Annotated in this window: 190 protein-coding genes, 1 tRNA gene, 1 pseudogene and 2 riboswitches (1 of these 194 cut by a window edge); of the genes and pseudogenes, 88 read left to right on the forward strand and 104 right to left on the reverse strand. The window is 67.7% G+C overall.

The features are described 5' to 3' along the window. On the forward strand, window positions 1-2504 hold the 3' portion of the coding sequence (locus OC373_RS03880; RefSeq protein WP_261997114.1) for a TonB-dependent receptor. It extends 538 nt beyond the left edge of the window; 2504 of the gene's 3042 nt are visible here — the last part of the coding sequence; its start codon lies beyond the left edge, outside the window; its stop codon occupies window positions 2502-2504. Between the two features lie 75 nt (window positions 2505-2579). On the opposite strand, the gene apbC is transcribed toward OC373_RS03880, so the two are convergent. Further along, window positions 2580-3422 (reverse strand): iron-sulfur cluster carrier protein ApbC, encoded by an 843-nt coding sequence (gene apbC, locus OC373_RS03885; RefSeq protein ID WP_102788256.1) that lies wholly within the window; start codon window positions 3420-3422, stop codon window positions 2580-2582. Window positions 3423-3641: 219 nt separating this feature from the next. Between apbC and OC373_RS03890 the strand changes: the two genes are divergently transcribed. From OC373_RS03890 to OC373_RS03910, 5 genes are all read left to right on the forward strand, one after another. Beyond that, complete coding sequence (locus OC373_RS03890; RefSeq protein WP_261997115.1) at window positions 3642-6443, forward strand: TonB-dependent receptor; 2802 nt, start codon at window positions 3642-3644, stop codon at window positions 6441-6443. 421 nt (window positions 6444-6864) lie between these two features. Next, window positions 6865-9672 carry a TonB-dependent receptor gene (locus OC373_RS03895; protein ID WP_026069695.1) on the forward strand — a complete coding sequence of 936 codons (2808 nt, stop codon included), beginning with the start codon at window positions 6865-6867 and terminating at the stop codon, window positions 9670-9672. 408 nt (window positions 9673-10080) lie between these two features. After that, on the forward strand, window positions 10081-12894 hold the full coding sequence (locus OC373_RS03900) for a TonB-dependent receptor (protein WP_070427439.1): 2814 nt from the start codon (window positions 10081-10083) through the stop codon (window positions 12892-12894). A gap of 220 nt (window positions 12895-13114) precedes the next feature. Beyond that, entirely contained in the window at window positions 13115-15223 is a 2109-nt protein-coding gene (locus OC373_RS03905; protein WP_172838069.1) for a M13-type metalloendopeptidase, read from the forward strand. 142 nt (window positions 15224-15365) lie between these two features. Next, a complete protein-coding gene (locus OC373_RS03910) occupies window positions 15366-17378 on the forward strand; it encodes a M13 family metallopeptidase (RefSeq protein ID WP_070425610.1) in 2013 nt (670 codons plus the stop codon). Window positions 17379-17480: 102 nt separating this feature from the next. On the opposite strand, the gene OC373_RS03915 is transcribed toward OC373_RS03910, so the two are convergent. The 6 genes from OC373_RS03915 to OC373_RS03940 all read right to left on the reverse strand — a co-directional run bounded on the left by OC373_RS03915 (window position 17481) and on the right by OC373_RS03940 (window position 23105). Then, entirely contained in the window at window positions 17481-18155 is a 675-nt protein-coding gene (locus OC373_RS03915; protein WP_070425611.1) for a rhomboid family intramembrane serine protease, read from the reverse strand. Window positions 18156-18244: 89 nt separating this feature from the next. Continuing rightward, on the reverse strand, window positions 18245-18592 hold the full coding sequence (locus OC373_RS03920; protein WP_019182636.1) for an MGMT family protein: 348 nt from the start codon (window positions 18590-18592) through the stop codon (window positions 18245-18247). An 11-nt stretch (window positions 18593-18603) separates the two neighbouring features. Further along, the gene (locus tag OC373_RS03925; RefSeq protein WP_026069690.1) at window positions 18604-19524 is read right to left on the reverse strand and encodes a DMT family transporter; all 921 of its coding nucleotides are present in this window, start codon (window positions 19522-19524) and stop codon (window positions 18604-18606) included. Window positions 19525-19785: 261 nt separating this feature from the next. Beyond that, a complete protein-coding gene (gorA, locus tag OC373_RS03930; protein ID WP_261997116.1) occupies window positions 19786-21141 on the reverse strand; it encodes a glutathione-disulfide reductase in 1356 nt (451 codons plus the stop codon). Window positions 21142-21294: 153 nt separating this feature from the next. Then, window positions 21295-22542 (reverse strand): DUF418 domain-containing protein, encoded by a 1248-nt coding sequence (locus OC373_RS03935; protein ID WP_070425613.1) that lies wholly within the window; start codon window positions 22540-22542, stop codon window positions 21295-21297. An 83-nt stretch (window positions 22543-22625) separates the two neighbouring features. Then, the gene (locus OC373_RS03940) at window positions 22626-23105 is read right to left on the reverse strand and encodes a peptidylprolyl isomerase (protein ID WP_019182632.1); all 480 of its coding nucleotides are present in this window, start codon (window positions 23103-23105) and stop codon (window positions 22626-22628) included. Between the two features lie 111 nt (window positions 23106-23216). On the opposite strand from OC373_RS03940, the gene OC373_RS03945 reads away from it, so the two are divergent. The 3 genes from OC373_RS03945 to OC373_RS03955 all read left to right on the forward strand — a co-directional run bounded on the left by OC373_RS03945 (window position 23217) and on the right by OC373_RS03955 (window position 26248). After that, window positions 23217-23756 carry a C40 family peptidase gene (locus OC373_RS03945; RefSeq protein ID WP_070425614.1) on the forward strand — a complete coding sequence of 180 codons (540 nt, stop codon included), beginning with the start codon at window positions 23217-23219 and terminating at the stop codon, window positions 23754-23756. Between the two features lie 146 nt (window positions 23757-23902). Then, the gene (locus OC373_RS03950) at window positions 23903-24664 is read left to right on the forward strand and encodes a C40 family peptidase (RefSeq protein WP_235318920.1); all 762 of its coding nucleotides are present in this window, start codon (window positions 23903-23905) and stop codon (window positions 24662-24664) included. Window positions 24665-24910: 246 nt separating this feature from the next. Then, window positions 24911-26248, forward strand: a complete 1338-nt coding sequence (locus tag OC373_RS03955; protein WP_046273254.1) for a sigma-54 dependent transcriptional regulator — start codon at window positions 24911-24913, stop codon at window positions 26246-26248. Between the two features lie 31 nt (window positions 26249-26279). Here OC373_RS03955 and OC373_RS03960 read toward each other — a convergent pair whose 3' ends face one another. The 7 genes from OC373_RS03960 to OC373_RS03990 all read right to left on the reverse strand — a co-directional run bounded on the left by OC373_RS03960 (window position 26280) and on the right by OC373_RS03990 (window position 33729). Beyond that, the gene (locus OC373_RS03960) at window positions 26280-27596 is read right to left on the reverse strand and encodes a hypothetical protein (RefSeq protein WP_019182628.1); all 1317 of its coding nucleotides are present in this window, start codon (window positions 27594-27596) and stop codon (window positions 26280-26282) included. Window positions 27597-27644: 48 nt separating this feature from the next. Further along, window positions 27645-28409 carry a hypothetical protein gene (locus OC373_RS03965; RefSeq protein ID WP_070425615.1) on the reverse strand — a complete coding sequence of 255 codons (765 nt, stop codon included), beginning with the start codon at window positions 28407-28409 and terminating at the stop codon, window positions 27645-27647. A 9-nt stretch (window positions 28410-28418) separates the two neighbouring features. Further along, the gene (locus OC373_RS03970) at window positions 28419-29105 is read right to left on the reverse strand and encodes a C39 family peptidase (protein WP_026069689.1); all 687 of its coding nucleotides are present in this window, start codon (window positions 29103-29105) and stop codon (window positions 28419-28421) included. Window positions 29106-29264: 159 nt separating this feature from the next. Then, window positions 29265-30731: an adhesin gene (locus OC373_RS03975; protein ID WP_237393557.1), complete on the reverse strand. Its 1467-nt coding sequence runs from the start codon at window positions 30729-30731 to the stop codon at window positions 29265-29267. Window positions 30732-30787: 56 nt separating this feature from the next. Continuing rightward, window positions 30788-31426: a hypothetical protein gene (locus OC373_RS03980; protein WP_046273258.1), complete on the reverse strand. Its 639-nt coding sequence runs from the start codon at window positions 31424-31426 to the stop codon at window positions 30788-30790. Beyond that, window positions 31423-31953, reverse strand: coding sequence for a hypothetical protein (locus OC373_RS03985; RefSeq protein ID WP_070425617.1), 531 nt, complete (start codon window positions 31951-31953; stop codon window positions 31423-31425). The genes OC373_RS03980 and OC373_RS03985 overlap by 4 nt, the downstream gene beginning before the upstream one ends. 447 nt (window positions 31954-32400) lie before the next feature. Next, window positions 32401-33729 (reverse strand): dicarboxylate/amino acid:cation symporter, encoded by a 1329-nt coding sequence (locus tag OC373_RS03990; RefSeq protein WP_019182622.1) that lies wholly within the window; start codon window positions 33727-33729, stop codon window positions 32401-32403. 149 nt (window positions 33730-33878) lie between these two features. On the opposite strand from OC373_RS03990, the gene OC373_RS03995 reads away from it, so the two are divergent. From OC373_RS03995 to OC373_RS04015, 5 genes are all read left to right on the forward strand, one after another. Beyond that, window positions 33879-35591, forward strand: a complete 1713-nt coding sequence (locus tag OC373_RS03995) for an alkaline phosphatase (RefSeq protein ID WP_019182621.1) — start codon at window positions 33879-33881, stop codon at window positions 35589-35591. Beyond that, window positions 35591-36187: a WG repeat-containing protein gene (locus OC373_RS04000; RefSeq protein ID WP_261997117.1), complete on the forward strand. Its 597-nt coding sequence runs from the start codon at window positions 35591-35593 to the stop codon at window positions 36185-36187. Before OC373_RS03995 ends, OC373_RS04000 begins: the two co-directional genes overlap by 1 nt. Window positions 36188-36251: 64 nt before the next feature. Continuing rightward, complete coding sequence (tilS, locus tag OC373_RS04005; RefSeq protein ID WP_070425619.1) at window positions 36252-37541, forward strand: tRNA lysidine(34) synthetase TilS; 1290 nt, start codon at window positions 36252-36254, stop codon at window positions 37539-37541. Window positions 37542-37577: 36 nt separating this feature from the next. Beyond that, window positions 37578-37838, forward strand: a complete 261-nt coding sequence (locus OC373_RS04010; protein WP_019182618.1) for an exodeoxyribonuclease VII small subunit — start codon at window positions 37578-37580, stop codon at window positions 37836-37838. After that, complete coding sequence (locus tag OC373_RS04015; protein WP_019182617.1) at window positions 37828-38706, forward strand: farnesyl diphosphate synthase; 879 nt, start codon at window positions 37828-37830, stop codon at window positions 38704-38706. Before OC373_RS04010 ends, OC373_RS04015 begins: the two co-directional genes overlap by 11 nt. 102 nt (window positions 38707-38808) lie before the next feature. Here OC373_RS04015 and OC373_RS04020 read toward each other — a convergent pair whose 3' ends face one another. Continuing rightward, window positions 38809-39186 (reverse strand): DUF4870 domain-containing protein, encoded by a 378-nt coding sequence (locus OC373_RS04020; RefSeq protein ID WP_019182616.1) that lies wholly within the window; start codon window positions 39184-39186, stop codon window positions 38809-38811. Between the two features lie 78 nt (window positions 39187-39264). Continuing rightward, a complete protein-coding gene (pmbA, locus tag OC373_RS04025) occupies window positions 39265-40632 on the reverse strand; it encodes a metalloprotease PmbA (RefSeq protein ID WP_261997118.1) in 1368 nt (455 codons plus the stop codon). A gap of 68 nt (window positions 40633-40700) precedes the next feature. Between pmbA and yjgA the strand changes: the two genes are divergently transcribed. Then, window positions 40701-41315: a ribosome biogenesis factor YjgA gene (gene yjgA, locus OC373_RS04030; RefSeq protein ID WP_019182614.1), complete on the forward strand. Its 615-nt coding sequence runs from the start codon at window positions 40701-40703 to the stop codon at window positions 41313-41315. A gap of 78 nt (window positions 41316-41393) precedes the next feature. Here yjgA and tldD read toward each other — a convergent pair whose 3' ends face one another. From tldD to OC373_RS04050, 4 genes are read right to left on the reverse strand one after another with little or no spacing between them, the layout of a single operon-like run. After that, a complete protein-coding gene (gene tldD / locus OC373_RS04035) occupies window positions 41394-42839 on the reverse strand; it encodes a metalloprotease TldD (RefSeq protein ID WP_070425621.1) in 1446 nt (481 codons plus the stop codon). Between the two features lie 54 nt (window positions 42840-42893). After that, window positions 42894-46754 (reverse strand): YhdP family protein, encoded by a 3861-nt coding sequence (locus OC373_RS04040; RefSeq protein ID WP_070425622.1) that lies wholly within the window; start codon window positions 46752-46754, stop codon window positions 42894-42896. A 30-nt stretch (window positions 46755-46784) separates the two neighbouring features. Further along, complete coding sequence (gene rng, locus OC373_RS04045; protein ID WP_019182611.1) at window positions 46785-48272, reverse strand: ribonuclease G; 1488 nt, start codon at window positions 48270-48272, stop codon at window positions 46785-46787. Next, complete coding sequence (locus OC373_RS04050; protein WP_070425623.1) at window positions 48265-48846, reverse strand: Maf-like protein; 582 nt, start codon at window positions 48844-48846, stop codon at window positions 48265-48267. Before OC373_RS04050 ends, rng begins: the two co-directional genes overlap by 8 nt. 130 nt (window positions 48847-48976) lie before the next feature. Here OC373_RS04050 and OC373_RS04055 point away from each other — a divergent pair, with 130 nt between their 5' ends. Continuing rightward, entirely contained in the window at window positions 48977-49711 is a 735-nt protein-coding gene (locus OC373_RS04055; protein ID WP_070427441.1) for an SIMPL domain-containing protein, read from the forward strand. A gap of 358 nt (window positions 49712-50069) precedes the next feature. After that, complete coding sequence (locus OC373_RS04060; protein WP_070425624.1) at window positions 50070-52904, forward strand: TonB-dependent receptor; 2835 nt, start codon at window positions 50070-50072, stop codon at window positions 52902-52904. Between the two features lie 126 nt (window positions 52905-53030). Here OC373_RS04060 and OC373_RS04065 read toward each other — a convergent pair. The 8 genes from OC373_RS04065 to OC373_RS04100 form a co-directional block, all read right to left on the reverse strand. After that, window positions 53031-53107: transfer RNA gene (locus tag OC373_RS04065), tRNA-Asn, on the reverse strand. A 57-nt stretch (window positions 53108-53164) separates the two neighbouring features. Continuing rightward, window positions 53165-53635, reverse strand: coding sequence for a 23S rRNA (pseudouridine(1915)-N(3))-methyltransferase RlmH (rlmH, locus tag OC373_RS04070; protein WP_019183383.1), 471 nt, complete (start codon window positions 53633-53635; stop codon window positions 53165-53167). A gap of 84 nt (window positions 53636-53719) precedes the next feature. Further along, window positions 53720-54088, reverse strand: a complete 369-nt coding sequence (gene rsfS, locus OC373_RS04075) for a ribosome silencing factor (RefSeq protein ID WP_087947504.1) — start codon at window positions 54086-54088, stop codon at window positions 53720-53722. Between the two features lie 121 nt (window positions 54089-54209). Continuing rightward, window positions 54210-54875 (reverse strand): nicotinate-nucleotide adenylyltransferase, encoded by a 666-nt coding sequence (gene nadD / locus OC373_RS04080; RefSeq protein WP_070425625.1) that lies wholly within the window; start codon window positions 54873-54875, stop codon window positions 54210-54212. Window positions 54876-54879: 4 nt separating this feature from the next. Continuing rightward, complete coding sequence (gene holA, locus OC373_RS04085) at window positions 54880-55917, reverse strand: DNA polymerase III subunit delta (RefSeq protein ID WP_070425626.1); 1038 nt, start codon at window positions 55915-55917, stop codon at window positions 54880-54882. Between the two features lie 31 nt (window positions 55918-55948). Continuing rightward, the gene (gene lptE, locus OC373_RS04090; protein WP_070425627.1) at window positions 55949-56539 is read right to left on the reverse strand and encodes an LPS assembly lipoprotein LptE; all 591 of its coding nucleotides are present in this window, start codon (window positions 56537-56539) and stop codon (window positions 55949-55951) included. A 162-nt stretch (window positions 56540-56701) separates the two neighbouring features. After that, window positions 56702-59350, reverse strand: coding sequence for a leucine--tRNA ligase (gene leuS / locus OC373_RS04095; protein ID WP_019183388.1), 2649 nt, complete (start codon window positions 59348-59350; stop codon window positions 56702-56704). 186 nt (window positions 59351-59536) lie between these two features. Further along, window positions 59537-60148: a DUF998 domain-containing protein gene (locus OC373_RS04100; RefSeq protein WP_046273321.1), complete on the reverse strand. Its 612-nt coding sequence runs from the start codon at window positions 60146-60148 to the stop codon at window positions 59537-59539. A 128-nt stretch (window positions 60149-60276) separates the two neighbouring features. Between OC373_RS04100 and trxA the strand changes: the two genes are divergently transcribed. The 5 genes and pseudogenes from trxA to OC373_RS04125 all read left to right on the forward strand — a co-directional run bounded on the left by trxA (window position 60277) and on the right by OC373_RS04125 (window position 65956). Then, on the forward strand, window positions 60277-61140 hold the full coding sequence (gene trxA / locus OC373_RS04105; protein ID WP_070425628.1) for a thioredoxin: 864 nt from the start codon (window positions 60277-60279) through the stop codon (window positions 61138-61140). A gap of 215 nt (window positions 61141-61355) precedes the next feature. Further along, window positions 61356-63014 carry a FecR domain-containing protein gene (locus tag OC373_RS04110; protein ID WP_315985448.1) on the forward strand — a complete coding sequence of 553 codons (1659 nt, stop codon included), beginning with the start codon at window positions 61356-61358 and terminating at the stop codon, window positions 63012-63014. After that, complete coding sequence (locus tag OC373_RS04115; RefSeq protein WP_070425630.1) at window positions 63011-64642, forward strand: CHASE2 domain-containing protein; 1632 nt, start codon at window positions 63011-63013, stop codon at window positions 64640-64642. The genes OC373_RS04110 and OC373_RS04115 overlap by 4 nt, the downstream gene beginning before the upstream one ends. A 70-nt stretch (window positions 64643-64712) precedes the next feature. Beyond that, window positions 64713-65177: pseudogene (locus OC373_RS04120) on the forward strand (DUF4442 domain-containing protein). Between the two features lie 50 nt (window positions 65178-65227). Then, window positions 65228-65956 (forward strand): hypothetical protein, encoded by a 729-nt coding sequence (locus OC373_RS04125; RefSeq protein ID WP_070425631.1) that lies wholly within the window; start codon window positions 65228-65230, stop codon window positions 65954-65956. Between the two features lie 23 nt (window positions 65957-65979). On the opposite strand, the gene OC373_RS04130 is transcribed toward OC373_RS04125, so the two are convergent. Next, entirely contained in the window at window positions 65980-67275 is a 1296-nt protein-coding gene (locus tag OC373_RS04130; protein ID WP_261997120.1) for a hypothetical protein, read from the reverse strand. A gap of 74 nt (window positions 67276-67349) precedes the next feature. Between OC373_RS04130 and OC373_RS04135 the strand changes: the two genes are divergently transcribed. From OC373_RS04135 to rnfB, 8 genes are all read left to right on the forward strand, one after another. Then, the gene (locus OC373_RS04135; protein ID WP_070425632.1) at window positions 67350-68027 is read left to right on the forward strand and encodes a DUF502 domain-containing protein; all 678 of its coding nucleotides are present in this window, start codon (window positions 67350-67352) and stop codon (window positions 68025-68027) included. 131 nt (window positions 68028-68158) lie between these two features. Continuing rightward, window positions 68159-70075 carry a DUF885 family protein gene (locus OC373_RS04140; protein ID WP_261997121.1) on the forward strand — a complete coding sequence of 639 codons (1917 nt, stop codon included), beginning with the start codon at window positions 68159-68161 and terminating at the stop codon, window positions 70073-70075. Window positions 70076-70093: 18 nt separating this feature from the next. After that, window positions 70094-71173, forward strand: a complete 1080-nt coding sequence (locus OC373_RS04145) for a serine hydrolase domain-containing protein (RefSeq protein ID WP_070425634.1) — start codon at window positions 70094-70096, stop codon at window positions 71171-71173. Then, window positions 71170-71589, forward strand: a complete 420-nt coding sequence (locus OC373_RS04150; RefSeq protein WP_070425635.1) for a VOC family protein — start codon at window positions 71170-71172, stop codon at window positions 71587-71589. Before OC373_RS04145 ends, OC373_RS04150 begins: the two co-directional genes overlap by 4 nt. Window positions 71590-71690: 101 nt before the next feature. Next, window positions 71691-72134, forward strand: a complete 444-nt coding sequence (locus tag OC373_RS04155) for a DUF2147 domain-containing protein (protein ID WP_070425636.1) — start codon at window positions 71691-71693, stop codon at window positions 72132-72134. A 97-nt stretch (window positions 72135-72231) separates the two neighbouring features. After that, on the forward strand, window positions 72232-74310 hold the full coding sequence (gene metG / locus OC373_RS04160) for a methionine--tRNA ligase (RefSeq protein WP_070425637.1): 2079 nt from the start codon (window positions 72232-72234) through the stop codon (window positions 74308-74310). 60 nt (window positions 74311-74370) lie between these two features. Beyond that, window positions 74371-75012: an HAD-IB family phosphatase gene (locus tag OC373_RS04165; RefSeq protein ID WP_070425638.1), complete on the forward strand. Its 642-nt coding sequence runs from the start codon at window positions 74371-74373 to the stop codon at window positions 75010-75012. Window positions 75013-75040: 28 nt separating this feature from the next. Beyond that, window positions 75041-75463, forward strand: a complete 423-nt coding sequence (gene rnfB, locus OC373_RS04170) for an Rnf electron transport complex subunit RnfB (RefSeq protein WP_019183403.1) — start codon at window positions 75041-75043, stop codon at window positions 75461-75463. An 89-nt stretch (window positions 75464-75552) separates the two neighbouring features. Here rnfB and OC373_RS04175 read toward each other — a convergent pair whose 3' ends face one another. Continuing rightward, a complete protein-coding gene (locus OC373_RS04175) occupies window positions 75553-75900 on the reverse strand; it encodes a RidA family protein (RefSeq protein WP_019183404.1) in 348 nt (115 codons plus the stop codon). Window positions 75901-76095: 195 nt separating this feature from the next. Between OC373_RS04175 and mprF the strand changes: the two genes are divergently transcribed. After that, a complete protein-coding gene (gene mprF / locus OC373_RS04180) occupies window positions 76096-78660 on the forward strand; it encodes a bifunctional lysylphosphatidylglycerol flippase/synthetase MprF (RefSeq protein ID WP_070425640.1) in 2565 nt (854 codons plus the stop codon). A 23-nt stretch (window positions 78661-78683) separates the two neighbouring features. On the opposite strand, the gene OC373_RS04185 is transcribed toward mprF, so the two are convergent. The 4 genes from OC373_RS04185 to OC373_RS04200 all read right to left on the reverse strand — a co-directional run bounded on the left by OC373_RS04185 (window position 78684) and on the right by OC373_RS04200 (window position 81616). Next, on the reverse strand, window positions 78684-80030 hold the full coding sequence (locus tag OC373_RS04185; RefSeq protein WP_261997122.1) for an AcvB/VirJ family lysyl-phosphatidylglycerol hydrolase: 1347 nt from the start codon (window positions 80028-80030) through the stop codon (window positions 78684-78686). 78 nt (window positions 80031-80108) lie between these two features. Beyond that, complete coding sequence (locus OC373_RS04190; protein WP_261997334.1) at window positions 80109-80696, reverse strand: DUF998 domain-containing protein; 588 nt, start codon at window positions 80694-80696, stop codon at window positions 80109-80111. A 74-nt stretch (window positions 80697-80770) separates the two neighbouring features. After that, a complete protein-coding gene (locus tag OC373_RS04195; RefSeq protein WP_037553198.1) occupies window positions 80771-80950 on the reverse strand; it encodes an oxidoreductase-like domain-containing protein in 180 nt (59 codons plus the stop codon). Window positions 80951-81010: 60 nt separating this feature from the next. Then, window positions 81011-81616, reverse strand: coding sequence for a hypothetical protein (locus OC373_RS04200; RefSeq protein WP_261997123.1), 606 nt, complete (start codon window positions 81614-81616; stop codon window positions 81011-81013). Window positions 81617-81845: 229 nt separating this feature from the next. Here OC373_RS04200 and OC373_RS04205 point away from each other — a divergent pair, with 229 nt between their 5' ends. After that, window positions 81846-82985 carry a tetratricopeptide repeat protein gene (locus OC373_RS04205; protein ID WP_261997124.1) on the forward strand — a complete coding sequence of 380 codons (1140 nt, stop codon included), beginning with the start codon at window positions 81846-81848 and terminating at the stop codon, window positions 82983-82985. A gap of 6 nt (window positions 82986-82991) precedes the next feature. Here OC373_RS04205 and OC373_RS04210 read toward each other — a convergent pair whose 3' ends face one another. After that, complete coding sequence (locus tag OC373_RS04210) at window positions 82992-83327, reverse strand: zinc ribbon domain-containing protein YjdM (protein WP_019183411.1); 336 nt, start codon at window positions 83325-83327, stop codon at window positions 82992-82994. Between the two features lie 119 nt (window positions 83328-83446). Between OC373_RS04210 and OC373_RS04215 the strand changes: the two genes are divergently transcribed. The 3 genes from OC373_RS04215 (at window position 83447) to OC373_RS04225 (ending at window position 85610) form a co-directional block, all read left to right on the forward strand. Further along, window positions 83447-84802, forward strand: a complete 1356-nt coding sequence (locus OC373_RS04215) for an Hsp70 family protein (RefSeq protein ID WP_070425645.1) — start codon at window positions 83447-83449, stop codon at window positions 84800-84802. Window positions 84803-85119: 317 nt separating this feature from the next. Beyond that, complete coding sequence (locus OC373_RS04220; RefSeq protein ID WP_080114834.1) at window positions 85120-85419, forward strand: YkgJ family cysteine cluster protein; 300 nt, start codon at window positions 85120-85122, stop codon at window positions 85417-85419. An 11-nt stretch (window positions 85420-85430) separates the two neighbouring features. Beyond that, window positions 85431-85610, forward strand: coding sequence for a hypothetical protein (locus tag OC373_RS04225; protein WP_019183415.1), 180 nt, complete (start codon window positions 85431-85433; stop codon window positions 85608-85610). Window positions 85611-85655: 45 nt separating this feature from the next. On the opposite strand, the gene OC373_RS04230 is transcribed toward OC373_RS04225, so the two are convergent. Genes OC373_RS04230 through OC373_RS04240 form a run of 3 tightly spaced genes read right to left on the reverse strand, consistent with a single transcriptional unit; the run spans window position 85656 to window position 87648 of the window. Next, the gene (locus OC373_RS04230) at window positions 85656-86537 is read right to left on the reverse strand and encodes a DUF4097 domain-containing protein (RefSeq protein WP_261997125.1); all 882 of its coding nucleotides are present in this window, start codon (window positions 86535-86537) and stop codon (window positions 85656-85658) included. Between the two features lie 11 nt (window positions 86538-86548). Further along, entirely contained in the window at window positions 86549-87067 is a 519-nt protein-coding gene (locus OC373_RS04235; protein WP_070471026.1) for a hypothetical protein, read from the reverse strand. Further along, window positions 87064-87648 (reverse strand): sigma-70 family RNA polymerase sigma factor, encoded by a 585-nt coding sequence (locus tag OC373_RS04240; protein WP_261997126.1) that lies wholly within the window; start codon window positions 87646-87648, stop codon window positions 87064-87066. The genes OC373_RS04235 and OC373_RS04240 overlap by 4 nt, the downstream gene beginning before the upstream one ends. Before the next feature lie 135 nt (window positions 87649-87783). Between OC373_RS04240 and OC373_RS04245 the strand changes: the two genes are divergently transcribed. Further along, window positions 87784-87975 (forward strand): hypothetical protein, encoded by a 192-nt coding sequence (locus OC373_RS04245; protein ID WP_019183419.1) that lies wholly within the window; start codon window positions 87784-87786, stop codon window positions 87973-87975. A gap of 80 nt (window positions 87976-88055) precedes the next feature. After that, entirely contained in the window at window positions 88056-88637 is a 582-nt protein-coding gene (locus tag OC373_RS04250; RefSeq protein WP_019183420.1) for a mechanosensitive ion channel family protein, read from the forward strand. A gap of 76 nt (window positions 88638-88713) precedes the next feature. Here the strand turns inward: OC373_RS04250 and OC373_RS04255 are convergent, their stop codons facing one another. Both OC373_RS04255 and OC373_RS04260 read right to left on the reverse strand, forming a co-directional pair. After that, window positions 88714-88980 (reverse strand): DksA/TraR family C4-type zinc finger protein, encoded by a 267-nt coding sequence (locus tag OC373_RS04255; RefSeq protein ID WP_019183421.1) that lies wholly within the window; start codon window positions 88978-88980, stop codon window positions 88714-88716. A gap of 109 nt (window positions 88981-89089) precedes the next feature. Continuing rightward, window positions 89090-89644, reverse strand: a complete 555-nt coding sequence (locus OC373_RS04260) for a DUF2058 domain-containing protein (RefSeq protein WP_261997127.1) — start codon at window positions 89642-89644, stop codon at window positions 89090-89092. Window positions 89645-89717: 73 nt separating this feature from the next. On the opposite strand from OC373_RS04260, the gene OC373_RS04265 reads away from it, so the two are divergent. The 3 genes from OC373_RS04265 (at window position 89718) to OC373_RS04275 (ending at window position 92633) form a co-directional block, all read left to right on the forward strand. Continuing rightward, entirely contained in the window at window positions 89718-90215 is a 498-nt protein-coding gene (locus OC373_RS04265) for a M48 family metallopeptidase (RefSeq protein WP_070425651.1), read from the forward strand. Window positions 90216-90296: 81 nt separating this feature from the next. After that, window positions 90297-91007: an rRNA pseudouridine synthase gene (locus tag OC373_RS04270; protein ID WP_019183424.1), complete on the forward strand. Its 711-nt coding sequence runs from the start codon at window positions 90297-90299 to the stop codon at window positions 91005-91007. Window positions 91008-91055: 48 nt separating this feature from the next. Continuing rightward, window positions 91056-92633, forward strand: coding sequence for a phospholipase D family protein (locus tag OC373_RS04275; protein ID WP_261997128.1), 1578 nt, complete (start codon window positions 91056-91058; stop codon window positions 92631-92633). A 1-nt stretch (window position 92634) separates the two neighbouring features. Here OC373_RS04275 and OC373_RS04280 read toward each other — a convergent pair whose 3' ends face one another. Continuing rightward, window positions 92635-93747 (reverse strand): HDOD domain-containing protein, encoded by a 1113-nt coding sequence (locus tag OC373_RS04280; RefSeq protein WP_261997129.1) that lies wholly within the window; start codon window positions 93745-93747, stop codon window positions 92635-92637. A gap of 288 nt (window positions 93748-94035) precedes the next feature. Between OC373_RS04280 and OC373_RS04285 the strand changes: the two genes are divergently transcribed. Further along, window positions 94036-95133 carry a Glu/Leu/Phe/Val dehydrogenase dimerization domain-containing protein gene (locus tag OC373_RS04285; protein WP_026069816.1) on the forward strand — a complete coding sequence of 366 codons (1098 nt, stop codon included), beginning with the start codon at window positions 94036-94038 and terminating at the stop codon, window positions 95131-95133. A gap of 77 nt (window positions 95134-95210) precedes the next feature. Here OC373_RS04285 and OC373_RS04290 read toward each other — a convergent pair whose 3' ends face one another. Further along, window positions 95211-98153: an autotransporter serine protease gene (locus tag OC373_RS04290; RefSeq protein WP_261997130.1), complete on the reverse strand. Its 2943-nt coding sequence runs from the start codon at window positions 98151-98153 to the stop codon at window positions 95211-95213. Between the two features lie 176 nt (window positions 98154-98329). Here OC373_RS04290 and OC373_RS04295 point away from each other — a divergent pair, with 176 nt between their 5' ends. The 3 genes from OC373_RS04295 to OC373_RS04305 all read left to right on the forward strand — a co-directional run bounded on the left by OC373_RS04295 (window position 98330) and on the right by OC373_RS04305 (window position 100528). Next, window positions 98330-99505: a thiolase family protein gene (locus OC373_RS04295; protein ID WP_019183429.1), complete on the forward strand. Its 1176-nt coding sequence runs from the start codon at window positions 98330-98332 to the stop codon at window positions 99503-99505. A gap of 124 nt (window positions 99506-99629) precedes the next feature. Beyond that, window positions 99630-99971 (forward strand): hypothetical protein, encoded by a 342-nt coding sequence (locus OC373_RS04300; protein ID WP_019183430.1) that lies wholly within the window; start codon window positions 99630-99632, stop codon window positions 99969-99971. A 152-nt stretch (window positions 99972-100123) separates the two neighbouring features. After that, complete coding sequence (locus OC373_RS04305; protein WP_070425654.1) at window positions 100124-100528, forward strand: hypothetical protein; 405 nt, start codon at window positions 100124-100126, stop codon at window positions 100526-100528. Between the two features lie 74 nt (window positions 100529-100602). Here the strand turns inward: OC373_RS04305 and OC373_RS04310 are convergent, their stop codons facing one another. Further along, on the reverse strand, window positions 100603-102234 hold the full coding sequence (locus OC373_RS04310) for an isovaleryl-CoA dehydrogenase (protein ID WP_261997131.1): 1632 nt from the start codon (window positions 102232-102234) through the stop codon (window positions 100603-100605). A gap of 109 nt (window positions 102235-102343) precedes the next feature. On the opposite strand from OC373_RS04310, the gene OC373_RS04315 reads away from it, so the two are divergent. The 4 genes from OC373_RS04315 to pdeM are packed head-to-tail and all read left to right on the forward strand — an operon-like array spanning window position 102344 to window position 108048. After that, window positions 102344-103351: a ligase-associated DNA damage response exonuclease gene (locus OC373_RS04315; protein ID WP_046273294.1), complete on the forward strand. Its 1008-nt coding sequence runs from the start codon at window positions 102344-102346 to the stop codon at window positions 103349-103351. Further along, window positions 103348-104952 (forward strand): ATP-dependent DNA ligase, encoded by a 1605-nt coding sequence (locus OC373_RS04320; RefSeq protein WP_261997132.1) that lies wholly within the window; start codon window positions 103348-103350, stop codon window positions 104950-104952. Before OC373_RS04315 ends, OC373_RS04320 begins: the two co-directional genes overlap by 4 nt. A 14-nt stretch (window positions 104953-104966) precedes the next feature. After that, window positions 104967-107414, forward strand: coding sequence for a ligase-associated DNA damage response DEXH box helicase (locus OC373_RS04325; RefSeq protein WP_070425657.1), 2448 nt, complete (start codon window positions 104967-104969; stop codon window positions 107412-107414). Beyond that, a complete protein-coding gene (gene pdeM, locus OC373_RS04330) occupies window positions 107404-108048 on the forward strand; it encodes a ligase-associated DNA damage response endonuclease PdeM (RefSeq protein ID WP_070425658.1) in 645 nt (214 codons plus the stop codon). Before OC373_RS04325 ends, pdeM begins: the two co-directional genes overlap by 11 nt. 44 nt (window positions 108049-108092) lie before the next feature. On the opposite strand, the gene OC373_RS04335 is transcribed toward pdeM, so the two are convergent. From OC373_RS04335 to OC373_RS04370, 8 genes are all read right to left on the reverse strand, one after another. Beyond that, complete coding sequence (locus OC373_RS04335; protein ID WP_019183437.1) at window positions 108093-108362, reverse strand: hypothetical protein; 270 nt, start codon at window positions 108360-108362, stop codon at window positions 108093-108095. Between the two features lie 256 nt (window positions 108363-108618). Further along, the gene (locus tag OC373_RS04340; protein ID WP_070425659.1) at window positions 108619-109875 is read right to left on the reverse strand and encodes an NAD(P)/FAD-dependent oxidoreductase; all 1257 of its coding nucleotides are present in this window, start codon (window positions 109873-109875) and stop codon (window positions 108619-108621) included. Window positions 109876-109938: 63 nt separating this feature from the next. After that, a complete protein-coding gene (locus OC373_RS04345) occupies window positions 109939-110145 on the reverse strand; it encodes a cold-shock protein (RefSeq protein ID WP_019183439.1) in 207 nt (68 codons plus the stop codon). A gap of 88 nt (window positions 110146-110233) precedes the next feature. After that, on the reverse strand, window positions 110234-110980 hold the full coding sequence (locus OC373_RS04350) for an S-methyl-5'-thioinosine phosphorylase (protein ID WP_070425660.1): 747 nt from the start codon (window positions 110978-110980) through the stop codon (window positions 110234-110236). Continuing rightward, window positions 110980-111534, reverse strand: a complete 555-nt coding sequence (locus OC373_RS04355) for a hypoxanthine-guanine phosphoribosyltransferase (RefSeq protein ID WP_019183441.1) — start codon at window positions 111532-111534, stop codon at window positions 110980-110982. The genes OC373_RS04350 and OC373_RS04355 overlap by 1 nt, the downstream gene beginning before the upstream one ends. Then, complete coding sequence (gene nagZ / locus OC373_RS04360) at window positions 111534-112541, reverse strand: beta-N-acetylhexosaminidase (RefSeq protein WP_019183442.1); 1008 nt, start codon at window positions 112539-112541, stop codon at window positions 111534-111536. The genes OC373_RS04355 and nagZ overlap by 1 nt, the downstream gene beginning before the upstream one ends. Before the next feature lie 67 nt (window positions 112542-112608). Next, window positions 112609-113301 (reverse strand): DsbA family oxidoreductase, encoded by a 693-nt coding sequence (locus OC373_RS04365; RefSeq protein ID WP_261997133.1) that lies wholly within the window; start codon window positions 113299-113301, stop codon window positions 112609-112611. Window positions 113302-113346: 45 nt separating this feature from the next. Further along, complete coding sequence (locus tag OC373_RS04370) at window positions 113347-113850, reverse strand: CYTH domain-containing protein (RefSeq protein WP_070427444.1); 504 nt, start codon at window positions 113848-113850, stop codon at window positions 113347-113349. Window positions 113851-113930: 80 nt separating this feature from the next. Between OC373_RS04370 and OC373_RS04375 the strand changes: the two genes are divergently transcribed. After that, complete coding sequence (locus OC373_RS04375) at window positions 113931-114542, forward strand: hypothetical protein (protein WP_070425662.1); 612 nt, start codon at window positions 113931-113933, stop codon at window positions 114540-114542. Here OC373_RS04375 and rlmD read toward each other — a convergent pair whose 3' ends face one another. Continuing rightward, window positions 114543-115877, reverse strand: a complete 1335-nt coding sequence (gene rlmD, locus OC373_RS04380; RefSeq protein WP_070425663.1) for a 23S rRNA (uracil(1939)-C(5))-methyltransferase RlmD — start codon at window positions 115875-115877, stop codon at window positions 114543-114545. Between the two features lie 137 nt (window positions 115878-116014). On the opposite strand from rlmD, the gene OC373_RS04385 reads away from it, so the two are divergent. Further along, window positions 116015-116749: a response regulator gene (locus tag OC373_RS04385; RefSeq protein ID WP_070425664.1), complete on the forward strand. Its 735-nt coding sequence runs from the start codon at window positions 116015-116017 to the stop codon at window positions 116747-116749. Window positions 116750-116818: 69 nt separating this feature from the next. Here the strand turns inward: OC373_RS04385 and recO are convergent, their stop codons facing one another. From recO to rpoE, 9 genes are all read right to left on the reverse strand, one after another. Next, entirely contained in the window at window positions 116819-117544 is a 726-nt protein-coding gene (gene recO, locus OC373_RS04390; protein WP_261997134.1) for a DNA repair protein RecO, read from the reverse strand. Window positions 117545-117575: 31 nt separating this feature from the next. Next, window positions 117576-118472 (reverse strand): GTPase Era, encoded by an 897-nt coding sequence (era, locus tag OC373_RS04395; protein ID WP_019183449.1) that lies wholly within the window; start codon window positions 118470-118472, stop codon window positions 117576-117578. Then, complete coding sequence (rnc, locus tag OC373_RS04400; protein WP_070425666.1) at window positions 118469-119149, reverse strand: ribonuclease III; 681 nt, start codon at window positions 119147-119149, stop codon at window positions 118469-118471. Before rnc ends, era begins: the two co-directional genes overlap by 4 nt. Next, window positions 119139-119522 (reverse strand): DUF4845 domain-containing protein, encoded by a 384-nt coding sequence (locus tag OC373_RS04405; protein ID WP_046273302.1) that lies wholly within the window; start codon window positions 119520-119522, stop codon window positions 119139-119141. Before OC373_RS04405 ends, rnc begins: the two co-directional genes overlap by 11 nt. A 32-nt stretch (window positions 119523-119554) precedes the next feature. Further along, the gene (lepB, locus tag OC373_RS04410; protein WP_019183452.1) at window positions 119555-120349 is read right to left on the reverse strand and encodes a signal peptidase I; all 795 of its coding nucleotides are present in this window, start codon (window positions 120347-120349) and stop codon (window positions 119555-119557) included. A 100-nt stretch (window positions 120350-120449) separates the two neighbouring features. Then, window positions 120450-122240: a translation elongation factor 4 gene (lepA, locus tag OC373_RS04415; RefSeq protein WP_019183453.1), complete on the reverse strand. Its 1791-nt coding sequence runs from the start codon at window positions 122238-122240 to the stop codon at window positions 120450-120452. A 167-nt stretch (window positions 122241-122407) separates the two neighbouring features. Further along, window positions 122408-123934, reverse strand: a complete 1527-nt coding sequence (locus OC373_RS04420; protein ID WP_019183454.1) for a DegQ family serine endoprotease — start codon at window positions 123932-123934, stop codon at window positions 122408-122410. 85 nt (window positions 123935-124019) lie between these two features. Further along, entirely contained in the window at window positions 124020-124922 is a 903-nt protein-coding gene (locus OC373_RS04425) for a sigma-E factor negative regulatory protein (protein ID WP_070425668.1), read from the reverse strand. Further along, entirely contained in the window at window positions 124919-125539 is a 621-nt protein-coding gene (rpoE, locus tag OC373_RS04430) for an RNA polymerase sigma factor RpoE (protein WP_019183456.1), read from the reverse strand. The genes OC373_RS04425 and rpoE overlap by 4 nt, the downstream gene beginning before the upstream one ends. Window positions 125540-125777: 238 nt before the next feature. Between rpoE and OC373_RS04435 the strand changes: the two genes are divergently transcribed. The 4 genes from OC373_RS04435 (at window position 125778) to OC373_RS04450 (ending at window position 130393) form a co-directional block, all read left to right on the forward strand. Further along, a complete protein-coding gene (locus OC373_RS04435; protein WP_070425669.1) occupies window positions 125778-127841 on the forward strand; it encodes a 3-hydroxyacyl-CoA dehydrogenase NAD-binding domain-containing protein in 2064 nt (687 codons plus the stop codon). 159 nt (window positions 127842-128000) lie between these two features. Next, entirely contained in the window at window positions 128001-128864 is an 864-nt protein-coding gene (locus OC373_RS04440; protein WP_070425670.1) for a pirin family protein, read from the forward strand. 113 nt (window positions 128865-128977) lie between these two features. Then, window positions 128978-129700: an aquaporin Z gene (aqpZ, locus tag OC373_RS04445; RefSeq protein ID WP_019183459.1), complete on the forward strand. Its 723-nt coding sequence runs from the start codon at window positions 128978-128980 to the stop codon at window positions 129698-129700. A gap of 231 nt (window positions 129701-129931) precedes the next feature. Continuing rightward, entirely contained in the window at window positions 129932-130393 is a 462-nt protein-coding gene (locus OC373_RS04450) for a hypothetical protein (protein WP_070425671.1), read from the forward strand. A gap of 124 nt (window positions 130394-130517) precedes the next feature. Here OC373_RS04450 and OC373_RS04455 read toward each other — a convergent pair whose 3' ends face one another. Next, window positions 130518-131369 carry a pirin family protein gene (locus OC373_RS04455; RefSeq protein ID WP_070425672.1) on the reverse strand — a complete coding sequence of 284 codons (852 nt, stop codon included), beginning with the start codon at window positions 131367-131369 and terminating at the stop codon, window positions 130518-130520. 227 nt (window positions 131370-131596) lie between these two features. Here OC373_RS04455 and OC373_RS04460 point away from each other — a divergent pair, with 227 nt between their 5' ends. Continuing rightward, window positions 131597-133678, forward strand: a complete 2082-nt coding sequence (locus OC373_RS04460) for a carbon starvation CstA family protein (protein WP_070425673.1) — start codon at window positions 131597-131599, stop codon at window positions 133676-133678. After that, a complete protein-coding gene (locus OC373_RS04465; protein WP_070425674.1) occupies window positions 133678-133902 on the forward strand; it encodes a CstA-like transporter-associated (seleno)protein in 225 nt (74 codons plus the stop codon). Before OC373_RS04460 ends, OC373_RS04465 begins: the two co-directional genes overlap by 1 nt. Before the next feature lie 120 nt (window positions 133903-134022). Here the strand turns inward: OC373_RS04465 and OC373_RS04470 are convergent, their stop codons facing one another. From OC373_RS04470 to OC373_RS04485, 4 genes are all read right to left on the reverse strand, one after another. Next, window positions 134023-134613 carry a dihydrofolate reductase family protein gene (locus OC373_RS04470; RefSeq protein ID WP_315985449.1) on the reverse strand — a complete coding sequence of 197 codons (591 nt, stop codon included), beginning with the start codon at window positions 134611-134613 and terminating at the stop codon, window positions 134023-134025. A gap of 52 nt (window positions 134614-134665) precedes the next feature. Continuing rightward, window positions 134666-135916, reverse strand: coding sequence for a DUF819 family protein (locus tag OC373_RS04475; RefSeq protein WP_019183465.1), 1251 nt, complete (start codon window positions 135914-135916; stop codon window positions 134666-134668). A 114-nt stretch (window positions 135917-136030) separates the two neighbouring features. After that, complete coding sequence (locus OC373_RS04480) at window positions 136031-137362, reverse strand: HAMP domain-containing sensor histidine kinase (protein ID WP_261997135.1); 1332 nt, start codon at window positions 137360-137362, stop codon at window positions 136031-136033. Further along, window positions 137349-138050 carry a response regulator transcription factor gene (locus OC373_RS04485; protein WP_070425677.1) on the reverse strand — a complete coding sequence of 234 codons (702 nt, stop codon included), beginning with the start codon at window positions 138048-138050 and terminating at the stop codon, window positions 137349-137351. Before OC373_RS04485 ends, OC373_RS04480 begins: the two co-directional genes overlap by 14 nt. Window positions 138051-138180: 130 nt before the next feature. Between OC373_RS04485 and OC373_RS04490 the strand changes: the two genes are divergently transcribed. The 4 genes from OC373_RS04490 to OC373_RS04505 all read left to right on the forward strand — a co-directional run bounded on the left by OC373_RS04490 (window position 138181) and on the right by OC373_RS04505 (window position 144563). After that, on the forward strand, window positions 138181-139887 hold the full coding sequence (locus OC373_RS04490) for a glycosyltransferase family 39 protein (RefSeq protein WP_261997136.1): 1707 nt from the start codon (window positions 138181-138183) through the stop codon (window positions 139885-139887). Window positions 139888-139988: 101 nt separating this feature from the next. Further along, window positions 139989-140759 (forward strand): phosphatase PAP2 family protein, encoded by a 771-nt coding sequence (locus OC373_RS04495; RefSeq protein ID WP_172838031.1) that lies wholly within the window; start codon window positions 139989-139991, stop codon window positions 140757-140759. Then, window positions 140756-142408, forward strand: a complete 1653-nt coding sequence (locus tag OC373_RS04500) for a phosphoethanolamine transferase (RefSeq protein ID WP_261997137.1) — start codon at window positions 140756-140758, stop codon at window positions 142406-142408. The genes OC373_RS04495 and OC373_RS04500 overlap by 4 nt, the downstream gene beginning before the upstream one ends. 160 nt (window positions 142409-142568) lie before the next feature. Further along, window positions 142569-144563, forward strand: a complete 1995-nt coding sequence (locus OC373_RS04505; protein ID WP_261997138.1) for a M2 family metallopeptidase — start codon at window positions 142569-142571, stop codon at window positions 144561-144563. Between the two features lie 154 nt (window positions 144564-144717). Here the strand turns inward: OC373_RS04505 and OC373_RS04510 are convergent, their stop codons facing one another. The 3 genes from OC373_RS04510 to OC373_RS04520 all read right to left on the reverse strand — a co-directional run bounded on the left by OC373_RS04510 (window position 144718) and on the right by OC373_RS04520 (window position 147483). Then, a complete protein-coding gene (locus OC373_RS04510) occupies window positions 144718-145128 on the reverse strand; it encodes a hypothetical protein (RefSeq protein WP_070425682.1) in 411 nt (136 codons plus the stop codon). 80 nt (window positions 145129-145208) lie between these two features. After that, window positions 145209-146102, reverse strand: a complete 894-nt coding sequence (locus OC373_RS04515; RefSeq protein WP_261997139.1) for a siderophore-interacting protein — start codon at window positions 146100-146102, stop codon at window positions 145209-145211. A 157-nt stretch (window positions 146103-146259) separates the two neighbouring features. Continuing rightward, the gene (locus OC373_RS04520; protein ID WP_046273972.1) at window positions 146260-147483 is read right to left on the reverse strand and encodes a multidrug effflux MFS transporter; all 1224 of its coding nucleotides are present in this window, start codon (window positions 147481-147483) and stop codon (window positions 146260-146262) included. Window positions 147484-147776: 293 nt separating this feature from the next. Beyond that, a riboswitch (glycine riboswitch) is annotated at window positions 147777-147878 on the forward strand. Window positions 147879-147975: 97 nt separating this feature from the next. On the opposite strand from OC373_RS04520, the gene gcvP reads away from it, so the two are divergent. Beyond that, a complete protein-coding gene (gene gcvP / locus OC373_RS04525; RefSeq protein WP_261997140.1) occupies window positions 147976-150846 on the forward strand; it encodes an aminomethyl-transferring glycine dehydrogenase in 2871 nt (956 codons plus the stop codon). Window positions 150847-151019: 173 nt separating this feature from the next. Here the strand turns inward: gcvP and OC373_RS04530 are convergent, their stop codons facing one another. Together OC373_RS04530 and OC373_RS04535 are read right to left on the reverse strand one after the other, a co-directional pair. Then, on the reverse strand, window positions 151020-152420 hold the full coding sequence (locus OC373_RS04530; protein WP_167390317.1) for an amino acid permease: 1401 nt from the start codon (window positions 152418-152420) through the stop codon (window positions 151020-151022). Between the two features lie 75 nt (window positions 152421-152495). Then, on the reverse strand, window positions 152496-153206 hold the full coding sequence (locus OC373_RS04535; RefSeq protein WP_019183477.1) for an AraC family transcriptional regulator: 711 nt from the start codon (window positions 153204-153206) through the stop codon (window positions 152496-152498). A gap of 182 nt (window positions 153207-153388) precedes the next feature. On the opposite strand from OC373_RS04535, the gene OC373_RS04540 reads away from it, so the two are divergent. Beyond that, window positions 153389-155479, forward strand: a complete 2091-nt coding sequence (locus OC373_RS04540) for a catalase (protein WP_019183478.1) — start codon at window positions 153389-153391, stop codon at window positions 155477-155479. A 36-nt stretch (window positions 155480-155515) separates the two neighbouring features. After that, the gene (locus OC373_RS04545; RefSeq protein WP_070425685.1) at window positions 155516-156001 is read left to right on the forward strand and encodes a HupB; all 486 of its coding nucleotides are present in this window, start codon (window positions 155516-155518) and stop codon (window positions 155999-156001) included. 26 nt (window positions 156002-156027) lie between these two features. Here OC373_RS04545 and OC373_RS04550 read toward each other — a convergent pair whose 3' ends face one another. Genes OC373_RS04550 through OC373_RS04560 form a run of 3 tightly spaced genes read right to left on the reverse strand, consistent with a single transcriptional unit; the run spans window position 156028 to window position 159107 of the window. Then, on the reverse strand, window positions 156028-157293 hold the full coding sequence (locus OC373_RS04550; RefSeq protein ID WP_261997141.1) for a HAMP domain-containing sensor histidine kinase: 1266 nt from the start codon (window positions 157291-157293) through the stop codon (window positions 156028-156030). Beyond that, window positions 157290-157976: a response regulator transcription factor gene (locus tag OC373_RS04555; protein WP_261997142.1), complete on the reverse strand. Its 687-nt coding sequence runs from the start codon at window positions 157974-157976 to the stop codon at window positions 157290-157292. Before OC373_RS04555 ends, OC373_RS04550 begins: the two co-directional genes overlap by 4 nt. 3 nt (window positions 157977-157979) lie before the next feature. After that, the gene (locus OC373_RS04560; RefSeq protein ID WP_261997143.1) at window positions 157980-159107 is read right to left on the reverse strand and encodes a DJ-1/PfpI family protein; all 1128 of its coding nucleotides are present in this window, start codon (window positions 159105-159107) and stop codon (window positions 157980-157982) included. A gap of 190 nt (window positions 159108-159297) precedes the next feature. On the opposite strand from OC373_RS04560, the gene OC373_RS04565 reads away from it, so the two are divergent. Further along, window positions 159298-160158, forward strand: coding sequence for a PA4780 family RIO1-like protein kinase (locus tag OC373_RS04565; RefSeq protein ID WP_070425688.1), 861 nt, complete (start codon window positions 159298-159300; stop codon window positions 160156-160158). An 82-nt stretch (window positions 160159-160240) separates the two neighbouring features. On the opposite strand, the gene OC373_RS04570 is transcribed toward OC373_RS04565, so the two are convergent. Beyond that, window positions 160241-162373, reverse strand: coding sequence for a methyl-accepting chemotaxis protein (locus tag OC373_RS04570; RefSeq protein WP_261997144.1), 2133 nt, complete (start codon window positions 162371-162373; stop codon window positions 160241-160243). A gap of 206 nt (window positions 162374-162579) precedes the next feature. Here OC373_RS04570 and OC373_RS04575 point away from each other — a divergent pair, with 206 nt between their 5' ends. Beyond that, a complete protein-coding gene (locus tag OC373_RS04575) occupies window positions 162580-163560 on the forward strand; it encodes a L,D-transpeptidase (protein ID WP_261997145.1) in 981 nt (326 codons plus the stop codon). 4 nt (window positions 163561-163564) lie between these two features. Beyond that, on the forward strand, window positions 163565-164263 hold the full coding sequence (locus OC373_RS04580; RefSeq protein ID WP_102788115.1) for a M23 family metallopeptidase: 699 nt from the start codon (window positions 163565-163567) through the stop codon (window positions 164261-164263). Here OC373_RS04580 and OC373_RS04585 read toward each other — a convergent pair whose 3' ends face one another. Next, a complete protein-coding gene (locus OC373_RS04585; RefSeq protein ID WP_019183488.1) occupies window positions 164264-164590 on the reverse strand; it encodes a hypothetical protein in 327 nt (108 codons plus the stop codon). Between the two features lie 231 nt (window positions 164591-164821). On the opposite strand from OC373_RS04585, the gene OC373_RS04590 reads away from it, so the two are divergent. Continuing rightward, window positions 164822-165232 carry a hypothetical protein gene (locus tag OC373_RS04590; protein ID WP_261997146.1) on the forward strand — a complete coding sequence of 137 codons (411 nt, stop codon included), beginning with the start codon at window positions 164822-164824 and terminating at the stop codon, window positions 165230-165232. A gap of 90 nt (window positions 165233-165322) precedes the next feature. Here OC373_RS04590 and OC373_RS04595 read toward each other — a convergent pair whose 3' ends face one another. The 4 genes from OC373_RS04595 to hflK form a co-directional block, all read right to left on the reverse strand. Beyond that, a complete protein-coding gene (locus OC373_RS04595) occupies window positions 165323-166615 on the reverse strand; it encodes an adenylosuccinate synthase (protein WP_019183490.1) in 1293 nt (430 codons plus the stop codon). 290 nt (window positions 166616-166905) lie between these two features. Further along, a complete protein-coding gene (locus OC373_RS04600; protein ID WP_070425694.1) occupies window positions 166906-167094 on the reverse strand; it encodes a DUF2065 family protein in 189 nt (62 codons plus the stop codon). 70 nt (window positions 167095-167164) lie between these two features. Further along, complete coding sequence (locus OC373_RS04605) at window positions 167165-168028, reverse strand: protease modulator HflC (RefSeq protein ID WP_070425695.1); 864 nt, start codon at window positions 168026-168028, stop codon at window positions 167165-167167. Next, window positions 168025-169146, reverse strand: coding sequence for an FtsH protease activity modulator HflK (gene hflK / locus OC373_RS04610; protein WP_070425696.1), 1122 nt, complete (start codon window positions 169144-169146; stop codon window positions 168025-168027). The genes OC373_RS04605 and hflK overlap by 4 nt, the downstream gene beginning before the upstream one ends. 176 nt (window positions 169147-169322) lie before the next feature. Here hflK and OC373_RS04615 point away from each other — a divergent pair, with 176 nt between their 5' ends. Together OC373_RS04615 and pilH are read left to right on the forward strand one after the other, a co-directional pair. After that, complete coding sequence (locus tag OC373_RS04615; protein ID WP_261997147.1) at window positions 169323-170318, forward strand: YhdH/YhfP family quinone oxidoreductase; 996 nt, start codon at window positions 169323-169325, stop codon at window positions 170316-170318. Window positions 170319-170407: 89 nt separating this feature from the next. After that, a complete protein-coding gene (gene pilH / locus OC373_RS04620) occupies window positions 170408-170791 on the forward strand; it encodes a twitching motility response regulator PilH (RefSeq protein WP_019186088.1) in 384 nt (127 codons plus the stop codon). Window positions 170792-170801: 10 nt separating this feature from the next. Here pilH and OC373_RS04625 read toward each other — a convergent pair whose 3' ends face one another. Then, on the reverse strand, window positions 170802-171698 hold the full coding sequence (locus OC373_RS04625) for a DnaJ C-terminal domain-containing protein (protein WP_019186087.1): 897 nt from the start codon (window positions 171696-171698) through the stop codon (window positions 170802-170804). 250 nt (window positions 171699-171948) lie between these two features. On the opposite strand from OC373_RS04625, the gene OC373_RS04630 reads away from it, so the two are divergent. Further along, a complete protein-coding gene (locus OC373_RS04630; RefSeq protein WP_261997148.1) occupies window positions 171949-172431 on the forward strand; it encodes a peroxiredoxin in 483 nt (160 codons plus the stop codon). Window positions 172432-172460: 29 nt separating this feature from the next. After that, a complete protein-coding gene (locus OC373_RS04635) occupies window positions 172461-173045 on the forward strand; it encodes a ferritin-like domain-containing protein (protein ID WP_019186085.1) in 585 nt (194 codons plus the stop codon). 172 nt (window positions 173046-173217) lie between these two features. On the opposite strand, the gene pbpC is transcribed toward OC373_RS04635, so the two are convergent. The 9 genes from pbpC to prpB form a co-directional block, all read right to left on the reverse strand. Next, window positions 173218-175593, reverse strand: a complete 2376-nt coding sequence (gene pbpC, locus OC373_RS04640; RefSeq protein ID WP_261997149.1) for a penicillin-binding protein 1C — start codon at window positions 175591-175593, stop codon at window positions 173218-173220. A gap of 53 nt (window positions 175594-175646) precedes the next feature. Then, the gene (locus OC373_RS04645) at window positions 175647-180566 is read right to left on the reverse strand and encodes an alpha-2-macroglobulin (protein WP_261997150.1); all 4920 of its coding nucleotides are present in this window, start codon (window positions 180564-180566) and stop codon (window positions 175647-175649) included. Between the two features lie 144 nt (window positions 180567-180710). After that, complete coding sequence (locus OC373_RS04650) at window positions 180711-182168, reverse strand: bifunctional 2-methylcitrate dehydratase/aconitate hydratase (RefSeq protein ID WP_261997151.1); 1458 nt, start codon at window positions 182166-182168, stop codon at window positions 180711-180713. A 20-nt stretch (window positions 182169-182188) separates the two neighbouring features. Continuing rightward, a complete protein-coding gene (gene prpF, locus OC373_RS04655) occupies window positions 182189-183379 on the reverse strand; it encodes a 2-methylaconitate cis-trans isomerase PrpF (protein WP_261997152.1) in 1191 nt (396 codons plus the stop codon). 73 nt (window positions 183380-183452) lie between these two features. Continuing rightward, a complete protein-coding gene (locus tag OC373_RS04660; protein WP_261997153.1) occupies window positions 183453-183779 on the reverse strand; it encodes a type II toxin-antitoxin system RelE/ParE family toxin in 327 nt (108 codons plus the stop codon). Further along, window positions 183776-184024 carry a type II toxin-antitoxin system ParD family antitoxin gene (locus OC373_RS04665; RefSeq protein ID WP_070425705.1) on the reverse strand — a complete coding sequence of 83 codons (249 nt, stop codon included), beginning with the start codon at window positions 184022-184024 and terminating at the stop codon, window positions 183776-183778. The genes OC373_RS04660 and OC373_RS04665 overlap by 4 nt, the downstream gene beginning before the upstream one ends. Before the next feature lie 78 nt (window positions 184025-184102). After that, window positions 184103-186718, reverse strand: coding sequence for a Fe/S-dependent 2-methylisocitrate dehydratase AcnD (acnD, locus tag OC373_RS04670; RefSeq protein WP_261997154.1), 2616 nt, complete (start codon window positions 186716-186718; stop codon window positions 184103-184105). A gap of 139 nt (window positions 186719-186857) precedes the next feature. Further along, window positions 186858-188015 carry a 2-methylcitrate synthase gene (gene prpC, locus OC373_RS04675; RefSeq protein WP_261997155.1) on the reverse strand — a complete coding sequence of 386 codons (1158 nt, stop codon included), beginning with the start codon at window positions 188013-188015 and terminating at the stop codon, window positions 186858-186860. 28 nt (window positions 188016-188043) lie between these two features. Next, window positions 188044-188934, reverse strand: coding sequence for a methylisocitrate lyase (prpB, locus tag OC373_RS04680; protein ID WP_261997156.1), 891 nt, complete (start codon window positions 188932-188934; stop codon window positions 188044-188046). Window positions 188935-189091: 157 nt separating this feature from the next. Here prpB and prpR point away from each other — a divergent pair, with 157 nt between their 5' ends. Continuing rightward, window positions 189092-190711, forward strand: a complete 1620-nt coding sequence (prpR, locus tag OC373_RS04685) for a propionate catabolism operon regulatory protein PrpR (protein ID WP_261997157.1) — start codon at window positions 189092-189094, stop codon at window positions 190709-190711. Between the two features lie 9 nt (window positions 190712-190720). Here prpR and OC373_RS04690 read toward each other — a convergent pair whose 3' ends face one another. Together OC373_RS04690 and pdxH are read right to left on the reverse strand one after the other, a co-directional pair. Further along, on the reverse strand, window positions 190721-192094 hold the full coding sequence (locus tag OC373_RS04690; RefSeq protein ID WP_261997158.1) for a DoxX family membrane protein: 1374 nt from the start codon (window positions 192092-192094) through the stop codon (window positions 190721-190723). A 96-nt stretch (window positions 192095-192190) separates the two neighbouring features. Continuing rightward, window positions 192191-192790 carry a pyridoxamine 5'-phosphate oxidase gene (gene pdxH / locus OC373_RS04695; RefSeq protein WP_070425709.1) on the reverse strand — a complete coding sequence of 200 codons (600 nt, stop codon included), beginning with the start codon at window positions 192788-192790 and terminating at the stop codon, window positions 192191-192193. Window positions 192791-192831: 41 nt separating this feature from the next. On the opposite strand from pdxH, the gene OC373_RS04700 reads away from it, so the two are divergent. After that, window positions 192832-193659 carry a kinase gene (locus tag OC373_RS04700; RefSeq protein ID WP_261997159.1) on the forward strand — a complete coding sequence of 276 codons (828 nt, stop codon included), beginning with the start codon at window positions 192832-192834 and terminating at the stop codon, window positions 193657-193659. A gap of 27 nt (window positions 193660-193686) precedes the next feature. On the opposite strand, the gene OC373_RS04705 is transcribed toward OC373_RS04700, so the two are convergent. After that, complete coding sequence (locus OC373_RS04705; RefSeq protein WP_019186071.1) at window positions 193687-193890, reverse strand: dodecin family protein; 204 nt, start codon at window positions 193888-193890, stop codon at window positions 193687-193689. A 95-nt stretch (window positions 193891-193985) separates the two neighbouring features. Between OC373_RS04705 and OC373_RS04710 the strand changes: the two genes are divergently transcribed. The 5 genes from OC373_RS04710 to mdtD all read left to right on the forward strand — a co-directional run bounded on the left by OC373_RS04710 (window position 193986) and on the right by mdtD (window position 198680). Beyond that, a complete protein-coding gene (locus OC373_RS04710) occupies window positions 193986-194528 on the forward strand; it encodes a shikimate kinase (protein WP_070425711.1) in 543 nt (180 codons plus the stop codon). Then, window positions 194525-195634, forward strand: a complete 1110-nt coding sequence (aroB, locus tag OC373_RS04715; RefSeq protein ID WP_261997160.1) for a 3-dehydroquinate synthase — start codon at window positions 194525-194527, stop codon at window positions 195632-195634. Before OC373_RS04710 ends, aroB begins: the two co-directional genes overlap by 4 nt. A 71-nt stretch (window positions 195635-195705) precedes the next feature. Next, window positions 195706-195957, forward strand: coding sequence for a WGR domain-containing protein (locus OC373_RS04720; protein ID WP_019186068.1), 252 nt, complete (start codon window positions 195706-195708; stop codon window positions 195955-195957). Window positions 195958-196018: 61 nt separating this feature from the next. Then, entirely contained in the window at window positions 196019-197092 is a 1074-nt protein-coding gene (gene hemE, locus OC373_RS04725) for a uroporphyrinogen decarboxylase (RefSeq protein WP_261997161.1), read from the forward strand. Between the two features lie 184 nt (window positions 197093-197276). After that, complete coding sequence (gene mdtD / locus OC373_RS04730; protein WP_070425714.1) at window positions 197277-198680, forward strand: multidrug transporter subunit MdtD; 1404 nt, start codon at window positions 197277-197279, stop codon at window positions 198678-198680. Window positions 198681-198752: 72 nt separating this feature from the next. On the opposite strand, the gene OC373_RS04735 is transcribed toward mdtD, so the two are convergent. From OC373_RS04735 to OC373_RS04750, 4 genes are all read right to left on the reverse strand, one after another. After that, window positions 198753-202304, reverse strand: a complete 3552-nt coding sequence (locus tag OC373_RS04735; protein WP_261997162.1) for an ATP-binding protein — start codon at window positions 202302-202304, stop codon at window positions 198753-198755. Between the two features lie 53 nt (window positions 202305-202357). Further along, window positions 202358-205762 (reverse strand): response regulator, encoded by a 3405-nt coding sequence (locus tag OC373_RS04740; RefSeq protein WP_261997163.1) that lies wholly within the window; start codon window positions 205760-205762, stop codon window positions 202358-202360. A 101-nt stretch (window positions 205763-205863) separates the two neighbouring features. After that, the gene (locus OC373_RS04745; protein WP_261997164.1) at window positions 205864-209370 is read right to left on the reverse strand and encodes a sensor histidine kinase; all 3507 of its coding nucleotides are present in this window, start codon (window positions 209368-209370) and stop codon (window positions 205864-205866) included. Window positions 209371-209564: 194 nt separating this feature from the next. Then, window positions 209565-213113, reverse strand: coding sequence for an ATP-binding protein (locus tag OC373_RS04750; RefSeq protein WP_261997165.1), 3549 nt, complete (start codon window positions 213111-213113; stop codon window positions 209565-209567). Between the two features lie 195 nt (window positions 213114-213308). On the opposite strand from OC373_RS04750, the gene OC373_RS04755 reads away from it, so the two are divergent. From OC373_RS04755 to OC373_RS04765, 3 genes are read left to right on the forward strand one after another with little or no spacing between them, the layout of a single operon-like run. Beyond that, window positions 213309-214022 carry a YceI family protein gene (locus OC373_RS04755; protein ID WP_261997166.1) on the forward strand — a complete coding sequence of 238 codons (714 nt, stop codon included), beginning with the start codon at window positions 213309-213311 and terminating at the stop codon, window positions 214020-214022. Then, window positions 214019-214591 (forward strand): cytochrome b, encoded by a 573-nt coding sequence (locus OC373_RS04760; protein ID WP_070425720.1) that lies wholly within the window; start codon window positions 214019-214021, stop codon window positions 214589-214591. The genes OC373_RS04755 and OC373_RS04760 overlap by 4 nt, the downstream gene beginning before the upstream one ends. 2 nt (window positions 214592-214593) lie before the next feature. Further along, the gene (locus OC373_RS04765) at window positions 214594-215160 is read left to right on the forward strand and encodes a YceI family protein (protein ID WP_019186059.1); all 567 of its coding nucleotides are present in this window, start codon (window positions 214594-214596) and stop codon (window positions 215158-215160) included. A gap of 81 nt (window positions 215161-215241) precedes the next feature. Here OC373_RS04765 and OC373_RS04770 read toward each other — a convergent pair whose 3' ends face one another. Next, window positions 215242-215460, reverse strand: coding sequence for a glutaredoxin family protein (locus OC373_RS04770; protein WP_261997335.1), 219 nt, complete (start codon window positions 215458-215460; stop codon window positions 215242-215244). Between the two features lie 97 nt (window positions 215461-215557). Here OC373_RS04770 and OC373_RS04775 point away from each other — a divergent pair, with 97 nt between their 5' ends. Next, on the forward strand, window positions 215558-216940 hold the full coding sequence (locus OC373_RS04775; RefSeq protein WP_261997167.1) for an L-serine ammonia-lyase: 1383 nt from the start codon (window positions 215558-215560) through the stop codon (window positions 216938-216940). 112 nt (window positions 216941-217052) lie between these two features. Then, window positions 217053-218054, forward strand: coding sequence for an alpha/beta hydrolase (locus OC373_RS04780; protein ID WP_070425722.1), 1002 nt, complete (start codon window positions 217053-217055; stop codon window positions 218052-218054). Window positions 218055-218173: 119 nt separating this feature from the next. On the opposite strand, the gene OC373_RS04785 is transcribed toward OC373_RS04780, so the two are convergent. The 3 genes from OC373_RS04785 to OC373_RS04795 are packed head-to-tail and all read right to left on the reverse strand — an operon-like array spanning window position 218174 to window position 221510. Continuing rightward, on the reverse strand, window positions 218174-219241 hold the full coding sequence (locus OC373_RS04785; protein WP_070425723.1) for a homoserine dehydrogenase: 1068 nt from the start codon (window positions 219239-219241) through the stop codon (window positions 218174-218176). Then, complete coding sequence (locus OC373_RS04790; RefSeq protein WP_070425724.1) at window positions 219238-220482, reverse strand: O-succinylhomoserine (thiol)-lyase; 1245 nt, start codon at window positions 220480-220482, stop codon at window positions 219238-219240. Before OC373_RS04790 ends, OC373_RS04785 begins: the two co-directional genes overlap by 4 nt. Beyond that, window positions 220479-221510 carry a homoserine O-succinyltransferase gene (locus OC373_RS04795; RefSeq protein ID WP_070425725.1) on the reverse strand — a complete coding sequence of 344 codons (1032 nt, stop codon included), beginning with the start codon at window positions 221508-221510 and terminating at the stop codon, window positions 220479-220481. The genes OC373_RS04790 and OC373_RS04795 overlap by 4 nt, the downstream gene beginning before the upstream one ends. Window positions 221511-221588: 78 nt before the next feature. Continuing rightward, window positions 221589-221709, reverse strand: a riboswitch (SAM riboswitch). A gap of 117 nt (window positions 221710-221826) precedes the next feature. Between OC373_RS04795 and OC373_RS04800 the strand changes: the two genes are divergently transcribed. From OC373_RS04800 to OC373_RS04815, 4 genes are all read left to right on the forward strand, one after another. Beyond that, entirely contained in the window at window positions 221827-222729 is a 903-nt protein-coding gene (locus tag OC373_RS04800; protein WP_083279788.1) for a M23 family metallopeptidase, read from the forward strand. Between the two features lie 75 nt (window positions 222730-222804). Beyond that, a complete protein-coding gene (locus OC373_RS04805; RefSeq protein ID WP_070425727.1) occupies window positions 222805-224409 on the forward strand; it encodes a peptide chain release factor 3 in 1605 nt (534 codons plus the stop codon). 100 nt (window positions 224410-224509) lie between these two features. Then, complete coding sequence (locus OC373_RS04810) at window positions 224510-225148, forward strand: hemolysin III family protein (protein ID WP_026070085.1); 639 nt, start codon at window positions 224510-224512, stop codon at window positions 225146-225148. A 282-nt stretch (window positions 225149-225430) separates the two neighbouring features. Beyond that, window positions 225431-227413, forward strand: a complete 1983-nt coding sequence (locus tag OC373_RS04815) for an AsmA family protein (protein WP_070425728.1) — start codon at window positions 225431-225433, stop codon at window positions 227411-227413. A gap of 63 nt (window positions 227414-227476) precedes the next feature. Here the strand turns inward: OC373_RS04815 and OC373_RS04820 are convergent, their stop codons facing one another. Genes OC373_RS04820 through mtgA form a run of 3 tightly spaced genes read right to left on the reverse strand, consistent with a single transcriptional unit; the run spans window position 227477 to window position 229673 of the window. Then, complete coding sequence (locus tag OC373_RS04820; RefSeq protein ID WP_019185106.1) at window positions 227477-227908, reverse strand: CBS domain-containing protein; 432 nt, start codon at window positions 227906-227908, stop codon at window positions 227477-227479. Next, window positions 227868-228887 carry a glycosyltransferase family 2 protein gene (locus OC373_RS04825; RefSeq protein WP_070425729.1) on the reverse strand — a complete coding sequence of 340 codons (1020 nt, stop codon included), beginning with the start codon at window positions 228885-228887 and terminating at the stop codon, window positions 227868-227870. Before OC373_RS04825 ends, OC373_RS04820 begins: the two co-directional genes overlap by 41 nt. Window positions 228888-228926: 39 nt before the next feature. Continuing rightward, window positions 228927-229673: a monofunctional biosynthetic peptidoglycan transglycosylase gene (gene mtgA, locus OC373_RS04830; protein WP_261997168.1), complete on the reverse strand. Its 747-nt coding sequence runs from the start codon at window positions 229671-229673 to the stop codon at window positions 228927-228929. Between the two features lie 79 nt (window positions 229674-229752). Here mtgA and OC373_RS04835 point away from each other — a divergent pair, with 79 nt between their 5' ends. Further along, complete coding sequence (locus OC373_RS04835; RefSeq protein WP_070425730.1) at window positions 229753-230649, forward strand: Hsp33 family molecular chaperone HslO; 897 nt, start codon at window positions 229753-229755, stop codon at window positions 230647-230649. The last annotated feature ends 37 nt before the right edge of the window (window positions 230650-230686 follow it).

The following is a 230686-nucleotide window of genomic DNA, read 5'->3' on the forward strand; positions in this document are numbered from 1 at the left end:
CAGAGAACAGCTACTACGTCAACGGCTTCAACGTCACCAATCTGTACGACAGCCTGTCGTTCTCCGAGATCCCCTACCAGGCCATCGACCAGCTGGACGTGCAGACCGGCGGTTACGGCGCGCAGTACGGCTTCTCCACCGGCGGCGTGACCAGCGTCAACGTCAAGCGCGGCACCAACGAATGGAAGGGTGGCTTCAGCTGGACCGGCGCCCCGGATTCGCTGCGCGAGAGCGCGCCCGATACGTACTACGACGATGGCTCGCTCTTCCGTTCCTATGATCGCAACAGCAGCAGCTCCAACGTCTACAGCGTCTGGGCCGGCGGCCCGCTGATCGAAGACAAGCTGTTCGTGTTTGCGATGGGCCAGTTCAGCAACTCCAAGACCGGCAATTACGGCAACCGCGGCTCGCAGTACACCACCAATGGCCGTCCGCCCTCCGCTACCGCATTGTCCACGTCGGCCTACGACTATGAGTCCAAGACCCCGTACTGGCTGTTGAAGCTGGACTGGTACCTCAACGACAGCAACCACCTCGAGTACACCGGTTTCGACAACAGCCGCCGCTACAATTACGACTACTACAACGCTGCCTATGATGATCCCAGCAGTGGTGGCGAACCGGCCAAGACCAGCGCCCTCGGCGCGCTGATCGGCAAGTCCGGCGGCCAGACCGACGTCTTCAAGTGGACCAGCTACCTGACCGACAACCTGACTGCATCGCTGCAGTACGGCCAGATGCGCAACCGCAGCTCGGAGCACACGATCAGCCCCGACGGTGTGATGAGCACCTACGACGGCGACATCAACAGCCCGCAGGGCAGCTGCCCCTACGTTCTGGACTACCGGTCCGAGACCGGCGGAACCGGCCGGCAGATTGGCTGCGCCGTGGCCAGCACCGTCGGCATCTTCGGCGGCCGCAACGAGCGCAAAGGCACCCGCCTGGATCTCGACTGGCAGCTGGGCGACCACAAGATTGGCTTCGGCTACAGCGACGAGAAATGGACCTCCGTGCAGGGCACGTCCTACTCCGGCGGGGCCTTGTGGTACCTGGAAGACGACTACGCCGAGCGGGTGAACTTCCGCAACGGCGGCTCCATCGAGATCAAGCAGCAGTCGTGGTACCTGCAGGACAACTGGCAGATCACCCCGAACTTCATGCTGTATGCGGGCATCCGCAATGACTCGTTCGACAACAAGAACTCGGACGGCATCTCCTTCGTCAAGCAGGATGACATCTGGCAGCCGCGTGCAGGCTTCTCCTGGGATATCCTGGGCGACGGTCGCAGCAAGCTGTTCGCCTCGGTTGGCCGGTACTCGCTGCCGATCGCCGCCAACGTCGCGCTGCGCGCAGCCAGTGCCTCGTACTATCTGGACGAGTATTTCACCTACAGCGGCATCAATCCGAACGGCTCGCCGATCGTCACCGGCAGCTTCGAGGACGGTGCGTATGACGCAGTGATCAACGGCGAAAGCGGTGCTACGCCTGATCCGCGCGCAGTCGCGTCGCGGGGCCTGAAGCCGTACACCCAGGACGAAGTCATCCTGGGCTACCAGCAGCAGATCAATTCGTCGATCGATTTCTTCAATGACTGGACCGTGGGCATCAAGGCCACCTACCGTCGTATCAACAATGCGATCGATGACACCTGCGATTCGCGTTCGCTCTACAACGCAGCGGTTGCCGCCGGCTATGACCTGTCCAACTGGTCCGACCCGTGGACCGTGCCGGAAGGCCTGCCCGGCTGCTGGATCTACAACCCCGGCAGCGACCTGAACGTCACCCTGGATGTCGACGGCGATGGCACGGTGGAAGAGATCAACGTGCCGGGCGACACACTGGGGCCGAAGGCCAAGCGCACCTACAAGGCCGTCACCCTCAGCGCGGACAAGCAGACCGAGCGCTGGTACGCCAGCCTCTCCTACACCTGGTCCAAGCTGGAGGGCAACTACGAAGGTCTGGTCAAGAGCACCAACGGCCAGGATGACACCGGCACGACCTCGGACTTCGACTTTGCCGAGATCATGTACGGCGCTGATGGCTACCTGTTCAACGACCACCGCCACAGCTTCAAGCTCTTCGGCGGCTTCAAGTTCACCGACGAGTGGTCGGTCGGCGTCAACGTGCTGGCCCAGTCCGGCGCACCGAAAAGCTGCCTCGGCGGCGGCTGGGGCAGCTTCGACACCGAGTACGGTTATACCGGCGTGTTCCACACCTGCGAACAGGGTACCGACGAGATCTCCAAGGTGGGCAGCGCTGGCCGCACGCCGTGGCAGTTCACGGTCAGCCCGAACATCACCTACACGCCGAACTGGCTGGAAGGGCTGAGCATGCAGGTCTCGGTGATCAACGCCTTCAACAACATCAAGCCGGTCCAGGTGTACGAAACCAAGTACGGCCGCCCGAGCTCGGCACCGACCATCCGGACCTTCTACAACTACAACACGCCGAAGTACTTCAACGATCCGCGCTATGTCCGGTTCCAGGTGCAGTACGACTGGTAAGCCGAAAACCCGCGTTGCTTTCTCTCTTGACCGCCGGCCTCATGCCGGCGGTTTTTTCTGCAGGGAACAAAAGCCTTACAGCAACGAGGACAGGATCGGGATGGCTGCCCGCGGCCGCTTGGCCACTTCCTCGATCAACCGCTCGGCCGCGCGCAGGTAGGCCTGGGCCGCAGAAGACGCCGGCGCGGCAGCAGTGATCGGCGTACCGGCATCGCCCTGTTCACGGATGCCGATCTCCAGCGGCAGCGACCCCAGCAGCGGCACCCCGTACTGGGCGGCCATGCGCTCGCCACCGCCCTCGCCGAACAGATGCTCGACCTGGCCGCAGTTGCTGCAGGTATGCACGGCCATGTTCTCGACGATGCCCAGCACCGGCACCTCCACCTTCTCGAACATCTTCAGCGCCTTTTTCGCGTCCAGCGTGGCGATGTCCTGCGGCGTGGTGACGATCACCGCACCGGCCAGCGGAATCTTCTGGGTCAGGGTGAGCTGGATGTCGCCGGTGCCCGGCGGCAGATCGATCAGCAGGTAATCCAGGTCGTCCCACAGCGTGTCATTGAAGAACTGCGTCATCGCCGAGGTGGCCATCGGCCCGCGCCAGATCATCGGCGTCTCGTCCTCGATCAGGTAACCGATCGACATGGTCTCCACCCCGAACGCGCGCATCGGCTCGATCGACTTGTTGTCCGGGCTTTCCGGACGGCCACTCAGACCGAGCATGGCGGGCACGCTGGGGCCGTAGATATCGGCATCCAGCAGGCCCACGCGCGCGCCGAGCGCGGCAAGTGCGACAGCCAGGTTGACCGCGGTGGTGGACTTGCCGACCCCGCCCTTGCCCGACCCCACTGCGATCACGTTGCGCACGCGCGGATGCGGCGACAACCCCTTCTGCACTTGGCTGGCGTGGGGACGACGCACTTGGCTGGCACTCACTGCGGGCACTCCGGGAACACAACAATTGGACGCAACACTATACAACCTTGACTGCACCTGACTGAAAATCCCGATTGCTACGAAAGCATGCAATTTTCGTTAAGTTCATGTTACGGTCGAAACGCACTACGTTGAGCGTTTTCCGCGCGTTCCGGGAGGGAATCATTGGCGTCAGTGCTTTCTGTTTTGTTCTATGGACTATCAATGAATTACAGCACCACCGCACGTCGCAACACGCTCGCCGCTGCACTGTTCTCCGCCCTGATCGCCACCGCAGCCGCTCCGGCCATGGCACAGGATAAAGCCACGACGCTGGACAAAGTCACCGTCACCGGCTCGCTGATTCCGCAGACCGATATCGAAACCCAGACGCCGGTGATGTCCATCACCGCGCAGGACATCCAGACCCGCGGCTTCACCAGCGTGGCCGAAGTCCTCCAGCAGTCCTCGCTGACCACCGGCGGCCTCCAGGGCGGCCAGACCTCGGCGTCCTTCACCCAGGGCGCGGAAGCCTCGGGCATGTTCGGCCTGAACCCGGGTTACACCAAGTACCTGATCAACGGCCGTCCGATGATGTCGTATCCCGCGCTGTACAACGGCGGCGACACGTTCAACAACATCAGCGGCATTCCGATCGACATCGTCGAGCGCATTGAAGTCCTGCCGGGCGGCCAGTCGTCGCTGTACGGTTCGGACGCCATCGCCGGCGTGGTCAACATCATCCTCAAGGAACGCATGGACGGTGGCAGCATCTCCGTGCGCGGCGGCACCTACACCGAAGGTGGCGGCAACAGCGTTCGCTTCAGCGGCGCGCACGGTTTCAGCGCGTTCGATGACCGCTTCAACGCACTGGTCAACGTGCAGATCGAGTCGAGCAACCCCATCTGGGGCTACCAGCGCGACCTGACCCGCACCACCAATGCCAACGGCTACACCGCGCAGCTGCCGAGCAACGATTTCGCCGTCATCGACGCCGACACCAACCGCCTGTACATGATGGACCCGAACAACTGCGCCAACGTGGCCAGCCAGTTCGGTGGCACCACCGTGCTGGGCACCCGCCCCACCGGCCAGTCGTGCGGCACCTACTTCGGCGCCGGCTACAAGACGCTCAAGAACGGCAAGGACAGCGGCCAGTTCTATTCGGCGATGACCTTCGACGTCAACGACAACCTGCAGCTGTTCGCCGACGTGCTGTACAGCAAGGAAAAGACCGAGTACACCTCCGGTTCGAGCTACCTGTGGTGGGGCACCAAGAGCGGCATGGGCGGCTTCTACGACCAGTCCTCGGGCAAGGTGGTGAACCTGCAGCGCGCGTTCGCCCCGGAAGACATCGGTGGCCAGGGCTACAACGACGTCCTCAACAGTGACGAGAGCCGCTCCTACCAGGTGACCCTGGGCGCGAAGGGCATGGCCGGCAACTGGGACTACAGCGCCAGCTTCACCCGCGGTGAGTACAAGCTCACCGAAAACAAGTTCATGCGTTGGAAGGACCCGATCAACAACTACTTCGCCGAGCACGTGCTGGGCCCGCAGCTGGGCACCACGGCCGACGGCTGGGGCATCTACAACCCGAACTACGACGCGTTCTACTCGCCGATCTCGCCGGAAGATTTCGCCAGCTTCACCGGCTACGCGACCAACCGCAGCCGTACCTGGCAGAACCTGGGCCGCGTGCAGATCACCAACGGCTCGCTGTTCTCGCTGCCGGGCGGCGATGCCGGCTTCGCCGTGGTGGTTGAAGGTGGCAGCGAAGGCTGGGACTACTCCCCCGACCAGCGCCTGCTGGACGGCCAGGTGTGGGGCTCCTCGGCCGTGGCCGGCAATGGCCACCGCAGCAATTATGCGGTGACCTCCGAACTGCGCATGCCGGTGCTGGAGCAGGTCACGGTGACCGCTTCGGGTCGCTATGACGCGTTCAAGATCGCCGACAACACCGTCGACAAGGCCACCTACAGCCTGGGCCTGGAATACCGTCCGATCGACAGCCTGCTGTTCCGCGGCAAGTACGGCACTGCGTTCCGCGCACCGACCCTGTCCGATGCCTTCCAGGGCAAGAGCGGGTACTACGCCGCGAACTCGACCGACTACTACCGTTGCGGCACCCTGGGCTATGCACCGGGCAACACCGCCGACTGCCGTTACCACGACAACGTCTCGGTGTACTCCGAGCGCGCCGGCAACCCGGACCTGGAGCCGATCACGGCCGATGTCTGGAATGCAGGCGTGGTCTGGGCACCGATGGCGAACCTCTCCATCTCGGCCGACTACTACAACTGGAAGATCGAGAACGAAGTCGATACGGCCAGCACCGACCAGCTTCTGCTGGCCGAGTACTACTGCCGCAACGGCCTGCCCAACGGCTCTTCGGCCAGCTGCCAGAACGTGGCCGACTGGGTCGTGCGCGACGCCGCCGGCAACCTGAGCAGCCTGTACACCCCGAAGATGAACGTGGCTCGCCAGAACCTGCAGGCCGTGACGGTCGGCTTCAAGTATCTGCAGGACATCGGCCGCTTCGGCTCGCTGCAGTTCTCGGCCAACTACACCAACATGCTCAAGCGTGAAGTGCAGTCGCAGCCGGGTGAGGAGTTCCAGGATCTGCTGGGCAACCCGATCGCGATGTGGAACTACGACAACTTCGCCAAGGTCCGCAGCGATGCCTCCGTGGGCTGGTCGGTCGACAAGTTCACCACCACGCTGTACGCGAACTACATCGGCAAGACCCCGAACTACCTGGCCGGCATCAACGGCTATGACTATGTCCACCCGGCATCGGGCAAGGCGGCAGGCAAGTGGGGCTCGTACACCACGTACAACCTGAGCGTGAACTATCGCGCCCAGGAGGACCTGACGCTGTCGGTGATGGTCAACAACGTGTTCAACAAGATGCCCGACGGCCAGGCTTACAGCTACCTGGGCACCTCGGGTGCGCCGTACAACACCGGCCTGTACAACGCGTACGGCCGTGCCGTGTACGTCCAGGCCAAGTACGACTTCGGCAAGTAACCGCCGCAGGCCACACCGGCGACCGTGCAGGGCCCTGCCCTGCCGGTTCGCCATCCGGAGCGCCCCGAAAGGGGCGTTTCGCGTTTGTGGGGCTGCCACATCACCCGCGCCGCCACCGGCGCGAAAGAGGAAGCGAAACCGAAACGACGACCTTGGAAACAGTAATCGTTTTCAACCGCCACCATTCAGCATTGCGTCATGCACTCCGTTGTTACAAATTGTTACATTTTCATACATGACTGATTTTCAAACACTTTTTATCGAACCTCCAGCCTTATGGCCAATGGCTATGTGACTGAGCCGTGTAAGCATCGTTAAGCCCGTGTTACGTTCGATGACGAAGCACGGAAAGCTTCACACGCAGATGTAATCGCTTCCATGGACGGCCCTACCCACGTCGACACCGCACTCGGGGATGCCCATGTCTCGCCACAGCTCCACTCTGTCTCGCCACCCGCTGACCGCCGCCGTACTGACCGGCATGCTGCTGACCAGCGCCGTCACCGCCTTTGCCCAGGACACCGGTACCACCAACCTGGACAAGGTCACCGTCACCGGTTCGCTGATCCCGCAGACCGAGATTGAAACCCATACCCCGGTGGTGACCATCACCGCCGAAGACATCCAGACCCGCGGCTTCACCAGCGTGGCCGATGTGCTGCAGCAGTCCTCGCTGACCACCGGCGGCCTGCAGGGCGGCCAGACCTCCGCCTCGTTCACCCAGGGCGCTGAAGCGGCCGGCATGTTCGGCCTGAGCCCGAGCTACACCAAGTACCTGATCAACGGCCGGCCCATGCTGTCCTACCCCGCCCTGTACAACGGCGGCGATACGTTCAACAACATCAGCGGCATCCCGATCGACATCGTCGAGCGCATCGAGATCCTGCCCGGTGGCCAGTCCTCCCTGTACGGCTCGGATGCGATCGCCGGCGTGGTCAACATCATCCTGAAAGAGCGGATGGACGGCAGCGTACTCAACGTGCGCGGCGGCACCTACACCGAAGGCGGCGGCAGCACCTTCCGCGTCAGCGGCGCGACCGGCTTCAACAGCGCCGACGATCGCCTCAACGTGCTGGTCAATGCCCAGTTCGAGTCGAGCAATCCGATCTGGGGCTACCAGCGCGACGTCACCAAGACGACCAATGGCAAGGGCTACACCGCCCAGGTGCCGACCAATGACTTCCTGGTCGTCAATCCGGCGGCCGGCAACGCCTACCTGATGATGGATCCGAACCTGTGCGCCAACGTCGCCGGCCAGTTCGGTGGTACCACCGTGCTCGGCACGCGTGCGGCCGGCCAGTCCTGCGGCTCGATCTACAGCCCGGGCTACAAGACCGTCAAGAACGGCAAGGACAGCGCGCAGGTCTACAGCTCGTTCACCTTCGATGCCAGTGACAGCCTGCAGCTGTTCGGCGACGTGCTGTACAGCTATGAGGACGTGAAGTACGCCACCGGCTCCAACTACACCTGGTGGGGCACGGCCTCCGGTTACGGTCGCTTCTGGGACCAGACCAGCGGCCAGTGGATGAACCTGCAGCGCGCGTTCGCCCCGGAAGACATCAGCGCCAACGGCTACAAGGACATCCTCAACACCGACCGCAACAAGGCTTACCAGGTGACCCTGGGTGGCCGCGGCACGCTGGGCAACTGGGATTACAGCGCCAGCTTCACCCGCGGCGAGTACAAGCTGACCGAGCGCAATTTCGTGCGCTGGGCCGATCCGATCAACAACTACTTCGAAGAGCACGTACTGGGCCCGCAGTTGGGCACCCGCAGCGGCTACGCAGTGTTCGCGCCGAACTGGGACGCCTTCTATGCGCCGATCCCGGCCGGCGACTTCGCCACCTTCACCGGTTACACGGAGAGCCAGAGCCGCACGTGGCAGAACCTGGGCCGTTTCCAGCTCACCAACGGCACGCTGTTCTCGCTGCCCGGCGGTGATGCCGGTTTCGCCGTCGTTGCCGAAGCCGGCAGCGAAGGCTGGGATTACACCCCCGACGAGCGCCTGATGGACGGCAGCGTATGGGGCACCACCGCGGTCGCCGGTGCAGGCCATCGCAGCAACTACTCGCTGACCTCCGAGCTGCGCCTGCCGCTGCTCGATTCGCTGACCGTCACCGGTTCGGGCCGCTATGACGCCTTCAAGATCGGTGACAGCACCGTCGACAAGGCAACCTACAGTGTCGGCGTCGAGTTCCGTCCGATCGAGAGCCTGCTGTTCCGCGGCAAGTACGGTACCGCGTTCCGCGCGCCCAGCCTGTCCGATGCGTTCCAGGGCCTGAGCGGCTACTACGCCAACGGCTCCACCGACTACTACCGCTGCGGCCAGCTCGGCTATGCGCCGACCGATACCACCGGCTGCGCCTATGACAGCGTCTCGGTGTTCGGCCAGCGTGCCGGCAACCCGGACCTGGAACCGATCACCGCCGATGTGTGGAATGCCGGCGTGGTCTGGGCACCGTTGAGCAACCTGTCCTTCTCGGTCGATTACTACAACTGGAAGATCAAGAACGAAGTCGACACGCTGAGCTCGGACCAGCTGCTGCTGGCCGAGTACTACTGCCGCAACGGCCTGGTCAACAACACCTCGGCCAGCTGCGACAATGTCAACGAGTGGATCACCCGTGATGCGTCCGGCGTTCTGGACGAGATCTACACCCCGAAGATGAACGTGGCCAGCCAGAACCTGCAGGCCATCACCGCCAGTGCCAAGTACGTGCAGGAACTGGGTCGTTTCGGTGCACTGCAGTTCTCCACCAACTACACCAACATGATCAAGCGCGAGCTGCAGCCGCAGCCGGGCGATGAATACCTGGACCTGCTGCGCGATCCGTACAACATGTGGATCTACGACTCCTACGCCAAGGTGCGCGCCGATGGTTCGCTGGCCTGGGCCTTGGACAAGTGGACCACCACGCTGTACTTCAACTATGTCGGCAAGACCCCGAACTACCTGGCTTACGCCGGCAACGGCTACGACTACGTGCACCCCTCGGGCGCCAAGGCTGGCAAGTGGGGTTCGTACACCACCTATAACCTGAGCGTGAACTACCGGGCAGCGGAGAACATGACCTTCTCGGTCATGGTCAACAATGTGTTCAACAAGATGCCCGACAACCAGGCGAGCAACTACCCGGGCACCTCCGGTACGCCTTACAACAATTACTTCTACAACATCTACGGCCGGGCCGTGTATGTGCAGGCCAAGTATGAATTTGGCGGGAAGTAACACGATAGCCACTCAGCACTGACACCAGAAAGCCCCGCCGAAAGGCGGGGCTTTTTTCATGCGGCATCGTACATTCGGAATGCGATTACCGGTTTAATCCCACTTGTTAATCACCTCCCTGTTCAGCAGCCAGGCCGCGGCGCAATATGAATAAAGTTTCATGTTCATCCAGCCCATTGTTTTTGAAGATATTTCAACAACGCCTCGCCTTCGCCGCAGACAGGCCGAGCCCATTCAGCGTATTTCACGTTAAGCGCGTGTTACGTTCGCGGCACGCCGGTACCGACTGAACGCAGAATGAAACACCCAAGGACGGCCATGCAGGCCTGATACCGGATCGTTGTTGCACGCAATCAAGAGGTCCCACGGAAGGGCAAGCCACGACATCACCACTACATGGGGTTGCACATGTCTCGCCAAGGTAATTCGATCTCGCGTCATCCGCTTGTCGCCGCCGTCCTCACCGGCCTGCTGCTCACCAGCGCCACCGTCTTCGCACAGGACAACGCCGCCACCAATCTCGACCGCGTCACCGTCACCGGGTCCTTGATCCCGCAGACCGAGATCGAGAACCACACACCGGTGCTGACCGTCACCGCCGAGGACATCCAGACCCGCGGCTTCACCAGTATCTCCGAGGTGCTGCAGCAGTCTTCGCTGACCACCGGCGGCCTGCAGGGCGGCCAGACCGCCGCCTCCTTCACCCAGGGTGCCGAAGCGGCCGGCATGTTCGGCCTGGACCCGGGCTACACCAAATACCTGATCAACGGCCGGCCGATGCTGCAGTACCCGGCGCTGTACAACGGCAGCGACGCGTTCAACAACCTCAGCGGCATTCCGATCGACATCGTCGAGCGCATCGAGATCCTGCCCGGCGGCCAGTCCTCGCTGTACGGCTCTGACGCCATCGCCGGCGTGGTCAATATCATCCTCAAGGAGCGCATGGATGGCGGCGTGCTCAATGTCCGCGGCGGCGCCACCACCGAAGGCGGCGGCAACAACATCCGCGTCAGCGGCGCCAGGGGCTTCAACAGCGCCGATGACCGCTTCAATGCACTGGTCAACGTGCAGTACGAAAAGAGCAACCCGATCTGGGGCTACCAGCGCGACCTGACCCGCACCAACAACCGCGTCGGCTACAGCGCGCAGGTGCCGGCCAACGATTTTCTGGTCTATCTGCCCGCCGACAACAACGCGTTCGTGATGATGGACCCGACCCGTTGCGCCAGCGTCGCCGGTCAGTTCGGCGGCACCACCGTGCTGGGCACGCGCGCGGCCGGCGAGTCCTGCGGCTCGGCCTACGGCGCCGGCTACCGCACGCTGAAGAACGACAAGGAGAGCAGCCAGTTCTACAGCTCGATGACGTTCGATGTGAACGACAACTTCACCCTGTTCGCCGATGCGCTGTACAGCCTGGAAGAGGTCAAGTACACGCCGGGTTCGGGGTATACGTTCTGGGGCAGCGACCTGAGCTTCGGCGCGTTCTATGACCAGGACACCGATCAGTACATGAACCTGCAGCGCGCGTTCGCGCCGGAGGACATCGGGCCGAACGGCTACAAGGACATCCTCAACACCGACCGCAACAAGGCCTACCAGGTCACCCTGGGCGGGCGTGGCACGTTCGGCAACTGGGATTACAGCGCCAGCTTCAGCCGCGGCGAATACAAGCTGACCGAGCGCGGCTTCGTGCGCTGGGCCGATGACATCGACAGCTACTTCGAGAACCGCGTGCTCGGCCCGGTGCTGGGTACCACCGATGACGGCTACAACATCTACAGCCCGAACTGGGGCGCGTTCTATTCGCAGCTGCCAGCCGGCGATTTCCAGACCTTCACCGGCTACACCTACAACCAGAGCAAGACCTGGCAGAACCTGGGCCGCTTCCAGCTCACCAACGGCTCGCTGTTCACCTTGCCCGGTGGCGATGCAGGCTTTGCCGTGGTCGCCGAAGCCGGCAGCGAAGGCTGGGATTACCGCCCGGACGAGCGCTTGATGGATGGCAGCGTGTGGGGCACCACCTCGGTGGCCGGTAATGGCCATCGCAGCAACTACGCGGTGACCTCCGAACTGCGCCTGCCGCTGATCGACTCGCTCACCGTGACCGGCTCGGGTCGCTACGACGCCTACAAGATCGCAGACAACACCGTCGACAAGGCCACCTACAGCGTCGGCGTGGAGTTCCGTCCGATCGAAAGCCTGCTGTTCCGTGGCAAGTACGGCACCGCGTTCCGTGCGCCGACCCTGCCCGACGCCTTCCAGGGCGAGAGCGGGTATTACGCCAACGGCGCGGTCGACTACTACCGTTGCGGCCAGCTCGGCTATGCCCCGGCCGATACCCTCGCCTGCCCGTACGGCAACGAGTCGGTGTTCGGCGTGCAGGCGGGCAACACGGAGCTGGAACCGATCACCGCCGATGTCTGGAACGCCGGCGTGGTCTGGGCGCCGATGAACAACCTCTCGGTCTCGGTCGACTACTACAACTGGAAGATCGACAACGAAGTCGACACCCTGAGCTCGGACCAGCTGCTGCGCGCGGAGTACTACTGCCGCAATGGCCAGGGCAACCCGACCTCGGCCAGCTGCGAGAACGTCGCTGACTGGATCACCCGCGATGCGGCCGGCAACATCGAGCAGATCTTCACGCCCAAGCTCAACGTCGCGCGCCAGAACCTGCAGGCCCTGACGGCCAGCTTCAAGTACGTGCAGGACATCGGCCGCTTCGGCTCGCTGCAGTTCGCCAGCAACTACACCAACATCCTCAAGCGCGAGCTGCAGCCGCAGCCGGGCGACGACTATCTGGATCTGCTGCGCGACCCGTATGCGATGTGGTACTACGACGCCTACGCCAAGGTCCGTACCGATGGTTCGGTGGGCTGGGCCAAGGACCGCTGGACCACCACGCTGTACTTCAACTACATCGGCAAGACGCCGAACTACATGTCCTACCTGGGCGAGAGCTTCGACTACGTCCACCCGTCCGGTTACAAAGCCGGCAAGTGGGGCTCCTACACCACCTACAACCTCAGTGTGAACTACCGGGCGCTGGACAACCTGACCCTGTCGCTGATGGTCAACAACGTCTTCAACAAGATGCCCGACGGCCAGGCCCACAGCTACGCCGGCAACATCGCCTCGCCGTACAACAGCAGCATCTACAACCCGTACGGACGCGCGGTGTATGTGCAGGCCAAGTACGATTTCGGCACCAAGACCAACTGAGCCGAACCCGGGATGACACCCCCAGGCCCCGCCGCAAGGCGGGGCTTTTCCATGGCCGCTGCCGGGCGGGGCCACGTCCGCAGTTGACCGGATCAGGCCTCTTGCCATCGGCCATGACCTTCGACACCCTTGCAGGCCGGGCCGGCGGCGTATCGTCTGGCCCACAGGCTCTTCGGGGCCATTCCTGCACGACTTTTCCGGCCTGGAGGCCAATCACGTGATCGCACGTACACCCAAACTGGTACTGCTGACCCTGGCCGTTTCGGCCGCGCTGGTCGGCTGCGGCAAGAACGAAACCCCGGCCACGGACAGCGCAGCCTCCACCGCCGCGCCGGCGGCCCCGGCCGCCACCGAGTACAAGCTCGACGAGAGCAAGCTGCCGGCCTACAACGCCTTCCACCCGTCCGACCTGGACACCAGCATGGACGCCTGTGGCGCGTTCGGTGACTACGTCAACAGCAAGTGGCTGGCCGCCAATGAAATCCCGGCCGACCGCACCAGCTGGGGCGCCTTCACCATCCTGGACGAGCGCTCGGTCGCCGTGCAGCACCAGCTCGCCGAGCAGGTCGCGGCGGTCAAGAACCCGGCCGGCATCGAGAAGATCGTCGGCGATTTCTGGGCCACCGGCATGGACGAGGCCAAGATCAACGCCCAGGGCATCGAGCCGATCAAGGCCGACCTGGCCGCCATTGACGGCCTGCAGGACAAGGACGCGATCGCCAACTACCTGCGCACCAGCGCCGCCAAGGGCGAGAACGTGCTGTTCGGCTTCGGTCCGGAAGCGGACTTCAAGAATTCCAGCATGAACCTGGCCTACGCCAGCCAGGGCGGCCTGGGCCTGCCGGACACCACCTATTACACCGACGCCAAGAACGCCGACAAGCTCAAGGCTTACCAGGCCCACGTGGCCAAGGTGCTGGAACTGGCCGGCGTGGCCACGGCCGACGCTGAGAAGCAGGCCGCCGATGTGGTCAAGTTCGAAACGCGCCTGGCCAAGGCGTCCAAGTCCAGCGTCGAGCTCTCGCGCGATGTCTCGCTGTTCTACAACCCGGTCACCGTGGCCGACGCGGACAAGCTGACCCCGAACTTCAGCTGGACCGAATTCTTCAAGGCCCAGGGCATCGCCGCCCCGGAGAAGTTCTCGCTGGCCATGCCCAGCTTCCACCAGGAAGTGAGCAAGGCACTGGGCGATACCGATCCGTCGGTGTGGCGTGCCTACCTGCGCTTCCACACCGTGGACAGCGCCTCGCCGTACCTGGCCGATGCCTTCGTCAATGAGAACTACAACTTCTACGGCAAGACCCTGAACGGTCAGAAGGAGCAGAAGCCGCGCTGGAAGCGCGTGCTGGGCACCATCGAAAACGATGCCGGCGACGCCTTCGGCCAGCTGTACGTGAAGGTCGCCTTCTCGCCTGAAGCCAAGGCCAAGATGGAAGAACTGGTCAAGAACCTGGCCGCCGCCCTCAAGGAGCGCATCCAGGGCCTGACCTGGATGAGCGATGAGACCAAGGCCAAGGCCATCGCCAAGTGGGAAACCTTCACCCCGAAGATCGGCTACCCGGACAAGTGGCGTGACTGGAGCGGCCTGGCCACCGGCCGCGACAGCTACCTGGGCAACGTCCGCGCCGCCAATGCGTTCAACTACAAGTTCGCGCTGTCCAAGATCGGCCAGCCGGTGGACAAGACCGAGTGGGGCATGACCCCGCAGACGGTCAATGCCTACTACAACCCGCTGCAGAACGAGATCGTCTTCCCGGCCGCCATCCTGCAGCCGCCGTTCTTCGACCCCAAGGCCGATGACGCGCTGAACTACGGCGGCATCGGTGCGGTGATCGGCCACGAAATGACCCACGGTTACGACGACCAGGGCAGCCGCTTCGGGCCGACCGGCAACTTCGAGAACTGGTGGACCGAGGCGGACACCAAGAACTTCAGCGGCCTGACCGGCAAGCTGATCAAGCAGTTCGACGGTTACAAGGTGGACGGCCAGCCGGTCAACGGCAAGCTGACCCTGGGCGAGAACATCGCCGACCTGGGTGGCCTGGCCACCGCCTACGACGCCCTGCAGAAGGCCTCGGCCGGCAAGGAAGATCCGAAGGTCGACGGCTTCACCCGTGACCAGCGCTTCTTCTTCAACTGGGCCACGGTGTGGCGCACCAAGTACACCCCGGAGAACATGAAGGTCCGCCTGGCGACCGACCCGCATGCCCCGGCGCAGTTCCGCGCGATGGGTGCCCCGTCGAACCTGCCCACCTTCGCCGCGGCCTTCCAGTGCAAGGCCGGCTCGCCGATGGTGCGCGCTGGCGACCAGCAGGTCGTGATCTGGTAACAAGCGCCCTTTATTGAGCGTTGCGCACGCAAAGGCCCGGGATTTCCCGGGCCTTTGCTTTTGGTGCGGGGGGCACCCATCACGCTCTTTTCGCTTTGCTTGGTACACTCGCGCGATCCCAATCCTGCTGGATTCGCTTTACATGTCCAACCTCCGTCCGCTTGCCATTGCCCTGGGCATCAGCCTGGTCACCCTGGTCGCTGCTCCCGATGCGCACGCCGCGCCGAAGAAGAAGGCCGCCGCGCGTGCGCCGGCCGTCAGCGCCCAGTGCAGCGACTTCTACGAGGCCACCAATGCGACCTGGCTGAAAGCCAATCCGGTGCCGCAGACCGGTGCCACTACCGCACTGGGCCAGCTTGCCGACCGCGCACGCCAGCAGCAGCGTGAACTGCTGGATGGCGCGATGACCGCGCCGCAGGGCAACGTGCAGAAGCTGCTCGGCGACTTCTGGGCCAGCGGCCTGGACGAAGCCGCCGTGGAAGCCGATGGCTCCAACCCGATCGCCCCGCTGCTGACCCGCATCAACGCGATCAAGAAGGCCAAGGACGTGCCGGCCTCGATCGCCGCGCTGCACCAGGTGGGCATCCCGGTGGCCTTCAACTTCGCCCCGGACGTGGACCTGAAGGCACTGGACCGCCACATCGGCTACTTCATGCAGGGCGGCATGGGCCTGCCGGACCCGGCGTTCTACACCCGTACCGATGCCGACACCGTCGCGCTGATGGCGCGCTACCGCACCTACGTCAAGCAGGTGCTGGCGCTGACCGGCACCCCGGCGGACAAGCTCGATGCCGAATCGCAGTCGGTGATCGCACTGGAAACCGAACTGGCGCGCAATGCGCAGTCGCTGGCTGGCATCAACAACCCGTTCAACAACTACGCGCCGATCTCCACCAAGGAGCTCAACAGCCGTTACCGCAACCTGCAGCTGGAAGCCTTCCTGAAGGCACAGGGCGTCAATGACGACCTGGTCTCGCTGTCCGATCCGGCGCTGTTCAAGCAGCTCGACGGCATGGTCACCCGGCTCAAGCCGGAGCAGTGGAAGGTCTACCTGCGCTGGCGCGTGGGTGATGCGATGGCCCCCTACCTGTCCAAGGCCTACCGCGATGCCGAGTTCGAGTTCCGCGGCCGCGTGATGCGTGGCCAGACCCTGCCGCCGGCACGCTGGGAGCAGGTGCTGGATGCGATCAACGTCGCCGCCGGCCCGATGGTCGGCCGCGAGTACGCCGCCAAGCATCTCTCGGCCGACGACCGTCGCAAGGCGGCGCTGGTGGTGGACAAGATCCGCGAAGTGCAGATCGATGCGGTCAAGCGCAGCACCTGGATGAGCGATGAGGCCAAGACCGAAGCGCAGGCCAAGCTGGCCGCGCTGAAGATCGAGATCGGCACCCCGCTGCGCGATCTGGACTACACCGTGCAGCCGATGGGCCGTGGCAGCTTTGGCGGCAACATGCTGATCGCCTCGACCTGGCGCCACCGCGAAGAGATGAAGCGCATCGGCAAGGGCAACGCCGACCGTCGCTGGGACGTGCTGCCGCAGCAGCCGGCCCTGGCCTACGACATCGCGCAGAACCGCCTGATCGTCACCGCCGCCGTGCTGCAGGGCCCGGTGTTCAATGCCAAGGGCGATACCGCCGACCTGTTCGGCAGCTACGGCGCGCTGGTCGCGCACGAGCTGACCCGCGCGATCGATGCCAAGGGCGCGCTGGTGGATGCCAAGGGCGAACTGCGCAGCTGGTGGACCCCGGCCGACAAGACCGCCTGGACCCTGTTCGGCAACCGCGTGGCCGCGCAGTACAGCGGCTATGACTACCCGGGCGTGAAGGGCGCCAAGGTCAACGGTGAACTCACCCGTGAAGAGAACCTGGCCGACCTGGCCGGCCTCGAACTGGCGTGGGAGGCCTACAAGGCCGTTGAGCCGGCCGCCAAGCCGGCCGCACAGCAGGGCTTCTTCCGTGCCTGGGCGAGCCTGTGGCCGCAGCAGCTCTCGCCGAACGTCGCCGCCCAGCGCCTGAGCTCGGACATCCTGGCCCCGGGCCGCTGGCGCACCAACGGCCCGCTGTCCAACCTGCCGGCCTTCGGTGCCACGTTCACCTGCAAGCCGGGCCAGCCGATGCAGCGCGTGGACAACGACCAGATCAAGGTCTGGCGCTGAGCCCCGCTGCACAGCAGAAACGAAAAGGGCGCCCACTGGGCGCCCTTTTCATTTAACGGGGACGGAGGTGGTTATTGACTACCTCCGTCCCTGTTATTTGCCTTACTTGATGCTGCGCAGATGATTGGGCCGCTTCGGCGGGCCCGGCGGTCGCCGGTTCTTGAACGGCGGTTGGCCGCGCCAATAGCGGATCAGCAGCCAGCCGAACAGCATGCCGCCCAGGTGGGCGAAATGGGCCACGCCCGGCTGCCAGCCGGTGGCGCCCAGCATCAGCTCCATTGCACCGAACACGATCACGAACGTGCGCGCCTTCATCGGGATGGGCGGGAACAGCAGCATCACCCGCTGGTTGGGGAACAGCATGCCGTAGGCCAGCAGCAGGCCGAACACACCACCGGAGGCACCCAGCACCGTGGCCGGATCGGCCAGCATCATGCCGACCACCAACTGGCACAGGCCGGCGCCAGCGACACACACCAGGTAATAGGTCAGGAAACGCTTCTCGCCCCAGGTCTGTTCCAACGGCGCGCCGAACATGAAGAGCGCGAGCATGTTGAAGAACAGATGGCCGAAGCTGCCATGCAGGAAGCCATAGGTCAGCAGCTGCCAGGGCTGGAAGTTGCCGCCGGGCGAGAACGGATCGAAGCCGCCGCCCAGGGGCTGCAGCATGAAGGGCTCGAACGTGGCATTGCCGAGCAGGAACGGCTGCTGCAGCAGGAACAGCACGGCGTTGGCGATCAGCAACGCTTTGGTGACGGTAGGCAGGCGGGGAAACATGGGGGCATCCGTTGGAACTGCCTCCATCATAGCCGCAGCACCCCGCTGCGATCTGCGCGCCAGCGCCCGCGTTCAACCCGCAGGCAGCGTCAGCCCGGTCCCCACAGGGCGGCATCCAGATCGTTGGCACCGGCCACCGGCATTCCCTTGACCCGGCCGCGCTCCACCACCACGCCCTCGGCACGCAACCGCTGGCTCTGCTCCTTCCAGCCGGCCGAGCCTTCCGGCATCGCGATGCGGCCGTCCGAGCGCAGCACCCGGTGCCACGGCAGAGCTGGATCGTCATTCATGCCGAGCACGCGTGCGGTCAGCCGCGCCCTGCCCGGCAGCCCGGCCTTGGCGGCGACCTGGCCGTAGCCCATCACCTGCCCGCGCGGAATCGCATGGATCACCGCCAGGATCCGCGCCCGTGCCTGTGCGGCCGCGTCATCGCCCATGGCAGCGGCGTTCACGCGCGGACCCGGCTGACCAGCAGCACGCCGAGCAGGACCAGGGCCGTGCCGAGGATCTGCCACGTTCCCATGGGTTCGTCGAGCAGCCATAGACTCATCACGATGGTGGAGACCGGACCGAGCATACCGACCTGCGCGGCCAGCGACGAGCCGATCCGCTTCACCGCCAGCATGATCGCCATCACGGGCAGCACCGTGCAGACCGTCGCATTGATCAGCGACAGCCAGTACACCGGCGGGGGTGCCTGGCCCAGGGCGGACATCGGGTGCAGCACCGCGAAGTGCAGCACGCACAGCACGCAGGCTACGCAGCTGGCGTAGGCGGTCAGGCGGATCGCGCCGATCCGGGCCACCACCTGGCCGCTGCCGAACAGATACAGCGCATAGCTCAGCGCGCTGGCGAACACCAGCGCACTGCCCAGCACGATGCGCCCGCCTTCCAGCTGCAGGTCATGGCCGAACGCCAGCAGTACGCCGAGGTAGCTGAGCACCAGCGCGGCCACCTGCCAGCGGCCGGGGCGCTTTTTCAGCAGGACCAGGCTGATCAGCAGCACCAGGGTCGGGTTCAGATACAGGATCAGCCGTTCCAGGGTGACGCTGATGTACTGCAGGCCCTGGAAGTCCAGCAGGCTGGACAGGTAGTAGCCGGTGAAGCCCAGCCACACCACCCGCCCACGGTCGCCCCAGGACAACGCCGGCGCGCGCCGTGCCGACCATACCGCCAGCACCGCGAACAACGGAAAGGCCATCAGCATCCGCAGTGCCAGCAGCGTGGTGGCATCCACGCCGTGCCGGTACGCAAGTTTGACGATGACCGCCTTGCCCGAGGCGGCAATGGCCCCGATCGCGGCCAAGGCGATGCCGCCGGCGGCGATGCGACTGGAGGACGTGGGGAGCGAGGAAGCGGGTGACGACATCAGGACGGCGAACAGCCGCACGGAGGCGGCTGGGCAGCAGGTGGGGCGGCCATTGTCGCATGCTGGCGGCGGGTGTTTTGTGCCGGTAGACCCTGCAGGAACGGCGCTCCGAGCCTGTTTCAACGGCGGAAAGGGCTCGGCCGACCGACAGACCCGGCGCCTGCGGAAGGCTGTGCCGCTTCGTGCGCGGTTGCCACGCATGGCGTGGCACTACCTGGATCCCGGGCGCGGCTTCGGCGGCGACACGCCGCTGGCGCGCTTTCAGCGCATCAGTACGACTTCTTCTGCCGAGGTCGGATGGATCGCCACGGTGTCGTCGAACTGGGCCTTGGTCACGCCCATCTTCACCGCCAGGGCAAATCCCTGCAGGATTTCATCGGCGGATTCGCCCAGCAGGTGCACACCGACCACGCGCTCCTCCTCGCCCACGCAGACCAGCTTGAACACGCTGCGCTGGGTGCCGTCGGCCAGCGCCTGCAGCATCGGGCGGAAGTTGCTGCGGTACACGCGCACGTCGCCGTACTTCGCACACGCCTCCTCTTCACTCAGCCCCACGGCGCCGAGCGCCGGATGCGAGAACACCACGCTGGCCACGTTCTCATAGTCCATCTTCGCCTGGGGCTGGCCACCGAACAGGCGGTCCATCAGCTTGCGCGCCGCGGCGATCGCCACCGGGGTCAGGCCGACCTTGCCGGCGATGTCACCCACCGCGTGCACGCTGGGTACCGCGGTGGTCTGCCACGCATCGACCTCGACCTCGCCCTTGTCGCCCACCACCACGCCGACCGCCTCCAGCCCGAGATCGGCACTGTTGCCGCGCCGGCCGGTGGCAAAGAACACGGCATCGAATTGGCCATCCGCGGGTCCATCGTGCCCGAACGCCACAACGGCATCGCCGTCACGGCGCAGCTCGCGCAGGCGGTAGCCGAAGTGGACCTGCACGCCTTGATGGCGCAGATTCTCGGCAAGTTGTCCGGTGAGTTCCGCATCGAAGCGCTCCAGCAGGCGCTCGCCACGGACCAGCAGGGTCACGCGGCTGCCAAGGGCCTGCAGCAGCCCGGCCAGCTCGACCGCGATGTAGCCGCCGCCGACGATCGCGACGCGTTCGGGCGCGCTGCACAGGTTGAAGAAATCATCGGAGACCAGGCCAAGCTCGGCGCCGGGAATGTCCGGGCGCTGCGGATGCGCACCGGTGGCGATCAGGATGTGCGCGGCGCTGATGCGTACACCATCGCTGCATTCCACGGTGTGCGCGTCGACCAGCCGACCACGGCGCGGCACGCGCACCACCTTGTTCTCATCCAGGCGCTTGAGATAGCTGGCATGGATGTTGGCGATGTAGGCCTGGCGGTGTACCACCAGTTCTTTCCAATCCAGCGGGGGGCGTACCGGGACATCGAATCCCATCGCCGCGGCAAGGCCGATGCGTGCAGACAGATCGGCGGCCAGCCACATCGCCTTCTTGGGGACACAGCCGACATTGACACAGGTGCCACCGAGTTCGCCCGGCTCCAGCATCGCCACCCGCTGCCCATGCTGCGCAGCGCGGAAGGCCGCGGCCAGGCCGCCGGAACCACCGCCCAGCACGATCAGGTCATAGTCGTATTGCGTCGTCATTGGCATCGCTCAACTCGGTAAGGGGCAGGATCGATCGCCGGCGCGCGGGCAGTTGATCAGCTCTGCCATCAACCGCCGGTGCCGCCGCTCATGCGCATTCCCAGCATGCCATGACCGACCGCGATCCAGACGTGAGGGGCTGGGCGCGACGGGTCAGGTCCGGCGCAGCGGCGGCCACTGCAGATAGGTCATCGCGCGCCAGATCCACTCCAGCGGCCCGAAGCGGAAGCAGCGCAGCCACACATGGCTGATGCCGACCTGCAGCGCGAACAGCGCCAGCGCAAAGGGGATCTGCCACAGCCGGGGCATCGCCTCGAACGCGCCCAGTCCGTATCCATAGAACACCCAGGTGCAGACCAGCGACTGCCCGATGTAGTGGGTCAACGCCATCCGCCCCATCGGCGCCAGCAACTGCAGCCGCGCGCGCCAGTGCACGATCCAGGCCAGGTACCCCAGGCACATCAGCAGCCCGGCCAATGCACTCACGGCGTAGGCCACGCCACCGGCAAGATCCAGCGTGCCAGGGGCCTGGTACGGATGCCAGATTGCACTGCCCAGCATCAACACCAGGCCGACCGGCAGGGCGATCCAGCGCAGCCGCGCATACAGCCGCGCGAACCGTTCCGGCTCGGCCAGCGCGCCGCTACGGGCGAACCAACTGCCGATCAGGAACATGCCCAGCACTTCCGGACCGATCACGAAGATGCCCGAGAGCATCGCGCCGAGGTCGCGCAGGCGTTGGCCGACGGCCTCGCCCCACGTGCCGTGCGCGTACGCCTGCCGTTGCAGTTCGATCGTGCGCTGGGCCTGGGCGATCGCCTCGCGCAGCGGGTCCTGCGCGTGCTCCATGCTGGCCATCCAACTCATCAGTGCACCCAGCACCAACACCAGCCCGGCCGCGCCCAGGTAGCTGATCGCGCCCATCGCCGGCAGCCAACTGCGCGGCGCTTCGCGGCAGGCGAGCAACAGCAGCGAGATCAACGCGTAGATCACCAGGATGTCGCCGGACCACACCAGCAGCGCATGGCACAGGCCGATCAGCAGCAGGGCCGCGCTGCGGCGCAGATAGAACGGTGCGAACGCGCGGCCAGCCGTTTCGGCGCGCTGCGCCATGACGGAAAAGCCGGCCCCGAACAGCAGCGAGAACAGGGTGAAGAACTTGCCCTGGACCAGCACGTAGATCGCCGCGTCGGCCCAGTAGTCCGCGCCCTGCCAGTGCGGGTCGATGCCGGTGAAGGACAGGTCCAGCGGACCGCTGAACGCCTCCATGTTCATCAGCAGGATGCCCAGCAACGCGAACCCGCGCAGGATATCGATGACGGCGATGCGCTCATGCGCGCCCACCGGCTGCAAAGGAGAAGAAGCTGCGTTCACAGGCAATCCGCTGACCAGGTCCGTCATTATGCCGTGCGCACGGCGGCCTGCCGCGGAAACGAAAACGGCCCGCCGAAGCGGGCCGTTGGATCAACGAGGGGGCGCAGCACTCAGTGCTGGTGGCCGCCGTCGCCGTGCACGTGGCCGTGCTCGATTTCTTCCTTGCTGGCTTCGCGCACGTCGACGATCTCGACGTTGAAGTGCAGGTCCTTGCCGGCCATCGGGTGGTTCAGGTCGACGTCGACCACGCTCATGCCGACCTTCTCAACGGTCACCGCGCGCGGGCCGAAGTTGGTCTGCAGCACGACCTGCTGGCCCGGGACCAGCTTGCTGGTACCGAAGTGCTTCTTGGGCACGCGCTGGGTCAGGCCTTCGCGGCGCTCGCCGTAGGCGTCGGTCGCCTTGACGTCCACCTCGAAGGTGGCGCCGGCTTCCTTGTCCATCATGGCGTTTTCCAGGCCCGGGATGATGTTGCCGTGGCCGATCAGGATCGCCAGCGGATCACGGTCCCTGGAGCTCTCGATCGGCTCCTGGCCCTGCTCGGCGACGGTGTAATGGAAACGGACGACGCGGTCTTTTTCGATCTTCATGCGCAACTCTGGTCTGGAGACTGCCGAGGGCAGACGGGTGAGGCGGGTTGTGGCCTGCCGGATACGCCGCCATCATGACGGCCTTCTAAGGTCGCGCATTATCCGGACAACATGCACATGACGCCAGTTTCGCGCCTGACCCGCCTGCCCGGCCACGTGGCCCTGCTGGCGATCATCGCCCTGCTGAGCGCCTGCGGCGGCGGCAAGACCACCCGCCCGGCCCCGCCGCCCGCCCCGGCCCAGGTCTGGCCCAGCGTCACCCCCAACGACCCGCAGGCCGCCAACTCGGTGCTGATGCGCGCGATCGGACTGGTCGGCACGCCCTACCGCTATGGCGGCAACACCCCCGAATCCGGTTTCGACTGCAGCGGCCTGGTCGCGTATGTGTACCGGGAAATGCTCGACCTGCGCCTGCCGCGGACCTCGCGCGATCTGGCCGCGGTGCAGGGGCCGAAGATCGACCCCAAACGACTGGCACCGGGCGACCTGGTGTTTTTCGGCGACAGGGGCAACGTCTTCCATGTCGGGATCTATGTGGGTGAAGGGCGCTTCGTGCATGCCCCGAGCACCGGGGGCACGGTCCGGCTGGACTCGCTCGGCGGCCCCTATTGGAAGGACCACTACACCGGCGCGAAACGCGTCCTTAACTAAGCTGAACAGGGGTAAGGTACAAATTTGTGACGCGAATCACATAGTTGTAAACGAAAAATTAACGGAATTTGTACCTAATCACTGCGCTTACACGGCATCATCACCCATCGTTTTTATTCAGTGACCGCCGCGTGACGACAGACGACCTGACTTGCAAAGGCCAGACCGCCGCAACCCGGCGACGTGCCCGACCCGCTTTCCTCGCTGCAGCGCTCTGCCTGGCCAGCCTTCCGGCCTGGGCGCAGTCCGCACCGACGATCGCCCCCGAAGCTTCTGCAACCCCTGTCACTGTTGCCCCCGATTCCTCCGCGCCGGCCAAGCCCAAGGCTGATGCGCCGGCCCGTAGCAAGGCCGATGCCGCTGCCAGCGCCACCCTCGCCGCCCTGCTTCCGCACCTGGCGGCCAACGACACCATCCCCCTCATGGACCGTTCGGCGATGTTCGCCGGCGATCTGAGCCGCCTGCTCGCCAATTACGATGCCAGCACCGGCGCGATTACCGTGGCCGGCGACGCCGCCGAAAACGGCAAGGTCCAGTCACTGCTGCGCCGTGCGATGACCCTGCTGGGCACCCCGTACCGTTGGGGCGGCACCTCGCCGGACAGCGGTTTCGACTGCAGTGGCCTGGTCGGCTATGTGTTCCGTACCGCACTGGGCGTCGAGCTGCCGCGTGTCTCGCGCGAAATGGCCCATGACGGCGCCGCCCAGCTGATCAACGACCGCAACGCCCTGGCCGCTGGCGACCTGGTGTTCTTCGGCCGCAAGGGCCGTGTGGACCATGTCGGCATCTATGTGGGTGAAGGCCGCTTCCTGCACGCCCCGAGCACTGGCAAGGACGTCCGTGTGGACAGCCTGGTCAGCGGCTACTGGGGTGGCAAGTTCATGCAGGCCCGCCGCGTCGACCTCTGAGCCGCCCTGCGGGACCACCGGATCGAAGGCCGCTGCCCTGCAGCGGCCTTTTTCGTTGGGCCGCGGAAGTGGCCGCTGAGCGCCCCAACCCGCGTTCCCTTCTCTGTCACGGTCTTTTTCCCGACCGGCGACGCGCCCGGCGCACACGTGCTGCGGCGGGGGACGGACCCGGACGTGGGGCGGCACGTCCGTGGCAACCGATCAGGCAGCAGATACCGCCCGCGATTCCTGTCGACAAGGTGACGCATGGCGGCTGTCCCCGATTTTCCTGCCCGGTGTGTGATCTGGTTTGGGCAACCCCTCGCGCTTGAACGGGCAACGCTGGCTGCGGCCGGCTGGCAGGTCCGCAGCGTGGCCCCCGAACAATGCGCCGGGATCGGCATGCGCGGCAGCGACCAGGTGGTCGGCCTGCTGGACCTGCGCACGGTGGTGCCGGCCAACCTGGCCCACCTGCAGCAATTGCTGGTCGATCACCGCCACATGAGCCTGCTGGCGCTGTTGCCTGCTGCGCCGCTGCGCTCCTCGCCGGTGCTCGATGCGCTGCTGGCGGCGTGCGTGGATACCTATGCCGCCCCGATCGACCTGCCGCGCGTCGTGCAGCGGCTGCAGCAGCTGGCCGGCGCCGAATCCCTGCCCGCCGCCCACGGCCCGCAGTCCCTGATCGGCGACAGCGCGGTGCTGCAGGTCACCCGTGCGGCCATCCGCAAGTACGCGCCGGTGGACCTGCCGGTGCTCATCACCGGCGAGACCGGGACCGGCAAGGAACTCGCCGCCCAGGCGCTGCATGCGCTGTCGGCACGGCATGCGCGCCCGTTCCTGGCAGTGAACTGCGGCGCCATTCCGGCTGCGCTGGTCCAGTCCGAACTGTTCGGCCATGAGCGCGGCGCCTTCACCGGTGCGGCGACGCGGCGCCTGGGCCTGTTCGAATCGGCCAGTGGCGGCACCGTGTTCCTGGACGAGATCGGCGACCTGCCGCTGGATGCGCAGACCAACCTGCTGCGGGTGCTGCAGGAAGGCACGGTCGAACGCGTCGGCAGCAACCGGCCGCTGGAGGTCGATGTGCGCGTGCTCGCGGCCACGCACGTGGATCTGGAGAAGGCGGTCGAACAAGGCCATTTCCGTCGCGACCTGTTCTATCGGCTCAATGTGCTGCGCCTGCCGTTGCCGCCGCTTCGTGAGCGCGGCAGTGATATCGCACTGCTCGCCCACCATTTCCTCAGCAGCTTCCGGCATCGCCATGTCACCCGCGCGCGCGGCTTCACGGCCGAGGCGGTGCAGGCGCTCGAACGCTTCGGCTGGCCGGGCAACGTGCGCGAGCTGCTCAATCGGGTCCAGCGTGCGGCGATCGTCAGCGATGCCGAGCTGATCACGGCGGCGGACCTGGAGTTGAGCCAGCCGCTTCTGGCCAGCACCGAACGCGGCCTGCACGGCGCAAAGCAGATCGCCGAACGCGAAACGCTGCTGCATGCACTGCGCCAGCACGATTTCAACGTCACCGCCTGCGCCCGTCACATGCAGGTCTCGCGGGTGACGGTCTACCGGTTGTGCCGCAAGCACCAGCTCGCGCTGCCCGAACTGCGTTGAGCCGCACGGCGCAGCGAGTGAGCGGGCGCGCTCACAGGCTGTACGGCACTTTGAAGGCCAGGGTGAAGTCCGGTGCATCCGGGGTCAGGCCGATACCCAGCAGGCTGACCAGGGTGGTTTTCTGGTTGAGCGCATAGGTGATGCCCAGGTTGAGCGTGCCTGCATTGGCGTCGCTGCCGATCACCTTCAACCACTGCCCGTTCTTGTAGCGCGTGGAGGCACGCGCGCTCAGCTTGTCACTGAAGGAGATGCTCAGGCTGGTGCGCTCATTGAACGCGAACGCCACGCCGGCGCCGAAGTAATAGGAGCCTCCAAGCTTCACGTCGCCCGGGTTGGTGGTGTCCGGGTTGGCATCAATGTCATCGAAGCTGCGCGGGAAGGAATGGATGTAGCCGATGTTGGCGAACAGGATCGCCGGGTCGGCGGTCTTCACGGCCGACAGGCCGACGTTGGCCTGCCACACGCCGTTGCCGGTCGGTTGCTGCTCGGGCACGGCAAAGCGGATGAAGTCATCGTCATCGCGCTCGAGCACCTTCCAGTCCAGCCCGTACGGCGCCCGCCCGGTCGGCGCGGTCGCGCCCACGGTGAGCACGGTTTCGGGAAGCCGCCCGCGCTCGGCGAACAGCCGGTAGTTGGCGCTCAGGCCAACGTCGCCAATGCCGTTGCCCGTGGTCTCTTCCTGCGCGATGGCCGCGGCCGAGCCACCGGCACCGCCCTTCTGGAACACCGTCTTGCGCGCCAGGTACGGCACGTCCAGGTTCAAGGTCAGGCGCGGACTGATGCCCCAGCGCGCGGCCAGGTTGTAGGTCAGCGTGTCCGACTCCACGTTCTCGATGGCGATGTTGCCGAGGAAGATCGCATCCAGCGCCAGGAAGCCGTTGAGGCTGAGCTGCTTGCGGTCGTAGCGGGCGTAGGAAAGGCTGTTTTCAATCGTGAAGCGGCGGCTGAAGAGTGCGGCCTGCTGCTGTTTGACATCATCCACGCTGCGCCGCGACTCCTGCTTGGCCTGCTGCGCTTCGGCCGCCGAGCTGGCATAGCCATCGGCACTGGCCGGTGCGGCCGGGGTGCCCGCCGGCAGGGCCTGCTGCGGGGGAGGCGCGCTGGAGGCCACCGGCGCGGTCTTGCCGGTCAGCCGTGCCTGCATGGCCTGCACCTGCATGTCCAGTTCGCGCAGGCGACGTACTTCCTGCGCGTAGTTGGCCTTGAGGCTTTCCAGCTGCGCCATCAGTGCCTTGACGTCGGCCTCGTCAACCGGCGCAGGCTGTTGCGCCTGCGCCTGGGCGGACGCAGCCGCCATCAGTGCCAGCGCCGCCAGCGCCAGCGGTGTTGCGCGGATCATCGTGTGCATTGCCTTGGCCCACTGTTGTGTTGACGCTCCCCCTGCCGTGCCGATGGATCACTGGCCCGGCCCCATGCCTACCCCGCGTACCAGCGTCATCGCCTGCGCCACGTTCTGGTTGAGCGGCACGTTGTTGGCCATTGACTGCCTGACAAGGTCGATCTGCAGCCGGTTGGTGACCGACTGCCCATCACTGCCCAGCGCGATGCTCTGCCCGACGCTGCCGTTGCGGATCCACTGCTGGACCGCGCCGACACCCTCGATCTGCAGCTGCACCTTGGCCGTGTTGCCTTCCAGTTGAGCCAGCGCACTGACCCCGCCCTGTTGCACGGTGGCCAGGTTCACGCCTTCGCCGGTGGGCGTTGGCGCGGTGCCATCGCGCACGGTCAGCTGGGTGGCGTTGCTGGCCAGGTTGCCGTCACCGGCGACCTGGATGCTCTGGCTCAGGCCGGCCACGTTCTGCAGGCCGCTGGCGTCCACGCTGCGCCCGGGTGTCACCGGCAGTGGCGCATCCGCAGCGGTGACACTCACGCTGGGCGCGAAGCTGATCTTCGGCGTGTTGCCGCCGTGGCTGAAGTCCATGCCCAGCTTCAGCGCGCTCTGTGCCGACTGCCCACCGGCGGTCTGCCATTGCGAGACCATGGTGACGCCGAACCACGCCACAGTGTTGCCACCAACGGTGTAGCGGCCACGCATGAGGTTCAATTCCGGATCGGGGATTTCGCTCAATCCCTTGCCGGGCCGGCTGTCGTCGGCATGTGCCGGTGCGATGCCCAGCAGGGCAAGCAGCACGATGCCGGGCGTCCAGGTTGCGATGTTCATGTTGCCTCCTTAAAACAGATCGGCATGGGTGAATCCGAAATCGACCAGTTCCGCGTCGGTGATCGGTCCCTGCCTGGCGTACAGCGAACGGGCACTCGGCCGTTCACCGGGCTGCAGCAGCACCGTGTTGCGATCGAAGTCACTGCCGATCACGACAAACACGGCGCGCGACGGCCACGCCTGGAGAAATTCGCTGACGGGAATGCTGCGGTTGCCCAGGATCGGGTCGGCCACATCCACCACATCGCCACGGACCTGCTTGAGGACCACGAAATGGCGGAAGCCCCGCACATCCATCAGCACCAGCCCGGGCACGCGCAGTGAGCGCAGGCGCTCTTCATTGACGCGGTAGCCGCGTCCACGCATGCCCATCGATTCGACATAACGCTTGATGTCCAGCAGCGAGAACCCGCGCTGGTGGACCAGTTGTGGATCCGAGACCCCCATCATCCCTTCGATCACCGTGCCCTCATCCGCCTCCAGGTGGTAGGCGTAGCGCAGGATCGTGGCCAGGGCTGCCGCCCCACAGCTGTAATCGGTGTGTTGCCTTACCACGTTGCGGAAGCGCCGTTCCTGCATGCTCTCCACGCGCTGGGTGAGCACCGCCCCGTTGGGCAGCACCCCGCTGAAGCCGATGTCGCCGGCCCGCACCAGGCCGATGGGCATCATCAGCATCGACAGTGCCCAGGCCAGCATCCAGGTGCGCATACGTGTGGACATGGTCTACTCCGGCTCAGGAAGGAGCCCCTGCCCCAAGGGGGAGAAGGGACAGGGGCTCCCGGGGAGCCCGGTCATTGGCGGATGACCGGGTTTGTTGCGCTCAACGCGTACTGCCTGCGAAAACGGACAACCTTCTTACTGTTCCGGACCGCCGCCGCCACCGCCGCCGGTGGAGGGCTGCGCAACCGCCAGGGCCAGGCTGTTGGCCTGCAGGTTGCCGGTACCGGAGGCCACGTTCACCCCGATGTTGCCGGAGGCGCCGGAGAACGCACTGCCGGACAACGCCGCGGTGTTGGTCGCATCCACGTTCACCCAGCGGGTGGTGGAGACGGTGCCGCTCAGGCTCGCGTAGAGATCGGCCACGCCCAGTTCGACGAACTGGCTGGTGCCGCGCTCATCGGTATCGAAGGCAATGCCGCCCACGCCCGGACGATTCGGGTTGGCGGTGGCATTCTGGATATCGCTATCCAGATCGATGTGGCCGTTCGCGCTGCCGCTCGGGTGATCCAGCGCGCCGCTCCAGCTGTCCAGGTAGTAGTTGTCTTTCTGGTAGGCACTACCCGTGCCGCTGTAACGGCCCGCCCCCACTGCCAACGTGGCGCCGGCGACGCGACCGCTCAGGTTCACGTCCACGGTGTCGGTCATCGACTGCAGGTAGCCGGCGTTGCTGACGGTGTTGCCGGAGGACACCTGGTTGGAGCTGATGCTCGAGGTCGCATAGGCGCTGGTGGCGACCGATGCGGCGAGCGCGTTCTTCTGCTCGTTGTTGTTGCCGGAAGCGACGTTGGCGCCGATGTTGCCGGACGCACCGCTGAAGGCATTGCCACCCAGGCCCGCAGCGTTGGTCACGCCGGAGTTGATCGTGGTGTTGCCACCGCCGAACTGGTTGACGAAGACTTCCGCATCGGCCATGCCGAAGCTGAAGGAGGCATCGGCGGCGGACAGCGAGGCGGCGTTGTCCTGCGCGTTGTTGTCACCGGCAGCAACGTTGAAGCCCAGGTTGCCGGAGGCATCGGCACCGACGTCGTCGGCGATCGAGGCGCTGTTGGTCACCAGGCTGTTGCCGGCCAGATTGTTGGTGACCGACTGGCGGTTGTCGATGACGGCGATGGCGGCCGAATCAATGTCGATCGAGCCGGTGATTTCCGGATCACCCGAGAAGCTGATGTCCGAGCTCAGGCGCAGGTCCTTTTCAATGTTGACGTCGACGCCGTGGTTGTTCTTTTCCTGGCGCTCGTCAGCCTGGATGTTGCTGTTCTTGTTGACGTTCTCGGTGACGTTGCGGTTGCTGGTCACGTTGCGGTTGCTGGTGACGCTGGTGTTGCTCGTCACGTTGTCGTTGATGGTGGTGTTGGTGGTGCTGTTGTTGTTGCGGGTGTTGTTCCAGGTCCGGTTCCAGGTGCGCGAATCGGTATCGGTGTTGGTGGTGGTATTGGTTTCGGTGTTGGTATCGGTGTTGGTGTTGGTGCGCGTTTCAGCCACGTTGTGCAGGTGGTTGATGTTGGCGCTCTGGTTCTGGTTGTCGCGGTCATTGCCCCAGCCATTGGCGCCGGCGGAGGCGGATGCAGCGGCGACGGCGATGGCCAGTACGGTCCGTTTCATGTTGGTGTTCATGGTGCCCTCTCTCTCATCACAGACAATCGGGTGGATGTGACTACTCACGGGGTGGACTGCACCGAAATGCTCAGTTGGTTTGCGGTGGCGTTGCCGGATCCCGCGATCTGATTGAGTTGCAGGACGCCGTCGAATCCCTGCAGTGCGGAGGCTTCGACCGCCACCCTGCGAGTTCCGGCCGACCGACCGCTGTTGACGGCCCCCTGCCCCCCTGCTGACGCGAGCGCGCCCGACGCGGCCAAGGCCTCGTCGTTCGTTTCGCGTATGCCCTGTTGCGCCAGCGTGGCGGTGACGACGTTGAGCGTCGCGTTGCCATTGCCGCTGGCCTGGTTGATCGATGCGACGCCGCTGGCGCCGTTCAGTGCCTGGCCGCCGATCGTTGCGCTGGCGTCCATGGCGGTGTCGCTGATGCTGAGGTTGTTGGACTGCTGCTGGCGCGCATCGACGTTGATGTGGGCGTTGCGGCCGTTGGCGATGCCCATCAGGTTGGCCTGCTGGTTGAGATCACCGGCGGCCATGTTGACGGTCATGGCGCCATCGGCGCCGGCCAGGGTGCGGCCGTCGATGCGGCTCTGGTTGAGATAGGACAGCATCGCGGCGTAGTCGTTGCCCTGCTGGGCATGCGCGGCCAACGGCGCGAGCATCAGGCCCGTGAGCAGTGCGGTGCGCAGCACGGTGTTCATTTGCCGGGCCCGCCCGCAGGCTGGCCGAGCGGGAACTGGGCGAGCGCGCCGCGCACCTGGTCGCCTATGCCGCGGGTCGCGTTGCCGACCGCGCCCATGGGGCCGCCGATGGTGTTGCTGAACTGGCCGCTGGACAGCATGCCGCTGTCGGTGACCTTGCCGAGCGTGCCGTTGACGGTATGCCCGGTGACGCGCTCGATGGTGGTGGCGTTGCGCGGAATGCCGGCGCCGGTGTTGGAGCCGAGCGAGGCGTAATCGTCGTCGCTGAGTTCATCCATGCCGGTGGAGGTGCCGAGGGCGTGGCCGATTTCGCGGCGCGGCGAGGGGTCTGCGATGAGGGCCATGCCCGGAGGTGCGGGGCGATAGGCCGGTCGTGCGGAGACGTCACGCAGGAGGACGATTTCGCCGGGCTGGGCCTTGACGCCCTGGCGTGCGCCGGAGGCGTTGGCGGCGGCCGGCACGGCGAGTGCAGCGGCGAGCAGCCACAGGGTGATGTGTCGTGTGCGGTGTGCGGCAACGCTGTCCATGGCGACCTCCGATGACATGCGGAGGGGGGGAGCAGCATTCGTGCCAAGTTCTGTACGCCCGTGTTTGCTGGGCTTTCGTGCGGTTGGGGTTAATGGCGCGCAACATTGCTGTTACAGGGGCGTTGGCATTTGGGCGAATGAATGGGTCGGTGCGGTGATCACGCGTTGCTGACAGGTAGACGCGGTGCGGGTGTATCACGGGTGTTACACCGGGTGATACAGGGGTTTACGGTGCGGATTCAGGGTGGTTGCCTGGCGCGCGCAACGCTTCAACTGTTCACTGGCGGGGGCGGCCGGTGTGTCGAGCGCTGGGCCTCGCTACGCTTGTCGGCGAATGTCCCCCGGTGCGGGCCTGCCGGTCGCTTCGGGGCGTGACGCTCGCGGACACCCAAAGCGGAAAAAAAGACCGGCTCTCGCCGGTCTTTGGGTGCTGCGTTCGTGCCTGCATCAGGACGTTCGTTCTTCGCCTTCGTCCACACCCAGGTTGGTGGATGGGTTGTCGTAGACCGCGCGGTCGAGCAGGCCGGTTTCCTTGGCAACGATCACCGGGACCAGCATCTGGCCGGTCACGTTGGTCATGGTGCGCATCATGTCCAGGATGCGGTCGATCGCGTAGAGGTAGCCGATGGTTTCCAGTGGCAGGTTGGCCGCGCTCAGCACGACGGTGGCCATGACCACCGCGGTGCCGGGGACGCCGGCGGTGCCGAAGCTGCCCAGGACCGAGGCGATCAGCACGACGATGTACTGCTCGGGGGTGAGCGGAACGCCGGTGTACTGGGCGATGAAGACGGCGCACAGGGCGGGATAGATCGCGCCGCAGCCGTCCATCTTGATGCTGGCACCCAGGGGAACGGCGAAGGAGGCGTAGTCCTTGTTGACGCCGAGGTTGTGGGTGATCGAGCGCATCGCGGCCGGCATGGCCGCGAAGCTGGAGGAGCTGACGAAGGCCACCTGCATGCCGGGGGCGGCGCCGCGGAAGAATTTCAGCGGATTCAGGCCGTGCATGAGCAGGAGGCTGCCGTAGACCACCACGATGTGCAGCGCGCAGGCGATGTACAGGGCCAGGACGAAGTTGCCGAGCGGCAGCAGTTTCTCGAAGCCATAGCTGCCGACCAGGCCGGCGATCAGGCCGAAGGTGCCCAGCGGGGTGATCTCCAGCACGAAGCGCGTCACCTGGATCATGATGTCGCTCATCTGGCCGGTCAGCTTGCGTGCTTCGCTGACCTTGTCGCCCAGCTTGACCATGGCGAAGCCGAGCAGGCCGGCGAAGAAGATCACCGGCAGGATCGAGCCGCGGCCGGCGGCCAGGACGGTTTCACCGGCCGCGTTGACGCGGGTGCCGATGCCGGTCAACGCGTAGAACACGTTGGAGGGCACGACATCCATCAGCACCTTGATCACGCTGGGTACTTCGCGCGGGGTGTAGCTGTGGTCCATGCTCAGGCTGAGCGCGCCGCTGCCCGGCTGCATGAGGGTGCCCACGCCCAGCCCCACGCACACGGCCAGGGCCGCGGTGATGATGAACCACAGGAAGGTGCGCCCGCCGAGTGCCGCCACGGACTTCTGCCCGTGCAGCGAGGAAATGGCGTTGATCACGGCGAAGAACACCAGCGGCACCGCGATCATCTTGATCAGGGTAACGTAGAGATCGCCGAGGGGGCCGAACCAGGTTTCGGCCGCCGGACCGAGCAGCCAGCCGGCCAGTGCGCCCAGCACGAAGCCGCCGAGGACCCGTTGCCAGAAGGGGATCCGCAGCCAGGCAGAGACCAGCTTCATGTGCGTTCCAGAGATGATTTGACAGCTAGGCACCTTAGCCCAAGCCGGGCCGCGGAACGAGGCGTGGACGGAAAATCAGCGTGTCATCGGCGTGCCTTGCGGCGTTCTGCATAATGAACGCCCGTTTCACATGTGAGATTCATTCATCCATGTTCCGTTTCACGCCCCTGGTGGCTGCCGTCACCACCCTGCTGCTCGGCGCCTGCGCCAGTACCGCTCCCTCCTCCAGCGCCTCTGCCGGCGCGGTCCAGGTCGATGTGCCGGCCATTGCCCACCCTGCCGGGGAGACGCCGCAGTGGTGGTACCGCAGCGGCGCGGCACGGGCGGCCAGCACCGGTGCGATGGACGGCAAGGCCAAGAACGTCATCCTGTTCCTGGGCGACGGCATGAGCCTGACCACGGTGGCGGCAGCGCGCATCTTCGAGGGGCAGCGCAACGGGCACCCGGGCGAGGAGAACCTGCTGTCCTGGGAGCGCTTCCCTGCGACGGCGTTCAGCAAGACCTACAACACCGATTCGCAGACGCCGGATTCGGCGGGCACCATGACCGCGATCACCACCGGCGTGAAGACCCACATGGGCGCGATCGGCGTCAGCGCGGGCACCCGCAATGACTGCGCCGACAGCCTCGACAAGGGCCTGCTGACCTGGCTGCAGCTGGCCGACAGTGCCGGCATGGCGACCGGCGTGGTCTCCACCGCCCGCCTGACCCATGCCACCCCGGCAGCGACCTACGCGCACTCGCCGGAGCGCAACTGGGAGAACGACACCGATGTGCCGGAAGAGGCCAAGGCGGCCGGCTGCCGTGACATCGCCCAGCAGCTGCTGTCGACCTCGCGCTTCGGGCGCGGCCCGCTGGTCGCCCTCGGCGGCGGCCGCGGTGAGTTCACCACGGTGGAAGAGCGCGATCCCGAGTACGACGACAAGGTCGGCCAGCGCCTGGACGGGCGCAGCCTGGTGACCGAATGGCAGCAGGCGCACCCGCAGGGCGCGTACGTGTGGAACGCCAGGCAGCTGCAGGCGGCGGCCAATGCGCCGGCCATCCTGGGCCTGTTCGAGCCGGACCACATGCGCTACGAAGCCGAGCGCAAGGACGACCCGGCCGGTGAGCCGAGCCTGGCCGAGCTGACCAAGGCGGCGATCGCCAATCTGTCGCGCCATCAGGAAGGCTATGTGCTGATGATCGAGGGCGCGCGCATCGATCACGCCAACCACAGCGGCAACGCCTACCGGGCGCTGACCGATACGGTGGCGCTGTCCGATGCGGTGCGCGCCGCGGTCGAGGCGACTTCCGACCAGGACACGTTGATCATCGTCACCGCCGATCACTCCCACACACTGAACTTCGTTGGTTACCCGGCCCGTGGCAACCCGATCCTGGGCAAGGTCAAGGACAAGGGGGGCGAAGACGGTGCCGGCAAGCTGGACCTGGCCCGCGACGGCCTCGGCCTGCCGTACACCACGCTGACCTACGCCAACGGCCCGGGCTACACCGGTGCCACCAACCAGCAGCCGGTCGGCCCGAAGCGCTACCCGCACAACCCGAGCAGCTTCGATCCGACCACGGGTCGGCCGGACCTGACCGCGGTGGATACCGAGCATCCCGATTACATGCAGGAAGCGCTGGTCCCGGCCAAGAGCGAATCGCATGGCGGCGAAGACGTCGGCATCTGGGCACGTGGCCCGGGCAGCAAGGCGGTCCGCGGCACGATGGAGCAGAACGCGATCTACCACATGATCGTGCAGGCCACCCCGCGCCTGCGCCAGCGCCTGTGCGAAGCCGGCACCTGCGATGCCAGGGGCGTGCCGGTCGAGCTGCCCAAGCCGACCGCGTTCGAGCGCCAGGCGGGCGACAGCAAGTAATGCATCGACTGCTTCGCAATGCAGCGAACAGGGGCCGCCTCGCGCGGCCCCTGCTGCTGGTGGCCGGTCTGTTCGCATCGCCGTTGGCCTTGGCCGCCGGCACCGGCACCGGCACCGACACCGACACCGGCACCGGCACCAGCTGCGCCGCCCTGACCCAAGAGGATGGGCTGCAACCGCTGCCCGGTTGCCAGTGGCTCGATGGGCATCTGGAACTCGACGCGGCGTCCCTGGCGTCGCTGTCCTACGATCAGGACGGGCTGGCAGCGGTCTACGCCGGCGGTGGATTCCACTACGTCCGTGCCGATGGTCGTCAGTTGCCGGTGATCACCTTCGACAACGGCCCGGACTACGTTGTGGAGGGGTTGGTCCGTGGGCGTGTCGGGCAGCGCATCGGTTACTTCGATACCCAGCTGCGCCAAGCCTTTCCGGGCACGTTCGATTTTGGCTGGGCCTTTGATGACGGGGTGGCCCGCGTCTGCGAAGGCTGCCGTCCGGGCACGCCGGACGACCACGGCCACATCGCGATGGTTGGCGGCACCTGGTATCGCATCGATCGGCAGGGGCGCCCGGCGATGGATGCCGGCACACCGTGATTCCCGCGTGGCAACGTCGCCACGCAGCCCCGATACTGCCGGTCTGCCTGAGATCGCACTTCCCATGACCTCCCTGCTGCCGCCACCGCCCTCTGTCGTCCGCCCTGTGCTGGTCGGCTTCAGCGGTGGCCTCGATTCCACCGTCCTGCTGCATTGGCTGGCCACCTCGCCGGCACAGCGGACGGCCGGCCTGCGCGCCGTGCATATCCATCACGGCCTGCAGGAACAGGCTGACGCCTGGACCGTGCACTGCACGCAGCTCTGTGCGCGCTGGAACATCCCGCTGCGGGTGATCCGCGTGCAGGTGCCGCGTCACCAGGGACAAGGCCTGGAAGCCGCCGCGCGGCATGCGCGCCGTGAGGCGTTCGCTTCGCAGCTGCTGCCTGGTGAACACCTGGCCCTGGCCCATCACCGCGATGACCAGGCCGAGACCTTCCTGATGCGTGCGCTGCGCGGCTCCGGCGTGGATGGGTTGGCCTCCATGCAGGTCACCAGCGCGTTTGGCGCCGGCACCGTGTGGCGGCCCTTGCTGGAGGTTCCGCGCAGTGCGTTGCGCGCACATGCGCAGGCCGAGGGGCTGGAGTGGATCGAAGATCCCAGCAATGCCAGCGATGACGCCGATCGCAACTTCCTGCGGCTGCACGTGCTGCCGCAACTGCGCCAGCGCTGGCCGCAGGCCGATGCGGCATTCGCCCGGAGTGCCGCCTTGTGCGCGCAGTCCCAGCACCTGCTCGACAGTGCCGACCGCGACGCATTGGAACGCTGCAGCGTCGGCCCCGGCGTGATCGACTGTGCGCGGCTGCTGCGCCAGCCGCTCGAGCGCCGCGCCCGGTTGCTGCGGCACTGGGTGCGCGGCAGTGGCCTGCCGCCGCTGCCGGCCGCGGGCGTGGAGGCGGTCGAACGCGAGCTGCTCCCGGCTGCCCACCACGCCGATGCGCAGTTCGCCTGGCAGGGGGCACGCATCCGCCGCTGGCGCGGGCAACTGCACCTGCTCTCGGCCAGCCTGGCCTTGCCGGCCGACTGGAGCGTGCACTGGGATGGCCGCGCGCCGCTGGCATTGCCAGATGGTGGCGAGCTGCGCCTGCTTGGCACGGACGCCGGTTTCGACAGCCCGGTGCAGATCCGCGCACGCCGCGGCGGCGAGCGCATCCAGCTGCCCGGGCGCACGCATTCCCATGCGCTCAAGGACCTGCTGCAGCAGCAGGGCCTGCCGCCGTGGCAGCGTCGCCAGCTGCCGCTGCTGTTCGACGAGGACACATTGCTGGCCGCCGGTGACCGGGTCATCGGTGCCGCCCTGCAACCGTGGCTGCTGGCCCATCACGCGCAGTTGCAGTGGACACCCGGCGCGGCCTGAATTGACCCCGCCCGGCCAGCAGCCCACACTTGGCACATGGCAAAGAAGTCCCCCAATGAAACCTCCCCGGTCGCCCACTTCGAGCAGTCGCTGGAAGAGCTGGAGCAGCTGGTGGAGAAGATGGAAACCGGCGAAATGAGCCTGGAACAATCGCTCAGCGCCTACGAACGTGGCGTCGGCCTGTACCGCCAGTGCCAGCAGGCGCTGGAACAGGCCGAACTGCGCGTGCGCCTGCTCAGCGATCCAGCCCAGCCCGACACCGCGGTGCCATTCGACCCGCCCAGCCATGACGGTTGAGGCCACGTTCGCGCGTTGGCGCGACCGGATCGAAAGCCAGCTCGACGCCAGCCTGCCCTCCCCGTCCGATGCCCCGCGTGGACTGCACCAGGCGATGCGCTATGCGGTGCTCGGGGGCGGCAAGCGCATGCGCCCGCTGCTCGTGTATGCAAGCGGCCGAATTTTCGGCGCCGACGAGAACGCACTGGACGCGCCGGCGATGGCGGTGGAGCTGATCCACGCGTATTCGCTGGTGCATGACGATCTGCCGGCGATGGACGATGACGCCCTGCGTCGCGGCCGCCCGACCACGCACATCGCCTTTGATGAAGCCACCGCGATCCTCGCCGGTGATGCCCTGCAGACGCGCGCGTTCGGCCTGATCGCCGATGCGCCGCTGCCCGCGTCACTGCGCGTGGCCTGCCTGCAGACGCTGGCCCACGCCTCCGGTGCCGCCGGCATGTGTGGCGGCCAGGCGCTGGATATCGACGCCACCGGTCATCAACAGCCGCTGCAGGATCTTGAGCGCATGCACGCGCTCAAGACCGGCGCACTGATCCGCGCGGCGGTGCGCATGGGCGCGCTGTGTGGCCAGGCACCCGCCGCCGATCTGGCAACGCTGGATACGGTCGCCTCGGCGCTCGGTCTGGCGTTCCAGGTGCGCGATGACATCCTCGATGTCGAAGCCAGTTCCGAACAGCTCGGCAAGACCGCCGGCAAGGACGAGGCACAGGCCAAGTCGACCTTCCCGGCACTGCTCGGCATGGACGGGGCGAAGGCGCATCTGCGCACGCTGAGCGAGCAGATGTTCGATGGCCTGGCCGGATATGGCGAGCCGGCAGATGCACTGCGTGCGCTGGCGAAACTGGCGGTCGAGCGGGATCATTGAGCGACCGTGCCGGCAGCCACGCATGGCGTGGTTGCACAACGCCAGGACACAGAAAAACGCCCGGGAATCCCGGGCGTTTTTCGTTCCAGCGCTGCGGATCGATTACTTGATCAGGCGCAGGGCGAACGGATAACGGTAGGCTTCGCCGTTGTTGGCCTTGACCGCTGCGATGATGCAGAAGATCACGTTGAGCAGGCCGACGATCGGCGCCAGCAGGCCACCGATGATGACGATGGTCAGCACGATGCAGATCAGCATCGCGATGGTGATGGTGATCTGGAAGTTCAGCGCTTCCTTGGCCTGGTCGGTGACGAAGCGCTTGCTGCTGTCGTCCTTGTTGATCAGCCAGATGATCAGCGGGCCGAGGAACCAGGTGAAGATGCCCAGCAGGTGGGCCACCAGCGCCATGGTGCGCTGATCGGCCGGTGCCGGGGCGCTCACCGGCGGCGGCGGGGTGGTGACGTTGTCGAAATCGCTCACGTGAAACTCCTTGTTCGAGGTAATGGGTATTGCACGCGGCAGGCTCCCCGCCTGCCAGGGCAGCCCCAATAGAATACGTCAATCGTTACCGGCAACGGTCATTCGTCCTACAAGGATCGAACCGGTGTGCACGTGCGAGCGGGTGTCGATGTCGGCACCCACCGCTTCGATGCTGGCGAACATCTCTTTGAGGTTGCCGGCGATGGTGATGCCGTCCACCGGGTAGCTGATCTCGCCGTTCTCCACGCGGAACCCGCCGGCGCCGCGCGAGTAATCACCGGTCACGCTGTTGACGCCCTGCCCCATCAGTTCGGTGACCAGCAGGCCATTGCCCATCTGCCGGGCGATCGAGACCAGATCGTCCGCGTTGGCGGTGACCTTGAGGTTGTGCACGCCACCGGCGTTGGCGGTGGTCGGCAGGCCCAGCTTGCGCGCCGAATAGCTGCCCAGGATGTAACGCTCCAGCACGCCATCGCGGATCAGCGCCGAATTGCGCGTGGCCACGCCATCGCCGTCGAAGGCGGCCGAACGCAGCCCGCGGCGCAGCAGCGGCAGTTCTTCAATGCCGAACCACGCCGGGAACAGCCGGGTGCCAACGCTGTCGAGCAGGAAGCTGGCGCGGCGGTACAGCGCCCCGCCGGAGACGGCGCCGAGCAGATGCCCGATCAGCGAGCGGGCCACCTCCGGCGAATACAGCACCGGCATCTGCGCGGTGGTCATCGAGCGCGGCTCCAGGCGGGCGACGGTGCGCTCGGCGGCGCGGCGGCCGATCGAGGCGGCATCATCCAGGTCTTCCCGGGCCAGGGCGCTGCTGTACCAGCCATCGCGCTGCATGCCATCGCCCTGCCCGGCGATCAGCGCGCAGCCGATCGAGTGGTGGCTGCTGCGCTCGCGGCCGATGAAGCCGTGCGAGTTGGCATACACCGACAGGCTCTGCGCGGTCGCGGCGGAGGCACCGTCAGAGTTGCTGATGCGGGTGTCGGCCTCACGCCCGGCCGCTTCGCAGGCCAGCGCCAGGTCCAGCGCCGCATCGGCGCTGAGCTCCCAGGGGTGCCAGCCGTCCAGATCCGGGAACTGGCGGGCCATCAGCGCCGCTTCGGCCAGCCCGGCGGCTTCGTCGTCCTCGGTGTGACGGGCGATCGCGCAGGCCTGGGCCACGGTCGACTCCAGGCTGCTCTCGCGCAGGTCGGCGGTACTGGCACTGCCCTTGCGCTGGCCGAAGTAGACGGTCACGGCGATGCCGCGGTCACCGGTGGACTCGACCGTTTCGACCTCGCCCAGGCGCACGTTCACATCCAGCCCGCGCTCATCGCTGCAGCTGACCTCGGCCTGGGTGGCGCCCAGGGCTTTGGCCCGCTCCAGCAGGCGTTGGGAGATGTCAGCCAGCTGCTCCAGGCGCTGCAGGCTGTCGTCGGCCGGGGAGACTTCAGGGGAGATCACGTTCAATGCTTTATCCTGTACAGGTGAGTGCCCGGCGCGACGCCGGCACAGTTTACGGATGTGGAAATAAGACGATGCGCGGACGCGACGAAGAAACCGGTGAATTCCTTGATATCAGCCGCAGCCAGAACCGCCGGGCTGCGCTGGACGTGCTGGCCCTGGGCGAGAAGCTGGTCTCGCTGACCCCGGCCCAGCTGGCGCGCCTGCCGGTGCCCGAAGACCTGCTGCCGCACATCGCCGAGGCCAAGCGCATCACCGCTCATATCGCCCACAAGCGCCAGCTGGCGTTCCTGGCCAAGCACATGCGCCGCGAAGACGACGCCGTGCTGGATGCGATCCGCAACGCGCTGGATGCCAACAGCGAGACCTCGCGCCGTGAAGTGGCCACCATGCACCGCGTGGAAGACTGGCGCGAGCGCCTGCTCAAGGACGGCGACAAGGCGCTGGGTGCGCTGCTGGATGAGTACCCGCATGCCGACCGCCAGGAGCTGCGCACGCTGGTGCGCAACGCCCAGGCAGAGAAGGCCAAGAACAAGCCGCCGCGCGCCTACCGGGAGATCTTCCAGGTGCTGCGTACGCTGCTGCTGCCGGCCGCGCTCGGCCTGGAGGGCGTGAACGCCTCGTCCGACGATGACCTGGACGACGCGGTCGATACCGATACCGACGGCGACGAGAACGCCGAGGACTGAGCCCCGGCGCTCACGCGGCACCGCCAGCACCAGGCTGGCGGCCGCGTCGTCGGGCAGCACGAGGGCACGCATCCCGGCTCAGGCCTGGGTGCCGCCCACGGTGATGCCATCGATCAGCAGGGACGGCTGGCCCACGCCGACCGGCACGCTCTGGCCATCCTTGCCGCAGATGCCCACGCCTTCGTCCAGGGCCAGATCGTTGCCGATCATGCGCACTTTCTGCATGGTTTCCGGGCCATTGCCGATCAGGGTCGCGCCCTTCACCGGCGCGGTGATGTTTCCGTCTTCGATCAGGTAGGCCTCGGTGGCCGAGAACACGTACTTGCCGCTGGTGATGTCGACCTGGCCGCCACCGAAGTTGACCGCGTACAGGCCACGCTTGACCGAGCGGATCATCTCTTCCGGATCGTGCTGGCCGGCGCGCATGTAGGTGTTGGTCATGCGCGGCATGGTCATGTGCGCGAACGACTCACGGCGGCCGTTGCCGGTCGGCGCCACGCCCATCAGGCGCGCGTTGAGCGAATCCTGCATGTAGCCGACCAGGATGCCGTCTTCGATCAGCGTGGTGCACTGGGTCGGGTGGCCTTCGTCATCGATGTTCAACGAGCCGCGGCGCCCGTCCAGGGTGCCGTCGTCGACGATGGTCACGCCCGGCGCGGCCACGCGCTCGCCGATCCGGCCGGCGTAGACGCTGGTGCCCTTGCGGTTGAAGTCGCCTTCCAGGCCGTGGCCGACCGCTTCGTGCAGCAGCACGCCGGGCCAGCCCGGGCCGAGCACCACGGTCATCACGCCGGCCGGGGCCGGGATCGCCTCCAGGTTCACCAGTGCCTGGCGCAGCGCCTCGCGGGCGAAGCCCTCCGGGCGCCCCTCGGCGAACAGTTCTTCATAGCTGTAGCGGCCGCCGCCGCCGGAGTAACCGGATTCGCGACGGCCATGCTGCTCGACGATCACCTGCACGTTCAACCGCACCAGCGGGCGGATGTCGGCGGCAAGCACGCCATCGCTGCGCGCGATCAGCACCGTGTCCACGCCCCCGGAGAGGCTGACCATCACCTGCTGCACGCGCGGGTCGGCGGCGCGCAGGTAGCGGTCCAGGCGCTTGAGCATCTCGACCTTGGCCTCGTTGCCCATGCCATCGATGGGGTCCAGCGCCGGGTACAGCGCGCGGCCGCTGCCACGCACCAGCGAGCGGGCCGACTGCGCCCCGCCCTCGCGCGAAATCGCGCGGGCCGACTGGGCGGCGGCCAGCAGCGCATCGCTGTGGATGTCATCGGAATAGGCGAAACCGGTCTTTTCACCGGCGATGGCGCGCACGCCCACGCCCTGTTCGATCGAATGCGCACCGTCCTTGACGATGCCATCCTCCACGCTCCAGCTCTCGCGGCGCGCGTGCTGGAAATAGAGATCCCCGAAATCGATGCCCGGCCCCAGCAGGGTGCCGAACGTGCGTTCCAGACCGCCCGCATCCAGCCCGGCGGGCAGCAGCAGACGGTCGGTGGCCAGCGAAAGTGCGTTGTTGTTCATGCTCTTTGATCTATGGGCGCCGGGCGCAATCGCAACCCGGGCGCGGGAAAGGGGTCAGCGCGCCGGGGGTGCGGCCGGCGCCGGCCTGGGCGCGGTGTCGCGGTCGATCACCTCGACCTTGGGTTCGGCCCAGGGGCCGGTCACGCGGTAGGTCTTGGCGCCGATCTCGCCCAGCGGCTTGGACAGCACCGCGTTGGCCGCCGCGCCTACCGCGGCGCCCACCGGGCCGCCGGCCACCGCGCCAACGACGGTCAGCAGGTTGCCCGCACGCGGGTTGACGTCGATGGTCTGGTCAAAGCGCTGCTGGCGCAGATCGGCCTGGCCGCGGATGGTGATGTTCGCCGCCGGGCCTTCGATCAGCACCTTGTCGGTGGTGGCCATGCCGTCGCCGAAGGCCACGCTGCCTTCGACCTGGTTGAAGGCGAAGCCCTTGGAGAAGAAATCGCGGAAATCGAACATCAACCGGCGCGGCAGCTGGGCCACGCTCAGCAGCCCGAGCACGCGACCGGCGCCCGGCTCCAGCTCCAGCAGCTGGCCGTTGCGGGCATGCACGTCGAGCTGGCCCTGCAGCGCGCCCAGCTGGAAATCCGACGGCCCCCCCTGCCACCCGGCAGTCATGCTCAGCTGGCCCTGCCCGCCACGCAGCTGGCCGCCGTAATCCAGGTTCTGCATCAGCCCGCCCAGGTCCTCGCTCCTGACCTGCACGTTGAACTGGCTGCGCGCGGCCGCGCCCATGCCCATCCAGCGGCCATCGACGTCGATCTCCTGCTTGGGCGCGCGGAACTGCAGCTGGTCCACGCTCAGGCCGTTGCCCATCGGGCGGGTGCGCAGCACCGCCTGGCCGAGCCTGGCCTTGCCGAACTGCAGGTCCTCGATATCCAGCGACAGCGGCGGCACCTTGGCCGGGTTGGTGTCATTGGCACTGGCCTGGACCCGTGCAGGCAACGCCACGTCCGGCGGCAGCAGGATCGGGGCGCCATCACTGGGCGCCTTGACCGGCGTGGGCAGCGATTGCCAGTGGACGCGGCTGAGCTTGCCGACGATGGTGCCGCCATCGGCATTGGGCACGCTCAGGCTGCCCGCCAGCGAGGGGCCATCCAGGCGCACGTCCACGCTGTTGCCGGTCGGACGCAGCTGCAGCCGGGTCTGCTCGAACACCCCACCGGCCAGCAACAGCTGGCCGACCTGCACATCCACATGGCGCAGCGGCATCGGGTCCTTGTCATCGCCCCCCTCGGGCGAACGGGCCAGGCCGATCCATTCCAGCGCATCCAATGAACCGCTGCGGCCGTTGACCACCAGCCCGCTGGCGGGGGGATCCCGATCCACATGGTCACTGCCGAGCGTGACCTGTACGCCGGTCTGGTTGTCATGGGTGCGGGCAGCCAGCGCCAGGCGCTGGCCGAACGCCACGTCCACGCGGCCACTGCCCATCGGCAGCTGCGCGGTCACGGCCGTGGCCAGCGGCGTGGCGGCCGGTTTGTCCAGCGGCGCGGGCAGCTCCAGCGTGGTGCCGACCAGGTCCGAATGCAGCTTGAGGACGGTCGGCGGCTCGACCTTGCTGCCGGCGGCGACCTTGGGCAGGGTCACCCCGATGGTCCAGCGCGAGGTGCCTTGGATATAGGGCTTGAGCCAGTTCAATTCCGGCGCGCGGTCCAGCAGCGCACCCGCCGCCAGCGAAGCGGTCAACTCGGATTCAAAGGCCTGCTGCGGGTCGCGCACGAACTCGCCGGCGCGCAGGCTGAGCAGCCCGTCCTGGCCTTGATGCCGCACGGCAAGCTGTTCCGCATCGAAGCCGCCATGGCCGTAACGGGCCTGGCCGCGCATGTTCTCGAAGACCAGGTCGAAACGCTTCTCGGTGAGCGTCGCACCGTTGAGATCGACCGTGCCCTGCAGGTGGCCGCCCCCTTCGTCGTGGTGCAGCGGCTGCAGCAGATCGAAGGTGACCGCAGCCGGTCCCTTCGCGGTCAGGTTGTCCAGGGTCTCGCCGTAGGTGGCCTGCAGCGGGCTCTGCTTGAGCATGGCCAGCAGTGCACCGGCATCGCTGCGGCTGGTCGCCTTGACGTACAGATCGGTCACGCCGAAATCCGGGATGCCGGCGTCGAAGTGGTCCACCGCCACGCCCGCCAGGTCGCCCTTGCCATGCAGTTCGAAGCCCGGACCAATGAAGGCGATGTCCGCATCGACCTTGTTCATCGCCGGCCAGTCGTGCTGGAAACGGATGCTGCCAGCGTCGATATGTCCGGTCGCTTCGAAGCGGCCATTGTTCTTGTCGAAGGGCCAGTCTTCCAGATCACCGGTCACCAGGCCCACGCCGCCGCGCACCTGCCCGGAGACCAGCGCGGCGTCCAGCCAATCGGTGGCGGCCTTGCTCATCTTGGAATGGATCCAGAAGCGTTTGGCGGCGGTCATCGGTACATCGTCGATCTTGGCCGCCAGCTCCAGCCACGGGCGCGTGCCGTTGTTCTGGAACCAGATCCCGCCGCGTACATCGGCCGCGTAATCGGTGCCCTGCACGCGCAGGGCCGGGGTGCCGATGCGCCATCCGCCGGCTTCATCGCGCCAGCCGACCAGGCGGCCAGCCAGGCGCACGTCGTGGCGCTCGCCGAAGCCGCTGGGCCAATCAAACTGCATGACCCGCTGCGGCTGCAGCTCCAAGGTGAAGCCATCGGCGTCGCCATCGAAGCGGCCACCCACGCCGCTGAGCCCTGGCGAATGCCCGACCGCGGCAAAACGGATGTCTTCCAGGTCGCCTTCGACCGACAACGGGCCGCCCTGTTCGCCCGCCACCCGCACGCGGGTCATCCGCACCTGCGGCGAGGCGTCATGCAGCCACTCGCGCAGGCCGGGATCGATCCTGTCGGTCAGCGCCAGGCCGCGCAGCAGCGCGGTGGCATCGATGTTGTCGCCGGCCAGCGCGAAATGCTGCCCGCCGGCCAGCAGCAGCCCATCCAGTTGCTGGGTGCTGCCTTCCATGCCGATCCGCAGGCGCGGCGCATCGGCGCGCCAGCCACCGTGCACCCAGCGCCAGCGCGCGCGCAACTCCAGCGTGTCCAGCGCCAGCTGCGGGTGGGTGCCGTCTGCAAGCTTCACGCCGCGGACCTGCACGTTCTGCAGGTCCGCATCCGTGGTGACCATCACCACCCGGTGGTCGCGCAGATCCACCCATGCATTGAATTCACCGGTGCCCTGCTGCAGACCGATGCCGCCGAACTGCAGCAGCGAGGACCACGCACGGAAATCGGCTGGATCGGCCGACAGCCACGCCTGCCCATCGCCGCGCTTGCGCTCGAACTCGAGCACCGCTGTAAGCGGCTGGGCGGCAGGATCGGCCCAGGCACGCGCGCCCACGCGAAGGCGCTGGCCGTTGACGCGCAGGCGAAGGTCGATCCGCGGCAGCGATGCGTTCACGCCCAGCGAGGGCGCATCGACCCGCAGCCGCCCGCCGATCACCTGCAGCTCGCCCAAGCGGCGCAGTGTTTCCAGCGGGTCACCCGCAGCCGACTGCGGCAGCCCCTGCACCGACCAGCGGCCGTCATCGGCGCGCTGCAGCACCAGCGCCAGGCCACGCAGGCGCAGCTCGGTCAACGAGTGACCCGGCAGCAGCCCGGCATACATCGACACCAGCACCTCGGCCTCGCCGATGCGCAGGCCCTGCCCTTCACCGATCCGCAGCCCTTTGAGCTGCAGCAGCGGCCCACGCCGGGTCCAGGCGGTATCCAGCGCATCGAAACGCACCGGCTGGCCGGCACGCGCGCTCAGCCATGCCGCCACCCTCTCCGGATGGCGCTCGGCCAGCGGCAGCAGCTGGCTGGCGGTGCCGACCAGCAGGGCCACGCCCACGAGCAGGACCGCCACCGCATACACGGCATGGCGGCGGATCCGGCGCAGGCGCAGGCGCAGCGGTGTGCTCATCGGAACCTGGGAACGCCGGACCGGCCGCGGTCAGAGCAGCACGACATCGAACTGCTCCTGCAGGTACTGCTCGTCCGCCTGGAAGCGGATGCTCTTGCCCAGGAACTCCTCCAGTTCGGCCACCGCCGAGGATTCCTCGTCGGTGATGCGCGCGACCACCTTCGAGGAGGCGATCACCAGCAGGCGGGCCGCATCGAACTGGCGCACCGCCCGGGTGATCTCGCGGAAGATCTCATAGGTCACCGTCTCGGCGGTCTTGATCGACCCCCGCCCGCTGCACTCCGGGCACGGCTCGGAGAGCTGGCGCTCCAGGCTTTCCACGGTGCGCTTGCGCGTCATCTCGACCAGGCCCAGCGGCGAGAAGTCATAGACGGTGGTCTTGGCATGGTCGCGGGCCAGCGCCTTCTCCAGCGTGCGCAGCACCTGGCGGCGATGCTCGGCGTCATCCATGTCGATGAAGTCGATGATGATGATGCCGCCCAGGTTGCGCAGCCGCAGTTGGCGCGCCACGGCCTGCGCCGCTTCAAGATTGGTGCGGAACACCGTCTCTTCGAGATTGCGCTGGCCCAGGAACGAACCGGTGTTCACGTCGATGGTGGTCATCGCCTCGGTCTGGTCGATCACCAGATAGCCACCGGACTTGAGCGGCACCTGCTTGTCCAGCGCCCGGCCGATCTCGTCCTCGACCCCGAACATGTCGAAGATCGGGCGATCGCCGCTGTACAGCTCCAGCTTCTCGGCCAGCACCGGCATGTACTTGGCCACGAATGCCTGCAACTGGTTGAAGGTCTCCTTGGAGTCGACCTTGACCTTGTCCACGTCCTTGCGGATCAGGTCGCGCACCGAGCGCAGCGGCAGGCTCAGGTCTTCATAGATCACGCTGCACGGGGCGGCATCGCGGCCACGGCGCTCGACCACGTTCCAGACCCGCGACAGGTAGGCCACGTCCTCGGCGATCGCTTCGGCCGGCTGGCCTTCGGCGTTGGTGCGCACGATATAGCCATAACCGCCGTGCTGGGCCGACAGTTCAGTCACCAGGGTCTTCAGGCGCGCGCGCTCGGCCTCGTCTTCGATCCGGGCCGACACGCCCACCACCTTGGACTGCGGCAGCAGCACCATGTAGCGCGAGGGAATGCTGATCTGCGTGGTCAGCCGGGCCCCCTTGGTCCCGATCGGATCCTTGACCACCTGCACCACGATGTCCTGGCCGTCGCGCAGCAACTCCACGATCGGCACCGAGGACGGCGGCGGCAGGGTGGTGCCTTCGGTATCGGCGCTGGCCACCGGGGCCGGGCGGATCACGTCGTTGGCGTGCAGGAACGCGGCGCGCTCCAGCCCGACCTCCACGAACGCCGCCTGCATGCCGGGCATCACCCGCTGGACCTTGCCTTTATAAATGTTGCCGACGACGCCACGGCGCCAGCCGCGTTCGATATGCAGCTCCTGCAGCATGCCGTTTTCGATGACGGCGACGCGGGTTTCCCGCGGGGTGACATTGACCAGGATTTCTTCAGACATGGGCGACTCCCTTCAGTTCAAACGCCTGCAGCAACTGCTCGGTCTGTTGCAGGGGCAAACCCATCACACCCGAATAGCTTCCCGCCAGGTGGCGGATATATCGTTCGGCGCCGCCCTGGATCGCATAGGCGCCGGCTTTGTCCATCGGCTCGCCCGTGGCCACGTAGGCGGCGATCCGGTCCTCGTCGATCGCCGCGAACGTCACCTCCGAGACCACCAGTACGCCCTGCTCCCGGCCGGCGGCGACCAGCGCCACGGCGGTCATCACCTGGTGGGTGCGCCCGGCCAGCGCGCGCAGCATCGCGCGCGCATCGTCGGCATCGACCGGCTTGCCGAACACGCGCCCATCCAGCACCACCTCGGTGTCCGAGCCGAGCACCACCGCGTCGGGGTCATGGGCGACCAGCGCCAGCCCGGCACGCGCCTTGTCGGCGGCGACCCGCTGCACGTAATCGGCGGCCGACTCGGCGGGCGCACGGACTTCGGGCACGTGAAGGTCGAGCGCCCGGAACGGTCGGTCCAGGCGCGCAAGCAGTTCGTTTCGTCGGGGGGATCGAGAGGCGAGATAAAGCATCGAGGAAGCATAACCTGAGGCTACTGTCTGAATCGCAAGCAACACCCTCCAATCGTCATCAACCCCATCAAACCTCACGACGCGTTCATCGCCCCGACACCAACCTCAACGTCTTCACAAGGAGATGTACATGCGCCGCCCGTCCCTGTCCCCGTTGCTGCTCGCCCTGTCCCTTGCCCTGGGAGCTTCGATGACCGCCCACGCCCAGTCCCAGCCCGCCATCGCCGTGCCGGCCGACGGCACCCTGCTCAACATTTCGGCCAATGCCGAGGCCAGGCGCGTGCCGGACGTGGCAACGCTGTCGGCCGGTGTCGTCACCCAGGCCGTGGACGGCAACACCGCCATGCGCCAGAACGCCGAGCAGATGACCAAGGTACTTGCCGCGATCAAGGCCGCCGGCATTGCCGAGCGCGATGTGCAGACCAGCGGCGTCAACCTGAGCCCGCAGTACCGTTACGCCGACAACGAGGCGCCGAAGATCACCGGCTACCAGGCCAGCAACACGGTCAGCCTGAAGGTGCGCGACATCGCCAAGCTCGGCAAAGTGCTTGATGCACTGGCCGCGCAGGGCGCCAACCAGATCAACGGCCCGCAGTTCGAGATCGACCAGCCCGAGCCGGTCTACGACGAAGCCCGCCTGGCCGCACTGAAGAAGGCCCAGGCCCGCGCCGAAACGTATGCCAAGTCGCTGGGCCTGCGCGTGCGCCGGATCGTGAGCATCTCCGAAAGCGGTGGCGGCAACTTCCGCCCGGTGATGATGCGTGCGGCGGCCGCGCCGATGGCGGCCGATGTCTCCACGCCGGTGTCGCCGGGCGAATCGACCGTGTCGGTCAACCTGGACGTGGTGTTCGATCTGGGCCGGTAACACGTCGCAGCAGAGCGGACCCACGGTCCGCTCCTGCCTGGGATGACGGCGCCTTGGGGCGCCGTCATGCTGTCCGCGGTCATAGCCCGACTGCAGTCCGCGGCGCACCGCCATCGTCGATGGTCAGGTCGCAGGGGCCGATGGCCGGGTGCCGGTGGAATTCTCGTTGCCGCGTTGGTGCGTCCGGAGAGCACCGCGACGGGGCTCTCCCCATTCATACAACGTGCTCACGCCATCGTTCCCGAATTAAGCAATTTTTCACACTTGCGTCACCTGCCGGAAACCTAGATTGGCGCCGTTGCCACCGTTCTGGTGTCGACTTATTGACATCTAGGTTTTCCCAGTCAGGAGAGAAGCTGTGAAACACCCGACCCAACGCCGCGACGACAGCCGCCGCAATACCCTGGCCCATTCCATTTCCACGATCCTGACCAGCGGCGCGCTGCTGCTGGTAGGGGCCATGGCGTCGTCCTCCGCGTTCGCGCAGGAGCAGGCGACCAACCTTGACCGGATCACCGTCACCGGGTCGAACATCCCCCGCACGAATACCGAAACCCCCTCCCCCGTCCAGGTGGTCACCCGCCAGGAAATCGACCGTACCGGCAAGACCACGGTCGCCGAGTATCTGCAGACCCTGACCGCGGACGGGTCAGGCTCCATTCCCAAGACCTTCGGCAACGGGTTTGCCGGCGGTGGCGCCGGCATCTCGCTGCGCGGCCTGGGCGCCGGCTCCACGCTGGTGCTGTTGAACGGCCGCCGCATGGCGACCTACGGCCTGGCCGATGACGGCCAGAAAGTCTTCACCGACCTGAGCACCATTCCGCTGGATGCGGTCGAGCGCATTGAAGTCCTGAAGGACGGCGCTTCTGCGATCTACGGTTCGGACGCCATCGCCGGCGTGGTCAACATCATCCTGCGCAGCGACTTCAACGGCGCCATCCTGCGCGCCTCCTACGGCCTGTCCGGCGACAGCGACGGCGATGCCAGGAAGGCCACCCTGACCGCCGGCACCGGCGACCTGGCCACCGATGGCTGGAACGCGTTCTTCAGTCTGGACGTGGGCAAGACCGACGCGATCAAGATCAGCGACCGCAAGAACCGCAAGTGGATCGGCACCGGTGATATCCGCCCGTGGGGCTATGGCAACAACGCCCAGTTCCTGGGTGGCGCCGCGCTTTCCGGCGGTACCCGTGGCGGTGTAGGTCCGAACGGTTCGGTGTTCGACGACCGTGCGGTGACGGATGACGACCCCGCCTTCCTCGTCGCGCTGCCGGGCTGCGCCGGCTTGACCACCATCCCCGGCCAGAACGATGTCACTGCCCAGCAGCAGGGCTGCCTGTGGGATCCGGCCCAGCTGTACCGTGACCTGACCCCGGAAGAGAAGTACGTCAACGTATTTGGTCGCGCCAGCTTCGCCTTCGGCGAGGGCGGTGAGATCTACACCGAAATCGGCTACTCCAAGAAGGAAACCACCTTCAGCAACACGCCCTCCGGCGTTTCCGGTGGCTGGGGCTATCCCGGTGGCCCGGTCAACGCCAACAGCGGCGATGGCGCCACCGTGCTCAGCCCGACCCACCCGGACAACCCGATCCCCGGCCAGGCCTCGCGCCTGCGCTACTCGGCCTGGGATGTCGGCCCGCGTGTGACCGAGAACACCAACGAGTTCAACCGCTTCCTGGTGGGCGTCAAGGGCAACTGGGGCGAGTGGAGCTACGACACGGCCTACCTGCATTCGGGCACCGACCTGGTCAACAAGCGTACCGGCTTCCTGAACTACGACGCCGTGCGTTGCGTGCTCGGCAACCCGGCCTGCCCGGCAGGCGTGTGGCGCATCGGCGACAACGCGGGGCTGAACTCGCAGGCCCTGTATGACTACATCTCGCCGGACATCAGCGCCCGCGCCAAGTCCAGCCTGGACATGTTCGACTTCACCGTGTCGCGCAGCCTGGCCGACCTCAAGGGTGGCCCGCTGGGCCTGGCGCTGGGTACCGAATGGCGCAAGACCAGCAACAGCCTGACCCCGCAGACCTTCACCGACCAGGGCCAGATCATCGGCCTGGGCTACTCGGCCTACGACGGTACACAGAACGTGTACGCCGGCTATGTCGAGCTGTCCGCCCCGGTGCTGGAGCAGTTGGAACTGTCCGGCGCGGTCCGTTACGACAAGTATGAGAGCGGCGAAGGCAAGGCGACGCCGAAGGTCGGGATCAAGTGGACCCCGGCCGACTGGATCGCCGTCCGCGGCAGCTATGCCGAAGGCTTCCGTGCCCCCAACCCGGCCGAGAACGGCGACGGTGGCCTGGCCGCGTTCTCCAACGCTTCCGATCCCGTGCGCTGCCCCGGCGGCAACCCGGCCCCGGGCGCGAACGATGACGATTGCGGCGCACTGCCGGTCGCCATCATCACCCGCCCCAACGCCGACCTGAAGCCGGAAGAGTCCAAGAGCTACTCGGTGGGTCTGGTGCTGCAACCGACCTCCAGCACCTCGATGACGGTCGACGCGTGGCAGATCAAGCGCACCAACGAAATCGCCCAGGGCAGTACGGCCGAAGCGATTGCCGCGGGCAATGTGCTGCGTGACAACAACCTGCTCAATGGCGTTCCGGGCACCGGCAGCATCCTGGCGGTCAATACGCAGTACATCAATGCGGCATCGACCCGCGTGCGCGGTATCGATACCGACATCCGCCAGACCTTCGACATCGGTCCGGGCCAGCTGGAGATGGACCTGCAGTGGAGCCACGTGCTCAAGTTCGAGCGTACCGATGCCGACGTGACCGTCGACTATGCCGGTACCCACGGCAACTGCGACGTCACCAACTGCATCGGCACCCCGAAGGACCGCATCAACTTCGGCACCACCTGGAAGCAGGGCCCGTGGAGCGTCAGCGGCGTGGCCAACTACATCTCCAAGATGGAGAACACCGACTTCCGCGGTCCGGACGGCTCGTATCAGTTCGCCTATGCCGACGGCACGGATGTCACCAAGATTTCCTCGTTCACCACCTTCGACCTGTCCGGTCGCTGGAACATCACCGAGGCCTTCGAACTGAATGCATCGGTGCAGAACCTGTTCGACCGCATCGCTCCGCTGGATCCGACCACCTACGGTGGCGTGAACTACAACCCGCTGCACTTCAGCGGTGCGATCGGCCGTTACTTCACCGTCGGTGCCAAGTACACCTTCGAATGAGGTAGCCGCACTTGGGGAACAAGGAGCCCGGGCAGTGCCCGGGCTTTTTGTTGCTCGGCCACGCGAGTTGCGCACATCGCAGGCAAAAAAAAGCCCCGCATCGCTGCGAGGCTTTTTTTCAAATCTTGGCGCCCGAAGTTGGACTCGAACCAACGACCCCCTGATTAACAGTCAAGTGCTCTAACCGGCTGAGCTATTCGGGCGGGGTGCGCATTGTAGCCCGTTTTTCGCGAGATGTAACCCGTCTGGCGACAACTATTTCACGCACGGTGATACGGATGATTGGCCAGCATGGCCGCAGCGCGGTACAGCTGTTCGGCCACGACCAGGCGCACCAGCATGTGCGGCAGCGTCAACGGCCCGATCGACCATTTCTCGTCGGCCATCGCCGACACCTCGGCCGAGTGGCCTTCCGGCCCGCCGATCAGGAACGCCAGGTCCCTGCCCTGCCCACGCCAATGCTCCAGACGCTGGGCCAGCTGCTCGGAACTGAGTTGGCGGCCCGGCACATCGAGCGCGACCACATAGGCATTCTTCGGCAGCGCGGCGATCACCCGCTTGCCTTCGTCATCGGTCGCGCGGCGCGCATCGCGGCCCTTGCCACGCAGGCCGGGCTCGATCTCGACCAGCTCGAACGGCAGCCAGTGCGAGAGCCGCTTCTGGTACTCGGCAAACCCCTGCGCGACCCAGGATGGCGCGCGCTCGCCGGTGGCGATCAACCTGGCTTTCATCGGTGTCCTCCGCAGCTACCGCAGGCGGCGCCGCAAAAGACAACGGCGCCATCGGCGCCGTTGTCGTGACCGGGCACGCTGCGATCAGCGTGCGTCGTAGTCGTCGTCCGCATCGTCGAGCAGCTCGATCGGCGGCTGGTCGCCCACGGTCCACAGGCGCTCGAGCGCGTAGAACTCACGCACGCGCGGCAGCATCACGTGGACGATCACGTCGCCCAGGTCGACCAGCACCCATTCGGCTTCGCGCTCGCCTTCCACGCCCAGCGGCATCACACCTAGCTTCTTGGCGAACTTCACCACTTCATCGGCAATCGACTTGACGTGACGGCTGGAGGTGCCCGAGGCGATCACCATGTAATCAGCGACGCTGGAGCGGCCGATGACGTCGATCTCAACGAGATCCTTGGCCTTCAGTTCTTCGGTGGCCCCGCGCACGCACTCGAGCAGCTGCATGACGGAGGGCGCCGGATTGGGCAGTTGGACCTTGATGGTCTGGGGCTGGGCTTGGTTGCTCAAAGCGGGTCAACTCGATAAATGTGGGGCCGATTATACGGGGCGGCGGGGCCGCGCGTATTCACGACGGTGTTGCGCCGTACAGGCGGTGACCGAGGATGTAGTCGGCCACCGGCGCCGGCAGCAGCGCCTGCCAGGGACCATCGGCCTGGATCTGCGCGCGTACGGCGGTGGCCGATTCCTCGCGCAACGGGGCCTGCAGACGCAGCAGGCGCCCGGCCGGGGCGGTGAACAGCGCGCGCTCGTGGCTGGCCCAGCGTCCTTCCAGGGCCTTGGCCAGGACCGGGTCGAGCGTCTCGGCCAGCGGGCTGCCCGGGCGGTCGGCCACGATGAAATGCGCCAGCTCGAACAGCGCGCCCCACTCGTGCCAGCTGGGCAGGGCCAACAGGCTGTCGGCCCCCACCAGCCAGGCGATGGGCTGGCGCGGGCCCAGTTCGGCGCGCAGCTCGCGCAGGGTATCCACGGTGTAGGACGGTACGCCGGGCTGGCGCTCGGCGCGGTCCAGCTCGTGCCGGTCCAGCAGCAGGCCCGGTTCGTCGCCGACGGCCAGGGCCAGCATGGCCAGCCGCTGCGCGGCATCGGCGCCAGGGGCGGCGCGGTGCGGCGGATCGGCGGCCGGCAGCAGGCGCACGGCCACCTGCAGCTGGTCGCGCGCGGCGCGGGCAATGGCCAGGTGGCCCAGATGAACCGGGTCGAAGGTCCCGCCGTAATAGATGCGCAGCCCCATGGGCTCAGGCCCGGGCGAGCAGGCGCACGGCACGGGCTTCGGACACGGCGATCAACAGCCGCTCCAGCGCCAGCCAGGCATCGCCATCGGCGCGCCCCTTGGCGATGCGGTCCACCAGCCCGGCCTCGGCCACGAAGCGCTCCCAGCGCTTGACCTCGGGATGGCGCTGCAGGGCGCGCTTGAACGGCGCCTGCCGCGATTCCCAGATGCCGCGGCTCTTCATTTCCGCGGCCAGGTTGCCACCGCGCGCCTGCACCCGCGCCAGACCGGCGGTGGAAAGCAGCTCGCGGATCACGATCGGGGTCAGGGCCGCCACGGCTTCGCCTTCGGCACGCAGCCCGGCGATCATGCGCAGCACCGCGGCAGGCTGGCCGGAGAAGGTCGCTTCCACCAGCCGGAACACGTCGTAGCGGGCGGCATCGGCCACCAGCGACTCCATCGTGTCCACGTCCAGCGTCTGGCCGTCGGCCAGCAAGGCCAGCTTGTCGATTTCCTGGGCGGCGGCCAGCAGATTGCCCTCCACCCGCTCGGCCAGGCGCTGCACGGCCTGCGGATCCGCGCGCAGGCCCTTGCCACGCAGGCGGCGCTCGATCCACTCAGTGAGTTCGTGCGGCTTGATCGCCCACGCCACCGAGATCACCCCGGCACGGCCCACCGCATCGGCCCACTTGGTCTGGTGGGCCTTGCTCCATTCGTTGCAGGTGATCAGCAGGATCACGTCCGGCGCCGGGTTGGCACAGAACTGGCTGATCACTTCAGCGCCTTCCTTGCCCGGCTTGCCGCTGGGCAGCCGCAGTTCCATCAGGCGCCGGGCACTGAACAGGCTGGGGGCGTTGAAGCTGGCGTCGAGCTGGTTCCAGTCGAAGTCACGGCCATCGGCATCGAACACTTCGCGTTCGTTGACGCCGTCGGCGCGTGCCCGTGCACGCACGGCGTCGGCCGCTTCCAGCACGCGCAGTGTTTCCGGCCCGGCGATCAGATACACCGGAGCCAGCGGCTGGCTGGCCGGTTGGCTGGCAAGCTGTTCGGGACGAAGTTCCATCCGGGCAGGCCGATCCGCGGGCGGAGCGGGCTCAGCGCCCCTGCGGCACGTCGGCCGGCACCGCCGGCGTGGCCGGGGTGGTGGCCGGCGTCGTGCCGGGCTTGGCCGGGGCACGGCCGTGCTCCAGCTCGGCACGGACCACGCTGTCGATGCGGCGCATGATCGAGGCTGACATTTCACGACGCAGTTCGTCGGCGAGGATCTCGCGCTCGGTGGTGGTACCGGTGGCGTCGGTCGGCGGCGACACGTAATCGCGCGAGAGCTCGATCACCTGCTGCGGCACCAGTTCGCTGCCGTCTTCGCGGCGGAAGATGAAGATCACCGCGTAGCGCAGGCTGTATTCCTGGGCACGGCCCTGGGCATCGATCGCGATCGGCAGATCGCCCCAACGCTCGGACAGCACCTGGAGCTGCGCGGCCGGTTCGGTGCTGTCGCTGTCGGCAATCTGCGCGCCCGAGGCCTGCAGGCCACGACGCAGCAGCTTGACCAGTTCGCTGTAGGGCGCGGTGGACACCACCTGCACCGCCGCCGTATCGGCTGGCAGCATCAGCTTGTTGCGCAGATGGAAGCCGCAGCCGGCGAGGGTTGCGGTCAGGACAAGGGCAAGCAGGAATCGGGTCATGGACACAGTCTGTAGGAGCCGGGCGGTCGCGGCAACAAGCAGTGATCGTGCCGGATGCCGCGTGAACAGGACTTGATACCGGGCGGCCTGCATGGCGCGTCCGGACCCTGCCCCTGGAGATCCGTGCCACCGGGCGCGCAGGCACCCGGTGGCACGACAGCATCAGCCCTGCGCAGCGGCCACGATGTTCACGATCTTGCCCGGCACGATGATGATCTTGCGCACGGTCAGACCTTCCAGGAACTTGGCCGCGTTCGGCTCGGCCAGGCCCAGCGCTTCGATCTGATCACGCGGGGCATCGGCAGCGACCTCGATGGTGCCGCGCAGCTTGCCGTTGACCTGCACGGCCAGCGTCACCGCATCGCGCACCAGCGCGGCCGGATCGGCCTGCGGGAATGCCTGGTCTTCCAGCAGTTCCTCAGCGTGGCCCAGCACCTGCCACAGCGCATGGCTGGCATGCGGGGTGATCGGGTTGAGCAGCAGCACGGTGGCGCGCAGCGCTTCCTGGCGGACCGCACGGCCCTGCTCGCTGACGTCATCGAACTTGGCCAGCGCGTTCATCAGTTCCATCACCGCGGCGATGGCGGTGTTGAAGCTGTGGCGGCGGCCGTAGTCGTCGCCGACCTTGCCGATGGTTTCGTGGGTCTTGCGGCGCAGCGCCTTCTGCTCGGCGTTGAGCGCGGCCACGTCCAGCGCCGGGGCGGCACCGTCGGCGGCGTGCTTCTGCACCTGCGCCCACAAACGGCGCAGGAAGCGGGCCATGCCGTCCACGCCGGCTTCGTTCCACTCCAGCGACTGTTCCGGCGGCGCGGCGAACATCGAGAACAGGCGCACGGTGTCGGCACCGTACTTGCCCACCATCACCTGCGGGTCCACGCCGTTGTTCTTGGACTTGGACATCTTCTCGGTGCCACCGATCACCACCGGCTGGCCGTCGGCGATCAGGGTCGCGCCGACGATGCGGCCGCGCTCGTCGCGCTGCACATCCACGTCGGCCGGGTTGATCCAGTCCTTGGAGCCGTCCGGGTTCTGGCGGTAGTAGGTCTCGGCGATCACCATGCCCTGGCACAGCAGGTTCTGCGCCGGTTCGTTGCTGTCCACCATGCGCGCATCACGCAGCAGTTTGTGGAAGAAGCGGAAGTACATCAGGTGCAGGATCGCGTGCTCGATGCCGCCGATGTACTGGTCCACCGGCAGCCAGTAGTTGCCGCGCTTGTCCACTGCGTCGCGGGCACCCGGGGAGGTGTAGCGCGCGTAGTACCAGCTCGACTCCATGAAGGTATCGAAGGTGTCGGTCTCGCGCTCGGCCGCGCCGCCGCAGTCCGGGCAGGTGGTCTTGCGCCATTCCGGATCGGCCTTGATCGGCGAACCGGTGCCGACGAAATTGACGTTCTCCGGCAGGACCACGGGCAGCTGCTCTTCCGGCACCGGCAAGGCGCCGCACTTCGGGCAGTAGATCACCGGGATAGGGCAGCCCCAGTAGCGCTGGCGGCTGACGCCCCAGTCGCGCAGGCGGTAGTTCACGCGGCGCTGGCCCTGGGCCTTGCGCTCGAAGCGCTCGGCCAGTGCTTCGAAGGCGCCCTGGAAATCCAGCCCGTCGAACTCTTCGGAGTTGACCAGTTCGGTGTCGCGGGTCTTGTCGCCATACCAGTCCTGCCAGCGCGTGGCGTCGTAAGCGCTTTCTTCCTTGCGCAGCGACTTCAACGCGATGACCTGGCGGATCGGCAGGCCGTACTTGTTGGCGAATTCGTTATCGCGCTGGTCATGGCCCGGAACGGCCATCACCGCGCCGGTGCCGTAGCCCATCAGCACGAAGTTGGCGACCCACACCGGCACCTGGGCGCCGGTGACCGGATGGATGGCGCGCAGGCCGGTATCCATGCCGCGCTTTTCCTGGGTTTCCAGTTCGGCTTCGGAGACGCCGCCCTGCTTCATCTCGGCCAGCAGCGCCGCGAGCGCCGGGTTGGACTTGGCCGCGTGCTGGGCCAGCGGATGCTCACCGGCGATGGACACGAAGGTCACGCCCATCACGGTGTCCGGACGGGTGGTGAACACGCGCAGCGGGTCCAGCGTGCTGCCATCGGCATCGCGCACGTCGAACTGGATCTCCAGCCCTTCCGAGCGGCCGATCCAGTTGCGCTGCATGGTCTTGACCGAGTCGGGCCAGCCCGGCAGTTCATCCAGGCCGTCCAGCAGTTCCTGGGCGTAATCGGTGATGCGCAGGAACCACTGCGGGATCTCGCGCTTTTCCACCAACGCGCCGGAACGCCAGCCGCGGCCGTCGATGACCTGCTCGTTGGCCAGCACGGTCTGATCGATCGGGTCCCAGTTCACCACCGCGTTGCGGCGGTAGGCCAGGCCCTTGCGCATCAGGCGGGTGAACATGCGCTGCTCGTGCACGTAGTACTCGGGCGTGCAGGTGGCGAACTCGCGCGACCAGTCGATCGCATAGCCCATGGCCTTGAACTGGCCACGCATGTGCTCGATGTTGGCGTAGGTCCACTTGGCCGGCGCGGTCTTGTTCTTGATCGCCGCATTCTCGGCCGGCAGACCGAACGCATCCCAGCCCATCGGCTGCAGCACGTTGTGGCCGGTCATCCGCTTGTAGCGGCTGATCACGTCACCGATCGTGTAATTGCGCACGTGGCCCATGTGCAGCGCACCGGACGGATACGGCAGCATCGAGAGGCAGTAGAACTTCGGCTTGTCCGAGGTCTCGGTGACCTCGAAGGCACGGGTGGCATCCCAGTACTGCTGGGCGGCGGATTCAACCTGCTGCGGATCGTAAACGTTGGGTTCGACGCTGGTCATAAAAACGCTAGTGCGGCGGCAAAGCGGCACAGGGTACCGCAGTGCGGCATAGGGCTCCAATCGAGGTGGCCCACCGCAGCGCCCAAACCCGTCATCTCATTGAATTGACTGGGGATTGGCCGAATACGTCATCGCCCTGCCCTGGCCCCGGCGCGGTGCCGGGGCGCAGCGGCAGGTGAACCGCGCTCAGGCACGGCGCGCGCCCGGGGCCAGCGGCAGTACCGCCACCAGCCAGACCAGCCACGCACCGAAGGCCACGCGCTGGGCCAGCGGTGCCGGCAGCAGGGCCTGCAGGGCGAACGCCGCCAGCAGCACGCCCAGCCCGCAGGCCAGGTGCAGCGCGCCCACGGCGCGCCACGCCGGCAGCCGCAGCGCGCCGATCCCGGACATCACCGCCCCGGGCACGAAGGCCAGCACCCAGACCATCCACGCGCTGGCGTGGTATTGGCTGGCCGGGTTGTCCAGGTCGCTGGTATCCAGCGGCAGCACGCCCATCGCGGTGAAGCCGACCCCGGCCAGCATCAGCAGCTGGGCGCCAACGCGCATCGACCACGGCGCCGTGCGCGGCACCCGCAGCAGCAGGCGCAGCGCCACCAGGCTGGCCAGCAGGCCGGGCAACGCGAACCCGACGATATTGAAGGCCAGCGCATGCGGCACGCCCATCGCGCCCAGCAGCGCCACCGGGTGGCCGATCGGATCGAACAGCGGCAGCGCCGCGCCGAAGCCCAGCACCGCGCCCACGAACAACACGGCGGCGGCAATGCCGAGCGCCCCTTCCCAACGTTGGATTCCCTGCATGTTGCTCACCCGGCTGCGTTACAAGGCCCGTATTGTCGCCGCTTCCACGCCGATCCCCGGCCGGGGTTGCGTCCGGCCGCGGCCGGCACCATACACTTGATCTCCAGTTTCCCGGTTGATTTGAAACCATGAGCGATCTGCCCCAAGTCTTTGACGCCACCACCGAGACCTTCGAGACCGAGGTCCTGCAGAAGTCCCTGCAGACCCCCGTGCTGGTCGATTTCTGGGCCACCTGGTGCGGCCCCTGCAAGACCCTGGGCCCGATGCTGGAAAAGCTGGCGGGCGAATACCACGGTGCCTTCGAGCTGGCCAAGGTCGATGTCGACAAGGAACAGCAGATCGCGGCCGCGTTCCAGATCCGTTCGGTGCCCACCGTGTTCCTGGTCAAGGGCGGGCAGATCGTGGACGGCTTCCCCGGTGCGGTGCCGGAGGGTCAACTGCGCGAGTTCCTGACCCAGCATGGCGTGGTCCCGCTGGAGGCGGCCCCGGACGAGGAAGAAGCCGTCGAGGCGCCCCCGCTGGATCCGCAGGCCCAGGTCGACGTGCTGCGCGCGGCGATCGCCGCCGAGCCGGACAAGGAAGAACTCAAGCTCGACCTCGCCCTGGCCCTGCTGCAGACCGGCGCCACCGCCGAGGCCACCGCGCTGATCGATGCGCTGCCGGCCAATCTGTCCACCGATGACCGCGCCGTGCGCGCCCGTGCCCGCCTGGAGTTCGCCAGTGCGCTGCAGGAGGCTCCGGCCGCGGAGGTGCTCGACGCGCGCATTGCGGCCAACGGCGACGACCTGCAGGCCCGCCACCTGCGCGGCGTGCAGCTGCTGCTGTCCGGCCAGGACGCCGCTGCGCTGGAGCAGTTCCTGGACATGCTGCGCCGGGATCGCACCTATGACGACGGGCGTCCGCGCAAACTGCTGATCGATGCCTTCAAGGTGATCGAGGATGAAGATCTGGTCGGCCAGTACCGCCGCCGCATGGCGTCGCTGCTGTTCTGATCGCCGGCGGCCAGCGCCTCTCGGGGCGCTGGCCAGTCGAACCTGCCTATCCCAACTGGCAGCTTTGATGTGTGACGTGAATCACGTTCAGAAACCCTGCACGGCTCCCGGGCAATAATGCCGCCGCGGCCCACTGGAGGCTGCGATCCATCGGGGAGGATGAGGTCTGGGCCATGGCGGCCTACCTGGCTGCGCCCCGCCTTGCAGGGCCGTGAATGACCGTGAGATTGACCCGATTGCCTCGTTTCGCTTTGGCTGCCCGCCTTGTGGTGCTGGTGGCGTTGCTGATATCCGCCGCGCCGCTGCTGGCACAGGACTGGACCTACCGGGTGCGTCCCGGCGACACGATCTGGGACCTGAGTGCCCGCTACCTCAAGCCGTCCATCGCCTGGGAACAGCTGCAGTCGCATAACGGCATCGCCGATCCCTACCGCCTGCCCCCCGGCAGCCAGCTGCGCTTCCCGGTGGCCTGGCTGCAGGTGCAGCCCGCGCCGGCACGCGCGCTCGCCGTGCGCGGCCCGGTGCAGAGCCAGGCCGACGGCCAGCCCCGTCGCGATGTGATCGAAGGCGATCTGCTGCGGATCGGCCAGGAGCTGGTCACCGGCGAGGACGCCAGCGTCACCGTGGTGTTCGCCGATGATTCGCGTCTTCAGCTGCGCGAGCGCTCGCGCCTGCGCTTCGACCAGCTCTCGCGCTACGGGCACACCGGCATGGTCGATACCCGCCTGCGGCTGGAACAGGGCCGCGCCAGCAACCGGGTGACCCCTGCCAAGGGACCGGCCTCGCGCTACATCATCGATGCACCGACCGCGACCAGCAGCGTGCGCGGCACCGTGTTCCGGGTCAGCGCCGGCCAGGACGGCCGCGGCGCGGCGACCGAAGTGCTGGAAGGCCGGGTGCAGGTCGGCAACCGCCGTGGCCAGCGCCTGGTCAGCCGCGGCCAGGCCACCCGCAGCCCCTCGCTGGACACGCGCCCGGCCGGCCTGGAGGCGTTGCTGCCCGCACCCATGATGGCGACCCAGCCGCAGCGGCTCGCCACCCTGCCGGCTGCCGTGGCCTGGCAGCCGGTCAGCGATGCTGCCGGATACCGGGTCGAGGTGGTCCGCGCCGATCAACCCGACGTGCTGCTGTTCGGGCGCGATACCGCTGCCACAACGCTCACCCTGCCCGACCTGCCGCCAGGCGAGCTGCGCCTGCTGGTACGGGCGGTCAGCGCAGCGCAGGTCGAAGGCCTGGACGCCAGGCAGGACTTCCTGGTGCGCGATCAGCCGGTCCCGCCGCTGACCGTGCGCCCACTGCATGGGCAGACCCTCAACAGCGCGCGCCCGCGCTTCGAGTGGACCCGGGTGGCCGAGGCCGAGCGCACGGTGCTGCAGATCGCCCGCGATCCGCAGTTCCTCACTCTTCTGCTTGAACAGGACACCCGCGCCACCCACCTGCGTCCCATCCTGGATCTGGCCCCGGGGGACTATGTCTGGCGCGTGGCGTCGGTGGATCGCAACGGCGACCGCGGCCGCTTCGGCCAGCCGCTGCCGCTGACCATCACCGACGAGCCGGTCGACCCGGCGCTGCAACCACCGGAAGCCGCCCAGGGCCAGCTGACCCTGCGCTGGCAGGCGGGCGAACCGGGCCAGCGCTATCGCGTGCAGCTGGACCGCCGCGGCGATTTCAGTGCGCCGCTGCTGGATCGCGAACTGGACCAGCCGGAGGTGTCGATCAAGCGCCCCTGGCGCGGCACCCTGCATGTGCGCGTGCAGTACATCGACGACGACGGTTACGCGGGGCCGTTCTCGCCGGCACAGCAGATCGCCCTGCCGTGCCGCACCTGCTACGCCACCGGGGGCAGTGCGCTGCTGTTGTGGCTGCTGCTGTGACGCCGCTGCATCTGCCCTGGCCCCACCGCCTCCTGCTGGCCGCGCTGGTCGGTGCGCTGGCGGTCGCGGCCAGTCACTGGCAATGGTTCTGGAAGCAGGACGAGGCGGTCTACGACGCCTACGTCGGCGGGTGGGAGTACACCCCCGACGCCCGCCTGCTGATCGTGGCGATCGACGACAACAGCCTGCAGCAGCTGGGCCAGTGGCCGTGGCCGCGCGGCACCCACGCGCGCCTGCTGGACCGGCTCACCGACGCCCGCGCCGAGCGCGTGGTGCTGGACCTGATGCTGTCCGAGCCGGATCGGCAGGACAGCTCCCAGGATGCCGAACTGGCCGCGGCGATCCGCCGCAACGGGCACGTGGTGCTGCCGGTACTGGCGGCCCCGGCCAGTGGCCCGCGCATGGCCGAGGAACTGCTGCCGATCCCGCTGATCGCCGCCAACGCGGCCAGCCTGGGGCACAGCGATATCGAAGTCGACGGCGATGGCGTGGCCCGTGGCCTGTACCTCACCGCCGGGATCGGCTCACCGCACTGGCCGGCACTGGGGCTGGCGCTGGCCGACACGCGCGGCCCGCTGCCGGGCCTGCATGACCCCCAGCCCGATCTGGCCTCGCCCTATCAATGGCGGCGCGACCACTATGTGCGCGTGCGCTACGCCGGCCCGCCCGAGCGCTTCCCGCAGGTTTCCTATGCCGACGTACTCAACGGCGAGGTTGATCCGGCCTTGCTGCGCGGGCGCCGGGTGCTGGTCGGAACGACCGCCAGCGGGATCGCGCCGCGCTTGCTGACGCCCACCACCCGCGAGCGCTGGATGAGTGGCAGCGAGTACCAGGCCAACGTCGCTTCGATGCTGCTGGCCGACAAGGTCATCAACCCGCTGCCGTCGGCATGGCAGAGCGCCCTCACCGGGGTGCTGGTCGCGCTGTGCTGCCTGTTGTTGACGCTGCCGCGGGCATGGCTCACCGGCGTGCTCGCCCTCCCGCTGACGCTGCTGCTCAGCTTCGTGCTGCTGCGTGCGGGCAACCTGTGGTTCGCACCGGCTGCGGCCCTGACCGGCATGCTGGCCGTGCTGCTGGCCTGGACGCTGTGGCGGGTCAGCGCCTGGCGTCGCCAGGCCAACAGCGATGCGCTCACCGGGCTGGGCAACCGGCTGCGCTTCGAGCAGACCCTGCAGGCCGAGCACGACGCCGGTCGGCGCAGCGGGCGGCCGCTGAGCCTGGTGCTGATCGATGTGGATCACTTCAAGCGCCACAACGACGAGTTCGGCCACCAGGCCGGTGACACCGTGCTGCGACGGATCGCCCAGGAGATCCGTGCGCACGCGCGCCGCCCGCGCGACATGGCCGCGCGCTTCGGCGGCGACGAGTTCGCGTTGATCCTGCCCGACACGACGCCGGAAGGTGCGGCGCAGGTGGTGCAGGACCTGGTCGCACGGGCGCAGGGGCTGGAGATTCCGGCCGGCCGCGGTGCGACCACCCATATCACCCTGAGCGCCGGCGTGTTCACCCGGGTGCCGACGCCGAGCACCGAACCGCGTCACTTCTTCGAAGGAGCCGATGCGGCGCTGTACCAGGCCAAGGCGGCCGGGCGGAACGGCTATGCGGCCGATGACGGCGGCCCGGGCTGAGCCCCCCGTCAAGCACCATACGCAAGCGAATGGTAGACTCCGGTCACCTCCCCAGCGTGACGTGATCCGAATGAAGGCCGCTGTCTTCCGCCACGGCATCAACCTGTGGCCGCCGTTCCTGTTCACCGGCATCCACGTGACCGATGTCAGCCCGGACTACCGCCATGTGCGCGTCGAGCTGCGCATGCGCCCGTGGAACCGCAACTACGTCGGCACCCACTTCGGTGGCAGCCTGTTCGCGATGACCGATCCGTTCTGGATGCTCACCGTGATGTAGAACCTGGGGCGCGATTACTACGTCTGGGACCGCGCCGGCGAGATCGAATTCCTCAAGCCGGGCCGCGGCACGGTGGCGGCCGAGTTCCGTCTGGACGAGCCATTGCTGGACCAGTTGCGCGCAGCCACCGCCGACGGCGGGAAATACCTGCACTGGTTCAGCAATGACATCGTCGATGCCCAGGGCGAGGTCATCGCGCGCGTGCGCAAGCAGGTCTACCTGCGCCTCAAGCCCGGGGCGCGCCAGCGCGCGGGGTGAACGACAGCGCGCTGCTATGCTCGCGCGCCGGCTCTACCCCACGGACGACCATGCGCCTGCCGCTTCTGATCACCCTGCTGCTCACCGCCCTGCCCGCCGTTGGCCAGGAACTTCGGATCCCGCCGGTCGCCTACCCGGTGCTGCCGGCCAGTGCCACCTCCGCGGCCGGCTTCGTGCCCGCCGGCTGGCGTATCGAGCAGCAGTTGAGCGGCGACCTCAACGGTGACAAGCGCGATGACCTGGTACTGGTGCTGCGCCAGCAGGACCCGCGCAACATCGTCGAACACGATGGCTTAGGGATCAGCCCGCTGGACAGCAATCCTCGCCTGCTTGCCATCGCCTGGGCCACGCAGGACGGCTACGCGCTCGCCGCGCAGAACCACACGCTGATCACCCGCCATGAGGCGCCGAACCTCTCCGACGTATTCGAGGACGGCGCAGGCGTCTCGATCGTGCGCGGCACCCTGCGCACCACCCTGTTCTTCTTTTCCAATGCCGGCAGCTGGTCCACCGGCTCGGCCAGCTTCACCTTCCGCTGGCAGGATGGCGCCTTCGCGCTGATCGGCTACGACCGCAGTTCGTTGATGCGCAACTCCGGGCAGACCGAAGAGCTGAGCATCAATTACTCGACCCGCCGGGTGCGCCACGCCGAGGGCAGCACCGACGCCGACCGCGAAACGGTGCGTTGGGAAACGCTGACCTCACCGCGCCGCTGGACCCTGGAGACGGTGGGCGACGGCAGCAGCTTCGAACCGCTGGCGGACGCCGAGGGGGGCTGAACCGCCGCCGCACCGCGCGCGGTTCAATGTGCCGGCGCCTGCATCGGCACCTGCAGGGTCGGCCCGCCCTCGTCCCTCACCACGCGCCGGTCCACCTGCAGCCACAGGCCATCGTCGCTGAGCACCGGGGTGCGGGTGGGCGAACGCAGCGCCTCCGGCAACCTCTCAAGCGCCACGGATGCCTCGCCAGGCTGCTGGCGCAGCCAGCGCTGTGCTGCTACCAGGCGCAGCATCGCGGCGGCGTCCTGCGGACGGCCCGCGTACTGCTGCATGTCCGGCCCAGGAAGATTGGCCAGGCTGCAGCCCAGCGGATTGGCGATGCACGCAAAGCGATCCTGCGCCGGCCCGGGAATCGGGGCGGGCGCATCGCGCGCTGCCACCAGCTCGGCACTGGCAGCGCACGCCCACGCGTAGCGCGGCGCCATGCGCGCCTGGGTACGGGGCACATCCAGCAGCAGGCGATTGCCCTTCGGGTCTCCGCTGGCCAGGCGCAACCCCGCCCCGGCCAGCGCGAACTCACCGCGCATCGCCGTGCACAGGCTCTGCTCGCCGGACGTCATGGGCGTCAGTGCGGCCTCACAGGCCGCAGGCAGCGTCGCATCGGCGGGCAGTTCGACCAGGATGTCGGCCAGCAGCCGCGCGTTGGTCTCCACCACCGCCGCGCCGATCATGCTGGTGATCAGCGTATCGCCCTGCCCCGTCATCCGGCGCCCACTGAGGATGTCCGCACACGCACCAGCGAGTGCGGCGCCACTGTCGCCACGCACGTGGGCAAGCGCATGCGCCGATACCGGGTCGAGCATCGGGTGGAAGACCGGCAGCGGCACCATCGGGTCGGTATCGAACGGCATGAACGGGGAGACGAAGTGCCCATGGCCGGCAATCGCGGCCACGCGCTGGTGAAGCGCATCATGACCGGCATGCGCGGCGGCGAAACGCTCCGGGTCGGCGCGCACCGCCGCAAGACAGCCCATGCCCCGTCGGCCACACCGCGCCAGCGCGGGCAGCGGCGTAGCGAGGTAGCGTCCTTCCGCGCTGGAGTCCACCGGCCGCTGGCCGGGCGTGCCGGTGCGCCAACGCTCCACATCCTGCGCCAGCACCGCTTCGCGTGCGTTGGCATCCAGTCCGTCGTAGCGCAGGGTCCACAACGCGGAGAAGCCGTTGCCGCCGTTCGTGGGCACGGGCGCCTGCAGCAGCCGCATCGCCTCGCGCTGCTCAACCGGCAGCGGCCAGAACCGCGAGGCCGCCCAGACCACCGCGACCGCCACCATCAGGCTCAGGATCGAGATGCCCACCCATTTCAGTCCATTCTTCAACACAGCATTCTCCCCGTACCCGCGTCCTGCGGGGACGGGCAGCGTAAACCGGGCATCGCCACCGCTACAATGCGCGGATGTCGCCCGAAGCCCCCCAACTCGTTCCGCGTCCCTCCCTGCAGCGCCTGTTCCTGACCGGCCTGCTGACCCTGCTGCCGATCTGGCTGACCTGGGTGGTGGTCAAATTCGTGTTCGTGCTGCTCTCGGGCATTTCCAGCCCGCTGGTGGTGCCGTTGTCCGAGCAGATCGCTGCCTCCTTCCCGCATTACCTGGGCTGGATCAAGGTCGAGTGGATGCAGGACATCATCGCCTTGGCCGCCACGTTGCTGGTGATCCTCTCGGTGGGTGTGCTCAGCCGCCGCGTGATCGGCCAGCGCCTGCTGCGCTGGTTCGGCGCGGTGATCAAACGCATCCCGTTGGCCAGCATCATCTATGACAGCGCCAAGAAACTGCTGGACATGCTGCAGACCGAACCGGGCAGCACGCAGCGCGTGGTGCTGATCGATTTCCCGCACCGGGACATGAAGTCGGTCGGGCTGGTCACGCGGGTGATGAAGGAAGAAGGCAGTGGGCGCGAGCTGGCCGCGGTGTACGTGCCGACCACCCCCAATCCGACCTCGGGCTATCTGGAAATCGTGCCGGTCGAGCTGCTGACCCCGACCGACTGGACCGTGGACCAGGCGATGAGCTTCATCATCTCCGGCGGTGCGGTCGCGCCGGAAACCATGCCGTTCACCCGCGCCGGCGATCGTTGAGCGTGGCGGCAGCCTCGCGCTGCCGCAGCTGACCGCGCGCCGTACATGACAAAGCTGACCGGGGGCCGATGCTGGCCGTACGCAGGCGAATCGGGCAAGCTCCCTCGTCTGTGCGTTTACGGAAACAGCCGATGCCCCACCCCGCCCGCGCCCTGGCGCTTGCCATCGCCGTACTGATGGCCTTCAGTGCCGCCGCTCCGGCCGAAGCCGCCAAGAAAAAGGCCACCCGGCCCGCCGCGGCCCAGTCCCGGCCCGCCGCCAAGCCCAAGGCCAAGCCGCGTGCACGCCCGGCCGCCGCCCCTGCCCGCCAGCCGCTGGTACGCCAGCAGAGCAAGGCCGCGCAGCTGGACCGGATCTACGATGAGTACTGGGATGCCTCGATGCGGCTCAACCCGCTGCAGGCCACCTTCCAGGGCGACAGCCGCCACAACGATCAACTCCCCAACATCCTCTCGGCTGCGTACCGCCAGCAGTCGCATGATTTCACCGTGGAATGGCTGGGCAAGGTCGAGAAGATCGGCCCGGATGGCCTGACCGGCCAGGACCTGCTGAGCTATGAAATCTTCGTGCGCGATGCGCGCATGTCGCTGGCGGCCGAACAGTTCCCGGGCTGGATGCTGCCGGTGAGCCAGTACTACAACCTCGGCAGCATCATGGCCATTCTCGGCTCCGGCTCCGGCGCCCAGCCGTTCAACACGGTGCAGGACTACGACGGCTGGTCGCGCCGTTCGCTGGGCATCCCCGCACTGTTCGAACAGGCCATCGCCAACATGCGCCAAGGCATGGCTGCCGGCGTGGTGCAGCCGCGCGACCTGATGGAAAAAGTGCTGCCGCAGCTGGATGCGGTGATCAAGCCCACCGCCGAGGAAAGCATCTTCTGGGCGCCGGTGCGCAATCTGCCCGAGGATTTCCCCGAGGCTGACAAGGCGCGCATCACGGCCGAGTACAAGCGCATGATCGAGTTGCGCATCATGCCGTCCTACCGCGCCCTGCGCGGCTTCATCGCCACCGAGTACCTGCCCGCCGCGCGCAGCACCGATGGCCTGGCCGGCCTGCCCGGCGGCAAGGCCTGGTATGCGCAGACCATCGTGCAGAGCACGGCCTCCACGCTGACGCCCGAGCAGATCCACGCACTGGCCGAACAGCGCGTGGCCTCGCTGCAGGCACAGATCGCCACGATCATGAAAGACAACCGGATCCGCGGCTCGCAACAGAAGCTGCTGCGCACGATGCGCACCGACCGCGATTTCCAGTACGCCAACGCCGATGCACTGATCAACCGCTACAAGCAGCTGCAGAGCCAGGTCAATGCGCGCCTGCCGACCCTGCTCGGCACGCTGCCCAAGGCGCCGATGGAGATCCGCGCGGTGGAGCCCGAGCGTGCCGCCACCGCCGGCGCGGTGAGCTACCAGCAGCCGCTGCCGGACGGCATGCGCCCGGGCGTGCTGTACATCAACACCGGCGATCTGCCGAGCCGCCGCCGCTGGGCCGCACCGATGCAGTTCCTGCACGAAGGCATTCCCGGCCACCACGTGCAGCTGGGCCTGCAGCAGGAGCTGGACAAGCTGCCGCGCTTCCGTCGCCTGGGCGGCGATATCGCCTTCGTGGAAGGCTGGGGCCTGTACGCCGAGTCGCTGGGTGAGCAGTTGGGCGTCTATCAGGATCCGTACGAACGCATCGGCTATCTCCAGGCCGCATTGACCCGCGCCGCACGCATGGCCGCCGACACCGGCGTGCACGCGCAGGGCTGGAGCAAGCGCCAGGCCGTGGACTACCTGGTCAAGACCGCGGACATGAGTGCCAGCGATGCCAATGCCGAAGTCGAGCGCTTCATGGCCCTGCCCGGGCAGACCCTGGCCAACGGCCTGGGCGAGCTGAAGATGATGGAGCTGCGCGACAAGGCCAAGGCGGCACTGGGGCCGCGTTTCGATGCACGTCGCTTCCATGAGGAAGTGCTGCGCGATGGTTCGATGCCGCTGGATATCCTGGATGCCAAGATCGCCCGCTGGATCGCCAACCAGGGCGGTGCAGCAGCACCCGCCCCCTGACCGCACAAGGAACCGGACATGCGCATCGTGCGGCATCTACGTGGGTGGATCGGCGCGATGTGCATCGCCGGCAGCGGATCAGTGATGGCCGCGCCGGCACTGACACCGCCGGATCAGGGCATCGATGCCCTGATGCAGCGCTACGACGGCCAGGTGCCGGGCGCCGCGGTGCTGGTCCTGCATGATGGCAAACCGGTGTTCCGGCGCGGCTACGGGCTGGCGGTTCTGGAAGATCGCACCGCCGTGACCGCACAGACCAACTTCCGGCTGGCCTCGGTCAGCAAGCAGTTCACCGCCGCGGCGATCCTGCTGCTGGCCGAGGACGGCGCGCTTGCTCTGGATGATCCGCTGAAGCGCTGGTTGCCCTCGTTGCCGGCCGCCGCCGATGCGATCACCCTGCGCCAGCTGCTCAGCCACACCAGCGGCCTGCTCGACTACGAAGACCTGATGGCCGCCGACGCGACCGCGCAGGTGCATGACCAGGATGTGCTGCATCTGCTGGAGGCTCAGGACCGGACGTACTTCACACCCGGCACGGCCTACCGCTACAGCAACAGCGGCTACGCGCTGCTGGCGCTGGTGGTCGGCAAGGCGTCCGGCAGCGATTTCGCGACCTTCCTGCGCCAGCGGATTTTCCTGCCGCTGGGCATGCGCGACAGCGTGGCCCATCAGGACGGGGTGGACGATATCGCCCGTCGCGCCTATGGCTACAGCGAGGTCGACGGGCGCTGGCAGCGCACCGACCAGAGCCTGACGAGTGCGGTGCTCGGGGATGGCGGCATCTATTCCTCGGTGGACGATCTGGCCCGGTGGGATGCCGCGCTGTATGACCAGCGGCTGCTGAAAGCGACATCGCTGACGCAGATGTTCTCCCCTGCCACGCCCACCGCCGAACCGGACGTGCCGTTCTACGGCTTCGGTTGGCGCCTCAACGGCGGCGCACACTGGCACAGCGGCGAGAGCATCGGTTTCCGCAACGTGATCCTGCGCTACCCGGCGCAGCGCCTCACCGTGATCGTGCTCAGCAACCGCAACGCACCCGAACCCTATCCGCTGGCGCTGCAGATCGCCCGGCGCTGGCTTGACACCCTGCAATGAACGCTTCGGACACCTCCCCGCTGACCGGCATCCACCACGTGGCCCTGATCGCCTCGGATTACGCCCGCTCGAAGGATTTCTATACCCGCGTGCTCGGTTTGCGGGTGATCGCCGAGAACTACCGCGCGGCGCGCGACTCCTGGAAGCTCGACCTGGCCCTGCCCGACGGCAGCCAGCTGGAGCTGTTCTCGTTCCCGGGGGCGCCGCCGCGCCCCAGCCGCCCCGAGGCCCAGGGCCTGCGCCACCTGGCCTTCCGCGTGCACCTGCTGGAGCCCATGATCGAACGTCTGGCCGCGGCCGGGGTGGCCTGCGAGCCGATCCGGGTGGACGAGTACTCCGGGCGCCGGTTCACCTTCTTCGCCGATCCCGACGACCTGCCGCTGGAGCTGTACGAGATCCCGGCCGACGCCGGCTGAACCGTGCGCCGGGCACGTTCCGTACCGGAGCGAATGGGTATACAGTCGGCCTTGTACCGGCCGTCTGCGCCGGCGTTCACGGACATCCCTGGGAGGGGAACATGCGCAAGACCTTCAAGACCCTGTTGCTGGCGCTGCCGCTGATGATGGCTGCGATGTCGGCCAGCGCAGCCGACGGCGCCGTCGGCCGCTGGAAGACCATCGATGACAAGACCGGCAAGGTGAAGTCGATCGTGGAGATCACCCAGGCCACCAACGGCACCCTGACCGGCAAGGTCGTGGACATCCTGCACTCGGACAAGGGCCCCAACCCGGTCTGCGATGGCTGCGAGGGCGCCAACAAGAACAAGCCGGTCAAGGGCATGACCATCCTGTGGAACCTCAAGGCCGATGGCGCCAACGCCTGGTCCGGCGGCACCATCCTGGACCCGGGCAACGGCAAGACCTACAAGTCCAAGATGAAGCTGCAGACCGGTGGCGCCAAGCTGGACGTGTCCGGCTGCGTGGCCTTCATCTGCCGCGCCCAGACCTGGGTGCGCGAGTAAGCCCCGCGCAGGTTCCAGCCTTGGTAACCCGGCTTCGGCCGGGTTACTGCGTTTTGGCATGCGATAATCCCCGGTTCCCCTGGCAACAGCGCTCACCATGACCCGCACCGCTCTCGTCACCACCGCCCTGCCCTACGCCAACGGCCCGCTGCACCTGGGCCACCTGGTCGGCTACATCCAGGCTGACATCTGGGTGCGCGCGCGTCGAATGAGCGGCGGCAAGACCTGGTTCGTCTGCGCCGATGACACCCATGGCACCCCGATCATGCTCGCGGCCGAAAAGGCCGGCGTGACCCCGGAAGCCTTCATCGCCAGCATCCAGGCCAGCCATGAGCGCGATTTCGCCGCGTTCGGCGTCGCGTTCGATCATTACGACTCGACCAACTCGGCGGCCAACAAGGCGCTGACCGAAGCCTTCTACCTCAAGCTCGAGGCCGAAGGCCACATCGCGCGCCGCTCGGTGGCCCAGTTCTACGACCCGGCCAAGGGCATGTTCCTGCCGGACCGCTACATCAAGGGCATCTGCCCGAACTGTGGCACCCCGGACCAGTACGGCGACAACTGCGAAGTCTGCGGCGCCACCTACAGCCCGACCGATCTCAAAGACCCGAAATCGGTGATCTCCGGCGCGACGCCGGAAATCCGCGATTCGGAGCATTTCTTCTTCGAGGTCGGCCGCTTCGAAAGCTTCCTGCGCGAGTGGCTGGCCGGCGACGTCGCCCTGCCGGGCGTGAAGGCCAAGCTGGGTGAGTGGCTCAATGCCGACGGTGGCCTGCGCGCGTGGGACATCTCGCGCGATGCGCCGTACTTCGGCTTCCAGATCCCCGGCCACCCGGGCAAGTACTTCTATGTCTGGCTGGATGCGCCGATCGGCTATCTGTCCAGCTTCCAGACGCTGTGCGCGAAGACCGGCGAAGACTTCGAGGCGCACCTGCGCGCGGGCACCAGCACCGAGCTGCACCACTTCATCGGCAAGGACATCGTGAACTTCCACGGCCTGTTCTGGCCGGCGGTGCTGCACGGCACCGGCCACCGCGCCCCGACCCGCCTGCACGTCAACGGCTACCTGACCGTGGATGGCGCGAAGATGTCCAAGTCGCGCGGGACCTTCGTGATGGCGCGCACCTTCCTGGATGCCGGGCTGGAACCGGAAGCGCTGCGCTATTACTTCGCGGCCAAGTCCTCCGGCGGCGTGGACGATCTCGACCTGAACCTGGGCGACTTCATCGCGCGCGTCAACGCGGACCTGGTCGGCAAGTTCGTCAACCTGGCCAGCCGCTGCGCGGGCTTCATCAGCAAGCGCTTCGAGGGCCGCCTGGCCGCTGCGCTGCCCGATGCCGCCCAGTACGACCGCTTCGTCGCCGCGCTGGCGCCGATCCGCGAGGCGTACGAGCGCAACGATCCGGCCAGTGCACTGCGCCAGACCATGGCGTTGGCCGATGAAGCCAACCGCTACATCGACGATGAAAAGCCGTGGGTGATCGCCAAGCAGGACGGCGCCGATGCGCAGCTGCAGTCGGTCTGCACCCAGGGCCTGAACCTGTTCCGCGTGCTGGTTACCGCGCTCAAGCCGGTGCTGCCGGCCACCGCCGCGCAGGCCGAGGCCTTCCTGGCGGCGCCGGTGCAGACCTGGACCGACATCGCCACCCCGCTGACCGCGCACACCATCGCGGTGTACGAGCCCCTGTTCACCCGTATCGACCCGAAAAAAATCGACGCCATGACCGACGCTTCCAAGGACACCCTGCAGGCCGCCACCCCGGCCCCCGCCGCCCCGGCCAAGCCGGCCAAGCCCGCTGCCGCACCGGCACCGGCGGTGGCCACCGATGGCGAGGCCGCGCCGGCCTACATCGGCATCGACGACTTCGCCAAGCTGGATCTGCGTATCGGCAAGGTGCTGGTCTGCGAGTTCGTGGAAGGCTCGGACAAGCTGCTGCGCTTCGAACTCGACGCCGGTGACCTGGGCAAGCGCCAGATCTTCTCCGGCATCCGCGCCAGCTACGGCGAGCCGGAGCAGCTGGTCGGCCGCAGCGTGGTGTTCATCGCCAACCTGGCCCCGCGCAAGATGCGCTTCGGCCTGAGCGAAGGCATGATCCTGTCGGCCGGTTTCGACGGCGGCGCACTCGCCCTGCTGGACGCCGACAGCGCCGCGCTGCCGGGCATGCCGGTCCGCTGACCGCGACGGCAGGGCGGCCACCGGGTCGCCCTGCCACGCTTTTCTGCCTGGAGGTGTGGGTTGGAACTGGCGCTGTTCGATTTCGACCACACGGTCACCACCTGCGATACCTACGGGCGTTTCCTGCGCCGTGTGGCCACCCCCGAACAGCTCGCGCAGGCCTGGTGGAAAGTGGGCCCGTGGCTGCTGGCCTATCGCCTGAAGCTGATCTCGGCCGAACGGCTCCGCCGCCGCGTCACCCGCCTGACCTTCACCGATCGCCATCTGGAGGACATCACCGCGCAGGCCGCTGGCTACGCGCGTGACGTGCTGCCCGGCGTGATGCGGCCGGAGATGCTCGAGCAGATCCAGTGGCACCTCAAGCAGCAGCACACGGTGGTGATCGTGTCCGGCTCGCTGGACCTGTACCTGCGCCCGTGGTGCGAAGCGATGGGGCTGGAGCTGATCTGCAACCGGCTGGAGAGCCGCGACGGGCGCCTCACCGGGCGCTATGCCGAGGGCGACTGTGCTCCGCACAAGGTGGCGCAGATCCGCCGTCGCTTCGACCTTCCGCGCTATCTGCGCATCCATGCCTACGGCGACAGCAGCGAGGACCGCCCGATGCTCGCCCTCGCCCACGAACGCTGGTACCGCGGCAACCCCATGAAGCCGCGCCGGACGGCGCCGGCCAGTGCCCCACCCGCCCGCGACAGCCGGGCCTGATGCCCCACCGCGCAGCCACCGCCACGCCATGAGTCTTCCCATCGACACCCTCACCGAACGCCTTGACCGGCTGTTGCCACAGACCCAATGCGGGCAATGCGGCTACGACGGCTGCCGCCCGTACGCCGAGGCGATGGCACGCGGCGAGGCGGGCGTCGATCATTGCCCGCCAGGCGGCGATGCCGGCGCACGCGCGTTGGCGGATGTGCTGGGGGTCGTCGCGCTGCCGTTCGACCGCTCGCGCGGCGAACACAAGGCACCGCAGGTCGCGGTGGTGATCGAAGCGGACTGCATCGGCTGCACCAAGTGCATCCAGGCGTGCCCGGTCGATGCGATCGTCGGCGGTGCCAAGTACATGCACACGGTCATCGCCGATCTGTGCACCGGCTGCGAACTGTGCATCCCGCCGTGCCCGGTGGACTGCATCGCACTGGTCAGCGTAACGCGGTAGGGCCGGCCGCGGCCCTGCTCGCGACAGCGGCGACAGCGGGGCGCATGGCGATGCGTCGATCTCCATGGCGCCCCTGCTTCACGGCACGGTTACGGCAGGGCCGCCGTCACCACGATCTCCACTTTCCAGCTCGGGTCGGCCAGCTTGGCTTCCACGGTCGCACGCGCCGGGGTCATGCCTGCCACCACCCACTCATCCCACGCGGCATTCATGCCGGCGAAATCGCCGATGTCGGCCAGGAAGATCTCCGCGCGCAGGATGTGCTGCTTGTCACTGGCCACCAGTGCCAGCAGCTTGTCGATCTCTTCCAGTACCTGACGGGTCTGCCCGGTGATGTCCTGGCTGGTGTCTTCGGGGATCTGCCCGGACAGATACGCGACCTTGTTGTGGACGGTCATTTCGGACATGCGCGGACCTACGTCGAAACGTTCCAACATGGCGTTTGCTCCTCTGGATGAAACCGCATTGTCACCGATGCAGCGTGCGCCTGCCGGGGCCGGTGCGCAAAGCAGCCACAGCACGCACAGCGCCGCCGCTTGGCAAGCGTCGGCATCAGGCGCACGATTTGCCGGACCCGGCAGGCACGCCCGCCGTTGACTCTTTCATCGCCCATCCCGGAGCACGCTGTACCGATGACCGACACCGCCCCTGCTCCCACGCCGGCCCGCGCCCCTTGGCGTCGCGCCGCAACCGTCGTCATCCCGCTGGTGATCCTGGCCCTGGCCCTGCGCGGGCTGGCCAACGAATTCGACGAACACGGTTACCGCGCGATCCGCGAGGCGTTCCGTCACCTCGGCGCCGGCCAGATCGCATTGACCGTGCTGCTCGGCCTGGCCAGCTACGCCTGCCTGATCGGCTTCGATGCGATCGGCCTGCGCCGCAGCGGCAAACGCCTGCATCCGGCGCGGGTCGGCATCACCGCCTTCCTCGCCCATACGCTGGGGCAGACGCTGGGCTTTGCCGCGCTCACCGGCGGTGCGGTGCGCCTGCGTGGCTATGGTCGCGCGGGGCTGACGCTCGGCGAGATCGGCCAGGTGGTGTTGATGAGCACGCTGGGCTTCATGTTCGGCGCCTGGCTGCTGCTGGCGCTGGCCTTCGTGCTTGAGCCCGGCGCGGCCGCGCTGGCGTTGCCGATCCCGGTGCAGGCGGTGCGTGTGATCGGCGTCCTTGGCCTGCTGGCCTATGCCGGCACGGTGCTGCTGGTGGGGCGCGAGGGCCGCAGTTTCCGGATCCGCGGGCATGCGTTGTGGCTGCCGGATCGCCGCACGATGCTCGGCGTCACGGCACTGAGCGTGGTCGAACTGGTGCTGGCCAGCGCAGCCTTCTATGTGCTGCTGCCGATGGATACGCCGACCGGGCTGCCCGGTTTCGTCGGTCTGTACCTGGTCGCGGTGCTGGCCGGCCTGATCTCCAGCGTGCCGGCCGGCCTGGGCGTATTCGAGTGGAGCCTGTTGAAGCTGTTGCCACAGGTTGCCCCCGCTGCGGTGCTGGCGGCGGCATTGATCTACCGCGTGACCTATTACGTGCTGCCGCTGCTGCTGGCCACGGTGCTGGCGGTGGCGCCCGCCCTGCGTCGCCCGCTGCGCGCCGGTGCCGGTGCGACCCGGGTCGGCTGGACCGCCCTGCGCCCGTGGCTGCCGCAGATCATCGCGCTGGCGGTGTTCAGCGTCGGCGCCGCGCTGGTGATCGACGGCACCCTGCCGACCCCTCGTCGGCACCTGATCACCGCGTCGCTGCCCATCCTGGAAACCTCGCATCTGCTGGGCAGTCTGGCCGGTGTCGCGCTTTTGTTGATCGGTCAGGGCCTGCAGCGGCGCAGCCATGCCGCGTGGATGCTGGCACTCGGCATCTGCGTGCTGTCCCCGCTGCCGATCTGGCTGCGCGGCGGGCAGGTATTGATCGCACTGTCGGCGCTGCTCGTGGCTGCCGCGCTGTGGGCCTCGCGCCGCGAGTTCTACCGCCAGGGCGCGCTGCTGGATGAGGCCTGGTCGTGGCCGTGGATCCGCAACCTCGGGCTGGTGCTGGTGGCGGTGATCTGGCTGCTGTTCTTCGTCTACAGCCACGTCGAATACCAGAACGAGCTGTGGTGGCAGTTCGCGCTGCAGGGCAACGCGCCGCGTGCATTGCGGGCGCTGTTGCTGGTGGCGATCGCGCTGACCATCTTCGGCCTGGCGCGGTTGCTGCACAGTACGCGCAGCCCGCTGCCGGCCGCCGATGCCGCCACGCTGGACGCACTCGCCCCGATCCTCGCCGCCGCCGAGGACACCCAGGCCTGCCTGGTACTCACCGCGGACAAGGCCGTGCTGCGCGACGAGGCGCAACGCGGCTTCGTGATGATGCAGCGCTACGGCGGCTCGCTGATCGCGATGGGCGATCCGGTCGGCCCGCCGGAGGTGGTGCGTGCGCTGATCTGGCGCTTCCGCGAGGAAGCCGACCGGCTCGGCCTGCGCCCGGTGTTCTACCAGGTGGGCGAAGCGCATTGGCAGACCTACCTCGATCTCGGCCTGACCCTGGTCAAACTCGGCGAAGAGGCGATGGTCCCGCTGCAGGACTTCACCCTGGAAGGCCGCGATCGCGCCGATCTGCGCCAGGCCTGGAACCGCGGCAAGCGCGGCGGGTTGAGCTTCCGCGTCGCGCCCCCCGAGGAAGTACCGGCCCTGCTGCCGGCCCTGTCGGTGGTCTCCCAGCAATGGCTGGACGACAAGGCCGGTGATGAAAAGGGCTTCTCCCTGGGCAGCTTCGACCCGGCCTACCTGTCCCGCTTCCCGGTGGCGCTGGTCGAGGCCGAGGGCCGCATCGTGGCCTTCGCCAATCTATGGCAGGCGCCGGCCGGCAATGAACTGTCGGTCGACCTGATGCGGCATGTCGACGATGCGCCCAAGGGCACCATGGATTTCCTGTTCATCGAGCTGTTCCTGTGGGGCCGCGCGCAGGGTTTCCACCGCTTCTCGCTGGGCATGGCGCCGCTGTCCGGGCTCGCCCAGCATCGCCTGGCCGGGCGCTGGAACCGTTTCGCCAACGTGGTCGCGCGGCACGGTGAGCGCTTCTATGGCTTCAGCGGCCTGCGCCGCTTCAAATCGAAGTTCGCCCCGGTCTGGCGCGCCCGTTATCTGGCCGCGCCGGGCGGCGTGCACCTGCCCGCCGCCCTGCTCGATGCGACCCGGCTGATCTCCCTGGATCCACGTCGGCACGATTGAGGCCGCACCGGGACTGCCGGCGCTCAGCGCGCCGGCAGATGCTGCACGATGGTATCGGCGAGGCGATCGTAGTCACCTTTGAAATGATGATCGCCGGGCAGCTTGATGATCTGCGCGTTGCCCGCTGCAGGCAGCGACGGACACAGTGCATCGCGATCCTCTTCGCCATACACGCACAGTGTTTTCCCGGCGGGCAGCCGGGCCACTTCCGGCGCGATCGGCAGGCCATCGCCACCGCCGCCGAGCCAGTTGCTGACATGGAACTCATAATCGGCATTCTTGCCGACCGACAGCAGCGCGATCATCGAGACCGCCTCGCGCGTTGCTGGTGACAGCTGGTTGATCGCCGCAGGCAACACGTCGGCGCCCTGCGAGAAACCGACCAGCACCACGTTGCGGCGCTGCCACTGCCGGCTGTAGTGAGTGGCGATGCGCTCCAGGTCGCGGGCGAACCCTTCCGGCGTGCGCGCGGTCCAGAAGTAACGCAGTGAATCCACGCCGACCACCGGCACGCCGGCCTCGCTCAGCGACGCGGCCACTTCCTTGTCCAGCCCCGCCCAGCCACCATCGCCCGAGACAAAAATGGCGAAGGTGTCACCGGCTTTGGTGGTCGGCACATCGACCACCGGCAGGCCGTTGAGGTCATCCGGCGGCGGCGCCAGGCTGACGCCCTTCTGGGCGCCGATCACCTTGGCCGCCGCCAACAGCCCGGGCAATGCGTCGCCCTGCGCGGTGCGCTCGAACTGGCGCCCCATGCCGACCTTGCGCACGAACGCCGCCGACTCGCCCGCCGGGCAATGCACATCGCCGGCCGCGTTCAACCACGGGAAATTCAGCTCGGTCGGCTGCAGGCGGCCATGGCTGCTGCCGGCCCCGCAGACCTTGCGCTCGCGCACGCCGGACGGGCAGAACCCCGTGGTGATCAGCCCGGCGAACACCTGGGTGTCGGCCTGGGCGGCCACCGCGTAGGCCAGCGCCGCCCCCTCACCATCGCCGCCGATCAGCGGCAGGTGGTAGCCGGGCACGTGCAGATAGGCCTGGAACCAGCGCGAGAAATTCTCGACGTCGCCCGCACCGAACGCGCAGTCACCGCTGTTCTCGCGGGCCAGCACCTGGCGCAGATGCGCGACATCGACCTGGGCGACCAGCGCGCCGTCGGCACGCAGCGCGTCGATCCGCTGCTGGCTGTCGGCGCGGCCGGCCGTGCCGTCGAACCACACCACCACCCGTTGCGGGTGGCCGTCGGGCAGATGGACCGGCACGTTCTCGAAACGACCATGGCTGAGCTGCTGCGGTGGCGCGGCCAGCGCCGCCCCCGTCATCGCTGCCATCACCAGTCCCAGCATCACCCCCAAACCGGCTCGCCGCATCGTCGCGCATCCCATGGATAGAGTGCCAACGATACGCCCCTGCCCGGCCAAGGGCATGTACAGACCGTGGCCGGACGCTCAGCGCGACTCACGGCGCGCCTGGCGCCACAGCTGCCAGGCCACCGACACCAGCCACACCACCACCACTGCGATCACCAGCTTCTGTCCCGCGCCGCGGGGCGGGCCCCGCCACAGCACGTGCAGCCACAGCAGTGCGAAGCACAACCAGGCCCACCACCAGGCCGGAGCGGCCCAATCGCGCCAGCGCGGGTCGGCCCGCATATACCAGCTCTGCAGCAGCATCGCCACGCTCACGCACAGGAACGCGGTATTGGCCGACAGCCCGTGCACCAGCGGCGCCAGCAGCGGCGCGCGCTCGGGCAGCCAGCTGTCGCCGATCGCCACCCCCATCAGGCCCAGCGCGGCGACCCAGAACAGCAGCGGCGCCGCCGCACTGCGGCGCGGCGAACGACTGTTGGCATGCAGCGAGACCGCCAGCAGCATGATCGCCAGCGCCAGCACGCAATAGGCGGTGCGCAGGGCCAGTCCCCAGGGGCCATGCAGGTACAGGCTCAGGGTGGCCTGCACCCAGTCCAGATCATCGCGTGCCCATTGCGTCCACAGCGCGGTGGCGACGAACAGCGCCAGCGCCACCAGGGTCGCCATGGCGACGCGTCCATGATGCTGGGCGGGCCAGCGGGAGGGGCGTGGCAGCGGCAGCGACATCGCGGCTCCTGGGGTCAGTCGGTGGCCTCGGGGTGGCGCTGTTTCCATGCAGCCAGGGCAGCGCGGTAGCGCTGCAGCTCATCGCTGTACAGATCCAGCACGCACAGCGGGCAGCCGCTGCCGCAGCACTCGTTGGGGCCGGGTTCTTCCGGCGGTTGCGGACGCGGATCGGAGGCTGGAACGGACACAGGCATGGCCACACAGGGAGGAAAAACAGCGCACACAGTGTAACGGGCATGCTTCGCGCCGGGGCTTCAGCGCCCCACCCGCCGGCGCAGGTTGTCGCGCGCGGCCGCATCCAGCCGCTGGTGGAAGAAGTCGCTCAGGAAGATCCGCGGCTGCCCCAGCACCTGCTTGAGAAAGCGCCGCCGGTTGAGCCGGAACACAAAGCCCGGCACGTGTCCGGCGTATTCCTCGGCGATACCGCGGTCGTAGGCGTCGAACACTGCCGCCGGCGCCCCGAGAATGGCCATGTCGCAATCCAGGAACAGCGCCGCTTCGGGGTCGACATCGCCGGGCGCGAGCTTGCTGTGGCGGGCGGTCAGTTCGATCAGCTCGACCACCCGGCCCGCATCGATCCCGGCCGCCGGCAACCAGCGCGCGATCGCCTCGCGCGCCAGCGCCGCCGAACGGGCTTCGTTGTCGCCCCGTCCCGCCTCGTAGATGGCGTCGTGGTACAGCGCGGCCAACTGCACCTCGCCCGGCCGGGTCCAGCCCGGGCCGGCCTCGGCGACGGTGCTGCAGTGCTGCAGGACGGCCTGCACGTGCGACCAGTTGTGGTACGCCCGCGGCGGCAGGGCGTAGGCGGTTTCCAGCTCGGCACGCTGCCCGGCAGGCAGGGGAATCGGTTCGAAGCGCATGCACCATGATTGGCCGTCGCCGCGACGCTGGCAAGCCGGGCGGTGGTTTTTTGACCACCTTCCCAGAACCGTTGCCGTGCAGGCGGTGCGCGCGGTTATCCACACGTTTGTCGACCGCTGGTCCACATCCTCTGTGGATGGCGCGGACAGCCGATGAACGGCATGCCAGGGCCCATCAACGCGCCTAGACTGGACCCGACGGACCCCAGCGCCCTGCGAGGTGACGGCGATGACCGCGTGCAGATTCCTGCTGATGATGTGCATGGCCCTGGCCGCCGCACCGGCCTGGGCAGCCGACCCCGCGCCCGTTGTGACCACCGCCGGGCCAAGCGCGGCCGCCCCACCCACGCCCGCGCAGATCCTGGAGGTGCCCGCGCCGCTGCTGGCGCTGCTGCACGAACGGGTCATCGATCCCGGCTACTCGCGCGAGCGCCGCCTGCAGCGGCTGGTGGAGATGATCTTCGACGCACAGGGGCTGCACCTGGCCTACGACCCGGAGGCGACCTACACGATCACCGAAACCTGGCAGACGCGGCGTGCCAACTGCCTGTCCTTTACGCTGCTGTTCGTCACCCTGGCCAACCTGGCCGGCATCGACGCGCATGTCCAGGAAGTGGCGCAGGTGGTGAGCTGGTACCAGGCTTCCGGGGTGATCTACAGCGTGGGCCACGTCAACGCGGGCATCGTGCTGGACGGGCGCAGCGGCACCGTCGATCTGGACCACAACGTGCTCTACGACCACCTCGGCCCGCAGCGCATCAACCGGCAGCGCACGCTGGCCCATTTCTACAACAACCGCGGCGCGGACCACATGACCGCCGGCGATATCGATACGGCCCGCGCCTACTTCAGCGCAGCCCTCGGCATGGCACCGGACTTCGTGGCGGCCTGGAACAACCTCGGCGTCCTCGATGCACGCATCGGCAACCTGGACCAGGCCCGCAGGGACTATGAAACCGCGCTGCGCCTGCAGCCGCGGCATGGCGCCAGCCTGAGCAACGCCAGCGCCCTGTACCGCCGCATGGGCGACACCCGCCAGGCGGGGCTGCTGGCGAGCCGGCTGGCGCGTGTGCAGCGCAGCGATCCGTTCGCCCAGTACATGTTCGGCGCCCAGGCCGAGCAGCGCCGGGACTATGCAGCAGCCGTGCGTTTCTACCGCCGGGCGGTCCATCTGTACGAGACGGCGCATCCGTTCCACTTCGCGCTGGCCCGGAGCTATTTCCTGGCCGGCGATGCACGCCGGGCCTCGATCGAAATGCAGCGCGCGCGGGACCTGGCCGGGGAGAGCGGCGATGCGCTCAGGTCCCGCTACCAGGCCAAGCTGGACAGCCTGCAGCGTTGGCGCCAGCGCGGCACCAACGCCAACTGAGCCGGCTCAGGCCTTCTTGAGGAAGCAGGTCTTCAGGACCAGGCCCTTGATCTTTTCCGAGTTGCCCTCGATGTGCTCGGCGTCGTCCTCGACCAGGCGGATGTTGCGGATCACCGTGCCCTGCTTGAGCGGGATCGAGGAGCCCTTGACCTTCAGGTCCTTGATCACGGTGACCGTGTCACCGGCGGCCAGCACGTTGCCGTTGCTGTCGCGTACCACCAGGGCCTCGCCGCCGCCGTCACCGGCGGCCCACTCGTGGCCGCAGTCCGCGCAGATGAACAGCGCGCCATCGGCATAGGTGTTTTCCAGGGTGCACTGCGGGCAGGCGGGAATGGCGGACATCGACAGCTCTTCGGTAACGAAACGGCCACTAGTGTAACCGCCCGTTACCGCCTGCCCTTGCGTCGGCGGTCCCGTTGCCGCAAAGTGCGCGCCCCCTGACCACCGGCCCGGCCCACCGCATGAAACTCGGCATCGACTTTGGCACCAGCAACTCCGCCGCCGCCGTGGTGATCGACGGCAAGGTGGTGCCGATCCAGTTCGGCCAGGCCGAACAGTTCCGCACCACGGTGTATTTCCCCGAGGTGATGCGCGACCCGAACGACTTCGAACTGACCCCGGCGCTGGAGCACGATCTGGCCCGGCTGGTCGACGCGGCCGCGCGCGATGCCCGCGCCGCCGGCCAGGAACGCGCGCCTGATGCACTGCGCCGGGAGGCCCTGCGCGTGGTGCGCCGGCAGTGGATGGAAGAGCAGATGCGGGCCCCGCTCAGCTCCACCACCCTGCTGCAGAACGCCGTCTACGGCGATGACGCGCTGGAGGCCTACTTCGAAGAGAACGAAGGCAACCTGGTGCAGAGCCCGAAATCGATGCTCGGCTACAACCTGCACCCGCGCGCGCGCCAGACCATCGCCGGCATCGCCACGCACATCCTCGAGCACATCCGCCTGACCGCCTCGCGCCAGCTGGACACCCCGATCCGCACCGCCACGCTGGGCCGTCCGGTCCAGTTCCGCAGTTCCATCGGCGAGGCCGGCAACGCCCAGGCGCTGGAGATCCTGCACGGCGCGGCGATCGCCGCCGGCTTTGACAGCATCGATTTCCTCGAAGAGCCCGCGGCCGCGGCCATGCATTACCACGCCGAAAGCCCGCAGGAACACGACGCGGTGGTGGTGGACATCGGCGGCGGTACCACCGATATCGCCCATGCCCGGGTGGGCGGTGGCCAGGCCCCGACCATCCACCGTGCCTGGGGTATCGCCCGCGGCGGTACCGATATCGACCTGGCGCTGAGCCTGGGCGGCTACATGCCGCTGTTCGGCCGCGGCATCACCCGCGTGCCCGCGCATCACTACGTGGAAGCGGCGATGGTGCAGGACATGACCCGCCAGCGCGATTTCCGCCAGCACACCTACCGCGATGTGGACGCGCCGTTCGGCCCGCGCCTGACTGCCCTGCAGGACACCGGCAACACCGCGCGCCTGTACCGCGAGGTCGAACGCTGCAAGATCGCCCTGAGCGGTGTTTCCAGTCACGACAGCGCGCTTGGGTTCATCGAACGCGGCCTGCAGGTGCAGATCGATGCCTCGCGTCTGGAAACCGCCGCCGGCGGCTATCTGGGCGAACTGACCGCCCTGCTCGAGCAGGTCCGCAGCGATATCGGCCACGACCCGGCAGCGGTGTTCCTGACCGGGGGCATGTCACGCGCCGGCTACCTGCAGCAGGCCGTCGCCAATGCCTTCCCGGGCTCGACCCTGGTCCGCGGCAATCCGTCCTTCGGTGTGGTCCACGGGCTGGCGCTGGCCGCCGCCAACTGACCCTGTTTTTGCACCAGGCCTTGTCGCACAAGGCCTGAAGAGGCGTGAACGGCCTTATTAACAAAACGTTACGCCGGAAGCGCTATCATCTTTCGGCTTCAAAGCGCAATGCGCTTGACGCAACAAGCACCATCTTCCGGGCCTCCCAGGCCACCGTCCTCTTCGATGCTGCCACCGTCCGGATTCGTCCGCGGTGCCGGGATCGCTCATCGCTGTGATCCGGCTCGTTCACAGCCTGCTGCACCCCGAGCCGCCAAGAGATCTTCAGATTGGGCGAACGCCTGGCTGCACTCCTTACATCGTCCGAGCCCGACCCCATCGACTGCCGTCGTTGCGATGCGGTGTGTTGTCGGCTCACCGTCACCGTCATGCCTGACGACAACGTGCCCGGCTACCTGCTGGACACCGATGCGCGTGGCGGCACGGTGATGGCACGCAACGAAGAAGGCTGGTGCGCCGCGATCGACCCTTATCACCTGCGCTGCACGATCTACTCGCAGCGACCCGCGATCTGCCGCCAGTTCGACATGGGCGGCGATGATTGCCGCCTCGTGCGGCAGGACTACCGTCGACAACAGCAGGATCTGTCGACGTTTTCTTCCACGCTTCATCCATAGCAGGAGCATCCATGGCTCGTACGCCAAAGACCTCCCCCAAGGCAAGCAACACCGTTCGCGTCGACCGCAAGCAAGGGTCCAACTCCGCCGTCAGCAGCCAGAGCATCGCTGCGGATCTGGCTGCCTTCCGTAAAGGTGGCGGCAAGATCGAAGTGCTGGGCAATACCCTGGCGCTGAAAAAAGCCGGCTGACGTTGCTGCCGACCGCACCGGCATCGGCCGGTGCGGTGGCCGCACTCAGCGGCCCAGGCTGACCCGCACGCTCCCGGAATGGGAGTTGATCGAAATATCCCCATCGCCCGAGCCCAGACGCGCATCCAGGCTGCTGCCCGGGCCATAGCGCGGCTTCTCCACCTGCCCGGCATCGGACTGGATACCCCCACTGAACGTCTTGACGTTCAGCTGCGCCGAGACATTGACCGGCAGCTTCAGCGCGACCGATCCGCTGACCGTCTGCATCGTCACCTTGCCGCCCGGCGCCATGCCGGTCGCGCTCACGTCCAGGCTGCCCGAGACGGTTTCCACCGCCAGCCGCTGGATCCGCCCGGCAGTGACGTTGACCCGGCCTGAGACCGATTCGGCCGCCACCTCGCCCGAGGCACCGCCGCCCGCCAGCAACTGGCCACTGACCGTGCGCGCGTCCAGCCGCGGGGTCTGCACCTGCGAGCGGATGCCGCCACTGACCGTGTTCAAGGTGGTTTCTCCGCTGCGCCCGGCCGCGGTGATGCTGCCGCTGACACTGTTGGCCTGCAGGCGACGCACGTCGATGTCGGCCACCTCGATGTCGGCGCTGACGGTGCCCAGCTGCACTTCCACCGCGCGCGGAACGCGCAGCTCCAGCGTGGCCCCACCGTTGCTGCGGCCGCGCGGATACTCCACTTCCCAGCGCACGCGGTTGCTGCTCCTGTCCTGCTTGAGGGTGAGCCCGTCGGCCATCGAACCGGTCAGTGCCACGTCGTTGCGATCCCAGCCACGCACGGTGACCTTGCCGGCGATGTTGCTGATTTCCACGCGCCCGCCGGCGCCCAGTGGATGGCGCTCATTGACGCTGGTGGCGGCCTGGGCGACCAGCGGCAGGCACAGCGCCAGGGCCGCGATCATGGACAGAGGACTACGCATGGGGATCTCCTTCAGGTGGGCAGGCCGGCGGAGAACACCGCCTGCTGGGTGAGTTGCAGGCGCAGCGCGTAGGTGCGCTGCAGTTGCCCGAGCAGATAGCCCGAGCGGGGGTTTTCAGCGATGGCGGCGCGGATGTTGACCGCACTGGCATCGAGTTCGTGCAGGGCCGGGCGCCACTCCTCGGTGACACCGTCACTGGGCAAGGCGGCGATGGCCTGCTGGTATTCACCGGCCATGGCGTCGGCCTGGCGCTGCAGCAACGAGGGTGCCGGCGTATGCGGGACTGGCGTCGGCACCACCATCAGCAGCGCCAGCGCGGCGGCCAGGCCGAGCCCGATGCGCAGCGGCCAGCGCTCCCGCCGGCGGCGTGTCGACAGCGTTGCCACGGCAGCCGCCGGGGTCGGGGCCGGGGTCTGCGCCGGCAACTGTGCGGCAATGCCCTGCCACACCCGTGCCGGCGGGAGACGCTCGGCCGGCAGGGCGCGCAGGCGTGCGCTCAGTGCGTTGTCATCGGAATCATGGGGGCTCATGCGGTTTCTCCTAGGCGCGCGCGCAGCAGGCCACGCGCACGGTGCAACTGTGCTTTGGAACTGCCGACCGCCATCTGCAGCTGGTCGGCGATTTCCTGGTGTTTCCAGCCTTCTATGTCGTGCAGGACCAGCACTGCCCGGGCACGGGGCGGCAGTGTTTCCAGCGCGCGCTCCAGGTCCATGGAGGTACCGGCGCAGCGGTCCTGGGCCGGCAGCGTCGCCAGCGACTCCCAGCCCTCCTCGCCGGCATCGCGCGCATCGCCGGTGGCGTTGGCGCGCAGTTCCATCAGCGCCGCGTTCACGCCCAGGCGGTGCAGCCAGGTGCCCAGGCTGCTTTCGAAGCGGAACCCCGGCAGGGCGCGCCACGCCTGCAGGAAGGCCTCCTGCAGGGCATCCTCGGCGCGGGCCGCGTGGCCGCCGCACAGCCGCCACAGTACGGCGTACACGCGCGGCGAATGCCGCCGGTAGATGCGCTCGTACGCGGTGACGTCACCGGCCGCCGCGGCACGCACCAGGGCGTAGTCATCGGCGGCGTCGGCCTCGGTCTGGGCGCTGGAAGGGGACATGGTCGTGTCGAGCATATCCGTTGGATGCGGGGGGCACGGAAAAGGTTTAAGCCGCCGCTGGATTTCTTTTTCTGCGCGGCCTTTAAACCTTTCCGGTGGCAGCGGCATCCAATCCCATGTCACTACCGGCGCTCGCCAAGGAGTATCCCCATGTCTTCCAGTTGCCTGGCCGTGCTGCTCTCACTGGCCACCAGCTGCACGCTGCCGTGGAGCCCGCTGCAGATACAGCTGTCGTTGGCGCCCGCAGCACCCGATGTGTGTGTGCAATACGCGCAGAACGCGCCGCTGTGCGCCTCGGCGATGATTGCTGCATTGGATGTGTACGGCAGGCCGCTGCAGTAAGCCGATACCACGATGCGGTGACGCGCATCGGCATTACCATGGTGGGATCGGCACTATCGCTGCAAAGGAATTCCGCCCCCATGAAAGACCATCTGCCCGCCTGGACACACGAATGGCTGCACTACGGGGTCCCTGCCCTGCAGATCCTGGTGACGCTGCTGGTGGCCTGGCTGCTGCGGCTGGTCGCCCGGCGCCTGATCCGCCGGGTCGGCGACCACTACACACTGCCGCCGGAAATGATCATGGGCGCGCGCCGGGTGTTCACCTTCGTGGTGTATTTCACCGTACTGCTGATCGTGCTCAACATCGTGGGCGTTTCGGCGACGGTACTTTGGACGGCATTCACCGGCTTCGCTGCGGTGGGCGCGGTGGCGTTCTTTGCCGCCTGGAGCGTGTTGTCCAACATTTTTTGCACGCTGCTGATCTTCACCACGCGCCCGTTCCGCCTGCACGATTACATCGAGCTGCTGGAAAACGGCGAGAAGCCCGGGCTCAAGGGCCGGGTGATCGACATCAACCTGATCTACACCACGCTGCAGGAAACCGGCAGCGGCCACGAAGGCACGGTGCTGCAGATGCCCAACAACATGTTCTTCCAGCGCACCGTGCGTCGCTGGCGGGATCCGTCGCAGGCACCGGGCGGAATCCAGGGGGACGGTTGAGGGCGCGTGCCACGCCGGTCGTAGATACCGACCGTTGGTCGGTATGCGTTATTGAGTGCCGACCAACGGTCGGCACCTACCGAAGCTGGCTGTCCTTGCTGCCGCGGCGGTTGTAACCGCTGCCTTCGTGCTGGGCGGCGTCTTCTTCTTCCTGGCAGCGCACGCACAGGCGCACACCGGGCACGGCCTTGCGCCGCGCCTCGGGAATGGGCGCCTCGCAGTGTTCGCAGTGGGTCAGCCCGGGGCCGTCGCGCAGCTGTGCGCGGGCCCGCTGGATGGCGTCATCGACGGTGGCGTCGATCTGATCCTGGACGGCGCCGTCACCTGCCCAACCTGTCGCCATGATGTGTCTCCCATGCCGGTGTCAGGGCACCAGCATAGACCCGGCCCGACGCGGCCAGCCGACGTGGGGCTGAACGCGAACAGCGCCGGGTGAACGCTTCAGGCAGCGCTTACCAGACCAGGTCGTCGGGCACCTGGAACTGGGCGTAGTACGCATCATCCTCGGCGTTGCCGGTGCTCGGCTCGCTGCCGGCGGGCTGGCTGTTGTCGAGCACGATCACGCTCGCATCGCGCTCACGGACCTTCTCGGCCGCCGCGCGGGGCAGCAGTTCGAAGCCCTCGCCGTGGCGGGCGATCACCAGGCTGCCCGAGGCCAGTTGCCGGCGCAGCACGTTGTTGACCAGCAGGGTGCGGATCACGGTGCCGTCGTTGAAGCGGTATTCACTCTCGCCCTCGCGCTTGACCTTGTGCGCCTCGATGATCTGGCGGACCTGGGCCTGCAGCTCCTGCGCGTGCGCCTTGGCCTTGCGCTCGGCTTCCAGCGCGCGATCACGCTCGGCTTTCTCCGCACGCAGGCGCTCGGCCTCGCGCTGGCTTTCGCTGGGCGCGACCGGGGCCTTGCCGTGGCGGGCTTTCACCTGTTCACGGGCGGCCTGGGAGACCTGGGATTTCTTGACCAGCCCAGCCTTGAGCAGCTGCTCCTGCAGGGGATTTGCCTTCGCCATACGCCTAGCATCTGTTGTTGCGGGATTCCGGGGGCCATCATACTGGTCTGCCCGCCCCGCCCCAACCGCCCGCATGACCGCCCTGAAGTACCTCGCCGGCTATCCCGACGCCCTGCAGCAGCAGGTGCGCGAGCTGATCGCGGGCGACCGGCTGGGGCCGTGGCTGGAGCGCCGCTATGCGCAGCTGCACACCGTGCGCAACGACCGCCAGCTCTACGACTACACCCAGGGCCTGAAAGAGCGCTATCTGCGCCAGTCCGCGCCGTTGTCCAAGGTGATCTACGACAGCAGGCTGCAGGTGCTCAAGCATGCCCTGGGCACCCACACCACCGTCTCACGGGTACAGGGCAGCAAGCTCAAGGCCAGCCGGGAGATCCGCATCGCCACGGTGTTCCGCGAGGCGCCGGCGCCGTTCCTGAAGATGATCGTGGTGCACGAACTGGCCCACCTGAAGGAATCGGACCACAACAAGGCGTTCTACCAGCTGTGTACCCACATGGAAGCGGATTACCACCAGCTGGAGTTCGATCTGCGCCTGTACCTGACCCACCTGGAACGCACGCCGGCCTGAGCCGCAGCGGCCATCATCGCGCAGCACCGGGCCCCAGCCAGTACACTCCCCGCCCGCTTCCCGTTTTATGTTGCCTGCCCCATGACCGACCCGATCCGACTCGACAAACGCCTGACCAGCCTGATCGGCTGCTCCCGTGGCGACGCCCAGCGCTATATCGAGGGCGGCTGGGTGACCGTCAACGGCCAGGTGGTGGAACAGCCGCAGACCCTGGTCACCGACGAAGTGATCGTGCTGCGCGAGAACGCAGAGGCAACCCGCACCGAGACCGTGAGCATGCTGCTGCACAAGCCGGCCGGCATGCGTTCGGACGAACTGTGTGCGCTGGTGACACCGGAAAGCCGCAGTGAGCTCGACGCCACCGGGGTGACCCTGCTGCAGCGGCATTTCCACGCCCTGCAGCTGGTGATGCCGCTGTCCGATGACGAAAGCGGCCTGGTCGTGGTCAGCCAGGACGGGCGCGTGATCTCGCACCTGAAGGACCGCGGCGCGACGCTGGAGCAGGAGTACCTGGTGGAAGTGAGTGGCGAGCTGGCGCCTTACGGCATGAAGCGGCTCGCGCATGGACTGAGCTTCCGCAACTGGCCGCTGCCGCCGTGCAAGGTGAGCTGGCAGAACGAAACGCGCCTGCGCTTTGCGATCAAGCCGGTGCATCCGGGCCAGCTGCGCGACATGTGCCGCCAGGTCGGGCTGGAGGTCGTCAGCATCCGCCGCCTGCGCATCGGCCGCGTGGCGATGGGCAAGCTGGTCCCGGGCCAGTGGCGTTACCTGGCGCCGGACGAGCGTTTCTAGACCGTCCCGGCACTCGCCCTGCACGCCCCTGCCGCTTACGATCGGGGCATGACCGAGAAACGACCGTTCTGGCGCCGGCTGCTGCGCTGGCTGGGGATCATCGTGGCCTTGCTGGTGCTGCTGGTGCTCAGTGGCCTGCTGCTGGCCGATCACCTCACCCCGCAGGCGCTCGGCGAGCGCTCCACGGTGCTGCCCACGCAGGCCGACCAGACCGCGATCGATCGCGAGCTGGTCCGCCTGCAGGCCGAGCATCCCGGCCAGACCGGCGTGGCCTTCCTCTCCGATGGGCTCGATGCCTACGCCGCGCGCGCGGTGATCACCCAGCACGCCGGGCGCAGCCTGGACCTGCAGTACTACATCTGGCAGGACGACCTGATCGGCCACCTGATGGCCAACGAGCTGTACCGCGCCGCCGAGCGCGGCGTGCGGGTGCGCATCCTGCTCGATGACATGAATGCCCAGGACAAGGACGCGCTGATGATGGCGCTCGATGCGCACCCCAACATCGAGATCCGCCTGTACAACCCGTTCCGCAACCGCAGCGGGCTGTGGCGGCTGGTCGAGATGGTCCAGCGCGTTTTCAGCGTCAACCACCGCATGCACAACAAGTCGTGGATCGCCGACGGGCGCGTGGCGATCGTCGGTGGCCGCAACATCGGCGAGGAATACTTCAGCGCGCGGCAGGACGTGAACTTCCGCGACCTGGACCTGCTGGTGGCCGGCGAAGCGGTGAAGCAGGCCAACACGATTTTCGACGATTACTGGAACAGTGATACCGCCGTGCCGATCCGCGCGCTGGCGTTCTACACCGAGCCGCAGCTGCGCCTGCTGATCCGCGAAAGCGAGCACGAAGCGCGGCTGGACAGTGCCAAGCCCTACCTGGAGAGGGTCGCGCGCTCGCAGGCGCAGCGCTCGTACTACCGCGATGCACTGGACCTGCACTGGAGCGGCGAGGTGGAGATCGCCTCGGACCCGCCGATGAAGCACCGCCGCGACGACCAGGCCGGCTGGCTGGTGACGCGGCTGGTGGAGGAACTGGAAAGCACGCGGCACAAGGCGCTGTTGATCTCGCCCTATTTCGTCCCGGGCGAGGACGGCACCGAAGGGCTGGGCGCAATGGTCGCGCGCGGTGCCCAGGTCGGGGTGATCACCAACTCACTGGCGGCCAACGACGTGGCCGCCGTGCACAGCGGCTACATGCACTACCGTGCGCCGCTGCTGCGCAGTGGCGTGCAGCTGTACGAGCTCAAATCACGCGGCAACGTGGATGGCGGTGGCCTGTTCGGCAGCAGCGGGGCCAGCCTGCATACCAAGGCGTTCATGATCGATGACCAGCGTGGCTTCGTCGGCTCGTTCAACCTGGATCCGCGCTCGGCGTACCTCAACACCGAGATGGGCGTGTTGTTCAACGATCCGGTGCTTGCCGCGCAACTGCGCCAGGAGTATCTGCGCCTGGCCAGCCCGAGCCAGAGTTACTGGGTGGCGCTGGGCCCGGAGGGCGACGTGCGCTGGCTGGAACGCGATGCACAGCCGCCGCACTGGCTGTACCGCGAACCGGACGCCGGTTTCTGGCTGCGTGCCAGCGCGCGTGCGATCAGCTCGCTGCCACTGGAATCGCAGCTCTAGCTCAGCCCGCCCGGGCCACGTCGTACTCGGCCTCGTCACTGTCCACGGTCTCCACCGCCCGGCCGTGGACCCGCCGCCAGATCCACTGCAGCGCGTGCGGCGGCGTGTCGTCCAGCTGTTCCAGCAGGGCCAGCGCCTGGGCCTGGCCGATCTGGCCGTGGCGGCACAGCAGGCTGGCCGCGGCCGCCGCGCGCGCCAGGCGCAGGCTGGCCGCCAGCCCACTGCCGCTCTGGCGGATCAAGGCATCGTGCACGGCCTTGGGCAGCTCCCATGCGGCGGCGATCCGGCTGGCCACCGGCAGGGTCCAGCTGTCCAGCAGTTCGGCCGCCAGCGCGCGCGGCGGCACCGCCACGCCCTGCTCGGCGCAGGCATCGAGCAGGTGCCGCATCACCAGCGCCGCCCCCAGGCCCTGGGTCAGACCAAGCCACTGCGCGGCGAAGCCATCTTCATGGGTCACCGTGCGCGCGTGATCGGCGGCGGCGCGCGATGCCAGCAGCGCGTGCTCCCAGATCACCGCGCTGAACTGCGGAAAGGCATCGCACTGCAGCTGCATCACCGGCTGCACCAGCACCGCGCTGATGATCTGGCGGATGCCATCGGTCCCTACCAGCGTGACGGCCCGCTGCAGCGTTTCCACCGGGCGTGTCTGTACCCGGTAGACCGGGCTGTTGGCGATGCGCAGCAGGTTGCCGGTCAGCACCGGGTCCTGGCTGATGATCCCGGCCATCGCGCGCGCCGAGGCGTCGCTGTCGTTGACGGTCTGGATCAGCTGCGGCAGCAGTTGTGGGCGGCGAGGCAGGTGGCGGGCCGACCAGTCCCGCGCCAGCAGCGAGGCGGTGACCGCATCGCGCAGCTCAAGCGCGTGCGGGGCCGCTGCATCGGCAGCATCGCCACTGCGGGGCACCAGCGCCAGCGTGTGCAGCCCGGCCTGCAGCACCGCCACGGGGTCGGTGCCTGGCGGAACGCTGCCCGCGGGCAACGCTCCGCACGCCTGCGTGGCGGCTGCGCGCCCCGTCGCGGGTACCGGCGCGACACGCCGCTGGCGGAGCAGCGCGACCCCACCCAGCAGCACCAGCACCGCAACCCCCACCCAGATCGCGACGCTCATGCCCATCGCCCCGGATGCACCGGGTCCCGCACCTGCCCTGTTGCGACTGCGCCCACGTGATCCTTCCTGCGATGACCGGCCATCCACACCGTTGCCACGGCATCGGCCTGCGCTTCAGCAACTTTAATGACAGCGCGACGGGAGATCCCCTGACAGCACCCTCCATCGGAATGGACTAGAATGGCGCCGCGCGACCCGTCCGAGACCCGACGACGTCGCTTTTTTTGTTTTACAACCCACCTTTTGCTGGCGCGTTCGCCGCTGTTCGCCACCGTTCGCACCATCGGAGCCACCATGTTATTTGAAACCCTCGAAACCACCGGTCACGAACAAGTGGTGTTCTGCCACAGCCGCGATGCCGGTCTGAGGGCGATCATCGCCATCCACAACACCACCCTGGGCCCGGCCCTGGGCGGTGTGCGCATGCGTCCCTACGCCAGCACCGACGAGGCCCTGGCCGATGCGCTGCGCCTGAGCCGCACCATGACCTACAAGAACGCCCTGGCCGGGCTCAACGTGGGCGGCGGCAAGGCGGTGATCATCGGCGATCCGAAGCGGGACAAGAGCGAAGTGCTGTTCCGCGCGTTCGGCCGCTATGTCGATTCGCTGGGCGGCCGCTACATCACCGCCGAGGACGTGGGCACCGATGTCAACGACATGGAGAACATCTACCTGGAAAGCGAGTACGTCACCGGCGTGCACCAGGTACATGGCGGCTCCGGCGACCCGGCCCCGTTTACCGCTTATGGCGCGCTGCAGGCGCTGATGGCGGCGATGCAGCACAAGCTGGGCCATGAGGAAGTGGGCAAGGCCAGCATCGCGGTGCAGGGCCTGGGGCACATCGGCATGGAACTGGTGAAGCTGCTGCGCGACCGTGGTGCCAAGTTGTACGTCAGCGACCTGGACAGCGCGCGCGTGGATCGCGCCGTCACCGAGTACGGTGCCGAAGCGGTCAAGCCGGAGGACATCTACGACGTCAACGCCGACATCTTCGCGCCGTGCGCGCTGGAAGGCGCGATCAATCCGGACACGTTGCCGCGCCTGAAGTGCAGGATCGTCTGCGGCACGGCCAACAACCAGCTCTCCAGCCTGGAAGTGGGTGACGAACTGCATGCCCGCGGCATCCTCTATGCACCGGATTACGCGGTCAACGCCGGTGGCGTGATGAACGTTTCGCTGGAGATCGACGGCTACAACCGTGAGCGCGCGATGCGCCTGATCCGCAGCATCTACCACAACCTCGGCCGCATCTTCGCGCTGTCGCAGAGCGAGGGCATCGCCCCGCAACGCGCCGCCGACCAGATCGCCGAGTCGCGCATCCTCTCCATCGGCAAGCTGAAAATGCCGCTGGGGCGCAGCACGCCGCGGCGGGGCACGCTGCGCGGCAACTGAGCCGGCGTGACAAACGAAGAGGGCGCGATCATCGATCGCGCCCTCTTTTTTCATACACCTCGCAGTGAGACCGGCCGTCAGAACCCGGCCGAGTAGCGCAGCTGCACCTGGCGCAGATCGCCGCGCGGGCCGAAGCGCTGGTCATAGCCGAACGCCAGGCGACTGCTGCGGCTCAGCCACGACTCCACCGAGAGCCCGAACAAGCCGCCCGAGCGGGCCGGCTGCAGGCCTGCCAACGGTGCCCAGGCCTCCACGCCGACGAAGCTCGCCTGCGGATCCAGCCCGGTGCTGGACAGCAGTTGCTGCCACTCCGCGTAACCGCGCAGCGACCAGCTGCCCCAGCGCGTCTCCGCCCGCAGGCCGGCCAGCGCCTGGCTGCGGCTGGCAACGTTGCCTTCGGCGCGCAGGCCGAAGCCAAAGCCGCCGTCCTCGCTGAAGCTGTCGCTGTCCACGCGGGCATATTCCGCGCCCAGGTAGGGCGTCAGCCCCGCCCCCGCCGAGCCGAAGCGGTAGCCGGACTCCATGCTGGCGGTGCTGAAGTGGCCGCCGTAACGCGCGTTGACGCCGTACTGCCCAGCGCCCAGCAGCAGTTGCCGGTCGATGTTGCGGGTGAACTGACCGACCCCGACCTGGCCGATGGCATAGCCGTTGCCGACATTCCAGCCGGCATATACCTGCGCCTGCGACTGACGATCGCGGCCACGGTCACCGCCCCAGTCACGACTGCTGTTGCTGCGCGTCTCGCCGAAGGCGACGCCCATCATGCCGCTGCTGCCCAGGGCCAGATCCTGACCCATCATCCAGCCTTGGGTCTGCGCCCCCGTGCCGGCGAAGCTGCCCTGCCCCGCCTCGCCCAGCGCGCTGTGCCATGCGCCGCGCAGACGGGGCGTGGCCATCGCTGCATCCAGACGCGCCGACAGACCGCGACGGTTCATGTCGATCGCATCGAACGTCATCGCAGCGGCCAGCCCGTGCGCCTTGCCGGACAGGCTGTCCAGCGTCTGGCTCAACGCCTGGTCGGTGGGCGTTTGTTGGATGGCCCCCGCCGCTGCGGTCAGGTCGGGATCCAGCACGATCGCGGTCGAGGGTGCCGACGGCTGCAGGCGCGCATCGAGCGCCTGGAACGCCGCTTCCACACGTGCGGCCGAGGCCAGTGTGCCGACATCGGACGTGCGGGCCGCTGCAGCAGTGGTGACCGACGTAGGCTCCACGTCCAGATACACGCGGTTGGGGTCGTAGTGCACGGTCGCCTGCAGCAGTGGCAACGTGGCCGCATTGAAGCCCAGCGAGGAAAACTGCCCGTTGACGCCCCCGTCGGCCACCAGCACCTCATGCTCCCGCCGTGCGACGTAGCCCTCCGCCAACCCATAGACGAACAGTCCGCCATCCAGCGTCGCCCGGCCGCCGATGTGGAGCGGATCGGTGCCCAGCAACATCCAGAACTCACCCGTCGCGCTCTGGATGAAGTTGCCGTTGAGGGTGCTGTTGGCGTGGTCGCGGTTGAACAGGATGCCGTTGTTGTACAGATCGCCGTTGTACTGCGTGGCGATCCGCGGGTTCGCGTTGGAGTTGATCTGCATGACGCCGTTGTTGGTGATCGTCCCGTTGGTGATCACATCCCAGGCGTAAAGATAGGAGTCGGCGTCCACCACGATGTCGGATTGATACAGGTCGTTGATGGCTACGGTCGCCCCGCCGGTGATGCGCAGTTGCCCGGCATTGCGGTTCTCCCCGCCGAGCGTCATGCCCGGATCATCGATCCCGTCGACCACGTTGCCACCGCCGTCAACGACCACCCCGCCCGCGCCCGACAGGCCTCCCCACCAGACGGTGTAGGCGGTGCCGAGCGCCGCATGGAAGTCGCCCCAGTCCAGCCGACCCGGCCCGCGCACGGCGCGACCCACGTTGAGCAGGCCATGCCCGAAGACCGCATCGGTACCGGCCGCGCCCAGGTCGGTCGCGGTGCCCAGCAATACCTGCCGGACCTGGTCCGTGGTCAACGTCGGGAAGGCTTCCCAGACCAGCGCGGCGGCCCCGGAGACCAGCGGCGCCGCGTAAGAGGTGCCAGACCCGTACAGCAACGGACCGCCAGGGTTCTTGGGATCGAGGAAGACGGCCGTGCCTGGCGCGGCCAGGCAGTAATTGGCTGCCACACCACAGGCATTGGCGTAGGACGCGAGGGTATCGGGCTTGTTGGTGTCCACGGCGGTCACCGCAAGCCACCCGCGCTCCAGATCCGCCGCCGGCCGGGTATTGCCCGGGCCCGGCTGGCTGGGCAGTGCGGCCATGCTGGACGGATTGGCGCGGCTCTCGTTGCCTGTCGCGAACACCACCAGGCCGTTGTGGCCAACGATGAACGGGCGATACTCCGCGGCGATCGGTGCGGTGGCGGCCGTGTTGGTCCAATACAGCCCGCCCCACGAATTGTTCATGATCCGCACACCGTCGGTGATCAGATCCTGGTGGGCGCCGGCCAGACCGAGCGCGCCGGTCACTTCGTTGCCATTGCCCGAGCCATCGTCGGCAGGCCGCTTGTCGGCGATGATCCGTGCCGAGACGATCAGCGCCTCCGGCGCGACGCCGCCCGGCCAGGCGCCGAACGCGCGTCCCGCCGCCAGCGAGGCCACCGTCGTGCCATGGCCGACCACGTCATCGATGTTGAGATTGTTGACCAGCGGATCGATGTAGGCGCGGCTGGACACCACCCGCCCGGACACCGCCGGATGGGTGCGGCTTACGCCGGAATCGACAACGCCGATGCGGATGCCTTTGCCGGTGAACTGCGCATCGCGCGCATTGATCACCGTCAGGTGTGCATCGATGGCCGGAGGCGGAGGCGTTACCGGTGGCGTTACCGGCGGCGTTGTGGGGGGCGTCGTCGGCGGCGGCGACGGGGGCGTGGTCGGGGGCGGCGACGGCTCCAGATCCCCCCGGACATTGCTGCCACCACCTCCGCAGGCACTCAGTGCCAATGCCAATGCCGCGGCCAAGGCCGACCTGCCGATCACAACCTGCTTCATCCCTGTTCCCCTAGTGAATGGACCTTCCCCACCTGCCTGCCCCCCGGGCAGACACCGGCAGTCAATGCCGACCCTCTATACTGGGCCGACCCCCACGCAGTCTGCCGGGAAATGCGTCGGCTTCCAACGCCCGCGTTCCCATTCCGCTCTTAGCTCACGCACCAAAGAGATTGCACATGTCCAACATCGTCATCGCCGCCGCCAAGCGCACCGCCATCGGCTCCTTCCTGGGCCAGTTCAACGGCGTGCCCTCCCCGACCCTGGGCTCCACCGTGATCGCTGCGGCCCTGGAGCAGTCCGGAGTACCGGCCGCGGATGTTTCCGAAGTGATCATGGGCTGCGTGCTGCCGGCCAACCTCGGCCAGGCGCCGGCCCGCCAGGCCGCGATCGCCGCCGGGATTCCGGTGTCCACCGGCGCCACCACCCTGAACAAGGTGTGCGGTTCGGGCATGAAGGCCATCATGCTGGGGCATGACCTGATCAAGGCCGGCTCGGCCAGCATCGTGGTCGCCGGCGGCATGGAATCGATGTCCAACGCCCCGCACATGATCCCCAACTCGCGCACCGGCAACCGCTTCGGCAACTTCCAGGCCGTGGATCACATGGCTCACGACGGCCTGGTCAACGCGTACGACGGCAAGGCCATGGGCGAGTTCGCCGAATGCACCGTGGAGAAGTACCAGGTCAGCCGCGAGGACCAGGATGCCTTCGCGATCGAGTCGGTCCGCCGCGCGCAGGCCGCGCAGGCCAATGGTGCCTTCGATGGCGAAATCGTCGCGGTCAAGGTCAGCACCCGCAAGGGCGAGGTCGAGTACGCGCAGGACGAGCAGCCCGGCCGCTCGGACATCGCCAAGATTCCGACCCTGCGCCCGGCCTTCAAGAAAGACGGCACGGTGACCGCCGCCAGCTCCTCGAGCATCTCCGACGGCGCCGCTGCCGTGGTGCTGCTCTCCGAGGACGATGCCGCCGCCCGCGGCCTGCAGCCGCTGGCGCGCATCGTCGGCCATGCCACCCACTCGCAGGCGCCGGAGTGGTTCACCACCGCGCCGATCGGTGCGATCCAGAAGCTGATGGACAAGACCGGCTGGACGCTGGACCAGGTGGACCTGTTCGAGATCAACGAAGCCTTCGCCGTGGTTGCGATGGCGCCGATCCGCGAGCTGGGCATCCCGCACGACAAGGTCAATGTCAATGGCGGGGCCTGCGCATTGGGCCATCCCATCGGTGCCTCGGGCGCACGCTTGGTGGTCACGCTGGTGAACGCGTTGCGCACGCGTGGGGCCAAGCGCGGAATTGCTACCCTGTGCATCGGCGGCGGCGAAGCGACCGCCATCGCTATCGAATTGATTTGATTTGGTTTAACGCGCATTTCTCAAAACTGAATGCGCGATCGCTTGACAGCCAATCGTGGCTTGTCATCATGTTGCCGGGCGCGCAATAGCGCGTTGCCTAATCTAACGACGAGGATTCACAACAATGAGCATCAACAAGCTGCTGATCGCAATGGCCCTGGGCCTGGCTCTGACCGCCTGCTCGAAGCAGGAGCAGGCTGCTGACGCCGCCGCTTCGGCCAACGAAGCCGCCGCTGACGCCCAGGCCGCTGCTGACCAGGCCGCTGCTGCTGGCGCCCCGGCTGCTGACGCTGCCCAGGCTGCTGCTGACACCGCCACCACCGCTGCTGACGCTTCGGCTGATGCCGCTGCCCAGGCTGCTGGCGCTGCCACCGACGCTGCTGCTGAGCAGGCCAAGGACGCTGCCAAGACTGCGGAAAACACCGCTGAGCAGGCCAAGGACGCTGCTGAAGAAGCCAAGAAGTAATCACTTCTTTCTTCAAGCAAGTCTGAAGAAGCCGCTGGTTCGCCAGCGGCTTTTTCTTTGGGCGCGTTTTGGTGGCCGTGCCGCCACCCACCGGTTCTTCACAGGCGCATGAATAGGCTGGCCTCCCATCCATCGCCGTTCTGGAGCGCCACATGAAGATCCGTCCGCTGACCACCTCCCTGCTGGCCGCTTCCCTGCTGCTCGGCCTGGCCGCCTGCAAGGGCCCGGAAGCCGAACAGGCGCGCCGTGATGCCGCCCAGGCCGCCGACAGCACCAACGCTGCCGCCCGCGAAGCCGTCGACAAGGCCGCTGCGGCGACCCGCAGTGCCGCCGACGATGCCGCCGCCGCCTCCGAGCGCGCTGCCGCCGATACCCAGCAGGCACTCGACCGTGCTGCCGCCGCCACCTCCGAAGCCGCCGGCGAAGCCAAGGTCGCGGCCAAGGATGCCGCGGCCCACGCGAGCGATTCCACCGCCGATGCCGCGCAGAAGGTCGCCGACAAGGCGCGCGACGTGGCCGATGATGCCAAGAAGAACGCCAACGAAGCCAAGCGCTGAATCGGCGTTACGCACCGCCACAGCGTGGTGACCAACGCCCCCTCTCCGGAGGGGGCGTTTTCATTGGCGGCCGCTTACGGCAGAGCGCGGACCAGCACGGCCGCGAAGTCCACGTCGGCCGGCAGCGTGCCGAAGGCCATCCCATGCTCGGCCCCCAGCCGTGAGCGGATGAAGGCGGACGCGTTCGGGCTCTGCGCGCGCAGCAGCACCGCGGCCTGCAACAACAGCGCCAGGCGCTCGGTGACCCGGCGTGCCTGCGCCTGCTCTGGTGGCACCGCCAACTGCGCCCGCAGTGCCCGTAACGCGGCGTCATAGAGGGCATCGGTCCCGGCCACCGCGTCCAGCTCAGCCTGCAGCGCCTGCAGTACCTGCGGCTCGCGCGACAGCGCACGCAGCACGTCCAGGCACTGGATGTTGCCGCTGCCTTCCCAGATCGAATTCAACGGCGCCTGCCGGTACAGCCGCGGCAGCATCGACTCCTCCACATAGCCCGCGCCGCCCAGGCATTCCTGCGCTTCGTTGACGAACCCGGCAGCCCGCTTGCACACCCAGTACTTGCCCACCGCCGTGGCGATGCGCGCCAATGCCGCCTGCTGCGGATCGTGTTCGGCCTGGTCGACCGCACGCGCCACGCGCATGGCGAACACGGTGGCCGCTTCGGATTCGATCGCCAGGTCGGCCAGCACATTGGCCATCAGCGGATGCTCGCTCAACCGCGTGCCGAAACTGCTGCGGTGCCGGGTGTGGTGCAGTGCCTGCGCCAGTGCCATGCGCATCTCCGCCGCGGCACCAAGCATGCAGTCCAGCCGCGTCATCATCACCATGCCGATGATGGTGGCCACTCCACGCCCTTCCTCGCCCACGCGCTGCGCCCAGGCCCCACACAGTTCCACCTCGCTGGAGGCGTTGGACCAGTCGCCAAGCTTGTCCTTCAGGCGCATCAGACGGAACGCGTTGCGGTTGCCGTCGGCCAGGCGCCGCGGCATGAGGAAACAGCTCAGCCCACCCGGCGCCTGCGCGAGCACCAGGAAGCCATCGGACATCGGCGCGGAGAAGAACCACTTGTGCCCGATCAGCGCATGGCTGCCATCGCCCTGCGGCTCGGCGCGCGTGGTGTTGCTGCGCACATCAGAGCCGCCCTGCTTCTCGGTCATGCCCATGCCCAGGGTGATCCCGGCCTTGTCGGCAATCGGGACGTCACGCGGGTCGTAGTGCGGGGCCGCCGCCTTGTCCGCCCATTCGGCGAGCGCCGGCGCCTGGCGCAGCACCGCGACCGCCGCATGGGTCATCGTCAACGGACAGCTGGTGCCCGCCTCGGCCTGGTGATGCAGGTAGCTCAAGGCAGCGCGCGCGACATGCGCGCCGGGGCGGCCGTCATGCCAGGACAGCCCCGCCACGCCATGCGTCTTGGCCGTGCTCATCAACTCGTGGTACGCCGGATGGAACTCGACGGTATCGATGCGGTGGCCCTGCGCGTCGTGCGTGCGCAGACGCGGGCGGTCGCGGTTGGCATCGAAGCCGAGCCGGTACAGCGCATCGCCGGCGAGGCCGCCGTAGCGCGCCAGCGGGCTCACGAAAACGCCACCTCCCTCGCGCTGGACGGCATCGGCCAGTGCATTGTCGTCGGCCCAGAGATTCCGGCCTCCGAAGGGCGGCGGCTGGTTGCTCACCTCGTGCGTCTCGAACGCGGGCCAGGCAGACGTCATCTCGGCGACCTCCTTGCAGACAGATGCACCGATTCTGCCGCATCCCCGTGCAGGCCGCCGTTCATGCGGATTCTCACCTCCTGCACGAGCGCGGCGGCACAGTGCAGGCATGAACGCCGATGCCGACAACGACGACCTGGTGGTGCTGCGCCCGGAGGGGCTGTACTGCCCGGCCGGTGATTTCCATATCGACCCGTGGCGGCCGGTGCCGCGCGCGGTGATCACGCATGGCCACGGCGACCATGCGCGCAACGGCATGGGTCACTACCACTGCACCACGCAGACCCTGCCGATCCTGCGTTGGCGGCTGGGCGATGTGGACTGCACCGCGCACGCCTATGGTGAACGCTTCACCCTTGGCGACACCGAGGTCTCCCTGCACTCGGCCGGGCATGTGCTCGGCTCGGCGCAGGTGCGGATCGCGCATGCGGGCCGGGTGTGGGTGGCCTCGGGCGACTACAAGCGCCAGCACGATCCGAGCTGCGCGCCGTTCGAGGTGGTGCCGTGCGATACCTTCATCACCGAAGCAACCTTCGGCCTGCCGGTGTATCGCTGGCCGGACACCGCACAGGTCGCCGCGGACATCGTGGCCTGGCGGCGGGAGTGCGAAGCGCGTGGCGAGGCAGCCGTGCTGCTGTGCTACGCACTCGGCAAGGCGCAGCGGATCCTCGCCGAACTGCTGCCGCTGGAAACGCAACCGGCGTTGCTGCATGGGGCGATCGCCACGGGCGTGGCGGTCTATCGCGAGGCGGGAATCCCGATGCTGGCCACCGAACCGGTCAGCGAGCAGGAACGCGGGGCGGCGTTCGCCGGCAAGCTGATCCTGGCGCCGCCCTCGGCGGCGGGCAGCGCGTGGATGCGCCGTTTCAAGCGCGCGCAGCTGGGCTTTGCCTCCGGATGGATGCGCGTGCGCGGCAACCGCCGCCGGCGAAACTACGATCGCGGTTTCGTCGTCTCCGATCACGCCGACTGGCCTGACCTGCTGCGCACCATCGCCGAGACCGGTGCGCGCCGCGTCATCGCCACCCACGGCAACACCGACGCGCTGATCCGCTTCCTGCGCGAGCGTGGCGTCGCCGCCGAGGCCTTCGCCACCGGCTACGGGGACGAAGAATGAAACGCTTTGCCGCGCTCTACAGCGAGCTGGACCGCAGCACCGCGACCGGCGACAAACGCGCCGCGCTGGTGCGCTACTTCCAGCAGGCCCCCGCGCACGACGCCGCATGGGCCCTGTTCCTGCTGGCCGGCGGCAAGGTCACCAGCGCGCGACAGAAGATCGCCGGCAACGCCGAGCTGCGCGCGTGGGTGGCCGAGTTGTCCGATACGCCCGCCTGGCTGGTCGACGACAGCTATGACCAGGTTGGCGATCTGGCCGAGACGCTGACCCTGCTCATGAATGATCCGGCGCAGGCCGGCGCGGATATCGGGCTGGCCGACTGGATCGAGCAGAAGCTGCTGCCGGTGGCCAATCAGCCCGAGCCGGTGCGTCATGCCGCCGTCACCGGGGCGTGGCAACAGCTCGCCTTCGATGAGCGGCTGGTGTTCAACAAGCTGCTGACCGGCGCGCTGCGGGTGGGCGTGTCACAGCGGCTGGTGCAGCAGGCGCTGGCCGAATGGTCGGGCATCGACATCGCGCGCATTGCCCAGCGCATGCTCGGCAGCTGGGTGCCCGCGCCGGGCCTGCTGGCCGCCTTGTTGTCCCCCGAAGATCGCCCCGAGGATCGCCAGCAGCCCTACCCGTTCTTCCTGGCCTCGCCGTTGGAGGCGGAGGTCGACACGCTGGGCCCGATCGACGACTGGCTGCTGGAATGGAAGTGGGATGGCATCCGCCTGCAGGTGCTGCGCCGCCAGGGTGAGGTCGCGCTATGGTCGCGTGGCGAGGAGCGGCTGGACGGTCGCTTCCCCGAGATCGAGGCGGCCGCGATGGCGTTGCCCGATGGCTGCGTGATCGATGGCGAGCTGCTGGCCTGGGCGGACGGCGACGATCTGCCGCTGCCCTTCACCGCCCTGCAGACCCGCATCCAGCGACTCAAGCCCGGCCCGAAGACACTGCGCGATACGCCGGTGCGCGTGCTTGCCTACGATCTGCTCGAGCTGGGCGGTGAAGACCTGCGCGCCCTGCCCCTCTCGCAACGGCGCGCGCGCCTGGCCGAGGTACTGGCCACGCTGGACGACCCGCGCCTGCGGCTGTCACCGGCGCTCAGCGTGGCGGACTGGCACGCGGCGGCACTGCAGCGTGACCTGGCCCGCGAGCGTGGCGTGGAAGGGCTGATGCTCAAGCGCGCCGAGTCGGTTTACCAGGCCGGGCGCCGGCGCGGCGACTGGTGGAAGTGGAAGATCGCGCCGCTGACCATCGATGCGGTGATGATCTACGCCCAGTCCGGCCATGGCCGGCGCAGCACGCTGTACACCGATTACACCTTCGGCGTGTGGGATGGCCAGACGCTGGTGCCGGTGGCCAAGGCGTACTCGGGCCTGGATGACAAGGAAATCCTCGCGCTGGACCGCTGGATCCGCGCGAACACGATCGAGCGCTTCGGGCCGGTCCGCAGCGTCCGTGGCGAGCAGGTGTTCGAGCTCGGCTTCGAGGCGGTGAACCGCAGCAAGCGCCACAAGTCCGGCATCGCGGTGCGCTTTCCGCGGATCCTGCGCTGGCGGCATGACAAACCCGCCAGCGAAGCAGACACGCTGGCCCAGCTGCAGGCACTGGCGCGGTGACGCGACGGGAGGCCATGGCCCGCCTGACAGCGTGGTTCGCCAGCCGGGGCTGGGCGCCGCTGCCGTTCCAGAAAGCGATGTGGAAGCATTACCTGGCGGGCGACTCGGGCCTGCTGCACACACCCACCGGTAGCGGCAAGACGCTGGCGATGTTCGGCGGGCCGCTGCTGCAGGCGCTGCACGATCCGCCACCACGCACCACGCGTGGCCGTGCCAAGACACCGGTGCCGGTCCTGCAGGTGCTGTGGATCACCCCGCTGCGGGCGCTGGCCGCCGATACCGCGCGCGCGCTGCGCGAGCCTTTGGACGCCCTCGGGCTGGACTGGCAGGTCGGCCTGCGCACCGGCGATGCCAGCGCGCGCGACAAGCGACTGGCGCGCGAGGGTCGGCTGGATGTGCTGGTGACCACGCCCGAGTCACTGGCCCTGCTGCTCAGCTACCCCGACACGATGGCCCGCCTGCAGCACCTGCGCTGCGTGGTCGTGGATGAATGGCATGAACTGCTGGGCAACAAGCGCGGCGTACTGCTGCAGTTGAATCTGCGTCGCCTGCGCGACGCCCTGCCCGCCCTGCAGGTATGGGGGCTGTCGGCCACGCTGGGCAATCTGGAGGAGGCGCGCGAGGTGCTGTTGCCCGACGTGCCCGACGCGCCGCTGGTGGCCGGCGCACGCCCGCGTCCAGTCAGCGTGGAAACACTGCTGCCGGCGCAGGGCGAGCGTTTTCCCTGGGCCGGCCACCTGGGCTTGTCGCAGCTGCAGCGCGTGCTGGAGAAGCTGCTCACGGTGCGCACCAGCCTGTTGTTCACCAACACCCGCGCCCATGCCGAACTCTGGCACCAGGCACTGGCGGCAGTGTGGCCGGAAGACCCGGATACCCTCGCACTGCATCATGGCTCACTGGACCCGGCGTTGCGCCGCGCCGCCGAGCAGGGCCTGCGCGAAGGCCGCCTGCGCTGCGTCGTCGCCACCTCCAGCCTGGATCTCGGCGTCGATTTCCCCAGTGTCGACCAAGTGCTGCAGATCGGCAGCCCCAAGGGCATCGCGCGGCTGCTGCAGCGTGCCGGGCGCGCCAGGCATCGCCCCGGCGAATCCGGGCACATCGTGTGCGTGCCCTCGCACGCGCTGGAGCTGGTGGAGTATGCCGCCGCGCGTCGCGCGCTGGCCCAGGGGCACATCGAAGCCCGCCGGCCGCTGCGATTGTCGCTGGATGTGTTGGCGCAGCACGCGGTGAGCTGCGCGTTGGGCGGCGGCTTCGCTCCGGACGCGCTGCTGGAGCAGGTGCGGCGCACGCACGCGTTCGCCGGGCTGGACAGCACGCACTGGGAGGCCGTGCTCGAGTTCATCGTGCAGGGCGGCCGCGCGCTGTCGCAGTACCCGGACTTCCACAAGGTGGTGCGCGATGACGATGGCATCTACCGCGTGCACGACCGTCGCGTCGCGCTGCGGCACCGGCTGTCGATCGGCACCATCACCAGCGATGGCAGTGTCATGGTGCAGTTCCTGCGCGGCGGCCGGCTGGGTGCGGTGGAGGAGCAGTTCCTCAGCCGGCTGCGCCCCGGTGATCGCTTCCAGTTCGCCGGTCGCCTGCTGGAACTGGTGCGGCTGGAGAACCTGACCGCGTATGTGCGCCTGGCCCGGGGCGGCGATGGCGTGGTGCCGCGCTGGCAGGGCGGCCGGCTGCCACTGTCCGACGCGCTGGGCCATGAAATGGAAACGGTGCTGGCCCGCCCTGCCGACAGCCCGGAGATGCGCTGGCTGGCGCCGCTGCTGGCCCTGCAGACGCGCCTGTCCGCACTGCCCGGTCCGGAGCTGCTGCTGGTGGAACACGTGCGGCGTCGCGATGGCCAGTTCGTCTTCGTGTATCCCTTCGCCGGTCGCCAGGTCAATGAAGGGCTGGCCGCGCTGATGGCATTGCGCTGGACGCGGCAGCACAGCAATACCTTCGGCTACGCGGCCAACGACTATGGCTTCGTGCTCGCACCGGCGCGCCCGGTCGAACTCGATGCAGCGCGCGTGCGCACCCTGCTGGCACCGGAGGGACTGCTCACCGATCTGCGCGAGAGCCTCAACCTGGGTGAACTGGCGCGGCGCCAGTTCCGCGATATCGCGCGGGTGTCAGGCATGCTCGTACCTGCACTGCCCGGCCGCACACCGCGCAGCCTGCGCCAGCTGCAGGCCTCCAGCGGGCTGCTGTACGACGTGCTGCGACAGCACGATCCGGACCACATCCTGCTGACGTTGGCCGAACACGAAGTGCTGCACGATCAACTCGATCTGGCAAGCCTGGCGCGTGCGCTGTCGAGGTGTCAGGCCCGCACGCTGAGCGTGCAGCATCCGACCAGCCTGGGACCGTTGTCTTTCCCGCTCTGGGCGGAACGGTTGCGCGGCCAGCTCAGCAACGAAGACTGGAAGACCCGCGTCCTGCGCGCCGCACAGCAACTGGAGAAGCGCCATGGCGCCTGAACTGCCGATCACCCTCGCCGGCGAAAGCGTCCATCTGCTTGGCGCGCGTGCGCTCTACTGGCCGGCGCGCGATGCACTGTTGATCGCCGATCTTCACCTGGGCAAAGCCGATCTGTTCCGGCGTTCTGGCATCGGCCTGCCCAGTGGGGGCACCTCCGATGACCTGCAGCGTCTGGGCGCGGTGGTGCAGCAGCGCGCCATCCGCCATCTGTGGATACTCGGCGATGTGCTGCATGGCGCTGCGCACCGCGCTGCGTGGTACCGCCAGTGGCAGGGATGGCGCGAGCAGCATCCACAGCTGTGGATCGGCGCACTGGAAGGCAATCATGACCGTGTGCTGCCCAAGGCCGACCTGGGCATCGAACTGCTGGGCGAGCGTATCCAGGAAGGACCGTTCCTGCTGCGTCATGCACCGCAGCCGCAGCCAGGGCTGCATGTGCTGTGTGGTCACCTGCATCCGCTGGCCCGCTTGCCCGGCATGCAGCGGCGTTGGCCAGCGTTCTGGATGCGCGATGGAATGACGATATTGCCGGCGTTCTCGGGCTTCACTGCCGGCATCGCACCGGTACTGGCCTCAGGCGAACGGCTGGTGGCCTGCGTCGAGGACCAGGCCATCGCGTTGCCGGCGCGCTGATCGGGACAGCGCGCGACGTCGGTGACGCAGCTACCTTGCCTGCATCAGGCAGCGGAGGCCAACAAGCTGGGCATCAACCGGATATCCGGTGCATTCGGATTGGGCCGCACCGGTTGCCGCTGGATCGCGGTCAACATCTCATGGGCAGCGCTGCGGATGCGCGGGTGGTGTTCCGGCGCAGCGTGCGTGATGAGGCTGGTCACATGGAACTCGAACACGTCTTCCATCACGTCCGGCTGATCCTCATGCAGCATCTGCAGCAGTCCGCGCAGTTTGCGGATTTCACTTTCCAGAGTTTCGGCCGAGAACAGCATTTCAATCTCCTTGGGTTGCGATCGGTCCACCGGACCGTAGGTCGCAAACGCAGCCCCACCCTACCACCCCGCAGTCGCGGGGCTCCAAGCGATCAGGCATCGGACAGCGCGTCCGTGGAAGCAGCAGGTCGCGCATGGATGAACCACATGCACGCTGCGTTTGCCTGAGTGTTGTCCCACGTGGGCGGTGAGTCCACCGTCAATGGATGTTATTCACGCCTTCACATCCGCTGCGATGCACTGCTACGCGGGGTTATCAGCAGATGCCGTCGCGCTCGCGCATGTCCTGCAGCCCGTGCATCGCCTGCATGAACGCGGGCGACAACGGCAGTCTGCCGAGCCAGCCGCGCTGCGTTCCGCTGAGGACGCGGAGCATGTGTCCACGCCCGCCTGGGATGCGGCCCATCGGCTGGAACAGCACATCGCGGGCGCGCGCCAGGCCATCCCGTTCGGACTGGAACAACGGCGTCAGCCAGCGGCTCCAGTACTGGTAGATCGCTACATGCGCGCGGCGCTGTGCCTGGTAGGCCTGCAGCGCATTGTCGCAATCAGCGTGCGCGCGCAGTGCGTCGCGCAATGCCAGTGCGTCCATCAGCGCCATGTTCACGCCCTGCCCGAGCTGGGGACTCATCGCGTGGGCGGCGTCCCCCACCAGCACCAGCCGCTCGCGGTGCCAGCGCGAGAGCACCGCGTCGCGATACCCGGCGCGAGCCAACTGTGTGGGTTCACACACGCCCGCCAACCGCGCGTGCGCCTGCGGCCACAACGTAGCGATCTCATCCAGCCAGCGCGCCATGCCGTCCCGCTCCCACTGGGCGAACCGGTCGCGTGGCAGGCTCCAGAAGAAGCTCAACTGCGGCACATCGTTGCCGGGTCGCGTGCCCACCGGCAGCAGCCCGATCATCTTGCGCGCCGCCACATAGCGTTGGCGCAGCTCATCGATGTGCGGCCAATCGCCGCGCGGCAGCAGGCACCATAGCGCGCCCCACGGGTATTGGCGGTCAAGCGATGTGCCCTGCACCTGCGCGCGCAGCGACGAGGCCGCGCCATCGGCGGCGATCACCAGATCATAGGGGCCATGCCAGCGCCCCTGTGCGTCACGCACGCGCCCCTGCGCGGTGTCCACCTCGACGATGGACGTAGCGGGCTGCAGATTGTCCGGCTGCTCCCACGCATCAGCCAGCAGCGAGAACAGCGCGCCGCGCTGCATGCCCACGCCGTGCAGCGCTGGATTCAAGTCGGCATAGCGCATGTCCATCACCGTGCGCCCGCAGGGGGTTTGGCCGTGCAGGCGGCGCACGGGGGCACCGTGCTGCATCACCGCAGGCAGCAGCCCCATCTGCCAGAGCACCTCCAGCCCGGTCGGCTGGAGCAGGAAGCCGGCCCCGACCGGACCGGGCCGCGCCGCGCGCTCGAACACGTGCACCTGGTGATGGTCACGTGAAAGCAGGATCGACAGGGCCTGGCCAGCGGTGCCGTAACCGACGATGGCGATGGTGCGACGAGGGGTCATGGGGGACTCACTGATGAAAAAAAACCCCGCCGAAGCGGGGTTTTCAATGCGCAGCCGAGAAAATCACTCAGCCGGCACGATGTTCGAGGCTTGGGCGCCCTTCGGGCCCTGGGTCACGTCATAGGTGACCTTCTGGCCTTCCTGCAGACTGCGGAAGCCCTTGGAGTTGATCGCGGAGAAGTGCGCGAAGACGTCGGCGCTGCCGTCCTCCGGCGAGATAAAGCCAAATCCCTTGGCGTCGTTGAACCACTTGACGGTACCGTTCGGCATGGTAATGCGAGACCTTCTTCTATGAATGGGTGGTGTACGCTCAACCAGCGCACTGGCGGAGTATGCAAACCTTGTACGGTAATGACAATCACCCCCGTGCCAATTCACCGATCAATTCGGGCAGGCCGGAGGAGGCGGCGTCCACATTGGCCAGCACTTCGGCCATCGTGATTTCATCGCCATCGCCACAGCCGGCGGCCCAGTTGGCCACGATCGCCAGGCAGGCGTAGTCCAGGCCGAGCTCGCGGGCCAGGCTGGCTTCGGGCATGCCGGTCATGCCGACCAGATCGCAGCCATCGCGGCGCATGCGCGCGATTTCCGCATTGGTTTCCAGCCGCGGGCCCTGGGTCGCGCCGTAGCAGCCACCGTCCTGCAGGCGCACGCCGGTCACCTTCGCCGCGGCCAGCACCTTGCTGCGCAGCATCGGCGTGTACGGGTGGCCGAAGTCCACGTGCAGCACGTCGGTGCCCGGCTCTTCGCACAGGGTGGAGATGCGGCCCCAGGTGTAATCGATCAGCTGGTCCGGGCAGGCCAGCACGCGCGGGCCGAACAGTTCGGTGATGCCGCCGACCGTGTTGAGCGCGAGCACACGCTGCGCGCCGATCTGCTGCAGCGCGGCCAGGTTGGCGCGGTAATTGATCTTGTGCGGCGGCAGCGAGTGGCCTTCACCATGGCGGGCCAGGAAGGCCACGCGCTGACCCAGCAGCGTGCCGACGCGGATCGGGCCGGACGGCGTGCCGTAGCGCGTCTGGACCTGGTGGCTGCTCACATCGTCGAGCTGGGCCAGCTTGTAGACGCCGGTGCCGCCGATGACGGCAAGGGAAATGTGTTCCATCATTCCTTCATCGCGTAGATGGCCGGCACGCAGCGCAGCGTTTCGTTGACGTCCATCCCGAAACCGAACACATAGCGGTCCGGCAGGTCGATGCCGGCGTAGTCGGCCTTGACGTCCGGCAGCGCGCGGTCGTGCAGCTTGACCGTCAGCGCGGCGATGCGCACGTCGGTGGCGCCCTGCTCCAGGCACCAGGTGCGCACGCCCTGCAGCGTGTAGCCCTCGTCGAGGATGTCATCGACCAGCAGCACGCGGCGGCCGAACAGCGCGGTGGCCGGCTTGTGCTTCCAGACCAGGTCGCCGCCGGTGGTTTCACCGCGGTAGCGGGTGGCGTGCAGGTAATCGAACTGCACGTCCTGGCCGCGTGCGCCCAGTTCCAGCGCGAGCTGGCCGGCGAACGGCAGCGCGCCGTGCATGATCGACAGGAACAGCGGGACCTCGCCCTTGTAATCGCGCGCGATGGCGTCGGCGATGCCAGCGATGGCCTTGTCGATGGTGGGACGGTCGACCAGCAGGTCGGCCTGGGCCAGGGCCTGGGAAATGGTGAGGTTGGGCATCAGACGGTTCTTCCAAGGGTGTCAAGCAAACGGGATTGGGTGGTGCCGTGGCGGGAATCGGCCAGCAGGCCGTCCCAGCCCAGCGCGCCGCGACCGATCAGGCCGAGCAGCGCAGCGGTGTTGAGGGTGCGACCTTCGACGGCGCGCAGCGATTCTTCCACCAGTTCGGGGTGGCAGACCAGCACCACGTCGCAACCGGCGTCCAGGTGTGCATCCACGCGCGCCTTCACGCCACCGGCGGCGAATGAAGCGGCCATGCCGATGTCGTCGGAGAAGACCACGCCGCGGAAGCCCATCTGTTCGCGCAGGATCTGCTGGATCCAGCGTGGCGAGTAGCCGGCCGGCTCCGGCGCGACCTGCGGGTAGACCACGTGGGCCATCATCACCGCATCGGCGCCGGCGGCGATGCCGGCCGCGAACGGGATCAGGTCCAGCGCGCGCAGTTCATCGAGCGAGCGCGGGTCGCTGGCGTCGTGGAAATGGGTGTCTTCCAGCACGGTGCCGTGCCCGGGGAAATGCTTGAGCGTGGCGGCCATGCCAACGCTGTGCATGCCGCGCACATAGGCGGCAGTGAACGCTGCGACCACCTGCGGGTCCGCGCTGAAGGCGCGATTGCCGATCGCCAGGTTGCCACGGCCCAGATCGACGACGGGGGCGAAGCTGAGGTCCACGCCACTGGCGCGCACTTCACTGGCCATCAGCCAGGCGTGCTGCTCGGCCAGGGCCAGCGCGGCCTCGCGATCGGAGGCATACAGCGCATCGAAGCCCTGCAGCGGCGGCAGCGCGCTGTAGCCCTCGCGGAAGCGCTGCACGCGGCCGCCTTCCTGGTCCACGCAGATCAGCTGCGGGCGCGGCGCGGCGGCGCGGATGGCCGCCGAGAGCTCGGCGATCTGCTCGCGCGAGGCGAAGTTGCGCTTGAACAGGATGACGCCGGCCACGGCGTCGTGCTGCAGCCACTCGCGTTCCTGGGCGGTGAGTTCGGTCCCGGCAACGCCGATCACGAGCATGGGGTGTCTCCAATACGGGGCGCCACCATGGCGCACTGCCGCATTGTCGCAGAACCCGCGCGCAGCGTCAGACCTCGCAACCGTCCGGGCCGCAGCCATCGCCGTGCCCCGCAGGGGCTGCAGGCGTGCGTTCGGCCGCGATCTGGCGCAGGGCCTGGGCGAACGCCTCCGGTGGCTGGGCCCCCTGGATGGCGTATTTATCGTCGATCACGAAGGTGGGCACGGACTGAATGCCGAAGCGCTGCGCCTGCGCCAGCTGCGCCTGGATCTCCTCCAGCCCCTCCTCTCCTTCCAGCAGCGCGGTGATGCGCTCGGCCTGGAGCCCGCCGGCGGCGCCGGCGGCGATCAGGGTCTGGGGGTCGGCCAGGTTGCGGCCCTCCACGAAATGCGCGCGGAACAGTGCCTCGCCGACCTCGGCTTGGATGCCTTCACGCCCGGCCAGCCACATCAGCCGGTGCGCCGGCAGCGTGGTCACCCGGACCTGGCCCTGGTTGAAATCCATCGGCAGGCCCTCGGCGCGCGCCGCGGCCTGGGTCTGGGTCAGGATCTGTTCGGTGCGCTCGGCACTGCCGAACTTGGCTGCGTACGCCTGGCGCAGCGGTACCGGGGCCGTGCCGGCGTCGGGATCGAGCAGGAACGGGTGCCAATGCACCTCCACCTCGGGCGCGTCATCGCCGAGCAACGCCAGTCCCTGCTGGAACCGGTGCTTGCCGATCCAGCACCAGGGACACACCACATCCGACCAGATATCGATTTTCATCTGGCCAGATTGTGGGCGGAAAGGCCGCTACACAAGGGCCGCGGATCAGCCGCGTTCAGCGCTGGACCAGCGTGAAAAGGGGTGCGCTGCCAGGGCCAGGTTGTAATAGCGCACCTGGTCGGTGACTTCCTCGCCTGCCCACTCGGGCAGCCTGACCGTCTGCTCGGCGTGCTCGAGCTCCACTTCGGCCACCACCAGCCCGGCGTTCTCGCCGAGGAATTCGTCCACCTCCCAGAGCAGCCCGTCGTGCTCGACCAGGTGCCGGCGCTTGTCGATCAGCCCGCCGACGCACAGCGCCAGCAACGCGCGCGCATCCTCCACCGGGATCGGATAATCGAACTCCTGCCGGGTGTGCCCGATCTCGCGCGACTTCATGTTGAGGAAGGCCTGCGCGCCCTGGATGCGCACGCGCACCGATGCCTTCTGCGCGCCGCTCTCCAGCGAGGCGGCGTCGTTGAGATAGCCCTGTGCCATCGGGATCACCGCGTGCGCAGCGGTGCGCCAGCCCTCACCGGTGACGCGGTATTTGCGTTCGATTTCAATGCCCATCCGCACAGTATGCGGCGATCGCGGCACCGCGGCCACGGCGTGCTTCTATACTGCCCGGCTGCCTTGCAAGGATGCCCCCGATGAAACCGCTCTTCCCCGCCCTGCTGATGACCCTGCTGCCGTTGGGCGCGCTCGCCGCCTCGCCGCCCACGCCTGCACAGATCGAGGCGGCGGTGATGGCCATGGTCGAGGCGGAAAAGACGCCGGCCGCCTCTACCCAGGATCTGCTGCTGCAGTCGATGTTCACCCCTCGCCGGTTCGAACATGGCCCGTGCTGGGCAAGCACCACGCTCGCCGGTGCATACGACTGCCTGGTCGGCATGGAGATCGGCCTCAAGAACCGCTACCGCATGCTGCGCTTCGTTCCACAGGGCATGGGCTGGGCGATGCAGCGCGCCGATGTCGACGCGCCGGTGCCCCCGCGCGAACGTGTCCGCGAGCTGCTCAATGCGCAGCTCGATCGCCGTGCCGCATCGATCGACGATGCCGCCACCCGCGAGGAACTGCGCGCGTTCCAGCAGCGCCTGCAGATCTTCGCGATCGACGACTGCGAACTGCGCAGCACCCAGGCGCCGGAGATCCGCTGCAATGTCACCGCCGGGGATGCGACCGGGCGCGGCACCGAACCGCAGACCTATGTGTTCGACGCACACGGCCAGTGGCAGAACGCCGCGCCCGGGGACGGGCGCTGATCAGCGCTTTTCGAACACCGCGATGCTTTCCACGTGCGCGGTGTGCGGGAACATGTCCATCGCGCCGGCCGAGACCAGGGTGAAGCCCTGCTCGTTGACCAGGTAGCCGGCATCGCGCGCCAGCGAGCCCGGATGGCAGCTCACGTAGACGATGCGCTTGAACTGCTTCAGCGGCAGCTGCTGCAGCACTTCGATGGCGCCCGAGCGCGGCGGATCCAGCAGCAGCTTGTCGAAACCCTGGCGCATCCACGAGGCCTGGCGCTGGTCCTGGGTCAGATCGGCGGCATGGAACTCGGCATTCTCCAGCCCGTTGCGCACCGCGTTCTCACGCGCACGCGCCACCAGGCCGGCATCACCCTCCACGCCGACCACGTTGCGCACGGTGCGCGCCAGCGGCAGGGTGAAATTGCCCAGCCCGCAGAACAGATCGAGCACGCGCTCGTCCGGACCGGCATCGAGCAGGGCCAGCGCGTGCGCGATCATCTGCACGTTGAGCTTGGCATTGACCTGGATGAAATCCAGCGGGCGGAACGCCAGCTCGACATCCCACGGCGCCAGCTTGAACGACAACGGCACCTCGGCCGGCCACAGCGGCTGCACCGACTCCACGCCACCGGGCTGCAGCGAGATCGCAAAACCGTGTGCCTGGCCGAAGGCGATCCACGCGGCACGGTCGGCATCGCTGAGCGGCTGCATATGGCGGATGGTCAGCATGATCGCGTCATCGCCGGCGATGAATTCGATCTGGGGAATGTCGCGTTTGCCGTCCAGGGTCTCGATGAACTCGGAGAGCACGCCGACCTTCATCCCGATTTCCGGAATGACGGTCAGGCACTGGCTCAGGTCCGCGACGAAACGCGGGTCCAGCTCGCGGAAGCCGACCAGGGTCTTGTCCTTCTTCTCGACGCGGCGCACCGAGAAGCGGCCTTTGCGGCGGTAGCCCCAGCTGTCGCCCACCAGCGGCGGCAGCACCGTGCCCGGGGTGACGTGGCCGATCCGGGTCAGGTTGTCGATCAGCACCCGCTGCTTGGCCACGATCTGCTGCGACTCTTCCAGGTGCTGCAGCACGCAGCCGGCACAGACGCCGAAATGCGGGCAGCGCGGGGTCACCCGCTGCGGCGAGGCCTGGACGACCTCGATGGTCCGGGCTTCATCGAAATGACGATTGCGCGCGGTCGGCTCGGCGGTCACCACCTCACCGGGCAGCGCGCCGGTGATGAAGGTGACCTTGCCACCCTCGCCGTCGCGGCGGGCAACGCCACGGCCATCATGGCTGAGGTCGAGGATGTCGGTCTGGAAGGGAGTACGGTCGAGGCGGGAGCGGGTTCGGGCCACGTGGCAACAGGCTGCGGGCAAAAAGGGTGCGTATTGTCGCAGATACCAACTGCCAACTGACTTGCCGCCCGCTGAAACCGCTTGCAGGCGGGGACTTCGCGTTTAATATGGGCGCAGCTGACATGGAGGCAGCCCCAATGCAGATGACCCCGAGGGATCCCATGCCCCGATTCCTGCTCGTCGAGGACGACACCATCAGCCGCGGCTTCTTCAAGGCCGCGCTGGAAACCCTGCCGGCGCAGGTGGATACCGCCGATTCCCTGGCCACGGCCATGGACCGCGCCCGTGGCAACCAACATGATCTGTGGCTGATCGACGTCAACCTGCCCGATGGTAACGGCACCCAACTGCTGCAGGAGCTGCGCCGCTCGCGGCCGGACACGCCGGCACTGGCACATACCGCCGATGGCGACACCTCGATCCATTCGCGGCTGCGCGATGCCGGCTTCAGTGAGACCCTGGTCAAGCCGCTGAGCCGTGAGCACCTGCTCAAGGCCGTCCGCCGCGCGTTGGTGCATACCGCTGGCAGCCTGTCCGCCCCGGTGCTTGCCGACGCCGAGGAGGTGGAGGGCGAGCGCCAGGACTGGGACGAAACCACGGCCCTGGCCGCGCTGAACGGGCAGCGCCACCACCTCATCGCGTTGCGCGAGCTGTTCCTGGCCGAGTTGCCCGGGGTTCGCGACGCGGTGGCCCAGGCCCTGCGCGAGGACGATGTGCGGGCCCTGCGCGGCCAGCTGCATCGGCTGCAGGCCAGCTGCGGATTTGTCGGCGCCGCGCGCCTGGCCCGGGCGGTCCGCCAGCTGCACCAGGCCCCGGACTCCACCGGGGCGCAGAGCCGCTTTCGCGTGGCGGTCGACGCCCTGCTGCAGTGAGCACGGGCGGCAGCGCGTGCAGCGTTGCCGCGTGAGTCCCCCCGAAACGGCGCCGCGGGCCGCCTGCGCTCAGGTGCCCCGTCGCGCCAGGTCCTCCAGCATTTCCCAGGATTTCAGCCCTCGCCCGCCCAGGTGGTGCATCAGCACCGCGCGCATCGGCCGGCGCAGGCTGCCCAGATCCTCGGGCCCGGGCAGTTCATCGGCGGCCAGCGCCAGCAACGCACTGCCGGTCGCGGTGCCACGGCGCTGATCCACACCGCGGTCGCTGAGCAGCCGGCGCGGCCCCTCCTGCGGGTCCAGCTCATACCGTGCGGCCGGGTCGACCGGCGCCTCATCGCTGCCGTGCAGCAGATCGAAGCCGAAGCCCAGGGCCTCCAGCAGGTCGCGCTCGAAACGGCGCAGGGTCCAGGCCAGCGGCTCGCCATCGCGCAGCCGTGCGCGGACCTGCGCGTAATGGTCGTAAAGCTCGGGCAGCGGGTCCTGGCGGGGCGCCAGCCGCATCAGCAGTTCGTTGATGTAGAACCCGGCCAGCATCGCCTGGCCGGTCAGGCGTGGCGCAGCGTCCAGGGCCTCGGCCCCGCGCAGCTGGGCCAGCTCGCCCCGCTCCACGGCGGTCAGGCGGATCCACTGCAATGGCTGCAGGGCCGCGCGCAGCGCCTGGCTGCGCGGGCTGGATACGCCTCGGGCAAGCACCCCGATCCGGCCGTACTGCTCGGTCAGCACCTCCACGAGCAGACTGGTTTCCCGCCACGGGCGGGCATGGAGCACAAACGCCGGCTCATCCTCGATGCGCATGGTTCAACCGCCCGGGGTTGGAGGGGCCGGCTTATTCGTAGCCGAACGCCTTGAGCGCGGCTTCATCGTCGGACCAGCCTTCGCGCACCCGGACCCAGGTTTCCAGGAAGACCTTGGCGCCGAACAGACGTTCCATCTGCAGGCGGGATTTGGCGCCGATCTCCTTCAGGCGGGTGCCGGCCTTGCCGATCACGATCGCCTTCTGGCCTTCGCGCTCGACCCAGATCACCGCGCCGATGCGCAGCAGGTTGCCATCCTCGACGAAGCGCTCGATCTCGACCGTGGTCGCATACGGCAGTTCTTCGCCGAGCTGGCGCATCAGCTGCTCGCGCACCAGCTCACCGGCGAGGAAGCGCTGGCTGCGGTCGGTGATCTCGTCCTCGCCGAACATCGGCGGGGCTTCCGGCAACAGCTTCATCAGGTCGCGGACCAGCGATTCCAGGCCATTGCGCTTCTGCGCCGAGATCGGGTGCACCGCGGCGAACGTGCGGCCCTCGGTGACCTGCTGCAGGAACGGCAGCAGCGCGCCCTTGTCCTTGAGCCGGTCGATCTTGTTGACCACCAGCACCACCGGGATCCCCGAGTCGCTGAGCACGTTGAAGGCCAGCGTGTCTTCCTCGTCCCAGCGGCCGGCTTCGATCACCAGCATGCCCGCGTCCACGCCCTCGAGCGAGCCGCGCGCGGCGCGGTTCATCACCCGGTTCATGGCGCGCTTCTGCGCACGGTGCAGGCCGGGGGTGTCGACCAGCACGATCTGCCCTTCCGGGTAGCTGGCAATGCCGAGCAGCCGGTGCCGCGTGGTCTGCGGCCGGTTGGAGACGATGCTGACCTTGGCGCCCACCAGGGCGTTGGTCAGGGTGGATTTGCCGACGTTGGGGCGACCGATGACGGCCACGCTGCCGGAACGATGGGGGGTTGCTTCGTTCACTTGGAATCCAGTTGCTCGAGGGCGGCGGCAGCCGCCTGTTGTTCGGCCAGCCGTCGCGAGGCACCTTCGCCTTCGGTGCTGACAGCGGGGTCGGTTACGCCGCAGCGTACCCGGAAGGTCTTGGCGTGATCGTCACCCGATTCTGACACCAGCTCATACAGGGGCAATGCCTTCTGCCGCGCCTGCAGCCATTCCTGCAGCCGGGTCTTGGGGTCTTTCTCCGGCTTGCCGGTGGCCGGCAGGGCGTGCATCGAGGCGGTGAACCAGGGCAGCACCACGGTCCGGCAGGCGGCGAAGCCGGCATCGAGGTAAATCGCGGCGACGACCGCTTCCAGCGCATCGGCCAGGATGGAGTCGCGGCGATGGCCGCCGGTCTTCATCTCGCCCGGGCCCAGGATCAGGCGCTCGCCCAGGTGCAGCTCGCGCGCGATCACCGCCAGCGCGCCCTCGCGCACCAGTTCGGCACGGGCGCGGGTCAGCGCGCCCTCGTCGGCCTTGGGCCAGCGTTCGTAGAGCGCCTGGGCCACCATCATGTTGACGATGCTGTCGCCGAGGAATTCCAGCCGCTCATTGTTGGGCGTGCCGGCACTGCGATGCGTCAGCGCCTGCTGGAGCAGGCCCGGATCGTTGAAGGCGTGACCGATCAGGTCACCGCGTTGGAAGGTCTTAGTCGGCACCGCGGAGAGTCAGATCCTGGTTGGTGTCAAATTTGCCCACCACGTCGAGATTGCCGATCAGCTCACGGCGCACTTCGTAGTTGACCTTCAAGTTCCAGCCGCCGTCGATGCGGTCGAACTTGATATCGGAGGGCTTGAGATTCTCGGAATAGCTCATGTGGATGCGCTTGAAGAACAGCTCCTGGACCCTGGCCGGCTCCATGTTGGCCACCCCCGGCTCTTTGGCCAGGCTCTTCAGCGCCGTGCGCACGGCGTAATACTCCTGGTACATCGGGAACAGCTTCATCCCGATGTACAGGAAGAAGGCGACCACGATCAGCACCACCAGGAACGAGGTCAAGGTGATGCCGCGCTGCGATGTCATGTTCTTCATTGCGTTCTCCCCAGATACGCGTGTGCCATCAATCAATGGATACCCGTGCCGATCCGCGACGGCTCGAAACCGTCCTTGCAGAACCAGCCCGAGCAGTTCAGCCAGATCAGGAAGGCCTTGCCGCGCAGGTTTTCCTCCGGCAGCAGGCCCCAGAAGCGGCCGTCGTCGCTGTTGTCGCGATTGTCGCCCATCACCAGGTACTTGCCGGCCGGAACGGTCCACTGGCCTTCGCCACGGGCGTAGTCGGTCTCCAGCACCGTATGGGTGCGGCCCGGCAGGTGCTCGACCAGCAGCGAGCTGCCCTCGCCCTGGCCGTTGTGGCCGGCATACAGGCCCTTGTTGTCGTATTTGACCGGCTCACCGTTGAGGATCAGGCCATTGCCCTGGAACTCGATCTGGTCGCCCGGCACGCCGATCACGCGCTTGATGAAGTTCTCACCCTTGGCCGGATCGTTGTCCGAGTGGCCCGGGAAGTGGAACACCACCACGTCGCCCCGCTTGGGCTCGCCGAACGGGATCACCTTGGCGTTGTTCAACGGCAGGCGCAGGCCGTAGGAGAACTTGTTGACCAGGATGAAATCGCCGATCAGCAGGTTGGGCATCATCGAGCTGGACGGGATCTTGTACGGCTCGGCGATGAAGCTGCGCACCACCAGCACGATCGCCAGCACCGGGAAGAACGCCCGGGCGTAATCGACCACCACCGGCTCGGTGTCCAGCAGGCCGGCGCGCTGGGCGCGGCGCTTGGCGAAGTACAGCTTTTCAGCCAGCAGGATCAGGCCCGAGGCCAACGTCAGTACGACCAGGAGGAACTCAAACAATTTCATGCAGTGTCCTTGGGAACGATTGCAGCGGTGTGGTGTGCCCCTGCGCGTCCGGCGACACCGATCCGGTGCCGCCCGCCGCTGCCGGGAAAGCCATCCGGCCTTACTTGTCCATCTGCAGCACGGCCAGGAAGGCTTCCTGCGGGATTTCCACGCGGCCGACCTGCTTCATGCGCTTCTTGCCTTCCTTCTGTTTCTCGAGCAGCTTCTTCTTGCGCGAAACGTCGCCACCATAGCACTTGGCCAGCACGTTCTTGCGCATCGCCTTGACCGTGGTGCGCGAGATGATCTGCGAGCCGACGGCGGCCTGGATGGCCACGTCGAACATCTGCCGCGGGATCAGTTCCTTCATCTTCTCGCACAGCTCGCGGCCGCGGCGATCGGCATGGCTGCGGTGCACGATCAGCGACAGCGCATCGACCTTGTCGCCGTTGATCAGCACGTCCACGCGGACGAACGGACCGGCATCGAAGCGCACGAAGTGGTAGTCCAGCGAGGCATAGCCACGGCTGACCGACTTGAGCTTGTCGAAGAAGTCCAGCACCACCTCGGCCATCGGCAGTTCGTAGCTGATCTGCACCTGGCTGCCCAGGTAGTTGATGCCAAGCTGGCTGCCGCGCTTTTCTTCGCACAGCTTGATGATGTTGCCGATGTACTCCTCGGGGGTGAGCACGTTGGCGCGGATGATCGGCTCGCGGATCTCATCGACCTGGTTCACCGGCGGCAGCTTGGCCGGGTTGTCCATGTTGATGATGGTGCCGTCGGTCTTGAGCACTTCATAGACCACGGTCGGTGCGGTGCTGATCAGGTCCAGGTTGTATTCGCGTTCCAGGCGCTCCTGCACGATTTCCATGTGCAGCATGCCCAGGAAGCCGCAGCGGAAGCCGAAGCCCATCGCCTCGGAGCTTTCCGGCTCGAAGCGCAGCGCGGCATCATTCAGGCGCAGCTTGTCCAGCGCTTCGCGCAGGTCCGGATAATCCTCGGCATCGACCGGGAACAGGCCGGCGAACACGCGCGGCTGCATTTCCTGGAAGCCCGGCAGCGGCTTGGCGGCCGGGTCGGCGGCCATGGTCAGGGTGTCGCCGACCGGCGCGCCGTGCACGTCCTTGATGCTGGCCGTGACCCAGCCCACTTCACCGGCGCGCAGGGCCGGCAGCACCTTGCGCTTGGGAGTGAACACGCCGACGTTGTCGACCTGGTGGTTGCGGCCGGTGGACATCACCTGCAGCTTGTCGCCCGCCTTGATCTGGCCCTGCATCACGCGCACCAGCGAGACCACGCCCAGGTAGTTGTCGAACCACGAGTCGATGATCAGCGCCTGCAGCTTGTCGGTATCACGCGGCACCGGCGGCGGAATGCGATGCACGATCGCCTCCAGCACGTCCTGCACGTTCAGGCCGGTCTTGGCGCTGACCGGCACGGCATCGGTCGCGTCGATGCCGATCACGGCCTCGATCTCGGCCTTGGCGCGCTCGATATCGGCGGTGGGCAGGTCGATCTTGTTGATCACCGGCACCACTTCCAGCCCCTGCTCAACGGCCGTATAGCAGTTGGCGACGGACTGCGCTTCCACGCCCTGGGCCGCATCGACCACCAGCAGCGCGCCTTCGCAGGCGGCCAGCGAGCGGCTGACTTCATAGGAGAAGTCGACATGCCCGGGGGTGTCGATGAAGTTCAGGTGGTAGGTCTGGCCGTCTTTGGCGACATACGGCAACGAGACCGACTGGGCCTTGATGGTGATGCCACGCTCGCGCTCGATCGGGTTCGAGTCGAGCACCTGCGCCTCCATCTCACGGGCCTGGAGGCCACCGCAAAGCTGGATGATGCGATCGGCCAGCGTGGACTTGCCGTGGTCGACGTGGGCGATGATGGAGAAGTTGCGGATGAACCGCATCGAATCAGAAGACATAGGTGGCGGCGGCGCGTCGCGTCGTCAGGATGACTGCGGATTATCGCATGGCCGGCCCGGTCCCGCGTGGGCCCGGCGGCGATTGTCGCCAACGGCCCCCTGGAAACGACCGGGCCCGCCGAAGCGGGCCCGGAAACACAGGCGGGGCGGGCTTACTGCCCGGCCTTGACCGCCACGAAGGCACTGTTGCCGTTGGCGCGGACCAGCAACATGACCACGTCACCCTTGCTGTAACCGCCCAGCGCCTTGTTCAGCGCGGCCACGCTGCCGACCGGGGTGCGGCCGACCTGCAGCACCACCAGCCCCGGCGACAGGCCGGCATCACGCGCCGACTGGCCGTTGACCCGGGTGATCCGCACGCCCTCGCCGGCCGACAGGCCCAGCTGCTGGCGCTGCGCGGCGGTCAGATCGGCCACGTCCAGCCCCAGCAGGGCATTGGCACCGGTCTCCGGCTTGGCCGCTTCCGCGGCCGGACGGGTGGCGCCGCGCTCGGCGTCTTCGGCCAGTTCGGTCAGGGTGGCGGTGATTTCCCGCTCCTTGCCGTCGCGCAGCACGCTCAGGCGGACCTTGCTGCCCGGCGGCAGCGCGCCGATGGCCGGCGGCAGATCACTGAAGGTATTGATCGGGCTGCCATTGACCGAGCGGATCACGTCACCCGGTTCGATACCGGCCTTGAGCGCCGCGCTGCCCGCGACCACTTCGTTGACCAGCGCGCCGCGGCTGTCCGGCAGGCCCAGCCCTTGCGCCTTGAGGCTGTCGATCGGCCCGACGGCCGCGCCCAGCTGGCCCCGGCTGACCCGGCCGGTCTTCTTGATCTGTTCGACCGCGCCCATGGCCAGGTCGATCGGGATCGCGAAGCTGATGCCCATGTAGCCACCGGACGCGGAGAAGATCTGCGAGTTGATACCGACCACTTCGCCGCGGGTATTGAGCAACGGGCCACCGGAGTTGCCCTGGTTGATGGCCACGTCGGTCTGGATGAAGGGCACATAGCGCTGGTCCGGACCGCCGGTGCTGCGCCCCACCGCGCTGACCACGCCGGCGGTCACCGAATTGTCCAGCCCGAACGGCGAACCGATCGCGACCACCCACTGGCCCGGCTTGAGCGTATTGGAATCGCCCACGCGCACCGTCGGCAGGTTCTTGGCGTCGATCTTGAGCAGGGCGACGTCGTACTGCTGGTCGCTGCCCACCACCTTGGCGGTGAACTCGCGGCGATCGCCGAGCTTGACCTTCACTTCACTGGCATCGGCAACGACGTGGTGATTGGTCAGCACGTAGCCATCGGCGGAGATGATGAAGCCCGAGCCCATGCCGCGGCCGCGGATGCTCGGCGTGCCGTCATCGGGGCCGTCGGCGCCCTGCCCCGGCATCTGGAAGTCCGGACCGAAGAAGCGGCGGAAGAATTCGGGCATGTCCTGGTCCGCAGGACCGGCCATGCGCGCCTGGCGGTTGCTGCGCACGATGGTGGTCTCGACATTGACCACGCCCGGACCGACCTGTTCGACCAGGTTGGTGAAGTCAGGCAGACCGCTGACCAGCTGCGGCGCCGGCGCCCGCGGAGCGGCGGCCGCCGCCGGGGCGGCAGCGGTGGCCGGCGACGGCGACTGGGCGCAGGCCACCAGTGGGAGCGTCATGGCGATCAGCGCCAGGGCGTGGGTACGGATACGGGCGGTCATCAGACACGAACCTCCGGGTCAGGAAAGAAAGGGGGGGGGAACGCTCCGGCGCACGGGCCGGAGCGGAGCGTCGCCGCGACGATGCTCAGTCGCGGTGCCGGCGTGCGGGTTCGGCCGTTTCGGCTGACTCCTGCAGACGCGGCTCGAAGGGATAGAACGCAGCCTGCGGCGCCTGGGTGGAGAAGCTCGCATTGAGCGCCCCGCCCGCAGCCGGGGCCAGGCTGGACCGCGGCCAGGGCTTGGCCTGCAGGTTGCCGACCTCACCGAACGGGAACTGCCGCACGGTCGCCGCCGGCATGGCCGGGGTCAACGGCGCCTGGCTGGCAACCGCCCGCTGCGGTTCGGCACTGCGTTCGGCGGCGCTGCCACGCGCGGCCTGCTGGGTACGCGTGGCGCTGGCGCTGGCGCGGCGTGCGGTGGCCACGTCCTGGCGGCGGCTGGCCGCCGCCACCGCAGCCGCCGGCACCGCAGCCACGGCGAGTGCCTGTTCGGCGGCCGAGGCTTCGGTAACCGGTGCGGCCGGCAGTTCGGCCTGGCTGGCGATGATGGTGGTCGGCGCCTCCAGCGGGGCCTGGGCGGGCAGCTGTTCGCGCGTCATGAACATCGCCACCGCGGCCACGGAGGCGGCCAACGCTGCGCCACCGCCCCAGCGTCGCCAGCTGCCGCGCCGTTGCGCCTGCTCCGGGCCACGCTCCACCCTGGCCTGCATCGCCGGGGCGGGCTCTACGGCCACGGACGCGCGCACACGCTCGGCGAAATCGACCGGGGCCGGTGCGCAGGCCTGCCCGCGCAGCACATCGCCCAGCATCTGCCAGCGTTCGTTGCAGCTGGACAAGGCCTCATCGTGTTCCAGCCGACGCAGCATGAAGCGCGCTTCATCGGCCGACAGTTCACCATCGATCAGCGAGGACAGCTGCTGACGGTAATGGGCGTCGAATTTATCGGGGGACGCGCCCCGGGAAGCATCATTGGACATATCGTGGCTCATGCGCGGCTCTTCTCGCGGGTGGCGCTGCCCACATCGAGCAGCGGCCGAAGTTCAGTGTCGATCGCCTCGCGGGCACGGAAAATCCGCGACCGCACGGTGCCGATCGGGCACCCCATCTTCTGCGCGATTTCGTCGTAGCTCAGGCCCTCCACCTCGCGCATGGTGATGGCTGACCGCAGTTCTTCAGGCAGCGCGGACACTGCCTTCATCACCGTCTGTTCCAGTTCCTGTCGCATCAATTCGCGTTCGGGCGTGTCGGTGTCGCGCAGGCGGGTGCCGCTGTCGTACTGCTCGGCGTCCCCGATTTCGATGTCATCGGTGGGCGGGCGGCGGTTGTGCGCGGCGAGATGGTTCTTGGCAGTGTTCACGGCAATCCTGTGCAGCCAGGTATAGAACTGGGCGTCGCCGCGGAAACTGCCGATCGCGCGGTACGCGCGGACGAACGTGTCCTGGGCGACGTCCTGACATTCACTCCAGTCCGCGATGTAGCGCCCGATCAGCGCGATGACCCGATGCTGGTACTTGCGCACCAGGACATCGAACGCCGCGCTCTCGCCACGCTGCACACGTCGGACCAGCTCCAGGTCCAGCTCCTGTGGTGTTTCAACCTCGGCCATGGGGGGCCGCACTCCTGTCAGCCCAACCGACGTCGGGCAATGAGACTGCCAATCCCGGGAAAAGTTCAGCGCTCGATCACACGGCGCCGCACCAGCTTTTAACCACCGTTCCGTTAAGGTTTCCGATCCAGGCAATGAATCGACGGTATCTCTCCCCCAGCTATAGGGATTTGACGGGGAGGAAACAACCTCTGGATCATAGCCCCCTTCTCCATACACAACCGGATGGAACGTTCCCATGCTCTCAGGCTTCGATGGGCTCCGCTTCTCGCATTGGCACCCGCAGATCCGTGACGATGGCGTCGTGGTGCTCAGCCTCGACCGCCAGGACAGCAGCGTCAATGCCATGTCGCAGGACGTGCTGCTCGAACTGGGCGACCTGATCGAGCGGATCGCGATGGACCCGCCCAAGGCGGTGGTGATCCAGTCGATCAAGGCGGCCGGCTTCATCGCCGGGGCGGACCTGAAGGAATTCCAGGCGTTCGACCGCCGCGGCACCGTCAATGACGCGATCCGCCGTGGCCAGAGCACCTACCAGAAGCTGGCCGAACTGCCCTGCCCGACCGTGGCGGCGATCCATGGGCATTGCCTGGGCGGCGGCACCGAGCTGGCGCTGGCCTGCCGTTACCGCGTGGCCTCCAATGATCCGTCCACCCGGATCGGCCTGCCGGAAACCCAGTTGGGCATCTTCCCGGGCTGGGGCGGCAGCTCGCGCCTGCCGCAGCTGGTCGGCGCGCCGGCGGCGATGGACATGATGCTGACCGGCCGCAATCTGTCGGCCTCGGCCGCGCGCAACATCGGCCTGGTCGACAAGGTCGTCGCGCCCGCCGTGCTGCTCGATACCGCGGTCTCGCTCGCACTGAAGGGCACCACCCGCCCGTTCAAGCAGCGCGCGACGGCGTGGATCACCAACACCTGGCTGGCGCGCAGGCTGCTCGCCCCGCAGATGGCCAAGCAGGTCGCCCGCAAGGCGCGCAAGGAGCACTACCCGGCGCCGTACGCGCTGATCAACACCTGGGCGCGCACCGGTGGCAGCCCGATCCAGACCCGCCTGGATGCCGAGCGTCGCGCGGTGGTCAAGCTGGCCGGCACGCCGACCGCACGCAACCTGATCCGCATCTTCTTCCTGACCGAACGCCTGAAGGCCCTGGGTGGCAAGGACCATGGCATCCAGCACGTGCACGTGGTCGGTGCCGGCGTGATGGGGGGCGACATCGCCGCGTGGTCGGCCTACAAGGGCTTCAACGTGACCCTGCAGGATCGCGAGCAGCGCTTCATCGATCCGGCCATGGAACGCGCGCAGGCGCTGTTCGCCAAGCGGGTGAAGGACGAGAGCAAGCGCCCGGCCGTGGCCGCGCGGTTGAAGGCCGATCTCGCGGGCGAGGGCGTGGCGCTGGCCGATCTGGTGATCGAAGCGATCATCGAGAATCCGGAAGCGAAGCGTGATCTGTACCAGTCGCTGGAGCCGACGATGAAGGCCGATGCGCTGCTGACCACCAACACCTCCTCGATCCCGCTGGACGAACTGCGCGACCACATCCAGCGCCCGGCGCAGTTTGCCGGCCTGCATTACTTCAACCCGGTCGCGCAGATGCCGCTGGTGGAAATCATCCACCACGACGGCATGGCCCCGGAAACCGAGCGTCGCCTGGCGTCGTTCTGCAAGGCACTGGGCAAATTCCCGGTGCCCGTCGCCGGTACCCCTGGCTTCCTGGTCAACCGCGTGCTGTTCCCGTACATGCTCGAAGCCGCCACCGCCTATGCCGAAGGCGTGCCCGGGCCGGTACTGGACAAGGCCGCGGTCAAGTTCGGTATGCCGATGGGCCCGATCGAACTGCTCGATACCGTCGGTCTGGACGTGGCCGCAGGCGTGGGCAAGGAACTGGCGCCCTTCCTCGGGCTGCAGGTGCCGGCTGCCCTGGCGACGGTGGAACAGGGCAAGCGCGGCAAGAAGGACGGGCAGGGCCTGTACAAGTGGGAGAACGGCCGGGCGCAGAAGCCGGACGTCCCCGCCAACTACGAGATCCCGGCCGATCTGGAAGACCGCCTGATCCTGCCGCTGCTCAACGAAGCGGTGGCCTGCCTGCACGACGGCGTGGTTGCCGATGCGGACCTGCTCGATGCCGGCGTGATCTTCGGCACCGGCTTCGCCCCGTTCCGCGGTGGCCCGATCCAGTACATCCGCGCCACCGGTGCCGATGTGCTGGTCGAACGCCTCAAGGTGCTGCAGCAGCGCTACGGCGGTCGCTTCGCCCCGCGCCCGGGCTGGGACTCGCCGGTACTGCGTGAGCCCGTGATCTGAGGCGCGATGATGTGATGTGACGACGCCACCGTGAGGTGGCGTTGTCGTTTGTGCTGCCGTCCCTGTGCGACCAGAACAACCTGTTACCGATACAGGCCTCCCGCCCCCACACCCCGCATGCGATCCTCCCGCTCTGTCCCCGCCAGCGAGACCGCCCGCATGACGACCATCATCGCCCCCCGCATCCATGACATCGGTGGCCTGCAGGTACGCCGCGCCGTGCCGACCCTGCAGGCGCGCAGCGTCGGTCCGTTCGTCTTCGTCGACCAGATGGGCCCGGCCGTGCTCTCCCCCGGCACCGGCATCGACGTGCGCCCGCATCCGCATATCGGCCTGGCCACCGTCACCTTCCTGTGGTCCGGCGCCATCGGCCACCGCGACACGCTCGGCTCGGACCAGGTGATCCGCCCCGGCGACGTCAACTGGATGACCGCCGGCCGCGGCATCGCCCATTCCGAACGCACGCCCACCGTCGAACGCGAGCACGACCATCCGCTGCACGGCATGCAGACCTGGCTCGCGCTGCCGAAGCAGTTTGAAGAGACCGACCCCGCGTTCTACCACCATGCCGCCGCCACCCTGCCCCAGCAGCGCCGCAACGGGGCCTGGCTGCGTGTCATCGCCGGACGCGCGTACGGCGAAGAATCGCCGGTCAAGGTCTTCGCCGATACCCTCAACGTTGCCATCGATCTGGATGCCGATGCGGAAATCGATCTCGATACCGGCCACGCCGAGCGCTCGCTCTACATCCTGGAAGGCCAGGCCCAGCTCGATGGCGTGGATGTTCCCGCCCAGCACCTGATCATTCCCGAGCCCGGTGCCCGCGGCCGCCTGCGCGCCAAGACCCCGATCAAGGCGATGCTGATGGGCGGCGAACCGCTGGATGGCCCGCGCCACCTGTGGTGGAACTTCGTGTCCAGCTCCACTGAGCGTATCGAGCAGGCCAAGCACGATTGGGAATCCGGGCGTTTCGGCACCATCCCCGGCGACGACAAAGAGTTCATTCCGCTGCCCACGTACTGACCTGCGCACCGCCATCGACCGTTCGTCGGGCATTGACGCCATCGTCACCCCGATGAACCCCGATTCAGCTACGTTGCGCCTGCCCACCCCGGGCATACACGTGGAGCACGTCGATGAGCATGGGCAAACGTCTGGCCGCCGAGTTCCTGGGCACGTTCTGGTTGGTATTGGGTGGGTGTGGCAGCGCCGTGCTGGCCGCCACGTTCGGCGGCGATGGCAATCCGCTGGGGATCGGCTTTCTGGGCGTCGCGCTGGCCTTCGGCCTGACCGTGCTGACCGGCGCCTACGCGTTCGGGCACGTGTCCGGCGCGCACTTCAATCCGGCGGTCAGTGTCGGCCTGTGGGCTGGCGGCCGCTTCCCCGCGCGCGAGCTGCTTCCTTACATCGTGGCGCAGGTGCTGGGCGGCGCACTGGCCGGCTTCATCCTGCTGCAGATCGCCTCCGGCGCGCCCGGTTTCCAGATCGATGGCAGCCAGGCCGGCGCATTCGCCAGCAACGGCTATGGCGCACTTTCGCCGGGGGGCTACAGCGTCGCCGCCGCCGCCCTCTGCGAAGTGGTGCTCACCGCATTCTTCCTGATCGTGATCATGGGCTCCACCCATGGCAACGCACCGGCCGGCTTCGCCCCGATCGCGATCGGCCTGGCCCTGACCCTGATTCACCTGATCAGCATTCCGGTCACCAACACCTCGGTCAATCCGGCGCGCTCCACTGCCGTAGCCCTGTTCGCCGGCAGCGGCGCACTGGGCCAGCTCTGGCTGTTCTGGCTGGCGCCGCTGCTGGGCGGGCTGATCGGCGGCACTCTCTACAAGTGGATGGGCACCGCGCCGCGCTGATGCTCAGGGCCGGGCGGGCAACCCCCGCCCGGCCGCTGACAAAGGAATCAACTGAAACCGTTATTTGTACACTGAGTCACATTCCGTTAAGGTCCCGAGCACTCGTCCGACACTGACGGCAGCGAGTGATCCGGTAGGCGCGCGGGGAATGCGCCACCACGGCCTGGGTTGTCGACGGCCACCGGAACGGCTGTCAGCGACGGACGCGATCATCGACCTTTGGGGGAATGCATGAACGTCCTGCGCGCTGTCGTGTGTGTGTGTCTGCTGGTGTCTGCCGGCGCCGTCGCGGCGCAAGCGACCAGCGAATGTCCGTCCCTGCCCGCCAGCAGCGGCCTGAACTGGCAGCAACTGGCCCAGCGTGACCTGATCCTGTGCAGGGCCAGCACCGCCGATGGGCGTGAAGTGCTCAGCCTGACCTTGAGCGCACGCAATCCGGAGCTGCCGTTGAACCGTGCGCTGCGCCAGGAAAAAGGCAGCTTCGCCGGTGAAACCCTGTACTGGTACCAGCCCGACCTGGGCGGCCAGAAGCCGCCGGGGTATGAAACCCGCCGCATCACCGTGGTCAAGTTCGACAGGAACCGCTTTGCCCAGATCGCGCTGTATGCCGGTGACGCCAGCGAACTCGGCTCGCTGCAATCGTTGGCGCAGGGCATGAGCCTGACGCCCTCGGCCGTCGCCGCCGGGCGCTGAGCACGAGGCCGGGACGGTGCACCGCACTCATCCCGCCATCCACGGTAGCGCCGGCCGCTCGCCGGCGCCTCCCACACCGTCAGGTGTCATGCGTTTGTCGGCCAGCGGGCGGTGCCAACGCCCCTCAGAAGCGGCCTTCCTGGAAATCCACGAAGGCCTGCATCAGCTCCTGCTTTGTATTCATCACGAACGGCCCATGCCGCATGACCGGCTCGCGCAGCGGGCGGCCCGCCACCAGGATCAGGCGCGCCCCGGTTTCACCGGCACGCAGGACCAGCTGCTCGCCGCCGCCCAGCACCGCCATTTCCTGGCGGGCCACCGGGCGCGCATCGTCGCCTTCGCCGATCTCCAGCCCGCCTTCGAATACGTAGGCGAACGCGTTATGGCCATCGGGCAGCGTGTAGCGCCAGCCCGCGCCGGCATCCAGCGTGATGTCCAGGTACACCGGATCGGTGGCCGGCTGCACGATCGGCCCGACCGTGTCGCCCACCTGGCCGGCGATGACCTTCACCTGCACGCCCCCGGCCGGTGCCGTCACCGGAATATGGTCCGGCGCGAACTCCTGGTACTTCGGCTCGGTCATCTTCTCGCGTGCGGGCAGGTTCACCCACAGCTGGAAGCCGCGCATCTGCCCCGATTCCTGCTCGGGCATCTCCGAGTGGATCAGGCCGCGGCCGGCGGTCATCCACTGCACGCTGCCCGGCGTGAGCAGGCCCTCGTTGCCATGGTTGTCCTTGTGCCGCATGCGGCCATCGAGCATGTAGGTCACGGTCTCGAAACCACGATGTGGGTGGCTCGGGAAGCCGGCGATGTAGTCCTCGGCGCGGTCCGTGCCGAATTCATCCAGCAGCAGGAACGGGTCCAGGTCGGGCAGCGAGGGGCCGCCGATCACGCGCGTCAGGCGCACGCCGGCGCCATCGGAGGTGGCCATGCCACGGATGGTGCGCAGCACGCGCACCGGGGTTGGGCTGCTCATGATGACTCCAGGATCGGTGAACTGCCTACAAGATGGGCGCGCCGGCCCCGCCGGCCAACCGCCACGCCCGCAACCAATTGTTCCAAGCGTGGTGTTCCGATGACGTGCACGGGCACGCACCGCGCCCACCCTACGACCAAAGTACTAGCGGCAAGCCCCCGCCATTGCATTGACCCCGTCAGTGCGAGGGCGGACTCTTACGACGATCTCCAGGGAGACGCAATCTCATGAAAGGTTTTTCGAAACTGGGTTGGGCAGTCATCGCACTGCTCGGCGCCTTCTGTCTAGGCACCGTCGCGCTGCGCCGCGGTGAACCCATCAATGCACTGTGGATCGTCGTCGCTGCGGTCTCCATCTATCTCATCGCCTATCGCTTCTACAGCCTGTTCATCGCCGACAAGGTGATGCAGCTCGATCCGACCCGGGCCACGCCCGCGGTGATCAACAACGACGGTCTGGATTACGTTCCGACCAACAAGCACGTACTGTTCGGCCACCACTTCGCCGCCATCGCCGGTGCAGGCCCGCTGGTCGGCCCGGTGCTGGCCGCGCAGATGGGCTACCTGCCCGGCCTGCTCTGGCTGGTGGTGGGCGTGGTCGTGGCCGGCGCGGTGCAGGATTTCATGATCCTGTTCCTCTCCAGCCGCCGCAACGGCCGCTCGCTGGGTGACCTGGTGCGTGAGGAAATGGGGCCGGTGCCCGGCACCATCGCCCTGTTCGGCGCCTTCCTGATCATGATCATCATCCTGGCGGTGCTGGCGATGGTGGTGGTCAAGGCGCTGGCCGAAAGCCCCTGGGGCATGTTCACGGTCATCGCGACGATGCCGATCGCGATCCTGATGGGCGTGTACATGCGCTACATCCGCCCGGGCAAGATCGGTGAGATCTCCGTGGTCGGTCTGATCCTGCTGCTCGCCGCGATCTGGTTCGGTGGCAAGGTCGCCGCCGACCCGGTCTGGGGCCCGGCCTTCACCTTCACCGGTATCCAGATCACCTGGATGCTGATCGGCTACGGCTTCGTCGCCTCGGTGCTGCCGGTGTGGCTGCTGCTGGCCCCGCGCGATTACCTCTCCACCTTCCTCAAGATCGGCACCATCGTGGCGCTGGCGATCGGCATCCTCATCGTCATGCCCGAGCTGAAGATGCCGGCCCTGACCCAGTTCGCCGCCAGCGGCGACGGCCCGGTCTGGAAGGGCGGGATGTTCCCGTTCCTGTTCATCACCATCGCCTGTGGCGCGGTCTCCGGTTTCCACGCACTGATCGCTTCGGGCACCACGCCCAAGCTGCTCGCCAATGAGCGCCACATGCGCTACATCGGCTACGGCGGCATGCTGATGGAATCGTTCGTCGCGGTGATGGCGCTGGTGGCCGCCTCGATCATCGACCCGGGCATCTACTTCGCCATGAACGCGCCGGCCGCCGTGATCGGCCCGGATGCGGTCTCCGCTGCGGCCTACATCAGCAATACGTGGGGCTTCATCATCACCCCCGAGCAGCTGGAGGCCACGGCCGCAGCGATCGGCGAGCCGACCATCCTGCACCGCGCCGGTGGCGCACCGACGTTGGCAGTGGGCATCGCGCAGATCCTGCACGAGGCGATCCCGAGCGGCAGCAACGCGATGATGGCGTTCTGGTATCACTTCGCGATCCTGTTCGAAGCCTTGTTCATCCTCACCGCGGTCGACGCCGGTACCCGTGCCGGTCGCTTCATGCTGCAGGACCTGCTGGGCAACTTCATCCCGGCCCTGAAGAAGACCGAATCGTGGACGGCCAACATCATCGCCACCGCCGGTTGCGTGGCGCTGTGGGGCTACCTGCTTTATACGGGCGTGGTCGATCCCTTCGGCGGCATCCAGACCCTGTGGCCGCTGTTCGGCATCTCCAACCAGATGCTGGCCGGTATCGCGCTGATGCTGGGTACCGTGGTCCTGTTCAAGATGAAGCGTGACCGCTTCGCCTGGGTCACTGGTGTGCCGGCGGTGTGGCTGCTGATCTGCACCACCTATGCAGGGCTGATCAAGATCTTCGACAAGAACCCGGCGCAGGGCTTCCTGGCCCAGGCGCACAAGTACCAGGACGCGATCGCCACCGGCACCCTGACCGCCCCGGCCAAGACCGTCGGCCAGATGCACCAGATCGTGGTCAACGCCTACGTCAACACCGGCCTGACCGTGCTGTTCCTGTTCGTGGTGTTCTCGATCCTGTTCTACGCGATCAAGACCATCTTCATGGCCCGCCGCACGCCGCAGCGGACCGACAAGGAAACCCCGTACGTGGCACTGCAGCCGCACCAGATGGCGGACCTGTGATGAGCACCGAACTCGTCCCCGCCGGTCAGTACCAGGCCCATCGCCGCATCTGGCGGCGCCTGGTGCAGACCGCGCGGCTGTGCTGCGGCATTCCCGACTACGACAACTACGTCCGGCATGTGCTGGAAAATCATCCGGACCGCGTGCCGATGGACTACAAGACGTTCTTCCGCGAGCGCCAGGAGGCGCGGTACAGCGGCAAGAACGGGGGGCGCTGCTGCTGACGCCGCAGCGTCCGCACGGTCCCGGCCGGAGGTCGCGACAACGTTGCAACCAAACGGCGGCGCGAAAGCGCCGCCGTTTCTGTAGATGGCCCCAGGCCGGTGCCTGGCCGACCCTCGGCCCTAGCCAGCGCTGCCGATGGCGTAGCGCGTCTGCACGAATCCGAACGGGTACACCACGGTGGCGCGATGCGTCAGGAGCGCTTCGGCCCCGGCCTCGCCGAACAACCGCAGGCCACCACCAACCAGGACCGGAATCGTGGTCACGGTGATCTCCCGCAACAGGCCCTCGGCGAGGAAGGATTGCACCGTGCGTCCGCCATCGATGTAGAGTCGGTCCAGGCCACGCGTTGCCGCTTCTTCCATCAATGTGGACAAGGCCCCGGAATGCAGCCGCACCGAGTTTGGTGCCGCCTCCGGAACGGCCTGCAGGGTGTGGCTCAGCACATAGACCGGCAGATCCGCGTAAGGCCATTCGGGAAAGGACAGCACCTTCTCGAGGGTGCGCCGCCCCATCACGATCGCCTTGATCGGCACCATGTAGGCAGCGTATCCACAATCCTCACCGGCCGGCACGCTCTGATTGGCGTGGTCGAGCCAGTCCAGACTGCCATCCGCGCGCGCGATACAACCGTCCAGACTGACGGCAATGAACGAAGAACAATGAGGTGTCACACGTCTCTCCCAGGTGTGGCGCCGGCCCGGGGCCGGCACGACCGGACTGCGCGTCCCGGACGGGCCGGTACGCGCGCGATCATGATCCCGCTTACGCGCCCGCCATCCACTTCAGGATCAGGCCAGTCACATAGGCCAGCCCGGTACCGGTGGCGTAGCCCACGGTGCCCAGCAGCACGCCGACCGGCGCCAGGCTCGGGTGGAACGCCGCGGCCACCACCGGCGCCGAAGCGGCTGCACCGATGTTGCCCTGCGAACCGATGGCGAAGAAGAACAGCGGCGCGCGCATCAGCTTGGCCGCGATCCACAGCACCAGGATGTGGGTCAGCATCCAGATCGCGCCCAGCGCGAACAGCCACGGGCGGTCGAGCAGCGAGAGCAGGTCCATCTGCATGCCGATGCAGGCGATCAGGAAGTACAGGAACAGGGTGCCCAGGCGCGAGGCACCGGCCGATTCGAGCCTGCGTGCACGGGTGAAGCTCAGGCCCAGGCCGAGCGCGGTGGACAACAGCACCACCCAGACGAATGCGCTGTCCAGGCTGAACTGGCTGGCCCAGCTCACATTCGCCTTGAACCAGCCGCTCAGCGGTGCGGCGATGGCATGCGCCAGACCGACGCCACCCAGTGCCACGCCGACGATCACCATCAGGTCGGTGAGGCTGGGAATGCGGGCGTTCTGCGCCTCGTAGGCGGAGATCCGGGCCTTCATCTCATCGATGGCACGGGTATCGGCGCCATTGCGCGTATCGATCTGCTGGGCGCGGTTGGCCAGGAACAGCAGCACCGCCATCCACAGGCTCGCGCAGGCCACGTCGACCACCGCGAACTGGCCGAAGGTGGTGGCATCGGTGCCGAACACTTCGCGCATCGCCACCATGTTGGCGCCGCCGCCGATCCAGCTGCCGGCCAGGGCGGCCATGCCCTTCCAGGTATCACCGGCCACGGTGGCCGGGTGGATCCAGGACATCGTCTGGAACGACACGATCGCGCCGAGGATGATGCCCAGCGTACCGGCGCAGAACACCACCAGCAGTTTCGGGCCCAGCTTCATGATGCCCTTCAGGTCGATCGAGAGCGTCAGCAGCACCAGCGCTGCGGGCAACAGCACGTCACGGGCGATCGGGTTGTACAGCGAGGTGTTATGGCCGTCGATCAGGCCGGCGGTGTTGTAGATGGCCGGGATGAAGTAGCACAGCAACAGCGCCGGCACCCACGCGAAAATCTTCTTGAGGATCGGGGTCGGGCCACTGGCGGCCCAGAAGATCACGGCCAGGGTGGCGGCGATCAGGCCGAGGCCGACGATGTCATTGGTGATCAGGGCAGTACTGGGTTCGGTCGGCATCAAGCCATCCTCTGTCGATCGAAGGGATAAAAAAAAGCGCCGCATAGAGCGGCGCCTCCGGAGCTTAACATTGTCTTCACGACGCCACACTTTGCAGCGCAGCGCGCGGGCCGATCACGACGCGGGCAGCGATGCGCGTTCAGAGCGACCCGGCAGCGAAGCGCCCAGATCGAGGATCACACAGGTACCGCGCGGCACACAGGGCTGGATCTGCAGCGCCCAGCCCAGGTGCTCGCACAGCCGGGCGATCAGCTCCAGGCCGATGCCGCTCTGCTCGTTGCGATCGCCGCGCGCCATGCGTGCATGTACGGCGGCGATCTCTTCCGGGCTCATGCCCAGCCCGGGGTCCTGCAGCGTCACCACGGCCTGCCCGGAGACCTGGATGTGGATGGTGCCGCGACCGCTGTTCTCGATCGCGTTGCGCAGCAGATTGCCGATCGCGGCCTGGACCACGCCGAGCGGGGCGATGATATCCACGCGCGCAAGGCCGTCGATCTCGATGTGCAGGTCCTTGTCGCCCATCAGATGGCGATGGTCTTCGATGATGTCCGGCACCAGCAGGTCGAGCGGAATGCGTTCACCGAGCGCGGCCAGCCGGGCCGGGTCGCGTGCGAGCACCAGCAGCAGCTGGATCAGCTGCTCCACCCCCTGGGCCGTGCGGTGCACACGCTGCATCTGCTGGCGCGCACGGTCTGGAATGTCCGGCTGGCCCAGCGCCAGTTCCGAGGCCCCGGTGATCACCGCGATCGGCGTACGCAGTTCGTGGCTGGCGGTGCTGATGAAGACCCGCTCGCGCTCGACGAACTGTTCGTTGCGCGCCAGGTAGTCATTGAGCGCGTTGGCGATCACGTACAGCTCGGAGCTGGCGCGCGGGTCCACCTCCACCCGTTGCCCGGGCACCCCCGGGTGCAGATCGTCGATGCGCCGTGCCAGCGAGCTCAGCGGCCGCACCAGCCGGCCGACGCCGAAGGAGGCCATCAGCACGGTCACGATGATCATCAGCACGCCGGCCAGCAGCACCCAGCGCGTGGCGAACTGCTCCAGCTCGTGGAAATCGTTGATGTCCAGCACCAGCGCCAAGCGCCCCAGCTGGGTGGTTTCACGCACCATCACCGCGCTGGCGCGGCCGTTGACCTCCACGCCGTCGTGCAGCCCCGGGTGCAGCGTGCGCAGGCTGTCCGGCACCGTCGGGCTGCCGTTGATGTAGAACAGCCGCAGCGTGTCCGAATCCTGCCAGCGGTAGTGCGGCTCGTGTTCGATGTGGTTGACGATGCTGTCCAGCTCGGAGTTGAGCAGCGCCCGCCATGCCGAGTGTTCGGCGTGTTCGTGCACGTAGTTGCCCACGCTGAACACCGCCAGCGAAATCAGCGCCAGGTAGCCCAGCAGCCACCACACCATGCGCCGGTGCATCGGCGATGGCGTGGGCGGGCGCTTACGCCACTTCATCTGCACCGCCCGCCGCGGAAACGCCGAGGCGGTAACCGACCCGCGGCAAGGTGTGGATCAGCTTCTGCTGGAACGGGCCATCCACGCTGCGGCGCAGTTCGTACACGTGCGAGCGCAGCAGATCCCCGTCGGGCAGCTCGTCACCCCACAGTGCGAATTCCAGCTGCTGGCGGGTCACCGCGCCGGGGCTGGCGCGCATCAGCACCTCCAGCAGCTTGCGGCAGGCCGGATACAGGTGCAGCGGCTTGCCGTCGCGTTGCGCCTCCAGGGTGGCCAGATCCAGCTTGAGGTCGGCCACTTCCAGCAGCTTGCGCGGGTTGCGCCCTTTGGCGCGCACCATCAGCGCTTCAAGACGTACTTCCAGCTCGGGCAGTGCGAAGGGTTTGGTCAGGTAGTCGTCGGCGCCGGCGCGGAAGCCGGCGATCTTGTCGGGGAGTTCGTCGCGCGCGGTGAGCATGATCACCGGCACTTCCGAGCCGTGGTCGGCACGCAGCCGGCGCAGCACTTCGGGCCCTTCCATGCGCGGCAGCATCCAGTCCAGGATCAGGGCGTCATAGGGCTGCGACACGGCCAGGTGCAGGCCGGTCACGCCATCGGGCGCGACGTCCAGCACATGGCCCCGCGATTCGAAATAATCGAATAGATTGGCAACCAGCTGACGGTTGTCTTCAATGACCAGCAGCCGCATGGGAGACTCTCTTGACCGGTTGGGCGCATGGTAGCGGGAACCCTGTCGGAATCCGGTCGCAATGGGGGTGGTTACGACGCTTTTCCTACGCTGTCGGGGAGACAGTGGCCGTTTTGCCAAAGAGCCTGGCGTGACCGAATCCTTCTTCCTGCGGCGCTGGCCGCGTGTGCTGGTCTGCCTTGCCCTGTTGCTGGCCCTGGCGGCGGGCATCGGCCTGCGCCAGCCCTCACCGCCCGATGAACCCCGTTTCGTGCTGGCTGCACGGGCCATGGTCGCCTCCGGGCAATGGCTGCTGCCTCACCGTGGCAGCGAACTGTACGCGGAAAAACCGCCGGTGTTCATGTGGCTGCAGGCCGCCAGCCACCAGCTGTTCGGCGGCTGGACCATCGCCTTCCTGGTGCCTTCGCTGCTTGCCGCTCTGCTGACACTCTGGCTGACCTGGGACCTGGGCCGGCGGTTGTGGAACCGGCGTGTCGGCTGGTGGGCGATGCTCGCCTTGTTCAGCTGCCTGCAGTTCGGCCTGATGGCCAAGCGGGCGCAGATCGACATGGTGCTGGTGGCGATGACCACCCTGTCGCTATGGGGATTGTTGCGCCACCTGCTGGAAGGCCGCAACCGGCCCGCGCTGTGGCTGGCCGGCTTCGCCGCCGGGCTGGGCACGGTGACCAAGGGCGTGGGCTTCCTGCCCCTGCTGGTGCTGCTGCCGTTCGCCGCCTGGCGCTGGCGCGTGCGCGGCGCCAGGCGGCCGGCCGGCACTGCCCGCGACCTGTGGTGGCTGCTGCCGGCCTTCCTGCTCGGCACGGCGGTGTGGCTGGCGCCGCTGGGCGTGGCGCTGCTGCACTCGGCCGACCCGGCCCTGCACGCCTATGCGCGCGAGCTGCTGTTCAAGCAGACCGCCACCCGCTACGCGAACGCCTGGCACCACGTGAAGCCGGCCTGGTACTACCTGCAGGTCATGGCGACCTTGTGGCTGCCGGGCAGCCTGCTGCTGCCCGCCCTGGTTCCGGCATGGTGGCGCCGCCTCAAGCGCCTGGATGGACGCTGGTGGCTGCTGCTGGGCTGGGCCCTGCTGGTGCTGGTGTTCTTCAGCGCCAGCCCGGGCAAGCGGGAGGTCTACATCTTCCCGATACTGCCCGCGTTGTGCCTGGCCGCCGCCCCGCTGCTGCCCGGGCTGCTGCGCCGGGCCGGGCTGCGCTGGTTGCTGTGGGCCTATGTCGCCGTCCTCGGCGTGGCGGCGCTGTATGTCGGCACCCAGCTGTGGTCGGCCAGCGAATGGGCGCACGTGCAACTGGCGCGGCGCGCGATGCCCGATACGCTGCTGCCCGTGCTTGGCGGCTGGCTGATCGCCTTCGGCGTGGTGTTGCTGGCGCTGGCCCTGTGGTGGCGCCAGCGCCGGGCAGGCGCGCTGGTGGTCGCGGCGGCCTTCCTGCTCTGGAATCTGTACGGCTGGGTGCTGATGCCGACCCTGGACCCGTACAGCTCCGCCTCGGCGGTAATGCAGCGCGTCGGCCTGCGGATCGGGGAGGCCGAGCTCGGCGTGGTCGCCTGGCGCGAACAGAACCTGTTGCAGGCCGACCGCCCGGTGACCGATTTCGGCTTCAAGACCCCGTGGGACCAGCAATGGCAGGCCGCAGGGCCGTGGCTGTCACAGGCGCCGCGCCAGCGCTGGCTGCTGGTGCTCGATGAAGCGATCAGCCCGTGCGTGGACCCGGCGGCGGTGATCGAGATCGGCAGCGCCAACCGCAACCGGTGGCTGTTGTTCCCGGGTACTGCCTGGCAGGCCGACTGCCATGCCGCCGTCACGGCCACCGACACCGCGCAGGACGAGGAAGACTGAACGGCAGGCCGCGCTTAACCGGCGGCCAACATCGCTCCGACCGGTCTCCGACACTGCGCTGACGACCATGGCGCCGGAATCTTCCGCCGGCCCCTTTGTCCATGTTCCCAGCGTCCAGCGTTGCCCTTTCATCCACGTCGGCCACCGCGCTCACCCCACGCTTGCTCCGCGGCCACCTCTGGGTACCGCTGGCGCTGGCGCTGCTCGCCAGCGCGATGCTGATGGGCGCCGGTGGCGACCAGTGGCTGGCCGATCGCCTCTATCGACTCGAAGGGCAGCAGTGGGCGCTGCAGAACGCCTGGGTCACCACCCACCTGATCCACCAGGCCGGCAAGTGGACCAGCAATGTGGCGGCGCTGGTCGCGATCGTGCTGTGCTTCCACGCCTGGCGCACCGAGCGCGCACCCGCATGGCGCTGGCCGCTGCTGTATCTGGTGCTGGCCGTCGCGCTGGGCACCGGCGTGGTCTCGCTGCTCAAGTCGCTGACCAACATGGATTGCCCGTGGGATCTGGCCCGCTATGGCGGCACCCGGCAGTTCATCGGCTTGTTCGCAACACGCCCACCCGGGATGCCGCGTGGGGTGTGCTTTCCAGGCGGGCATTCCAGCGCGGGGTTTGCGTGGGTCAGCCTGTACTTCTTCGCGCTGATGGTGCACCCGGCCTGGCGCTGGCGCGGCCTGGCCGTCGGCCTGCTGGCTGGCGGCGTGTTCGGCGTTTCGCAGCAGCTGCGCGGTGCGCATTTCCTGTCGCATGACCTGTGGACGCTGGCCATCTGCTGGACGGTCTCGCTTGGCCTGTATCTGCTGATCGAACCGGTGCGGCTGCGCCAACGCGGCACGTCACCAGGCATCGCGCAGGGAGAAGTGGCATGAGCACCACCCTTCCGCGCGCCACGCGCTTGTCGGCGCTGGCCACCCTGCGTGCCTGGCGCCCGCAGTGCACCACCGAAACCCTGATCCTGCTCACCAGCATCTTCTTCGCGGTGGCCTGCAATGGCCTGTTCTGGCACAGCGCGATGGCCACGCATCCGGGCAGCATCGGCTTCGCTGTCTCGCTGTTGCTGTTCCTGGTGGGCGCGCACTGTCTGCTGATGGGGCTGCTGGTGTGGCGCTGGAACGCCAAGGTGGTGCTCAGCGTGCTGCTGATCGGCACGGCGCTGGCCGCGCACTACATGAGCAGTTACCACATCTATCTGGATGCGGACATGCTGCGCAACGTGCTGGCGACCGACCACAAGGAAAGCCGCGAGCTGATCACGCCCACCTTGATCGCGCCGCTGCTGCTGTTGGCCCTGGCGCCGATGCTGCTGCTGTGGCGCGTGCAGCTGCGCCGGCGCACGCTGGGCAACGCGCTGCTGTGGCGGGCCGGCTTCCTGCTGCTGTCGGCGCTGATCGCCTTTGGCGGGGCGATGCTGTCCTTCCAGGAGATGTCCTCGCTGATGCGCAACCAGCGCGAGGTGCGCTATCTGGCCACGCCGGGCAACTTCCTGCTCGGACTGCCCAAGGCGCTGCGCGGCGACAACCCGATCCAGCGCGCTCCGAAACTGCCGATCGGGACCGATGCCAAGGCCACCCCGCGTGCAGCCGGCAGCCGCCCGCGCCTGCTGGTGATCGTGATGGGCGAAACCGCGCGCGCGCAGAACTGGGGCCTCAACGGCTATGCCAAGCAGACCACGCCGGAGCTGGCCCAGGCCGGGGTGATCAATTTCCCCGACATGCATTCGTGTGGCACCAGCACCGAAGTCTCCCTGCCCTGCCTTTTCTCGCCGTACGGACGCCACGACTACGACGAGAAGAAGATCCGCGCTCACCAGTCACTGCTGCACGTGCTGGACCACGCCGGCATCGCCACGCTGTGGCGTGACAACCAGTCCGGATGCAAGGGCGTGTGCGAGGGCCTGGAGATGCAGGCGCTCGACGATGCCAAGCAGCCGAGCCTGTGCGCCAACGGGCGCTGCATGGACGAGATCCTGATCGACGACCTGGCCACCCAGGTCCGCGCCAGGCCCGGCGACCGCGTGGTGGTGCTGCATCAACTGGGCAACCACGGCCCGAGCTACTTCGAACGCTACCCGGCGCGCTTCCGCCGCTTCACCCCCACCTGCGACACCCCAGACCTGGGCAAGTGCAGCCGCGCGCAGATCACCAACAGTTACGACAACGCGCTGCTCTACACCGATCACCTGCTCTCGCGCACGATCGGCACGCTGAAGGGCATGGACGACTACGACACCGCGATGATCTACCTTTCCGATCACGGCGAGTCGCTGGGCGAGAAGGGCCTGTACCTGCACGGGGTGCCGTACGCGATCGCCCCGCAGGAACAGACCCGCGTGCCGATGACGATGTGGTTCTCCCCTTCCTTCGCAGCCAACCGCGGGCTCAACCTGGCCTGCGTGCGGGAGCGCGCGGGCAGGTACACCGACCACGACAATCTGTTCCCCTCGGTACTGGGGCTGATGCAGGTCAAGACCTCGGTGTATGAGCGTGGCCGGGATCTGTTTGCTGGGTGCGAGGCATAAGCAGGCTTGTCCCATGCGCACCGCCCCGTCTCACGGAGCACGGACGCATCGCCGTTGACGTTGGCGGTGCCAATCGAACCGCCTGTGCTGCCCTGCCCCTTGCGGTGCGCCCGGCGCTTCACTAGCCTTCGCCGGTCTGACACCACCCAAGGATGTGCCCGTGAACCACCGCCCGCTCCTGCTGGCCCTGGCAGTCAGTGCTGCCGCACTGACGCTGGCGGCCTGCCAGAAGGAACCGTCCCCCGCCGATGCACCGGCCACGGGCACCACCCAGTCCAAGGAAACCGCGGACCAGTTCATCGCCCGCGTCAACGCCGAGTACAAGGCCATGTACCCGGAAATGACCTCGGCGCAGTGGCTGTCGTCGACCTACATCAACGACGATTCCGAGCGCGTCGCGGCCAAGGCCAATGAACGCTGGCTCACCGTCCTCAACGGCTGGATCGCCCAGGCCGGCCAGTACGACGGCCAGCCCATGAGCGAAGACACCAAGCGCCAGATCCACCTGCTCAAGCTGATGACCTCCATGCCCGCCCCGCGCGACCCGGCCAAGCTCTCCGAGCTGACCCGCATCGCCAGCCGCATGGAGGGCGCCTACGGCTCCGGCATGTACTGCACCGACGAGGCCAACCCGCAGAGCTGCCGCCAGCTGGGCGATCTGGAACAGGTGCTCGCGCGCAGCCGCGACTACGACAAGCAGCTCGACGCCTGGCAGGGCTGGCATGGCACCACCAAGCCGATGCGCGCCGACTACGAGCGCTTCGTCAGCCTGGTCAACGAAGGCGCCAAGGAAATGGGCTTCGCCGATGCCGGCCAGATGTGGCGCAGCGGCTATGACATGCCCGCCGACCAGATCGGCCCGGAAACCGACCGGCTGTGGGACCAGGTCAAGCCGATGTACGAGCAGCTGCACTGCTACGCGCGCACCAAGCTCGACGGCACGTACGGCAAGGACAAGGCCGAGGTCAACGGTGGCCTGATCGCCGCACACCTCACCGGCAACATGTGGCAGCAGGACTGGTCCAATCTGTGGGACCAGCTGGAACCGTATCCCGGTGCCGGCAACCTGGACATCACCGCCGCGCTGGAAAAGCAGTACCAGAGCAACCTGAGTGGTGCCCTGGCCAAGGCCGGCAGCGGCGCGAACGTGGAAGCGCTGTACAAGGCGCAGCGTGAGGCCGAACTGCGTACCGCCAAGCAGATGACCGAGCGCGCGCAGGACTTCTACGTCTCGCTCGGCATGCCGGCCCTGCCCAAATCGTATTGGGACAAGACCCAGTTCATCAAGCCGCTGGACCGTGACGTGGTCTGCCACGCCAGCGCGTGGGACATGAACATGGACGGCGACGTGCGCACCAAGATGTGCATCAAGCCCAACGAAGAGAACTTCACCACGATCTACCACGAGCTGGGCCACATCTATTACGACCTGGCCTACAACCCGCTGCCGCCGTTGTTCCAGGGCGGTGCCAACGATGGCTTCCACGAAGCGATCGGCGACACCATCGTGCTGGCGATGACCCCGCAGTACCTCAACTCGATCGGCCTGGTGGACACGCCGCAGGAAAGCCGTGAGGCGACCATCAACGCGCAGATGCGCATGGCCCTGAGCGGCGTGTCGTTCCTGCCGTTCGGCCTGATGATCGATCGCTGGCGCTGGGGCGTGTTCGACGGCTCGATCACCCCGGACCACTACAACCAGGCGTGGTGGGACCTGAAGGCCAAGTACCAGGGCGTGGCCCCGGCCAGCGCGCGCGGTGAGGAATTCTTCGACGCGGGCGCCAAGTACCACGTGCCGGGCAACACCCCGTACACCCGCTACTTCCTGGCGCGCATCCTGCAGTTCCAGTTCTACAAGGGCCTGTGCGATGCCTCCGGTTACAAGGGGCCGCTGCACCAGTGCAGCTTCTACGGCAACAAGGAAGCCGGCCAGAAGTTCTGGGCGATGCTGAGCAAGGGCGCCAGCCAGCCGTGGCAGGCGACGCTGAAGGAAATCACCGGTGGCGACAAGCTCGATGCCGGCCCGATGATCGAGTACTTCACCCCGGTCAACGAATGGCTCAAGCAGCAGAACCAGGGCCAGATGTGTGGCTGGCAGGTGCCGGCGGCTACCGCTGCGGCGGCGCCGGCTGCAGCCGCACCTGCGGCCCACTGACCGGTCGCGCTGGCCGGTCGCGCTGGCCGCTGGTCCGCGCACCATGGCAAACGAAAAAGCCGGCCCTCGGGCCGGCTTTTTCATGGGAACCGATCGGTGCGCTTTGCCGGGCAACGCGCCGCCGACCAGCAGCAGCCCCTGCGCGGCACCGCCATCACTCGGCCGGTGCATCCCCCTGGCGGGCACGCGGCTTCAGGCTCGCGGCCAGTTCCACCTTGAACTGGTCGAAGTCCATGCCGTCGGCCTTGGCCTCGGCATGCGCGGCATCCTTGAGCGCATCCGAATAGACCAGGCGCACCGGCGTGCCCTGGCGTTCGTGCAGTTCGGCGGCCTGCATGATCAGGGCCAGCACCCGCGCCGCGCTGGGGGTCTGGCCGGCAATGCGGCCATCCATGCCCAGCACCCACTCGCCATCGCGGCGGACGATACCGGCCAGCAGCGTGCGCTGCTGGTCACGCAGCTCGGCATGCGGCTCAACCGGCGTGGCGTTGGCCTGCTCGCGGTTGGCGGCCTGGGTTTCGCGGCGCCGGCGGATGTCGCGGCGCAGTTTGGAGGTGGTCGACATGGGGAAATCCGGACTGCGGCAAAGCGCCAAGGATACCGCACGGGCCTTGGCGGGCCCGTGCTGGAGCCTGCGTGGCCAGTTCAATCGAGGACTTTTCCGCGCCGCCAATAGCCCATGAAGGTGATGGCCCGACGGTCGATCCCGCATGTCTTCACCAGATGCCGGCGGATCGCCATGACTGCCCCGGCTTCACCGGCGACCCAGGCATACAGCCCGTCCTGCTCGGCGCTGGCCTGCTCCCACAGGATGTCCTGGTCGATGTCGATCTCGGCCAGGGGCTGCTCACCGCCACCGATGCCGGACGGGCCGATCCGCGCCCGCACCGCGTCCTGCAGCCGCTGGCCATGCGCGGCGCCCTCGCGCGCGAGCCAGAACAGCTGCGCACCAAGCGGTGCCTGCAGCGGCAGCACATCCGCCTCGTGCTCGACCTCCAGGAAGGCCTGCACTTCCGGCGGCTGCGGCCACTGGGCCAGCGCCTCCAGAATGCCGGCCACGGCCGGCAGCGCGGTGTCGTCGGCGACCAGCAGCACCCGCTTCACCTGCGCCGGCGGTTTCCACTCGTACCCTTCGCTGCTGGCCTCGACCTGCGCGTCCGGCGCCAGCAGGCCGACCCGATCACCGACGCGCGCCTGCATGGCCCAGCGCGAGGCGGGCCCGGTCGGGCCATGCAGCACGAAATCGACATCGACCTCGCCGGCGTCAGGGCGCAGCGCGCGGAGGGTGTAGGTGCGCATCGGCGCACGCTCGGTATCGGGCAGCGCGCGATAACGTGCGTACCAGTCCTCGCCTTGCGGCACCTCCGGTGCTGCCTGGCCGGGCAATGGGAAGAACACTTTGATGCGCTGGTCCGGTCCCTCGGTCTTCATGTTGGCCACGTCGGGCGCGGCGAAGACCATGCGGATCAGCGAGGGGGAGAGAACCGTGCGCTGCTTCAGCGCGACGTCGAACAGGCGGTAGGTCTGCTGTGCAGCCATGCAATCACCCTGGGTTGCGGCGGACATGGGGTCCGCAGGGGAGCGTAGTGGCTGTCGTGATGCACGAACTGGCTGGCGAGCGAACAGGATACGCCGCGGCGAGGCGTAGACAACGGCGCCACGCCTGCATTCTGTGCAGGCGGGGCGTGCGTGTGGCTCACTCGATCGGCGTGAGCAGGTCGCGGCGGCGTTCGCAGTGCCGCTCCCAGTACCAGAAGCTGCCGCCGATGGCGAAGAAGCCTGCGTAGCCCAGGGCCAGATGCAGCGGGTTGCTGCTGAGCATCGGCGAGACCACGCCGGCCACCACGGTGTTGATCATCAGCTGGATGAACATCTGCATGGACGAGGCCAGGCCGCGCTGATGCGGATACATGTCCAGCACGGCCAACGCCAGGATCGGGAAGATCAGCGCCATGCCGACACCGCCAAGGAAGATCGGCATCACTGCCCACGGCAGCGCGATCTGCGGCACCGACACCACGTAACCGACGTTCAACAGCGCCGAGACCGCACACAGCCCGAACCCGATCGCGATCTGCCGCTGCGCGGTGAGCCGGCCCGCCATCCGACCGGACAGGAACGAGCCCATGGTCATGCCGCCGATGGTGGGGATGAACAACCACGCAAAGCCGCCCTCGCCCAGTTGCAGATGCTGCATCACGAACACCGGCGCGGACGCGATGTACAGGAAGATGCCGGAGAAGTTGAAGGCACCGGCCGCGGCCAGACGGAGCAGGCGCGGGTTGGAGCCCATGCGGGCATAGCTGCGCAGCAGCGCGCGCATCGACAGCGGCGTGCGGGCCTCGACCGGATGGGTTTCGGGCAGCCACTTGCCGGTGGCCAGCAGCAGCACCACGCCGAACAGCACCAGGAACCAGAAAATCAGCGGCCAGTCGCCGCCACCGAGCAGGATCCAACCGCCGATGATCGGCGCGATCGCCGGCGCGACGCCGAAGATCATCGAGACCTGGCTCATCAACCGCTGCGCGTCGGCACCGTGGTACAGATCACGGATCACCGCACGGCCGACGATCACGCCGACGCCGGCGGTCACGCCCTGCAGGGCACGGAACACCAGCAGCGTGGTCATGTCACGTGAGAGCGCACACCCGATCGAGGCGCCGATGAACAGCACCAGCCCGCCGATGATCACCCGGCGCCGGCCGAACGCATCCGACAGCGGGCCGTGCGCCAGGCTCATCAACCCGTAGAACAGCAGGTACACGCTGATGGTCTGCTGTACCGCGACCTGGTCCACCTGCATGCGGTCGCCCAGCAGCAGGAACGCCGGGAAAATGGTGTCGATCGAGAACGGACCGAACATCGCCAGGCCTGCGAGCAGCAGGGCCAGGCGGCGGGTCGAGGGCGAGGCGGGCGTCATGCGGGCTTCCGTCAGCGGCCATGCGCAATGCACGGCGGGCGCCAGCCCGGAACGGGCGGCGCCAGATGAATACGAGGATCCGGTGATCATAGGCCTTTGCCGCCCCCGGCACCATGGCCAGGCGCGGTTTCCGGGGTCCGTGCGTCCCCGTATTCAGGTGCTGGAAAGGCCCAGCGAGTGGAAGCGCTGGGCTATAATCGCCGGGCTACATGGTGGGAGAAGCGGCGCTTTGTTTTGAAGCACCCGCTGCCGAAGGCGCAACGCCCGTAATCGCTCAGGCCCGATACCACCCGTACCAAAACTCTGGAGAGACCGGCGAGTGCCGGCGCCGAAGGGGCACGAAGCACGCCGATGCGCGCTTTTAAACTCTCAGGCAAAAGGACAGAGGGGCACTCAGGAAGACCGCAAGGTCCGGTGGATCGCTGTCGCCCGCGACGCGCCCTGGCCCGGCCGCCTTCCGAACGTGCGTGCCCACTCTCCGAGATGCCAGCCATGTCCCAGAACACCCCCTCCCTGCGCGAGCTTGAACACAGCCACGCGTTCGTCGAACGCCACATCGGCCCCAACGACGCCGAAATCGCGCAGATGCTCGACGTGGTCGGCCACGCCTCGCTGGATGCGCTGACCGATGCGATCGTCCCGGCCGGGATCAAGTCGCCGGCCCCGCTGGACCTGCCCGAGTCGCTGACCGAAGTGCAGGCACTGGCCAAGATCCGCGCCATCGCTGACAAGAACCAGGTGTTCCGCACCTTCATCGGCCAGGGCTACTACGGCACGCTCACCCCGAACGTCATCCTGCGCAACGTGCTGGAAAACCCGGCGTGGTACACCGCCTACACCCCGTACCAGGCCGAGATCTCGCAGGGCCGCATGGAAGCGCTGATCAACTTCCAGACCCTGTGCGCCGACCTGACCGGCATGGAGATCGCCAACGCCTCGCTGCTCGATGAAGCCACCGCCGCCGCCGAAGCGATGACGCTGGCCAAGCGCTCGGCCAAGAGCAAGTCCGACACCTTCTTCGTGCACGACGCGGTGCACCCGCAGACGCTGGAACTGCTGCGCACCCGTGCCGAGCCGATGGGCATCGTGCTGCGCGTGGGCACCCCGGCCGAGGCGATGGAAGCCGAAGCCTACGGCGTGCTGCTGCAGTATCCGGACACCTTTGGCCATATCGGCGACTACAAGGCGCTGGCCGATGCCGTGCACGCGCGCGGCGGCCTGGTCGCGGTGGCCACCGACCTGCTCGCACTGACCCTGATCGCCGCCCCCGGCGAATGGGGCGCGGACATCGTGGTCGGCAACTCGCAGCGCTTCGGCGTGCCGTTCGGCTTCGGCGGCCCGCATGCCGCCTTCATGGCCTGCCGCGATGCGTACAAGCGCTCGATGCCGGGCCGCCTGATCGGTGTCTCGGTCGATGCGCAGGGCAATGCCGCCTACCGCCTGACCCTGCAGACCCGCGAGCAGCACATCCGCCGCGAGAAGGCGACCTCCAACATCTGTACCGCCCAGGTGCTGCTGGCGGTGATGGCGTCGATGTATGCGGTGTACCACGGTCCGGAAGGGCTGACCCGCATCGCCCGCCGCACCCATCGCCTGGCCGCGATCCTGGCCAGTGCGCTGCGCGCTGCCGGCGTCAACGTGGGCGAGCACTTCTTCGACACCCTGCACGTCAAGGATGTCGATGCCAAGGCGATCCACGCCAAGGCCGCCGCGGCGCGCATCAACCTGCGCGCGATCGACAGCGACGCGGTCGGCATCAGCCTGGATGAAACCACCACCCGCGCCGACATCGTCGCGCTCGGCCAGCTGTTTGGTGCCACGGTGGATGTCGATGCCCTCGACGCCGCCACCGCCGATGCGCTGCCGGCCGGCCTGGTGCGTACCAGCGAATTCCTGACCCACCCGGTGTTCAACACCCACCACAGCGAGCACGAACTGCTGCGTTACCTGCGTTCGCTGGCGGACAAGGACCTGGCGATGGATCGCACCATGATCCCGCTGGGCAGCTGCACCATGAAGCTCAACGCCACCGCCGAGATGATTCCGGTGACCTGGCCGGAGTTCGCCAACATCCATCCGCTGGCCCCGGCCGACCAGGCCACCGGCTACAAGGAACTGATCGACGGCCTGGAAGCGATGCTGGTGGAATGCACCGGCTATGACGCGGTCAGCCTGCAGCCGAACTCCGGCGCGCAGGGCGAGTACGCCGGCCTGCTGGCGATCCGCGCCTACCACCGCTCGCGCGGCGAAGGCCATCGCGACGTCTGCCTGATCCCGGATTCGGCGCACGGCACCAACCCGGCCTCGGCACAGATGTGCGGCATGAAGGTCGTGGTGACCAAGACCGATGCCAACGGCAACGTCGACCTGGACGACATCCGCGTCAACGCGGAGAAGTACAGCGACCGCCTGGCCGCGCTGATGATCACCTATCCCTCCACGCACGGCGTGTTCGAGGAAGAAGTGGTGGAAATCTGCGAGATCGTGCACAAGCACGGCGGCCAGGTGTACACCGACGGCGCCAACATGAACGCCCTGGTCGGCGTGGCCAAGCCCGGCAAGTGGGGCTCGGACGTGTCGCACCTGAACCTGCACAAGACCTTCTGCATTCCGCACGGCGGCGGCGGCCCGGGCGTGGGCCCGTGTGCGGTCAAGTCGCACCTCGCCCCGTTCCTGCCGAAGGTGCTTGGCGGCGAAGGCGATGTGGGCATGGTCAGCGCGGCCAGCTTCGGCAGCGCCTCGATCCTGCCGATCAGCTGGATGTACATCACGCTGATGGGCACCGCCGGCCTGCGCAAGGCGACCCAGGTCGCCCTGCTCAACGCCAACTACATCGCCAGGCGCCTGGCCCCGCACTTCAAGACCCTGTACACCGGCCGCAACGGCCTGGTGGCGCACGAGTGCATCCTGGACGTGCGTCCGCTGGAGAAGACCTCCGGCATCGGCGCCGAGGACGTGGCCAAGCGCCTGATCGACTTCGGCTTCCACGCCCCGACCCTGAGCTTCCCGGTCGCCGGCACGCTGATGGTGGAGCCGACCGAAAGCGAATCGCTGCACGAACTGGATCGCTTCATCAACGCGATGATCCAGATCCGCGAAGAGATCGCTGCGATCGAAGACGGCCGCCTGGACCGCGAGGACAACCCGCTCAAGCACGCCCCGCATACCGCTGCGGTGGTGTCGGCCAGCGAGTGGGCCCACGCCTACCCGCGCGAGCTGGCGGCCTTCCCGCTGGCCAGCCTGCGCCAGCAGAAGTACTGGCCGCCGGTGGCGCGCGTGGACAACGTGTACGGCGACAAGAACGTGATGTGCGCCTGCATCCCGGTCGATGCGTACAAGGAAGACGAGGGCGTGGAGGTGTAGGTGTCGACCGTTGGTCGGCACGATGCCTGACAGGCGTACCGACCAACGGTCGGTACCTACCTTGATCGGCATGCATCTGGAATGAAAACGGCCCGCATCGCGCGGGCCGTTTTTTGTTGCGTGCCCTTGCGGGGTGTGCCGACCAACGGTCGGCACCCACCACCCGCCCGGGGTCAGTCGGCCCGGCGGCTGGCGCGCACGCGGCGGGCGACTTCGCTGCTGATGGCGATCACCGCCGTCAGCGCGGCCATCGACAGGAACTGCAGGCGCGTGTGCGACTCGGACAGCAGCAGGCCGAAGATCAGCGCCAGCACCCCCAACCCGATCACCGTCAAATATGGATACCCCGCCATTCGGAACGGCAAGCGGGTGCCGTCGCGGTTGGCACGGTGGCGCAGGATCAACTGCGACAGCAGCGAGATGGTCCAGACCAGCAGACACGTCGAACCCACGATGTTGAGCAGTACCGGCAGTACCTTGTCCGGGAACAGCAGCTCCATCACCGTCGCCGCAAAGCCGAAGAGCACGCTGGCCAGCACCGCGATGATCGGCACCTGGCGCGGATCGGTCCAGCCCAGCACGGCCGGCGCCTCGCGACGCTGGGCCAACGAGTACATCATCCGCGACGCGCCGTACAGATTGGCGTTGAGCGCCGACAACAGCGCGATCACCGCGATCAACGTGATCGCCGTGGCTGCGCCAGGAATCTTGGCCGCTTCGAGCACCGCGGCGAACGGCGAGCGGAGGGCCTCGCTGGTCCACGGCACCACCGCGATGATCACGCTCAGCGAGCCGATGTAGAACACCAGGATGCGCCAGGCCACGGTGCGGATCGCGCGGGCGATGCTGCGCTCGGGATCTTCGGTTTCCGCCGCGGCCACCGCCACGATCTCGGTGCCGCCGAAGGCGAACACCACCACCAGCAGCGCCGCGCCGATGCCGGCCAGGCCTTTGGGCATGAAACCGCCGTGCTCGGTGAAGTTGCGCAGGCCAGGCGAGGCCACGTCCGGCAGCCAGCCCATCAGCAGCGCCACGCCGATCAGGATGAAGCCGACGATCGCGGCCACTTTCAGGATCGCGAACCAGAATTCGAACTCGCCGAAGTTCTTCACCCCGAGCAGGTTGATCGCGGTGAAGAACAGCATGAAGGCCAGCGCAGCCATCGGCACCGGGATCGCCGGCCACACCGTGGCGAGCAGGCCAGCCGCACCGACCGCTTCGGCGGCGATCACGATCACCAGCTGCACCCACCACAGCCAGCCCACCGTGGCACCGGCAGTGGCCCCCATGGCATCAGCGGCGTACACCGAGAACGCGCCGCTGGTCGGCTTGGCTGCGGCCATTTCGCCCAGCGCGTTCATCACGATGATCACCAGCGCGCCGGCCACCAGATACGACAGCAGGACCGCCGGGCCGGCGGCCTGGACGCCCACGCCGGAGCCGAGGAACAGGCCGGCGCCGATCGCGCTGCCCAGGCCCATCATGATCAGCTGGCGGGGCTTGAGCGCGTGCCCGAGGCGGGTATCGGCGGGCGGAGTGGCAGGAGCCGGAGTCTGGGATGCGGGCATCGGAATCGATTGGCGGGCAACAAGTGCGACACCATACCCTGTCGGCCGCGCGGCGGCATAGGCCACAAGCCCCACCCCGCCTCAGGCGGCGGCGCGCTCCCCGATCTGGGCGCGATAGGCCCGGGGCGACAGCCCGACCTCGGCCTTGAACTTGCGGGTGAACGCACTCTGGTCGGTGAAGCCACAGGCCTGCCCGATGCTGGCAATGCTGTCTGGGCCGTGCAGCAGGTGCACCGCCATCTGGATGCGCAGCCGGGTCAGCACCTGCTGCGGGGTCATCTGGAACACCTTGCGGAAGGTGCGCTCCAGCTTGGACAGCGAGAAGCCGGTGATGTCGAGCAGGGTCTGCATGCGCACGTTCTCGGCGTAATGCGCATTCAGATGGGCCAGGGCCAGGCGCAGCTGTTCGTACTGGGTGCCCAGGCTGTCCTTCTGGCCGAGGTCGCGCGAGATGCCGATCAACCCGCGGATCTGCCCATCCACCAGCAGCGGCCGCTTGCAGGTCAGGCACCAGCCCGGCTCGCGGTTGGCGAACAGATGCAGTTCCATGAGGTTCTCGATGACCTTGCCGGCCAGCACCTGCTCGTCCTGGGTGGCGTAATCGGCCCCCAGGCCGGTGGGATAGATCTCCGCCGCGGTCCGCCCGATCACCTCCTTGCGCGACTTCAGCCCCAGCCGGCGCAGCATGGTCTGGTTGATGTGCGTATAGCGCCCGTCGCAGTCCTTCATGAAGAACAGGACGTCGGGGATCGCATCAAACAGGGCTTCGATGTCGGCGGGTTCAACGCGCATGCGGCTGGGAAAGACAGGAGAAGACGCGCCCAAGGATACCTGCCCGCGCGCGCCTCACCCAGCGCCCGGGCGCCGCATGTGAAGCGCGGGTGCAAGCAGCGTCGTGTTTTCGCACCTTCGATTAACGCCCGGCCCGCCAGTGTGAGGTGATCCCCCTTCCCGCCAGCTCCCGGAGTCGCCTCATGGCCGCCAGCAAGAAAAGCACGAAGAACGCCCCCGCACCCGCCACCGATGTCCGCGGCGAAGGGGATGAACTGCACCAGCGCGCGGGCAACGGCCACCCCGGGCTGACCACCAACCAGGGCATTCCGGTCGGTGACAACCAGAACTCGCTGCGCGCCACCCCGCGCGGGCCGACCCTGCTGGAAGACTTCATCCTGCGCGAGAAGATCACCCACTTCGATCACGAGCGCATCCCCGAGCGCATCGTGCATGCCCGCGGCAGCGCGGCGCACGGCTATTTCGAGCTGACCCGCTCGCTTGGCGAGTACACAAGGGCGCGGATCCTCAACGAAGTGGGCGTACGCACCCCGGTGTTCACCCGCTTCTCCACCGTGGCCGGTGGCGCCGGGTCGGTCGACACCCCGCGTGACGTGCGCGGCTTCGCGGTCAAGTTCTATACCAAGGAGGGCAACTGGGACCTGGTCGGCAACAACATCCCGGTGTTCTTCATCCAGGACGCGATCAAGTTCCCCGACCTGATCCACGCGGTGAAGATGGAGCCGGACCGGGCATTCCCGCAGGCAGCCAGCGCGCACGACACCTTCTGGGACTTCGTCTCGCTGATGCCCGAGTCGATGCACATGATCATGTGGGCGATGAGCGACCGCACGATTCCGCGCTCGCTGCGCACCATCGAGGGCTTCGGCATCCACAGCTTCCGCCTGATCAACGATGCCGGCGAGTCGACCTTCGTCAAATTCCACTGGCGGCCGAAGCTGGGCATCCAGTCCACCGTCTGGGACGAGGCGGTGAAGCTGCAGAGCGCGGACAACGACTTCCACCGCCGTGATCTGTTCGAGGCGATCACCACCGGCAACTTCCCCGAGTGGGAACTGGCGGTACAGCTGTTCACCGAGGAACAGGCCGAGGCCTTCCCGTTCGACCATCTGGATTCGACCAAGATCATTCCCGAGTCGCTGGTGCCGCTGACCGTGATCGGGCGCATGGTGCTGGACCGCTGGCCGGACAACTTCTTCGCCGAAACCGAGCAGGTCGCCTACTGCCCGGCCAACGTGCCGCCGGGCATCGACTTCAGCAACGATCCGCTGCTGCAGGGCCGCCTGTTCTCCTACCTGGATACCCAGCTCAGCCGCCTGGGCGGCCCGAACTTCCATCAGATTCCGGTCAATGCGCCCAAGTGCCCCTTCGCCAATCATCAGCGCGACGGGCACATGCAGATGAACATCCCCAAGGGACGGGTCGCCTACGATCCCAGTTCGCTGCAGGGCGACAGCCCGCGCGAGACCGCCGATGGCTTCCCGAGCCACGCCACCGCGCCGGATGACGGCCGCAAGGGGCGCGTGCGGGCAGACAGCTTCGCCGATCACTACAGCCAGGCCCGGATGTTCTTCCGCAGCCTGGAGGCACCGGAACAGGCCCATCTGGCCTCGGCGCTGGTGTTCGAGCTGTCCAAGGTGGAGACGGTCAAGGTGCGCGAGCGCACCGTGAGCCATCTGCGCAACATCGATGAGGCCCTGGCCAAGCGGGTTGCCGATGGTCTGGCGATGCCGGCCCTGCCCGAGCCGGCCGCCACCCAGACCCCGGCGCAGGATTTCCCGAAGGCGCCGGAAGTGCGCATCATCGGCCGCACCAAGGACCTGCTGACCGGTCGCTGCATCGGCATCCTGTTCGACGAGGGCTCCGATGCGGCGCTGATCGCCAACCTGCGCAAGGCGGCCGACAAGGCCGGCGCCAGCGTCAAGCTGGTTGCGCCCAAGATCGGCGGCGCCAGGCTCAGTGACGGCAAGACGCTGGCGGCGGATGGCCAGCTGGCCGGTACGCCGTCGGTGGTCTTCGATGCGGTGGCCGTCGTACTCAGCCCCGAGGCGGCAAAGAAGCTGGGCAAGGAATCGGCCGCAATCGATTTCGTCAGCGATGCCTGGGTCCACCTGAAGGCGATCGCCGCCGATGATGGCGCGCAGGCGCTGTTGAAGATCGCGCGTGTCGGCAACGATGCCGGGGTGGTGGAAGCCGAGGATGCCAAGGCCTTCCTTGCCGCCGCCGCTACGCGGCAGTGGGCCCGCGAACCGAAGGTGCGCACGCTCTCCTGAGCGGCGCCACCTTCGTCACCAGACAGGAGCATGACCATGCCGCGCGGTGATAAATCCAGCTATACCGACAAGCAGAAGCGCAACGCCGAGCACATCGAGGAAAGCGAGAAAGACCAGGGCCGCAGCGAAGCGGCTGCGGAGCGCATCGCCTGGGCCACGGTCAACAAGCAGGATGGTGGCGGGAAGAAGAGCGGTAGTGCGAACAAGACCGCCGCCAAGACCACGAAGACCTCGAAGACCGCGGCGACGAAGAAGGCAGCGGTAAAGAAAACAGCTGCGAAGAAGGCCGCTGCGAAAGCAGCGCCCGCGAAGGCCACCAAGAAGACTGCAAAGAAGACGGCGAAGCAGGCCGCTGAAAAAGCGACGACGAAAACCGCGATCAAGAAAACGGTAAAGAAGGCGACGAAGAAGACCGTCGCCAAGCAGGCCACCGGCAAAGCAGCCTCGAAAACCGCCACCGGGGCGCCGGCGAAAAAGACGGCAGCGACCGGCGCCCGCAAGCGAGCGGCCGGCAAGTCCTGACATACGCGCAGGGCCGGCCGTGCATCTTACTGCACGCTGAAACTGGCGACCGTGGCGTGCTCGGTTCCCTCGATGCGCAGATCGATGGCGAAGCGGTCGCACAGCCGGTGCACGATCGCCAAGCCGAGCCCGAAGCCGGCGCTGCCCTCGCCTTTCGCGAATGGCTGCATGATCGTGTCAGGGTCACCTGCCGGCGCCGTGTTGCGGATGCGCAGTCGTCCAGCCGCCACATCGATGTACACCTCACCCGCCCGGGTATGCGCGAACGCATTGCCGACAAGATTGGCCAGCAGCATGTGCAGCACCGGCCCCGGTACCGGCAGCCTCACGTCGGCTGGCACGTCCACCCGCACCGCCACCGGCTTGCCCTCCAGCAGCACGGCCTGCTCGACCACCACCTGTTCCAGCACCGGCAGCACCGCCAGTGGCGTCGCGTCCTGTTCCACGTTCTCTTCGCGGGCCAGTGTCAGCAGGGTGATGACGGTCTGTTCGAGTTGACGCGCCGAATGCTGGACATGCGCGAGCTGCCGCCGCCCGGCCCCGGACAGGCCAGGTTCGCTGGCCAGCTGTTCGGTGGCACTGCGGATCACCGCCAGGGGCGTGCGCAGCTCATGGCTGGCATCACGGGTAAAGGCATGCTCGCGCGCAATGAAGGCACGCACGCGCCCGCTCAGATTGTCCAGGCCGCGGGCGAGCACGCCGACCTCGTCATCGGGGAAGTCCCCGGCGAACCCCACCGGCAACCTGTCCGGCGCCATGCCGTCGACCAGCGCCGCCAGCTTCGACAAGGGACGCGTGGTCCGTCGCGCCAGCCATGCGCCGGCCAGGATGGCGACCACCACCACGGCCAGCCCGGACCAGACCAGCAGCGCCAGAATCTGGCTGCGCATCGGCCGCACCACCAGCTGCTGGCTGACCTCGGCGACCAGCCATCCCGGTGTACCGGCTCCGCCCGGCGGCAGCGCGCGCAGGTGATAGTGCCGCCCTTCGGTGCCGCCGATCTCGCGGCGCCACGGCTCAGCATCGAAGGTGGCCTTGAGATCCGTGGGGAAGCTGGCAGGGCTGTCATGGACCGCCATGAACGCATTGCGCGGTGGCGACCAGGTCCCACTCGCGGCCCGCTGCTCCAGTTGCTGCTGCGCTTCCTGCTCAAGCATTGCATCGAAGAACCGGTCTTCGACGCTGTACACGAACACCGCCACGTACAGGCCGAACAGGCCGGCCACCGCCAGCGCGAACACCGCGAAGGCCAGCATCAACCGGTTGCGCAGGCGATGCACCCGTGCCGTCATGCGTCGGCCTCCAGCCTGAAGCCGACCTCGTGCACGGTCTTGAGCATCGGCCGGTCGAAGGGCTTGTCCAGCCCCTGTCGCAGCAGATACAGATGCGAGCGCAGCGGATCCGAGGGCGGTGCTTCATCGCCCCAGAGGCGCCGGATCAACTCGCTGCGGGTCACCGTACGCGGCCAGGCTTCGGCAAGCAGCACCAGCAGGCGGTAGGCCGTCTGCGGCAACTCGATCGGCTGCTCACCGCGGTGTACGGTCCCGCTGCGGCGGTCGATGCCGAGAGATCCGACGCGCAGCACATGCCCGTCGCGTCGGCCGTGCCGATGGGCCAGGGCCAGGCACCGCGCCAGCAGTTCCTCGCCTGCGAACGGTTTGACCAGGTAATCATCGGCACCGGCCTGGAAGCCGACCAGCTTGTCGGCCAGCGTGTCGCGCGCGGTCAGCATCAGGATCGGGATGTGGCGGTCGGCCTGCTCACGCAGATGGCTGCATACGCGCAGGCCATCCATGCCCGGAAGGGTGAGGTCCAGTACCAGCACATCCGGCGGTTCTTCCAATGCCATCCGCAGGCCACTGCGGCCATCGGCGGCGAAGGCCACGCGATGGCCGCGGGCCTCCAGCAGCGTGGCCATGCCGGTGCGCAGCGCCGGGTTGTCCTCGATCACCAGGATGTGCAGGCCATCGTCCATGGGTCAGCCTTCGATCGTGTCCTTGAGCTGCCTAGCTTCGGCCATGTCCGGGTGGGTTTCCAGCAGTTTGCCGAGTACCGCGCGCGCCTGTGCCACCTCGCCCAGCCGCCAATGCGCCTGTGCGATGCCCAGCGGCAGCTGCGGTTCGCTCATGTACGGGGCGGCCAGCTGCATGATCGACAGCGCATCGCGTACAGCCGCATCGTCCTGCGCGGCCTGCAGCTGGTAGTAGCCGAGCACGCCGATCAGCTGATCGTGATAGCCGGTACGGTTGCTGGCCAGCTCGCGCTTGACCGCCTCGCCTTCACCGGCCAGCAGGCGCTGCACCAGCGCCATGCTGGCCTCATCGCGCCACGGCGTGCGCGCGATCGGCGTGCGGCCGGTGGCCCGCACGATCGCCTCGGCCACGGCCGGTGTCGAATAGGGGTTCTGCCCGGTGATCAGGCGCCCGTCCACCACCAGCTTGGGCATCATCAGCGGCGCCTGCTCCCAGCGCGCGCCACGCTCGCGCAGCGCGGTTTCCAGCAGGAACGGAAACTCCTTCGCCCAGCGCTTGCCGAACACCCCTTCCTCTGCATTGGTGAAGCCGGTCATGCGGCGCCCGGCCACCAGCAGCGATCCGTCCGCCAGCCGCACGTCCACCAGTGCGGCCGGGCCGTGGCAGACCGCCGCGACCACCGCGCCACGGTCGTGCATCGTGCCGAGCAGCCCCCGCAGCGCGGCGTCGGCCGGCAGGTCGAACATCGCGCCCTTGCCACCGACCACGTAGACCGCCGCATAGTCGGCGGCGCTGAGGGTCGCGGTGGCGCGGGTATCGGCCAGCAGTGCGGCCGCGGCCGGATCGGCCAGGACGCGTGCGTTGAAGGGCTCCTCGGCGTTGAACTTGTCGGCCTCGACCGGTCCGCCTTGCGGGCTGGCGACCTGCACGGCCAGGCCGTTGTCGCGGAAGATCAGGTAGGCCTGCGCGAACTCGTCCATCTCGAAGCCGGGACGGGTCTTGCCCTGGTCGCGGCCTTCGCCGCTGACCACGATCAGCACGGTATCGGTGGCCGCGGGGCGGGCATGCACGGTGGAAACGGCCAGCAACATGGCCAGGGCGGCACCGGTGCGGCGCAGCAGGGACAGCATCATGGGCGACACTCCTTGGAAGGTGGCCCCAGCCTGCCGCGCCGATGTGAATCAGATTTCAAGCTGCCACGCACGTACACGCAGCTGAACGACCTCACTGCGCCGGGCCGGGTCGATGGCTCCCCCGGCCCGAAGATGCGAAAATCCCTCCCCCTCCAGGGCAGGCCCCGCGCCAGCCGATTCCCGAGATACCGTGAAGACCCCCCAAGGCTTGCAGGCGCTGATCGACGACGGCGTGATCGATGAAGTGCTCCGCCCGCTCAAGAGCGGCAAGGAAGCAGCGGTATACGTGGTCCGCAGCGGCGACGATGTGCGCTGTGCCAAGGTCTACAAGGACATGGCCCAGCGCAGTTTCCAGCAGCGCGTGCAGTACCAGGAAGGCCGCAAGGTCCGTGGCAGCCGCGAAGCGCGCGCCGTGGGCAAGGCGAGCAATTACGGCCGCAAGCAGCAGGAAGCGGCCTGGAAGAACACCGAGGTCGAAGCGCTGTACCAGCTGCGCGATGCCGGCGTGCGCGTGCCTGAGCCGTACGGCTACTTCCACGGCGTGCTGGTGATGGAGCTGGTCACCGATGCCGAGGGCTATTCCGCCGCGCGCCTGGGCGAGGTCGAGCTCAGTCCTGAACAGGCCCGCGAGTTCCACCGGATCCTGGTCCGCCAGGTGGTGCGGATGCTGTGCTGCGGCCTGATCCACGGCGATCTGTCGCCGTACAACGTGCTGGTCGGCCCGGAAGGCCCGGTGGTGATCGATTTCCCGCAGGTGGTCAGTGCGGCGGGCAACAACGCCGCGCGCACGATGCTGCTGCGCGACGTCAACAACCTCACCGCCTATCTGGGCCGCTGGGCGCCGGAACTGCTGGAGACCTGGTACGGCGAAGAGATGTGGGCGCTGTTCGAGGCCGGCGACCTGCTGCCGGACAGCGTGCTGACCGGCGAATTCGAACAGGATGAAAGCAGCATCGACCTGGATGGCGTACGCCATGCCATCAACGATGCGCGCGAAGAAGCGCTGATCCGCCAGCAGGGTCGCGAGGCGGCGGAAGAGAACGACGACTGAGCCCGTCCGCCGGCGGCGTGGTTCGACCGGCACAACGCCCCGCCGACGCGGGGCGTTCCGGTTTACCCGGCGGGCCGCGCGGTCATGCCGCCTGCAACGGCGCCGGCCGGACCCGCGCCGTGGCATCGGGTTCCAGGGTGAACACCGCCACCGACCCGGTCAGTGCGTGCGCCTGCTGCTCCAGCGCGCGGCTGGCGGCGGTGGCTTCTTCCACCAGCGCCGCATTCTGCTGGGTGACCTGGTCCATCTGCACTACCACCTGGTTGACCTGCTCGATGCCCGCGGCCTGTTCCTTGGTCGCCGCGGCGATGTCGCTCATCAGCTGGTTGGTGCGCGAACTGGCCTGGGTCAGGCGGGCGATCGCCGCTTCGGACTGCACCGTGACATTCAGCCCGGTCCTGACGTTGGCGCTGGCGTCGTCGATCAGCTCCTTGATCTCCTTGGCCGCGGTGCCGGCACGCTGGGCCAGGGTCCGGACCTCGGTGGCGACGACCGCGAAGCCGCGCCCGTTCTCGCCGGCGCGGGCCGCTTCCACCGCAGCGTTCAGCGCCAGGATGTTGGTCTGGAACGCGATGCCGTCGATGACCGAGGAGATCTCGGCGATGCGCGCCGAGGACTGGTCGATCTGGCTCATCACCGCCGCCATCTGCGCGATCGCCTGCTCGGTCGCCTTGACCGCGGCACCGGCTGCATGGGCTTCAAGGTCGGCCTGGTTGGCCAGTTCGGCGTTCTGCCGGACCGTGGAGGTCAGCTCTTCCATCGACGCGGCCGCCTCCTCCAGATTGGCGGCCTGCTGCTCGGTGCGGCGCGACAGGTCATTGTGGCCGGCCGCCAGTTCCTGCGCGGCATCGTTGATGCTGCCGGCCGCGCCCTGGATCTGACGCACGATGCCGGTCAACTGCCCGGCGGTCGCCGTGGCATCGTCGCGCATCTGCGCGAAGACACCCTCGTAATGGCCCTCCATCCGCGCGGTCAGGTCGCCGGTGGAGATCGCGCGCAGCACCTGCGACAGGTCGGCGATGCTGCTCTGTGAGCTGGCCATCATGCCGTTGAGCTGGGCCACCATGGCCCGGAACTGGAACTGGAAGGCCTGCTCGCTGCCGCGCACCGAGAAGTCACCGGCACGCGCGGCGGCGGCCAACGTCTCGATCTGCTGGTTGATCGCCATCAGGCTGTCCTTGACGTTGGCCATGGTGGTGGTCAACACGGCCTTCTCGCCGGGGTAGCTGTCCAGGTCGCGACTGAGGTCGCCGATCGCGTAGCGCTGCATCACCTCGACCATGTGGAACTCGACGGCGACGTGGGACCCGACCAACGCGTTCGTGGCGTGGATCATCCGCCCGAAATCGCCGGGGAAGGCCGTCTCATCCATGCGATGGCTGATGGCCCCGGCTTCATGCTGACGCGCCATGTCCAGCTGCGCGGCGATGGCGCCCTGGACGCTCTGCCGAACCGTGGCCATCGCGTTGCCGAGCTGGGTGATCTCATCGCGGCCGCCCAGATCCACGTCGTCGGCCAGATCACCCTTGGCCATCCGGTTGGCCAGACCGACGGCGCGGGCCAGCGGACCGGTCAGGCTGCCGCCGATCAGCACGGAGGCGGCGATGCCGACCACCAGCGCGATCGCCCCCAGCACCAGCAACTGCAGCAGGGTCCGCTCACCCAGCCGGATCGCCTCGGCAGCGGCCTGGCGGCTTTGCTTTTCCTCGTAGACCACGCCATTGCTGAGCGCCTGGTTCCAGCCATTGGCCGCCTGCTGCACGGCGCCGAGGGTGAGCGCCGTGGCACCGGCAACATCACCCTGCTGCAGCTGTTCGCTCATCTGCTTGTTGAGCGGACGCGCCACCGCGCGGGCCGCCGCGATGGCCTCGCCGATGGCCTTGTCCTCGGGTTGCGTGGGCAGCGCCTGGTAGGCGGCCCAGCTGGCTTCATAGCGCGCGACCAGCGCGGCGATGCGCGCTTCGTCATCGGCCAGACCGTCGCCCTGGCGGATCAGCATCTCCCGGCGCACGACCATCATCTGGTTGTTGGCATCGAGCATGTCCGAGAGCAGCCTCACCTTGGTCACGTTGACCTCGACCACCTGCTGCATCGCGCGCTTCTGCACGGCGCTGCCGGTCGCGCCGGTGGCCACGACGGCCGCCACCAGCAGCAACAACAGGCCAAAACCCATACCTAGACGCCAGACGACACTGACGTTGCGCAGATAATTCATGAGACATCCAAAAACGTGGGGGGTGGGCTGGTATCGGCGCCAGGGCCAGCGGCTTGACCGACTGCCGTGATCACGCTGTGAATGGATTCACCTTAGGCGCGCCGTAGGCGGGTTCCCGTACGCCACTCAGCCGGGCGTCAGGGTTTTCACGGCGACTGCGCACACCGGGCAGGCATGGTGGAAACACGTTCCCGCTGGAGTTGCCGATGTCCCTTCGCCTGCACCGAATCGCCCGCCTCACCGCGCTCGCCCTCGCCTTGGGAGCGTCCTCCGGCTGGGCGGTCGCACAGACGGCACCCGCGCCCACTCCCGCTGACACGGCCACCGCCAAGACACCCGTGGCGACCGGCGTCCGCTCTGATCTGCACGCGCAGGTGTTGCTGGATCGCGCCCATTTCTCGCCGGGGCAGATCGATGGCGAAGTCGGCTCGAACCAGAAACGCGCGGTCTCCGGCTTCCAGGCCGCGCGAGGATTGAAGGTCACCGGCGAACTGGACGATGCGACGTGGAAGGCCCTGCAGCCGGACAGCGCTCCGCCCCTGGTGCGCTATACGCTGACCGCCGAGGACGTTGCCGGCCCGTTCAACCCCGTGCCGAAGGGCCCGGCCGAGCAGGCCAAGTTGAAAGCGCTCGGCTTCGGCTCGGTGGAAGAGGCGCTGGGCGAACGCTTCCATGCCTCGCCGGAACTGCTCAAAACCCTTAACCCGGGCGTGGACCTGGGCAAGGCCGGCAGTGTGATCCAGGTACCGAACATCGCCGTCACGCCGCTGGCCAAGGCCAGCAAGCTGGTGATCGACAAATCCGACTCGACGCTGCGCCTGTTCGATGCCGAGGGCAAGGTGTATGCGCAGTTCCCGGTTTCCTCGGGCAGCAAGCATGACCCGCTGCCGATCGGGAAGTGGAAGATCCTGGGCATTTCGCGCGATCCGACCTTCCACTACAACCCCAAGCTCTTCTGGGACGCCAAGGCCGGTGACAGCAAGGCGGTGCTGCCGCCCGGCCCGAACAATCCGGTCGGCGTGGTCTGGATCGATATCTCCAAGCCGCACTACGGCCTGCACGGCACCCCGGAGCCCGGCCACGTTGGCAAGACCGAATCGCACGGCTGCGTGCGCATGACCAACTGGGATGCGCTGCAGGTGGCCGACGCCGTGGATGCCTCCGTGCCGGTCGTGATGCAGGAGTAAGCAGATGAAGATCCTGCGACTGCTGGCGGTGGGCCTGGTCATCGGCGTGGTCGGGTACTGGCTGCTGGGGCCTGGCCCCTCTGCCCGCCTGGGAGCCGCCGAGCCGGCCAAGATAGGCTCGGCCACGAGTTCCACCCGCGCCGCACTCGATGCGCCACCGCCACCTGCTGCCACCCCGGCCCCGACGCCGGTACCGATCCAGACCACGCCCACACCGCCCGCGCCTGACGCGGGCGGTGCCGCACCGGCACCGGCAAACGCGGCCGGCGCCTTGCTGCTCCCGGTGCAGGGCATCGGTGCCGAGCAACTGCAGGACACCTTCACCGATGCACGCAGCGAAGGTCGCGTGCACGATGCGATCGACATCCTTGCGCCAAACGGCACGCCGGTGCTGGCGGTTGCCGATGGGACGGTCGAAAAGTTGTTCGACAGCGTGCGGGGCGGGCTGACCGTGTACCAGTTCGAGCCGAGCGGCCGCTACTGCTACTACTACGCGCACCTGGACCGCTATGCCGACGGTCTGGCCGAGAAGAAGACCATCAAGCGTGGCGAGGTGATCGGCTATGTCGGCAGCACCGGCAATGCCAGCCCCGACGCGCCGCACCTGCATTTCGAGATCCACGTACTGGGCCCGGAAAAGCAGTGGTGGAAAGGCGAATCCATCAACCCCTATCCGGTGCTGAAAGGTCAGCAGGCGCTCTGATCAACGGGGGCCGGGGGTAGCGTCCCGGATCGCCCGCGCCAGTTCCCAGGCACGGCCGCGCAGCGCATCCAGGCGGTCATTGAGCTCGCCAGCGTCTGCCTTCCACTGGAAGTGGCCGTTGCTGTAATCCTGGCCAAGCGCGAGGTCGTTGAAAGACCCCATGCCACCGTAGGCGCGCAGCAGGCTTTCCGGCGCGCCGGGATTGCCCTGCTCGAGCTGGGTGATGACGCGCCGCATCCAGTCCGCCCAGTGGCGTTCGCCGTCGCCGCGCAACAGCGCTTCAAGCTCGGATACCACCGCATGCAGGGCGCGGTTCGCGCTGCTCATGCCGATGCCCGCCTCATCTCCCGTTTCCATGCCGCCCCGGTGTCTCGTCGAGTGGCTGCACAGCATGCCATGGTGTCGATGGCGCGGGCGCGAACGTTGCGGTCAGCTGCCCGGGCGCACTCAGTAAAACTACTGGCGCGAATGCGGGGAATTGCCGTTGTCGTGGTCATCCACGCGGCGGACACTGGGCCCTGACGGCACGCCCTGCCCGTTCTGGAGAAGACCGTGACGATGTCCGCGCCCCGTATCGCCCTGCTCGTGTTGTCTGGCGTACTCGCAGCAAGTGCTGCCGCGGCGCAGGACCTGCCTGCCACCGCGTCGGACCGCTTCGCGATGCTGGATCGCAATGGCGATGGCAAGGTCAGCCGTGATGAGTACGACGGTGACGCGTTCTTCCGTGTGGTCGATGCGGATCACAACTACCGCGTGAGCGTCGATGAAGTGCAGGCGGTGCTGGGGCCGCAGCGTGATGGCGAGTTCTCGGCAGCCGAATGGGTACGCATTGCCGACCAGAACGGTGACGGCGAACTGAGTGCCGAAGAGATGCGCCGCTCCTCGGAGATGCGTTTCCAACGGCTGGATGCGAACCAGGACGGCAACCTGGAGTTGTCCGAAGTACGGATGGGCATCGGCCAGCGCTGAGGCGCCCCGGCCACGAAAAAGCCCCGCTTTCGCGGGGCTTTTCCTGCACCTTCAGGCACTACCGGGCATGCCCGGCACGCCCGCGCCTGATCAGGCGAACGGGTCCTGCAGGACCATGGTGTGGTCGCGGTCCGGGCCGGTCGAGACGATGCTGACCGGGCAACCGGCCAGCTCTTCCAGCGCGCGCAGGTAAGCGCGGGCGGCCGGCGGCAGGTCATCCCAGTTGGTGATGCCGTGGGTGTTCTCGGTCCAGCCCGGGAACTCCAGGTACACCGGCGTGCATTCTTCCCAGCCCTGCGCGTCCAGCGGCGCGTACTCGGTACGCTTGCCACGGTATTCGTAGGCGATGCAGACCTTCAGCTTCTCCATGCCGTCGAGCACGTCCAGCTTGGTGATGCACAGGCCGCTGATGCCGTTGATGGCCACGGCGCGCTTGAGCGCGACGATGTCCATCCAGCCGCAGCGACGCGGGCGGCCGGTCGAAGCGCCGTATTCGGCACCGCGGTCGCGGATGCCCTGGCCGACTTCATCGTCCAGCTCGGTCGGGAACGGGCCACCGCCGACGCGGGTCGCGTAGGCCTTGGCGATGCCCAGCACGTAGTCGATCGCATCGGCGCCGACGCCGGCACCGGCCAGTGCACCACCCACGGTGGTGTTGGAGCTGGTGACGTACGGGTAGGTGCCGTGGTCGATGTCCAGCAGTGCGCCCTGGGCGCCTTCGAACAGCACGCGCTTACCCTGCTTGCGCAGGTCGTGCAGGATGCCGGCGACGTCGGACTTCATCGGCTCGACGTATTCGCCGAAGGCCAGTGCTTCGTCGTAGGTCTTCTGGAAGTCGACCGCGTCGGTATTGAGGTACTTGGTCAGCACGAAGTTGTGGTAATCCAGCGCGGTGCGCAGGAGTTCTTCCAGCTGGGCCGGGTAATGCAGGTCGGCGATGCGGATGCCGCGACGCGCCACCTTGTCTTCATACGCCGGGCCGATGCCACGGCCGGTGGTGCCGATCGCCTTGCCGCCGGCAGCGCGTTCGCGCGCCTGGTCCAGGGCGATGTGGTACGGCATGATCAGCGGCGCGGCCGGGGAGATCTTCAGGCGCGAACGCACTTCCACGCCGGAGGTTTCCAGCTCGGCGATTTCCTTCTGCAGCGCGGCCGGCGAGATCACCACGCCGTTGCCGATCAGGCACAGCGCGTCTTCGCGCAGGATGCCCGACGGGATCAGGTGCAGCACGGTCTTCTTGCCATTGATGACAAGGGTGTGGCCGGCGTTGTGGCCGCCCTGGAAACGCACTACGGCACCGATTTCCTCGGTGAGCAGATCGACGATCTTGCCCTTGCCTTCATCGCCCCACTGGGCACCAAGCACTACGACAGACTGACCCATGACGGGCTCCTCATATGTTGCGGCCATCGGGGCCGCGGACGGGTAAACCGTGGCAGGGCTGGCCAGCGCGGTGATGGCGGCTCCAAACGGGGAGCGGCCGGCGATGGAAGGCCCAGACACGGAAAAAGCCGAACGGGGAGGCCCGTCCGGCTTTTTTGCATTATCCGGGTTTCCCTGGGCAGGTGCCACCCCGCTGGCGGCCCGTGTTGGCAACCGGTCAGGACGGGGGCCCACCGGGTAGTACCGGCCAGAGGCCGGCAACCGTGTCAGGGGCCGGGCAACGTCCGGCGCTATGCGTGACGGATCCACCAGAGCGTGGTCAGGCCGGCCAGCAGGATCATCCCGCCCCACGCACGCAGGGCGCTGCTGCGCAGCATCAACAGCTGTTCGGCCATGCGCTTCCAGGCCAACGGGGCGGCGAACAGGAACAGGCCTTCAAGCACGGCGACCAGGCACAGGGCCGAGAACAACTCTTTCATGACATCTCCACCAACAAAACGGGGACCCGGTCTGCACCGGGTCCCCGTGGGTTACCTGCCGCCTGCGGCCTCAGCGATCGCTCTTGAGGTACTGCAGGAACGGGTCGTTCTTGTCGAGCACGATCACGCCGTTACCGTCGGCCATCGACCCACGATAGGCCTCCAGGCTGCGGTAGAAGGCGTAGAACGACGGGTCGGCCGAGCCGGCCTTGCCGTAGATGCGCGCGGCTTCGGCATCGCCGGCACCACGCAGCTGCTGCGCATCGCGCTCGGCTTCGGCCACGATCACCGTGCTGTCGCGGTCCGCCTGGGCACGGATGGTCAGCGACTGCTCCTCACCCTCGGCGCGCAGCTTTGCGGCCTCCTGCTTGCGCTGAGCGCGCATGCGCTCGTACACATCGTTGATCACCTGACTGTCGGTGGGCAGGTCGATCTGCTTGATGCGCAGGTCGACGATCTCCATGCCCAGTTCCTTGACCGCCTTGTTGATGCCGGTCAACTGGTTGGCGATCAGTTCGGTGCGGTCGCCCGACACCAGCTGCTGCAGGGTGCGCGAGTTGATCTGGTTGCGCAGCGAGTCGGTGATGATCGGCGCCAGGCGGGCGTTGGCCAGGGTCGCATCGCCGCCGGTGGCGCGGTAGTAGCTGCGCACGTCGGAGATCCGGCCGATGGCGAAGAAGTCCACGCTGACGTCCTTCTGCTCGGCGGTGAAGTAACGCGCCGGCGCGGTGTCCAGCACCTGGAAGCGGCGGTCGAACACCCGCACCGTTTCCACCAGCGGCACCTTGAAGTGCAGGCCCGGCTTGATGTCCGCACGGACCACCTTGCCCAGGTTCAACACCATCGCGGTCTGGTCCTCACGGACCACGTACACCGAGCCCAGCAGGCCCAGCAGGACCGCTACGGCCAGACCAATCCACAGTGAACTTCTCATCGGCTGCCCTCCTCACGACCGGTCGGGCGCGTCGTCGGACGCTCCGCATTGCGAACGCCATCCACGGCCGTGCTGGCAGGCAGCGACGGCAGCATGACTTCCGGGGTCACCGCCGGAGCGGCGTTGGTGCTGGTGCGGGTGTCGCCCGGCATCGGCACGTAGATCAGCTGGCGGCCATCGCCGCCGATGATCTTGCGGTTCTCCGAGAGCACCGTCTGCACCGTTTCCAGCCACAGGCGCTTGCGGGTGACTTCCGGGGCGTCCTTGTACTGGGCCTGCAGCAGGCTGAAGCGCTCGGCATCACCCTCGGCCTTGGCAACCACGGCCTGCTTGTAACCTTCGGCGGTGGTACGTGCACGCGAGGCCTGGCCGCGCGCTTCCGGCACGACCTTGGCCGCGTAGGCCTGGGCTTCGTTGATCAGGCGTTCCTTGACCTGCTGGGCACCGTTGACCTCGTCGAAGGCCGGCTTCACCTCTTCCGGCGGGCGCGCATCGGGCAGGGTCAGGCCGGTCACGACCAGACCGGTCTGATAGGCCTTCAGCGAGGTCTGCAGGCGCTCTTCGGCGACCACGGCCAGCGGGCCGCGGTTGTTCAGCACGGCATTGAGATCGGCACGACCGACCTGTTCGCGCACCGCGCTCTGCGCCGACTGCTCCAGCACCTGGTCGGCCGAGACCGAACCGAACAGGTACTGCTGCGGATCGGCGATGCGGTACTGCACGTTGACCGAGACGTTGACGATGTTCTCGTCCCGGGTCAGCACCGGTACCTGGCTGCTGAAGGTCTTGATCTGGGTGGCGTTGACCTTGGTCACCGACTCGATCGGCCAGGGCAGCTTGAAGTTCGGGCCGGGCCCCAGGATGCGCGAGAACTGGCCAAAGCGCAGGACCACACCGCGTTGCTGTTCGCCGATCAGCTGGAAGCTGGAGAACAGCAGCAGCAACACCGCAGCCACCGCGACCCACCGCAGGATGCCGCCATCGAACAGGTCTTTCAACGGACCGGGCAAACCGCCCCAACCGCCGCCATTGCCGCCACCGCGAGGACCGAACGGCCCACGTCGATTCTCGTCGGGGCCTTGTCCGCCCTTGTTGCCGCCGGGTGTATTCCAGGCCATGCACGCTCCATCAAGGTAAGGTTGCCTGCGGGCCACTCCCGCACCGTCAACCGTTAAAACGTTGTCGATTCTACTAGATGGGGCAGATCGACAGGATTGGAAGGGGTCACGCATCTCCGGGAACGATTCATAACCGCAGCGGGTAAGGTAGTGGTTTCCCCCCGTCAGGCATCTTCATGGCAATTCCCGACCGGTTCAACGCCTTCCGCATCCACCAGGACGATACCGGCTACCACGCCGGGCTGGAACCGATCGGGCTGGCGCAGCTCAACCCGGGCGAGGTGGTGATCCGCGCGCACTGGTCCTCGGTCAACTATAAAGATGCGTTGGCTGGCACCGGCAAGGGCAGGATCCTGCGGCGTTTCCCGCTGGTCGGCGGCATCGACGTGGCAGGCACGGTGGTGGCCTCGACCGATCCGGCCTACCGCGAGGGTGATGCGGTGCTCGCCACCGGCTGCGGGCTGAGCGAGACCCGCGATGGCGGCTACAGCCCGTATGTGCGCCTGGCCGCCAGCGCGGTGATCCGGCAACCGACGGGGCTGACCCCGCGCGAGGCGATGATCCTGGGTACGGCCGGCTTCACCGCCGCACTGGCCCTGGTGCGGATGCTGGACAATCGGCAGACCCCTGCCCACGGGCCGCTGGCCGTGACCGGGGCCACCGGCGGGGTCGGCTCGCTGGCGGTGGACATCTTTACCCGCGCGGGCTTCGAGGTGCATGCGATCAGTGGCAAGGCCGACCAGGCCGACTATCTGCGTGGCCTGGGTGCGCGCGAGGTCCTGCCGCGTGAGGTGCTGGCAACCACCCGCCCGATGGAGTCGGCGCGCTTCGGCGGTGGACTGGACAACGCGGGTGGCGCGATGCTGACCAGCCTGCTGGCCCAGACCGTGCCTTACGGGTCCGTGGTCAGTGCCGGCCTGGCCGCCAGCGCGGAGCTGGAGATGACGGTGATGCCTTTCATCATCCGCGGCGTGTCGCTGATCGGGGTGTCCTCCTCCAGTGCACCGCGCGAGCTGCGCGAAGCGGTCTGGGAAAAGCTGGGCGGCGCGTGGAAGCCGGCGCATCTGGACGCCATCTGTACGGGCGAAATCGGGCTGGATGGCCTGCCGGCGGCGTTCGATACCCTGCTTGCCGGCGGCAACCACGGCCGCACGGTGGTACGAATCGACTGAGCGTGGCAGCCGGGCGACGGACGGCACGCCCGGCGCTTCACGACGGCGCGATGCCCGCACTACACTGCGGGCATCACACGGGGAACACCATGGCACGCATTCTGATCGTCGACGATTCACCGTCGCAGCTGTTGGGGATACAGCGGATCGTCGAGAAACTCGGGCACCAGATCCTGACCGCCACCGACGGCGCGGCCGGGGTGGAAGCGGCCAAGGCCGAGCTGCCCGATCTGGTGCTGATGGACGTGGTGATGCCCAACCTCAACGGTTTCCAGGCGACCCGGACGCTGGCCCGCGACGCCTCGACCAGGCACATTCCGGTGATCCTGGTGACCACCAAGGACCAGGACACCGACCGCATGTGGGGCATGCGGCAGGGGGCGAAGGCCTACATCACCAAGCCGTTCTCCGAAGACGAGCTGTCGGAGGTGCTGGAGCGCGTTTTCAGCCACCAGGAACCGCCGACGGCGTGATGCCGATGCCTCACACCTTCTCGCCGAAGGCCTTGGCCAGCGCCTTGTAGGCCTTCTTCTGCGCCTCATCGGTGGGCGCCGGTGCGATGATTTCCAGCTCCACGATCTGATCGCCATCCGGGTTGCCCGGCAGGCCACGGCCACGCAGGCGCAGCTTGCGCCCGGCATCGGACTCGGCCGGCACCTTCAGGTCCACCGCACCGCCCAGGGTCGGCACGCTGATGCTGGTGCCCAGCGCCGCCTGCCACGGGGTCACCTGCAGGGTGTACAGGATGTTGCGGCCATCCACCTCGAACTGCGGGTGCTCGGCGTACTCCACTTCCAGCAGCAGGTTGCCGCCCCCGGTGCCCTGCCCGGTCAGGCGGATCACCTGGCCCGGGCGGATGCCCTTGGGCACGCGCACATCCAGCTGCTTGCCGTTGACGTTGATGCGCAGGCTGTCGCCCTGGTAGGCGGCCTCCAGCGGGACCGACAGCTTGGCGCGGGTGTCGCGGGTCGGCTGCGGGCCCTGGCTGGCACCGCCGAAACCGCTGGCACGCCCGCCGCCACCGCCGCGCTGGCGCGCGAACAGACTTTCGAAGAAATCGCTGAAGCCGCCGCCACCGGCGCCGCCCCCGAACACCTCCTCGAAATCATAGCCCTGCCCACCGCCGTAGTTAGGCGGGGTATGGAACTCCTCGCCGGGCCGGTAGCCCTGCGCCTTGAGCTGGTCATAGGCCGCGCGCTTCTGCGGATCGCGCAGCGCCTCATACGCCTCGTTGACCGCCTTGAATTTGTCCTCGGCCCCGGCTTCCTTGCTCACATCCGGGTGGTACTTGCGCGCCAGGCGGCGGTAAGCGGTCTTGATCTCAGCGTCGCCCGCGGTGGGTTCCACCCCGAGCGTGGCGTAGTAATCCTTGAATTCCATCCAAACACCTCGACTAAGTTCGGCCACCCGCGTGGGCGGGCGCCGTCCGCGCAATTCTAGCTGCTGCGGGTCGGCCCACCGTGACGCCGGAGGCGAATGATCCTGCGCAATGCGGCGGACATCCCGGGCGGCTACGCTGCCCCCGTGGCCCGCCTTTCCCGCTGAAGATGGGTCTGCACGGCCGGTTTTCAACATGTTGACATGGCCATCCCATGCCCCTCACTACCCTGCCTGTGTCCAAGGAGTCCGCATGACCATCCACGTTGGCGACCGCATTCCCGAAGTCACCCTCAAGCGCATCCGCGAGGGCATGGAGACCATCGATACCCATGCCCTGTTCGATTCGCGCAAGGCGGTGCTGTTCGGCGTGCCCGGCGCATTCACCCCGACCTGTTCGGCCCGGCACCTGCCCGGCTTCATCGAGCAGTTCCCGGAATTCCGCCACCGCGGCATCGAGGTGTTCTGCATGGCAGTCAACGACCCGTTTGTCATGAAGGCCTGGGCCGAGAGCCAACAGGTCCCCGAGGGGCTGCAGATGCTGTCCGACGGCAATGGTGAATTCACCCGGGCGCTGGGCCTGGAAATGGATGCCAGCAGTTCGGGCATGGGCACGCGCTCGCGTCGCTTCGCGCTGTATGTGGAAGACGGTGTCGTGCGCGAAACCTTCATCGAGGAACCCGGAAAATTCGAGGTGTCTTCAGCGCAGTACGTGCTGGAGCATCTCCCCCGCTAGACCCACGCAACAAAGGAAACCGGCCAGCCATGTCCAAGCCAGCCAACAAGCAACACAACGCCGCTCCCGACAACGCCCGTCCGCCGGGCATCAGCGACACCGCGACCCTGCGCGCCAAGGCCCGCAAGGATATCGAAGACGGCGCGATCACCGACAGTTACAGCGCCGACCGCGAGGCGGTGATCAAGCTGCTCAACGATGCGCTCGCCACCGAATACGTGTGCGTGCTGCGCTACTACCGCCATTACTTCATGGCCAAGGGCATGCTCGCCGACTCGATCAAGGCCGAGTTCCTGGAGCATGCACAGCAGGAACAGGCGCACGCCGGCAAGCTGGCCGAACGCATCGTGCAGCTCGGCGGCGAACCGGACCTCAACCCGGATACGCTTACCGCGCGCTCGCACGCCGAGTACAAGGAAGGCAGCGATCTGCGCGACATGGTCCGTGAGAACCTGATCGCCGAACGCATCGCGATCGACAGCTACCGCGAGATGATCAACTTCGTGGGCGACAAGGACACCACGACCAAGCGCATCCTGGAAGAGATCCTGGCCCAGGAAGAGGAACACGCCGACGAATTCGCCGATCTGCTCGACGGCTGGATCGGGGAGTAACCGCGGCCACGTACCGGCTCCGCGCAGGATCCGAACAGACGTGTAGTGCCGGCCGCTGGCCGGCTCCGCACAGGATCCGAACGCACTGCAATGCCGGCCAGCGGCCGGCACTACCGGTCAGGGTGGGACGCCGGCCAGCGGCCGGCACTACCGGCGTCTTCGCGACGCGACGTCAGCGCAGGATGCGGAACCGCACCTGCGTCCATGCACCATCGGCCGCCAACGCGGTCAACGTGTGCTCGCCCACCTCGTCGAAATCACGCTGGAACAGTCGCGCGCCTTCGGTGCGGGCTATCCAGCGGTCGTCCAGCAACCAATCGACCGTGGTCTCATTGCCCAGCGCCCGCAGTTGCAGCCGCACGCCGTGTTCGGCATTCGGTGCGCGTGCGAGGGTGGCGCGGTCGTTCAACCCTTCGATGTGCAGGGTGCCGCCGCTCTCACGCCCATCGTCGCTGCAATCCGGCGACAGGGCCGGCAACTGCGAGGCCTGGCGCTGGGCCTGCGGCAACCACGGTGACAACAGCGCCGGCCAGCGCGCGATCTCGCGCTGCTCTGCTTCGTGCGGCCGACTGCACTCGGGCGACAGCCGCAGCCCGGTGCGCGCATCCACCTGGAACCGCTGCAGACCCGGTTGCCACAGCCGCGCCTCGCGCTCGGCAAAGGTCGGCGGCACCACGCCATCCAGCACGAAGGCCGGCATCCGCCGTTGGCATAGTGTCGCTGCAGTCTGTTCGGCCAGGCCACCGGTGGGCCAGCAGATGTCGGTCTGCGCCACGCTCGCCGGCATCGGTGCCGCGCTCGCATCGCCGGCCTGGCGCGGCAGACTGTCGACCACTTCAAACATCAACGGCAGGGCGGTCACCGCACCGTATTGGCCGGGCAGCGGCGTGCCATCCGGTCGCCCGACCCAGACGCCCACCGTGTAATGCCGCGTGGTGCCGATCGCCCAGGCATCGCGGTAGCCGTAGCTGGTGCCGGTCTTCCAGGCCACGCGCGGGCGGCCGGTGACATCGAAGGTACCGGTGCCATAGCCCGGGCGTGGATTGGACTCGAGCACCTCCCGCGTGATCCACGCCGCGCCGGGCGACATCAGGCGCCGCTCGATCACCGCATCCCCGGCGGTGTAACGCACCCGCCCGGCGATGCCGTTGCGGTTGAACGCGGCGAAGGTACCGACCAGATCCTCCAGCCGCGCACCGGTGCCGCCCAGAATCAGCGACAGGTTCGGCGCACTGCCGTGGGGAAACCGCAGGTTGATGCCCGCATGCGACAGGCGTGCGGCGAAACGGGCCGAGCCGACCCGGTCGAGCAGGTCCACCGCGGGCACGTTGAGCGACAGGCGCAGGGCCGTGGCGGCACTGACCGGCCCGTTGAAGGCCGCATCGAAGTTGCCGGGGCGATAGCCGCCAAAACTCTGCGGCGCATCCACCATCAGGCTTTCGGAATGGATCAGGCCATCGTCCAGCGCCATGCCGTACAGGAACGGCTTGAGCGTGGAGCCCGGCGAGCGCCACGCCTGGACCATATCCACATAGCCCAGCCGCTGCTTGTCGCCGAAGGCCACCGAGCCGACGTACGCGCGGGCTTCCAGCGTGCGGTTGTCCACCACCAGCAGCGCCGCCGAGGTGCGCTCGGGCAGCTGCGAAAAGTACGAGGACACCCGTTCCTCCAGCGTGCGCTGCAGGCCGATATCCAGCGTGCTCTCGATCCGCGCGGCCCGTGGCTGTGCCGAACGCAGGCGCTGGGCGAGCAGTGCGGCATGCAGCGGCGGCTGCAGGGCGCGGGTGACCACCGGTTCGATGCGGGCGTCGTCGACCTCCTCGCGTGACCACACACCGAGGGACACCATGCGGTCGAGCACCTTGTCGCGCGCGCGTTGGGCCGCTTCCGGGTGGCGGTCCGGGCGCAACCGGCTGGGTGACTGCGGCAATACGGCCAGCAACGCCGCCTCGGCGTGCGACAGCTGCGAGGCCGGTTTGCCCAGATAGGCCCAGCTCGCCGCTTCCACGCCTTCGATGGTGCCACCGTAGGGCGCGCGCTCCAGGTACAGCGCCAGGATCTGCGCCTTGCTCAGGTGCAGCTCCAGCTGCACCGCGCGCAGCAGCTGCTTTGCCTTGCCCCACGGCGTGCGCGCATGCGGATCGAGAATGCGCGCGACCTGCATGGTCAGGGTTGAACCACCGGAGACGATCCGCTGCTCGAACAGCCATTGCTTGCCGGCCCGCAGCAGCCCCCACGGATTGATACCCGGATGCCGCCAGAACCAGCGGTCTTCGTAGTTCAGCAGTGCCTGCAGATACAGTGGCGACACACTGTCGGCCGAGGCTGGGTAGCGCCACACGCCGTCGGCGTCGGCGAACGCGCGCAACGGGGTGCCATCGCGTGCGACCACCAGGGTACTGGTATCACGCTGCCTGGGCAGCGGTAGCGGAAACGCGAGATCCAGCACCAGCAGCAGCGTGAGCACCGCAGCCGTACCCCAACGCAGGTACGGCAGCACACTGCGCACCGCCGACGCCCACCACCGCTTGGAAAAATGAGACGTCATGTCAGGTCAGCAACGAGGCAGGCGGGCCGTCACGCGGACGGCCCGCCCTGCGATCAGGGCTGCACCACGGTCAGCGATGCCGGGAGGCTGCGCCCTACGCCGCGCAGGTCCGGACGGTACATGTCCTCCACCAGCGGTGGCGGCACGCGGTAGGTGCCCGGCGTGACCGCACGCACCAGATAGAACACCTTGGCAGTGCTGCCACGCGAGAGTTTCAGCGCGGCCACATAGCGATCGTCGCGGAACTCTTCGTGCTTGATGTTGGCCGCATCGCCGCGGTCGTTGACGCTCAACCCATCGACCACCACATCGGCCCACTGCTTGGCATCGCCCAGGTTGAAGTTCTCGATCTCCAACCCGGCCGGAAGCAGATCGGTCAGCAGTGCATCGGGCATGTCCACGTTCGGGGTGACACTGACCCGCACGATCAGGGCCTCGCCTTCCTTCAGCGGCCGCGGCGTCCACGGCTTGCCGTCGGTGGTGTACCAGCTGCGCTCCACGCCCAGCGTGCGGCTGTCCGGTTCGGGCGGGTTGCGCGGAATGCCGGCCACTTCCAGGCTGGCGAACATCGGCGGCTCCCCCTGCGGGGTGAAGCGCACGCCCTTGGCCAGCGCGGCGTAGTCGAAGCTGCGGCCGAACATGCGGCGCGCGGAGATGCTCTCGCTTTCGCCACCGACCACCAGTTCACCGGATACCAGCTTCTTCTGGTTGGCCGACAGCGCCTTGCCCATGCGCGCCAGCGCCACCTGCTCCTGGGTGCTCAGCCACATCCAGCCACTGTTGCGGCGGGCGTCCAGCGCGCGGCCGAGATCGACCGCACGTGCATCGTAGGCGGGCTTGGACAGCTTGCGCTCGTGCAGCAGCGCGATCATCAACGCGTCATCGCGCACCGCGCTGCCGTAATCGCCGAAGTAGGCCGGACGGTCGTCCGCGCGCTTGGCGAAGCCGGCGGCAATGGCCGCATCGCCGCGCTTGTGATCGCCCTGCAGCGACAGTGCGATGCCCAGGTGCACCAGCGACAGGCCGGTCAGCGACTTGCTGCGCTCGTTGTCGTACAGCGCGCGCAGGGTCCCCAGCGGTGCACGGTTGACCCGTGCCAGCACGTAGCCCGAATACGCCTGGTTGGCGAACTTCAGGTTCTCGCGGCGGTCCTCGCCATAGAACTGGTTGCCACCGGACAGCAGGTCTTCGCTCAGCCGGTTCAGTGCCTTCTGCAGCACGTTGTCCGGCACGGCGAAGCCGGCGTCCTTGGCGTCGAGCAGGAACTCGGCAATGTACGGCGTCAGCCAGGGATTGATGTAGCCGTCGTCGCCCCACATCGAGAAGTTGCCGTTGGCGACCTGCATCGAGGCCAGGCGGCCGAAGGCCCCTTCCATGCGCTCACGGCGGGTCTTGGCATCCAGCCCGTCCGCTCCGAGCATGGCCGAGGTCGCTTCATCCAGCATCAGCGCGGCGTAGCCCTTGCTGGTGGTCTGCTCGGCGCAGCCATACGGATAATTGAGCGCGCCGTTCAAGGCACTGGCGAACGGAATCGGCGGCAGCGCGCTGACCAGCATGCGCGCGGTCACCGAGTCGTTCATCAGGCCATCGGCCAGCCCGGCTTCCATCGTGACCGCGGCCAGCGGATCCAGCGTGCGGGTCTGTGCGCGCAGTACCTGCGGCCACGCCGCGCGCACCGGCAGGTCATAGCGGCGATCGACCTTGAAGCCGTTGCCATCCACGCGTACGCGGACCTTGGCTACCGTGTAGCCCTCGCGCGCGGTCAGCGGGAAGCTCAGCGTGCTCTTGGCGTCGGCGTTGAGCTTGAGCGTGCGGCTGGACTCGCCCAGGGTCAGCGGCCCGATGCCATCCACCTGCACCTTGAACTCGCCCGGCGTGCCGGTGAAGTTCTGCACGTCCAGGGTCACGGTGCTGGTATCGCCGGGCGCCATCACGCGCGGCATGCTCGCCTCGGCCAGGATCGGCGCGCGCACCACGGTCTCCACGTCACGCTTGCCGTACTGGTCATCGGCATACACCAGCGCCGAGACGCGCAGGGTGTCGTTGAAATCAGGCACCTTCAGCGCGACCCGGGCGATGCCCTTGGCATCGAGCTTCACCGGGCCGGAGAACAGGTCCACCGTCTGCACGCGCGCGGTCGGGCGCTTGGCCTGCGGCATCGCCGCCAGCGCCATGTCGCCGCCGAACTTCAACTTGCCGCTGCTGCCGTCGAAGCTTTCGATCACGCGGCTGTAGATGTCATAGGCATCCACACCCAGGCGGCGCTGCGCGAAGAAGTGCGCGGCGGCATCGGGCACCGGGAAGCGGGTGATGTTGAGAATGCCCACATCCACCGCCGAGACGGTCACATGCGCGACCTTGCCGGCCAGCTGCGGGGCACTCACGGTGACCGGCAGCGTCTGCTCCGGACGCATCTGCTTGGGTGCGACCAGGCCGACCGCGATCTGGCGTGCCTTGCGGTCCATCGGCACATGCACCACGCCGACCGCACGGGCCGGGGTGATCTTGCTCGGGGCACTGCCGCCACGGAACACCAGCGCGGTGATGTAGACGTCGTGGCGTTCCCACTCGGCCGTGACCGAAATGTCGTAGGTGCTGCCCGGCTTGGCGTCGATATCCTGGACGTAGAGCATCTTGTCGCTCTCGACCATCAGCACGCCCTTGCCGGCATGCGGCGGGGTCACGGTGACGCGCACGGTATCGCCGGCCTTGTAGCCGGTCTTGTCCAGCGCGAGCTTGACCTTGTCCGGGCGCGCATCCAGGCCGCGGTTGTCGTCGTTCCAGCTCCAGCCGGCGTTGAACGGATAGCGGCTGGTCAGCCCGGTGGCCGGGTCGAACACGTCCAGCCGGTACTCACCCCACTCCACCGGGACATCGACACCGACCGCGGCACTGCCGGCGTCGACGGTACGGGTGTCCTTGTTCTCGAAGCGACGGGTGAAGTCGTAATCCCAGCGGTTGTCGTTGAAGGTCCAGTGATAGTCGCGCAGCTCGCGCACCAGCGTGACCTTCAGGCCCTTGGCCGGCTGCGGCTTGCCCGCCGCGTCCACGCGCATCAGTTCGAAGCGCGCATTACTGTTGGCATCGGCGCCGTCCTTGGGATCGAACAGCGGGCGTACACCGACCAGCGCCGTTGCCGGCCACATCACCCGCTTCAGGGTGCGGGTCACCGTGCGGCCACCGGTTTCATACACGCTGCCGGACAGTACGACGGCGATCGGCGCGGTCGGCTTGACCTCGGCCGGCAGCTCCACGTCCTGGCGCAGCTTGCCGTCGGCCGGGAACTCGGTATCGATGACGTCACGCGCCTCGCGCGGCAGCGCGGTGGTCGGGTCGCCGAAGAAATAGCCCGGCAGGGACTCGACCGGCGACTGCTCGGCCGCCACGGCCAACCGTGCGGTGAAGCGGTTGCCGTCGGCCGGCGCACCGTACAGATACGCGGCATCGGCCTGCAGCTTGAGCGGCTCGCCCGGCTTGAGCGTCTTCTGGGCGCTGTCCAGGTCCAGCTTCATGCGCTCGGGCAGGAATTCCTCGATGCGCAGGGTCATGCCCTGGATCGCTTCCTTGCTGGCCGGGTTGGTGCGGAACTCCACCTGCCAGCGCCCGGTCGGGGCCTCGGCCGGAATCAGCTGTTCGAAGCTGAAGTAGCCCTGCTCGCCCGGGGTCAGGCGGGTCTCGCGGAAGGTCTTGCCGTCCGGCTGCTTCAGGCGCAGGAAGACGGGCTGAGGCTTGACCGGCTTGCCGTCGTTGTCACGCAGCAGGGCCGAGATGCGCACGGTCTCGCCGGGACGGTACAGGTCGCGGCCCGACCAGGTGAACACGTCGAACCAGGCATTGTCACGCCCGGCCACGGCGAACTCGCTCAGGTCCAGCGCGGGCTGGTTGAATGGCAGCATCGAGGTATCGCCGCCACTGCTGGCGATCAGCACATGGCTGGCATCGAGCGTGTAGTTGAGCAGCGCGTTGCCATTGCCGTCGGTCGCGCCCTTGAGCACCACCTCGCCCTTGCCATCAAGGATGCGCAGCTCGATCTTCTTCAGCGACGCCCCGCTCTGCAGCGAGGCGGTGTGCACGAACAGCTTGTCCTTGTAGGCACGCGTATGCAGGCCGATGTCGCTGACGGTGAAGAAGGCGGTGTCGTACTCCCCTTCGAACGAGCCACTGCGCTTCATCACCGCGAAATACAGGCCGGGCTGCTGCAGCTCCTTGATGTCCTGGGTCGGCAAATAGGTAAGCACGCGCTCGTTCTGCTTGCCGCCGATCACGAAGCGGTTGACGTAGACCGGCTCGGCCAACTGCGACATCGGCGTCTTGTCGCCGTAGTCGCTGTCCAGTTCCCAGCTGCCGCGGCGGCCGCCGCGCTGGTACTGGCTGAAGAAGTTCGGCAGTTCCTTCTCGCGCACGCGCAGGAACTCCACGTCCACTTCGGGCACGTTGACCGAGACCACCGGCAGGCCGCGGCTGTCCTTGGCCGGCAGCACGCTGCCCTGCGAGGCGAACCCGGCCACCGGCTTGAGCTCGCCGGTGAAGACCTTCTGGCGCAGCTCCTTGCCGATCCGGCTGCCATCGGCGGCGAGCAGATCGGGGGAGACGATCAGCGAGTATTCCTTGGCCGCTTCCACGAACGGATAGCGCAGGGTCTTGCCGTCATCGGACAGCGACCAGCTGCTGTCCTCGGTGCCGACCTTCTCTGCGAAACGGACCAGCGCGTCGAAATCCTGGGTGCCGACCAGCGGGCGCGAGAACTCCAGCGCCAGCGACAGGCCGTCACTTTTCTGATCGGGGTAGGCCCGGACCAGGGTGAACTCGGTGATGGCCTCGGCCTTGGCCGCGATCGGTGCGCCGGAGGGGGCTGGCAGCTGGCCACTGTCGTTGCGCTTGCAGCCCCCGACGCCGATGGCCAGGCCGACGACCAGTGCCAGGCCTGCGATTCCCTTCCAGCTCCACTGCCCGAACCGACTGCGGCTAGCCATGACGTCACTCCTTGAACAAGGCGGCCAGTATACGGGCCGTCCCGGTCCGTCCGGAGGGCGGAGAGCCCTGGCAGTGCGGGCGTCATGGTGGGGGGGCAGGAGCGCGGCGAGAGGCAGCGAAGGGCAGCCGACCAACGGTCGGCTCTACGTGGCGAGGTAGAGGTCCACGTACTCGTGGACGGGCATTGCCTCCAGCGCGACCGGGTCCAGCGAGGCCTCGAGGATCCGGCGCTGCTGCACGGTCGGGAACACCCCGGCCAGGTGCCGGCGGAACTTGTCCTCCAGCAGCGGGATGCCCTCGGCCCGGCGCCGGGCGTGGCCCAGCGGGTACTCGACCACTGCGTCCATCGTGCTGCCGTCAGAGAAGGTGACGTGCAGCGCGTTGGCGATGCTGCGCTTGTCCGGGTCCAGGTAATCGGCGGTGAACTGCGGGTCTTCCACGCAGGTGATCTTCGCCCGCAGCGGATCGATGCGCGGATCGGCAGCGACGTCATCCTCATAGTCCTCGGCGACCAGCCGGCCGAAGATCAGCCCGATCGCCACCATGTACTGCACGCAGTGGTCGCGGTCGGCCGGGTTATGCAGCGGGCCAGGCTTGTCGATGATGCGCAGGCAGGCCTGCTGGGTGCGCAGGGTGATCTGCGCGATGTCCTCGCTGCGTTTTCCGGTGGCTCGCATCTGCGTATGCAGCTGCATCGCCGCTTCGACCGCGGTCTGCCCATGGAACTCGGCCGGATAGCTGATCTTGAACAGTACGTTCTCCATCACGTAGCTGCCGTACGGCCGCTGGAAGCGGAACGGCTGCCCGCCGAAGGAGACATCGTAGAAGCCCCAGGTCGGCGCGGTCAGCGCACTCGGGTAGCCCATCTCCCCGGCCGCGGCCATCAGCGACAGGCGCACCGCACGGCTGGTGGCGTCGCCCGCCGCCCAGCTCTTGCGCGAGCCGGTGTTGGGCGCGTGCCGGTACGTGCGCAGCGACTGCCCATCCACCCACGCCAGTGACACGGCATTGAGCATGCGCTCGCGATCCAGGCCGAGCATGTGCGACACGACCGCCGTGGAGGCCACCTTGACCAGCACCACATGATCCAGGCCGACCCGGTTGAAGGCGTTCTCCAGCGCCAGGCAGCCCTGGATCTCATGCGCCTTGACCATCGCGGCGAGCACATCACGCATGGTCAGCGGGACGCGCCGCAGTGCCTCGGCATTGCGGCTGAGCCAATCGGCCGTGGCGAGGATGCCGCCGAGATTGTCGGAAGGGTGCCCCCACTCCGCCGCCAGCCAGGTGTCGTTGAAATCCAGCCAGCGGATCATCGCGCCGATGTTGAAGGCCGCCTGCACCGGGTCGAGCTCGAACCGGGTGCCGGGCACGCGTGCCCCGTTGATCACGCGCATGCCCGGCACCACCGGCCCGAGCAGCTTGCTGCAGGCCGGGAACGAGAGCGCGGCCAGCCCGCAGCCCAGCGTATCGATCAGGCAGTGCCGCGCGGTGGTATACGCCAGCGGCGAACTGACCTGGTAGTCGCGGGCGTAATCGACGATGTCGGTCAGGACCGTGTCCCAGGGTGGGCGCTGGTTGCTGTGGCTGTCATGACCGGACATCGTGATGCTCCTGTTGGGGGTTACAAGCTCGTCGCGGGCACCCGTACGGCACCGTCCATCAGTACGCGGGCACTGCGGCTCATGATGGCCTTGGTGACCGTCCACCGACCGTCAACGAGGGCCGCCTGCGCGCCCACGCGCAAGGTGCCCGAGGGATGACCGAAGCTCACCGATTCGCGCTCGCCGCCCCCGGCGGCCAGGTTCACCAGGGTGCCCGGGATCGCGGCGGCAGTGCCGATGGCGACTGCGGCAGTGCCCATCATGGCGTGGTGCAACTTGCCCATGGACAGCGCGCGTGCGTGCAGATCGATATCACCGGCCGCGATCTGCTTGCCGCTGGAGGACACGTAGTCCTGCGCCGGGGCGACGAACGCGACCTTCGGCGTGTGCTGGCGGGTCGCGGCCTGCTCGATGGTCTGGATCAGCCCCATGCGCACCGCGCCGTGCGCGCGGATCGCCTCGAAGCGGGCCAGTGCGGCCTTGTCATCGTTGATCGCCGGCTGCAGTTCGGTGCCGGTGTAGCCCAGGTCGGCCGCGTTGAGGAAGATGGTGGGAATGCCGGCGGTGATCATCGTCACCTGGAAGCTGCCCACGCCGGGCACGTCGAGCGTATCGACCAGGTTGCCGGTCGGGAACATCGACCCACCCTCGCCGTCGCCATCATCGGATGGGTCGAGGAACTCCAGCTGGATCTCCGCCGCCGGGAAGGTCACCCCGTCCAGCTCGAAATCGCCATCCTCCTGCACCTGGCCGTCCACGATCGGCACATGCGCCAGGATGGTCTTGCCGATATTGGCCTGCCAGATCCGCACGGTGCACAAACCGTTGTGCGGGATCCGCGCCGGGTCGATCAGTCCGTTGCTGATCGCGAACGGGCCGACCGCGGTGCTGAGGTTGCCGCAGTTGCCGCTCCAGTCCACGAAGGCGGTCTCGATCGCGACCTGACCGTACAGGTAGTCCACGTCGTGATCCGGCACCGACGGCGCGGAAATGATCACGCACTTGCTGGTGCTGGAGGTCGCGCCGCCCATGCCATCGGTGTGTTTGGCATACGGATCGGGCGAGCCGATCACGCGCATCAGCAGCGCATCGCGCGCCGGACCAGGCACCTGCGCAGCGGCAGGCAGGTCGGTCAGCTTGAAGAACACGCCCTTGCTGGTGCCGCCGCGCAGGTAGGTGGCGGGAATGCGGAGTTGCGGGAGATGGGTCATGACGTTGAGCGCTCTGCCAGGTTGAAGTGAACTCGACCACGCCACGCGGCGCCCATCCGGTAACGGATGTGCATCAGAGCGAGTCCAGGACCAGCGCGTCGAGTCCGCGCCGGGCATTCCAGATGCGGATCACCTGGATCCGCGCAGCGTGTTCGATGTAGTAGACAAGATGGTCGTCAAAATGACGTATCGGATGGAACCGCAACAGTGTTCCCGTTGTCGCCAACAGCTCCGCGTGCCGCGTCGATCCCGCGCCAGGATGCCGTTCGAGCATGCCGACCGTGGCTTCCAGCGCGTCAATGAAGCTCAGTTCCAGCGTTGTGCCACCGTGCTGTGCGTACCACGCGGCCGCGTCATCAGCGTCCTGCACCGCCAGGGGATGCCACCGCGCACGCGTCATTTCCCCGCGCGCGCCCGTGCACGTTTCCGCATCTGCTCAAAATGACCGGGCTCAAGCGGGGCCGCAGGTCCGGATGCAAGACCGTCGGCGATCAACTGCCGCAAGAGGTCCTCAGCCTTGCGACGCTGGCGTTGGCGAATGAGATCACGCACGTAGTCGGAGGTGCTGGAATACCCTCCTTCGCTGACTTCCTCATCGACGAACTGCTTGAGTGGGTCGGTGAGCGAGATGTTCATGGTGGCCATGTAGAGCCCTCTTGGCAATTTTTGCCATCAAAGTGTGCGCCTGCGGCCCCACGGCCGCAAGCGCATGCTGTTCATGCGTCACATCACCTGCGCCGATTCCAGGAAGTCCTGGGCGAACCGCTGCAGCACGCCGCCGGCCTCGTAGATCGAGACTTCTTCAGCGGTATCCAGGCGGCAGGTGACCGGCACCCGCAGCTGTTCACCGTTGCGGCGATGAATGACCAGGGTCAGCTCGGCACGCGGCACACGCTCGCCGAGCACGTCGAAGGTCTCGGTGCCGTCGATGCCCAGCGTCTTGCGGTTCACGCCTTCCTTGAACTCCAGCGGCAGCACGCCCATGCCGATCAGGTTGGTGCGGTGGATGCGCTCGAAGCCTTCGGCCGCGATCGCTTCCACACCGGCCAGGCGCACGCCCTTGGCGGCCCAGTCACGCGAGCTGCCCTGGCCGTAGTCGGCACCGGCGATGATGATCAGCGGCTGCTTGCGGTCCATGTAGGTTTCGATCGCTTCCCACATGCGGGTGACCTCGCCTTCGGGCTCCACGCGCGCCAGCGACCCCTGCTTGACCTGGCCATCAACCACGGCCATTTCGTTGATCAGCTTCGGGTTGGCGAACGTCGCACGCTGCGCGGTGAGATGGTCGCCACGGTGGGTCGCATAGGAATTGAAGTCTTCCTCGGGCAGGCCCATCTTGGCCAGGTACTCACCGGCCGCGCTGCTGGCCATGATCGCGTTGGAAGGCGACAGATGGTCTGTCGTGATGTTGTCGCCCAGCACCGCCAGCGGGCGCATGCCGGTGAGGCTGCGGGCACCGGCCAGCGCGCCTTCCCAGTACGGCGGGCGGCGGATGTAGGTGCTCTGCGGGCGCCAGTCGTACAGCGGGCTGATCGGTGCGCCATGTTCCACCTTGAAGGTGAACATCGGGTCGTAGACCTTGCGGAACTGCTCCGGCTTGACGCAGGCCTTGACCACCGCGTCGATCTCGGCATCGCTCGGCCACAGGTCCTTCAGCGTGATCGGGTTGCCGTCGGCGTCATGGCCGAGCGCGTCCTTTTCGATATCGAAGCGCACCGTACCGGCGATCGCATACGCGACCACCAGCGGCGGCGAGGCCAGGAACGCCTGCTTGGCGTACGGATGGATGCGGCCGTCGAAGTTGCGGTTGCCCGAAAGCACGGCGGTGGCATACAGGTCGCGGTCGATCACTTCCTGCTGGATCTTCGGGTCCAGCGCGCCACTCATGCCGTTGCAGGTGGTGCAGGCGAAGGCCACGATGCCAAAGCCCATCTGCTCCAGTTCGGTCAGCAGGCCGGCTTCTTCCAGATACAGCTGCACGGCCTTGGAGCCGGGCGCCAGCGAGCTTTTCACCCACGGCTTGCGGGTCAGCCCGGCGCGGTTGGCATTGCGGGCCAGCAAGGCGGCGGAGATGACGTTGCGCGGGTTGCTGGTGTTGGTGCAGCTGGTGATCGCGGCGATGATCACGGCGCCATCGGGCATCAGACCATCGGCCTGTTCCTGCTTGCCCGAGGCCAGCTTGCCTTCGTCGGCGATGCCGCGCGCGGCCAGGTCGGTGGTCGCCACACGCTTGTGCGGATTCGACGGGCCGGCCATGTTGCGCACCACGCTGGACAGGTCGAACTGCAGCACGCGCTCGTACTGCGCGGTGACCAGATCATCGGCCCACAGGCCGGTGGCCTTGGCGTAGGTTTCCACGAGTGCGACCTGGGCGTCTTCGCGGCCGGTCAGGCGCAGGTAATCCAGGGTCTGCTGGTCGATGTAGAACATCGCCGCAGTGGCGCCGAACTCCGGCGTCATGTTGGAAATGGTGGCGCGGTCGCCGATGGTCAGCGCATTGGCGCCCTCGCCGTAGAACTCGATCCACGCCCCGACCACGCGCTCCTTGCGCAGGAACTCGGTCAGCGCCAGCACCACGTCGGTGCAGGTGATGCCCGGCTGCGGGCGACCGGTGAGTTCCACGCCGATGATGTCGGGCAGCCGCATCCACGAGGCACGGCCGAGCATCACGCTCTCCGCTTCCAGGCCGCCCACGCCGATCGCGATCACGCCCAGCGCGTCCACGTGCGGGGTGTGGCTGTCGGTGCCCACGCAGGTATCGGGGAAGGCCACCCCGTCGCGCACCTGCACGACCGGCGACATTTTCTCCAGATTGATCTGATGCATGATCCCGTTGCCTGGCGGAATCACGTCGACGTTCTTGAACGCCTTCTTTGTCCAGTTGATGAAGTGGAACCGGTCTTCATTGCGGCGGTCTTCGACGGCGCGGTTTTTCTCGAACGCGGCCTTGTCGAAGCCCGGGAATTCCACCGCCAGCGAGTGATCCACGATCAGCTGGGTCGGCACCACCGGGTTGATCTGCGCCGGATCACCGCCGGCATCGGCGATGGCATCGCGCAGGCCGGCCAGATCGACCAGGGCGGTCTGGCCCAGAATGTCATGGCACACCACACGCGCCGGGAACCACGGGAAATCCAGGTCCTGGCGGCGCTCGATCAGCTGGCGCAGCGAGGCCTCCAGCGTTGCCGGGTCGCAGCGGCGCACCAGGTTTTCGGCCAGCACGCGCGAGGTGTACGGCAGCGTGGCATAGGCACCGGGCTGGATCGCATCGACCGCGGCACGGGTATCGAAATAGTCCAGCGCGGTGCCGGGGAGGTTCTTGCGGTACTGAGTATTCATGGCTGGCGATAGCTGCTTGTTGGCGGGCCGGGGCGTCGTGACACCGGCGAAGAAGGAGTAGCGACGCCGCAACGGAGCAGACCGGCATCGCGCCGGCCTGTTCCGCATGGCACCCGCGAACGGGTGCGGTACGTCGGTCTTACTTGCGCTGGTCGATCGGCACGAAGGCCTGGTCTTCCGGGCCGGTGTAGTTCGCGCTCGGGCGGATGATCTTGCCGTCGATGCGCTGCTCGATGATGTGCGCGCTCCAACCGGAGGTACGCGCGATCACGAACAGCGGGGTGAACATCGCCGTCGGCACGCCCATCATGTGATAGCTGACCGCGCTGAACCAATCCAGGTTCGGGAACATCTTCTTGATGTCCCACATCACCGATTCCAGACGCTCGGCGATGTCGTACATCTTGACGTTCTGCTGCTCGGCGGACAGGTCGCGCGCGACCTCCTTGATGATGTTGTTGCGCGGGTCGCTGACGGTATAGACCGGGTGGCCGAAACCGATCACGACTTCCTTGCGCTCCACGCGGGCCTTGATGTCGGCCTCGGCATCATCCGGGCTGTCGTAGCGCTTCTGCACTTCGAAGGCGACTTCATTGGCGCCACCATGCTTGGGACCGCGCAGGGCGCCGATGCCGCCGGTGATCGCACTGTACATGTCGCTGCCGGTGCCGGCGATGACACGGCAGGCGAAGGTGGAGGCGTTGAACTCGTGCTCGGCGTACAGGATCAGCGAGGTGTGCATCGCCTTGACCCACGAATCCTGCGGCTTCTCACCGTGCAGCAGGTGCAGGAAGTGACCACCGATGGAGTCATCGTCGGTCTCCACGTCGATCGCACGACCGTTGTGGCTCCAGTGGTACCAGTACAGCAGCATCGAGCCCAGGCAGGCCATCAGCTTGTCGGCGATGTCGCGCGCGCCCGGATGGTTGTGGTCATCTTTCTCCGGCGACACGCAGCCCAGCACGGAGACGCCGGTGCGCATCACGTCCATCGGGTGCGCCGACGGCGGCAGTTCTTCCAGCGCGGCCTTGACCGCGGCCGGGATGCCACGCAGCGACTTCAGCTTGGTCTTGTAGGCCACCAGTTCGGCGCGGGTCGGCAGCTTGCCGTGAACCAGCAGATGCGCGATTTCCTCGAACTCGCTGGTGTTGGCCAGATTGGCGATGTCATACCCGCGGTAATGCAGGTCGTTGCCGCTGCGGCCGACGGTGCACAGCGCGGTGTTGCCGGCGGCGGTGCCCGACAGGGCGACGGATTTCTTCGGCTTGAAGCCGGGGGCGGTAGTGGTGTCGCTCATGATCCCTCCAGAAAACTAGTGTGCGGTCTTACTTCTTGGCGGCGAACAACGCATCGAGCTGCTGCTCGAAGGCGTGGTAACCGATACGGTCGTAGAGTTCCTCGCGGGTCTGCATCGCCTCCACCACATTACGCTGGTGGCCCTCGCGGCGAATGGTCTCATACACGTTCTCGGCCGCCTTGTTGGCAGCACGGAACGCGGACAGCGGGAACAGCTGGATGGCGACGCCGGCCGAGGCCAGTTCATCGCGGCTGAACAGCGGCGTGGCACCGAACTCGGTGATGTTGGCCAGCACCGGCACCTTCACCGCATCGACGAAGCGGCGGTAGGTGTCCAGATCGTAGGCGGCCTCGGCGAAGATGCCGTCGGCACCGGCCTCGACGCAGGCGATGGCGCGCTCGATCGCGGCATCCACACCGTCCACCTGGATGGCATCGGTGCGCGCGATCAGGAAGAAGTCCGGATCGGTCTTGGCATCGGCGGCGGCCTTGACCCGGTCCACCATCTCGCCCTGAGACACGACCTCCTTGCCCGGCCGGTGACCGCAGCGCTTGGCGCCGACCTGGTCTTCGATATGGCAGGCAGCCGCGCCGGCCTTGATCAGCGACTTGACGGTGCGCGCGATGTTGAACGCGCTCGGGCCGAACCCGGTGTCGATGTCCACCATCAGCGGCAGGTCGCACACATCGGTGATGCGGCGCACGTCGATCAGCACGTCTTCCAGCGTGTTGATGCCCAGGTCCGGCAGGCCCAGCGAGCCGGCCGCGACGCCGCCGCCGGACAGGTAGATGGCCCGGTACCCGGCACGCTTGGCCAGCAGCGCGTGGTTGGCGTTGATTGCACCGATCACCTGCAACGGGGATTCGGCGGCCAGTGCGGCGCGGAAACGGGCGCCAGCGGAGGAAACAGGGGTGCTCATGCGGCATTCCATCGTGGTTGACCGGTGGATAAGCGCAAGGGCCGTGCCAGCTCGCAAGTAACTGATTTCATTGATTCAACACCGGGACGGGGATGTTTCACCTTGAAACATTGAAACACCTGTAACATGGTTGGAACTGAAACACTGAAACACGCCCATGTCGATCAGCCTGCCCCGCCACCGCTCCCGCCTGTCCGATCCGGAAGCCGGCCAGCTGCCGGTGATCTGGACGGTCAGCGTGTCGCGCTTGACCGGCCTGCTCGGCGATGTGATCCCGGAGTTCGACCGCCGCGCCCGCATCGTGCCCATCAACCTCGGCTTCGAGGAGGCGGTGGATGTGATCGGCCAGCGTCTGCGCCGCGAACACTGCGACGTGGTGATCGCCGGCGGCTCGAATGCGGCCTACCTGCGCAGCCGGCTGGAGGTGCCGCTGGTCCCGATCCAGGCCAACGGCTTCGACCTGATGGAAGCGCTGGCGCGCGCACGCCGGATCGCCCCCAGGATCGGCCTGGTCACCCATGCCACCGATGTGCCGACCTTCGGCAGTTTCCAGCACAGCTTCGGGCTGGACATCGAGCATCGCCGCTTCGTCACCCGCGAGGACGCGCGCGACTGCATCGCCGACCTGCGCTCCAATGGCATCGAGGTCATCGTCGGCACCGGCATGGCGATCGACCATGCCGAGCAGGTCGGGCTGCCTGGCGTGCTGCTGTATTCGGCCGACTCGGTACGACAGGCCTTCGAACATGCGCTGGAGCTGACCCAGACCCTGGCCCGCTCCGGTGCGTCCTCACTGCGGCGGCGGGCACCGCCCAAGCGACGCGATGCCGACCATGCCCTGCTCGGCGACAGCGCCGCGATGCAGCAGGTGCGCGAGCACATCGCACTGTATGCGCCTTACGACAGCACGGTGCTCGTCACCGGCGCCACCGGCACCGGCAAGGAACTGGTGGCCCGGCAACTGCACAGCGCCAGCGGCCGGCGTGGCCGCTTCGTCGCGCTGAACTGCGGGGCGATCAGCGAATCCCTGCTCGAAGCCGAGCTGTTCGGTTACAACGAAGGGGCATTCACCGGCGCCCGCCGCGGCGGTCGCGTGGGCCTGGTGGAAGCGGCCGACGGCGGCACCCTGTTCCTGGATGAAATCGGCGAACTGCCGTTGCCGCTGCAGACCCGGTTGCTGCGTGTTCTGGAAGAACGTGAAGTACTGCGCGTGGGCGCCACCGAGCCGACGCCGGTGGACGTACGCGTGGTCGCGGCCACGCTGCAGACGCTGGAATCGCTGGTGGACACACACCGTTTCCGCCGCGATCTGTATTACCGCCTGGCCGCGCTGCGCATCGGGCTGCCGACGCTGCACGAACGGCGCGAGGATGTGCCGCTGCTGCTGGAACACTTCTTCAGCCTGCTGGGCGGCACGCCGTCGCCGCTCGCTGCCCCGGCGCTGCAGCGGCTGTGCGATTACGCGTGGCCGGGCAACGTACGCGAACTGCGCAACATGGTCGATCGGCTGCGCATCCATTGGCCGCACGGGCGGGGCGAGCTGGCGCTGGCCCAGATGCAGGCCTGGCTGCCGGAGCTGGCGTCCTCGCCCGTCGCCGCGCGCGCCGTAGCAGACGCAGCGCCGGACGGCCCGCCCCAGCGCGCGGCCACGCGCCCCGGCAACGACACGCTGCAGCAGCTGCTCGATGCCCACGGCGGCAACCGTGAGCAGGTCGCCCAGGCGCTGGGCGTGTCGCGTACCACGCTGTGGCGCTGGCTGCGCAGCACCGCCGGGTAAGGACGCGGCTTACGCCAGCCCGCGCAGGTCCACCGTGGGCCGATGCGATGCCGAGCCATCCCAGTCCACCACCAGCCCTGCTGCAGTGAACGCGTCCACAATCCTGCGCCCGACCTGCTCCATGGCAGCGCCGGCGCCCTCCGGCCCGGCCCAGAAGCCCAGGCTCAGATCGCTGCTGCGCTTAGCGCGGTTGAGGTCCTGCCGGGTGTAGAAGCACAGGCCGATCAGGCCGGCGTCCATGCCGCCGCGCGCGATGAACTGCTGGGCGGTGTCGGTGAAGCCATCCTCCTGAGTCAGGCCAACGTCCTGCGCGGTGACGATGCCCTGTTCTTCCAGACGGGCGAACACCGCGGTGATCCTGGCGTGCGCGGCGCGCCAGTCGGCGGCCCGCATCTTCTGCGGCGGCCGCGGCTCGGCCTTCACCGGGATGGGGTGGCCGGTCACCCCAGACAGCAGCGCCTGCACCTCCGGCACCATCGCGTTGACGACAATATGGTTGCCAAAGCCATCGTGCACCGCCGGGTTCGCACCGGCGTCGAGCAGCATCTGCACCGGCGCGCACTCCCGCGCGAATTCCGCGGCCAGGTACAACGCGGTCCGCCCGCCGCGACCGAGGTGTTCCAGCGGGCTTCCTGCATCGATGAGCAAACGCAGTACCTGCAGATGCTGGGCCGCCGGGGTGTCATTCGTGGCGCGCGCCGCACATTCCAGCGCAGTGAAGCCGTAGGCGTTTTCTGCGCTGACATCGGCGCCCGCCGCAAGGCCGGCCTGCACGGTCGCCACGTCGGCTGCCAGGGCGGCCGCGCACAGATCGATGGCGGGCGAAGAAGCGGATGCGGTCGTCATGTAACAGGTCCGTGCACAGGTGGATTCCTCCGGAAGTATGCAGGAGCCCGCATCGCGGGCGCTGCGCGCCACTGTTCGCGCCGTCGGCGAAGCGCCGCGGCCGGTCCACAGCGCATAACGCCCCGCGCCCAGCACGCACACCCACGCCAGGGCCACGCCCAGCGGCACCTCCGGCAGATACAGGAACCAGCTCAGCCAATCCAAAGGCCCCAGGCCGGCCGGGATCCGCCCGATACCGTCGGTGAAGGCCGCTACCGCGCAGATCATCATCAGCGCTGCGGCCGACAGGCGCGGCAGCACGCCAAGCACCACGGTGGTGCCCAGCACCCATTCCACCATCGCCACTGCAGGGGCGCTGACCTCCGGCCACGGGATACCCGCCTCCACCAGTGTGGCCAGCATGCGATCCCTGCCGTCGTCGGTGAACAGCTTGTTCCATCCCGATACGGCGAACATGGTGCCCGCGGCGATGCGCGACAGCAGTAACAGCAGCGAAGGGGCGACACGGGATTCAGCAGGCAGGACAAAAGGAAACATGGCAGGGCGGTCCCAAGGCAGACATCGTCGTCCGCCCGATCCTAACCGGCGCCTTCCTACCCGGCGCGCCCCGTGCAGTTTGCGAGGAACGCGCCCTTACGGGAACAGCAATCGCTTGCTCCACTGCCCGTCGTGATCGACCTCATAGCACCAGCGCTCGTGCAGGCGGAACTGCGCGCCGTACCAGAACTCGATCCGCTGCGGCACCACGCGCAGGCCGCTCCAGCCGTCCGGGCGCGGCACATCGCGGCCGTCGAAGCTGGCCTCGGTGGTCGCCACGCGTGCATCGAACTCCTCGCGTGAGGCCAGCGTCTTCGATTGCAGCGATGCCCACGCGCCAATCTGGCTCATGCGCGGGCGCGAGGCGAAGTACGCATCAGCCTCGGCATCGCTGACCTGCTCCACTCGCCCTTCGATGCGCACCTGGATGCCGGCCTCGCGCAGGCTGCGCCACAGAAACAGCAGCGCGGCCTGCGGATTGGCCTGCAGCTCACGGCCCTTGTGGCTGTCCAGGTGGGTGTAGAACACGAAACCGCGTTCGTCGAAGGCCTTGAGCAGCACCGTGCGCGCCGAAGGCTGGCGGTTCTGGTCGGCCGTGGCCACCGTCATCGCATTGGGTTCGACTTCCCGGCTCGCCTTGGCTTCTTCAAACAGCCCGGCAAAGGTGGACAACGCTTCGGCATACAGATCGGTCATGGCGGTTTTCTTGTCACGCGGTTTGGGTTTATTGTCGCTGCATGCCTGCACCTGCGTACATGCCCCCGACAAAAGGTTTTCCGGATGCGCTGGTCGCGCAGGCGCTGGATGACGCATTGAGCTGCGGTGCGGCCATCCCAGTATTGGCGATCAGCGGCCTGCAGGGGAGTGGCAAATCGACGCTGGCCGCCCAGGTCGTGGCGCTGGCGGAAACGCGCGGCCTGCGCGCGGCCATGCTCTCCATCGATGATGTCTACCTGACCCGTGCCCAGCGCCAACGCCTGGCGCGGCAGGTCCACCCGCTGCTGCTGACCCGCGGCCCGCCGGGCACGCATGACCTCAACTTGGCCCACGCCACGCTGGACGCGGTCGCCGCCGGTGGGCCGGTCGCCTTGCCCCGGTTCGACAAGCTCGCCGACGAGCGCCTGCCCGAGAAAGACTGGACACGCATCGACGGTCCCCTCGACCTGCTGGTGTTCGAAGGCTGGTTCCTTGGCACGCCCGCGCAGGGTGAGGCCGAATTGGAGCCACCGCTCAATGCACTCGAGCGCGAGGCCGATGTGGATGGCCGCTGGCGGCGCTGGTGCAATCAGGCACTGGCCGGGCACTACCCCGCGCTGTGGCAGCGATGCGACCGGCTGTGGTTCCTGCAGCCGCCGGATTTCTCGGTGATCCCGCGCTGGCGCTGGCAGCAGGAGCAGAACCTGCTGGCCGCCCAGCCCGACCGCAGCAGCATGAGCCGCGCCCAGCTGGAGCGCTTCGTGCAGTACTACGAACGGGTCAGCCGCCAGGCACTGCGCACCCTGCCGGAACGGGCGGACAAGGTGATCACGCTGGACGAGCAACGCCGGATCGTCGCCACGCGCTGACCGGCGCGGGAGCCGGGCCCACGGCGATCAGCTGACCAGGAAGGTCACGCGCAGATTTACCCGCCACTCGGTGATGTTGCCTTCGCCATCGGTCACCACCTTGGTTTCATTGATCCAGGCGCCCTGGATGCCTTTGACCGTCTCGGAGACCTTCTTCAGGCCGCTGCGCACGGCGTCTTCGACGCTGGTCTTGGACGAGGCGTTGATCTCGATGATCTTGGCGACAGACATGGTTCGCTCCGGTGGCGCGCGGGACAGTCCGCACCCGCCCACCATGGGGGCCGCCGCGTAAAGGCGATGGCACGGAGATGTTAGGATCGAGGGTAATGAATCCCGCTCCGAACCTGATCCTGATTGGCCCGATGGGCGCCGGCAAAACCTGCATCGGGCGCCGGCTGGCCGAGCGCTTCACGCTGGACTTCGTGGATGCCGACCAGGCCATCGTGGACAGCACCGGGGCCAGCATTCCGGCGATCTTCGAACTCGCCGGGGAAGCCGGGTTCCGCCAGCACGAACGCCAGGTCCTGCACGCTCTGCTGGACGGCCATGGCCAGTTGATCTCCACCGGGGGGGGCGCCGTGCTGGACCCGGACAACCGCGCGGCCATCGCCCGGCGCGGCTTCGTGGTCTACCTGCGGGTGAGCGTGCCGGCCCAGCTGGAGCGGCTGGCCCGCGACCGCGGCCGCCCGCTGCTGCAGCGCCCGGACCGCGAGCAGGTGCTGCACGAAATGGCCGCCGCCCGCGATCCGCTCTACCAGGGCCTGGCCGACCTCACGCTGGATACCGATCTCTACACGCCCGCCGAGGCCACTGCGCAGCTGGTGCTGCGCCTGGCCGCGCAGTGGCAGCGACAGGAAACACCCGAATGACCCCCGCCCCGCGTACCGTTGCCGTCAGCGGCGACACCCCCTACACCATCCACATCGGCCCCGGCCTGCTTGGCCAGGGAGAACTGCTGGCCCGCCATGTGCGTGGCCGCCACGTGCTGCTGCTCAGCGACTCCTCGGTCGCCCCGCTTTACCTGGCAGGGGTGAAGGCGGCGCTGCTGGCCACGCGCCCGGACCTGCTGATCGGCGAGCTGGTGCTGCCGGCCGGCGAAGCCTCCAAGACCCTGGCCCACTTCGGCGATGCGATCACCGCCCTGGCCGCCCTCGGCGCCACCCGCGATGCCTGCGTAATGGCCCTCGGCGGTGGCGTGGCCGGTGATCTGGCCGGCTTCGCCGCGGCCTGCTGGATGCGCGGCGTGGACTGCGTGCAGCTGCCGACCTCGCTGCTGGCAATGGTCGATTCCTCGGTCGGCGGCAAAACCGCGGTGGACATCCCTGAAGGCAAGAACCTGGTCGGGGCGTTCCACCCGCCGCGCGCCGTCATCGCCGATACCGCCGCCCTGCGCACCCTGCCGCCCCGCGAACTGCGCGCCGGCCTGGCCGAAGTGATCAAGTACGGCGCGATCCGCGATCCGCTGTTCTTCCAGTGGCTGCAGGCCGAACATGCCGCGCTGCTGGCCGGCGATGACACCGCGCTGGCCCAGGCCATCGCGCGCAGCTGCGAGCACAAGGCCGAGATCGTCGCGCGCGATCCGCTGGAAAAGGGCGAACGCGCCCTGCTCAACCTCGGCCATACCTTCGGCCACGCGATCGAGACCGAACAGGGCTACGGCGCGCTGGGCAACGACAACCTCAACCACGGCGAAGCGGTCGCGGTCGGCATGGTGCTGGCCGCGCGCCTGTCGGCCCAGCTGGGCATGAGCGAGGAGGCAGACACCGAGCAGCTGCGCGAACTGCTGCTGCGCTGCGAACTGCCGGTGGCCATTCCGGCCGGCCTGGCGCCCGAGGCGCTGCTGGCCCGGATGCGGCTGGACAAGAAGAATGTCGCCGGCCGGTTGCGGCTGGTGCTGTGGCGTGGCATCGGCCGCGCCGAAGTCGTCGCCGACGTCGACGAGGCCGACGTGCTGCGCGTGCTGGCCGCCGGCTGAGCCTGCGACGTTCCGCCGCACCTGCCCCGTTGCTGACGGCCGCCTCCGGCGTTCACGGCTACAATCGGGGCATGCGCGTCTTCCTGCACCAACATCCCCGCGGTGCCGATCCGGCCCGCTATCTCCAGCTCACCCTGCAACCGGACCTGTTCGGCGGCTGGGAGCTGCTGCTGGAGTCCGGCCCGATCGGCGGGCGCGGGCAACTGCGCCGCGAGCTGTACCTGCAGGAAGACCTGGCGCTGGCCGCGTTCGAAAAGGCACGCGATGCGCACCTGCACCGCGGCTACGAAGTGACCTACACCAGCGGCGACGCGCCGCACTGAGCGGCCACCGCCGCACTGACCCCATTCGGCCCCGCGCCACCAGATCCCAAGGAAGCGTTCCGTGACCAGCCCCTCCCGCCATGATCGCCTGCTGCGCGCCCTGCGCCGCGAACCGGTGGACTGCACCCCCGTCTGGCTGATGCGCCAGGCCGGTCGTTACCTGCCCGAGTACCGCGCCACCCGCGCCAAGGCCGGCAGCTTCCTGGCGATGGCCAAGAACCCGGATATCGCCTGCGAAGTCACCCTGCAGCCGCTGCGCCGCTTCGACCTCGACGCGGCGATCCTGTTCTCGGACATCCTCACCATCCCCGATGCGATGGGCCTGGAGTTGTACTTCGTCGAAGGCGAAGGCCCGAAGTTCCGCCACCCCGTCCGCGACGCCGCCGCCATCGCCAGACTGGCCGTGCCGGACATGGAAACCGAACTGCGCTACGTGATGGACGCCGTGCGCGTGATCCGCCGCGAACTGGACGGCAGCGTGCCCCTGATCGGCTTCTCCGGCAGCCCGTGGACGCTGGCCTGCTACATGGTTGAAGGCGGTGGCAGCAAGGACTTCGCCCGCATCAAGGCGATGGCCCTGAACGAACCGGCCGCCCTGCACCAGCTGCTCTCGGTCGTCACCGATGCGGTGATTGCCTACCTCGCCGCCCAGCGCGCGGCGGGCGCCCAGGTCCTGCAGGTCTTCGACACCTGGGGCGGGGTACTCAGCCCGACCATGTACCGCGAATTCTCCCTGCGTTACCTGACCCGCATCGCCCAGGAACTCGAACGCGGTGAAGGCAGCGACCGCACCCCGCTGATCCTGTTCGGCAAAGGCACCGGCCTGCACCTCGGCGCCCTGGCCGACACCGGCGCCGACGCGCTCGGCGTGGACTGGACCTTGGACCTCGCCGACGCCGTCGCCCGCACCGGCGGCCGCGTCGCCCTGCAGGGCAACCTCGACCCGACCACGCTCTACGGCAATCCGGCCGCCATCGAACGCGCCGCCGGGCAAGTGCTCGACAGCTACGCCCAAGGCAACGGCGGCTCCCGCGAAGGCCATGTCTTCAACCTCGGCCACGGCATGTCCCCGGACATGAATTCCGAGCACGTGCAGGTGCTGGTGGAAGCCGTACATCGTTTGAGCCGACGCTGATCGCCAGCGGCAGGTAGCCGGCCAGCGGCCGGCACTACACGGGCACGGCCGACGAAGCACGCGTTCTGCATCCAGGACGCGTGCTTTCGTTGTTGCACGCCCCAATGCGTCGGCTTCGGCTCTTGACCACACCCTGATCCCACATCGGCGATCATATCGCCCTCGTTGACGAAGGCCCCGCACCATGACGACCAGCAGCTACGCCTCGATCCGGCCCCTGTTGTGGCTCGTATCGCTGGCCATCTTCATGCAGATGCTGGACTCCACCATCGTCAACACCGCATTGCCCGCCATGGCCCGCAGCCTCGGCGAAAGCCCGCTGCAGATGCAGTCCGTCGTCTTCAGCTACGCACTGGCCGTCGCCACCTTCATCCCCGCCTCCGGCTGGATCGCCGACCGCTTCGGCACACGACGCACCTTCCTGGTCGCGATCATCCTGTTCACTCTCGGCTCGCTCGCCTGCGCCCTCGCCCAGACCCTGCACCAGCTCGTCGGTGCGCGCGTCCTGCAGGGCATCGGCGGCGCCATGCTGCTGCCGGTCGGGCGCCTGGCCGTCATGCGCTCCGTCTCGCGCGAAGAATTCCTTCGCGCGATGAGTTTCATCGCCATCCCCGCCCTGATCGGCCCCCTGATCGGCCCGACCCTGGGTGGCTGGCTGGTCGAAGTCGCCTCCTGGCACTGGGTGTTCCTGATCAACCTGCCGATCGGCATCATCGGCTACGTCGCGGCGATGAAGATCATGCCGGACCACTACGCCGAACACCGCACCCGCTTCGACATCGCCGGCTACCTCATGCTTGCCTTCGGCATGGTCGTACTGTCCCTCGCGCTGGACGGCATCTCCGGCATGGCCACCCCGCATGCACTGGTCATGCTCATGACCGTCGCCGGCCTGGCCGCCCTCGTCGGTTACTGGCTGCACGCCGCCAACTCCACGGCGCCGCTGTTCTCGCTGGCGCTGTTCCACGTGCCCAGCTACCGCATCGGCATCCTCGGCAACCTGTTCTCACGCATCGGCAGCAGCGCCATGCCGCTGCTGATTCCACTGCTGCTGCAGGTCGGCATGGGCATGAGCCCGATGAAGGCCGGCCTGTTGATGATCCCGGTCGCCGCGGCGGGCATGGTCTCCAAGCGCTACGCGGTCAAGCTTGTCGAGCGCTTCGGCTACCGCCGCGTGCTGATGGTCAACACCGTGCTGGTCGGCCTGGCGATGGCCAGTTTCATCTTCATGACGCCCGGCCAGCCGCTGTGGATCCGCATCATCCAGCTGGCCCTGTTCGGTGCGGTCAATTCACTGCAGTTCACCGTGATGAACACCGTGACCCTGCGCGATCTGGACCGCGACTTCGCCAGTGCCGGCAACAGTCTTCTTTCGATGGTGATGATGCTCGCCACCGGTTTCGGTGCGGCCGCTGCCGGCAGCCTGCTGGCCGCGTTCAATCATCTCGATGCGTCGCACGGCGCGACGGCCGCGCTGCACGCCACCTTCGTCTGCGTCGGCGCCATTACCCTGACCTCCACGCTGATCTTCTGGCAGCTGCCGGACACGCGGCCCTCGCCGCGCGATGTCGAGGAAGTCGCCGAGTAACCGCGCGCAGACGTCCAGCGGTCTGCGGTCTGCGGTTTGCGGTTTGCGGTCTGCGATCAGCTATAGGGACCGTCAGCGGACCAACGGTCCGCTGCTACCGGGGGCGTGCAGCACCCGCGCGATCGCCTCCACCAGCAGATCGCCGGTGACCGGTTTGCGCAGGAAGGCATCGAAGCCTGCGTCGCGGGCCTGCTGCTCGATCGATGGATCGGTGCGCGCGGTGACCGCGATCAGCGGCATCTCGAACCCTTGGCTGCGCAGATGCTCAGCCAATGCGATGCCGCCCAACCCCGGCAGATCCAGATCCATCAGCACCACCTCGAACGGCGCCTCGCTGACCTCGCGCAGCGCCGCCAACGCGTGCTCGGCATGCACCACCTGGTGGCCACGCGCCGACAGCAGGCCGCTGACCACCTCGGCCACGGTCAGATCGTCCTCTACCAGCAGGATGCGCAGCGGCGGCAACACCCATTGCTCGCCCTCGGCCGCGCCCGGCATGCCGGTGGCTCCTTGCTCCAGGGGCAACGGCAGGGTCACCGTGAAACGCGTTCCCACGCCGAGCTGGCTCTGCACGCCGATCTGCCCCTGCATCGCCAGTGCCAGTTCCCGGCAGATCGCCAGGCCCAGCCCGCTGCCCCCGTACTGCGCGGCGGTGCGGGCGCCATCGGCCTGCTCGAAGCGGCGGAACAGTCGCTCCTGCTGATCGGTGCTGATGCCCGGCCCGGTATCGGATACCTCGATGTGCAACCCGCGGCCGGCCGTGATCGCACGCAACGTCAACCGTACTTCGCCGTGGCTGGTGAACTTGACGGCGTTGCCCAGCAGGTTCAGCAGGATCTGGCGCACGCGCAGCTCGTCACCGACCGTGCGGGTGCCGGCCGGCAAGGTGTTGTCGACCACGAACCGCAGCCCCTTCTGCCCGGCCAGCGCGGCCATCAACGCACAGACATCATCGATCGGTCGCTGCAGCTGGAACGGCTGCGCCTGCAGTTCCAGGCGCCCCGACTCGATCCGGGCCAGGTCCAGCGCGTCGTTGACCAGATGCAGCAGGTGCTCGCCGGCGTGGCGGATCGACTCGGTATAGCCACGCTGCTGGGGGTTCAATGGCGAGGACAAGAGCAGCTCGCTCATGCCCAGCACCCCGGTCATCGGCGTGCGCACCTCATGGCCCAGGTTCGCCAGGAAACGGGTCTTGGCCGCCGAAGCCTGCTCGGCCAGTTCCTGCTTCTGCAGGGCCAGCTGGTACGCATGCCGGCGCTGCAGCCGGCGCCGGTACAACCAGGCGAACAGACTGAGCAGCAGCAACACGGCCGAGGTCAGCAGCAGCAGGCCCGACAGGCTCCTCCACCACGGCGGCAGCACCCGGAACTCCAGCACCTGCACCCGCGACCAGATGTGGTCGGCCGAACGGGCCTGCACTTCCAGCCGGTAGCGGCCCGGCGGCAGGCGCGAGAACAGGCGTTCGCCGCCGGGTCCCACTTCCACCCAATCCGGGTCGTAGCCGGCCAGCCGGTAGCGGTAGTTGTTCGAGGTGGAATCGGCGAAGGACAGCAGCCGCGCGACGATCCGCAGGTCGCGGTCGCCGTCGGCGATGTCCAGCGGCACCGCATGGGTCAGGTCCAGGACACGCTCGCCACGGCGCACCTCGACCCGCTCGATCACCAGGGGCGCGCGTCGCGTCGCCGGCTTGACCTGTGCCGGATCGAACACCACCACGCCGGCCGGCGTGCCACCCACGATGCGACCACTCGGGGTCAGCGTCAGCGTGCGGCGGCGGAATTCCTGGCTGGGCAGGCCATCATGGACGCCGTACTGGCGCACGCTGCCGGCTTCCGGATCGACACGCACCAGGCCGCGTGCATTCGCTGCCCAGACCACCCCCTGCCGGTCCACCACCAGCCCGGTGGCGGTGATCGCGGGGTAGCCGGCACTGCTGCCGACCACTTCCTGCAGGGTCAGCCGATCGCCCTGCCAGCCGTAGTGCGAGAGCTTGCCTTCCTCGGAAAGCCAGACACTGTCATCGCCGGCCAGCGCCATCGCATGCACGCTCGCCGCGGGGCCACCGGGCAGCGGCTCGAAACGCGAGCGCGCCGCGACCCACTGCAGCAGTCCCTGCCCGGTGGCCACCCACAGGCGGTCCTGGGGACCGCACCGGATATCGAGCGCGTTCTGGCCCGCGCTCAATCCAGCGTGGCCCAGCGCGATGCGATGCAGGACGCGCCCATCGAGATCGCGCTGCTGCAGCCCGGTGGCCGACGCTGTCCACAGGCGCTGCCCGTCGCACAGCGCCAATGATTCGATCGCGCCCTCCATCGTGGCGTCCACCGCCGCGTCGCTGCCCCAGCGCCGCATCCGCTTCTGCCGGGGGTCATAGCGCAGCAGCGCGTCCCAGGAGCCGATCCAGACCTGCCCTCGCGGATCCTCCAGCACCGACTGCAGCCATTGCGTGCCGTCCACCCAGGTCCGGTGCTGTTCGATTTTCCCGCTGACCGGGTCGAACTTGTCCAGCGCGCCGTGCGTGCCCACCGTCCACACACCGCCGTCGGCGGCCGCGCCCATGCCCAGCACATACGCATTGCGCAGCGAGGCCGGGTCATCTTCCAACCGCGACAGCACCGAGAACTGCCACCATCGCGGCAGCAGATGCCACAGGCCGCCGTTGGTGCTGGCCAGCCAGATGCCACCCTCGCGATCTTCGTAGGCGCCGGTCCAGTTCGGCCGCACCTGCCCGCGCGCGATCGCGCTGTACAGCGGCACCTGCTGGAACTGGCCGTCCATCGCACGGCCCAGGCCCGAGCGGGTATCCAGCCAATACCCGCCCTGCTCGTCGCGCAGCATCATGCCCAGGATCTGATCGCCATCGGCAACGGCCCAGGGTGCCGGTTCGAAGCGGCCATCCGGGCGGCGCACCGCCACCCCGACATTACTGCTGATCCACAGGCTGCCATCGGCCTCGGCGGTGAGGCCGTTGATGACGCGCGCCGACAACTGGGCACTGGGCACCGGTTCGAAATCGTGTCCGGTCCAGCGCGCCAGGCCGGCCTTGGATCCGATCCACAAGGTGCCATCCAGGGTGGTGGCCAGATTGCCGACCGATGCCGCCGGCAGGCTGCGCGGGTTGCCGGGCTCGGGCATGAAGCGGGTCAGCGTGCCATCACGCTCCAGCCGGTGCAGGCCGCCCTGGTAAGTGCCGAACCAGATCGCACCGTCCGGCGTGGAAGCCACGCTCCAGATCGTGTTGCTGCCCATCTCCGGATGGCTGTCGCGATCGTAGAAGCGGATCTCGCGGCGATCGGCCGACATCATCGCCAGGCCGGCGTTCTCCGTACCGATCCACAGCTGATTGCGCGCATCCACGTGCACGCTCCAGACATGGTTGTCGCGCAGGCCGTCCTCGGCGCGCCAGATGCGGTAATTGCGACCGTCGTAACGGGCCAGCCCATCATTGGTGGCAATCCACAGATAGCCGTAGCGATCCTCGGCCATGCGATTGACGGTGTTGGATGGCAGGCCATCGAACACGGTGAGCTGCCGCGGCGTCGGCGGTACCGGCTGGGCCGACGCAAGCGCCGGCCAGAGCACACACAGGCCGATCAGCAGCGGCCACAGCACACGCAACACCAATGGCTCTCCCGGGTCTGTCCCTCGATTCACTGCCGTCGCCCGGAACGGGCCTGTCACCCCTGACCACCCCGGTCGTCGGGCAACGCCCCGCATAGTAAACCGTTCCCTGCGCCGGCACGATCCACGCGCGGCAGGGCGAGCCGTTGCATCGCCGTATGCAGCGCATCGCCCTGCAGCGGCTTGTGCACCAGACCGTCCGCGCCGGCGGCGATGACCTGCAGCTCCAGGTCCAGCTCCCGTCGCGCCGTCAGCACCAGTATCGGCAGGCGTTGGCCCTGCTGACGCAGCAGGCGCAGCAGTGACAGCCCGTCCATGCCCGGCAGGTCCAGGTCCAACAGCATCAGCTGGGTGCCGGGGCGGGCCAGCGCGGTCAGTGCCGCCAGCGCGTGCGCGGCATGCACGACGGTGTGACCGCGCAGCCGCAGCAGTGCGCCGACCACCTCGGCCACCAGCGGATCATCTTCCACCAGCATGACCTGAAGGGCATCGAGCGCATCGCCCTGCGGTGCGGTCGCGTGGGGCTCGATCGCCTGGCAGCCTTCCAGCGGGACACTCAGCATCCCCTGCCAACGATGGTCAGGCAGCCGCGACACGCGCAGGTGCCCGTGCATCGCGCCGATCAGCACGTCGACGTCGGCCAAGGCCTCGCGCACCTGCAACGGCGCTGGGGACGGACAGGCCCCCGGTTCGGCGAGCACATCCAGCAGCAGGCCACTGCAGCCTGGCCGCCAGGCGATGCGCAGGGTCAACCGCACAGCCCCGGTCTGCCCTGCCAGCCCGCACGCGAGCAGTTCCACGGCTTGCCGCAACCGGTCCGGGTCGCCCACGGCACTGGCACCGGGCTGCAATGGCGGAGCCAAAACAAGGCGGCAGCCACCCGCCTCCAGACCCCCGGCCACGGCGGCATGTACCTCGTCCCACCACGGACCGATGGCAAAGCCCCGTGGATGCAGCACCACCTTGCCGGCCTGCAGCCTGGCCATCTCCAGCGCTTCGTCCACCACCTGCAGCAATGCACGCCCGCCCTGCTGGATATGCAGCACCTGTTCGCGCGCGCCTGCGGGTAACGGCGTAGCCAACAGCAGTTCGCTCATGCCAAGCACGCCGGTGAGCGGTGTCCGGACTTCATGCCCCAGCGTGGCCATGTAGCGCGCCTTGGCCTGCGCGGCCTGTTCGGCACGTGCCTGGCGGCGCGTGGCCGCCCGCCAGGCGAGCGCGCGCTGCCGCCGCTGCCTCAGCGTCCACACCAGCAACGTGCCTGCACTGGCGGCGAGCAGCCACAGCAACGCCCACGCCCCGGGATGCGCCCAACCGTTGTAGGCCACGTGCAGGTGCACCTGCTGCAGGGCCGACCATTGCCCATCCACGTCACGTGCCTGGAATTCCAGTACATGCTCGCCGGCCGGCAGGCGGGGGAAGCCGCGCGCGCCGCGTCGCCCGGCGCGGACCCATTCGGGGTCTTCGCCCCGCAGCCGGAATCGATACCCGCTCACACCGTCGGGCCGGCCGCTCAGCAGGCGCGCCGACAACTGGATGTCGCGATCATCGGCGTTGAGCTGCAGTGGATCGGTGGAAGGCAGCTCGACCCAGCGCCGTTGTCGGCGCACCTTCACCCGGTCGATCACCAGCGATGCCGGCGTCGTGGCGTCGACCATGCCCGCCGGATGCAAGGCGAGCACGTCGCCGTTGGCCTCCAGGGCGAGCAGATGCACTCCGGCAGCAACCAGGCCAGTATCGAACACCATCAGCGGCAGGCCATCATCGGCGGTGTACAGCCGCGCATTGCCGCGCTCCGGGGCCAGGCGCACCACCCCGCGCGCCGTGGTCGCCCATAAGGCACCATCCGGGGCGCCGCTCAATCCGCGTGGCAACGCGGCCGGTACTCCCTGCGCCGCGTCAACCCGTTGGCTGTGAGGCGGGCGGCCGGGCGCATGCTGGTAGGCCGACCAGCCCTCCGCATCGGCTGCCCACAGCCACCCATCGGAGGCCAGATGCAGCGCGCCGATCTCCCGCCGGCCGCTGCCCGGCACCGGGAGAAAACGGCTGGCCGCCACATGCCACTGTTTGAGACCTTCGCCGTCCCCCAACCATACCTCTCCGCCAGGGCTGCACTGGAGCGCGAGCTCCGCCACGCCCGGACGCAGGCCCGCCGCCGCGTAGGCAGCACTGGCCAGGACGCGGCCATCGCCCGCACGCTGCTCCACGCGGCCATTGCCGGCCAGCCACACGCGATCGCCACAGGCCAGCAACGCGGCCTGCGGCGACGTGCCCGGCGACACACTGGCCGCCCCCACCTGCCAGCGCTGCCGACGCCGGCGCAGCGGATCGATCCGGGTCAGCCACGGCGCCGCGAAGACCCACACCACGCCCTGCGGATCTTCAACCACCACATGGCGATCGGCACGTGCTGGATCCTGTGCATAGGACCACCGCGCGGGGGAGAAGCCCTGCTCCGGCGAGAGACGGGCGAGCGTGCCGCCGCGTGCCCACCATGCGTGTGCGTCTGCCGCCGGGGCCAGGCTGCCTGCCGCACCGGCGACGGGTCCGGCCGGTGCGGCGAAACGCTCGAAGTGCCGCCACTGGGCGCCGAGTCGCCATACGCCCTGGCGGCTTCCCGACAACCAGACCCGCCCCTGCCGGTCCTCGAACGCCTGCCCGATACGCGACACCTCGCGCCCGTGCGGCCGGGGCAGTTGAAGTGCGTGGTGGTTCCGGCCGTGCTGATCCTGCCACCACACCTGGTCGCCATCGCCGAACCAGTCCCCGCCACGCCGCGCCGCGCCGAGCCAACGGGCGGGTGTGCGGTGCCCGGAAACGGGTTGCAAGGACGGCAGCTGCCGCACCCGCGAACCCTCGCCCGTGCTGGAATGCAACCGCCCCTGCGAATCCAGGCCGAGCGCGGTCACCGGCCGAGCGGAAGCGCCGAGCATCGCAGGCGTCTGGAACCGGTCGTGCTGCCACCTGGCCAGCCCGGCGGCACTGCCGATCCACAGGCCGCCGTGCGGATCGGACACGAGCCGCTCCACCCGTGCCGACGGCAAACCACCACCGCCAGCGGCCGGCAGGTACTGACGCAGGAAGTGATCGCGGTCGAGCCGGAACAGACCGGCCTCGCGGGTACCAAACCAGACGCTGCCATCGTCCATGGGCTGGATCGCCAGGATCGGGCTGGCCGCCACCGTGGGTACCGCCGGCCCCGCCCACCGGGCGAACTGCTGGCGGTCAGCGGAAAAACGCTGCAGATAACCGTTGCCGGTGCCGATCCACAGCTGGTCATGGCCATCGAGGGCCAGGCTGCGCACCACGTTGTCGGCCAGGCCGTGTTCCATCCGCCAGATCCGGAACCCGCTGCCGTCATAGCGCGCCAGGCCGTCGCCGGTCGCGAACCAGAGATAGCCCTTACGGTCCTCCACGATCTGATGCACCACGTTGGAAGGCAATCCGTCGACGGTCGTCATCCGTACGCCATGGCTGGGCAGCGCCAGCACCGGAAACGCCTGCAGCAGCCAGACCAGCAGCCCCCACCGTCTCCACCGGCACCCTCGGTGCGGCGTGCCGCTCATGCGCTGCGCCGGCATCTGGCCAGTCCATCGCCCAACGCCGCCCGGCTCACGGGCAGGCGCAGGAACAGCTCGAAGCCGGCCGCGATCGCCTCGCGCTGCGCAGCGGCATCCGCACGCGCAGTCAGTGCTACCCGTGGCACCCCCGGCCACCGCCGCGACAGCCGTGCCCCCACGCGTTCGCCATCGACCCAAAGGGCGGGATCGACCACGATGACGTCCCAAGCCGCACCGTCCGCGGCGGTGGGCGGCAATGCATCCGCGCCGGGAAAGTGGGTGGGCAGATGGCCCAGGGAGGCCAGCATGGCCAGCAGCACCTCGGCGACGACCGCCGAGGGATACACCACCAGCACCCGCAGTGCGCCGGCCGCAGCCGGCCCCGGCGGCGCACACGCTGCAACGATGCCGGTGGGGAGCTCACCGCGCGGCAAGGGCAGCGCCACCTGGAAACAGGTGCCCTGGCCGGGAGCGCTGGTCACGGTGATATCGCCGCCCATGGCCACTGCCAGATCGCGTGAGATCGACAATCCCAGCCCACTGCCGCCGTAACGGGCCGCGGTCTGCGCGCCATCGGCCTGTTCAAAGCGCTGGAACAGGCGCTGGCACTGCGCCGGCGTCATGCCCGGTCCGGTATCGCACACCCGCAGCACGATCCCTTGGCCATCGTGTACGCCGTGCGCCTCCAGCCGCACCGTTCCCTGCGCGGTGAACTTCAGCGCGTTGCCGAGCAGGTTGAGCAGGATCTGGCGCAGGCGACGCGCATCGCCGATGACGCACGCCGAGGCCGGCAGCGTGCTGTGCCACTCCAACGCAAGCGCCTTGCCCTGCGCCACCGGCAGCAGCAGCGCGTGCAGTGCTTCGATCATCCGCTGCAGCACGAACGGTGCCGGCTGCAACTGCAGTTCCCCTGATTCGATGCTGGCCAGATCCAGTGCGTCATCCATCAGCCGCAGCAGGTGCTCACCGGCATGGTGCAGGCTGTTGACCCGGCTGCGCTGGCCTGGCGGAAGCGGTGAGCGCAGCAGCAGTTCGCTCCATCCCAGCACCGCGGTCATCGGCACCCGGATGCGGGTCCCCAGCGTGGTCAGGAAACGGGTGCGCTGCACGGATGCGCGCTCGGCATGCCCCTGCCGGGCACGCAGCCAGCGCCAGCGCCGCTGCCGACCGCGGCGTACGTGGAAGCGCCATCCGCAGAGCCACACCGCGCCCATCCCCGCGGCCGCGGCGGCCCACCGCGCCGGCGGCGCCTGCCACCATGCCGGGGCCACCTGCAATGTCACCCGGCGCACCGGCGACCACCGGCCGTTTCCCTGCCGGGCCTGCACCTCCAGCGTCTGCAGCCCCACCGGCAGACGCTCGAACACGCGCAGCCCGGTGGCATCGCTTTCCTGCCACTGGGCCTCGTGATCCTGCAGCCGGAACCGATACTGCACGTGCGACGGCGCACCGCTGCTGAGCAGCCGCGCGGCAACGCGCACATGCCGATCAGCACCCGAGAGCGGCACCGGGCCGGCGCCGACCGGCAGCGTGATCTGTGCCTTGCCACGGCGAGCAGTGATTGCATGGATGACCAGGCCCGGCGCGCGCTCAGGGCCCCCGACACCGGCCGGATCAATCAGCAACAACCCGCCTTCGTTGACCGCAGCGGCGAGCCGACCGTCGGCGGTGCGCACCAGCCCGTGCGGCAGCACGCCCTGCGCCGGCAGCCCCTCATCGCCGCCGAAGTGGCGCACGCCGCCGCCGTGCGGGTCGACGCGGACCAGGCCACGTGCATCGCCTGCCCATGCAACGCCCGCTGCGTCGACCACCAGTGCGCGTGCCAGCAGACGCGGATACCCGTGCGCAGGGCCGAAGTTGTGCGTCTTGCGCAGCTGCTGGCCATCCCAGCGGTAGCGCCGCAGTACCCCGAGGCTGCTGATCCAGTAGTGGCCATCCTCGCCGCGGGCGATCGCCCCCACTTCGCCGCGCGGCGCTCCCTCCACGACCGCGAAGCGTTCCTGCGCCGGCAGCCAGCGTTTGACGCCGCTGCGGTCGGTTGCCCACAGCCGGCCATCGTCATCGCACAGCAACTGGGGGCCATGGCTCGGCGGCACCAGCCCGAGGGTGTCCGGCGCGGCGGACAACTGCAGCACACCGTCGGCATCGCGTCGCTGGATGCGGTCGGCACGCCCGAGCCACAACGATCCATCGCCGCAGGCCTGCAGATCGACCCTCCCCGCCTCGCCGCCCACGCCCAGCAACCAGTGACGGCGCCCACCGCTGCCCGGCAGATAGCGTGACAACGTATTGCCACTGGCCACCCATACCTGGCCGCGACGGTCTTCGGCGATGGCCACGGTGCCGGAACGCAGGTGATCGGGGCGGTAGTCGATGCCCAGGTCGCTGCGCCCGCTCACCGTGTCCACGCGCTGCAGGCGCCCGCGATCGCCGGCGATCCACACCCGCCTGCCATGGGAGGGCGCCAGGGCCAGCACGTGGTCGCCATCGAGTCCGGGCCAACCATCACGGGCGGCCGCCAGCAGCGTGAACTGGCGCCACCGCGCGGGCAGGTGCCACAGGCCCTCGCCGCGGCCGACCCACCACAGGCCGCCGACCCGGTCCTCCAGGGCATGGCTGACCGCGGCCGTGCTCATCACGGCGCCGGCGTATCCACGCAGCGGCACCGGCTGCGGCGCCTGCCCGCGCGCGTGAAGTCGCAGTCCGGTTGCGCCGGCGCTCCAGAGGTCGCCCGCGGTACTGCGCAGCACCGGCATCGCCGTGCCCTCCGGCATCTGATGCAGCTCGCCATCGCGCCACCGGTACACCCCCTGCGGTGTGCGCACCCACACCCCGCCGTCCGGATCGGGCCAGAGCACGCGCACGTCAACGCCCTGGTCGTCCTGCAGCGGCACCTGGGTGAAACGATGGTCCTCACGCCGCAATGCCCCCGCCGGCGTCCCGATCCACAGCCGGCCCTGGCGGTCGGTGACCAGGGCAGTTACGCGGCGCACGGGGCCGCCGTGCAGCTGCAACGGCACGCGTTGCCAGCGGCCGTCCGGCTGCCGTGCGAACAGGCCGTCGTCGAGGGTGCCCACCCACACCACACCATCGGGGGTGCTGGTGATCTGCATGACGCCGATGCGCGGCAGGACCACCGCGCCATTGCCCGGCACGCTCTGGATCTCGCGGCGATCAGCAGACAGCGTCAGCAGGCCCTGCGAGGCGGTCGCCAGCCAGAGCTGGTCCTGCGCATCCAGATGCAGCGCGCGTACGTCCACATCCAGCAGCCCCTGTTCCCTTCGCCACGCGCGGAAACGGTGACCATCAAAGCGCAGCAGTCCATCGTCGCTGGCGAACCAAAGATAACCGTCGCGGTCTTCCACGACCGCACGCAGCGCTGCGGTCGGCAGCGCATCGGCAGGGCCCAGCGGCCGGGGCCACGGTGCCGTGACGGGATCGCCGGCCAGAACAGGGACCGGCAGCCAGAGCGCGAGACCCAGCATCACCGCAGCCCAGCGATGGCCCATTGATGCGGATCGGCCTCCCCCCACGCGTACCCCGACCGTCCTCTCCTGCATGAACAGCACGGTATGCCGAAGCCACGCGAAGCGGGCTGGCAGGATCTGGACCCGGTCACAGTCCGATCAATCAAATTTCAGATCAAAAAAGAAACTACGAGGCATGGCATTGATCGCACCGGTGCGCGCTGTGCATCGGCTGATCAGTGTCGGGGCGACTTCCCGGCGCGCGCCTGCACGATCGCATCGATCAGCATGTCACCGGTCACCGGCTTGCGCAGGAAACCGTTGAATCCGGCCGCCAGCACCTGCTGCTCGGCGTAGGCATCCGAGCGTGCGGTCACCGCGATCAGGGGCAGCTCATAGCCCATCGCACGCAGTTGTCCCGCGATCGCGATGCCGTCCAGCGCCGGCAGGTCCAGGTCCAGCAGACCCACATCGAAGCGGCCTGCCGCCACCTCGGACAACGCCGCCAGGCCGTGCAGCACGTGCACCACCTCGTGCCCGCGCGAGCGCAGCAGCCCGGCGATGACATCGGCCACGGTGGCATCGTCCTCGACCAGCAGGATGCGCAGCGGCGGCAGTTGCGTGCGCGTGTCATGGCCCGCCTCACGCGGCGTGCCGAGCGGCTGTACGGTCCAGGGCAATGGCAGCGATACGGTGAATCGGGCGCCATCGCCCAGCCGGCTGTCGATCTCGATCCGGCCACCCATCGCCACCGCCAGTTCCTGGCAGATCGCCAGGCCCAGGCCACTGCCACCGTAGCGCGATGCGGTCCGTGGGCCATCGGCCTGTTCAAAGCGATGGAACAACCGTTCCTGCTGGTCCTGGTTGATGCCCGGCCCCGTATCGGAGACCTCGAAAATGATCGCGCGACCCTCCTCGCCCAGTTCGACCCCCAGGCCGACATGGCCATGCTCGGTGAACTTGATCGCATTGCCGAGCAGGTTCATCAGGATCTGCCGCACACGCATCTCATCGCCGCTGACCTGCACTGGACCCGGCAGGTTGAAGCTGCGTTCGAACGCCAGCCCACGGTGGTGGGCCATGGGTTCCATCAAGGCTTCCACCTGCTCCAGCAACGACATCAGATCGAACGGACGCAGATCCAGCTCCAGCCGCCCTGCCTCGATGCGGGCCAGATCCAGCGCGTCGTTGACCAGCCGCAGCAGATGTTTGCCGGCATGCTGGATCGAGCCGGCATACCCCCGCTGCACCTCATCCAGTGGGGTCGACAGCAGCAGTTCGCTCATGCCCAGCACGCCGGTCATCGGTGTGCGCACTTCGTGCCCCAGCGTGGCCAGGAAGCGGCTCTTGGCCTGTGACGCCTGCTCGGCCAACTGTTGTTTGTGCACCGTCAGCTGCCATTGCTGGCGACGGCGCAGGCGCGCACGTGCGACGTACGCCAGCGCGGCGATCCCGATCAGGCCCAGCAGCACATAGCCCACGATCGCCCAGCCACTGCGCCACCATGGCGGGCGAACCTCCAGGTCCAGCGTGCTGGGCGGCGTCCACGCGCCGTGCGGCGTCGCGGCCTGCACCTCGATGCGATAGTGCCCGGCGGGCAGGCGCGACAACAGGCGTTCGCCGTCGGCCGCCTGCATCACCCAGTTCTGGTCATAGCCGGACACCCGGTAGCGGTAGCGGTTGCCATGCGGGTTGGCGAACGACAGCAGGCGCGCGGACACGATCAGGTCGCGGTCCTGCGGGCCCAGCACGATCGGTGCCTGCGGCGGCAGCATCTGCTGGCCCTCGGCATCGTCACGACGCACCTGCACGCTGTCGATCACCAACTGCGATGGCGGCAGCACCATGTCCGCCGCGTCCGGATCGAAACCAACCAGCCCGGTCGCGGTCACTGCCAGCACCCGGCCGTCGCGTGTCTGCACGGGCGGGCGATTGCTGAACTCCACATCCGGCAAGCCGTCGCGTTCGCCGTACAGCCGCAATCGACGTTCGCTGCCCTGCCAGCACACCAGGCCGCGTGGCGTGGTCGCCCATACCTGCCCGTGGCTGCCCAGCGCGAGCCCGCCCATCGACACCGCCGGCATCCCTTCGGCCGCGCCGACGCGTTCGCGCAGGGTCATGCTGAGCCCGTCCCAGCGGTACCGTTCCAGCGCGCCCTGGCGCGCCAGCCAGAGTTCATCCGGGCCGGTCCAGGCGGCATCGTAGATGCTGCCGCGGGAAACCCCGGGCACCTGTTCGAAACGGTCGTTGCGCCACCGCATCAGCCCCATCTGGTCGCCCATCACCCAGAGCTGCCCGCGCGGATCGAACACCATCTGCTCGACCGGATTCTCGGTCAGCCCGCGGTTCTGGTCGTTGCGGATCGTATCGAGCACGTTGCCGCGGGCGTCGCGGCGCTGGATGCCGAAGTTCATGATCGACAGCCACAGCTCGCCATCCGGTGCCTGCCGGATCAGATCGATGCGCTGGCGTACATCGGCGCCACCGCCGATCTTCCACTCGCGCAGTGTGCCGGTGGCCGGCTGGTACAGATTCAGACGGCCCGCGCGACCGATCCACACGGCGCCGTCCTCGCGGGGCAACAGCGACCACGCCGCGCCCACCCCGATCTGTTTGTCGTCGGCGATCTGGCGCAGCTGCCCCTGCACATCGAGACGGTAGAGCCCGTGCGCGCCGGAAATGTAGAAGTCGTCCCCCGCCGCTGCCGCGCCCAGCAGGTACACACTGTCCAACGGCTTGCCGTCGAGCTGGTACCAGCTGGAGAAACGCTTCCAGTCCGGGGGGAGGTAGGCCAGTCCCTGGGTCAGCATCGCCACCCACAGGCCGCCTTCATGATCCTGCAGCATGTCCAGCACGCCACTGCGCGCGGTCAGGAAGCCACTGCCGGCATCACCGGCGAGCAGCCGCGCGGTGCTGGCATCGCCGCGGTAAAGACCATCGGCGGTGCCCAGCCAATAGCCGCCGTTGCGGTCGTGGATCACCGTGGCCGCACGTACATCGGCGCTGAGCTTCCAGGGCGCCGGACGGGCCTGGTCATCGGCACCGATCTCGAACAGCCCGCCTTCGGTGCCCGCCCAGACCGTGCCATCGGGTTCGCGGGTCAGGCGGAACACGCTCTTGCCGCCCAGCAGGGCCGGCGCGATCCGGGTGAAACCCTCGCCATCCCAGCGGGCGACACCGTTGGAGGTCCCCACCCAGACCCGCCCCTGCGGATCGGCCAACAGAGTGTAGATGGTGTTGTCGGGCAGACTGCGCGGATCGCTCGGGTCGGCCTGGTACCTGACCAGCGCCCCGTCTTCGCTGCGCCGGCATATGCCGTGCTGGTTGGTGCCGATCCACAGCGACTGCGCGGCATAGGCCAGCGACCAGAACTGGCCCTCGCACGCCTCGCTCAGGGCGGTAAAGCGGGTGAACGCCGTCCGGTCCGGACCCAGCATGCCCAGGCCAGCACCATTGCTGCCCACCCAGACGCGGTCCAGCGGATCGATCAGCAGTGTTTCCACCTCGTTGCCGGGAAGCGAGCCGGGGTCGGCCGGATCATTGCGCCACACCCGCAGGCCGACGCCGTCCACGCGGGCCAGGCCGTCATCGGTGCCGGCCCAGATGTAGCCCTGGCGATCCTGGGCCAGGGCCAGCACCATGCGCGACGGCATGCCCTCGGCCGCGCCCAGGCGGCGCAAGCGTGGCGTTTCCGCCGATATCCCTGCGGCTTCCAACACTGACGGCACTGCGCACAACCACAGCCCCAACAGCACGATGCCTGCACCCCAGCGGCGCGTGCTCATCGATCCGGTCTCCCTGTTGGTGCGGATTGTCACACAGCGATCAGGACGGTGTCCGCATTCCGGGCCGACGGCCGTGGATGGAACGGGCTGTTTCCGTCCTGCACAGGGAACACGGCACGGGCGCCACGTGCTGTTGTCGGCCGCACCACGATCTGTTGCAGCCATGACGCTGCATCCCATGACACGGCTGTGCGTATGATCGCCCCAGACCCTCATGGAGCCAGCGCCTTGCTCAAGCGCCTGACCCTTTCGCTGCTGTTGTCGGCCCTGCCGCTGCTCGCCATCGCCGCCCCCGACAGCTACCGCCTCGACCCGGTGCATACCCGCGTGCTGTTCGCGGTGGAGCATGCCGGCTTCTCCCACGCACTGGGCACCGTGTCCGGCAGCGAAGGCGTGCTGGTGTTCGACCCGGACGACTGGCGCACGGCACGCCTGGAGGTCAGCGTGCCGATCCAGCGCCTGGACCTGGGCGATGACAAATGGAACAAGGCCACGCTGGCGCGCAACCTGCTCGACGGTGAGCGTTTCCCGGAAGCGCGGTTCGTCTCGACCCGGGTCGAACCGATCGATCCCACCCACGCCAACGTGATCGGCCAGCTCACCGTGCGCGGGGTGACCCGCGAGGTCACGCTGGCGGTCACCCTCAACGCGCTCAAGCGTCATCCGCTGCCGCCGTTCCGCCGCACCGCCGGTTTCTCGGCCACCGCCACACTCAGCCGCAGTGCCTTCGGCGTGGATGGCTGGGCCTCGATGATCGGCGATGAGGTGCAGCTGCGGATCGAAGCGGAGGCCGTGCGCGATCGCAGCGCGAGCGAGCCGGGCGATCCAGCCCCTGCCGATGTGCCGGGAACTCCGGCCCCGCCGATCGACTCAGATACCCCACAGCCGGTCCAGGAGACCACGCCATGACCGCCAAGAACACCCCGACCCGCTGGGGCGGCGTCAGCCAGACCCTGCACTGGCTCATCGCCGTACTGATCCTCGCCCTGGGCATCGTCGGGCTGACCATGGGCGAACTGCCCAAAACCCCGAAGTACTTCTGGGTCTACACCATGCACAAATCGATCGGCATCACCGTGCTGGCGCTGGTGGTGACCCGGCTGCTGTGGCGGCTGTACGCCGGCGCCCCGCAACCGGTGCCGGGCACGCCAACCTGGCAGGAACGCGTCGCCTCGGCCACGCACTGGCTGCTATACGTGCTGATGTTCGCCATTCCGCTGTCAGGCTGGCTGTACGACTCGGCCAGCGGCCTGCGCCCGTTCCGTTGGTTCGGCCTGGTCGATGTGCCCAAACTCAGCCCGCCCGATGAACGTGTCACCCAGATCTCCCACGCCATCCACGAGTGGGGCTTCTGGGTGCTGATCGCGGTGGTCGTCGCCCATGCCAGTGCTGCGCTTTACCACCATTTTTACCAACGCGATGCCACGCTTGCGCGCATGCTCCCGCAGCGCTGGCTTGCCTCCCCCCAGAAGGATTGACCATGAACATCAAGCTCACCTCTCCCGCCGCGGTCGCCGCCGCCCTGGCCGGCCTGCTGGCCACCGCCCCGGTGCTGGCCGCCGATTACGTGCAGGCGCCCGGCTCGGTGCTGGCCTTTGCCACCAAGTACGACGGTGAAGTGTTTACCGGCACCTTCCCCGGCTTCGACACCAGGATCAGCTTCGATCCGGCCAAGCTGGACGATGCCAAGCTGGAAGTGACCATTCCGCTGGCCAGCGCCAAGAGTGGCAACAGCGACCGCGACTCGACCCTGCAGGGCGCGGACTTCTTCAACGTGGGCAAGTTCGCCCAGGCCAAGTACAGCGCCACCAAGTTCCGTTCGCTGGGCAACAACCAGTACGCCGCGGACGGCACCCTGGAGCTGCGCGGCGTCAGCAAGCCGGTCACGCTCACCTTCACCTGGACCCCGGGCGCGCAGCCGGTGCTGGCCGGCAAGGCGACGGTCAAGCGCCTGGACTTCGGTGTGGGCGGCGGCGACTGGGCCGACACCAAGACCATCCCGAACGAGACCGCGATCAGCACCAAGGTCGTACTGAAAGCAAAATAAGCCGCGCCGGCTACAGGTAGAGCCGACCGTTGGTCGGCTGCCGCAACGATGATCCCCCGGGCAGCCGACCAACGGTCGGCTCTACCGGATCCAGGCTTCTACCGCGGGCACGTCGAACGGCCAGTCCAGTTCCCGGCCCCGTGCATCGCGCAGCACCGGTACCCGGAGCCCGTAGCGGGCCTCCAGCGCGGCATCGTCATCGATGAACACACTGTCCAGATCGGCCACCCGGGCCTGGGCCAGCACCGCCAGGGCCTGGTCGCACAAATGGCAGTCATCACGCTGGAACAAGGTAAACACCGGCCCACCCGCCTTGGGAAATGTTGCGCCGCACTCAAGGCTGGCGCCTGCGACAGCATAGAATAGCGCTCCATCCGATACCCGCAGTTTGGCAATCATGGCTGTCAGCACGTTCGACGTTTTCAAGATCGGCATTGGCCCGAGCTCTTCCCACACCGTGGGACCGATGAAGGCTGCCGAACGTTTCGTGCACCGCTGGCTGCTCGATCCGGGCCATCTGCAGGACGTGGTGCGCATCCGCGCCGACGTCTACGGTTCGCTGGCCCTGACCGGCCGTGGCCATGGCACCGACAAGGCGGTGCTGCTCGGGCTGGAAGGCCAGCGCCCGAACCTGATCGATCCGGACATCATCCCCGAGACCCTGGAGCGGATCCGCAGCAGCAAGCGGATCCGCCTGATGGGCCAGCAAGAGATCGCCTTCGACGAGAAGCGCGACCTGGGCCTGAACAAGCGCCAGAAACTGCCATACCACACCAACGGCATGCGCTTCACCGCCTACGGCGCCGATGAGCAGGTGATCGCCACGCGCGACTACTACTCCGTCGGTGGTGGCTTCGTGGTCAACCAGGACGATGCGGCCGATGACCGGATCGTGCCCGATGAAACCCCGCTGCCCTATCCGTTCAAGAGCGGCGACGAGCTGCTTGCGCAGACCGCGCGCAGTGGCTTGAGCATCGCCCAGATGATGTTCGAGAACGAGAAGTGCTGGCGTACCGAGGACGAGATCCGCGAGAGCCTGCGTGAAATCTGGAGCGCCATGCAGGCCTGCGTGGCACGCGGCATCCGCCAGGAAGGCACCCTGCCCGGCGGCCTGCATGTCTCCCGCCGCGCACCGGCGCTTTACCGCGAGCTGTCCTCCAAGCCCGAAGCGGCGATGCGCGATCCGCTGACCACGCTGGACTGGGTCAACCTGTACGCGCTGGCGGTGAACGAAGAAAACGCCGCCGGTGGCCGCGTGGTCACCGCCCCGACCAACGGCGCCGCCGGCGTGCTGCCGGCCGTGCTGCATTACTTCGACCGCTTCTGCCCCGGTGCCAACGAACAGCGCGTGTTCGATTTCCTGCTGACCTCGGCGGCGATCGGCATCCTGTACAAGGAAAATGCCTCGATCTCCGGTGCCGAAGTGGGCTGCCAGGGTGAAGTGGGCGTGGCCTGCTCGATGGCCGCCGGCGGCCTGGTCGCCGCGCTCGGCGGCAACCCGAGCCAGATCGAGAATGCGGCCGAAATCGGCATGGAACACAACCTCGGCCTGACCTGCGATCCAATCGGTGGCCTGGTGCAGATCCCCTGCATCGAACGCAACGCGATGGGCGCGGTCAAGGCGATCAACGCCTCGCGCATGGCGATGCGCGGCGATGGCAAGCACAAGGTCTCGCTGGACAAGGTCATCAAGACCATGCGCGACACCGGCCGCGACATGCAGGACAAGTACAAGGAAACCAGCCGCGGCGGGCTGGCGGTCAACGTCATCGAGTGCTGATCCGCCGCCCCCGGATGTAGAGCCGACCGTTGGTCGGCTGCTCCCGGTCGCATCATCGGCACCCCTGCACGGCCACTCCGGTACAGTCGTACTTCCCCCGATGGAGACCGCCATGCGCATCCTGGCCGCCGCCCTGCTCGCCTGCCTGCCGCTGACCACCCTCGCCGCCGACACCTACGGCCCGCGGCTGGAAGGCTTCGACTACCCCTATCCGGTCAAGATCTTCCGGTTCGAGTCCCAGCGCCAGCCACTGGAGATGGCGTACATCGACGTGCCCGCCGGCGGCAAAGGGTTCGCCGGTACGGTCGTGCTGCTGCACGGGAAGAATTTCTGCGCGGCTACCTGGAAGGACACCATCGCAGCACTGAGCGCGGCCGGCTACCGGGTGATCGCCCCGGACCAGATCGGCTTCTGCAAATCGAGCAAGCCCGAACGCTACCAGTACTCGTTCGGCCAGCTGGCCGCCAATACCGAAGCGCTGCTGGAGCACCTGGGCTACGGTGAGGGCAAGCTGCACATCGTCGGCCATTCGATGGGCGGCATGTTGGCGGCACGCTTCGCGTTGATGTATCCCCAGCGCTTGCTCAGCCTGTCACTGGTCAACCCGATCGGACTGGAAGACTGGAAGGCCAAGGGCGTGCCGTGGCGCAGTATCGATGCCTGGTATGCGGGCGAGTTGAAGACCAGCTTCGACAGCATCAGGAAGTACCAGCTGGACGTTTATTACAACGGGCAGTGGAAGCCCGAGTACGAGCAGTGGGTGCGCATGCAGTCGCGCATGTACGACGGCCCCGGCAAACAGGCAGTGGCGTGGAGCCAGGCGCTGACCTCGGACATGGTGTTCAACCAGCCCGTCGTCTATGAACTGCCGAAACTCACGGTCCCGACCACCTTGTTCATCGGCCAGACCGACCGCACCGCGATCGGCCGTGACCTCGCGCCGCCCGCGCTGAAAGCGACGCTGGGCAACTACCCTGCGCTGGGCAGGGCGGCGGCCGCGGCGATTCCCGGCGCCACCCTGGTGAGCTTCGAGGACCTGGGCCACTCGCCGCAGGTGCAGGATCCGGCCCGGTTCAATGCGGCACTGCTGAAGGCGATCTCACCACACGACTGACCTGCCCACCCCCCCGGTAGTGCCACGCCATGCGTGGCAGCAGCCGTCCTCACCCTTATCCGCCGACGCAGCCAGCCCACCCTGGCGCTACCGCGTGCCTTGGTGGGATCGCGCGGCAATCAGCCCCGCACGATCGCCAGCACGTCGTCCAGCAATGCGGCGGCGGTGACTTCCGCGCCGGCGCCCGGCCCCTGGATCAACAGCGGCTGGGCGTGATACCGATCGCTATGAATCGCCACCCGGTTGTCAGTCTGTGCACCGCCGGCCAGCGGATGGTCACGCGGGAGCACACGCAGCCCCACCGACGCACCCTCGTGATCGAAGCCGCCGACGAAACGCAGGCAACCGCCCTGCTCGCTGGCCTGCCGCCAATACTGCTGCAGCGGGGCATCCAGCAGTGACAGCTGGGCCAACGCATCGGCCGGCGGCAACACCGCCAGCGCGTCGGGCACCAGTGAGGCGACCTGCACCTGCTCGGCACGCAATGCGATGCCGCTGGCGCGCGCCAGGATCAGCAGTTTGCGACGGACATCTTCACCGGACAGATCCACACGCGGGTCCGGCTCGGTGTACCCGGCGCCCGCTGCCTCACGCACCCACGCAGAAAACGGACGCTGGCCATCGTAGTGATGGAACAGCCATGCCAGCGAACCGGACAGCACGCCCTCCACGCGATGGATGCGGTCGCCACCGGCAACCAGCGCGCGCAGGCTGCTCAGCAGCGGCAGGCCAGCCCCCACCGTCGCACTGTCGCCGTAGCGCGCGTCGCCCTGCTGCCCGCTGTCGGCGATGGCCTGGGCACGTGCGAGCTGCGCACCCTGGCCGAGCTTGTTGGCGGTCACCACGTGCACGCCACGCGCCAACCACTGCTCGTGCCAGTTGGCGACCTCGTCACTGGCCGTCGCATCGACCACCACGTCACCGCGCTGCAGGCCCTCGGCTTCCGCCCAGGGCTGCAGTGTCACCGCACCGCGTGCGGCCAGGTTGGCCTGGGCAAGTTCGTGCGCGGGGGCCTGTTCGCAGGTGCGCGCCGTGCGTGAATTGGCCAGCCAGGAAAACGACGGCAGCGTGACGCCACGGTGCTGCAACGAGGCATACCGTTCCACGAAAGCGGTGCCGACCGTGCCGGTGCCGAGCAGCGCCAGTTTCCGGTTGGCAACCAGCGGTAGATTCAGCACCGCGCTCATGCATCCACCTGTTTACGGCGCTGCACGTCGCGGTGCTGATCGATCACGACCTGGGCGCGTTCCAGCCCGGCCTGCAGATCGGCCACCAGATCCTCCGGCGATTCAATGCCGACCGACAGGCGCAGCAGCCCTTCGCTGATGCCGGCATGCGCGCGCGCTTCCGGAGTCATCGCTGCATGGGTCATGGTGGCCGGGTGCGCGACCAGGCTCTCGACGCCGCCCAGCGATTCGGCCAGGGTGAAACAGCGCAGGCCATCGACGAAGGCGCGCACCGCCGCGTGCGGATCATCGCCCGGGCACGAGGCCAGTTCGAAGGACAGCATCGCACCGAAGCCGCTCTGCTGGCGCGCCGCGATGGCATGGCCGGGATGATCGGCCAGGCCGGGGTAGTACACGCTGGCCACCGCATCGCTGGCGGTGAGCAGATCGACCACGGCCACCGTGTTTTCCTGGTGCGCGCGCAGCCGTGCACCGAGCGTGCGCAGGCCACGCAGGGTCAGGAACGCATCGAACGGCGAGCCGGTCAGGCCCAGTGCGTTGGCCCACCACACCAGCTGCTCGTGCACCGCCGGATCGCGCGCGACCACCGCGCCGCCGACCACATCGCTGTGCCCGTTGATGTACTTGGTGGTGGAGTGCAGCACCAGGTCGGCACCGAAGCTGATCGGCTGCTGCAGCGCCGGCGACAGGAAGGTATTGTCGACGACGACCTTGGCACCGGCCTTGTGCGCGGCGTCGATCACGAAGCGCAGATCGGTGATGCGCAGCAGCGGGTTGGACGGGGTTTCGATCAGCACCAGCGTCGGCGACTGCGCCAGTGCATCGGCCAGCGAGCGCGGATCGGTCAGGTCGGCGGTGATCAGGCCGAAGTGCCCCTTCTTCGCCAGCGCATTGAACAGGCGCCAGCTGCCGCCGTACGCATCATGCGGCACCACCAGGGTATCGCCGGGCTGCAGCAGCGCATTGAGCACCAGGTTGATCGCGCCCATGCCGGTGGACGTGATCACGCCACCGGCGCCCCCCTCCAGTTCGGCCAGCGCTTCACCCAGCAGATCACGGGTGGGGTTGCCGCTGCGCGTGTAGTCGTACTGGCGCTTGTTGCCGAAGCCATCGAAGCTGAAGTTCGAGGACAGCACGATCGGCGGGGTCACCGCGCCATGGGCGGTGTCACGGTCGATGCCGGCACGCACGGCGGCGGTGACGCGGCTACAGGACGGCTCGGTACCAGCGGAACGGCTCATGCGGTTTCTCCGGGGGATCGAAAAGCGGTGGCGAGGATCGCGTCGATGCGATCGGTTTCTTTCAGGAAGGCGTCGTGGCCATACGGGGAGCGCAGCACGCGCAGGCTGCCGCGCGGGCCCAGCCCTTCCACCAGACCGACGCAGTCGGCCAGCGGGACCAGGCGATCGCCTTCCACGGCGACCACGACGGTCGGGACCTGGATGGCGGTCGGGTCGATGCGGTGCAGGTCGATCGATTCGGACAGGCGCAGGTAGGCATCGACCGGCGTGCGGGCCACGTACTGCGCACCGGCGGCATCCAGGTAGTCCTCGGCGGCAACGCGCACGCGGCCATTGACCACTTCCGGTGCGGCATCGAAGCGTTCACCGAACTCTTCCGGCGTGCGGTAGCTGAGCATGGCGAACTGGCGCGCCAGCGACAGCCCGTGGCTTTCGGCGCACTGCAACTGGCCAAGCGCGACCGCGCGACGCTGCAGCGCGCGCCAGGCGGCGGCATACGGATGCGGGCGGTGCGCGCCGCTCACCGCGATCAGCTTCTGCAGGCGCTGGCGGTGGCGGAGCGCGAACTGCTGGCCAACCAGCGCACCGTAGGAGTAACCGACGAAGCACTGCAGGCGGGCGATGCCAAGATGATCGAGCAGCAGGGCCAGCGCGTCGGCCTGGTCGGCAGTATCGATCGGCAGGTCCAGCGCGCCGTCGGCACCAATGAAATCGAACGCCAGGATCCGCAGCGAGGCCGGATCCAGCGCGCGGCCCGGGGCCACCAGGCCTTCGGCCCAGCCCTTTTCCGGAAATTCGGCATTGGCCGCCACGTGGCGGTGGGCGGAGATGCCACCGGCCAGCACCACCACCGGCGCGTCGGCGCGGCCCACGATTTCGTAGCGCAGCCGCACCGGCCGCGGTCCACCGTGACGCATCGACAGCACCGCCGCGATATCGCCGCGCACGGCGTTCAGCCCGGCGTCGACGGGGACGCTGAGCGGGGCGAAAGTTTCGGTGGCGGCAGGGGCGGCGGTGGCGAAGCTCATGGCGGTATCCAAAGGAGGAAAGCGGCCATCGAGCTTTCGCGGAGCTCGCGTTCGAAGCGCACGCACGGTGCACGGTTCGAACCATCTTTCGGAAGACACCAACGGTCTCCGCAGGATTTGGCACCTACGCAGGTCGCTTTCGCGTCTGCGGGCTGCCCCGGCTTCAAAGGGCCTGTCCCTCTGCCGGTCTCGATGGTGCAGCCACGATGCCAGCGCTTTTGGCTGATGTCAATCCCTTCATCGGCATGAAGAGATATATATTCCAGATCATCATCAGTCACGCATACTCCATCTTCCCTGCTTACCGGCGAATGCCTTGCGCTGCCTGCGTCTGCCCGCACTGACCGTGTTGATCCTGGCGGCGCTGAACGCCTGGGCCGGCCCGGGCGCAAACTGGCGGGACGGCTGGCGGATCGACCGGCCGACGCCCGCCACCGCCGTCCAACCGGCCGGCCAGGCAGGTGCGCCGGCCTTGGCGGTGCTGACCCTGGAGGGGGAAGGCGACCGTTGGCAGGCACGCGTCGACAACCGCCTGGCGGGGCCGGTCCAGGTCGCACTGGCATCCTCACCCGGTGCCCCCGCCCTGCCCGGGCTCCCCGTGCAGACCGTGGTGGCCGCTTCGGCCAGCGTCGTGGTGGTCCACGTCCAGCCGCCGGCCGGCACGACGACGATCCGGCTGGCGCTGACCGCCGTTCCCGGCGATCCCACCGCCCGCCCGCAGGACGTGGCCTACCAACTGCCGTTTGACGCCGCCCGCATCCAGGTCAGCCAGGCGCCGCAGGGTCGTTTCAGCCACGGCGACGCGGAAAACCGCGACGCCATCGACTTCGCGCTGCCCGAGGGCACGGCCGTGCTCGCGGCGCGGGCGGGAACCGTCATGCAGGTCCAGACTGATTTCCAGGGCAATGGCCAGGACCGCGACCACGATCTGGGCCGGGCCAACCTGGTGCGGGTGCTGCACGAGGACGGCAGCATGGCCGTGTACGCCCACCTGCAGCACAACGGCGCGCTGGTCCGCCAGGGCGAGCAGGTCCAGGCCGGGCAGCGCATCGGCCTGTCGGGCAATACCGGCTACAGCGCCGCGCCGCATCTGCATTTCGCAGTCCAGGTCAATGCAGGGATGCGGCTGCGCTCGATTCCGGCCCGGATTGTCAGCCCGCAGGGCGAGCTGCGCTTCGCCCGCGCCGCCGATGAGACCGGGGCGTCCGCCCTTCACTGACCCCGGTCATGCCCGCCCCCGCTATACTGGGCGGCTCATCTCCATGAAAAGCGCCCCGGGCGGGCGCGTCACGCCATGTCCGAAGTCGCTACCGAAGCTGCGCGCCGCCGCACCTTCGCCATCATTTCCCATCCTGACGCCGGCAAGACCACGCTGACCGAAAAGCTGCTGCTGTTCGGCGGTGCGATCCAGATGGCCGGTTCGGTCAAGGGACGCAAGGCCGCGCGCCATGCGACCTCCGACTGGATGGCGCTGGAAAAAGAGCGCGGCATCTCGGTGACCTCCTCGGTGATGCAGTTCCCGTACGAAGGCAAGATCGTCAACCTGCTTGATACCCCCGGCCACGCCGACTTCGGCGAGGACACCTACCGCGTGCTCACCGCGGTGGACTCGGCGCTGATGGTGATCGACGTGGCCAAGGGCGTGGAAGAGCGCACCATCAAGCTGATGGAAGTCTGCCGGCTGCGCGACACGCCGATCATGACCTTCATCAACAAGCTCGACCGCGAGGGCAAGGAGCCGATCGATCTGCTGGATGAAGTGGAAAGCGTGCTGGGCATCCAGTGCGCACCCGTGACCTGGCCGATCGGCATGGGCCAGCGCCTGAAGGGCGTGGTCCACCTGATCAGCGGCGAAGTGCACCTGTATGAGCAGGGCCGCAACTTCACCCGCCAGGATTCGACCATCTTCCCCTCGATCGATTCGCCTGGGCTGGCCGAGAAGATCGGTGAGCGCATGCTGGCCGATCTGCGCGACGAGCTGGAGCTGGTGCAGGGCGCCAGCCATCCCTTCGACGTGGAGGCCTACCTGGCCGGCAAGCAGACGCCGGTGTTCTTCGGTTCGGGCGTGAACAACTTCGGCGTGCAGCCGCTGCTGGACTTCTTCGTCGAGCACGCGCCCTCGCCGCAGCCGCGCGCCACCACCGGCCGGGTGATCGCGCCGGAGGAAAACAAGCTGACCGGTTTCGTGTTCAAGATCCAGGCGAACATGGACCCGCAGCACCGCGACCGCGTCGCGTTCATGCGGGTGTGCTCGGGCCGTTTCGTGGCCGGCATGAAGACCTTCCATGTGCGCACCGGCAAGGAAATGAAGCTGGCCAATGCGCTGACCTTCATGGCCAGCGACCGCGAGATCGCCGCCGAGGCGTGGCCGGGCGATGTGATCGGCATCCACAACCACGGCACGATCTCCATCGGTGACACCTTCACCGAAGGCGAAGCGGTCAGCTTCACGGGCATCCCGAACTTCGCGCCGGAACTGTTCCGCCGCGCACGCCTGCGCGATCCGCTCAAGCTCAAGCAGCTGCAGAAGGGCCTGGCGCAGCTGTCCGAAGAGGGTGCCACCCAGTTCTTCCGCCCGCTGATGAGCAACGACCTGATCCTGGGCGCGGTGGGTGTGCTGCAGTTCGATGTGGCGGCATACCGCCTGAAGGATGAGTACGGCGTGGAAGCGACCTTCGAGCCGGTCAGCGTGACCACGGCGCGCTGGGTCACCTGCAACAACGAAAAGAAGCTGGAAGAGTTCCGCGAGAAGAACGCGGGCAACCTCAGCATCGACGCCGCCGGGCAGCTGGTGTACCTGGCACCGACCCGGGTCAATCTGCAGCTGGCCCAGGAACGTGCGCCGGACGTGCGCTTCGCGGCGACGCGCGAAGCGGCGCACAGCGTCTCGGTCGGCTGATCGCGCGACCGCGCTGCCGGCTGAACAGGCGCGCGTGCATGCGCGCGCCATCGCGGCGATGATAGGGGGGAGCGGGCTCCCCCTCCCCGCATCTCCCATCATCGCCATGACCTCTGTCGTTTCCGTTCGAGAAGAAATCGCCAGCGCCCTGACCCACGGGCTTGGCGCCGTCGCTGCACTGGCCGGTAGTGCGGTGCTGATCACCCTGGCCGCCATCTATGGCGACGGTTGGCAGTTGGCCAGCGCGATCGTGTTCGGGGTGGCACTGCTGCTGTTGTACACGGCCTCGACGCTCTACCACGCGATCCAGCATCCGATCGCGAAGGGCCGGCTGAAGGTGTTCGATCACTGTGCGATCTACCTGCTGATCGCCGGCACCTATACGCCGTTCACGCTGATCGGCCTGCGCGGCCCCTGGGGCTGGGGGATGTTCACTGCGATCTGGGCGCTGGCGCTGTTCGGGGTGGTCTTCAAGTTGTTCTATACGGGCCGGTTCAAGCTGCTCTCGACGATCATCTATATCGCGATGGGCTGGATGGTGATGGTGGCGATCAAGCCGATGTGGAACTCGTTGGATGCGTGGACGCTGGGGTGGCTGTTGGCCGGCGGCGTGTTCTATACGCTGGGGACGGTGTTCTATCACCGGGAGTCGGTGCCGTATTCGCATGCGATCTGGCATCTGTTCGTGATCGGCGGGAGTGTGTGCCACTTCGTTGCGGTGACGGCGCAGATTCTTTGAGTGTTGTTTTCCTGCAGTAAGAGCATCGGCAACGACACCAGCAACAGCAACAGCAACAGCGGCAGAAGCAGCGAAAGCGAAAGCAGCCAAGGCTTCAGGCATGCGCCAGGCTGGGGCGGCACGGGTGGGTTGGCGCGCACGGAAAGGTCAACGGCATGGCTGTCTGATCCAGTACTGTCCGCGCCATGCGCCGGGTGGTTGAAGGCAATCCTCCAGCCACCCTGACACTACGCTTACCAATGCTTCGCGCTGCCTGCACGATGCAAGGGCAACCATGGGGATGTGAATACTGTCCCCTCCCCTGCTCCGTCCGATGCCGCTTCCCGTTCCCGCTGGCACTGGCGCCGTCCTGGCAAGCGGGGGCAGCGGTGGCTGGCGATTCTCGTGTTTCTGTTCGCGGCACTGTTGATCCTGATCGCGTTGTGGGACTGGAACTGGTTCAAGGGGCCGGTCGAACGGGCGGTGCAGGCCAAGACCGGGCGGGAGTTCCATATCAATGGGAATCTGGATGTCGATCTGGGCCGGGTGACGACCGTGCGAGGCGATGGGCTGACGTTCGCGAATGCGACCTGGGCCAAGCAGCCGCAGATGGCGACGGCGGATCGGGCAGAGATCGATCTGCGGGTGTGGCCCTTGCTGCGCGGGCAGGTGCGGATTCCGGAGATCCGCTTGACGCGGCCGGATCTGCTGCTGGAAACCGCGCCGGGGAAGAATCAGCCGGGCAACTGGGATTTCCTGGGCCCGAGCGACGGTGACCCGCCGGTGCTGCAACGGTTGCTGATCGAAGATGGGCGCCTGCAGTTCAAGGACACGGCCGGCAGGACGGATGTGCTGGTTTCGCTCAACAGCGGCAAGCCGCGGGACAAGGACAGTGGCCCACCATTGCTGGTGAAGGGCAAGGGACGCTGGCAGGGCAATCCATTCTCGCTCAATGGCAATACCGAGTCGCCGCTGGAGCTGACCAATACGGGGCATCCTTTCCGCATCCATCTGGATGGGCGCGCGGGGAACACGCATGCGATCGCCAGCGGCACGCTCACCAATCCCTTCCAGCTGCGGGTATTCGATCTGGAGCTGATGCTGAGCGGTCAGGACATGGAGGATCTGTTCCCGCTGATCGGCGTGGCGATGCCGTCCACGCCGCCGTACAAGCTCAAGGGCCGCTTGAAGCGCAACAACGCGGTCTGGCGCTATGAGTCGTTCACCGGCACCGCCGGCGACAGTGACCTGGGCGGGACCGCGCAGATCGATGTCAGTGGCGAGCGCCCATTCCTGACCGCGGATCTGGTCTCCAAGCGGCTGGACTTCGACGATCTGGCCGGCTTCATCGGGGCACCGCCGAAGACCGGTGCCGGAGAGTCGGCCAATGCCGAGCAGAAGGCCAAGGCGGCCGCGCTGGCGGCCAGTGCCAAGGTGTTGCCGGACACGCCGTACAACCTGTCCAAACTGCGTGCGATGGACGCCGACGTGCGCTGGAAGGCGCAGCGCATCAATTCGCCGACGCTGCCGCTGGATGACATGGATGCCCACCTCAAGCTCAATGACGGGCTGCTGCGCCTGGAGCCGTTGAACTTCGGCGTGGCCGGCGGCGACATCCGCAGTACGATCCGCATGGATGCGCGCAAGCAGGCGATCTCCACGCAGTTGCAGGCCACCATCCGCAAGGTGCAGCTGGGCAAGCTGTTCCCTGATGCGAAGCTGGCCGAACAGGCCTCCGGCGGCATCAGTGGCGACGTCAAACTGACCGGCCAGGGCAACTCCGTCGCGGCGATGCTGGGCAGCTCTGATGGCACCGTGGCGGTCGGGATCGGCCGCGGCCATGTCGGCAATCTGATCATGGAACTGGCCGGCCTGGATGTCGCCGAATCACTGAAGTTCCTGTTCACCGGCGACAAGCAGATTCCGCTGCGCTGCGCGTGGGGCGACTTCGGTGTCGACAACGGCGTGATGCAGTCGCGCTCGCTGGCCTTCGATACCACCGATACGTTGATCGTCGGCGAAGGCAAGGTCGATCTGAAACAGGAGCAGCTGGACCTGCTGCTGCGCCCGCGCCCGAAGGACATGAGCATTCTGGCGCTGCGCTCGCCGCTGCGCATCGGCGGCACCTTCAAGGATCCCTCGTTCCGCCCGGACTTCAAGGCGCTGGGCATCCGTGGGGCGATCGCGCTGGCGCTGGGCAGCATCGCTCCGCCTGCCGCGCTGCTGGCCACCATCGAGACCGGCCCGGGCGAGGACAGCAACTGCGGCGGCCGTTACGCCAAGTAAGCGCGGGGCCATCCGGGCAGGGACCGACGCTGCGTCGGCCTGCCCCGCCGCGCGCGGCCACGCTCAACCGGCAACGATGTACTGCTGCAGTTGATCCAGTTTCTGCGCCTGCTCGTCGATGACCGCCTTGACCAGATCACCGATCGAGATCACCCCGAGCACACCCGTGCCATCAACCACCGGAAGGTGGCGGATGCGGTAATCGGTCACCAGCTGCAGGCAGTGCTCGACCTGCTCGCCAGGGGCGACGGTCACCACTTTGGGGGTCATGATCTCGCGGACTTCGGTCGTCCGGGACGAGCGTTCGTGCAGCACGATCTTCCGTGCGTAGTCGCGCTCTGAAAGGATGCCGACCAGTTGCCGGCCCTCCATCACCAGCACCGCGCCGATGCCCTTCTGGGCCATCAACCGGATGGCGTCGATCACCGCCGAGCTCGGGGTGACGGCGAATACCTCAGGGGACTTGCCTTCCAACAGCTGCCGTACCGTGGTCATCTCGCTGCTCTCCACCGATGGGATGCACGGCCGAGTCTGCCACGAACGGGGCCTGCCAGGTGTCAATCAGGTACAGCGGGCGCTGCTTGGATTCCTCGTATAGCCGGCCCAGGTACTCACCAATCAGGCCCAGGGCGATCAGCTGTATGCCGCCCAGGAACAGGATCACCGCCATCATGGTCGGCCAGCCCGCAACGCGGTCGCCGTACAGCGCTGCCTTGGACACCACCACCAGCGCGAACACGAACGCGAACGTCGCTGCGGCCAGGCCCAGATAGGTGGTCACCCGCAGCGGCGCGGTGGAGAATCCGGTGATCCCTTCCAGGGCGAAATTCCATAGCCGCCAGAAGCCGAATTTGCTCTCACCCACCAGCCGCGCATGCCGATGGTAGGGCAAGGCCTTGCGGCGGAAACCCACCCAGCCGAACAGTCCTTTCATGAACCGGTGGCGCTCACGCAGCTGGCCCAGTGCCTGAACCGCGCGCGGCGACAGCAGCCGGAAATCACCGGTGTCGGCCGGGATCGGCGTTTTGGACAGCCGCCCGATCACCCGATAGAACGCCTTGGCGGTGGAGCGCTTGAGCCAGCTCTCGCCATCGCGCGCCAGGCGCGTGCCATAGACATTGTCATAGCCCTGCTGCCACAGCGCGACGAACTCGGGAATCAGTTCCGGCGGATCCTGGCCATCGGCGTCGAGGATCATCACCGCGCCGTCGTCGACGAAATCCAGCCCCGCCGTGAGCGCGGCCTCTTTGCCGAAGTTGCGCGACAACCGCAGTACGCCGACGCACGAATCCTCGGCGGCCAATGCCTGCATGACGGCCCAGGTGGTGTCCGTGCTGCCGTCATCCACATACAGCACGCGGCCGTCGATGCCCTCCAGCCCAGCCAGCACTGCGCGCAGGCGCGGGTGCAGCATCGGCAGGGCGAGCGCTTCGTTGTGGGCGGCGACGACGACGGTCAGGCGAGGGCTGGTCATGCGGCGATTGTAGCGTCAGCCAATCACATGCATGAATGCTCACTCCTCGCCGAGGTACGCCCCTCCCCCGAGCTGACGGGCCTGCCGCTGGATCCAGGCGGCGCGGCGCTGCACGTACGGGCCGGGCTTGGCTGCGCTGTAACGGCGGGGCGGGGGCCCCGCCGCGAGCCGCGCACTTTCGGCCGGGCTCAGCCGGGACGCGTCCTTGTTCCAATACTGCTGCGACGCGGCCTGCGCGCCATAGATGCCATCGCCGAACTCGGCGATGTTGGCGTACATCTCCAGGATGCGCGACTTCGGCCACAGCGCTTCGATCAGTACCGTGTACCAGACCTCCAGCCCCTTGCGGATCCAGCTGCGGCCCTGCCACAGGAACAGATTCTTGGCGACCTGCTGGCTGATCGTGCTGGCCCCGCGCAGCCGCCCGCCGCGCGCGTTGTGGTCACGCGCCTTTTCGATGGCCTGCAGGTCGAAACCATTGTGCTCCGGGAAACGCTGATCCTCGGCAGCCACCAGCGAAATCGGCAGGCTTGGCGCCATCTGGTCCAGATCGCGCCAGTGGTAATGCAACCGATAGCTCCAGTCACCCTCCCCCAGCGCCTCGCCGTAGCGCCACAGCATCACGCTGGAAACCGGCGGGTCGATGAAACGCAGGACCAGCACCTGCAGCACACTGAACCCGACGAACAGCACTGGCAGCCACAGCAGGCGGCGCCAGCGCCAGCGGCGCCGCGGTGACGGTTCCAGATCCGGTTCGACCTTGAGGTTGCTGCGCTCTGCCCCCATTACTGGTGCATCCTTTACTTGCACGGTTGTCGGCGCATTATCCGGCAACCGGCACTCCTTTCGCGCAGCCACCGAACCGATGACCGCCCAATCCGACTCCCTTGTCCGTTTCCTGCTCCCCGATGCCGGCGTCCGCGGCGTGCATGTGCACCTCGATGACACCTGGCGGGAGATCCTCTCGCATGCGGTCTACCCGCCGGGCGCCGCCGAGCTGCTCGGCGAGGCCAGCGTGGCCTCGGCGCTGTTCACCGGCCACACCAAGGTCGATGGCCGCCTGTCGATCCAGCTGCGCAGCAACACTGCGATGCGCACCCTGTTCGCCGAGTGCACCGCGGCCGGCACCCTGCGCGGCATCGTCCAGCTGGCCGAGGGCGGTGGCGATGCCCCGCGTGATCTGACCGCGCTGGGTGAGGATGCGCTGCTGGCGATCACCATCGAAAACCCCGGCCTGGATCCGCGCGAACCGCAGCGCTACCAAAGCTTGGTCGGCTTGACCGCGGCCGGCCTTGACGAAGCCTTCGAAGACTATTTCCGCCAGTCCGAGCAGTTGCCGACCCGTCTGCTGCTGGCCGCCGATGGCACCCGCGCCGCCGGCCTGCTGCTGCAGAAGCTGCCCGGCGATGAAGGCGACCAGGACGGCTGGTCGCGGGCCAGCGCACTGTTCGAGACCCTGGGCAAGCAGGAACTGCTCGAGGTGCCCGGCCACGATCTGCTGCACCGCCTCTTCCATGAAGAGACGCCGGAACTGCTGGGCGACAAGGCCCTGCGCTTTGCGTGCTCCTGCTCGCGTGAGCGGGTGGCAGGCATGCTGCAGTCCATTGGCGAAGAGGAGGCCCGCGCCGCCGCCGAGCCCACTGGCGCGGTGGAAGTGCGTTGCGAATTCTGCGGGCAGGAGTATCACTTCCCGTTGACGGAATTCGACATACTGTTCCGTGAGATGGATGTATCCTCGCCGGCACCTGAACGGCTTCAGTAAACTTGGCAAGCGTTTTGTTCTGGGGAGAACCAAGACT

Origin of the sequence: Stenotrophomonas sp. Ste96 (assembly GCF_024519495.1) — a bacterium.
In the GTDB taxonomy this organism is placed as follows: domain Bacteria; phylum Pseudomonadota; class Gammaproteobacteria; order Xanthomonadales; family Xanthomonadaceae; genus Stenotrophomonas; species Stenotrophomonas bentonitica_A.

What these genes read in the sequence shown, in the direction of transcription:
- aqpZ (WP_019183459.1), top strand. Translation starts at nt 128,978, where the DNA reads ATGAGCATGGGCAAACGTCTGGCCGCCGAGTTCCTGGGCACGTTCTGG.
- rlmH (WP_019183383.1), bottom strand. Translation starts at nt 53,635, where the DNA reads ATGAAAGCCAGGTTGATCGCCACCGGCGAGCGCGCGCCATCCTGGGTC.
- OC373_RS03895 (WP_026069695.1), top strand. Translation starts at nt 6,865, where the DNA reads ATGTCTCGCCACAGCTCCACTCTGTCTCGCCACCCGCTGACCGCCGCC.
- OC373_RS04405 (WP_046273302.1), bottom strand. Translation starts at nt 119,522, where the DNA reads ATGAAGAACATGACATCGCAGCGCGGCATCACCTTGACCTCGTTCCTG.
- OC373_RS04755 (WP_261997166.1), top strand. Translation starts at nt 213,309, where the DNA reads ATGATCGCCCCAGACCCTCATGGAGCCAGCGCCTTGCTCAAGCGCCTG.
- OC373_RS04485 (WP_070425677.1), bottom strand. Translation starts at nt 138,050, where the DNA reads ATGCGGCTGCTGGTCATTGAAGACAACCGTCAGCTGGTTGCCAATCTA.
- OC373_RS04145 (WP_070425634.1), top strand. Translation starts at nt 70,094, where the DNA reads ATGCGCATCGTGCGGCATCTACGTGGGTGGATCGGCGCGATGTGCATC.
- OC373_RS04355 (WP_019183441.1), bottom strand. Translation starts at nt 111,534, where the DNA reads ATGCCCAACCTCACCATTTCCCAGGCCCTGGCCCAGGCCGACCTGCTG.
- OC373_RS04435 (WP_070425669.1), top strand. Translation starts at nt 125,778, where the DNA reads ATGCTCTCAGGCTTCGATGGGCTCCGCTTCTCGCATTGGCACCCGCAG.
- OC373_RS04175 (WP_019183404.1), bottom strand. Translation starts at nt 75,900, where the DNA reads ATGTTGGAACGTTTCGACGTAGGTCCGCGCATGTCCGAAATGACCGTC.
- yjgA (WP_019182614.1), top strand. Translation starts at nt 40,701, where the DNA reads ATGCGCGGACGCGACGAAGAAACCGGTGAATTCCTTGATATCAGCCGC.
- OC373_RS04590 (WP_261997146.1), top strand. Translation starts at nt 164,822, where the DNA reads ATGTCCGCGCCCCGTATCGCCCTGCTCGTGTTGTCTGGCGTACTCGCA.
- lepA (WP_019183453.1), bottom strand. Translation starts at nt 122,240, where the DNA reads ATGCGGTTCATCCGCAACTTCTCCATCATCGCCCACGTCGACCACGGC.
- OC373_RS04820 (WP_019185106.1), bottom strand. Translation starts at nt 227,908, where the DNA reads ATGACCACGGTACGGCAGCTGTTGGAAGGCAAGTCCCCTGAGGTATTC.
- OC373_RS04350 (WP_070425660.1), bottom strand. Translation starts at nt 110,980, where the DNA reads ATGGAACACATTTCCCTTGCCGTCATCGGCGGCACCGGCGTCTACAAG.
- aroB (WP_261997160.1), top strand. Translation starts at nt 194,525, where the DNA reads ATGACCCCCGCCCCGCGTACCGTTGCCGTCAGCGGCGACACCCCCTAC.
- OC373_RS04450 (WP_070425671.1), top strand. Translation starts at nt 129,932, where the DNA reads ATGAACGTCCTGCGCGCTGTCGTGTGTGTGTGTCTGCTGGTGTCTGCC.
- OC373_RS04570 (WP_261997144.1), bottom strand. Translation starts at nt 162,373, where the DNA reads ATGAATTATCTGCGCAACGTCAGTGTCGTCTGGCGTCTAGGTATGGGT.
- OC373_RS04630 (WP_261997148.1), top strand. Translation starts at nt 171,949, where the DNA reads ATGACCATCCACGTTGGCGACCGCATTCCCGAAGTCACCCTCAAGCGC.
- OC373_RS04420 (WP_019183454.1), bottom strand. Translation starts at nt 123,934, where the DNA reads ATGACCGCCCGTATCCGTACCCACGCCCTGGCGCTGATCGCCATGACG.
- OC373_RS03925 (WP_026069690.1), bottom strand. Translation starts at nt 19,524, where the DNA reads ATGTCGTCACCCGCTTCCTCGCTCCCCACGTCCTCCAGTCGCATCGCC.
- OC373_RS03960 (WP_019182628.1), bottom strand. Translation starts at nt 27,596, where the DNA reads ATGCACACGATGATCCGCGCAACACCGCTGGCGCTGGCGGCGCTGGCA.
- OC373_RS04720 (WP_019186068.1), top strand. Translation starts at nt 195,706, where the DNA reads ATGCGCGTCTTCCTGCACCAACATCCCCGCGGTGCCGATCCGGCCCGC.
- OC373_RS04305 (WP_070425654.1), top strand. Translation starts at nt 100,124, where the DNA reads ATGAAGATCCGTCCGCTGACCACCTCCCTGCTGGCCGCTTCCCTGCTG.
- OC373_RS04665 (WP_070425705.1), bottom strand. Translation starts at nt 184,024, where the DNA reads ATGGCCACCATGAACATCTCGCTCACCGACCCACTCAAGCAGTTCGTC.
- OC373_RS04300 (WP_019183430.1), top strand. Translation starts at nt 99,630, where the DNA reads ATGAGCATCAACAAGCTGCTGATCGCAATGGCCCTGGGCCTGGCTCTG.
- acnD (WP_261997154.1), bottom strand. Translation starts at nt 186,718, where the DNA reads ATGAATACTCAGTACCGCAAGAACCTCCCCGGCACCGCGCTGGACTAT.
- OC373_RS04285 (WP_026069816.1), top strand. Translation starts at nt 94,036, where the DNA reads ATGTTATTTGAAACCCTCGAAACCACCGGTCACGAACAAGTGGTGTTC.
- OC373_RS04745 (WP_261997164.1), bottom strand. Translation starts at nt 209,370, where the DNA reads ATGGGCCATCGCTGGGCTGCGGTGATGCTGGGTCTCGCGCTCTGGCTG.
- OC373_RS04465 (WP_070425674.1), top strand. Translation starts at nt 133,678, where the DNA reads ATGAGCACCGAACTCGTCCCCGCCGGTCAGTACCAGGCCCATCGCCGC.
- OC373_RS04560 (WP_261997143.1), bottom strand. Translation starts at nt 159,107, where the DNA reads ATGATGCTGTCCCTGCTGCGCCGCACCGGTGCCGCCCTGGCCATGTTG.
- OC373_RS04705 (WP_019186071.1), bottom strand. Translation starts at nt 193,890, where the DNA reads ATGTCTGTCGCCAAGATCATCGAGATCAACGCCTCGTCCAAGACCAGC.
- OC373_RS04580 (WP_102788115.1), top strand. Translation starts at nt 163,565, where the DNA reads ATGAAGATCCTGCGACTGCTGGCGGTGGGCCTGGTCATCGGCGTGGTC.
- OC373_RS04260 (WP_261997127.1), bottom strand. Translation starts at nt 89,644, where the DNA reads ATGGCGAAGGCAAATCCCCTGCAGGAGCAGCTGCTCAAGGCTGGGCTG.
- OC373_RS04780 (WP_070425722.1), top strand. Translation starts at nt 217,053, where the DNA reads ATGCGCATCCTGGCCGCCGCCCTGCTCGCCTGCCTGCCGCTGACCACC.
- OC373_RS04500 (WP_261997137.1), top strand. Translation starts at nt 140,756, where the DNA reads ATGAGCACCACCCTTCCGCGCGCCACGCGCTTGTCGGCGCTGGCCACC.
- OC373_RS04225 (WP_019183415.1), top strand. Translation starts at nt 85,431, where the DNA reads ATGGCTCGTACGCCAAAGACCTCCCCCAAGGCAAGCAACACCGTTCGC.
- OC373_RS04185 (WP_261997122.1), bottom strand. Translation starts at nt 80,030, where the DNA reads ATGCGGCGAGCCGGTTTGGGGGTGATGCTGGGACTGGTGATGGCAGCG.
- prpF (WP_261997152.1), bottom strand. Translation starts at nt 183,379, where the DNA reads ATGACCCATCTCCCGCAACTCCGCATTCCCGCCACCTACCTGCGCGGC.
- OC373_RS04315 (WP_046273294.1), top strand. Translation starts at nt 102,344, where the DNA reads ATGAACGCCGATGCCGACAACGACGACCTGGTGGTGCTGCGCCCGGAG.
- OC373_RS04135 (WP_070425632.1), top strand. Translation starts at nt 67,350, where the DNA reads ATGTCGCCCGAAGCCCCCCAACTCGTTCCGCGTCCCTCCCTGCAGCGC.
- OC373_RS04250 (WP_019183420.1), top strand. Translation starts at nt 88,056, where the DNA reads ATGAAAGACCATCTGCCCGCCTGGACACACGAATGGCTGCACTACGGG.
- tldD (WP_070425621.1), bottom strand. Translation starts at nt 42,839, where the DNA reads ATGAACAACAACGCACTTTCGCTGGCCACCGACCGTCTGCTGCTGCCC.
- prpR (WP_261997157.1), top strand. Translation starts at nt 189,092, where the DNA reads ATGTCGATCAGCCTGCCCCGCCACCGCTCCCGCCTGTCCGATCCGGAA.
- OC373_RS04605 (WP_070425695.1), bottom strand. Translation starts at nt 168,028, where the DNA reads ATGAGAAGTTCACTGTGGATTGGTCTGGCCGTAGCGGTCCTGCTGGGC.
- OC373_RS04785 (WP_070425723.1), bottom strand. Translation starts at nt 219,241, where the DNA reads ATGAGCGCGGTGCTGAATCTACCGCTGGTTGCCAACCGGAAACTGGCG.
- OC373_RS04545 (WP_070425685.1), top strand. Translation starts at nt 155,516, where the DNA reads ATGCCGCGCGGTGATAAATCCAGCTATACCGACAAGCAGAAGCGCAAC.
- OC373_RS04835 (WP_070425730.1), top strand. Translation starts at nt 229,753, where the DNA reads ATGACCGCCCAATCCGACTCCCTTGTCCGTTTCCTGCTCCCCGATGCC.
- OC373_RS03965 (WP_070425615.1), bottom strand. Translation starts at nt 28,409, where the DNA reads ATGAACATCGCAACCTGGACGCCCGGCATCGTGCTGCTTGCCCTGCTG.
- OC373_RS04645 (WP_261997150.1), bottom strand. Translation starts at nt 180,566, where the DNA reads ATGGCTAGCCGCAGTCGGTTCGGGCAGTGGAGCTGGAAGGGAATCGCA.
- OC373_RS04385 (WP_070425664.1), top strand. Translation starts at nt 116,015, where the DNA reads ATGCAGATGACCCCGAGGGATCCCATGCCCCGATTCCTGCTCGTCGAG.
- OC373_RS04210 (WP_019183411.1), bottom strand. Translation starts at nt 83,327, where the DNA reads ATGTCCGCCATTCCCGCCTGCCCGCAGTGCACCCTGGAAAACACCTAT.
- gorA (WP_261997116.1), bottom strand. Translation starts at nt 21,141, where the DNA reads ATGACGACGCAATACGACTATGACCTGATCGTGCTGGGCGGTGGTTCC.
- recO (WP_261997134.1), bottom strand. Translation starts at nt 117,544, where the DNA reads ATGCGCATCGAGGATGAGCCGGCGTTTGTGCTCCATGCCCGCCCGTGG.
- OC373_RS04240 (WP_261997126.1), bottom strand. Translation starts at nt 87,648, where the DNA reads ATGCTCGACACGACCATGTCCCCTTCCAGCGCCCAGACCGAGGCCGAC.
- OC373_RS04055 (WP_070427441.1), top strand. Translation starts at nt 48,977, where the DNA reads ATGCGCCGCCCGTCCCTGTCCCCGTTGCTGCTCGCCCTGTCCCTTGCC.
- OC373_RS04550 (WP_261997141.1), bottom strand. Translation starts at nt 157,293, where the DNA reads ATGACGGCACGGGTGCATCGCCTGCGCAACCGGTTGATGCTGGCCTTC.
- OC373_RS04540 (WP_019183478.1), top strand. Translation starts at nt 153,389, where the DNA reads ATGGCCGCCAGCAAGAAAAGCACGAAGAACGCCCCCGCACCCGCCACC.
- OC373_RS04100 (WP_046273321.1), bottom strand. Translation starts at nt 60,148, where the DNA reads ATGCAGGGAATCCAACGTTGGGAAGGGGCGCTCGGCATTGCCGCCGCC.
- mdtD (WP_070425714.1), top strand. Translation starts at nt 197,277, where the DNA reads ATGACGACCAGCAGCTACGCCTCGATCCGGCCCCTGTTGTGGCTCGTA.
- metG (WP_070425637.1), top strand. Translation starts at nt 72,232, where the DNA reads ATGACCCGCACCGCTCTCGTCACCACCGCCCTGCCCTACGCCAACGGC.
- OC373_RS03915 (WP_070425611.1), bottom strand. Translation starts at nt 18,155, where the DNA reads ATGTTTCCCCGCCTGCCTACCGTCACCAAAGCGTTGCTGATCGCCAAC.
- leuS (WP_019183388.1), bottom strand. Translation starts at nt 59,350, where the DNA reads ATGACCAGCGTCGAACCCAACGTTTACGATCCGCAGCAGGTTGAATCC.
- OC373_RS04155 (WP_070425636.1), top strand. Translation starts at nt 71,691, where the DNA reads ATGCGCAAGACCTTCAAGACCCTGTTGCTGGCGCTGCCGCTGATGATG.
- OC373_RS04825 (WP_070425729.1), bottom strand. Translation starts at nt 228,887, where the DNA reads ATGACCAGCCCTCGCCTGACCGTCGTCGTCGCCGCCCACAACGAAGCG.
- OC373_RS04255 (WP_019183421.1), bottom strand. Translation starts at nt 88,980, where the DNA reads ATGGCGACAGGTTGGGCAGGTGACGGCGCCGTCCAGGATCAGATCGAC.
- OC373_RS04635 (WP_019186085.1), top strand. Translation starts at nt 172,461, where the DNA reads ATGTCCAAGCCAGCCAACAAGCAACACAACGCCGCTCCCGACAACGCC.
- OC373_RS04425 (WP_070425668.1), bottom strand. Translation starts at nt 124,922, where the DNA reads ATGAGCCACGATATGTCCAATGATGCTTCCCGGGGCGCGTCCCCCGAT.
- OC373_RS04765 (WP_019186059.1), top strand. Translation starts at nt 214,594, where the DNA reads ATGAACATCAAGCTCACCTCTCCCGCCGCGGTCGCCGCCGCCCTGGCC.
- OC373_RS04370 (WP_070427444.1), bottom strand. Translation starts at nt 113,850, where the DNA reads ATGGGCATTGAAATCGAACGCAAATACCGCGTCACCGGTGAGGGCTGG.
- OC373_RS04700 (WP_261997159.1), top strand. Translation starts at nt 192,832, where the DNA reads ATGCCTGCACCTGCGTACATGCCCCCGACAAAAGGTTTTCCGGATGCG.
- OC373_RS04660 (WP_261997153.1), bottom strand. Translation starts at nt 183,779, where the DNA reads ATGACGCGTGCGCGGTGGCATCCCCTGGCGGTGCAGGACGCTGATGAC.
- OC373_RS03985 (WP_070425617.1), bottom strand. Translation starts at nt 31,953, where the DNA reads ATGGACAGCGTTGCCGCACACCGCACACGACACATCACCCTGTGGCTG.
- pdxH (WP_070425709.1), bottom strand. Translation starts at nt 192,790, where the DNA reads ATGACCGATCTGTATGCCGAAGCGTTGTCCACCTTTGCCGGGCTGTTT.
- gcvP (WP_261997140.1), top strand. Translation starts at nt 147,976, where the DNA reads ATGTCCCAGAACACCCCCTCCCTGCGCGAGCTTGAACACAGCCACGCG.
- OC373_RS03910 (WP_070425610.1), top strand. Translation starts at nt 15,366, where the DNA reads ATGTCCAACCTCCGTCCGCTTGCCATTGCCCTGGGCATCAGCCTGGTC.
- OC373_RS04495 (WP_172838031.1), top strand. Translation starts at nt 139,989, where the DNA reads ATGTTCCCAGCGTCCAGCGTTGCCCTTTCATCCACGTCGGCCACCGCG.
- OC373_RS04280 (WP_261997129.1), bottom strand. Translation starts at nt 93,747, where the DNA reads ATGGGCATGAGCGTCGCGATCTGGGTGGGGGTTGCGGTGCTGGTGCTG.
- OC373_RS04690 (WP_261997158.1), bottom strand. Translation starts at nt 192,094, where the DNA reads ATGTTTCCTTTTGTCCTGCCTGCTGAATCCCGTGTCGCCCCTTCGCTG.
- OC373_RS04200 (WP_261997123.1), bottom strand. Translation starts at nt 81,616, where the DNA reads ATGCGCTTCGAACCGATTCCCCTGCCTGCCGGGCAGCGTGCCGAGCTG.
- OC373_RS04270 (WP_019183424.1), top strand. Translation starts at nt 90,297, where the DNA reads ATGACCGACCCGATCCGACTCGACAAACGCCTGACCAGCCTGATCGGC.
- pdeM (WP_070425658.1), top strand. Translation starts at nt 107,404, where the DNA reads ATGGCGCCTGAACTGCCGATCACCCTCGCCGGCGAAAGCGTCCATCTG.
- trxA (WP_070425628.1), top strand. Translation starts at nt 60,277, where the DNA reads ATGAGCGATCTGCCCCAAGTCTTTGACGCCACCACCGAGACCTTCGAG.
- OC373_RS03945 (WP_070425614.1), top strand. Translation starts at nt 23,217, where the DNA reads ATGCACATGACGCCAGTTTCGCGCCTGACCCGCCTGCCCGGCCACGTG.
- OC373_RS04375 (WP_070425662.1), top strand. Translation starts at nt 113,931, where the DNA reads ATGAAACCGCTCTTCCCCGCCCTGCTGATGACCCTGCTGCCGTTGGGC.
- hflK (WP_070425696.1), bottom strand. Translation starts at nt 169,146, where the DNA reads ATGGCCTGGAATACACCCGGCGGCAACAAGGGCGGACAAGGCCCCGAC.
- OC373_RS04215 (WP_070425645.1), top strand. Translation starts at nt 83,447, where the DNA reads ATGAAACTCGGCATCGACTTTGGCACCAGCAACTCCGCCGCCGCCGTG.
- rpoE (WP_019183456.1), bottom strand. Translation starts at nt 125,539, where the DNA reads ATGGCCGAGGTTGAAACACCACAGGAGCTGGACCTGGAGCTGGTCCGA.
- lepB (WP_019183452.1), bottom strand. Translation starts at nt 120,349, where the DNA reads ATGAAATTGTTTGAGTTCCTCCTGGTCGTACTGACGTTGGCCTCGGGC.
- OC373_RS04615 (WP_261997147.1), top strand. Translation starts at nt 169,323, where the DNA reads ATGGCAATTCCCGACCGGTTCAACGCCTTCCGCATCCACCAGGACGAT.
- OC373_RS04460 (WP_070425673.1), top strand. Translation starts at nt 131,597, where the DNA reads ATGAAAGGTTTTTCGAAACTGGGTTGGGCAGTCATCGCACTGCTCGGC.
- OC373_RS04125 (WP_070425631.1), top strand. Translation starts at nt 65,228, where the DNA reads ATGCGCCTGCCGCTTCTGATCACCCTGCTGCTCACCGCCCTGCCCGCC.
- OC373_RS04805 (WP_070425727.1), top strand. Translation starts at nt 222,805, where the DNA reads ATGTCCGAAGTCGCTACCGAAGCTGCGCGCCGCCGCACCTTCGCCATC.
- pilH (WP_019186088.1), top strand. Translation starts at nt 170,408, where the DNA reads ATGGCACGCATTCTGATCGTCGACGATTCACCGTCGCAGCTGTTGGGG.
- OC373_RS04365 (WP_261997133.1), bottom strand. Translation starts at nt 113,301, where the DNA reads ATGAAAATCGATATCTGGTCGGATGTGGTGTGTCCCTGGTGCTGGATC.
- OC373_RS04520 (WP_046273972.1), bottom strand. Translation starts at nt 147,483, where the DNA reads ATGACGCCCGCCTCGCCCTCGACCCGCCGCCTGGCCCTGCTGCTCGCA.
- OC373_RS04535 (WP_019183477.1), bottom strand. Translation starts at nt 153,206, where the DNA reads ATGCGCGTTGAACCCGCCGACATCGAAGCCCTGTTTGATGCGATCCCC.
- OC373_RS04275 (WP_261997128.1), top strand. Translation starts at nt 91,056, where the DNA reads ATGACCGAGAAACGACCGTTCTGGCGCCGGCTGCTGCGCTGGCTGGGG.
- OC373_RS03940 (WP_019182632.1), bottom strand. Translation starts at nt 23,105, where the DNA reads ATGAAGATCGAAAAAGACCGCGTCGTCCGTTTCCATTACACCGTCGCC.
- OC373_RS04195 (WP_037553198.1), bottom strand. Translation starts at nt 80,950, where the DNA reads ATGCCTGTGTCCGTTCCAGCCTCCGATCCGCGTCCGCAACCGCCGGAA.
- OC373_RS04015 (WP_019182617.1), top strand. Translation starts at nt 37,828, where the DNA reads ATGACGGTTGAGGCCACGTTCGCGCGTTGGCGCGACCGGATCGAAAGC.
- OC373_RS03970 (WP_026069689.1), bottom strand. Translation starts at nt 29,105, where the DNA reads ATGCTGGCCTGGGCACTGTCGATGCTGATGATGCCCATCGGCCTGGTG.
- OC373_RS04775 (WP_261997167.1), top strand. Translation starts at nt 215,558, where the DNA reads ATGGCTGTCAGCACGTTCGACGTTTTCAAGATCGGCATTGGCCCGAGC.
- nadD (WP_070425625.1), bottom strand. Translation starts at nt 54,875, where the DNA reads ATGGGGCTGCGCATCTATTACGGCGGGACCTTCGACCCGGTTCATCTG.
- nagZ (WP_019183442.1), bottom strand. Translation starts at nt 112,541, where the DNA reads ATGCTCGTGATCGGCGTTGCCGGGACCGAACTCACCGCCCAGGAACGC.
- OC373_RS04235 (WP_070471026.1), bottom strand. Translation starts at nt 87,067, where the DNA reads ATGAGCCCCCATGATTCCGATGACAACGCACTGAGCGCACGCCTGCGC.
- OC373_RS04650 (WP_261997151.1), bottom strand. Translation starts at nt 182,168, where the DNA reads ATGTCCGGTCATGACAGCCACAGCAACCAGCGCCCACCCTGGGACACG.
- OC373_RS04290 (WP_261997130.1), bottom strand. Translation starts at nt 98,153, where the DNA reads ATGAAGCAGGTTGTGATCGGCAGGTCGGCCTTGGCCGCGGCATTGGCA.
- OC373_RS04310 (WP_261997131.1), bottom strand. Translation starts at nt 102,234, where the DNA reads ATGACGTCTGCCTGGCCCGCGTTCGAGACGCACGAGGTGAGCAACCAG.
- OC373_RS03920 (WP_019182636.1), bottom strand. Translation starts at nt 18,592, where the DNA reads ATGGGCGATGACGCGGCCGCACAGGCACGGGCGCGGATCCTGGCGGTG.
- OC373_RS04325 (WP_070425657.1), top strand. Translation starts at nt 104,967, where the DNA reads ATGGCCCGCCTGACAGCGTGGTTCGCCAGCCGGGGCTGGGCGCCGCTG.
- OC373_RS04510 (WP_070425682.1), bottom strand. Translation starts at nt 145,128, where the DNA reads ATGTCGACCACCTCCAAACTGCGCCGCGACATCCGCCGGCGCCGCGAA.
- OC373_RS04555 (WP_261997142.1), bottom strand. Translation starts at nt 157,976, where the DNA reads ATGGACGATGGCCTGCACATCCTGGTGATCGAGGACAACCCGGCGCTG.
- mprF (WP_070425640.1), top strand. Translation starts at nt 76,096, where the DNA reads ATGACCGACACCGCCCCTGCTCCCACGCCGGCCCGCGCCCCTTGGCGT.
- mtgA (WP_261997168.1), bottom strand. Translation starts at nt 229,673, where the DNA reads ATGGGGGCAGAGCGCAGCAACCTCAAGGTCGAACCGGATCTGGAACCG.
- OC373_RS04245 (WP_019183419.1), top strand. Translation starts at nt 87,784, where the DNA reads ATGTCTTCCAGTTGCCTGGCCGTGCTGCTCTCACTGGCCACCAGCTGC.
- OC373_RS04050 (WP_070425623.1), bottom strand. Translation starts at nt 48,846, where the DNA reads ATGCTTTATCTCGCCTCTCGATCCCCCCGACGAAACGAACTGCTTGCG.
- OC373_RS04010 (WP_019182618.1), top strand. Translation starts at nt 37,578, where the DNA reads ATGGCAAAGAAGTCCCCCAATGAAACCTCCCCGGTCGCCCACTTCGAG.
- OC373_RS04295 (WP_019183429.1), top strand. Translation starts at nt 98,330, where the DNA reads ATGTCCAACATCGTCATCGCCGCCGCCAAGCGCACCGCCATCGGCTCC.
- OC373_RS04265 (WP_070425651.1), top strand. Translation starts at nt 89,718, where the DNA reads ATGACCGCCCTGAAGTACCTCGCCGGCTATCCCGACGCCCTGCAGCAG.
- OC373_RS04455 (WP_070425672.1), bottom strand. Translation starts at nt 131,369, where the DNA reads ATGAGCAGCCCAACCCCGGTGCGCGTGCTGCGCACCATCCGTGGCATG.
- OC373_RS04340 (WP_070425659.1), bottom strand. Translation starts at nt 109,875, where the DNA reads ATGACCCCTCGTCGCACCATCGCCATCGTCGGTTACGGCACCGCTGGC.
- OC373_RS04000 (WP_261997117.1), top strand. Translation starts at nt 35,591, where the DNA reads ATGCATCGACTGCTTCGCAATGCAGCGAACAGGGGCCGCCTCGCGCGG.
- OC373_RS03900 (WP_070427439.1), top strand. Translation starts at nt 10,081, where the DNA reads ATGTCTCGCCAAGGTAATTCGATCTCGCGTCATCCGCTTGTCGCCGCC.
- OC373_RS04575 (WP_261997145.1), top strand. Translation starts at nt 162,580, where the DNA reads ATGTCCCTTCGCCTGCACCGAATCGCCCGCCTCACCGCGCTCGCCCTC.
- OC373_RS03975 (WP_237393557.1), bottom strand. Translation starts at nt 30,731, where the DNA reads ATGAAACGGACCGTACTGGCCATCGCCGTCGCCGCTGCATCCGCCTCC.
- rsfS (WP_087947504.1), bottom strand. Translation starts at nt 54,088, where the DNA reads ATGCAGCTGCTCGAGTGCGTGCGCGGGGCCACCGAAGAACTGAAGGCC.
- OC373_RS04795 (WP_070425725.1), bottom strand. Translation starts at nt 221,510, where the DNA reads ATGAGCTTCGCCACCGCCGCCCCTGCCGCCACCGAAACTTTCGCCCCG.
- OC373_RS04110 (WP_315985448.1), top strand. Translation starts at nt 61,356, where the DNA reads ATGACCGTGAGATTGACCCGATTGCCTCGTTTCGCTTTGGCTGCCCGC.
- prpC (WP_261997155.1), bottom strand. Translation starts at nt 188,015, where the DNA reads ATGAGCGACACCACTACCGCCCCCGGCTTCAAGCCGAAGAAATCCGTC.
- OC373_RS04320 (WP_261997132.1), top strand. Translation starts at nt 103,348, where the DNA reads ATGAAACGCTTTGCCGCGCTCTACAGCGAGCTGGACCGCAGCACCGCG.
- OC373_RS04475 (WP_019183465.1), bottom strand. Translation starts at nt 135,916, where the DNA reads ATGCCGACCGAACCCAGTACTGCCCTGATCACCAATGACATCGTCGGC.
- OC373_RS04230 (WP_261997125.1), bottom strand. Translation starts at nt 86,537, where the DNA reads ATGCGTAGTCCTCTGTCCATGATCGCGGCCCTGGCGCTGTGCCTGCCG.
- OC373_RS04710 (WP_070425711.1), top strand. Translation starts at nt 193,986, where the DNA reads ATGAATCCCGCTCCGAACCTGATCCTGATTGGCCCGATGGGCGCCGGC.
- OC373_RS03980 (WP_046273258.1), bottom strand. Translation starts at nt 31,426, where the DNA reads ATGAACACCGTGCTGCGCACCGCACTGCTCACGGGCCTGATGCTCGCG.
- OC373_RS03990 (WP_019182622.1), bottom strand. Translation starts at nt 33,729, where the DNA reads ATGAAGCTGGTCTCTGCCTGGCTGCGGATCCCCTTCTGGCAACGGGTC.
- OC373_RS04150 (WP_070425635.1), top strand. Translation starts at nt 71,170, where the DNA reads ATGAACGCTTCGGACACCTCCCCGCTGACCGGCATCCACCACGTGGCC.
- OC373_RS04760 (WP_070425720.1), top strand. Translation starts at nt 214,019, where the DNA reads ATGACCGCCAAGAACACCCCGACCCGCTGGGGCGGCGTCAGCCAGACC.
- OC373_RS04480 (WP_261997135.1), bottom strand. Translation starts at nt 137,362, where the DNA reads ATGAAGTGGCGTAAGCGCCCGCCCACGCCATCGCCGATGCACCGGCGC.
- OC373_RS03955 (WP_046273254.1), top strand. Translation starts at nt 24,911, where the DNA reads ATGGCGGCTGTCCCCGATTTTCCTGCCCGGTGTGTGATCTGGTTTGGG.
- OC373_RS04750 (WP_261997165.1), bottom strand. Translation starts at nt 213,113, where the DNA reads ATGAGCACGCGCCGCTGGGGTGCAGGCATCGTGCTGTTGGGGCTGTGG.
- OC373_RS04595 (WP_019183490.1), bottom strand. Translation starts at nt 166,615, where the DNA reads ATGGGTCAGTCTGTCGTAGTGCTTGGTGCCCAGTGGGGCGATGAAGGC.
- OC373_RS04335 (WP_019183437.1), bottom strand. Translation starts at nt 108,362, where the DNA reads ATGCTGTTCTCGGCCGAAACTCTGGAAAGTGAAATCCGCAAACTGCGC.
- OC373_RS04600 (WP_070425694.1), bottom strand. Translation starts at nt 167,094, where the DNA reads ATGAAAGAGTTGTTCTCGGCCCTGTGCCTGGTCGCCGTGCTTGAAGGC.
- rnfB (WP_019183403.1), top strand. Translation starts at nt 75,041, where the DNA reads ATGAGTCTTCCCATCGACACCCTCACCGAACGCCTTGACCGGCTGTTG.
- OC373_RS04515 (WP_261997139.1), bottom strand. Translation starts at nt 146,102, where the DNA reads ATGGCTGCACAGCAGACCTACCGCCTGTTCGACGTCGCGCTGAAGCAG.
- OC373_RS03890 (WP_261997115.1), top strand. Translation starts at nt 3,642, where the DNA reads ATGAATTACAGCACCACCGCACGTCGCAACACGCTCGCCGCTGCACTG.
- OC373_RS04140 (WP_261997121.1), top strand. Translation starts at nt 68,159, where the DNA reads ATGCCCCACCCCGCCCGCGCCCTGGCGCTTGCCATCGCCGTACTGATG.
- tilS (WP_070425619.1), top strand. Translation starts at nt 36,252, where the DNA reads ATGACCTCCCTGCTGCCGCCACCGCCCTCTGTCGTCCGCCCTGTGCTG.
- OC373_RS04345 (WP_019183439.1), bottom strand. Translation starts at nt 110,145, where the DNA reads ATGCCGAACGGTACCGTCAAGTGGTTCAACGACGCCAAGGGATTTGGC.
- OC373_RS04790 (WP_070425724.1), bottom strand. Translation starts at nt 220,482, where the DNA reads ATGAGCCGTTCCGCTGGTACCGAGCCGTCCTGTAGCCGCGTCACCGCC.
- rng (WP_019182611.1), bottom strand. Translation starts at nt 48,272, where the DNA reads ATGTCTGAAGAAATCCTGGTCAATGTCACCCCGCGGGAAACCCGCGTC.
- prpB (WP_261997156.1), bottom strand. Translation starts at nt 188,934, where the DNA reads ATGAGCACCCCTGTTTCCTCCGCTGGCGCCCGTTTCCGCGCCGCACTG.
- OC373_RS03995 (WP_019182621.1), top strand. Translation starts at nt 33,879, where the DNA reads ATGTTCCGTTTCACGCCCCTGGTGGCTGCCGTCACCACCCTGCTGCTC.
- OC373_RS04440 (WP_070425670.1), top strand. Translation starts at nt 128,001, where the DNA reads ATGACGACCATCATCGCCCCCCGCATCCATGACATCGGTGGCCTGCAG.
- holA (WP_070425626.1), bottom strand. Translation starts at nt 55,917, where the DNA reads ATGGAACTTCGTCCCGAACAGCTTGCCAGCCAACCGGCCAGCCAGCCG.
- OC373_RS04740 (WP_261997163.1), bottom strand. Translation starts at nt 205,762, where the DNA reads ATGACGACCGTCGACGGATTGCCTTCCAACGTGGTGCATCAGATCGTG.
- OC373_RS04205 (WP_261997124.1), top strand. Translation starts at nt 81,846, where the DNA reads ATGACCGCGTGCAGATTCCTGCTGATGATGTGCATGGCCCTGGCCGCC.
- OC373_RS03935 (WP_070425613.1), bottom strand. Translation starts at nt 22,542, where the DNA reads ATGACGGACCTGGTCAGCGGATTGCCTGTGAACGCAGCTTCTTCTCCT.
- OC373_RS04040 (WP_070425622.1), bottom strand. Translation starts at nt 46,754, where the DNA reads ATGAGCACACCGCTGCGCCTGCGCCTGCGCCGGATCCGCCGCCATGCC.
- lptE (WP_070425627.1), bottom strand. Translation starts at nt 56,539, where the DNA reads ATGACCCGATTCCTGCTTGCCCTTGTCCTGACCGCAACCCTCGCCGGC.
- OC373_RS04190 (WP_261997334.1), bottom strand. Translation starts at nt 80,696, where the DNA reads ATGGCGACCCTGGTGGCGCTGGCGCTGTTCGTCGCCACCGCGCTGTGG.
- OC373_RS04625 (WP_019186087.1), bottom strand. Translation starts at nt 171,698, where the DNA reads ATGGAATTCAAGGATTACTACGCCACGCTCGGGGTGGAACCCACCGCG.
- pbpC (WP_261997149.1), bottom strand. Translation starts at nt 175,593, where the DNA reads ATGACGTCTCATTTTTCCAAGCGGTGGTGGGCGTCGGCGGTGCGCAGT.
- OC373_RS04585 (WP_019183488.1), bottom strand. Translation starts at nt 164,590, where the DNA reads ATGAGCAGCGCGAACCGCGCCCTGCATGCGGTGGTATCCGAGCTTGAA.